The 227408-nt window shown below is 56.4% G+C and carries 212 protein-coding genes, 1 tRNA gene, 1 other RNA gene, 3 pseudogenes, 1 riboswitch and 1 other annotated feature (1 of these 219 running past the window's edge); of the genes and pseudogenes, 116 read left to right on the forward strand and 101 right to left on the reverse strand.

Annotation, left to right across the window (positions count from 1 at the left end; all coding sequences use genetic code 11):
* Nucleotides 1-612, forward strand: a 612-nt coding sequence (locus ACMWJS_RS11510) for a molybdopterin-synthase adenylyltransferase MoeB (protein WP_414747083.1), incomplete at its 5' end; no start/stop codon positions are given.
* 86 nt (nt 613-698) lie between these two features.
* On the opposite strand, the gene fsa is transcribed toward ACMWJS_RS11510, so the two are convergent.
* On the reverse strand, nt 699-1361 hold the full coding sequence (gene fsa, locus ACMWJS_RS11515) for a fructose-6-phosphate aldolase (RefSeq protein WP_023326972.1): 663 nt from the start codon (nt 1359-1361) through the stop codon (nt 699-701).
* Between the two features lie 128 nt (nt 1362-1489).
* Here fsa and ACMWJS_RS11520 point away from each other — a divergent pair, with 128 nt between their 5' ends.
* From ACMWJS_RS11520 to ACMWJS_RS11535, 4 genes are all read left to right on the forward strand, one after another.
* Nucleotides 1490-2389 (forward strand): glycyl-radical enzyme activating protein, encoded by a 900-nt coding sequence (locus ACMWJS_RS11520; RefSeq protein ID WP_414747084.1) that lies wholly within the window; start codon nt 1490-1492, stop codon nt 2387-2389.
* Between the two features lie 4 nt (nt 2390-2393).
* Nucleotides 2394-4826: a formate C-acetyltransferase/glycerol dehydratase family glycyl radical enzyme gene (locus tag ACMWJS_RS11525; RefSeq protein ID WP_414747085.1), complete on the forward strand. Its 2433-nt coding sequence runs from the start codon at nt 2394-2396 to the stop codon at nt 4824-4826.
* Between the two features lie 167 nt (nt 4827-4993).
* Nucleotides 4994-5809 carry a Cof-type HAD-IIB family hydrolase gene (locus ACMWJS_RS11530; protein ID WP_262796014.1) on the forward strand — a complete coding sequence of 272 codons (816 nt, stop codon included), beginning with the start codon at nt 4994-4996 and terminating at the stop codon, nt 5807-5809.
* Between the two features lie 149 nt (nt 5810-5958).
* Nucleotides 5959-7215: a DUF1479 domain-containing protein gene (locus tag ACMWJS_RS11535; protein WP_414747086.1), complete on the forward strand. Its 1257-nt coding sequence runs from the start codon at nt 5959-5961 to the stop codon at nt 7213-7215.
* Here ACMWJS_RS11535 and ACMWJS_RS11540 read toward each other — a convergent pair.
* Nucleotides 7212-8285, reverse strand: coding sequence for a LacI family DNA-binding transcriptional regulator (locus ACMWJS_RS11540; RefSeq protein ID WP_262801941.1), 1074 nt, complete (start codon nt 8283-8285; stop codon nt 7212-7214). The two genes, ACMWJS_RS11535 and ACMWJS_RS11540, sit on opposite strands and share 4 nt — an antisense overlap.
* Before the next feature lie 288 nt (nt 8286-8573).
* On the opposite strand from ACMWJS_RS11540, the gene ACMWJS_RS11545 reads away from it, so the two are divergent.
* Complete coding sequence (locus ACMWJS_RS11545; protein WP_045909413.1) at nt 8574-9875, forward strand: MFS transporter; 1302 nt, start codon at nt 8574-8576, stop codon at nt 9873-9875.
* A gap of 17 nt (nt 9876-9892) precedes the next feature.
* On the forward strand, nt 9893-12256 hold the full coding sequence (locus tag ACMWJS_RS11550; protein WP_414747087.1) for a TIM-barrel domain-containing protein: 2364 nt from the start codon (nt 9893-9895) through the stop codon (nt 12254-12256).
* Nucleotides 12257-12338: 82 nt separating this feature from the next.
* Here the strand turns inward: ACMWJS_RS11550 and ACMWJS_RS11555 are convergent, their stop codons facing one another.
* A complete protein-coding gene (locus ACMWJS_RS11555) occupies nt 12339-13934 on the reverse strand; it encodes an ABC-F family ATPase (RefSeq protein ID WP_414747088.1) in 1596 nt (531 codons plus the stop codon).
* 222 nt (nt 13935-14156) lie between these two features.
* Here ACMWJS_RS11555 and ldtB point away from each other — a divergent pair, with 222 nt between their 5' ends.
* Nucleotides 14157-15077, forward strand: coding sequence for a L,D-transpeptidase (ldtB, locus tag ACMWJS_RS11560; protein WP_032649383.1), 921 nt, complete (start codon nt 14157-14159; stop codon nt 15075-15077).
* Between the two features lie 46 nt (nt 15078-15123).
* On the opposite strand, the gene ACMWJS_RS11565 is transcribed toward ldtB, so the two are convergent.
* The 9 genes from ACMWJS_RS11565 to mntR all read right to left on the reverse strand — a co-directional run bounded on the left by ACMWJS_RS11565 (nt 15124) and on the right by mntR (nt 25769).
* A complete protein-coding gene (locus ACMWJS_RS11565; protein WP_045909415.1) occupies nt 15124-15840 on the reverse strand; it encodes a GntR family transcriptional regulator in 717 nt (238 codons plus the stop codon).
* 15 nt (nt 15841-15855) lie between these two features.
* Entirely contained in the window at nt 15856-17178 is a 1323-nt protein-coding gene (locus ACMWJS_RS11570) for a PTS sugar transporter subunit IIC (protein WP_045909416.1), read from the reverse strand.
* Between the two features lie 51 nt (nt 17179-17229).
* Nucleotides 17230-18606 carry a glycoside hydrolase family 1 protein gene (locus tag ACMWJS_RS11575; RefSeq protein ID WP_414747089.1) on the reverse strand — a complete coding sequence of 459 codons (1377 nt, stop codon included), beginning with the start codon at nt 18604-18606 and terminating at the stop codon, nt 17230-17232.
* A gap of 148 nt (nt 18607-18754) precedes the next feature.
* Nucleotides 18755-19795 carry an aldo/keto reductase gene (locus ACMWJS_RS11580; protein WP_414747090.1) on the reverse strand — a complete coding sequence of 347 codons (1041 nt, stop codon included), beginning with the start codon at nt 19793-19795 and terminating at the stop codon, nt 18755-18757.
* A 107-nt stretch (nt 19796-19902) separates the two neighbouring features.
* The gene (locus ACMWJS_RS11585; RefSeq protein WP_045909419.1) at nt 19903-21426 is read right to left on the reverse strand and encodes an efflux transporter outer membrane subunit; all 1524 of its coding nucleotides are present in this window, start codon (nt 21424-21426) and stop codon (nt 19903-19905) included.
* Nucleotides 21426-22997, reverse strand: coding sequence for a DHA2 family efflux MFS transporter permease subunit (locus tag ACMWJS_RS11590; RefSeq protein ID WP_048027030.1), 1572 nt, complete (start codon nt 22995-22997; stop codon nt 21426-21428). The genes ACMWJS_RS11585 and ACMWJS_RS11590 overlap by 1 nt, the downstream gene beginning before the upstream one ends.
* Entirely contained in the window at nt 22994-24088 is a 1095-nt protein-coding gene (locus tag ACMWJS_RS11595) for an HlyD family secretion protein (protein WP_008501178.1), read from the reverse strand. Before ACMWJS_RS11595 ends, ACMWJS_RS11590 begins: the two co-directional genes overlap by 4 nt.
* A 101-nt stretch (nt 24089-24189) precedes the next feature.
* Complete coding sequence (locus ACMWJS_RS11600; protein WP_414747091.1) at nt 24190-25299, reverse strand: anion transporter; 1110 nt, start codon at nt 25297-25299, stop codon at nt 24190-24192.
* Nucleotides 25296-25769, reverse strand: coding sequence for a manganese-binding transcriptional regulator MntR (mntR, locus tag ACMWJS_RS11605; protein WP_008501176.1), 474 nt, complete (start codon nt 25767-25769; stop codon nt 25296-25298). The genes ACMWJS_RS11600 and mntR overlap by 4 nt, the downstream gene beginning before the upstream one ends.
* Before the next feature lie 183 nt (nt 25770-25952).
* Here mntR and mntS point away from each other — a divergent pair, with 183 nt between their 5' ends.
* Together mntS and ACMWJS_RS11615 are read left to right on the forward strand one after the other, a co-directional pair.
* The gene (gene mntS, locus ACMWJS_RS11610) at nt 25953-26081 is read left to right on the forward strand and encodes a manganase accumulation protein MntS (RefSeq protein WP_008501175.1); all 129 of its coding nucleotides are present in this window, start codon (nt 25953-25955) and stop codon (nt 26079-26081) included.
* A 283-nt stretch (nt 26082-26364) separates the two neighbouring features.
* A complete protein-coding gene (locus ACMWJS_RS11615) occupies nt 26365-27948 on the forward strand; it encodes a phosphoethanolamine transferase (protein ID WP_063621229.1) in 1584 nt (527 codons plus the stop codon).
* A 515-nt stretch (nt 27949-28463) separates the two neighbouring features.
* Here the strand turns inward: ACMWJS_RS11615 and ompX are convergent.
* Entirely contained in the window at nt 28464-28982 is a 519-nt protein-coding gene (gene ompX, locus ACMWJS_RS11620) for an outer membrane protein OmpX (protein WP_008501173.1), read from the reverse strand.
* 354 nt (nt 28983-29336) lie between these two features.
* Here ompX and rhtA point away from each other — a divergent pair, with 354 nt between their 5' ends.
* The 6 genes from rhtA to ybiO all read left to right on the forward strand — a co-directional run bounded on the left by rhtA (nt 29337) and on the right by ybiO (nt 35944).
* Nucleotides 29337-30224: a threonine/homoserine exporter RhtA gene (gene rhtA, locus ACMWJS_RS11625; RefSeq protein WP_008501172.1), complete on the forward strand. Its 888-nt coding sequence runs from the start codon at nt 29337-29339 to the stop codon at nt 30222-30224.
* A gap of 299 nt (nt 30225-30523) precedes the next feature.
* Nucleotides 30524-31027: a DNA starvation/stationary phase protection protein Dps gene (dps, locus tag ACMWJS_RS11630; protein WP_008501171.1), complete on the forward strand. Its 504-nt coding sequence runs from the start codon at nt 30524-30526 to the stop codon at nt 31025-31027.
* Between the two features lie 362 nt (nt 31028-31389).
* Nucleotides 31390-32133 carry a glutamine ABC transporter substrate-binding protein GlnH gene (gene glnH, locus ACMWJS_RS11635; RefSeq protein WP_023310880.1) on the forward strand — a complete coding sequence of 248 codons (744 nt, stop codon included), beginning with the start codon at nt 31390-31392 and terminating at the stop codon, nt 32131-32133.
* Between the two features lie 93 nt (nt 32134-32226).
* Nucleotides 32227-32886: a glutamine ABC transporter permease GlnP gene (gene glnP / locus ACMWJS_RS11640; RefSeq protein WP_003858462.1), complete on the forward strand. Its 660-nt coding sequence runs from the start codon at nt 32227-32229 to the stop codon at nt 32884-32886.
* Nucleotides 32883-33605 carry a glutamine ABC transporter ATP-binding protein GlnQ gene (glnQ, locus tag ACMWJS_RS11645; protein WP_023292945.1) on the forward strand — a complete coding sequence of 241 codons (723 nt, stop codon included), beginning with the start codon at nt 32883-32885 and terminating at the stop codon, nt 33603-33605. The genes glnP (ACMWJS_RS11640) and glnQ (ACMWJS_RS11645) overlap by 4 nt, the downstream gene beginning before the upstream one ends.
* 125 nt (nt 33606-33730) lie before the next feature.
* The gene (gene ybiO, locus ACMWJS_RS11650) at nt 33731-35944 is read left to right on the forward strand and encodes a mechanosensitive channel protein (RefSeq protein WP_048222153.1); all 2214 of its coding nucleotides are present in this window, start codon (nt 33731-33733) and stop codon (nt 35942-35944) included.
* Between the two features lie 48 nt (nt 35945-35992).
* Here the strand turns inward: ybiO and rlmF are convergent, their stop codons facing one another.
* Nucleotides 35993-36904, reverse strand: a complete 912-nt coding sequence (gene rlmF / locus ACMWJS_RS11655; RefSeq protein ID WP_045909507.1) for a 23S rRNA (adenine(1618)-N(6))-methyltransferase RlmF — start codon at nt 36902-36904, stop codon at nt 35993-35995.
* 243 nt (nt 36905-37147) lie between these two features.
* Between rlmF and mcbA the strand changes: the two genes are divergently transcribed.
* The 3 genes from mcbA to ybiJ all read left to right on the forward strand — a co-directional run bounded on the left by mcbA (nt 37148) and on the right by ybiJ (nt 38348).
* A complete protein-coding gene (gene mcbA / locus ACMWJS_RS11660) occupies nt 37148-37414 on the forward strand; it encodes a DUF1471 family periplasmic protein McbA (protein WP_045909506.1) in 267 nt (88 codons plus the stop codon).
* 121 nt (nt 37415-37535) lie between these two features.
* Nucleotides 37536-37802: a DksA/TraR family C4-type zinc finger protein gene (locus tag ACMWJS_RS11665; protein WP_048027017.1), complete on the forward strand. Its 267-nt coding sequence runs from the start codon at nt 37536-37538 to the stop codon at nt 37800-37802.
* Between the two features lie 285 nt (nt 37803-38087).
* Complete coding sequence (gene ybiJ / locus ACMWJS_RS11670; protein ID WP_023310874.1) at nt 38088-38348, forward strand: DUF1471 family protein YbiJ; 261 nt, start codon at nt 38088-38090, stop codon at nt 38346-38348.
* A gap of 117 nt (nt 38349-38465) precedes the next feature.
* Here ybiJ and ybiB read toward each other — a convergent pair whose 3' ends face one another.
* On the reverse strand, nt 38466-39428 hold the full coding sequence (gene ybiB, locus ACMWJS_RS11675) for a DNA-binding protein YbiB (RefSeq protein ID WP_045909504.1): 963 nt from the start codon (nt 39426-39428) through the stop codon (nt 38466-38468).
* A 255-nt stretch (nt 39429-39683) separates the two neighbouring features.
* Between ybiB and ACMWJS_RS11680 the strand changes: the two genes are divergently transcribed.
* The 5 genes from ACMWJS_RS11680 to ACMWJS_RS11700 all read left to right on the forward strand — a co-directional run bounded on the left by ACMWJS_RS11680 (nt 39684) and on the right by ACMWJS_RS11700 (nt 45056).
* The gene (locus tag ACMWJS_RS11680; RefSeq protein WP_045909503.1) at nt 39684-40220 is read left to right on the forward strand and encodes a fimbrial protein; all 537 of its coding nucleotides are present in this window, start codon (nt 39684-39686) and stop codon (nt 40218-40220) included.
* Nucleotides 40221-40288: 68 nt separating this feature from the next.
* Complete coding sequence (locus ACMWJS_RS11685; RefSeq protein WP_048027013.1) at nt 40289-40963, forward strand: molecular chaperone; 675 nt, start codon at nt 40289-40291, stop codon at nt 40961-40963.
* Between the two features lie 30 nt (nt 40964-40993).
* A complete protein-coding gene (locus ACMWJS_RS11690; protein ID WP_414747092.1) occupies nt 40994-43537 on the forward strand; it encodes a fimbria/pilus outer membrane usher protein in 2544 nt (847 codons plus the stop codon).
* A gap of 20 nt (nt 43538-43557) precedes the next feature.
* A complete protein-coding gene (locus ACMWJS_RS11695) occupies nt 43558-44547 on the forward strand; it encodes a fimbrial protein (RefSeq protein WP_262764654.1) in 990 nt (329 codons plus the stop codon).
* 5 nt (nt 44548-44552) lie between these two features.
* Nucleotides 44553-45056 carry a fimbrial protein gene (locus ACMWJS_RS11700; protein WP_048027613.1) on the forward strand — a complete coding sequence of 168 codons (504 nt, stop codon included), beginning with the start codon at nt 44553-44555 and terminating at the stop codon, nt 45054-45056.
* On the opposite strand, the gene dinG is transcribed toward ACMWJS_RS11700, so the two are convergent.
* Entirely contained in the window at nt 45043-47220 is a 2178-nt protein-coding gene (dinG, locus tag ACMWJS_RS11705) for an ATP-dependent DNA helicase DinG (protein WP_048027009.1), read from the reverse strand. The two genes, ACMWJS_RS11700 and dinG, sit on opposite strands and share 14 nt — an antisense overlap.
* 97 nt (nt 47221-47317) lie before the next feature.
* Nucleotides 47318-48697: an ATP-dependent RNA helicase RhlE gene (rhlE, locus tag ACMWJS_RS11710; protein WP_045909499.1), complete on the reverse strand. Its 1380-nt coding sequence runs from the start codon at nt 48695-48697 to the stop codon at nt 47318-47320.
* A gap of 205 nt (nt 48698-48902) precedes the next feature.
* Here rhlE and cecR point away from each other — a divergent pair, with 205 nt between their 5' ends.
* Genes cecR through ACMWJS_RS11735 form a run of 5 tightly spaced genes read left to right on the forward strand, consistent with a single transcriptional unit; the run spans nt 48903 to nt 54543 of the window.
* The gene (cecR, locus tag ACMWJS_RS11715; RefSeq protein ID WP_045909498.1) at nt 48903-49580 is read left to right on the forward strand and encodes a transcriptional regulator CecR; all 678 of its coding nucleotides are present in this window, start codon (nt 48903-48905) and stop codon (nt 49578-49580) included.
* Nucleotides 49577-50572 carry a secretion protein HlyD gene (gene hlyD, locus ACMWJS_RS11720; RefSeq protein WP_414747093.1) on the forward strand — a complete coding sequence of 332 codons (996 nt, stop codon included), beginning with the start codon at nt 49577-49579 and terminating at the stop codon, nt 50570-50572. Before cecR ends, hlyD begins: the two co-directional genes overlap by 4 nt.
* Nucleotides 50565-52304, forward strand: coding sequence for an ATP-binding cassette domain-containing protein (locus tag ACMWJS_RS11725; RefSeq protein ID WP_262779179.1), 1740 nt, complete (start codon nt 50565-50567; stop codon nt 52302-52304). The genes hlyD and ACMWJS_RS11725 overlap by 8 nt, the downstream gene beginning before the upstream one ends.
* Nucleotides 52294-53427 (forward strand): ABC transporter permease, encoded by a 1134-nt coding sequence (locus tag ACMWJS_RS11730; protein ID WP_045909495.1) that lies wholly within the window; start codon nt 52294-52296, stop codon nt 53425-53427. The genes ACMWJS_RS11725 and ACMWJS_RS11730 overlap by 11 nt, the downstream gene beginning before the upstream one ends.
* A 9-nt stretch (nt 53428-53436) precedes the next feature.
* Nucleotides 53437-54543: an ABC transporter permease gene (locus ACMWJS_RS11735; protein ID WP_414747094.1), complete on the forward strand. Its 1107-nt coding sequence runs from the start codon at nt 53437-53439 to the stop codon at nt 54541-54543.
* Here the strand turns inward: ACMWJS_RS11735 and ACMWJS_RS11740 are convergent.
* Nucleotides 54505-54915, reverse strand: coding sequence for a YbhQ family protein (locus ACMWJS_RS11740; protein WP_023334980.1), 411 nt, complete (start codon nt 54913-54915; stop codon nt 54505-54507). The genes ACMWJS_RS11735 and ACMWJS_RS11740 overlap by 39 nt on opposite strands.
* A gap of 133 nt (nt 54916-55048) precedes the next feature.
* Here ACMWJS_RS11740 and ACMWJS_RS11745 point away from each other — a divergent pair, with 133 nt between their 5' ends.
* The 3 genes from ACMWJS_RS11745 to ACMWJS_RS11755 are packed head-to-tail and all read left to right on the forward strand — an operon-like array spanning nt 55049 to nt 58007.
* Nucleotides 55049-55810 (forward strand): endonuclease/exonuclease/phosphatase family protein, encoded by a 762-nt coding sequence (locus ACMWJS_RS11745; RefSeq protein WP_048222143.1) that lies wholly within the window; start codon nt 55049-55051, stop codon nt 55808-55810.
* Nucleotides 55807-57045 (forward strand): cardiolipin synthase ClsB, encoded by a 1239-nt coding sequence (gene clsB, locus ACMWJS_RS11750; protein ID WP_414747095.1) that lies wholly within the window; start codon nt 55807-55809, stop codon nt 57043-57045. The genes ACMWJS_RS11745 and clsB overlap by 4 nt, the downstream gene beginning before the upstream one ends.
* Nucleotides 57045-58007, forward strand: a complete 963-nt coding sequence (locus ACMWJS_RS11755) for a lysylphosphatidylglycerol synthase transmembrane domain-containing protein (protein WP_063621219.1) — start codon at nt 57045-57047, stop codon at nt 58005-58007. The genes clsB and ACMWJS_RS11755 overlap by 1 nt, the downstream gene beginning before the upstream one ends.
* Before the next feature lie 89 nt (nt 58008-58096).
* Here ACMWJS_RS11755 and ACMWJS_RS11760 read toward each other — a convergent pair whose 3' ends face one another.
* The 6 genes from ACMWJS_RS11760 to moaA all read right to left on the reverse strand — a co-directional run bounded on the left by ACMWJS_RS11760 (nt 58097) and on the right by moaA (nt 61576).
* Complete coding sequence (locus ACMWJS_RS11760; RefSeq protein WP_069719576.1) at nt 58097-58804, reverse strand: Bax inhibitor-1 family protein; 708 nt, start codon at nt 58802-58804, stop codon at nt 58097-58099.
* A gap of 64 nt (nt 58805-58868) precedes the next feature.
* Nucleotides 58869-59321 (reverse strand): molybdopterin synthase catalytic subunit MoaE, encoded by a 453-nt coding sequence (moaE, locus tag ACMWJS_RS11765; RefSeq protein WP_414747096.1) that lies wholly within the window; start codon nt 59319-59321, stop codon nt 58869-58871.
* Nucleotide 59322: 1 nt separating this feature from the next.
* Entirely contained in the window at nt 59323-59568 is a 246-nt protein-coding gene (moaD, locus tag ACMWJS_RS11770; RefSeq protein WP_008501143.1) for a molybdopterin synthase sulfur carrier subunit, read from the reverse strand.
* On the reverse strand, nt 59561-60046 hold the full coding sequence (gene moaC / locus ACMWJS_RS11775) for a cyclic pyranopterin monophosphate synthase MoaC (RefSeq protein ID WP_008501142.1): 486 nt from the start codon (nt 60044-60046) through the stop codon (nt 59561-59563). Before moaC ends, moaD begins: the two co-directional genes overlap by 8 nt.
* Nucleotides 60047-60049: 3 nt before the next feature.
* Nucleotides 60050-60562, reverse strand: a complete 513-nt coding sequence (gene moaB / locus ACMWJS_RS11780; RefSeq protein WP_045403780.1) for a molybdenum cofactor biosynthesis protein B — start codon at nt 60560-60562, stop codon at nt 60050-60052.
* A 24-nt stretch (nt 60563-60586) separates the two neighbouring features.
* The gene (gene moaA / locus ACMWJS_RS11785; RefSeq protein WP_048222132.1) at nt 60587-61576 is read right to left on the reverse strand and encodes a GTP 3',8-cyclase MoaA; all 990 of its coding nucleotides are present in this window, start codon (nt 61574-61576) and stop codon (nt 60587-60589) included.
* Nucleotides 61564-61698, reverse strand: a riboswitch (molybdenum cofactor riboswitch). Its footprint overlaps the gene before it by 13 nt.
* A 225-nt stretch (nt 61699-61923) precedes the next feature.
* Here moaA and yvcK point away from each other — a divergent pair.
* From yvcK to ACMWJS_RS11815, 6 genes are all read left to right on the forward strand, one after another.
* The gene (yvcK, locus tag ACMWJS_RS11790; protein ID WP_045909485.1) at nt 61924-62832 is read left to right on the forward strand and encodes a uridine diphosphate-N-acetylglucosamine-binding protein YvcK; all 909 of its coding nucleotides are present in this window, start codon (nt 61924-61926) and stop codon (nt 62830-62832) included.
* Nucleotides 62833-63439: 607 nt separating this feature from the next.
* Nucleotides 63440-64003 carry a fasciclin domain-containing protein gene (locus tag ACMWJS_RS11795; protein WP_414747097.1) on the forward strand — a complete coding sequence of 188 codons (564 nt, stop codon included), beginning with the start codon at nt 63440-63442 and terminating at the stop codon, nt 64001-64003.
* Between the two features lie 43 nt (nt 64004-64046).
* On the forward strand, nt 64047-64601 hold the full coding sequence (locus ACMWJS_RS11800; protein WP_267217099.1) for an RNA polymerase sigma factor: 555 nt from the start codon (nt 64047-64049) through the stop codon (nt 64599-64601).
* A complete protein-coding gene (locus tag ACMWJS_RS11805) occupies nt 64598-65245 on the forward strand; it encodes an anti-sigma factor domain-containing protein (RefSeq protein WP_167213130.1) in 648 nt (215 codons plus the stop codon). Before ACMWJS_RS11800 ends, ACMWJS_RS11805 begins: the two co-directional genes overlap by 4 nt.
* A gap of 273 nt (nt 65246-65518) precedes the next feature.
* Nucleotides 65519-66259, forward strand: a complete 741-nt coding sequence (locus ACMWJS_RS11810) for an SDR family oxidoreductase (RefSeq protein ID WP_048026922.1) — start codon at nt 65519-65521, stop codon at nt 66257-66259.
* A 33-nt stretch (nt 66260-66292) separates the two neighbouring features.
* Nucleotides 66293-67987 (forward strand): thiamine pyrophosphate-binding protein, encoded by a 1695-nt coding sequence (locus ACMWJS_RS11815; protein WP_414747098.1) that lies wholly within the window; start codon nt 66293-66295, stop codon nt 67985-67987.
* 33 nt (nt 67988-68020) lie between these two features.
* On the opposite strand, the gene ACMWJS_RS11820 is transcribed toward ACMWJS_RS11815, so the two are convergent.
* Complete coding sequence (locus ACMWJS_RS11820; protein ID WP_414747099.1) at nt 68021-68719, reverse strand: GNAT family N-acetyltransferase; 699 nt, start codon at nt 68717-68719, stop codon at nt 68021-68023.
* 201 nt (nt 68720-68920) lie between these two features.
* Here ACMWJS_RS11820 and ACMWJS_RS11825 point away from each other — a divergent pair, with 201 nt between their 5' ends.
* The 5 genes from ACMWJS_RS11825 to ACMWJS_RS11845 all read left to right on the forward strand — a co-directional run bounded on the left by ACMWJS_RS11825 (nt 68921) and on the right by ACMWJS_RS11845 (nt 73953).
* Complete coding sequence (locus ACMWJS_RS11825; protein ID WP_414747100.1) at nt 68921-70489, forward strand: ABC transporter substrate-binding protein; 1569 nt, start codon at nt 68921-68923, stop codon at nt 70487-70489.
* 97 nt (nt 70490-70586) lie between these two features.
* Nucleotides 70587-71600, forward strand: coding sequence for an ABC transporter permease (locus ACMWJS_RS11830; protein ID WP_414747101.1), 1014 nt, complete (start codon nt 70587-70589; stop codon nt 71598-71600).
* Entirely contained in the window at nt 71600-72433 is an 834-nt protein-coding gene (locus ACMWJS_RS11835; RefSeq protein WP_414747102.1) for an ABC transporter permease, read from the forward strand. The genes ACMWJS_RS11830 and ACMWJS_RS11835 overlap by 1 nt, the downstream gene beginning before the upstream one ends.
* On the forward strand, nt 72426-73262 hold the full coding sequence (locus ACMWJS_RS11840) for an ABC transporter ATP-binding protein (protein WP_048226010.1): 837 nt from the start codon (nt 72426-72428) through the stop codon (nt 73260-73262). The genes ACMWJS_RS11835 and ACMWJS_RS11840 overlap by 8 nt, the downstream gene beginning before the upstream one ends.
* Nucleotides 73249-73953 (forward strand): ABC transporter ATP-binding protein, encoded by a 705-nt coding sequence (locus ACMWJS_RS11845; RefSeq protein WP_262802218.1) that lies wholly within the window; start codon nt 73249-73251, stop codon nt 73951-73953. The genes ACMWJS_RS11840 and ACMWJS_RS11845 overlap by 14 nt, the downstream gene beginning before the upstream one ends.
* Nucleotides 73954-74030: 77 nt before the next feature.
* On the opposite strand, the gene ACMWJS_RS11850 is transcribed toward ACMWJS_RS11845, so the two are convergent.
* The 4 genes from ACMWJS_RS11850 to budA all read right to left on the reverse strand — a co-directional run bounded on the left by ACMWJS_RS11850 (nt 74031) and on the right by budA (nt 77899).
* Nucleotides 74031-74504, reverse strand: coding sequence for a cold-shock protein (locus ACMWJS_RS11850; protein ID WP_045909648.1), 474 nt, complete (start codon nt 74502-74504; stop codon nt 74031-74033).
* 131 nt (nt 74505-74635) lie between these two features.
* On the reverse strand, nt 74636-75406 hold the full coding sequence (locus ACMWJS_RS11855; RefSeq protein WP_414747103.1) for a (S)-acetoin forming diacetyl reductase: 771 nt from the start codon (nt 75404-75406) through the stop codon (nt 74636-74638).
* 20 nt (nt 75407-75426) lie between these two features.
* Nucleotides 75427-77106, reverse strand: a complete 1680-nt coding sequence (gene alsS, locus ACMWJS_RS11860) for an acetolactate synthase AlsS (protein ID WP_024906953.1) — start codon at nt 77104-77106, stop codon at nt 75427-75429.
* A 13-nt stretch (nt 77107-77119) separates the two neighbouring features.
* Nucleotides 77120-77899, reverse strand: a complete 780-nt coding sequence (budA, locus tag ACMWJS_RS11865; protein ID WP_086374961.1) for an acetolactate decarboxylase — start codon at nt 77897-77899, stop codon at nt 77120-77122.
* Nucleotides 77900-78004: 105 nt separating this feature from the next.
* On the opposite strand from budA, the gene ACMWJS_RS11870 reads away from it, so the two are divergent.
* From ACMWJS_RS11870 to ACMWJS_RS11950, 17 genes and pseudogenes are all read left to right on the forward strand, one after another.
* Nucleotides 78005-78886, forward strand: coding sequence for a LysR family transcriptional regulator (locus tag ACMWJS_RS11870; protein WP_111967349.1), 882 nt, complete (start codon nt 78005-78007; stop codon nt 78884-78886).
* A 332-nt stretch (nt 78887-79218) separates the two neighbouring features.
* Nucleotides 79219-80076, forward strand: a complete 858-nt coding sequence (locus ACMWJS_RS11875) for a MurR/RpiR family transcriptional regulator (RefSeq protein ID WP_048026913.1) — start codon at nt 79219-79221, stop codon at nt 80074-80076.
* A gap of 127 nt (nt 80077-80203) precedes the next feature.
* Complete coding sequence (locus ACMWJS_RS11880) at nt 80204-81532, forward strand: aspartate aminotransferase family protein (protein ID WP_262780333.1); 1329 nt, start codon at nt 80204-80206, stop codon at nt 81530-81532.
* A complete protein-coding gene (locus ACMWJS_RS11885) occupies nt 81529-82083 on the forward strand; it encodes a carboxymuconolactone decarboxylase family protein (protein WP_196364904.1) in 555 nt (184 codons plus the stop codon). Before ACMWJS_RS11880 ends, ACMWJS_RS11885 begins: the two co-directional genes overlap by 4 nt.
* Before the next feature lie 125 nt (nt 82084-82208).
* On the forward strand, nt 82209-82961 hold the full coding sequence (gene glnH / locus ACMWJS_RS11890; protein WP_045909654.1) for a glutamine ABC transporter substrate-binding protein GlnH: 753 nt from the start codon (nt 82209-82211) through the stop codon (nt 82959-82961).
* 51 nt (nt 82962-83012) lie between these two features.
* Nucleotides 83013-83669 (forward strand): glutamine ABC transporter permease GlnP, encoded by a 657-nt coding sequence (gene glnP, locus ACMWJS_RS11895; RefSeq protein WP_116341329.1) that lies wholly within the window; start codon nt 83013-83015, stop codon nt 83667-83669.
* A 2-nt stretch (nt 83670-83671) separates the two neighbouring features.
* On the forward strand, nt 83672-84394 hold the full coding sequence (gene glnQ, locus ACMWJS_RS11900; protein WP_069719677.1) for a glutamine ABC transporter ATP-binding protein GlnQ: 723 nt from the start codon (nt 83672-83674) through the stop codon (nt 84392-84394).
* 21 nt (nt 84395-84415) lie between these two features.
* Nucleotides 84416-85447: a C45 family autoproteolytic acyltransferase/hydolase gene (locus ACMWJS_RS11905; RefSeq protein ID WP_414747104.1), complete on the forward strand. Its 1032-nt coding sequence runs from the start codon at nt 84416-84418 to the stop codon at nt 85445-85447.
* Nucleotides 85448-85679: 232 nt separating this feature from the next.
* Entirely contained in the window at nt 85680-86135 is a 456-nt protein-coding gene (locus tag ACMWJS_RS11910; protein ID WP_414747105.1) for a hypothetical protein, read from the forward strand.
* Between the two features lie 377 nt (nt 86136-86512).
* Nucleotides 86513-87421, forward strand: a complete 909-nt coding sequence (locus ACMWJS_RS11915) for an HNH endonuclease signature motif containing protein (RefSeq protein WP_223540110.1) — start codon at nt 86513-86515, stop codon at nt 87419-87421.
* A 261-nt stretch (nt 87422-87682) separates the two neighbouring features.
* Complete coding sequence (locus ACMWJS_RS11920; RefSeq protein WP_414747106.1) at nt 87683-88513, forward strand: hypothetical protein; 831 nt, start codon at nt 87683-87685, stop codon at nt 88511-88513.
* Nucleotides 88514-88925: 412 nt separating this feature from the next.
* Nucleotides 88926-89236: pseudogene (locus ACMWJS_RS11925) on the forward strand (type II toxin-antitoxin system HigB family toxin).
* Nucleotides 89233-89652, forward strand: coding sequence for a helix-turn-helix domain-containing protein (locus ACMWJS_RS11930; protein WP_414747107.1), 420 nt, complete (start codon nt 89233-89235; stop codon nt 89650-89652). Before ACMWJS_RS11925 ends, ACMWJS_RS11930 begins: the two are co-directional and overlap by 4 nt.
* Before the next feature lie 69 nt (nt 89653-89721).
* Nucleotides 89722-90132, forward strand: coding sequence for an Imm63 family immunity protein (locus ACMWJS_RS11935; protein ID WP_248220910.1), 411 nt, complete (start codon nt 89722-89724; stop codon nt 90130-90132).
* Between the two features lie 111 nt (nt 90133-90243).
* Nucleotides 90244-90834, forward strand: a complete 591-nt coding sequence (locus tag ACMWJS_RS11940) for a hypothetical protein (protein ID WP_414747108.1) — start codon at nt 90244-90246, stop codon at nt 90832-90834.
* Nucleotides 90835-91115: 281 nt separating this feature from the next.
* Nucleotides 91116-91619, forward strand: coding sequence for a DUF2569 domain-containing protein (locus ACMWJS_RS11945; RefSeq protein ID WP_414747109.1), 504 nt, complete (start codon nt 91116-91118; stop codon nt 91617-91619).
* A 231-nt stretch (nt 91620-91850) separates the two neighbouring features.
* Entirely contained in the window at nt 91851-92150 is a 300-nt protein-coding gene (locus ACMWJS_RS11950; RefSeq protein WP_252073937.1) for a hypothetical protein, read from the forward strand.
* A gap of 116 nt (nt 92151-92266) precedes the next feature.
* On the opposite strand, the gene ACMWJS_RS11955 is transcribed toward ACMWJS_RS11950, so the two are convergent.
* Complete coding sequence (locus tag ACMWJS_RS11955; RefSeq protein ID WP_328284376.1) at nt 92267-92581, reverse strand: DUF6678 family protein; 315 nt, start codon at nt 92579-92581, stop codon at nt 92267-92269.
* A gap of 124 nt (nt 92582-92705) precedes the next feature.
* Between ACMWJS_RS11955 and ACMWJS_RS11960 the strand changes: the two are divergent.
* Nucleotides 92706-92807: pseudogene (locus tag ACMWJS_RS11960) on the forward strand (AraC family transcriptional regulator); the annotation flags it as partial.
* Here ACMWJS_RS11960 and ACMWJS_RS11965 read toward each other — a convergent pair.
* Nucleotides 92804-93694, reverse strand: a complete 891-nt coding sequence (locus ACMWJS_RS11965) for an oxidoreductase (protein WP_414747110.1) — start codon at nt 93692-93694, stop codon at nt 92804-92806. The pseudogene ACMWJS_RS11960 and the gene ACMWJS_RS11965 sit on opposite strands and share 4 nt — an antisense overlap.
* Before the next feature lie 104 nt (nt 93695-93798).
* Here ACMWJS_RS11965 and ACMWJS_RS11970 point away from each other — a divergent pair, with 104 nt between their 5' ends.
* On the forward strand, nt 93799-94920 hold the full coding sequence (locus tag ACMWJS_RS11970; RefSeq protein ID WP_069720322.1) for a YbdK family carboxylate-amine ligase: 1122 nt from the start codon (nt 93799-93801) through the stop codon (nt 94918-94920).
* Here ACMWJS_RS11970 and ACMWJS_RS11975 read toward each other — a convergent pair.
* The 3 genes from ACMWJS_RS11975 to ACMWJS_RS11985 form a co-directional block, all read right to left on the reverse strand.
* Complete coding sequence (locus tag ACMWJS_RS11975; protein WP_414747111.1) at nt 94850-98005, reverse strand: efflux RND transporter permease subunit; 3156 nt, start codon at nt 98003-98005, stop codon at nt 94850-94852. The genes ACMWJS_RS11970 and ACMWJS_RS11975 overlap by 71 nt on opposite strands.
* 9 nt (nt 98006-98014) lie before the next feature.
* A complete protein-coding gene (locus ACMWJS_RS11980) occupies nt 98015-99076 on the reverse strand; it encodes an efflux RND transporter periplasmic adaptor subunit (protein ID WP_414747112.1) in 1062 nt (353 codons plus the stop codon).
* A gap of 122 nt (nt 99077-99198) precedes the next feature.
* On the reverse strand, nt 99199-101907 hold the full coding sequence (locus ACMWJS_RS11985) for a cation-transporting P-type ATPase (RefSeq protein ID WP_414747113.1): 2709 nt from the start codon (nt 101905-101907) through the stop codon (nt 99199-99201).
* A 479-nt stretch (nt 101908-102386) separates the two neighbouring features.
* On the opposite strand from ACMWJS_RS11985, the gene ACMWJS_RS11990 reads away from it, so the two are divergent.
* Entirely contained in the window at nt 102387-102635 is a 249-nt protein-coding gene (locus ACMWJS_RS11990) for a DUF1158 domain-containing protein (protein ID WP_013097677.1), read from the forward strand.
* 54 nt (nt 102636-102689) lie between these two features.
* Here ACMWJS_RS11990 and ACMWJS_RS11995 read toward each other — a convergent pair whose 3' ends face one another.
* Together ACMWJS_RS11995 and ACMWJS_RS12000 are read right to left on the reverse strand one after the other, a co-directional pair.
* Nucleotides 102690-103031: a RamA family antibiotic efflux transcriptional regulator gene (locus tag ACMWJS_RS11995; protein WP_010428317.1), complete on the reverse strand. Its 342-nt coding sequence runs from the start codon at nt 103029-103031 to the stop codon at nt 102690-102692.
* A gap of 32 nt (nt 103032-103063) precedes the next feature.
* Nucleotides 103064-104167, reverse strand: coding sequence for an MBL fold metallo-hydrolase (locus tag ACMWJS_RS12000; protein WP_196364917.1), 1104 nt, complete (start codon nt 104165-104167; stop codon nt 103064-103066).
* A gap of 190 nt (nt 104168-104357) precedes the next feature.
* On the opposite strand from ACMWJS_RS12000, the gene ACMWJS_RS12005 reads away from it, so the two are divergent.
* From ACMWJS_RS12005 to nfsB, 3 genes are all read left to right on the forward strand, one after another.
* Complete coding sequence (locus tag ACMWJS_RS12005) at nt 104358-104948, forward strand: TetR/AcrR family transcriptional regulator (protein ID WP_045909668.1); 591 nt, start codon at nt 104358-104360, stop codon at nt 104946-104948.
* Complete coding sequence (locus ACMWJS_RS12010; protein ID WP_371898815.1) at nt 104938-105306, forward strand: MmcQ/YjbR family DNA-binding protein; 369 nt, start codon at nt 104938-104940, stop codon at nt 105304-105306. Before ACMWJS_RS12005 ends, ACMWJS_RS12010 begins: the two co-directional genes overlap by 11 nt.
* Before the next feature lie 120 nt (nt 105307-105426).
* A complete protein-coding gene (gene nfsB, locus ACMWJS_RS12015; RefSeq protein WP_024906901.1) occupies nt 105427-106080 on the forward strand; it encodes an oxygen-insensitive NAD(P)H nitroreductase in 654 nt (217 codons plus the stop codon).
* 35 nt (nt 106081-106115) lie between these two features.
* On the opposite strand, the gene ACMWJS_RS12020 is transcribed toward nfsB, so the two are convergent.
* The 3 genes from ACMWJS_RS12020 to ACMWJS_RS12030 all read right to left on the reverse strand — a co-directional run bounded on the left by ACMWJS_RS12020 (nt 106116) and on the right by ACMWJS_RS12030 (nt 107722).
* Nucleotides 106116-106403, reverse strand: a complete 288-nt coding sequence (locus ACMWJS_RS12020) for a helix-turn-helix domain-containing protein (protein ID WP_045909670.1) — start codon at nt 106401-106403, stop codon at nt 106116-106118.
* Nucleotides 106384-106713 carry a type II toxin-antitoxin system RelE/ParE family toxin gene (locus ACMWJS_RS12025; RefSeq protein ID WP_048026897.1) on the reverse strand — a complete coding sequence of 110 codons (330 nt, stop codon included), beginning with the start codon at nt 106711-106713 and terminating at the stop codon, nt 106384-106386. The genes ACMWJS_RS12020 and ACMWJS_RS12025 overlap by 20 nt, the downstream gene beginning before the upstream one ends.
* Before the next feature lie 139 nt (nt 106714-106852).
* On the reverse strand, nt 106853-107722 hold the full coding sequence (locus tag ACMWJS_RS12030; protein WP_045909671.1) for a helix-turn-helix transcriptional regulator: 870 nt from the start codon (nt 107720-107722) through the stop codon (nt 106853-106855).
* A gap of 107 nt (nt 107723-107829) precedes the next feature.
* Between ACMWJS_RS12030 and ACMWJS_RS12035 the strand changes: the two genes are divergently transcribed.
* A complete protein-coding gene (locus ACMWJS_RS12035; protein WP_063621054.1) occupies nt 107830-109266 on the forward strand; it encodes an MFS transporter in 1437 nt (478 codons plus the stop codon).
* Between the two features lie 65 nt (nt 109267-109331).
* Nucleotides 109332-110576, forward strand: a complete 1245-nt coding sequence (locus ACMWJS_RS12040) for a mechanosensitive ion channel family protein (RefSeq protein ID WP_048225987.1) — start codon at nt 109332-109334, stop codon at nt 110574-110576.
* Nucleotides 110577-110680: 104 nt separating this feature from the next.
* On the opposite strand, the gene pheP is transcribed toward ACMWJS_RS12040, so the two are convergent.
* From pheP to ACMWJS_RS12060, 4 genes are all read right to left on the reverse strand, one after another.
* Nucleotides 110681-112069: a phenylalanine transporter gene (gene pheP / locus ACMWJS_RS12045; RefSeq protein WP_045909674.1), complete on the reverse strand. Its 1389-nt coding sequence runs from the start codon at nt 112067-112069 to the stop codon at nt 110681-110683.
* 103 nt (nt 112070-112172) lie between these two features.
* Entirely contained in the window at nt 112173-114356 is a 2184-nt protein-coding gene (locus ACMWJS_RS12050; protein ID WP_414747114.1) for a TonB-dependent receptor, read from the reverse strand.
* A 166-nt stretch (nt 114357-114522) separates the two neighbouring features.
* Entirely contained in the window at nt 114523-114987 is a 465-nt protein-coding gene (locus ACMWJS_RS12055; RefSeq protein WP_048026892.1) for a hypothetical protein, read from the reverse strand.
* Entirely contained in the window at nt 114974-115765 is a 792-nt protein-coding gene (locus ACMWJS_RS12060) for a winged helix-turn-helix domain-containing protein (RefSeq protein ID WP_414747115.1), read from the reverse strand. Before ACMWJS_RS12060 ends, ACMWJS_RS12055 begins: the two co-directional genes overlap by 14 nt.
* Before the next feature lie 569 nt (nt 115766-116334).
* On the opposite strand from ACMWJS_RS12060, the gene ACMWJS_RS12065 reads away from it, so the two are divergent.
* The 3 genes from ACMWJS_RS12065 (at nt 116335) to ACMWJS_RS12075 (ending at nt 119759) form a co-directional block, all read left to right on the forward strand.
* Nucleotides 116335-116775, forward strand: a complete 441-nt coding sequence (locus ACMWJS_RS12065; RefSeq protein ID WP_414747116.1) for a winged helix-turn-helix domain-containing protein — start codon at nt 116335-116337, stop codon at nt 116773-116775.
* Nucleotides 116776-116904: 129 nt separating this feature from the next.
* On the forward strand, nt 116905-118842 hold the full coding sequence (locus ACMWJS_RS12070) for a methyl-accepting chemotaxis protein (protein WP_414747117.1): 1938 nt from the start codon (nt 116905-116907) through the stop codon (nt 118840-118842).
* Nucleotides 118843-118895: 53 nt separating this feature from the next.
* Nucleotides 118896-119759, forward strand: coding sequence for an EAL domain-containing protein (locus ACMWJS_RS12075; protein ID WP_414747118.1), 864 nt, complete (start codon nt 118896-118898; stop codon nt 119757-119759).
* 2 nt (nt 119760-119761) lie between these two features.
* On the opposite strand, the gene yahO is transcribed toward ACMWJS_RS12075, so the two are convergent.
* The 6 genes from yahO to ACMWJS_RS12105 form a co-directional block, all read right to left on the reverse strand.
* A complete protein-coding gene (gene yahO, locus ACMWJS_RS12080; RefSeq protein ID WP_048225977.1) occupies nt 119762-120037 on the reverse strand; it encodes a DUF1471 family periplasmic protein YahO in 276 nt (91 codons plus the stop codon).
* A 149-nt stretch (nt 120038-120186) separates the two neighbouring features.
* Nucleotides 120187-121218 (reverse strand): ABC transporter ATP-binding protein, encoded by a 1032-nt coding sequence (locus ACMWJS_RS12085; protein ID WP_414747119.1) that lies wholly within the window; start codon nt 121216-121218, stop codon nt 120187-120189.
* Between the two features lies 1 nt (nt 121219).
* Nucleotides 121220-122794 carry an ABC transporter permease gene (locus tag ACMWJS_RS12090; protein ID WP_167214578.1) on the reverse strand — a complete coding sequence of 525 codons (1575 nt, stop codon included), beginning with the start codon at nt 122792-122794 and terminating at the stop codon, nt 121220-121222.
* A gap of 24 nt (nt 122795-122818) precedes the next feature.
* A complete protein-coding gene (locus ACMWJS_RS12095) occupies nt 122819-123835 on the reverse strand; it encodes an iron ABC transporter substrate-binding protein (protein ID WP_048026887.1) in 1017 nt (338 codons plus the stop codon).
* A 358-nt stretch (nt 123836-124193) separates the two neighbouring features.
* Nucleotides 124194-125024 carry a CPBP family intramembrane glutamic endopeptidase gene (locus ACMWJS_RS12100; RefSeq protein ID WP_262790226.1) on the reverse strand — a complete coding sequence of 277 codons (831 nt, stop codon included), beginning with the start codon at nt 125022-125024 and terminating at the stop codon, nt 124194-124196.
* Nucleotides 125025-125126: 102 nt separating this feature from the next.
* Nucleotides 125127-125203 (reverse strand) — tRNA-Arg (locus tag ACMWJS_RS12105).
* Nucleotides 125204-125481: 278 nt separating this feature from the next.
* Here ACMWJS_RS12105 and ACMWJS_RS12110 point away from each other — a divergent pair.
* The 3 genes from ACMWJS_RS12110 (at nt 125482) to fimZ (ending at nt 128366) form a co-directional block, all read left to right on the forward strand.
* On the forward strand, nt 125482-126180 hold the full coding sequence (locus ACMWJS_RS12110) for an EAL domain-containing protein (protein WP_414747120.1): 699 nt from the start codon (nt 125482-125484) through the stop codon (nt 126178-126180).
* Nucleotides 126181-126204: 24 nt separating this feature from the next.
* The gene (locus ACMWJS_RS12115; RefSeq protein ID WP_167214569.1) at nt 126205-126933 is read left to right on the forward strand and encodes a helix-turn-helix transcriptional regulator; all 729 of its coding nucleotides are present in this window, start codon (nt 126205-126207) and stop codon (nt 126931-126933) included.
* An 800-nt stretch (nt 126934-127733) separates the two neighbouring features.
* Nucleotides 127734-128366, forward strand: a complete 633-nt coding sequence (fimZ, locus tag ACMWJS_RS12120; RefSeq protein ID WP_414747121.1) for a fimbria biosynthesis transcriptional regulator FimZ — start codon at nt 127734-127736, stop codon at nt 128364-128366.
* Between the two features lie 51 nt (nt 128367-128417).
* Here fimZ and sfmF read toward each other — a convergent pair whose 3' ends face one another.
* The 6 genes from sfmF to fimA all read right to left on the reverse strand — a co-directional run bounded on the left by sfmF (nt 128418) and on the right by fimA (nt 134429).
* On the reverse strand, nt 128418-128939 hold the full coding sequence (sfmF, locus tag ACMWJS_RS12125; protein ID WP_414747122.1) for a fimbria assembly protein: 522 nt from the start codon (nt 128937-128939) through the stop codon (nt 128418-128420).
* Nucleotides 128940-128948: 9 nt separating this feature from the next.
* Entirely contained in the window at nt 128949-129956 is a 1008-nt protein-coding gene (gene fimH, locus ACMWJS_RS12130; RefSeq protein ID WP_045909723.1) for a type 1 fimbria D-mannose specific adhesin FimH, read from the reverse strand.
* Nucleotides 129949-132510 (reverse strand): fimbrial biogenesis usher protein, encoded by a 2562-nt coding sequence (locus tag ACMWJS_RS12135; protein WP_414747123.1) that lies wholly within the window; start codon nt 132508-132510, stop codon nt 129949-129951. The genes fimH and ACMWJS_RS12135 overlap by 8 nt, the downstream gene beginning before the upstream one ends.
* 14 nt (nt 132511-132524) lie before the next feature.
* Nucleotides 132525-133217 carry a type 1 fimbria chaperone FimC gene (fimC, locus tag ACMWJS_RS12140; RefSeq protein WP_048030144.1) on the reverse strand — a complete coding sequence of 231 codons (693 nt, stop codon included), beginning with the start codon at nt 133215-133217 and terminating at the stop codon, nt 132525-132527.
* A 34-nt stretch (nt 133218-133251) separates the two neighbouring features.
* Nucleotides 133252-133797: a type 1 fimbrial protein subunit FimI gene (gene fimI / locus ACMWJS_RS12145; RefSeq protein ID WP_023310642.1), complete on the reverse strand. Its 546-nt coding sequence runs from the start codon at nt 133795-133797 to the stop codon at nt 133252-133254.
* 68 nt (nt 133798-133865) lie between these two features.
* Entirely contained in the window at nt 133866-134429 is a 564-nt protein-coding gene (gene fimA / locus ACMWJS_RS12150) for a type 1 fimbrial major subunit FimA (RefSeq protein ID WP_008499333.1), read from the reverse strand.
* 310 nt (nt 134430-134739) lie between these two features.
* Between fimA and folD the strand changes: the two genes are divergently transcribed.
* The 5 genes from folD (at nt 134740) to ACMWJS_RS12175 (ending at nt 139300) form a co-directional block, all read left to right on the forward strand.
* The gene (gene folD / locus ACMWJS_RS12155; protein WP_008499332.1) at nt 134740-135606 is read left to right on the forward strand and encodes a bifunctional methylenetetrahydrofolate dehydrogenase/methenyltetrahydrofolate cyclohydrolase FolD; all 867 of its coding nucleotides are present in this window, start codon (nt 134740-134742) and stop codon (nt 135604-135606) included.
* Nucleotide 135607: 1 nt separating this feature from the next.
* Nucleotides 135608-135820 carry a ribosome-associated protein YbcJ gene (gene ybcJ / locus ACMWJS_RS12160; RefSeq protein ID WP_028012224.1) on the forward strand — a complete coding sequence of 71 codons (213 nt, stop codon included), beginning with the start codon at nt 135608-135610 and terminating at the stop codon, nt 135818-135820.
* Between the two features lie 285 nt (nt 135821-136105).
* Nucleotides 136106-137605, forward strand: coding sequence for a PTS transporter subunit EIIC (locus ACMWJS_RS12165; protein ID WP_414747124.1), 1500 nt, complete (start codon nt 136106-136108; stop codon nt 137603-137605).
* An 83-nt stretch (nt 137606-137688) separates the two neighbouring features.
* Nucleotides 137689-138705 (forward strand): Mal regulon transcriptional regulator MalI, encoded by a 1017-nt coding sequence (gene malI, locus ACMWJS_RS12170; protein ID WP_045909727.1) that lies wholly within the window; start codon nt 137689-137691, stop codon nt 138703-138705.
* A gap of 73 nt (nt 138706-138778) precedes the next feature.
* On the forward strand, nt 138779-139300 hold the full coding sequence (locus tag ACMWJS_RS12175; protein ID WP_252077471.1) for a metal-dependent hydrolase: 522 nt from the start codon (nt 138779-138781) through the stop codon (nt 139298-139300).
* 86 nt (nt 139301-139386) lie between these two features.
* On the opposite strand, the gene cysS is transcribed toward ACMWJS_RS12175, so the two are convergent.
* Entirely contained in the window at nt 139387-140772 is a 1386-nt protein-coding gene (cysS, locus tag ACMWJS_RS12180) for a cysteine--tRNA ligase (protein ID WP_048225958.1), read from the reverse strand.
* A gap of 174 nt (nt 140773-140946) precedes the next feature.
* On the opposite strand from cysS, the gene ppiB reads away from it, so the two are divergent.
* The 6 genes from ppiB (at nt 140947) to mnmH (ending at nt 145414) form a co-directional block, all read left to right on the forward strand.
* Nucleotides 140947-141441, forward strand: a complete 495-nt coding sequence (ppiB, locus tag ACMWJS_RS12185; protein ID WP_008499327.1) for a peptidylprolyl isomerase B — start codon at nt 140947-140949, stop codon at nt 141439-141441.
* 3 nt (nt 141442-141444) lie between these two features.
* Nucleotides 141445-142167, forward strand: a complete 723-nt coding sequence (gene lpxH, locus ACMWJS_RS12190) for a UDP-2,3-diacylglucosamine diphosphatase (protein ID WP_320759876.1) — start codon at nt 141445-141447, stop codon at nt 142165-142167.
* Nucleotides 142168-142303: 136 nt separating this feature from the next.
* On the forward strand, nt 142304-142513 hold the full coding sequence (locus ACMWJS_RS12195; RefSeq protein ID WP_008499325.1) for a YdgH/BhsA/McbA-like domain containing protein: 210 nt from the start codon (nt 142304-142306) through the stop codon (nt 142511-142513).
* Nucleotides 142514-142684: 171 nt separating this feature from the next.
* On the forward strand, nt 142685-143194 hold the full coding sequence (gene purE / locus ACMWJS_RS12200; RefSeq protein WP_414747125.1) for a 5-(carboxyamino)imidazole ribonucleotide mutase: 510 nt from the start codon (nt 142685-142687) through the stop codon (nt 143192-143194).
* Entirely contained in the window at nt 143191-144258 is a 1068-nt protein-coding gene (gene purK, locus ACMWJS_RS12205) for a 5-(carboxyamino)imidazole ribonucleotide synthase (RefSeq protein ID WP_414747126.1), read from the forward strand. Before purE ends, purK begins: the two co-directional genes overlap by 4 nt.
* Nucleotides 144259-144343: 85 nt before the next feature.
* Nucleotides 144344-145414, forward strand: a complete 1071-nt coding sequence (gene mnmH / locus ACMWJS_RS12210; RefSeq protein WP_414747127.1) for a tRNA 2-selenouridine(34) synthase MnmH — start codon at nt 144344-144346, stop codon at nt 145412-145414.
* An 87-nt stretch (nt 145415-145501) separates the two neighbouring features.
* Here mnmH and ACMWJS_RS12215 read toward each other — a convergent pair whose 3' ends face one another.
* From ACMWJS_RS12215 to ybbA, 3 genes are all read right to left on the reverse strand, one after another.
* Nucleotides 145502-146647: a porin gene (locus ACMWJS_RS12215; RefSeq protein ID WP_414747128.1), complete on the reverse strand. Its 1146-nt coding sequence runs from the start codon at nt 146645-146647 to the stop codon at nt 145502-145504.
* A 183-nt stretch (nt 146648-146830) separates the two neighbouring features.
* A complete protein-coding gene (ybbP, locus tag ACMWJS_RS12220) occupies nt 146831-149245 on the reverse strand; it encodes a putative ABC transporter permease subunit YbbP (RefSeq protein WP_414747129.1) in 2415 nt (804 codons plus the stop codon).
* Nucleotides 149242-149928 carry a putative ABC transporter ATP-binding protein YbbA gene (gene ybbA / locus ACMWJS_RS12225; RefSeq protein WP_044597066.1) on the reverse strand — a complete coding sequence of 229 codons (687 nt, stop codon included), beginning with the start codon at nt 149926-149928 and terminating at the stop codon, nt 149242-149244. The genes ybbP and ybbA overlap by 4 nt, the downstream gene beginning before the upstream one ends.
* Here ybbA and tesA point away from each other — a divergent pair.
* Genes tesA through ACMWJS_RS12240 form a run of 3 tightly spaced genes read left to right on the forward strand, consistent with a single transcriptional unit; the run spans nt 149899 to nt 152234 of the window.
* Entirely contained in the window at nt 149899-150522 is a 624-nt protein-coding gene (gene tesA, locus ACMWJS_RS12230) for a multifunctional acyl-CoA thioesterase I/protease I/lysophospholipase L1 (protein WP_028015818.1), read from the forward strand. The genes ybbA and tesA overlap by 30 nt on opposite strands.
* Before the next feature lie 28 nt (nt 150523-150550).
* Nucleotides 150551-151321, forward strand: a complete 771-nt coding sequence (locus ACMWJS_RS12235; protein ID WP_414747130.1) for an SDR family oxidoreductase — start codon at nt 150551-150553, stop codon at nt 151319-151321.
* Between the two features lie 58 nt (nt 151322-151379).
* Nucleotides 151380-152234 (forward strand): co-chaperone YbbN, encoded by an 855-nt coding sequence (locus tag ACMWJS_RS12240; RefSeq protein WP_048030131.1) that lies wholly within the window; start codon nt 151380-151382, stop codon nt 152232-152234.
* Between the two features lie 87 nt (nt 152235-152321).
* Here the strand turns inward: ACMWJS_RS12240 and fetB are convergent, their stop codons facing one another.
* Nucleotides 152322-153104, reverse strand: coding sequence for an iron efflux ABC transporter permease subunit FetB (gene fetB, locus ACMWJS_RS12245; RefSeq protein ID WP_023617520.1), 783 nt, complete (start codon nt 153102-153104; stop codon nt 152322-152324).
* Nucleotides 153097-153768, reverse strand: a complete 672-nt coding sequence (gene fetA / locus ACMWJS_RS12250) for an iron efflux ABC transporter ATP-binding subunit FetA (protein ID WP_414747131.1) — start codon at nt 153766-153768, stop codon at nt 153097-153099. The genes fetB and fetA overlap by 8 nt, the downstream gene beginning before the upstream one ends.
* A 143-nt stretch (nt 153769-153911) precedes the next feature.
* On the opposite strand from fetA, the gene ACMWJS_RS12255 reads away from it, so the two are divergent.
* Genes ACMWJS_RS12255 through ACMWJS_RS12265 form a run of 3 tightly spaced genes read left to right on the forward strand, consistent with a single transcriptional unit; the run spans nt 153912 to nt 156171 of the window.
* On the forward strand, nt 153912-154763 hold the full coding sequence (locus tag ACMWJS_RS12255) for a hypothetical protein (RefSeq protein ID WP_045909737.1): 852 nt from the start codon (nt 153912-153914) through the stop codon (nt 154761-154763).
* 44 nt (nt 154764-154807) lie between these two features.
* Nucleotides 154808-155722 (forward strand): SPFH domain-containing protein, encoded by a 915-nt coding sequence (locus ACMWJS_RS12260; protein WP_008499312.1) that lies wholly within the window; start codon nt 154808-154810, stop codon nt 155720-155722.
* Nucleotides 155719-156171, forward strand: coding sequence for an NfeD family protein (locus tag ACMWJS_RS12265; protein WP_063621005.1), 453 nt, complete (start codon nt 155719-155721; stop codon nt 156169-156171). The genes ACMWJS_RS12260 and ACMWJS_RS12265 overlap by 4 nt, the downstream gene beginning before the upstream one ends.
* Here ACMWJS_RS12265 and cueR read toward each other — a convergent pair.
* On the reverse strand, nt 156168-156578 hold the full coding sequence (gene cueR, locus ACMWJS_RS12270) for a Cu(I)-responsive transcriptional regulator (RefSeq protein WP_045909739.1): 411 nt from the start codon (nt 156576-156578) through the stop codon (nt 156168-156170). The two genes, ACMWJS_RS12265 and cueR, sit on opposite strands and share 4 nt — an antisense overlap.
* Nucleotides 156579-156686: 108 nt before the next feature.
* Between cueR and copA the strand changes: the two genes are divergently transcribed.
* The 3 genes from copA to ybaK all read left to right on the forward strand — a co-directional run bounded on the left by copA (nt 156687) and on the right by ybaK (nt 160709).
* Nucleotides 156687-159185, forward strand: a complete 2499-nt coding sequence (gene copA, locus ACMWJS_RS12275; RefSeq protein ID WP_343665537.1) for a copper-exporting P-type ATPase CopA — start codon at nt 156687-156689, stop codon at nt 159183-159185.
* Nucleotides 159186-159235: 50 nt separating this feature from the next.
* Nucleotides 159236-160030, forward strand: a complete 795-nt coding sequence (locus ACMWJS_RS12280) for a TraB/GumN family protein (RefSeq protein ID WP_414747132.1) — start codon at nt 159236-159238, stop codon at nt 160028-160030.
* 199 nt (nt 160031-160229) lie between these two features.
* A complete protein-coding gene (ybaK, locus tag ACMWJS_RS12285) occupies nt 160230-160709 on the forward strand; it encodes a Cys-tRNA(Pro)/Cys-tRNA(Cys) deacylase YbaK (RefSeq protein WP_045909742.1) in 480 nt (159 codons plus the stop codon).
* A 90-nt stretch (nt 160710-160799) separates the two neighbouring features.
* Here the strand turns inward: ybaK and ushA are convergent, their stop codons facing one another.
* Nucleotides 160800-162452: a bifunctional UDP-sugar hydrolase/5'-nucleotidase UshA gene (gene ushA / locus ACMWJS_RS12290; RefSeq protein ID WP_048030123.1), complete on the reverse strand. Its 1653-nt coding sequence runs from the start codon at nt 162450-162452 to the stop codon at nt 160800-160802.
* Nucleotides 162453-162613: 161 nt separating this feature from the next.
* Here ushA and ACMWJS_RS12295 point away from each other — a divergent pair, with 161 nt between their 5' ends.
* Both ACMWJS_RS12295 and ybaL read left to right on the forward strand, forming a co-directional pair.
* Nucleotides 162614-163822, forward strand: a complete 1209-nt coding sequence (locus tag ACMWJS_RS12295) for an MFS transporter (protein WP_414747133.1) — start codon at nt 162614-162616, stop codon at nt 163820-163822.
* Between the two features lie 230 nt (nt 163823-164052).
* Nucleotides 164053-165729 carry a YbaL family putative K(+) efflux transporter gene (gene ybaL, locus ACMWJS_RS12300; protein WP_111967309.1) on the forward strand — a complete coding sequence of 559 codons (1677 nt, stop codon included), beginning with the start codon at nt 164053-164055 and terminating at the stop codon, nt 165727-165729.
* 92 nt (nt 165730-165821) lie between these two features.
* Here ybaL and ACMWJS_RS12305 read toward each other — a convergent pair whose 3' ends face one another.
* The 9 genes from ACMWJS_RS12305 to ACMWJS_RS12345 form a co-directional block, all read right to left on the reverse strand.
* Nucleotides 165822-167126, reverse strand: coding sequence for an inosine/guanosine kinase (locus ACMWJS_RS12305; protein ID WP_167214515.1), 1305 nt, complete (start codon nt 167124-167126; stop codon nt 165822-165824).
* Nucleotides 167127-167188: 62 nt separating this feature from the next.
* Nucleotides 167189-168151 carry a ferrochelatase gene (hemH, locus tag ACMWJS_RS12310; RefSeq protein WP_045909746.1) on the reverse strand — a complete coding sequence of 321 codons (963 nt, stop codon included), beginning with the start codon at nt 168149-168151 and terminating at the stop codon, nt 167189-167191.
* A 125-nt stretch (nt 168152-168276) separates the two neighbouring features.
* Nucleotides 168277-168921, reverse strand: coding sequence for an adenylate kinase (gene adk, locus ACMWJS_RS12315; RefSeq protein WP_006809841.1), 645 nt, complete (start codon nt 168919-168921; stop codon nt 168277-168279).
* Between the two features lie 229 nt (nt 168922-169150).
* Nucleotides 169151-171025: a molecular chaperone HtpG gene (gene htpG, locus ACMWJS_RS12320; protein WP_045909747.1), complete on the reverse strand. Its 1875-nt coding sequence runs from the start codon at nt 171023-171025 to the stop codon at nt 169151-169153.
* A gap of 110 nt (nt 171026-171135) precedes the next feature.
* The gene (gene recR / locus ACMWJS_RS12325) at nt 171136-171741 is read right to left on the reverse strand and encodes a recombination mediator RecR (protein ID WP_008499298.1); all 606 of its coding nucleotides are present in this window, start codon (nt 171739-171741) and stop codon (nt 171136-171138) included.
* Nucleotides 171741-172073 (reverse strand): YbaB/EbfC family nucleoid-associated protein, encoded by a 333-nt coding sequence (locus tag ACMWJS_RS12330; RefSeq protein ID WP_010428194.1) that lies wholly within the window; start codon nt 172071-172073, stop codon nt 171741-171743. Before ACMWJS_RS12330 ends, recR begins: the two co-directional genes overlap by 1 nt.
* 54 nt (nt 172074-172127) lie before the next feature.
* A complete protein-coding gene (gene dnaX, locus ACMWJS_RS12335) occupies nt 172128-174056 on the reverse strand; it encodes a DNA polymerase III subunit gamma/tau (RefSeq protein WP_414747134.1) in 1929 nt (642 codons plus the stop codon).
* Nucleotides 172734-172798, reverse strand: a sequence feature (DnaX frameshifting element). It overlaps the preceding gene by 65 nt.
* Before the next feature lie 88 nt (nt 174057-174144).
* Nucleotides 174145-174696 (reverse strand): adenine phosphoribosyltransferase, encoded by a 552-nt coding sequence (apt, locus tag ACMWJS_RS12340; protein WP_000127359.1) that lies wholly within the window; start codon nt 174694-174696, stop codon nt 174145-174147.
* A gap of 151 nt (nt 174697-174847) precedes the next feature.
* Nucleotides 174848-175225, reverse strand: a complete 378-nt coding sequence (locus ACMWJS_RS12345; RefSeq protein ID WP_013095896.1) for a DUF454 family protein — start codon at nt 175223-175225, stop codon at nt 174848-174850.
* A 50-nt stretch (nt 175226-175275) separates the two neighbouring features.
* On the opposite strand from ACMWJS_RS12345, the gene priC reads away from it, so the two are divergent.
* Nucleotides 175276-175803 (forward strand): primosomal replication protein N'', encoded by a 528-nt coding sequence (gene priC / locus ACMWJS_RS12350; protein WP_234081281.1) that lies wholly within the window; start codon nt 175276-175278, stop codon nt 175801-175803.
* A gap of 14 nt (nt 175804-175817) precedes the next feature.
* Complete coding sequence (gene rsmS / locus ACMWJS_RS12355; RefSeq protein WP_414747135.1) at nt 175818-175991, forward strand: pleiotropic regulatory protein RsmS; 174 nt, start codon at nt 175818-175820, stop codon at nt 175989-175991.
* 23 nt (nt 175992-176014) lie between these two features.
* On the opposite strand, the gene mscK is transcribed toward rsmS, so the two are convergent.
* Both mscK and acrR read right to left on the reverse strand, forming a co-directional pair.
* Nucleotides 176015-179386: a mechanosensitive channel MscK gene (mscK, locus tag ACMWJS_RS12360; RefSeq protein ID WP_414747136.1), complete on the reverse strand. Its 3372-nt coding sequence runs from the start codon at nt 179384-179386 to the stop codon at nt 176015-176017.
* Between the two features lie 113 nt (nt 179387-179499).
* Entirely contained in the window at nt 179500-180153 is a 654-nt protein-coding gene (gene acrR, locus ACMWJS_RS12365) for a multidrug efflux transporter transcriptional repressor AcrR (protein WP_048225918.1), read from the reverse strand.
* Between the two features lie 140 nt (nt 180154-180293).
* On the opposite strand from acrR, the gene acrA reads away from it, so the two are divergent.
* From acrA to ACMWJS_RS12395, 6 genes are all read left to right on the forward strand, one after another.
* The gene (gene acrA / locus ACMWJS_RS12370) at nt 180294-181487 is read left to right on the forward strand and encodes a multidrug efflux RND transporter periplasmic adaptor subunit AcrA (RefSeq protein WP_045909753.1); all 1194 of its coding nucleotides are present in this window, start codon (nt 180294-180296) and stop codon (nt 181485-181487) included.
* 22 nt (nt 181488-181509) lie between these two features.
* Nucleotides 181510-184656 (forward strand): multidrug efflux RND transporter permease subunit AcrB, encoded by a 3147-nt coding sequence (gene acrB / locus ACMWJS_RS12375; protein ID WP_414747137.1) that lies wholly within the window; start codon nt 181510-181512, stop codon nt 184654-184656.
* Between the two features lie 508 nt (nt 184657-185164).
* Entirely contained in the window at nt 185165-185539 is a 375-nt protein-coding gene (tomB, locus tag ACMWJS_RS12380) for an Hha toxicity modulator TomB (protein WP_008499288.1), read from the forward strand.
* Between the two features lie 27 nt (nt 185540-185566).
* The gene (locus ACMWJS_RS12385; RefSeq protein ID WP_008499287.1) at nt 185567-185785 is read left to right on the forward strand and encodes an HHA domain-containing protein; all 219 of its coding nucleotides are present in this window, start codon (nt 185567-185569) and stop codon (nt 185783-185785) included.
* 208 nt (nt 185786-185993) lie between these two features.
* On the forward strand, nt 185994-186545 hold the full coding sequence (maa, locus tag ACMWJS_RS12390; protein ID WP_045909755.1) for a maltose O-acetyltransferase: 552 nt from the start codon (nt 185994-185996) through the stop codon (nt 186543-186545).
* A 117-nt stretch (nt 186546-186662) separates the two neighbouring features.
* The gene (locus ACMWJS_RS12395) at nt 186663-187130 is read left to right on the forward strand and encodes a YlaC family protein (RefSeq protein WP_045909756.1); all 468 of its coding nucleotides are present in this window, start codon (nt 186663-186665) and stop codon (nt 187128-187130) included.
* On the opposite strand, the gene ACMWJS_RS12400 is transcribed toward ACMWJS_RS12395, so the two are convergent.
* The gene (locus ACMWJS_RS12400) at nt 187102-188562 is read right to left on the reverse strand and encodes a PLP-dependent aminotransferase family protein (RefSeq protein WP_414747138.1); all 1461 of its coding nucleotides are present in this window, start codon (nt 188560-188562) and stop codon (nt 187102-187104) included. The two genes, ACMWJS_RS12395 and ACMWJS_RS12400, sit on opposite strands and share 29 nt — an antisense overlap.
* A gap of 101 nt (nt 188563-188663) precedes the next feature.
* On the opposite strand from ACMWJS_RS12400, the gene ACMWJS_RS12405 reads away from it, so the two are divergent.
* The gene (locus ACMWJS_RS12405) at nt 188664-189374 is read left to right on the forward strand and encodes a GNAT family N-acetyltransferase (RefSeq protein WP_414747139.1); all 711 of its coding nucleotides are present in this window, start codon (nt 188664-188666) and stop codon (nt 189372-189374) included.
* On the opposite strand, the gene ykgO is transcribed toward ACMWJS_RS12405, so the two are convergent.
* Nucleotides 189371-189511 carry a type B 50S ribosomal protein L36 gene (gene ykgO / locus ACMWJS_RS12410; RefSeq protein WP_414747140.1) on the reverse strand — a complete coding sequence of 47 codons (141 nt, stop codon included), beginning with the start codon at nt 189509-189511 and terminating at the stop codon, nt 189371-189373. The genes ACMWJS_RS12405 and ykgO overlap by 4 nt on opposite strands.
* Nucleotides 189512-189513: 2 nt before the next feature.
* Nucleotides 189514-189774: a type B 50S ribosomal protein L31 gene (locus ACMWJS_RS12415; RefSeq protein WP_006176933.1), complete on the reverse strand. Its 261-nt coding sequence runs from the start codon at nt 189772-189774 to the stop codon at nt 189514-189516.
* A 219-nt stretch (nt 189775-189993) separates the two neighbouring features.
* Between ACMWJS_RS12415 and ACMWJS_RS12420 the strand changes: the two genes are divergently transcribed.
* On the forward strand, nt 189994-191559 hold the full coding sequence (locus ACMWJS_RS12420) for an EAL domain-containing protein (RefSeq protein ID WP_414747141.1): 1566 nt from the start codon (nt 189994-189996) through the stop codon (nt 191557-191559).
* Nucleotides 191560-191598: 39 nt separating this feature from the next.
* Here ACMWJS_RS12420 and ACMWJS_RS12425 read toward each other — a convergent pair whose 3' ends face one another.
* The 3 genes from ACMWJS_RS12425 to ACMWJS_RS12435 all read right to left on the reverse strand — a co-directional run bounded on the left by ACMWJS_RS12425 (nt 191599) and on the right by ACMWJS_RS12435 (nt 196551).
* The gene (locus ACMWJS_RS12425) at nt 191599-194688 is read right to left on the reverse strand and encodes a beta-galactosidase (RefSeq protein ID WP_414747142.1); all 3090 of its coding nucleotides are present in this window, start codon (nt 194686-194688) and stop codon (nt 191599-191601) included.
* Nucleotides 194689-194790: 102 nt separating this feature from the next.
* A complete protein-coding gene (locus tag ACMWJS_RS12430; RefSeq protein ID WP_414747143.1) occupies nt 194791-195861 on the reverse strand; it encodes a LacI family DNA-binding transcriptional regulator in 1071 nt (356 codons plus the stop codon).
* Nucleotides 195862-195939: 78 nt separating this feature from the next.
* Entirely contained in the window at nt 195940-196551 is a 612-nt protein-coding gene (locus ACMWJS_RS12435) for a YczE/YyaS/YitT family protein (RefSeq protein ID WP_032656565.1), read from the reverse strand.
* A gap of 86 nt (nt 196552-196637) precedes the next feature.
* Here ACMWJS_RS12435 and ACMWJS_RS12440 point away from each other — a divergent pair, with 86 nt between their 5' ends.
* Complete coding sequence (locus ACMWJS_RS12440) at nt 196638-198059, forward strand: PLP-dependent aminotransferase family protein (protein WP_414747144.1); 1422 nt, start codon at nt 196638-196640, stop codon at nt 198057-198059.
* Between the two features lie 82 nt (nt 198060-198141).
* Here the strand turns inward: ACMWJS_RS12440 and ACMWJS_RS12445 are convergent, their stop codons facing one another.
* The 3 genes from ACMWJS_RS12445 to ffs all read right to left on the reverse strand — a co-directional run bounded on the left by ACMWJS_RS12445 (nt 198142) and on the right by ffs (nt 198964).
* Complete coding sequence (locus tag ACMWJS_RS12445) at nt 198142-198357, reverse strand: hypothetical protein (protein ID WP_008503298.1); 216 nt, start codon at nt 198355-198357, stop codon at nt 198142-198144.
* On the reverse strand, nt 198354-198605 hold the full coding sequence (locus ACMWJS_RS12450; protein ID WP_023310587.1) for a hypothetical protein: 252 nt from the start codon (nt 198603-198605) through the stop codon (nt 198354-198356). The genes ACMWJS_RS12445 and ACMWJS_RS12450 overlap by 4 nt, the downstream gene beginning before the upstream one ends.
* A gap of 262 nt (nt 198606-198867) precedes the next feature.
* Nucleotides 198868-198964, reverse strand: an RNA gene (gene ffs, locus ACMWJS_RS12455) — signal recognition particle sRNA small type.
* Nucleotides 198965-199048: 84 nt separating this feature from the next.
* Here ffs and ACMWJS_RS12460 point away from each other — a divergent pair.
* Nucleotides 199049-199446, forward strand: a pseudogene (locus ACMWJS_RS12460) (MGMT family protein).
* A gap of 30 nt (nt 199447-199476) precedes the next feature.
* On the opposite strand, the gene ACMWJS_RS12465 reads toward ACMWJS_RS12460, so the two are convergent.
* Complete coding sequence (locus ACMWJS_RS12465; RefSeq protein ID WP_045909766.1) at nt 199477-200004, reverse strand: YbaY family lipoprotein; 528 nt, start codon at nt 200002-200004, stop codon at nt 199477-199479.
* A 203-nt stretch (nt 200005-200207) separates the two neighbouring features.
* On the opposite strand from ACMWJS_RS12465, the gene tesB reads away from it, so the two are divergent.
* Nucleotides 200208-201068, forward strand: a complete 861-nt coding sequence (gene tesB / locus ACMWJS_RS12470) for an acyl-CoA thioesterase II (RefSeq protein WP_023293157.1) — start codon at nt 200208-200210, stop codon at nt 201066-201068.
* A 95-nt stretch (nt 201069-201163) separates the two neighbouring features.
* Here tesB and amtB read toward each other — a convergent pair whose 3' ends face one another.
* From amtB to ACMWJS_RS12495, 5 genes are all read right to left on the reverse strand, one after another.
* Entirely contained in the window at nt 201164-202453 is a 1290-nt protein-coding gene (amtB, locus tag ACMWJS_RS12475) for an ammonium transporter AmtB (RefSeq protein ID WP_047074530.1), read from the reverse strand.
* A 35-nt stretch (nt 202454-202488) separates the two neighbouring features.
* Nucleotides 202489-202827 (reverse strand): P-II family nitrogen regulator, encoded by a 339-nt coding sequence (gene glnK / locus ACMWJS_RS12480; protein WP_008503304.1) that lies wholly within the window; start codon nt 202825-202827, stop codon nt 202489-202491.
* Between the two features lie 220 nt (nt 202828-203047).
* Nucleotides 203048-204829, reverse strand: a complete 1782-nt coding sequence (locus tag ACMWJS_RS12485; protein WP_414747145.1) for a SmdB family multidrug efflux ABC transporter permease/ATP-binding protein — start codon at nt 204827-204829, stop codon at nt 203048-203050.
* The gene (locus ACMWJS_RS12490) at nt 204822-206594 is read right to left on the reverse strand and encodes a SmdA family multidrug ABC transporter permease/ATP-binding protein (protein ID WP_111967297.1); all 1773 of its coding nucleotides are present in this window, start codon (nt 206592-206594) and stop codon (nt 204822-204824) included. Before ACMWJS_RS12490 ends, ACMWJS_RS12485 begins: the two co-directional genes overlap by 8 nt.
* Before the next feature lie 30 nt (nt 206595-206624).
* Nucleotides 206625-207083: an Lrp/AsnC family transcriptional regulator gene (locus ACMWJS_RS12495; RefSeq protein ID WP_008503307.1), complete on the reverse strand. Its 459-nt coding sequence runs from the start codon at nt 207081-207083 to the stop codon at nt 206625-206627.
* A gap of 115 nt (nt 207084-207198) precedes the next feature.
* Here ACMWJS_RS12495 and ACMWJS_RS12500 point away from each other — a divergent pair, with 115 nt between their 5' ends.
* Complete coding sequence (locus ACMWJS_RS12500; RefSeq protein ID WP_048030096.1) at nt 207199-208245, forward strand: PLP-dependent cysteine synthase family protein; 1047 nt, start codon at nt 207199-207201, stop codon at nt 208243-208245.
* 42 nt (nt 208246-208287) lie between these two features.
* On the opposite strand, the gene cof is transcribed toward ACMWJS_RS12500, so the two are convergent.
* Nucleotides 208288-209106 carry an HMP-PP phosphatase gene (cof, locus tag ACMWJS_RS12505; protein ID WP_414747146.1) on the reverse strand — a complete coding sequence of 273 codons (819 nt, stop codon included), beginning with the start codon at nt 209104-209106 and terminating at the stop codon, nt 208288-208290.
* Nucleotides 209107-209207: 101 nt separating this feature from the next.
* On the opposite strand from cof, the gene ACMWJS_RS12510 reads away from it, so the two are divergent.
* Together ACMWJS_RS12510 and queC are read left to right on the forward strand one after the other, a co-directional pair.
* Complete coding sequence (locus ACMWJS_RS12510; RefSeq protein WP_262778668.1) at nt 209208-210908, forward strand: SgrR family transcriptional regulator; 1701 nt, start codon at nt 209208-209210, stop codon at nt 210906-210908.
* Between the two features lie 66 nt (nt 210909-210974).
* Complete coding sequence (gene queC, locus ACMWJS_RS12515; RefSeq protein WP_008503311.1) at nt 210975-211670, forward strand: 7-cyano-7-deazaguanine synthase QueC; 696 nt, start codon at nt 210975-210977, stop codon at nt 211668-211670.
* Between the two features lie 2 nt (nt 211671-211672).
* On the opposite strand, the gene ACMWJS_RS12520 is transcribed toward queC, so the two are convergent.
* The 11 genes from ACMWJS_RS12520 to bolA form a co-directional block, all read right to left on the reverse strand.
* Nucleotides 211673-212002, reverse strand: a complete 330-nt coding sequence (locus tag ACMWJS_RS12520; protein WP_047061240.1) for an addiction module antidote protein — start codon at nt 212000-212002, stop codon at nt 211673-211675.
* Nucleotides 211989-212342 carry a type II toxin-antitoxin system RelE/ParE family toxin gene (locus ACMWJS_RS12525; protein ID WP_069720235.1) on the reverse strand — a complete coding sequence of 118 codons (354 nt, stop codon included), beginning with the start codon at nt 212340-212342 and terminating at the stop codon, nt 211989-211991. The genes ACMWJS_RS12520 and ACMWJS_RS12525 overlap by 14 nt, the downstream gene beginning before the upstream one ends.
* A 47-nt stretch (nt 212343-212389) precedes the next feature.
* The gene (locus tag ACMWJS_RS12530; RefSeq protein WP_024906822.1) at nt 212390-212788 is read right to left on the reverse strand and encodes a YbgC/FadM family acyl-CoA thioesterase; all 399 of its coding nucleotides are present in this window, start codon (nt 212786-212788) and stop codon (nt 212390-212392) included.
* A gap of 99 nt (nt 212789-212887) precedes the next feature.
* The gene (locus tag ACMWJS_RS12535) at nt 212888-213268 is read right to left on the reverse strand and encodes a helix-hairpin-helix domain-containing protein (RefSeq protein WP_414747147.1); all 381 of its coding nucleotides are present in this window, start codon (nt 213266-213268) and stop codon (nt 212888-212890) included.
* Nucleotides 213269-213416: 148 nt separating this feature from the next.
* Complete coding sequence (ppiD, locus tag ACMWJS_RS12540) at nt 213417-215288, reverse strand: peptidylprolyl isomerase (RefSeq protein ID WP_045909777.1); 1872 nt, start codon at nt 215286-215288, stop codon at nt 213417-213419.
* Nucleotides 215289-215500: 212 nt separating this feature from the next.
* Nucleotides 215501-215773 (reverse strand): nucleoid-associated protein HU-beta, encoded by a 273-nt coding sequence (gene hupB / locus ACMWJS_RS12545; RefSeq protein ID WP_002444653.1) that lies wholly within the window; start codon nt 215771-215773, stop codon nt 215501-215503.
* Between the two features lie 210 nt (nt 215774-215983).
* Nucleotides 215984-218338: an endopeptidase La gene (gene lon, locus ACMWJS_RS12550; RefSeq protein WP_023334706.1), complete on the reverse strand. Its 2355-nt coding sequence runs from the start codon at nt 218336-218338 to the stop codon at nt 215984-215986.
* A 182-nt stretch (nt 218339-218520) separates the two neighbouring features.
* Nucleotides 218521-219795, reverse strand: coding sequence for an ATP-dependent protease ATP-binding subunit ClpX (gene clpX / locus ACMWJS_RS12555; RefSeq protein WP_045909778.1), 1275 nt, complete (start codon nt 219793-219795; stop codon nt 218521-218523).
* A 126-nt stretch (nt 219796-219921) separates the two neighbouring features.
* Nucleotides 219922-220545, reverse strand: coding sequence for an ATP-dependent Clp endopeptidase proteolytic subunit ClpP (gene clpP / locus ACMWJS_RS12560; protein ID WP_008503317.1), 624 nt, complete (start codon nt 220543-220545; stop codon nt 219922-219924).
* Between the two features lie 260 nt (nt 220546-220805).
* Nucleotides 220806-222104, reverse strand: coding sequence for a trigger factor (tig, locus tag ACMWJS_RS12565; RefSeq protein WP_414747148.1), 1299 nt, complete (start codon nt 222102-222104; stop codon nt 220806-220808).
* Between the two features lie 330 nt (nt 222105-222434).
* The gene (gene bolA, locus ACMWJS_RS12570; protein ID WP_021241655.1) at nt 222435-222752 is read right to left on the reverse strand and encodes a transcriptional regulator BolA; all 318 of its coding nucleotides are present in this window, start codon (nt 222750-222752) and stop codon (nt 222435-222437) included.
* A 305-nt stretch (nt 222753-223057) separates the two neighbouring features.
* On the opposite strand from bolA, the gene ACMWJS_RS12575 reads away from it, so the two are divergent.
* The 4 genes from ACMWJS_RS12575 to cyoB all read left to right on the forward strand — a co-directional run.
* Nucleotides 223058-223636 (forward strand): lipoprotein, encoded by a 579-nt coding sequence (locus ACMWJS_RS12575; RefSeq protein ID WP_028017643.1) that lies wholly within the window; start codon nt 223058-223060, stop codon nt 223634-223636.
* A gap of 46 nt (nt 223637-223682) precedes the next feature.
* Nucleotides 223683-225158: a muropeptide MFS transporter AmpG gene (gene ampG, locus ACMWJS_RS12580; protein WP_223540076.1), complete on the forward strand. Its 1476-nt coding sequence runs from the start codon at nt 223683-223685 to the stop codon at nt 225156-225158.
* 479 nt (nt 225159-225637) lie between these two features.
* Nucleotides 225638-226585 carry a cytochrome o ubiquinol oxidase subunit II gene (gene cyoA, locus ACMWJS_RS12585; RefSeq protein WP_008503322.1) on the forward strand — a complete coding sequence of 316 codons (948 nt, stop codon included), beginning with the start codon at nt 225638-225640 and terminating at the stop codon, nt 226583-226585.
* 16 nt (nt 226586-226601) lie between these two features.
* Nucleotides 226602-227408, forward strand: the 5' end (the start) of a protein-coding gene (cyoB, locus tag ACMWJS_RS12590) for a cytochrome o ubiquinol oxidase subunit I (RefSeq protein ID WP_014168864.1). Its footprint extends 1185 nt past the window's final position; the window shows 807 of its 1992 coding nt (coding positions 1-807); its start codon is at nt 226602-226604; the stop codon falls past the right edge of the window.

A 227408-nucleotide genomic window follows, 5' to 3' on the forward strand; every position in this document is an offset into this window, starting at 1 on the left:
GCGCAGTACCTTGCCGCGGCGGGCGTGGGAAGCATGACGCTGCTGGATTTCGATACCGTATCGGTCTCCAACCTGCAGCGCCAGACGCTGCACAGCGACGCGACGGTGGGCCAGCCGAAAGTGGAATCCGCCAGGGCTGCGCTGGCGCGCATCAACCCCCACGTTCAGTTCACGCTGATTGACGCAATGCTGGATGACGACGCGCTGTTCACACAGATTGCCCGGCACGACCTGGTGCTGGACTGCACCGATAACGTCGCCGTCCGCAACCAGCTCAACGCGGGCTGTTTTGCTCACAAAACCCCGCTGGTCTCCGGCGCGGCGATCCGCATGGAGGGGCAAATCAGCGTCTTCACGTACGCCGAGGGTGAACCCTGCTACCGCTGCCTGAGCCGTCTGTTTGGCGAGAATGCGCTGACCTGCGTTGAGGCGGGCGTGATGGCGCCGCTCGTCGGCGTGATTGGTTCATTGCAGGCAATGGAAGCGATCAAGGTGCTGGCGAATTACGGCACGCCCGCAGCGGGTAAAATCGTGATGTATGACGCGATGACCTGCCAGTTCCGCGAGATGAAGCTGATGCGTAACCCGGGGTGTGAGGTGTGTAGCCAGTAAAAAAGTCGGGTGGCGGCTTCGCCTTACCCGACCTACAACGGCGCGAACGAAAGCCGGGTAAGCGCCAGCGCCACCCGGCAACAGCGTCAGATGGACGTCCGTCCAAACGCCCCCTGCCAGTCCTGCTCAAACTTCACAATCGCCGCATCCACAGCCGGAGAGGTAATAAACTGCTGCGCCACGTCCAGCGGCAGCGTGATGGACTCGCACCCAGCCAGCAGGCAATCCAGCGCCTGACGCGGGGTTTTAAAGCTCGCGGCCAGCACTTTTGACTGCGGGGCGTGCAGCGTCAGCAGCTGCTGTAATTCCACCACGGTCTGGATCCCGTCCCCGCCCTGCGCGTCTACGCGGTTAACGTAAGGCGCCACATACTCCGCCCCCGCCAGCGCGGACAGCATCCCCTGCGCGGCACCGTATACCGCCGTACCCAGCGTCGGGATCCCTTCCGCTTTCAGCATCTTAATCGCCGCCAGCCCTTCTGCGGTTACCGGCACTTTCACCACCAGATCGTTAATGATAGCGCGCAGCTTACGCGCGTCTTCCACCATCCCTTCGGCGGTGGTCGCCATCACCTGCGCGAACAGACGGCCTTTACCGCCCAGCGCGTCGTGCAGCGCGGGCAGCAGTTCGTCGAGCGGCGTTTTACCGGCCGCAACGATGCTTGGGTTGGTGGTCACCCCCGCCAGCGGGAAGATACGCGCCAGCTTTTTGACTGCCGCAACGTCAGATGTGTCGAGATAAAGTTCCATGATGTCACCCTCAAAATTAGCCTGCACTTACCCTATCACGACAAAACCTGCTCAAGAGTTGACCTGCATCAAGATAACTTTCATTCGAAAGTAATTTAATCTTCGTATGCAAGATGAGAGGCGAAAACATGATCTTCAATATTCAGCGTTACTCTACCCACGATGGCCCCGGTATCCGTACCGTGGTGTTCCTGAAAGGCTGCTCGCTGGGCTGTCGCTGGTGCCAGAACCCGGAAAGCCGCTCCCGCAGCCGGGACGTGCTGTTTGATGCGCGTCTGTGCCTGGACGGCTGCGACCTGTGTCAGCAGGCGGCACCGGGCTGTATCGAACGTGCGCTGAACGGGATGGTCATTCATCGTGAGAAATTAAGTGAAGAGACGCTTAATGCCCTCACCGACTGCTGCCCGACGCAGGCGCTGACCGTCTGCGGTGAAGAACGGCAGGTCGAGGAGATCATGGCGATCGTACTGCGCGACAAACCCTTCTACGACCGCAGCGGCGGCGGGATCACCCTCTCCGGCGGCGAACCGTTTATGAACCCCGAGCTGGCGCAGGCCCTGTTTAAAGCCAGCCATGACCAGGGGATCCACACCGCCGTCGAAACCTGCCTTCACGTGCCGTGGCACTATATCGAGCCGTCATTACCGTACGTCGATCTGTTCCTCGCCGACCTGAAGCATGTCGACGGTGACGTGTTCAAGCAGTGGACGGACGGTTCGGCTAAGCGCATCCTGGACAACCTGAAACGCCTGGCCGCCGCCGGGAAAACGATCACCATCCGCGTGCCGCTGATCCAGGGCTTTAACGCGGATGAAGCCTCCATCACCGCCATCACCAACTTCGCTGCCGATGAGCTCGGCGTCGACGATATTCATTTTCTGCCGTATCACACGCTGGGCATGAACAAATACACCCTGCTCGGCCAACCCTACTCTGCCCCTGACAAACCGCTGGATAACCCTGCCCTGCTGGACTTCGCGCAGCAGTACGCCTGCCAGAAAGGGTTAACCGCGACCTTACGAGGATAAACTTATGACAACCCTGAATCTCAATACCCTCAGCGAGCGCATTAAGGCGCACAAAACGGCGCTGGTGCATATCGTTAAGCCGCCGGTCTGTACCGAGCGCGCCCAGCATTACACCGAAATGTACCAGCAGCACATGGACAAGCCGATCCCGGTCCGACGCGCCCTGGCGCTGGCGCATCACCTGGCCGAGCGTACCATCTGGATCAAACACGACGAGCTGATTATCGGTAACCAGGCCAGCGAAGTGCGCGCCGCGCCGATCTTCCCGGAATACACCGTCTCCTGGATTGAGAAAGAGATTGACGACCTGGCGGATCGCCCGGGCGCGGGCTTTGCGGTGAGCGAAGAGAACAAGCGTGTGCTGCATGAAATCTGCCCGTGGTGGCGCGGCCAGACGGTACAGGACCGCTGCTACGGCATGTTCACCGACGAGCAGAAAGGCCTGCTGGAAACCGGCATCATCAAAGCCGAAGGCAACATGACCTCCGGCGACGCGCACCTGGCGGTGAACTTCCCGCTGGTGCTGGAGAAAGGTCTCGAAGGCCTGCGCGCCAAAGTGGCCGAGCGCCGCTCACGCATCAACCTGACGGTGCTGGAAGACCTGCACGGCGATCAGTTCCTGAAGGCAATTGATATCGTGCTGGAAGCGGTGAGCCTGCACATCAAACGCTTCGCCGATCTGGCGCGCGAGATGGCCTCCACAGAAACCCGCGAAAGCCGCCGCGACGAGCTGCTGGTGATGGCAGAAAACTGCGACGTGATTGCTCACGAGCCGCCAAAAACCTTCTGGCAGGCGCTGCAGCTGTGCTACTTCATTCAGCTGATCCTGCAGATTGAGTCCAACGGCCACTCCGTCTCCTTCGCGCGTATGGACCAATATCTCTATCCGTACTACCGCCGCGACGTGGAGCTGAACCAGAGCCTGGATCGCGAACACGCCATCGAGCTGCTGCACAGCTGCTGGCTGAAATTGCTTGAAGTGAATAAAATCCGCTCCGGCTCGCACTCCAAAGCCTCCGCCGGCAGCCCGCTGTACCAGAACGTCACCATCGGCGGCCAGAAGCTGGTCAACGGCGAGCCGATGGACGCGGTGAACCCGCTCTCCTACGCGATTCTGGAATCCTGCGGCCGTCTGCGCTCCACCCAGCCGAACCTGAGCGTGCGTTATCACGCGGGCATGAGCAACGACTTCCTCGACGCCTGCGTGCAGGTGATCCGCTGCGGCTTCGGGATGCCTGCCTTTAACAACGACGAAATCGTGATCCCGGAATTCATCAAGCTCGGCGTTGAACGAGAAGACGCCTACGACTACGCGGCGATTGGCTGTATCGAAACCGCGGTGGGCGGCAAGTGGGGCTATCGCTGCACCGGCATGAGCTTCATCAACTTCGCCCGCGTGATGCTGGCCGCGCTGGAAGGCGGCCGCGATGCCACCAGCGGCAAGGTATTCCTGCCGCAGGAGAAAGCGCTCTCTGCCGGTAACTTCGACAATTTCGACGAGGTGATGGCGGCCTGGGATAGCCAGATCCGCTACTACACCCGCAAATCCATCGAAATTGAGTACGTGGTGGACACCATGCTGGAAGAGAACGTCCACGATATTCTCTGCTCGGCGCTGGTGGACGACTGCATCGAGCGCGCGAAAAGCATCAAGCAGGGCGGCGCGAAGTATGACTGGGTGTCCGGCCTGCAGGTGGGGATCGCCAACCTCGGCAACAGCCTGGCGGCGGTGAAGAAGCTGGTGTTCGAACAGAGCGTCATTGGCCAACAGCAGCTGGCGGCAGCGCTGGCGGATGACTTCGACGGGCTGACCCACGAGCAGCTGCGTCAGCGCCTGATTAATGGCGCGCCTAAGTACGGTAACGACGACGACAGCGTTGATATGCTGCTGACCCGCGCCTATCAGACCTATATTGAAGAGCTGAAGCAGTACCACAACCCACGCCACGGCCGCGGCCCGATTGGCGGTAACTACTACGCAGGCACCTCCTCGATTTCCGCGAACGTGCCGTTTGGCGCGGCGACGATGGCGACGCCGGACGGACGTAAGGCGCACACGCCGCTGGCGGAAGGGGCCAGCCCAGCTTCCGGTACCGACCACCTGGGTCCAACGGCGGTCATCGGCTCCGTGGGTAAACTGCCTACCGAGGCGATTCTCGGCGGCGTGCTGCTGAACCAGAAGCTGAACCCGTCAACGCTGGAAAACGACAGCGATCGCCAGAAGCTGATGGTGCTGCTGCGCACCTTCTTCGAGGTGCATAAGGGCTGGCATATTCAGTACAACATCGTCTCGCGCGACACGCTGCTGGAGGCGAAGAAACACCCTGACCAGTATCGTGACCTGGTGGTACGCGTCGCAGGCTACTCGGCGTTCTTCACCGCCCTGTCGCCGGATGCGCAGGACGATATTATCGCCCGTACTGAACATACGCTGTAAGAAAAACGCCCGGTGGCGCTGCGCTTACCGGGCCTACAGAGTCTCCCCGTAGGCCGGGTAAGGCGAAGCCGCCACCCGGCTTTCTGACTTTCATTCGAAATTAAATTTGTGCTCCCCGTCACCTTGTTATTAGAATGTTTCAAAACGCAGTGACCCAGGAGCACAGTATGACCGTTAAAGTTATCGTCACCGATATGGACGGAACTTTTCTTGATGATGCCAAGCAGTACGATCGTGACCGCTTCCAGGCACAGTTTGAACAGCTTAAAGCCCGCGACATTGAATTCGTTGTCGCCAGCGGCAACCAGTATTACCAGCTCATCTCCTTTTTTCCGGAGCTCAAAGATCGGATCTCCTTCGTGGCGGAAAACGGCGCTCTGGTGTTCGATCGCGGGGAGCAGATTTTTCACGGTGAGCTGACCCGCCATGAATCGCAGATCGTGATTGGCGAACTGCTGAAAGATAAAGGGCTGAACTTCGTGGCCTGCGGGCTGGAGAGCGCGTACGTCAGCGATAAAGCCCCGGACGCCTTCGTGGCGCTGATGTCAAAGCACTACCACCGCTTAAAGCGCATTAGCGATTACCGCGACATTGACGACGTGCTGTTTAAGTTCTCCCTGAACCTGCCGGACAGCGATATCCCCAATCTGGTGGATAAGCTGCACGTCTCGCTGGACGGCATCATGAAGCCGGTCACCAGCGGCTTTGGCTTTGTGGATTTGATTATCCCCGGGCTGCACAAAGCTAACGGCATCAGCCGTCTGCTGAAGCGCTGGAAAATCTCCCCGCAGGATTGCGTGGCCATTGGCGACAGCGGCAACGATGCCGAGATGCTGAAGCTGGTGAAATATTCCTTTGCGATGGGCAACGCGGCGGAAAGCATCAAAGAAATCAGCCGCTACAGCACTGACGACAACAACCATCAGGGCGCGCTGAACGTCATTCAGGCCGTGCTCGACAACCATTCCCCGTTCGACGCCTGATCCTTTCCTCGCCGGAGCCTGGCTCCGGCCTCTCACTCTTTTTCCGTCCTGTGGCGCACGTCAAGTTTTTAAACTTGCATTAACTTAATTTTAACTTAAAGTATCACTTGTAGACATTTTTACTTTCGAATGAAAGATGCGAGGCAGTTATGACCTTTACCAGTGAAACTTTGCCGGCGGATCACAAAGCGGCAATCCGTCAGTTGAAACGTGAGTTACGCGCGCATATCGGTGACGTGCAGGCGGTGTTCAACAAGCTCAGCGATAGCATTGCCACCCGCGTGTCGGAAATTAACGCGCTTAAAAATAAAGGTGAATCCGTCTGGCCGGTGATCCCGTTTACCGATGTAAAAAACGGCACGATTACCGACGCGCAGCGCGACGCCGTTAAACGCCGCGGCTGTGCGGTGATTAAAGGTCACTTCCCGCGCGAGCAGGCACTGGCGTGGGATCAGTCGATGCTCGACTACCTCGATCTGAACAAGTTTGACGAGGTGTACAAAGGGCCAGGCGATAACTTCTTTGGCACCCTGACCGCTTCCCGTCCGGAGATTTACCCGATCTACTGGTCGCAGGCGCAGATGCAGGCGCGCCAGAGCGAAGAGATGGCGCAGGTGCAGTCGTTCCTGAACCGTTTATGGACGTTCGAGAGCAACGGCAAGCAGTGGTTCGACCCGGACGTGAGCGTGATTTATCCGGATCGTATCCGCCGCCGTCCGCCGGGAACCACCTCGAAAGGGCTCGGCGCGCATACAGACTCCGGCGCGCTGGAGCGCTGGCTGCTGCCGGCTTACCAGCAGGTCTTTGCCCGCGTGTTTGACGGCAATGTCGACAAGTACGATCCGTGGAACGCCGCGCACCGTACCGAAGTGGAAGAGTATACCGTCGATAACACCACCAAATGCTCGGTATTCCGCACCTTCCAGGGCTGGACCGCGCTGTCGGACATGATCCCTGGCCAGGGGCTGCTGCACGTGGTGCCCATTCCGGAAGCAATGGCGTATATTCTGCTGCGTCCGCTGCTGGACGACGTGCCGGAAGACGAGCTGTGCGGCGTGGCGCCGGGGCGCGTGCTGCCGATTTCCGAGAAGTGGCACCCGCTGCTTATCGAGGCGCTGACCAGCATTCCTGCGCTGGAGGCGGGTGATTCGGTGTGGTGGCACTGCGATGTGATCCACTCCGTCGCGCCGGTGGACAATCAGCAGGGCTGGGGCAACGTGATGTATATCCCCGCCGCACCGATGTGCGAGAAAAACCTCGCCTATGCGAAGAAGGTCAAGGAAGCGCTGGAGACCGGCGCATCGCCGGGGGATTTCCCACGCGAAGATTATGAAAAGAGCTGGCAGGACCGCTTTACCGTGAACGATCTCAACATCCACGGCAAGCGCGCGCTGGGCATGGTCTAACTGTCGTACAGCCCTTCCCGCTCAACGGCGGTGCGTCGTTTTCCCTGACGTATCCGCCGTACCGATTCTCGTACGGTCAGCGTGCCGTTAAGCAGTAACGTCCCCACCGGCGCGTCCGGGCGCATGAGCCGCTGCTGGAGCATGTGTACCGCTTCCGTCCCCAGCTCGTCGCGGGGAACATGCACGGCCGTCAGCGGCACATCCTGGATCGCCGCCAGGTTAAACCCGTCAATGCTCATCACCGAGACGTCCTGAGGCACGCGCAGGCCGTGGTTTTGTAATGCGCTAATGGTCCCCGCCGCCATAAAGTCGCCGCCGACCAGAAACGCGGTTGGCAAATCCTTGCCCTGCATTTCGCTGAGCCAGGCGCTGACCAATTGTTCCGTTTCGCGCGCGCTGAAGCTGGGCACCACCAGCAGATCGCGTTTATCGCTGAATGCCAGGTTGTGAGACTGCCACGCGTCGCGGATCCCTGACAGACGCAGCTCCATCGTGTAGCGACGCAGGCACAGCACGTTCATCACCTCACGGTGTCCCATTTCGAACAGGTATTCCGCTGCCCGCTCGCCAATGGCGCGGTGATCCGGCGCAACGGCAGGCAGACGCATGTGCCGGTCGCGGCAGTTAATCAGCATGCAGGGTTTGCCGACATCCACAGCCAGATCGTGGATATGCGGGTCGTCGATACCGAGAAGAATGGCGGCCTGGGTGTCCGACTCGTTCATGCGCGCCAGAAACAGCTGGGCGTCGCTGTCGTTCTCTTCCAGCGCGCAGTAGCGCAGGCGCACATCGTGGGATGCCAGGCCTTTACTCACGCTCTGGATCACGCGGTAATAAAAGATGTCGGACCGCTCGTCGAAGGCGCGCTGAGGAGCAAAAACCACCAGGCTATTGAGCAGCAGCCGTCCCGCCGCCATGCCCTCCATCACGCCCAGCTCCCGCGCGCACGCCAGCACCTTTGCGCGCGCTTTTTCACTGGTATTCGCTTTCCCCGCCAGCACGCGTGACACGGTGCTGATCGAGAGCTGCGTGCGGGCAGCGATTTCGGTGATTTTTAGCCTTTTGTCCATTTTGTGATCTGGCTCCATTTGCGTAATGAAAAAATTTTCATAGCGTGTTTGTCAGGCAATAACTGACATCAATACCATCTTGCCAGAGTGTTTACGTCAGTTATGAGAAATTTTGCACAAAATAGACTATTGCCCGCTCATTTTCTCCCTTAAGGTGAACCTGTCACACAACTTCCATACTAGTTGTATACCAACTTAAGCAGTTTAAACGGATAGAAATCAAAGGCATAAAAATCTGTGTGACACCTGAACCTCCGTCCCCTTACCGTCCGTCTTGTGGAGAGTAAAATGAGTCAGGACATCAATAACACCGTTGCGACAAGCAAAACCCGTCGCGTCATCAAGAACCTGCGCTGGTACGTGCTGGTGCTGTTCTTACTTGGCGTCACCGTTAACTACATCACCCGAAACTCGCTCGGGATCCTCGCCCCGGAACTGAAAGAGAGCCTTGGGATCACCACCGAGCAATACTCCTGGATCGTCGGTGCGTTCCAAATTGCCTACACCATTTTCCAGCCCCTGTGCGGCTGGCTGATTGACGTGATCGGCCTGAAGATTGGTTTTATGGTCTGCGCCGGGATCTGGGCGCTGATGTGTATTTTCCATGCGGGCGCCGGAAGCTGGCTGCACCTGGCGATTCTGCGCTTCTTTATGGGGGCTTCCGAAGCCGCCGCTACCCCGGCGAACGCCAAAACCATTGGCGAGTGGTTCCCGAAATCAGAGCGTCCCGTTGCTGCCGGCTGGGCGGGCGTGGGCTTCTCTATCGGTGCGATGCTGGCTCCGCCTATCATTTACTTCGCTCACGCCTCGTTCGGCTGGCAGGGGGCGTTCATGTTTACCGGCGTGCTGGCGCTGCTGTGGGTGATCCTGTGGTGGGCGTTCTACCATAACCCGGAGCAGCACCCGAACCTGAGCAAGGACGAGCTGGCGTTTATCAAGCAGGATAACGAACCGCCTGCCGTCAAACTGCCCTTCCTGACCGCGCTGAAAACCGTCTCGAAGAACAAACGCTTCTACGGTATCGCCATCCCGGCCTTTATGGCGGAACCGGCCTGGGCGGTGCTGAGCTTCTGGGTGCCGCTGTACCTTGCCAAAGAGCACGGCATGGATCTGAAGCAGATTGCGATGTTTGCCTGGCTGCCGTTCCTCGCCGCTGACCTCGGCAGCGTGGCGAGCGGCTACCTGACGCGTCTGTACACTCGCCTGTTCGGCTGCTCCCGCGTGAACTCGGTCGTCGCCAGCTCCGTGACGGGCGCGTTCCTGATGATCTCGCTGGCCATCGTGGCCATTACCCGCGACCCGTACATCACCATCGTGCTGATCTCCATCGGCGGCTTCGGGCACCAGATCATCTCCTGCATGCTGAGCGCCCTGGTCGTGGAGTCGTTCGACAAAGGCCAGATGGCGACCGTCAACGGCATGCGCGGCTCGGCGGCGTGGATCGCCAGCTTCCTGTTCTCGCTGTTAATCGGTGTGACCGCCGACAAAATCGGCTTTAACCCGCTCTTTATCGCCATGGGCTTCTTTGACCTGATTGGCGCTCTCTTCCTGGTAGCATTTATTGCTGAACGTCGCGCCAAGCGCGCCTGATAGTGGATGTATTGCATATGAAAACCCTGAAAAACTGGACCGTTGATACGCAGTCGGCAAACCATCTGGAACTGCTGGTCGATAACCAGCACCGTCTGTGCCTGTATGTGCTGGAAGAGAACCTGTTCCGCGTGCTGATCAAACGCAAAGGCGAGCTGGCGCTGGACCGCACCTGGAGCATCGCCCCGGAACAAGACGTGCCGTGGGAAGGTCGCCGTCGTGACGATGTCAGCGGCTTCACCTGCCCGGCCTGGACGCTGACGCAGCAGGACGACACGTTAACCGTGGCAACCGAACAGCTGCGCGTCACCGTGCACCAGCCGCTGTGGCTGGAGTGGCACTACCGCAATGACGCGGGCGAGTGGCAGCCGCTGGTCAACGACCGCCCCACCAGCGCCTACCTGCTGAACGCCCACGGCAACGGCGTGGCGCACTACCTGAGCCGCCGCAAGGACGAGCGTTTCTACGGCCTGGGTGAGAAAGCGGGCGATCTGCAGCGCAACGGTAAACGCTACGAGATGCGCAACCTCGACGCCATGGGCTACAACGCCGCCAGCACCGACCCGCTGTACAAGCACATTCCGTTCACCCTTACCCGCCGCGACGACGTGAGCTACGGCCTGTTCTACGACAACCTGAGCAGCTGCTGGCTGGATCTGGGTAACGAAATCGACAACTACCACACCGCCTATCGCCGCTGGCAGGCGGAAGCGGGCGATATCGATTACTACATTTTTACCGGCAGGCGCGTGCTGGACGTCACCAAAACCTTTGTGCGCCTGACCGGGAAAACGCTGTTCGGACCGAAATGGAGCCTGGGCTACAGCGGCTCGACCATGCACTACACCGACGCGCCGGACGCGCAGAATCAGCTGATGAACTTCATCCGCCTGTGCGAAGAGCACGCCATTCCGTGCGACTCGTTCCAGCTTTCGTCTGGCTATACCTCCATCAACGGCAAGCGCTACGTCTTCAACTGGAACTATGACAAGGTGCCGCAGCCGAAGGTGATGAGCCAGGCGTTCCACGACGCGGGGTTGAAGTTGGCCGCAAACATCAAGCCGTGCCTGCTGCAGGATCATCCGCGCTACAGCGAAGTGGCGGAGAGCGGCCTGTTCATTCGCGATTCAGAAACCGATGCACCCGAACGCTCCAGCTTCTGGGATGACGAAGGCTCGCACCTCGACTTTACCAACCCGCAGACGGTGCAGTGGTGGCAGAACGGCGTCACCACGCAGCTGCTGGAGATGGGCATCGACTCCACCTGGAACGACAACAACGAGTACGAAGTGTGGGACGGGGAAGCCCGCTGCTTTGGCTTCGGCAAGGAGATCGCCATCAAGCATATTCGCCCGGTCATGCCGCTGCTGATGATGCGCGCCTCGCTGGAAGCGCAGCAGCGCTTTGCGCCGGAAAAACGCCCGTATCTCATCTCCCGCTCCGGCTGCGCCGGGATGCAGCGCTACGTTCAGACCTGGAGCGGTGACAACCGCACCAACTGGGACACGCTGCGCTATAACATCCGCATGGGGCTGGGCATGAGCCTGTCCGGGCTGTTCAACATCGGCCATGACGTGGGCGGGTTCTCCGGCGACAAGCCGGACGCCGAGCTGTTCGTGCGCTGGGTGCAGAACGGCGTGATGCACCCGCGCTTTACCATTCATTCGTGGAACGATGACCACACGGTGAACGAGCCGTGGATGTATCCGGGCGTCACGCCTGCCATTCGCGGCGCGATTGAGCTGCGCTACCGCCTGCTGCCGTATCTCTACACCCTGCTCTGGCAGGCGCATGCCGACGACGAGCCGATGCTGCGCCCGACCTTCCTCGACCACGAGCACGATGCGCAGACCTTGGAAGAGTGCGATGACTTCCTGCTGGGCCGCGACCTGCTGGTCGCCAGCGTCGTCGAAGCCGGGCAGCGCGAGCGCCGGGTCTGGCTGCCGGATAACGAAACGGGCTGGTATGATTTTTACACCCACGCGTGGTATGCAGGCGGGCAATCCATCGTCCTCGATGCGCCGCTGGAAAAACTGCCGCTGCTGGTGCGCGCCGGAGCCGGTCTGCCGCTGAGCGAGCGCATCACGCATGTGAGTGCCGAAAAAGATACGACCCGCGAGTTGAAGCTGTTCCCGGTGAAAGGCGTCGGCACGACCTCGGGGCTGCTGTTTGAAGACGACGGCGAAAGCTGGGGCTATCAGAACGGCAATGCGCTGTGGGTGGAATGGGAAATGGTGTGCGACGGCGCAACCATTAACCTGAAGGTGAACGCGCGCGGGGATTATCGTCCGGCGTGGAAGGCGCTAAAGGTGTCATTACCGGCGGGGGAAAAACGTACGCTGCGGGTGAACGGGGTTGAAAGGAGTGAGTGGGTGCTCTGAACATTGCCGGGTGGCGGCTTCGCCTTACCCGGCCTACAACGTCACCCGTAGGCCCGGTAAGCGAAGCGCCACCGGGCTTTTTTTAGCCGTCGATACCTTTGCTGCGCAGGTAATCTTCGTAGTTACCGGTGAAGTCCACCACGCGCTCTGGCGTAATTTCGATCACGCGGGTCGCCAGCGAGCTGACGAACTCACGGTCATGAGAGACGAAGATCAGGGTGCCCTGATACATCTCCAGCGCCATGTTCAGGGATTCGATCGATTCCATGTCCAGGTGGTTAGTCGGTTCGTCCATCACCAGGATGTTTGGTTTTTCCATCATCAGCTTGCCGAACAGCATGCGGCCTTTCTCACCACCAGAGAGCACTTTAGCAGGCTTTTTGATGTCGTCCTGGCTGAACAGCAGACGACCCAGAATGCTGCGCACCGCCTGCTCGTCGTCGCCTTCCTGCTTCCACTGGCTCATCCAGTCAAAGACGGTCAGGTCATTTTCGAACTCGTACTCATGGTCCTGCGCGTAGTAACCAATTTGCGCGTTTTCGGACCATTTCACGGTGCCGTTGTCCGGCTGCAGTTCGCCGACCAGGGTTTTCAGCATGGTAGATTTACCCACGCCGTTGGCGCCCAGAATGGCAATCTTCTCGCCCACTTCCAGCAGCAGGTTGAAGTTTTTAAACAGCGGGCCTTCATCGAAGCCTTTGGTAAGGGCTTCCACTTCCAGCGCGTTACGGAACAGCTTCTTGTCCTGCTCGAAGCGGATGAACGGGTTCTGACGACTGGAGGCTTTAACCTCTTCCAGCTTGATTTTATCAATCTGACGCGCACGCGAGGTTGCCTGACGCGATTTAGAAGCGTTAGCGCTGAATCGGCTGACGAAAGACTGCAGGTCGGCAATCTGCGCTTTTTTCTTGGCGTTGTCCGCCAGCAGACGCTCGCGCGCCTGGGTGGCCGCCGTCATGTACTCGTCGTAGTTGCCCGGATAGACGCGCAGCTCGCCGTAGTCCAGATCCGCCATGTGCGTACAGACCATGTTCAGGAAGTGACGGTCGTGCGAAATGATGATCATGGTGCTGTCGCGATCGTTAAGCGTCTGCTCCAGCCAGCGAATGGTGTCGATGTCCAGGTTGTTCGTCGGTTCGTCGAGCAGCAGGATGTCCGGGTTAGAGAACAGCGCCTGAGCCAGCAGCACACGCAGCTTCCAGCCTGGCGCAACTTCGCTCATAGGGCTGTAATGCTGTTCAACCGGAATGCCGACGCCCAACAGCAGCTCGCCCGCGCGCGCTTCCGCAGAGTAACCGTCCATCTCGCCGTACTGCGTTTCCAGCTCGGCCACTTTATAGCCGTCTTCTTCGCTCATCTCGGCCAGCGCATAGATGCGATCGCGCTCCTGCTTCACTTCCCACAGCTCCGCGTGCCCCATGATCACGGTGTCGAGCACGGTGAACTCTTCGAAGGCGAACTGATCCTGACGCAGCTTACCGATGCGTTCGTTCGGATCGAGCGACACGTTGCCGAGGGTCGGCTCCAGATCGCCGCCGAGGATCTTCATAAAGGTGGATTTACCGCTACCGTTGGCACCAATCAGGCCGTAACGGTTGCCGCCGCCAAATTTGACGGAAATGTTTTCGAACAGCGGCTTACTGCCAAACTGCATAGTGACGTTGCTGGTAACTAACACGGGGAGATTCCTGCGAAAAGTGTGATAAACACGGCATTATGCCACAATTCCGAATTGAGATCCCGCGTTGCAACCATCCACTAAACTTTAACAAAATCGAAAAAAATGTGATTTCGTACACATCTGAATTCCCAGTGAGCGGGAATGCACATATAATGCGCTCCCATCACAGATTCAGACTTATCAACTCATCGCCAGAATGGCTTAGATACCTCGCACAACATGAACATGAAATTAACAGCGCTTTTTGCGGCGGCGTTAGCCGTAGTAGGTTTTTGTAAGACCGCGTCTGCGGTGACGTATCCCCTGCCGACCGACGGAAGCCGTCTGGTGGGTCAAAACCAGGTGGTGACGGTTCCTGAAGGTAACTCTCAGCCGCTGGAGTATTTCGCGGCGCAGTACCAGCTGGGTCTGTCTAACATGCTGGAAGCGAACCCGGGCGTTGACCCGTACCTGCCGAAAGCAGGTACCGTGCTGAATATCCCTCAGCAGCTGATCCTGCCGGATACCGTTCATGAAGGTATCGTAATTAACAGCGCCGAAATGCGTCTGTATTACTACCCGAAAGGCACCAATACTGTGATCGTGCTGCCAATCGGTATCGGCCAGCTGGGTAAAGACACCCCGCTGAACTGGACCACCAAAGTTGAACGTAAGAAAGCGGGCCCAACCTGGACGCCAACGGCTAAAATGCACGCGGAATACATCGCTGCGGGCGAACCGCTGCCAGCCGTTGTGCCAGCAGGCCCGGATAACCCGATGGGTCTGTATGCCCTGTACATTGGTCGTCTGTATGCGATTCACGGCACCAACGCCAACTTCGGTATCGGCCTGCGCGTGAGCCACGGCTGCGTGCGCCTGCGTAACGACGACATCAAGTTCCTGTTCGAAAACGTGCCGGTCGGTACACGCGTGCAGTTCATCAACGAACCGGTGAAAGCGACGTCTGAGCCAGACGGCAGCCGCTACATCGAAGTGCACAACCCGCTGTCCACCAGCGAAGACCAGATCAACAACAACGAAGTCGTTCCTGTTACGCTGAACAGCGCGGTACAGGCGGTAACGTCTCAGCCAGACGTTGAAACGGCGATTGTTGACCAGGCCGTTCAGAACCGTTCCGGTATGCCGGTGCGTCTGAACTAATCACGTCACGCGCATTAAAAAAGCGGGCTTAGAGGCCCGCTTTTTTTTACCCGTTATTCACGATCACAATCCCGCCGTGGTCGTACCGATAGTGACAGTGGGCATACTCCAGCGGCGTGCCATCTTCCAGATAAATGACCTGCTCCACCTCCAGTACCGGATCGGTTTCCTCGCAGACCAGATGCTCTCTGTCCAGCGCGCTGGGCTTAAGCGCCCGCACCACCCGATACGAGCCCATAATTTTCAGCCCCAGGGTCTCCTGAACGTACTGAAACACCGAACCTTCAAGATGGTTTTTCGTCAGGCCCGGCACCAGATTCATCGGCATCACCGTGGAATCCAGCGACATCGGTTCGCCGTTCAGCAAACGCAGGCGAATGAAGTCGTAGATCGGCGCATCGGCGTTAATCATCAGCGACGCCTGCTCTTTTTCGTTCGGGAAGCGCAGTTCGAAATGCACCACCTGGCTCGTAACCGTACCCAGATGCGCCCAGGTTTTGGTCGCGCCAAAGTAGTCGCTGCCGGAGAGATCCCACTGCGAAAGCTGGAGGAAATTTTTGCGGATGAACGTCCCCTGCCCCTGGCGGGTATAGACCAGCCCTTCGACGATCAGCTGGCGCATCGCCTGCTGGATGGTCATCCGGCTGGTGCTGAACTCCGCCGCCAGCGCAAACTGGTCCGGCAGCGGTTCATGGGCGGCGTACTGCTGGCTGATAATGCGTTTCTTGATTTCCCGCGCTATGGTGATGTACTTCGCCGCCATCGTCCTTCCTTTCTGTTAGTTTTCTATCCCGCTGTTTTTCAAGGCCACTCGCTCGGCAATTTTGAGGAAAGGCAGGTAGAAGAATACACCAAATACGATGATTGCCAACTGCACCACCACCGCCCGCCAGTCTCCCGCCGTGGCCAGCCAGGCGCTGAGAATCGGCGGCGTGGTCCACGGGATCATCACCACGCAGCGCGACATGAATCCCAGCGTGGTACAGAGCCAGGCAAAGTAAATACCTATCGCGGGCAGCAGCACGAATGGGATCATCAGCGGCAGGTTAAACACGATCGGCAGGCCAAAGATCACCGGCTCGTTGATGTTAAACAACCCCGGCGCCAGCGACAGGCGCGCCACCTGCTTCGCCGACTGTTGTCGGGAGAAGATAAAGATGGCGATCAGCAGCGAGATGGTGCTGCCCGTCCCGCCCACCATGCCAAAGGTCGGCACGAAGATGTTGTTGATGATGTGCGGAATGGGCTGGCCGTTGGCGAAGGCCAGCATGTTCTCGTTGGTATTGATCAGCAGGAACGGCTCCAGCACCACGCTGTTGACCACCGACTGATGAATGCCGAGCGTGAACAGGAAGTTGCCGAAGCTGTAGATGAAAATCGTCCCCGGCAGGCTGGTGTTGATCAGCCGTAGCGGCTGCTGGATGAAGGTCGTAATGAGATGGATCAGGTCCGTATGCAGCACGTTTGCCAGCACCGCCGCCAGCACCGCAAACAGGGAGAGCGTGAGGATGGTCGGGATCAGCGCGGTAAAGGATTTGCTCACCGCCGGGGGCACGTTTTCCCCGAGGGAAATGTGCAGCGCCTTCAGGCGCGAAATAGCGATAAACACTTCCGTTGAAAGCAGCCCAATCAGCACCCCGGCGAAAATCCCGGTGGAGCCGATATTGGCGAAGGTCAACACCTGCGTCACGCTGACCGCAGCGTCGCTGCCGACGGGCGTAATCTGTAAGCGCATCGGCATCATAATGATAAAACTGCTGACGGCGATAACCACTGCCGAGACCGGATTGTCGAAATCTTTGTTGCGCGCCAGCGACCAGGCAATCATCGGGGCCAGCAGCAGCGCGGCGATGTTCAGCGTGCCGTTGATAATCGCCTCGCCCCACACCTGAAAATGCGCCAGCGTATCGCCCTTAAACATCCACGGAAACACCACGTTATTCACCAGCACCGCCAGACCGGCGAGGATGAAAATGGGCATTACCGTGGCGAAGGCGTCGCGCAGGGAGCGCAGGTGCACCTGGTTTGCCAGGCGCGCCGAGAACTCGACAAACTTATCGACAAAGGACTGCATGTGCGGTGTGATTTTTGTTTCAGACATAGCGGCGTGTTCCCATCAATCAGTCACAAAAACGGCCCGGCAGCGTACGGCTTACATCTCGCGTCCGTTGGTATGGATAACCTGTTTTAACCACGCGTAGCTCTTCTTCGGCACGCGCCTGAGGTCTTTCAGGTCGTGGTTTTCCCGGTTGACGTAGACCACGCCGTAGCGCTTACGCATGTCGCCCTGGGAGCTGAGAATGTCGATTAACCCCCAGCCGAGGTAGCCAATGACCTCTGCCCCGTCCTCGAACATCGCCGCTTTCATGGCCTCGATGTGCGCCCGGTGATAGTCGATGCGGTAGGTGTCCTCAATCGGGTTCACGCCGTCCCATGACTCAATCACCCCAATGCCGTTCTCGATCGGGAACACCGGCAGGCGCCAGTCGTTGGCGTAGCGGGTGATGATGGTGCGGAAGCCCAGCGGATCGATCTGCCAGTTCCACTCGGTGGCCTTCAGGTACGGGTTATTTTTCTCGCCGTGCAGCAGGTAATAGTTGACCGGCGTGCCTTCCGGAATGGCATCGCTTTCCAGCGTTTTGCTGGCGTAGTAGCTGAAGGCCATATAGTCGTTTTGGGTGCGCGCCAGCAGCGCGAGATCGTCTGCACGGTAGATATCGCCAAAGCCCTCCTGCTCCACCACCGCCATCACCGCCGGGCTGTAGCCCTGCCCGGCAAAGACGCGTAGCAAATTCTGGTTGAGGAATTCGTCATACTGCTGGGCGCAGAAGATATCGCGCGGTTTGCAGGTGGCCGGGTAGATCAGCTGGTGCGCCAGCATGCCGCCCATCAGCTGGCCCGGTTTCGTCTGGTGCAGGTATTCGGTCAGCGCCATGTGCGCCACCATCGTATGGTGCTGGAGCAGGTACAGCTCGCGCAGGGTTTTCTCGCCTTTCATATAGCCGGAAATGCGGAAGGCTTCCGGCATATGGAAAATATTCTGCTCGTTGAAGGTCAGCCAGTACTTCACGCGGTCGCCAAAGCAGTCGATCATCTTTTTGCCGTAGCGGATAAAGGCGTCCATCACGCGGCGATCGATAAAGCCGTTGTACTCCTGCGCCAGCGCGAGCGGCATGTCGAAATGGTACAGGCAGATCATCGGCTCGATGCCGCGGGCGATCAGATCGTCAATAAAGCGGTCGTAAAATGCGATGCCTTCGTCGTTGAACGGGCCGTCGCCCTGCGGGCTGACGCGGCTCCACGAGATCTGAAAGCGGTAGCAGTTCATGCCCAGATCCTGCATCAGGTCGAAATCTTCCCGGTAGCGGTGGTAGGAGTCGGTCGCCACTTTCCAGTCGGAGACGTTCTCCCCGGCTTCACGAATGTCATACACCGACATCCCCTTCCCGCCCTCGTTCCAGGCCCCTTCCGTCTGCATGCTGGAGACCGAGTTGCCCCATAAAAAGTTGGCTGGCAGCTGATTCTTCATGTTCTCTTCCTATATGACTAGTCATTTAAAATTTCATGACTAGTCATATAGGCGAAGATGTAAAAACGATCAAAGAGGAGGATCGTTTTTTGTGAGCAATGCGGGAAAAAAAGCCCCGGTAAGCGATGCGCGACCGGGGCAAGAAAGGTTACTGCTGCGCGAGCTGGTTGCGGCGATATTCACCTTGCCGCTCCAGCATCCAGCCAGGATATTCCCGCGGCAGCGCGCTCACCGCATCAAGCTGCTGAAGCTCGTCTTCGCTGAGACGGATCCCGGTGGCGGCAATGTTGTCGTCCAGCTGTTCAACGCGTTTCGCGCCAATGATGACGCTGGTCACCGCTTTCTGATGCAGCAGCCACGCCAGCGCGATTTGCGCGACGGAGACGCCCTTGCTTTCGGCCATCGTGCGCATCACGTCCACGCAGTCGAAGGCGCGATCTTTGTTCACGGGCGGGAAGTCAAACTCCAGACGACGACCACCGGCTTCGCTCTGCCCGTCGCGGCCATATTTTCCGCTCAGCAGGCCGCCTGCCAGCGGGCTCCAGACCATCAGCCCGACGCCTTCGCTCTGCATCATCGGCACCAGCTCGCGCTCAAGATCGCGTCCGGCGATGGTGTAATACGCCTGGAGGGATGCGAAACGCGCCAGCCCGAGACGCTCGGAAATGCCCAGCGCTTTGGCAATCTGCCACGCCGCCCAGTTCGAGACGCCGATATAGCGCACGTGGCCGTGCTGCACCAGGTTATCCAGCGCATACAGCGTCTCTTCAATCGGCGTGGCCGGGTCGAAGCCGTGCAGCTGATAGAGATCGATATGATCGAGCTGCAGGCGGCGCAGGCTCTCCTTCACGCTGCTGATGATGTGATAGCGCGAGCTGCCGCGCGAGTTCACCCCTGCCGTTCCGGTTTCGCCGAACACTTTGGTCGCGACGACCACGTTCTCGCGGGGGATTTTCAGGTTTTTCAGCGCCTGGCCGGTGATCTCCTCCGAACGCCCTTCCGAGTATACGTCCGCGGTATCGATAAAGTTGATCCCGGCATCCAGCGCGCGGCCCACCAGCTGTTCTGCTTCGCTTTGCTGGAGCTGACCAATCTTGCCCCACATGCCGCCTTCACCGCCGAAGGTCATGGTGCCGAGGCACAGTTCAGAAACGAACAGACCGGTGTTGCCCAGTTTTTGATAACGCATAAGATAATCCTCGCATGTCGTTTAAGGGGTACCCGATAGTTATACCCGCCCCTCAGCCATCGCGAATGTGGCGTTCCTGTCCGTTTCTTGCCCAATCCTCTGAAAATTTATCCGCGCGGGGCGTCGCCAAAGACGCTGTAGTCCGGTAATTGCACCTGCTGATACGGCTCCCAGCCGCCGCCGAGCGCCTTGTAGAGCGCCACCAGATCGAGCGCGCTTTGCACCTGCGCCTGCGCGCGCTGCTGCTCGGCCTGCGCCAGCTGTCGCTGGGCGTCCAGCACGTCAATGAAGCTGGCGATCCCCTGGCGGTAGCTGTCGCTGGCTAAATCAAAGGCGTTTTGCAAAGCGTCGATCGTTTTTGCGAGACCTGCTTCACGCTGCTGGTCGGTGCGATAGCTCACCAGCGCGTTTTCGACATCGCCAAGCGCGGTGAGCACCGTCTGACGATAGTCCAGCACCGCCGCCCCCTGCTGCGCGCGCGCCACCTTCACGCTGGAGACCAGCCGACCGCCCTGGAAGATGGGAATGGAGACCTGCGGGCCAAAGCTGTAGAAGTGGCTGCTCCAGTCGGTCAGCCAGTTGGTTTCGCTGTTGCGCAGGCCAAACTGCCCGGAGAGGGTAAAGCTCGGGAACAGCTCCGCCACCGAGACGCCGATTTGCGCCGTGGCGGCATGAAGGTTCGCCTCCGCTTCACGCACGTCCGGACGGCGGCGCGCCAGCGTCGACGGAATGCCGGTCTGCACGATATCCGGCAGCGCGGGCATCGGCTGCACGCTTTGTAATTCCGCATCCAGCGCCCCCGGCGGCTTGCCCAGGAGGATTGCCAGGCCATTCATCGCCTGACGCGCCTGCGCCTGGTACTGCGGCAGCTGCGCCTCCAGGTTACCCAGCTGTGCACGCGCATTCTCCACGTCCATCTGCGGCGACAGCCCGCCGCGCTGGCGGCTCTCGGTCAGATCCAGCGTCTGCTGCGCGCTTTTAATCTGGGTGTTCAGCGTGGCGATAACGCTCTGCGCCCCGCGCAGCTGGAGCCACGCGCGCGCCACTTCCGCCTCCAGCGACACCAGCGCGTCGTTACGCTGCTCGATAGCCGCTTTCTGCTGCGCTTCGGCGGCTTCCACCTGACGACGCACCTTACCCCACAGGTCAATTTCCCACTGGGCGTCGAAGCTGCCCTGGTAGAGGTTGATCGGCTGCGTCAGCGGTCCCAGCGCGCCCTTGAGAGCGGGATCGATGCTATCCACCTGGTCATACACGCCGTGGGATTTCAGCTCCCCTTCCAGCCCGAGCTGCTGGCGCGTCGCCTGCAGATTGCCGTTCACCGACGGATAAAATGCCCCGCCCGCCTGGTTAATCTGTTCGCGCGCGCCGGCGATGCGCAGCACCGTCTGCTGCAGCGTCAGGTTCCCGGCAATGGCGCGCTCCACCAGGCTGTCGAGCTGTGGCGAGCCGAAGGTCTTCCACCAGCGCGGGTTGGTCGCGGCGGAGGTCGTCTGCGATTTTACCGCGCTGTCGCCCTTATCGTTCCAGTGCGTGACAGCAGGCGGCGCGGGCGGTTGATAGTCCGGTCCGACGGCGCAGCCTGCCAGCAGCATCATTATCATCAGGGGGTGTAAACGTCTGTGTATCATCAATGTGCTCCTGCACTCCCCTCGCTCTTAACCGGCGAGAGCAACAAACAAAACGGAATCAGTAACAAGGCCACGGCGCTCAGGATGGTGAAGACGTCGATGTAGGCCAAAAAGCGCGACTGCTCGATCATGGTCTGGTACAGGCGTCCGGTGGCGATGCCGGTGGGGTCTCCCACCTGGGTCGTGAAGTTCTGGATCGCCTGGGCGCTTTCGCGTATCGCCTGCTGGAACTGCTCGTTAAACGGCGAGGCGTGATACGCCAGATGCGCACTGTGCGCCTGGGATCGTTCGGTGATGGCCGCCGTCGACAGGGAGATCCCGACCGAGCCCGCGACGTTACGGAACATGGTGAACAGCGCTGCCGCATCGGCATTCAGCCGTCTTGGAATCGAAATAAAGGCAATGGTGGTCAGGGGCACAAACAGGAACCCCAACCCCAGCGACTGGGCGCTGCGGAACAGCACCAGCGTCTCGAAGTCGATATCCGGGGTCAGCGTGCGCGACCAGAAGAACGACACCGCCAGACAGGTAAAGCCAAAGGCAATAATCCAGCGCGTTTGCACCACCGGCATCAGCTTCAGCACCAGCGGAATGGTCAGCACAATCAGCACCGCCCCGGGCGACAGCACCAGGCCGGACCAGGTGGCGGTATAGCCCAGGTCCTGCTGCGCCAGCTGCGGGATCACCACGGAACTGCCGTACAAAATCATCGCCATCCCCGCCATCAGCAGGCTGGAGATGGCAAAGTTGCGGTCCTTCATGCAGTGCAGATCCACCACCGGTTTTCTGGCATACACCAGCCAGTAAATGGCACCGATAATGCCGATAAGCGTTAATACCGCGAAGGTACGAATAAAGTTTGAGTAGAACCAGTCCTCATCTTCCCCCCGGTCAAGCATCACCTGCAGGCAGCCCAGCCCCAGGGCAATCAGGCCGATCCCCGTCCAGTCGATAGTCAGCTTCTCTTTTGACTTGCTCTCCCACGGCGGATCTTCCAGCAACTGGTAGATCGCCAGCACAGTGACAATCCCCACCGGGATGTTGATAAAGAACACCCAGCGCCAGGAGTAGTTGTCGGTGATCCAGCCCCCCAGCGTCGGGCCGAGGACCGGTGCAACGATAATCGCGATGGACGAGAGCCCAAAGGCTTTGCCCCTGTCCTCCGGCTTGAAGTAGTCGAGCAGTACCGACTGCTGCGTGGGCTGTAGTCCGCCGCCAAAAAAGCCCTGCATCACGCGGAACAGGATGATCTGCCACAGCTCGGTGGCGATGCCGCAGAGGAACGAGCAGACGGTGAACATGACGATGCAGATCAGGAAGAACTGCTTGCGGCCGAAGACGCGGCTCAGAAACGCCGAGATGGGCAGCACGATGCCGTTCGCGACCAGGTAGCTGGTTAACACCCAGGTGGATTCGTCATAGCTGGACGAGAGCGAGCCTGCCACGTGCGGCAGCGCCACGTTGACGATAGTGGTGTCCAGAATCTCCATAAACACCGCCAGGGTGACGACAATCGCCACCGCCCACGGATTGCTGGCGGGCTTCCAGCTGTCGTGGCTGTGATCCGTCATTCCACCGTCACCTTCGGCGCAACCGACAGCCCCAGCGGCAGCGGTTTGTTCGGATCGAGCCCCTTATCAATCACGATTTTGACCGGCACGCGCTGCACAATTTTGACGAAGTTACCGGTAGCATTTTCTGCCGGGAAGGCGGAGAAGCGCGAGCCGCTGCCCTGCTGGATGCTGTCAACGTGGCCCTCAAGCGCCATATCCGGCCACGCGTCGACGGACACGGTGACCTTATCGCCGGGCTTCATGCGCTCAAGCTGGGACTCTTTGAAGTTCGCTACCACCCACACGTTCGGCGAAACCAGGGAGAACAACGCCGTTCCCGCCTGCACCAGCGTGCCGGGCTGAACGTTGCGTTTGGTGACAAACCCGTCGAACGGGGCGCGGACTTCGGTGTAAGAGAGGTTCAGATTGGCCGTTTCCAGCTGCGCTTTCGCCTGCTCGACCTGACGCTCGCGCGCTTCAACGTTGGTTTCCTGCTGGCGGATTTGCAGCTGGACCTGCTCTGCCACCTCCAGCTGCGCCTGGGCGCTGGCCAGCCCCGCCTGCGCGCTGCGCAGCTGAGCGTTCGCCGAATCAATGCTTTGCTGGGTAGTTGCCCGCGGGTCGACGCCGCGCTGGCGACGGTACTCCGCCTGCGCGTTCGCCAGATCGGCCTGCGCTTTCAGCACCTGCGCTTTGGCTTCGTCACGCTGGGCGGGATACTGCACTTTTGAGAGCGCCAGCTGCGCCTGAGCCTGGTGCAGCTGCGCGATGGCCAGCCCAAGCTGGGCCTGAGCCTGATCGCGCTGCGCGGTGGTATCACGCGGATCGATGACCACCAGCAGATCGCCCTTTTTCACGCGCTGGTTATCGCGCACCCGCAGCTCGGTGACGTAGCCTGCCGTTTTCGGGGCAATCGTCACCACGTCGCCGTCGGTAAAGGCGTCGTCAGTCGTCTCTTCGTTACGGGTTAAAAACCACCAGACCAGCGCCACGACAACCATCACCACCACGACAATGCCGAGGATAATTAACGGTTTTTTGCCCGGGCGCTTACGCTCATTATTATTTTTGTCCTGCTCGTCAGCAGGTGGAGTTTGATCTTCAGCCATAGTTCAGCAACGGTCCTGTCAGTGAGCGGCATCACACTATGCCGTTCACTAAAGCTAGGACGTTGCTATACGTTTGCCAGGAAAAACTGACAAATTGCGCACTATATGAGAAGGAATATTCCGAAACCGATCGCCGCGGCCCAAACCAGCATCGGTATCGACCAGAGATGGAAGCGCCACCAGATACGACGGTCGTTGGCCATGCGCAGGGCAATCAGGTTGGCCAGCGAGCCGGGCAACAGCCCAAACCCGCCGATATTCACCGCCCAGGCCAGCAGCGTGTCCGGCGGAACATAGTTGAGCAGCAGAATGGTGGACGGCACGTTGCTGATAACCTGCGACAGGCCAATCGCCGTCAGCCACAGTCCCGGCTGAGACAGCGTACTGACGCTGTGGAGCACGTTTTGCAGCACCGGAAGCTGGATAAGCAGATGCACATCAATAAACATCACCATAAAGACCAGCAGCAGCGTCCAGTCCACGCTGACCAGCACGCGCCGCGCCAGGACGACAAAGCCTGCGGCGACCAGCAGGACACCCGCCAGCTCATACTTCAGCTCGAGCGCGAACAGAAAGACGATGTATAACCCGAGACAGCTCCAGACCAGACGCGGCTGCCACTGCGGGCCCGTGGTGCCGCTGTGGTATTGCAGTTTTTTATCCGGAAACGCAAACCAGCAGACCGCCAGCAGCGACAGCATCATCACCAGCGCCAGCGGCGCCATCTGCCAGGTAAAGGCGGCAAACGACAGCCCGGAACGTCCCCAGAGGAGGATATTTTGCGGGTTGCCGATAGGCGTTAACAGAGAACCGGCGTTAACGGCGAGCGCTTCAAAGATGATCAGCCGACTGACCGGGATCTCGCAAAGCTTACGCAGCGTGAGCGTGAGGGGCACGATGATAAACAGCGCCACGTCGTTGGTCAGAAACGTCGACAGCACCGCGGCGGAAAACACCATAAACAGGGACAGCCTGCGCTCGGTGGCAAAGCGGCGCACCATTTTACGGCCCAGCACGTCAAAATAGCCGCTCAGCTCAACCCCTTTGGTGAGCATCATCAGGCCGCTCAGGGTAATGATGGTGCGCCAGTCAATGGCGGCGGGCCAGGCCTGCGGCGCAAACGGCACAAAGAGGCTTAACCCTGCGCCAATGAGTAATAAGAGATGGAAGAAACGATCGCGTGCCAGGGCCTGCAGTCCAGGGATTTTCATTCAGCGGAGGGACCATATTTAAGCGTAAACTCACGAAACTTCACCAGCGTCTCTTCGCTGACGTGGTGTTCCATTCCTTCCGCATCCCGGCGGGCAATCTCCGGGCTGACGCCCAGCACCAGTAAAAAATTCTCGACAAGCTGGTGGCGCTCGCGGCTCTCCTGCGCGAGTTTCTCCCCTTCTGGTGTCAGAAAGACCCCGCGCCAGGGGATCATTTCTATTAGGCCCACGGAGGCGAGACGTTTTAACATTTTTGCGACAGTTGGCTGCGATACCCCCAGCCTGGCGGCCATATCGACCTGACGCGCTTCCCCGACCTCACGAATCAGATCGGAAATGAGTTCAACATAATCATCAATCAGTTCACGCCGGTGCGCTTCACGGACCTGGCGAAAACCTTCGACATGCTCTTCAACATTCACCAGTTGCGTCGTTTTTTTAATGGTTGGCTTACCTGCGCGACGGTTCATTGTACTTCCTCAGTGGGATGACGCTTCCAGCGCCCGGTATCGAGAGCGCACATTGTAAACCATCCCTCCACAAGCACAAAAAATTAACGAAATAGCCATAGCTATACAATATAGCCTGTGCTATATCTGTATGTAATGCAGTCACCCTTCACGGATCGAAGGGATCAAAAATCAGGAGGTCTTATGAACGAATTCAAGAGGTGCATGACCGTGTTTACCCACTCACCCTTTAAAGTGCGCTTAATGCTGCTGAACATGCTGTGCGATATGTTTAACGGCAAACCGCATCAGGATGACAAACCTTCCCACTAAGCGGCGTCGCGGTACGCCGCTTCATTTTCCCGTCACATTTTCGCTGTAAACTGGCTTCCAGCCGCCCTATTCCCGATCTTTTTTACGGATTTGCAATCTCCTTCGCAAAACATCTGCTTAGCAACTGTTGATATTATTTAGCGCTCGCACTATCTTCTTGCAGCCCTGCACAATTTGCGGCTCGCTGAAGCGGACCCTCATTCCCTCTCCACGCACTGTCAGGCAGGTTATGACCCTTGACGCCAGGGTGAGCACATGGCGTTTTCATCCATGATAGTGACCTATGAATTTAACCCTGATAGATACCGTTGTGACCCGCAGCCGGGCCTTAAGCCCGTGGACGGGGTTTTACTTTTTGCAGTCATTACTGATTAACTTTGCGCTCGGTTATCCCTTTAGTCTGCTCTACGCGGTGGCCTTCACCTGCATTCTGCATGTGCTGTGGCGAGCCGCGCCGCGCGCGCAAAAAGCATTAATCGGCATCTGTTCGCTGGTTGCGGCACTCTATTTTCCGTTTGGTCAGGCGTACGGCTCGCCAAACTTTAATACCCTGCTGGCGCTGCACTCGACCAATATGGAAGAGTCGACGGAGATCCTGACGATCTTCCCGTGGTACAGCTACGTGGTCGGGCTCTTTATCTTCGCGTTGGGCGTTATCGCCATCCGTCGTCAGCCGGGCGAGAAAAAATCCTGGGGTAAGATCGACATACTCTGTCTGGTGTTCAGCGTTGCCGTAGCGTTTGTCGCCCCCATCCAGAATATTCCCTGGGACGGTAAGCTAAGACTTATTAACATCGGCTATCCGGTTTTCCGCTTCGTGAAAGACGTCGTGGTAAATAATAAAGAGGTTCTCGACGAACAGGCCCGCATGGCTGAGCTTTCCAATATGAAAGACACCTGGAACGTGCTGGCCGTTAAGCCGAAATATCACACCTATGTGGTGGTGATTGGCGAAAGCGCGCGTCGCGATGCAATGGGGGCGTTTGGCGGCCACTGGGACAACACCCCGTTCGCGAGTTCGGTCAAAGGCACCCTGTTTACCGATTATGTCGCGGCCAGCGGCTCAACGCAGAAATCGCTCGGCCTGACCCTTAACCGGGTGGTGGATGGCAAACCGCAGTATCAGGATAATTTCGTCACCCTGGCAAACCGCGCAGGTTTTCAGACGTGGTGGTTCTCTAATCAGGGGCAAATTGGCGAATACGATACGGCCATCGCCAGCATCGCCAAACGGGCTGACGAAGTGCAGTTCCTGAAAAATGGCGACTTTGAAGCCGACAAAAATACCAAAGACGAAGCGCTGCTGAAAATGACGGCGCAGGTCTTCGCGACCCCGCGCACCCAGCCTCAGCTGATCGTCCTGCATCTGATGGGGTCGCACCCGCAGGCCTGCGATCGGACCGGCGGGAAGTACGCGGAGTTCGTGCAGTCCAAAGAGACCTCCTGCTATCTCTACACCATGACGCAAACCGACGACCTGCTGAGCAAGCTCTACGATCAGCTGCGCAATACGGGCGACAGCTTCTCCCTGGTCTATTTCTCGGATCACGGACTGGCGTTTAAGGAGCGCGGGAAAGAGGTGCAGTACCTGGCGCACGATGACAAGTTCCAGCAGAACTTCCAGGTGCCGTTTATGGTGCTGTCGAGTGACGATAAAACGCATCGCGTCATTAAAGCGCGTCGTTCAGCGAATGATTTCCTGCAGTTTTTCTCGCAGTGGACGGGGATTACCGCCGGGCAGATAAAAAACGCTTACCCGTTTGTCTCTAACAAGAAAGCTCCCCAAGTGTACGTTACCAACTTCAAGTTACAGAAAGTTGACTACAACCATCTGGGTACGGATATTTTTGATATTAAGAGTAAGTAGCGGTCTGATGCCCTCACCCTGGTCCTCTCCTACAGGGCTGAGGCCTGCACGGACGACTCCCTCTCCTTTGAGGGAGAGGGATGGGGTGAGGGGGAACATACGGCTCTGGTGGTCATTCCGTTCACTTTATGTTCCTTGCTACTCTGTAACGACATCACCGGTGAACGTGCCAGGGTGGCTCAGTCGCCACCACCCTGGCGACCCGGGCTCCCGGCGGTAAATCGCCGCTTCGCGGTACCCTCAGCTTATTCCTTCAGGCTATCGGGTCGGGCATGAGCCTGCATCCCTGCAGGCCACGCCCTCTCGGCGCATCCCTGCGCCTCGCCCCGGCCTTACGGAAACGCTTCGGCGATTTACAGCCGGACCATAGCATCGCTGAAATTTAATCATTTCACTTCAAAACCTGAATCGCTTCTGGTTTAAAGTTACCTGGGATCTTTCCTCACAGCGGGAGGGAACAAAATAAAAAAAAATCCGCCACAGTGGGCGGATTTTTTATTTAATCACCGAAGTGATTAGAAGCGGTAACCTACGCCCGCGATCCAGGTGCCAACGTCAACGTTGCGGATACGGCTCTGCTCATAGGAGAAGTCCAGAGCAACGTCCTGGATTGGGTTGAACTGCAGGCCTGCGCCATAGGAGAAGCCGTAGTCGCTGTTGCTTGCAGTGCGGTTCAGACCTTCGTTTTCGGTCTGCTGGAATTTACCGTAGCCAACACCTACAACACCGTAGATGCTTGCCCAGTCGTTCAGACGGTAAGCTGGGCCCGCGGTGATACCGTAGTACTGGCCTTTGTTGTATGCGCCGTTTTCAGAACGATCTTTCTCGGTGTAGGTGAAAGAACCGATCACGCCCAGTGGGTTGTTATCCTGCTCGTAACGATACTTCAGGTTGAAACCGTTAGCTTTGTTCATCACGCCCTGATAGTCGCTCTGAGCGTAACCACCAGTAACAGTAGAAGTAGCAGCTACAGCGGTACCTGCGGAAACAGCCAGTACAGCGGCCAGTGCTGAAAGACATGCAATTTTTTTCATAACCACCTCAAATGTGATCCAAGTAAGTCCGTAAGTTTTAAATATATCAAAAAAATTTGCGAAACTCTTTGTGATTCGTGATGTCTAATGAAACCTTTCCTGTAACAGAACGTTTCCAGCATCAGCTATCTCTTTCAAATCACATGCAATTTTCACTACTAAATGCGCATAGTGCGCGTCTGCGCAGTTACATTCATCCAGATTATTCCTAATCTGACAGGCGATAAATCCACCAGCGCTTAACCATTTTACGGATTTCACCTGCTTTTTTTTCAACAGTACCTCAACCGTAGCCGCATATTTCCTTTACACTGCAACCTTTACCTCATTTGACATAAGCTGACAGGAGAAAGGATGCCTGGGTTATCCCGCACGTCGTCGGTCTGGTTGCCGGTAGCCGTCATACTCATTGCCATGTTGTCCATTCAAAGCGGCGCCTCGCTGGCAAAATCGCTTTTTCCGCTGGTTGGCGCGCCCGGGGTGACCGCCCTGCGTATTGTGCTGGGCACGGCGATACTGGTGGTCATTTTTAAACCGTGGCGTCTGCGCTTCAAAAAGGAGCAGCGTTTACCGCTGCTGTTTTATGGACTCTCCCTGGGAGCAATGAACTATCTGTTCTACCTCTCCATCCAGACGATACCGTTGGGTATTGCCGTCGCGCTGGAGTTTACCGGCCCGCTGGCAGTGGCGCTGTTCTCCTCCCGACGTCCGGTCGATTTTATCTGGGTCGTGTTAGCCGTACTGGGCTTATGGTTCCTGCTGCCGCTGGGCCAGAGCGTTTCTGAGATTGATCTGACGGGCGCAGCGCTGGCGCTGGGCGCAGGTGCCTGCTGGGCTGTCTATATCCTCACCGGCCAGCGCGCAGGGGAAGAGCACGGTCCGGCGACCGTCGCGTTGGGTTCCCTGATTGCGGCCATCGTGTTTGTGCCCATCGGTATGGCGCAGGCGACAGAGTCTATCTGGCAATGGTCCGTCATGCCCATCGGTCTGGCGGTCGCGATTCTCTCTACCGCACTCCCCTATTCTCTGGAGATGATTGCGCTGACGCGTCTGCCGACACGCATATTTGGCACCCTGATGAGTATGGAGCCTGCGCTTGCCGCGATTTCCGGGATGGTGTTTCTCGGCGAAACCCTGACATTGACCCAGACGCTGGCGCTCTGCTCGATTATCGCGGCATCAATGGGCTCGACGCTTACCATGCGCCCGGAGCCAAAAGTTGAGAAAGTGGATATCAACTAAGGCCATATATTCTGCATGGCTTCCACGCCATGCAGAATAAAGGCCAGAAACACAGGCGTTATAATTTCTTACACACTCACTCCTGCCAGCAAAATATTCCTCTGCGTTAACTTCCCCATTCAGCAATTAAGATTGATCTGTATCAATTTATAAATTATCTAATACTTTCAATAAATTAAATTCTCAACCTCCTTCTCGCTATTAAACCGATAGGCACAGCCAAACCGCAGAGAAAAAATCCGGTGCTATACTTAGTTCCGTAATTACCTGGGACATAAACATCAAGAGGATATGAGATTATGAGTACCGCTAAACTGGTGAAAACGAAAGCGTCTAATCTGCTTTATACCCGTAACGATGTATCGGACAGCGACAAAAAAGCGACCATTGAGTTGCTGAATCGCCAGGTGATCCAGTTCATCGATCTTTCGCTGATCACCAAACAGGCCCACTGGAATATGCGCGGTGCAAACTTTATTGCCGTTCATGAAATGCTGGATGGCTTCCGCACAGCACTGGTTACCCACCTCGATACGATGGCTGAACGTGCCGTTCAGTTAGGCGGCGTGGCGCTGGGCACCACGCAGGTGATCAACAGCAAAACCCCGCTGAAAAGCTATCCGCTGGATATCCATACCGTTCAGGATCACCTGAAAGAGCTGGCGGACCGCTATGCGATTGTGGCGAACGATGTGCGCAAAGCGATTAGCGAAGCGAAAGACGAAGATACCGCAGACATCTTCACCGCCGCGTCCCGCGATCTGGATCAGTTCCTGTGGTTCATCGAATCTAACATCGAATAATTCATACGAATTTACTATCAAACCCTCGCCCTTCGGTGAGGGTTTTGCACATCTATGGTGCACGTTTTTTGCCTGAGAACGTGCAAAAGTGAAGAAATTGTAATAATCACCTCACACAACCGTTAACGGAAGATTGTTTTTTCGTCAGAATTTACGCTAAATATCTCCCCGTCAGTTGAGCCAAACGAAGTGCACCAAAACAGTGCTCCACTTTGGTGCAATAAGACCTCATTGCCCCATTTATTGTGCAATGCATGACATCATCCCCTTTGCAAAACAATAACTTGTAAAGTTGGCACGATTTTTTCATTGTGCCAGCTGTTCTCGCAGGGGATCGCCCCGTGGATATAAAAGGAAATGCTATGAAGTCTGTATTAAAAGTTTCACTGGCTGCACTTACCCTGGCTTTTGCGGTGTCCTCTCAGGCTGCCGACAAACTGGTTGTGGCGACCGACACGGCGTTCGTTCCGTTTGAATTCAAACAGGGTGATAAATACGTTGGTTTCGATGTGGATCTGTGGGCAGCCGTCGCAAAAGAACTCAAACTGGATTACACCCTGAAGCCGATGGACTTCAGCGGCATCATCCCGGCACTGCAAACCAAGAACGTTGATCTGGCTCTGGCGGGTATCACCATCACCGACGAACGTAAAAAAGCGATCGACTTCTCTGATGGCTACTACAAAAGCGGCCTGCTGGTGATGGTCAAAGCCGATAATAACGACGTAAAAAGCGTGAAAGATCTCGACGGCAAAGTGGTGGCAGTGAAGAGCGGCACCGGTTCGGTTGATTACGCGAAAGCCAATATCAAAACCAAAGACCTGCGTCAGTTCCCGAACATCGACAACGCGTACATGGAACTCGGCACCAACCGTGCTGACGCTGTTCTGCACGACACGCCGAACATCCTGTACTTCATCAAAACAGCCGGTAACGGCAAGTTCAAAGCCGTTGGCGAGTCTCTGGAAGCCCAGCAGTACGGTATCGCGTTCCCGAAAGGCAGCGACGACCTGCGCACGAAAGTTAACGGCGCGCTGAAAACGCTGAAAGAGAACGGCACCTATAACGAAATCTACAAAAAATGGTTCGGTACCGAGCCTAAATAATTTCACCTGAATTCAGGTTTGTAACGCCCGGTGGCGCTGCCGCTTACCGGGCCTACGTTTTTCGTTTTTCACCACGGTATACAGGAATACATCATGCAGTTTGACTGGAGCGCCATCTGGCCTGCCATTCCACTCTTGCTTGAAGGCGCTAAAATGACCCTGTGGATTTCGGTCCTGGGTCTGGTTGGCGGGTTGATTATCGGTCTTGTCGCCGGTTTCGCCCGTACCTACGGTGGCTGGATTGCAAACCACATCGCACTGGTTTTCATCGAAGTGATCCGCGGCACCCCTATTGTCGTGCAGGTCATGTTCATTTACTTCGCCCTGCCTATGGCGTTCACTGACCTGCGCATCGACCCGTTCAGCGCAGCCGTCGTCACCATTATGATCAACTCAGGCGCCTACATTGCGGAAATTACCCGCGGTGCGGTGCTGTCGATTCATAAAGGTTTCAGTGAAGCCGGTCTGGCATTAGGCCTTTCACGTCGCGAAACGATCCGCCACGTTATTCTGCCGCTGGCGCTGCGTCGCATGCTGCCACCGCTGGGTAACCAGTGGATCATCAGCATTAAAGATACGTCGCTGTTCATTGTTATCGGCGTGGCCGAACTGACCCGTCAGGGGCAGGAGATCATTGCTGGCAACTTCCGCGCGCTGGAAATCTGGAGTGCGGTGGCCGTGGTCTACCTGATCATTACTCTGGTTCTGAGCTTCGTTCTGCGTCGTCTTGAAAGAAGGATGAAAATCCTGTGATTGAATTTAAAAACGTTTCCAAGCACTTTGGCCCAACCCAGGTGCTGCACAATATCGATCTGAACATCCAGCAGGGTGAAGTGGTGGTCATTATCGGGCCATCCGGCTCCGGTAAGTCGACCCTGCTGCGCTGCATCAACAAGCTGGAAGAGATCACCAGCGGCGATCTGATCGTCGATGGTCTGAAGGTGAATGACCCGAAAGTGGATGACCGTCTGATTCGTCAGGAAGCGGGCATGGTGTTCCAGCAGTTCTACCTGTTCCCGCACCTGACGGCGCTGGAGAACGTGATGTTTGGCCCCCTGCGCGTGCGCGGCGCCAACAAAGCGGCGGCAGAAGCGCTGGCCAAAGATCTGCTGGCGAAAGTCGGCCTGGCTGAACGCGCGCACCACTACCCTTCTGAGCTGTCCGGTGGTCAACAGCAGCGCGTGGCAATTGCCCGCGCGCTGGCGGTCAAACCGAAACTGATGCTGTTTGATGAGCCTACGTCCGCACTCGACCCGGAGCTGCGCCACGAGGTGCTGAAGGTCATGCAGGATCTGGCGGAAGAAGGGATGACGATGGTTATCGTGACCCACGAAATCGGCTTCGCTGAGAAAGTGGCGTCCCGCCTGATCTTTATTGATAAAGGCCGTATCGCGGAAGACGGTAACCCGCAGGAATTGATTGCGAACCCGCCGAGCCCGCGTCTGCAGGAGTTCCTGCAGCACGTCTCCTGATCCCTCGCTTGACGCTAAAGCCGGGCTTGCCCGGCTTTTTTACGCCAGATTGTTCCCAAAAATCCCCCTCCGCGTCCCGACTTCTATACTTATCATTTTGTTCGACATTTTCACCGGAGGACGCCGTGCCGTGGATCCTGTTGCTGTTGATTAGCCTGTTTAGTGCGCCATCGTTCGCCGTCGCGATCCCCGGCGTGACCACCGGAACAACCGCCAGTCAGCAAAGTACGCCCCCTCCTGAACCCGATGTCGAACAGAAAAAAGCCGCCTACAGCGCCCTCGCCGACGTCCTTGAGAACGACACCTCCCGGCAGGAACTCATCAGCCAGCTGCGGAAAGTGGCCGCCACGCCGCCGCAGGAGCCGGTGCCTGTCATCACCCCTCCTCAGGTGGAGGAACAAAAAACGGTGCTGGAAAACGTCACCGACGTGAGCCGACACTATGGGGAAGCGCTCTCCTCGCGCTTTGCTCAGCTCTACCGCAACCTGATTGGCTCACCGCATAAGCCGTTTAACCCACAAACGTTTACCGCCGCCGCCACGCAGTTCCTGATGCTGGCCGGTGCAGTCTTCCTTTTTTACTGGCTGGTGCGCCTGTGCGCGTGGCCGCTGTACCGCAAAATGGGGCAATGGGGACGCAGAAAGAATCAGCAGAAAAGCAGCTGGCTGCACCTGCCGTTGATGATAGCCTCAGCGTTTATCATTGATTTACTGCTGCTGGCGCTGACGCTGTTCTTAGGCCAGATGCTGGCCGACAGGCTGAACGCGGGCAACAAAACCATCGCCTTCCAGCAGTCGCTTTTCCTGAATGCCTTTGCCCTGATTGAGTTCTTCAAGGCGCTGCTGCGATTACTCTTTTGTCCCCACGTACCGGCGCTGCGTCCTTTCGCCATCCGGGATGAAACGGCGAAGTACTGGGCGCTGCGCCTGAGCGTGCTCAGCGGGCTGATTGGCTACGGCCTGCTGGTTGCCGTGCCGATCATCTCCAACCAGGTGAACGTCCAGTTTGGCGCACTGGCAAACGTCATTATCATGATCTGCATTACCGTCTGGTCGCTGTATCTGATCTTCCACAATAAAAAAACCATTACCCAAAGCCTGCTGAATCTGGCCGATCGCTCCCTTTCGTTCTTTAGCCTGTTTATCCGCGCTTTCGCCCTGGTGTGGCACTGGCTGGCAAGCGCCTACTTCATCGTATTGTGCTTCTTCTCGCTGTTCGACCCGGGCAATAGCCTGAAATTCATGATGGGGGCGACGTTCAAAAGCCTGGCCATTATCGGCATCGCGGCGTTTGTGTCGGGGCTGCTGTCGCGCTGGATTTCGAAAACCATCACCCTGTCGCCGCAGGTACAGCGTAATTACCCGGAACTGCAAAAACGGGTAAACGGCTGGATGTCGGTATCGCTGAAGGTGGCGCGCATCCTCACCGTCTGCGTGGCGATTATGCTGCTCCTGAATGCGTGGAGCCTGTTTGATTTCTGGAACTGGCTGCACAACGGTGCGGGTGAGAAAACGGTCGACATCCTGATTCGCATCGCGTTGATTTTGTTCTTCTCTGCCGTCGGCTGGACGCTGCTGGCGAGCCTTATCGAGAACCGTCTGGTGTCGGATATTCATGGCCGTCCCCTGCCCAGCGCGCGGGCAAGAACGCTGTTAACCCTGTTCCGCAACGCGCTGGCGGTCATTATCAGTACCATCACCATTATGATTGTGCTGTCGGAAATCGGGGTGAATATCGCCCCGCTGCTGGCCGGTGCCGGTGCTCTGGGGCTGGCGATCTCCTTCGGGTCGCAAACGCTGGTGAAGGATATTATTACCGGCATCTTTATCCAGTTTGAGAACGGGATGAACACGGGCGATCTGGTGACTATTGGGCCGTTAACCGGCACCGTTGAGAGGATGTCGATTCGCTCGGTGGGCGTGCGCCAGGACACCGGGGCGTACCACATCATTCCCTGGTCCTCGATAACCACCTTCGCCAACTTTGTACGCGGCATTGGCTCCGTGGTAGCGAACTACGATGTGGATCGTCATGAGGATGCCGATAAAGCGAAGCAGGCGCTGCGCGATGCGGTAGAAGAGCTGATGCAGATGGAGGACATTCGCGGACTGGTGATTGGCGAGCCGTCATTTGCCGGCATTGTCGGGCTGACGAACACGGCCTTTACCCTGCGCGTGTCGTTCACCACCCAGCCGCTGAAGCAGTGGACGGTGCGCTTTGCGCTCGACAGCATGGTGAAAAAACACTTCGATCTGGCGAACGTGCGGATGCCGGTCCAGACCTATCAGGTACTGTCGCCGCCCGCAGCGCCGCTCCCACCGCAGGAGCCGACGCTGTAGCCTCGTGGCCGGGTGGCGGCTTCGCCTTACCCGGCCTACGACGGCGTGCTATTTGCGACGTTTGTTATTGTCCATAAACGTCCAGGCAATAAAGCGGCTTTGCTTCTGGCCCTGCGCCATCTCTTTTTTCACCACTTTTACAGCACCCGCTTCGGTGAGCGCGCGGTAGAGTGGCGGCAGGTTATCTCCGCGGGAAACCAGCGTCGTGAACCACTTCACCTGACGACCAAACTGTTTGCTTTCCGCAATCATGCGCAGGATAAACGCCACTTCGCCGCCTTCACACCATAATTCCTGCTGCTGCCCGCCGAAGTTCAGCGCGGCATCTTCCGCCTGACCCAGGTTGCGGCGCTTGCGCTCGCTGCCCGCACGCGCCGCGGCCGCCGAATCATGGAACGGCGGGTTGCACATCGTGGCGTCATAGCTTTCATTTTTGTGAATGATACCGTTGAAGATCGACGCCGCCTCTTTCTGACGACGCAGACGAATGGCGCGGCTTAACCCAGGATTCGCGCTGATAATCGCCTGGGCGCTGGCAAAGGCCTCGGCACCGATTTCGCTTCCGGTAAAGCGCCAGTGGTATTCATGTGCGCCGATCAGCGGGTAAATCAGATTCGCCCCGGTGCCAATATCCAGAATGGTGGCCTGCTCTGGAACAACGCCCTCATTACCTTCGGCAAGAAGGTCGGCAAGGTGATGCACGTAATCCGCGCGGCCCGGCACAGGTGGACAGAGAAAGCCTTCGGGAATATCCCAGTTCGCCACACCGTAATAGTGTGCAAGCAGCGCTTTGTTCAACATTTTAACCGCCTGGGGGTCAGCAAAGTTGACCGAAGGTTCACCCGCGGGGGTCTGGACAATGTAGTCCTGCAGCGGCGGGCAGCTCAGGCATAACGCATTCATGTCGTAGCGGCTGCGGTGGCGATTTCGTGGGTGCAATCCCGGCTTTTGGGAAGTCATGGCGTTCTCCTTTAAACAGCGGCGTAAGATACCCTTTGCTGGCCCAACGGTAAATCTTTCTCTGCATCGATTAAAAATTCGACATAAATCAAACACCTTTATGTCTATGATCTGTCAGCGAAATGTCAACAGATGTTGTTCAAAAAATAAGCAGATCATCATCAAATATTTGCGCTAAGTCACACTCCTCCGGCTTCTAAACTTAAGGGGAATCACCTGTTGTTTCCTCATGAGGATGTGATTATGAAAAAGTATCTGACCCTTGCTGTTATCGCTGCCGCCCTGGCGACCGCGTCATTCTCTGCGATGGCCGTTCAGTCGCTGACCCCGAGTACCGACACCAGCCAGCTCCGGCCTGCGGGCACCGTCTCGGTAAGCCGTGCCAGCAACCTTGACGATCTCCAGTCTAAACTTGCCGAAAAAGCCCGTCAGGAAGGTGCAAAAGGCTTCGTGGTGAATTCCGCTGGCGGCGATAACCATATGTACGGCACAGCGACCATTTATAAATAATCTGCTTTTTTTCCCCAAACTGCATCTGTCCACCGGATGCAGTTCTCTTCCCCATCGCCTTGACTGTTCGTTTTTTAACCCCATATTAAAAGCAGGGCTGAACCAATATCAGGAGGACATAATGGCTTCCGGCTGGGCAAATGATGATGCCGTTAACGACCAGATCAACAGTACAATTGAAGATGCGGTAGCGCGTGCTCGCGGTGAAATTCCGCGCGGCGAAAGCTTAACTGAATGCGAAGAGTGTGGAGACCCTATTCCCGAGGCGCGCCGAAAAGCCATCCCCGGTGTAAGGCTTTGCATCACCTGCCAGCAGCATAAAGATTCGAAAAATTCATCACATTCGGGATATAATCGCAGAGGTTCGAAAGACAGCCAGTTACGTTGACTTTCCTTTACCTAAGTTAACCGCACAGGCCCTTACCTTTACGCTCACGATTTTTAGCGAACCGCGTAGCAAAATGTGCCCTTCATCTTTCTTCTGTAAAGCGCATCAACAAGAAGTGTAAATCGCCAGTTTGAATTTATTAATATTCAATAAGTTATTTGTCATTCAATTTTTTTGAGCAACCACGTCAATTCTCTTCGATTTTATCCCTCGAAAAAAACCGTGATACTTATCACATCGACGGAACATCGTCCCCTTAACAGAAACACCTGCGAGAGATTAATTATGAAAACCATCAAATATGCTGTAGCTGCTGTTGCCCTGTCCGCCCTGTCCTTCGGCGCTTTCGCCGTAGAGCCAGTCTCTTCAACTCAGGCACAGAACATGAATAAAGTCGGTGTGGTAAGTGCTGATGGCGCGACCACGCTGGACGGTCTGGAAGCCAAACTGGCTGAGAAAGCGGCTGCTGCCGGTGCAAGCGGATACACCATTACCTCCGCTAACGGCAATAACAAGCTGAGCGGTACCGCGGTTATCTACAAATAATCGCCTGAACGAATGCTGTCCCCTCGCCAAACCCTCTGGTGAGCTGCTCCAACCCTCATTGACCCTGTTGTTTGTTACCCTTGCTTGCCCGTCCGCCACTGGACGGGCTTTTTTTAGTTAAAAAGACTGCGCCACGCGCGCCAGACCATCCTCTATCGAGTCCACCTCGCCCGTCGCCAGCAGACAGCAGGCCATCTGCTGCGTAATGGCGTGCGGAACAGGGACCTGGCCCGCCAGACACTGGGTGATCCAGTGGGCGGTGGTGTGCGGATCTTTGGCTTCGGGCAACGCCACATCACGATTATCCGTCCCGCGCTCCAGAATGACGCGCGCGCCGGCAGAATCAATGTGCACAATCTGCGGGCAGCGCTGCGGGTTGGCATACACCTCCCCTTCGGTGCCGTGCATCAGTAAAGCGCGCCCGCCAACCTCTTCAAAGAACTTGCCGACTCGCGTCACGTACTCCGGATGAGAGACGCTGGAAAGCCGCAGCGCGGCATCTTCGCCAAACGGCGTTGCCAGTTTTGCCAGCGTGTGGGCGCTGTTACGCACCCCCATACGCCAGCGCATATCCAGTTGCTTTTCCAGCGGCGGGCAGAACGCACCAACCGGAATATAGACCGGCTGATGCCCGTCAAGCTTCGCCTGCGCCTGACCCGCATGAAGGGTCGGCTTGATGTCCAGCAGCTCAAAGATGGTTTGCGTCAATACGCGCGTGGGATCTTCACTTACGCCGTGTACGACAACCGGGAATCCAAGCTTGTGCAGTAAAATCGCCAGCAGCGGCGTCAGGTTTGCCTGTTTACGCGCCCCGTTATAGCTGGGGATGACAATCGGCATCGGCTTTGCGACTGGCGGCGTTAAGCGCATCGTTTGCGCCTGCATCGCCTCGTAAAAACCGCGCATCTCCGCTTCACCTTCCCCTTTAATACGCAGCGCGATCAGGATGCCGCCCATCTCCAGATCTGGCACATCGCCATTCAGCATGTGCGTATACAGTGCCTTAGCCGTTTCGTAATCCAGGTCGCGCGCATGATTTTTGCCCCGCCCTACCTCTTTGATAATTTTGCGATAATCCACGTCTTTTCTCCTGACTACGTCATCTTGTGAACACTATAGTCCTGAAGAAGCGCTGGCCGATAGTTTTTTATGAAGACAATCAACCCGCTGATTTTTTAGCAGTTAACGAAAGACAAGCTTTATTTCAATTATTTGTGATTTCTATAGAAGATTCTAAAGCATATCTTTTTTGATTAAATAGTCGCCGAACACTATTGAGGGTCACGGTGAAAACGTCCAGGCAACGTTTTTACCCGAAACACACCAGGATTGACTATGAACAAGGTTGCTTTAGGTTTATTTATCGCTGCAACGATAGGGTGTTCTGCATCCGCCTTTGCGGCAACAAACGGTGAAGGGCAGATTAACTTTACCGGCGAAATTATTGATTCTGCCTGTCAGGTAGTAAATGGATTAAGCGATCCACTCAACGTCCAGTTAGGCAAAGTTTCTAAAACGGTATTCACCGGTGCAGGCTCCACCAGCACACCAACAAAATTTGATATTCAGTTAAAAGATTGTCCGGAGACGGTCACCTCTGCAGCAATTAATTTTGGCGGTACGCCAGATGCGAATAACAGCACCACGCTGGCGTTAACGGCAGATGCGAATGCCGCAACCGGCGTCGCCATTCAATTGCTTGACTCATCTGAACAACCCGTCAGCTTATATACGCCTTCCCGCGCGTATCCACTCAACGCAGGAAGTACGGTTAACGATCTGGAATTTGCAGCGCGATATATTCAGACGCAGGCTGCCGTTACGGCTGGCCCTGCTAACTCCGTATCGACCTTCACCGTTATTTATAACTGATATTTTCAATCTGAAGATATTAGCTTTGTGTCAAAGCTAATATCTTTTCTTTATGTTGAGAAATATTTATGCGCCATGGTTATTTACTGAGCACTCTGTTACTGGTAGCCGCGACCGCTCATGCGGGAGTCATTATTAATGGCACCCGCCTGGTCTACCGGGGAGATAAAAAGGAGTCATCTCTTGGTATTTCAAATCCAGATACAACGGATTATCTGGTGCAGTCCTGGGTTGATACCGACAGTAAAAATCATGCCGCTGCGCCATTCCTGATTACACCGCCCCTGTTTCGTCTTGATGCGAAAGAGGATAACGTACTGCGCGTCGTTCGCACCGGCGGAAATTTACCGGAAGATCGCGAATCGCTGTACTGGTTAAATATTAAAGCGATTCCCTCATCGAAGCACGTGGAGGGGGTGAATACGCTGCAAATTGCGATTAATACGCGCATCAAATTACTCTACCGTCCATCGTCCGTTAAGGGCAAGCCGGAAGAGATGGCGGATAAGCTGGAATGGCATCGTGAAGGCAACGATCTGGTCGTTAATAATCCGACCCCCTTCTATATGAATTTCCAGAGCGTGACGTTGAATGGTCATAAAATCACGAAAGCCACCTGGGCCGTGCCTGAAACCGGAACGCACATTACCCTGCCAGCCAATACGGGTGGCGATACTGTGACGTATTCCATTATTACGGATTACGGCAGCATCAGCAAAACCTGGACAAAATCCGTTCATTAATTTCATGTCTGATAACGCATTAAAATAATCATGTACAGCCATAAAAAGCCGTTCACCTGCCAATTATTCACGCTGCTGACCCTGCTATGTGGTCTGGCAGCCGTGTGTTTTGCGCAGTTCGCGTGGGCTGATGATTATTTTAACCCGGCACTGCTGGATATTGACAACCCTCAGCAGACCAAAACGGATCTCTCCGTATATGAAAAAGGGCCTGGACAGGCGCCGGGGAAATACCAGGTCGCGATCTATATTGATAATAATAAAATCGACACCCGTGACGTGACGTTTACATTGCAGCAGGATAGCCGGGGCAACAGTTCACTTCAGCCTTGTTTTAGCCTCGAAGAGTTAAAAAGTCTGGGCATCAAAACCCAAAAATACCCGCAGTTAATGGCAAAGGGCTCGTGTGCCGACTTAAGCGCCATCCCTTCGGCATCGGCCTCGTTCCACGTTCGGAATCAACAGCTGCTCCTGAGCATACCGCAAACGGCACTGGGCCAGGTGCCACGCGGCTATATCGATCCCAAAGAGTTTGATGAAGGGATCACCGCAGGCTTATTAAACTACAGCGCCAACGCCAGCCAGAGCCACGCTCGCCAGCAGGGCGAAGAGGATAACAGCAGCCAGTACGTCAATTTGCGCCCGGGCTTTAATGTCGGGGCCTGGCGCGTACGCAACTATTCCACCTGGAATCGCAGCACGACGGGCAAGGAAGAACAGCAGAAGTTCTCCTCCGTCTATACCTATGCCCAGCGCGATATCGTGTCGATGAAAAGCGATCTCACCGTCGGTCAGAGCTCTTCGCCTGCCGATGTGTTCGACAGCGTGCCTTATACCGGGGTGCAGATTAACTCCGACAGCGACATGCTGCCGGACAGTGAAAAAGGCTATGCGCCGATTATTCGCGGAACGGCCCACAGTAACGCGCTGGTGATGGTTCGCCAGAACGGCTATGTCATTTACCAGAACACCGTCGCCCCCGGCGCGTTTGAAATTAACGATCTCTACCCTACCGGCAGCAGCGGCGATCTGCAGGTGACCGTAAAAGAGACCGACGGAAGCGAAAGCCACTTTGTGGTGCCCTACGCGTCGGTGCCGGTATTGCAGCGTGAAAAAAACCTGCGCTACAGCGTAACCGCAGGCCGCTACCGCTCATATGACAGCGACGTCGAGAAAACGCCGTTTGCCCAGGGGAGTGTAATTTACGGCTTACCTTACGGATTCACCGCCTACGGCGGCGTGCAGCAGAGCAGCCATTATCAGTCTCAGGCGGTGGGCGTCGGTAAAAACATGGGAGATTTAGGCGCCTTCTCGCTCGACGTCACCCGCGCAAAAGCGCTGCTGAAAAAACAGCAGTCCAGCAAAGGGCAGTCTGCGCGCCTCCGCTACAGCAAAGATTTTGCGGGATCGGGGACGAATTTTTCCGTGGCGGGCTATCGCTACAACAGCAAAGGGTTCTACACGCTGGAAGACACCATGGAATCCTATACCCGCTCGGATGACTGGTCGGCACCGCAGCAGCGCCGCGAGCGTGAAGAAGCCACCATCGACCAAACCCTGCCCGAAGGCTGGGGCTCAATGACGCTGAGCCTGGTCAAAGAGACCTACTGGAGCCAGAGCCAGGACATGACCTCAATGAGCGTCAGCTACAACAACAGCTGGCACGGCGTGAGCTACAGCCTGAGCTACAGCATGAACAAGAATACCGACGATAGCGATGAAAATGGCAATTCCGTCTCCAACGACAACCAGTTTTCACTGAGCGTCTCCGTGCCGCTCGATCGCTGGATGCATAACACCTGGGCAACCTACAACCTGAACAATACCAAAGACGGCACGACGCAGAACATTGGCCTTAACGGCACGGCGCTGGCCGAAGATAACCTGAACTGGAACATCCAGGAGGGGCTTAGCCGCACCGGTAGCGGAAACTCGACCAGCATGAACGCTGACTACAAAGGCACCTACGGCGAGCTCAGCGGCGGCGTGAGTCAGGACAACTATCAGCAGAGCGTAAACGTCGGCGTGCAGGGCGGCGTTATCGCCCACGCCAACGGCATAACGCTGAGCCAGCCGCTCGGCGAAACGATTGCACTGGTCAAAGCGCCGGGCACCCACGGTACGCACATTGCCAACCAGACCGGCGTTGAAACCGACTTCCGCGGCTATACCGTGGTGCCGTTCGTCACGGCCTACCGCCATAACACGATTGCCCTGGACACCGAAACGCTGCCGGACGACGCCGACGTTACCCACGCCGCGCAGATTGTTACCCCGACCCGCGGCGCGGTGGTGCGCGCCAGCTTTAACACCCGCGTGGGGAACCGGGTATTGATGGTGCTCACGCAAAACGGGAAACCGCTGCCCTTTGGCGCAACGGTGACCACCGACGATAAGGACAGCGAATTTATCGTGGGCAGCGGCGGCCAGACCTACCTCTCCGGCATGCCACAGCGCGGCACGCTCTCCGTTTCGTGGGGTGAAGGTGCCGGCGAACATTGCGTCGCTGAATACGCCCTCACGGATGAGAAAGACAAAAACAGCATCATTAACGCTGCCGCGCAGTGTCATTGATTCATCGTGAAGGCTTGACTATGCAGATAATTAAACAGTGTTTTTTCTTACTGGTTCTTGGAACGGCGGCATTGTTTATGCCGCATGCAAAGGCATCATGCGATACGCCCGATCTGCCAAAACTGATTGACGTCGCCTCTATATCTGTCCCTTCCTCGCTGCCCGTTGGCGCAACCATTGAGGGGACGGAACAGAGCGTCCATATTTCAGGAGCCTGCTACGGCACAAATAACTTTGGGCTACCCATTATCGCTTGCTATTACGGCACGGGCTCGGAAATTCCGGGACTTGCAGGTGTATATGATTCTGGCGTGCAGGGTATTGGCGTCGCGCTGATGAATGATAAAGGTCAGCGCATTACCGGCGCTGGCGGTATTTATTGTAACTCGACCAGCACGCCGCTGGGGTATATCACTGACGATGCAAGCCAGGCCTTTGATTTTAACGTGACGCTTGAGTTGGTTAAAACCAGCGATAACATCCAGTCAGGCGCGCTGTCTATGGCGCAAACGAAATTTGGCATCGGCGTTTACCAACACGAAGGGATTGGTGATCCGAATACCCTCTCCTATGCCGGAAACGTGAATGTTCAGACTGTCACCTGCTCCGTTTCCCCTAAAAACCTCACCGTCAATTTAGGCGATTTTCCGGTCAGCGATTTTATCGGCATCGGCACGCTCTCCATGCCTGCACAGGAGTTTAACGTAACGGTCAACTGTAACGCCACGGTGCAGCCTGAAGTGAAAATCACCAGCGCTAACGGCTATGAGACCGGCTACGCTGGGGTGATCAAACTCACTCAGCAGCCCGGAATGGCCACCGGGGTCGGGGTGCGAATGTTGTTCGACAACGATATCGCCACCTTCGATCAATACGTCACGACCTCCAGCAAGGCCGTTGCCAACCAGACGCTGGATATTCCTTTCCAGGTGCGCTACCAGCAAATCAGCGACGAGGTTACGCCCGGCCCGGCCAACACCGTTGCCACCATAACTCTGGCCTATAAGTGACGATGATGAAAAAAATAGTGCTTTTCATTGGGATGGCCCTGATGACGCAGGCGTGGGCGGATGATATCCAGGTTCAGATGGTCGGGAACATCTATGCCAATACCTGCGTAATCGACAGCGCCAGCAAAAACTTAACCGTCGACCTCGGTCAGACAGCGTCCGGCAACTTTAAAGACGTGGGGGACACGGGCGAATGGAAAGAATTTTCGCTGAACGTCTCGCATTGTCCCAAAACGCTGACGCTGGCAACGGCCTTTTTCTATGGCCAGGCAGACAGCCTGCACCCGACAAAATTTGCCAACATCGGCAGCGCAAAAGGGCTGGCGCTTGAGCTGGCGGACCGGCAGGACAATATCCTCATCGCCCCGCAGGCGAGCTTTAACGCGCTGATTAATCAAAACGATCACACGGCCACCTTCCCTCTCGCCGCACGCTACTACGCCACCTCCATGCCGGTGAGCGCGGGGACGTTCAGCAGCGTGGTGCAGGTGACCTTCACTTACCAGTAGGACCGCGCCCCTTAGCACGGATGCTTTTCCTGCGCCCGGCGGTCAGTGTTGCCGGGCGTTTTTTTACCTCGGGCACCTCTGGCTGTTCAATCGGAAAGATCGGCAGCGCGTTTAACAAACGTTGGCCGTAATTTTTGGTGAGCAGACGTTTGTCATAAATCACCACCTCCCCCCAGCAGCCGTGGCTACGGATCAGACGCCCGACCTGCTGAATGAGGTTAAACGACGCCGCAGGTAAGCTTTGCACCTCAAAGGGATAGCGATTGAGGCTTTTCAACCACTCGCCTTCGGTGATGACGACCGGGCTGTCGATGGGCGGGAAGGCAATTTTATGAATATGCACCTGCGTCAGGTAATCGCCCTTCAAATCCAGACCTTCCGCGAAGGACTGTAATCCCACCAGCACACTGCGCTCGCCGTTATCGATACGTTTGCGGTGCGTTTCCACCAGCCGGTATCGCGGCTGATCGCCCTGGACCAGCAGGAGTAAACGCAGATCGGTGACGTGCTCCAGGAAGCGCTGCATCGCGCGCCCGCTGGCAAACAGCACCAGCATGCCGGGGTATTTTCTGCTCTCAACCTGTTCACGGAAGTAGGCCGCCATTTCCGCAATGTGCTGCTCTTCGTTGTCAATCAGCGGCTCGAATTTCATGCGCGGGATCACCAGCTTCCCCTGCTCGCAGTGGTTAAACGGCGAGTCCAGCGCGACAAAACGATCGCCCGCTTTCTCTTTAAGCCCGCTCATTTCCTGCAAACGCGAAAAACTGTTCAGGGAGCGCAACGTGGCAGAGGTGACCACCACGTGCGGCACGCTCCGCCAGATGAGCTTTTCCAGCTGATCGGCCACGCGGATGCCCACGCAGTGGAAAAACAGATGAACCTGCCCGTCGCGCACTTCACGGGTGGCCCATTTGGTGACCGGCGCGCCCGACGCCTGCGCCATCGAGGCCAGCCGCCAGAGCTTGCTCTGCGCTTCAAACATGCCGAGCGCACGGTTCATTTGCAAAAGAATACGGTGCAGGCGAACCACGTCGTGCGAGCCGGTTTTCTCGCTGAGATCGTTTAAGAACATCTCCGCCAGCCCGCGCAGCTTTTCGAGATGCTTCGCCAGCTGCTGGCAAATCTCCATCACCTCGTCCGGCAGTTCGCCCATCGCAAAGCGGTGTTCCGCTTCCTGGGTTGCGGGAAGATAAAGATTCAGGATGTTGTTCAGCGACGAGATAAGGCTGTAAACCTCTTCGCAGTGGTCGCTCAGACGCTCCGGCACCGCCAGCGGCGGCGTGGTTTTCGGCCGGAACTGCTCCATGCAGGTGGCGACAAGCTTGCAGAAGAGATCCAGCTGCAGGCGGAACCAGGGGGCGGTAATTTCCGCGCTCATCTCCAGCGCGTCGCGCGCCACGTCGGGCAGATGGTGGCCTTCGTCGAGCACCAGCAGCAGGTTTTTCGGCTCCGGCAGCACCGCTTCGCTCTCCAGCGCCGCCATCACCAGGGCGTGGTTAGCCACAACCACCTCCGCTTCCTGAATTTCACGCCGGGCGACAAAAAACGGGCATTCGCGATAGTAGTGACAGTTGCGGTTCAGACAGCTGGCTTTGTCCGTGCTGAGCCTGCGCCACAAATCGTCGCTGATGGCTTTATCGGTGTGATCGCGCAGGCCGTCCCATTTATAGCCATCAAGATCGCCTTTCAGCGTTGCGCAGAGCTCCTGCTCGGCTTTGTTGTTTGGCGTGAGATCGTCGTCGAGGAACGCCAGCAGATCCTGCTGCGACGCCTCGCTGCTGGCAAGCCCTGCCAGGTTACGCGGACAGACGTAGCGACCGCGACCAAAGGCGGCCGTAAACCGCAGGTCGGGGATGATTTTGCGCAGCAGCGGTAAATCTTTGCTGAAGATCTGATCCTGCAGCGCCACGTTGGCGGTGCTGACCACCAGCGTTTTGTCCTCTTCCCGCGCGATGGCAATGCCGGGAATGAGATACGACAAGGTTTTCCCGACGCCGGTCGGGGCTTCAATCGCCAGATGGCGCCCGTCGTCCCCGGCGAGCGTTTTTGCCACGTCAGCAATCATCTGCCGCTGCGGCGCTCGGGGGATAAAATCGGGGATCTGCTGTTGTAGCGCCTTATACCATGCGCCAATTTGCGCCTTGAGCGCAGCGGTTAAAGCCATCGGAAAACCTGAAATACTGTATAAACAGCCACTATTGTGGCACTTTCTCTTCGCAGCCGCAAAAAGAAAAGCCCGGCTTTACGACCGGGCTTCCAGATTACTGCGGGTTAGCAGGCTTGCGCGGGCGGCGTCGGCGCTGCCCTTCTCCTGCCGGCTTGCCTTCGCCGCTGCGCCACGGATTGTCACCGGCCGGTTTGCTGTCGTTGCTACGACGCGGCGGTTTGCCCGCTGACTTCGGCGCGCCGCCTTCGGCACGGCGCGGCTGCTGACCGCGACCACCGCCGCCCTGACCGCGACCGCCCTGGCGACCGTTCTGAATCGGCTCGGCTTTGATCGACGGATCCACTTCATACCCCGGGGTTTCGATACGCGGGATCTCTTTCTTCAGCAGACGTTCGATATCACGCAGCAGCTTGTGCTCGTCCACGCAAACCAGAGAGAGCGCTTCGCCGGTTGCCGCCGCACGACCGGTACGGCCGATACGGTGCACGTAGTCTTCCGGCACGTTTGGCAGCTCGTAGTTCACCACGTGCGGCAGCTCTTCAATGTCGAGGCCACGGGCAGCAATGTCGGTTGCCACCAGCACGCGGATGTCCCCAGACTTGAAGTCCGCCAGCGCACGGGTACGCGCACCCTGGCTCTTGTTGCCGTGGATCGCCGCGCTGCGGATGCCGTCTTTATTCAGCTGTTCCGCCAGGTGGTTCGCGCCGTGCTTGGTGCGGGTAAAGACCAGCACCTGCTGCCAGTTACCCTGACCGATCATTTGGGAGAGCAGTTCGCGCTTGCGCTTTTTATCCACAAAGTGAACGTGCTGCGTCACCTGCTCAGAAGCGGTGTTGCGGCGCGCCACTTCGACTTCCAGCGGGTTATGCAGCAGCTTTTCCGCCAGCGCCTTGATCTCGTCGGAGAAGGTCGCGGAGAAGAGCAGATTCTGACGACGCGGTGGCAGCTTGGCCAGCACGCGGCGAATATCGTGAATAAAGCCCATGTCGAGCATGCGGTCGGCTTCGTCCAGCACCAGAATTTCGATGTTATCCAGCTTCACCGCGTTCTGGTGTTCCAGATCCAGCAGACGGCCCGGCGTTGCCACCAGCACGTCTACGCCGCCGCGCAGCTTCATCATCTGCGGGTTGATGCTGACACCGCCGAACACCACCAGCGAGCGAATGTTGAGATAGCGGCTATAGTCACGCACGTTCTCGCCAATCTGCGCGGCCAGTTCGCGGGTTGGGGTGAGGATCAGCGCACGAACCGGACGACGGCCTTTGGCGTGCGGCTGGTTTTTTACCAGCAGCTCTAACAGCGGCAGCGTAAAGCCCGCGGTTTTACCGGTGCCGGTCTGGGCGCTGGCCATCAGGTCACGGCCCTGAAGAACGGCAGGAATTGCCTGCTGCTGGATTGGGGTTGGCTCAACGTAGCCCTGCTCTGCGATCGCGCGCAGAATTTCCGGGTTCAGGCCAAGGGAATCAAAAGACATAAAAACTCCGAACCGCCCCGACCATCACAGGTGTAGTTTTCAGGGAGATATAACAATTAGGAGGACAAAAACCACAATGTCGCGAAGGGGCGGAGTGTAGCAGCTTTTGTGACGTGGCGCATAAAATATCCCTCTGCGTTCCCTCGACGTAAGCGTGAATCAGGCATAATCTTAATCAATCGATTGATTAATTTTTAATGCCGCCATGAATACAACACCCACAACAACCAAAGGTGAACAGGCCAAAAACCAGCTTATTGCCGCCGCGCTGGCGCAGTTTGGTGAGTATGGGCTGCATGCGACCACGCGCGATATCGCCGCGCTGGCCGGGCAAAACATTGCGGCGATTACCTACTATTTTGGCTCAAAAGAGGATTTATATCTCGCCTGCGCCGAGTGGATTGCCGATTTTATCGGCACGCAATTTCACCCGCACGTCGAGGAGGCCACCGCGCTGCTCAGCCAGCCGTCGCCCGATCGCGAGGCCATCCGCCAGTTGATCCTCAATGCCTGCCACAACATGATCCGCGTGCTGACCCACGACGATACGCTCAACCTGAGCAAGTTTATCTCCCGCGAGCAGCTCTCCCCCACTGCCGCCTATCAGCGGGTACACGATCGGGTCATTGCCCCGATGCATACCCACCTGACCCGGCTGATCGCCGCCTATACCGGGCGGGATGCCAACGATACCGCGACAATTTTGCATACCCACGCCCTGCTGGGTGAAATCCTTGCCTTCCGTCTGGGCCGGGAAACCATCCTGTTACGCACCGGCTGGACACAATTTGATGAGGATAAAGCCGCGCAGATCGGTGAGGTGATCGCCTGTCATCTCGATCTGATCCTGCAAGGCTTAACGCAAAGGAGCCTGAAGTCATGAAAAAACCTGTCGCCATCATTCTGGTGGTTGTTGTTTTGCTTGCCGCGGGCGTCGGTGGATGGCTGTGGTACCAGAGCCATCAGGATAAAAGCCTGACGCTGTACGGTAACGTGGATATTCGCACGGTGAACATGAGCTTCCGCGTCGGCGGCCGTCTCGCCGCGCTGAGCGTTGACGAAGGCGATGCCATTAAAACCGGGCAGACGCTGGGAATGCTGGACAAAGCGCCCTATGAAAATGCGTTGCTGCAGGCCAAAGCGGGCGTCTCCGTTGCGCAGGCACAGTATGACCTGATGCTGGCCGGCTATCGCGACGAAGAGATCGCTCAGGCCGCGGCGGCCGTCAAACAGGCGCAGGCGGCCTATGACTACGCGCAGAACTTCTACGCTCGCCAGCAGGGGCTGTGGAAAAGCCGAACCATTTCCGCAAATGACCTGGAAAATGCGCGCTCCTCCCGCGACCAGGCGCAGGCAACGCTGAAATCCGCGCAGGATAAGTTAAGCCAGTACCACACCGGTAACCGCCCGCAGGATATCGCTCAGGCGAAAGCCAGCCTTGAACAGGCGCAGGCGCAACTGGCCCAGGCGGAGCTGGATCTGCACGACACCACGCTCATCGCACCGTCTGACGGCACGCTGATGACCCGCGCCGTGGAGCCGGGCAGCATGCTCAGCGCGGGCAGCACCGTGTTAACCCTCTCCCTGACCCGCCCGGTCTGGGTACGTGCCTACATTGATGAGCCTAATCTCGGCCAGATGCAGCCGGGCCGCGAGCTGCTGCTCTATACCGACGGTCGCCCGGACAAGCCGTATCACGGCAAGGTGGGCTTTGTCTCCCCTACCGCCGAATTCACGCCGAAAACAGTAGAAACGCCGGACCTGCGTACCGACCTGGTGTATCGCCTGCGCATCATCGTGACTGATGCGGATGACGCCCTGCGCCAGGGCATGCCCGTCACCGTAAAAGTGAACAGCGGGGAACGACATGAATGATGCGGTTATCCAGCTCAACAATCTGGTCAAACGCTTCGCAGGGATGGACAAACCGGCGGTCGCGCCGCTGAACTGCACCATCCAGAAAGGCTATGTCACCGGCCTGGTCGGCCCGGACGGTGCGGGAAAGACCACGCTGATGCGCATGCTGGCGGGGCTGCTGAAGCCGGATGAAGGATCGGCCAGCGTGCTGGGCCTTGACCCGATAAAAGATGACGGCGCGCTCCACGCCATGCTCGGCTATATGCCGCAGAAGTTTGGCCTGTATGAAGATCTGACGGTGATGGAAAACCTGAACCTGTACGCCGACCTGCGCAGCGTCACCGGTGAAGCCCGACAGAAGACCTTCGCCCGCCTGCTGGAATTTACCTCCCTCGGCCCGTTCACCGACCGGCTGGCGGGCAAGCTTTCCGGTGGGATGAAGCAGAAGCTGGGGCTGGCCTGCACGCTGGTGGGCGAGCCAAAAGTGCTGCTGCTGGACGAGCCCGGCGTGGGCGTCGACCCGATATCGCGCCGCGAGCTGTGGCAGATGGTGCACGAGCTGGCGGGCGACGGGATGCTGATCCTCTGGAGCACCTCCTACCTCGATGAAGCGGAACAGTGCCGGGACGTGCTGCTGATGAACGAAGGCGAACTGCTCTATCAGGGCGAGCCGACGACACTGACGCAGAGCATGGCCGGGCGCAGCTTCCTGCTGCACAGCCCGCAGGCGTCCAACCGCTCGCTGCTGCAACGGGTGCTCAAGCTGCCGCAGGTCAGCGATGGGATGATTCAGGGCCGCTCAGTGCGGGTGATCCTCAAAAAAGAGGCCACCGTCGACGATATTCGCCATGCCCCCGGCATGCCTGAGATCGACATGGAAGAGACGGCGCCGCGTTTCGAAGATGCGTTTATCGACCTGCTGGGCGGCGCGGGGACGTCCGAGTCTCCGCTTGGCGCAATCCTGCACACGGTGGACGGCACGCCGGGCGAAACGGTGATCGAAGCCAAATCCCTCACCAAAAAGTTCGGGGATTTCGCCGCCACCGATAACGTCAATTTCGCGGTAAAACGCGGCGAGATTTTTGGCCTGCTTGGACCGAACGGCGCGGGAAAATCGACCACCTTTAAGATGATGTGTGGCCTGCTGGTGCCGACGTCCGGCAAAGCGCTGGTGCTGGATATGGATCTGAAGGTCAGCTCCGGCAAGGCGCGCCAGCATCTGGGCTATATGGCGCAGAAGTTCTCGCTGTATGGCAACCTGACGGTCGAGCAGAATCTGCGCTTTTTCTCTGGCGTGTACGGCCTGCGCGGACGGGCGCAGAACGAGAAGATCCGCCGCATGAGCGACGCCTTCGGGTTAACGACGATTGCTTCCCACGCCACCGACGAACTGCCGCTCGGCTTTAAGCAGCGGCTGGCGCTGGCCTGCTCGCTGATGCACGAGCCGGATATTCTGTTTCTGGATGAGCCGACCTCCGGCGTTGATCCCCTCACCCGCCGCGAGTTCTGGCTGCATATCAACAGCATGGTGGAAAAAGGGGTGACCGTGATGGTGACCACCCACTTCATGGACGAGGCGGAGTACTGCGACCGCATCGGGCTGGTGTATCGCGGCAAGCTGATTGCTCACGGTACACCGGACGACCTGAAAAACCAGGCCGCCGACGATGAGGTCCCGGACCCGACCATGGAGCAGGCGTTTATCACCCTCATCCACGACTGGGATAAGGAGAATGCCCATGCGCAGTAACGCCATTTCCTGGCGCCGGGTGCGCGCGTTGTGCATAAAAGAGACGCGGCAGATCGTGCGTGACCCCAGCAGTTGGCTGATTGCGGTGGTGATCCCCCTGCTGCTGCTGTTTATCTTTGGCTACGGCATTAACCTGGACTCCAGCAAGCTGCGGGTCGGGATTTTGCTGGAGCAGCAGAGCGAGGAGGCGCTGGACTTCACCCACGCCATGACCGGCTCGCCCTACATTGACGCCACCATCAGCGACAATCGTCAGGAACTGATCCAGAAGATGCAGGCCGGGAAGATTCGCGGTCTGATCGTCATTCCGGTGGATTTTGCCGCCAATATGGCGCGGGCGAATACCGATGCGCCGATCCAGGTGATCACCGACGGCAGCGAGCCGAACACCGCGAACTTCGTGCAGGGCTACGCGGAGGGGATCTGGCAGCTCTGGCAGATGCAGCGGGCGGAAGATCGGGGTGAAGAATTTAAACCGCTGATCGACGTGCAGACGCGCTACTGGTTTAACCCCGCCGCCATCAGCCAGCACTTTATTATTCCGGGCGCGGTGACGATTATCATGACGGTCATTGGCGCGATTCTGACCTCGCTGGTGATCGCCCGCGAGTGGGAGCGCGGCACCATGGAAGCGCTGCTTTCAACTGAAGTGACGCGCGTCGAGCTGCTGCTGTGCAAGCTTATTCCCTACTACTTCCTAGGCATGCTGGCGATGCTGCTCTGCATGCTGGTGTCCGTCTTTATCCTCGGCGTGCCGTATCGCGGCTCGCTGGTGGTGCTGTTCTTTATCACCAGCCTGTTTTTACTCAGCACGCTGGGGATGGGGCTGCTCATCTCCACCATCACCCGCAACCAGTTTAACGCGGCCCAGGTGGCCCTCAACGCCGCCTTTTTGCCGTCGATTATGCTGTCCGGCTTTATCTTCCAGATAGACAGCATGCCTGCCGTGATCCGCGCCGTGACTTACGTGATTCCGGCACGCTACTTTGTGAGCACGCTGCAGAGCCTGTTCCTGGCAGGGAATATTCCGGTGGTGCTGATCGTCAACACGCTGTTTTTACTGGCGTCTGCGGCGATGTTTATCGGGTTAACGTGGATGAAAACCAAACGGCGGTTAGATTAAGGAGCGCCCATGTTTCACCGTTTATGGACATTAATATGCAAAGAGCTGCAATCCCTGCTGCGCGAGCCGCAAACCCGCGCCATTCTGGTGTTGCCGGTGCTGATCCAGGTTTTACTGTTCCCGTTTGCCGCCACGCTGGAGGTGACCAACGCCACCATCGCCATTTACAACGAAGACAACGGCAAACACGCCGTTGAGCTGACGCAGCGTTTTGCCCGCGCGAAAGCCTTTACCCACATCCTGCTGCTGAAAAGCCCGCAGGAGATCCAGCCTACCATCGACACGCAAAAAGCGCTGCTGCTGGTGCGGTTCCCGGCAGATTTTTCCCGCAATCTGGATACCTTCCAGACCGCGCCGCTGCAGCTGATCCTCGACGGACGCAACTCCAACAGCGCCCAGATCGCGGCCAACTATCTGCAGCAGGTCGTGAAGGATTACCAGCAGGAGCTGATGGACGGCAAACCGAAGCCCAACAACAGCGAACTGGTGGTGCGCAACTGGTATAACCCGAATCTGGACTACAAGTGGTTTGTGGTGCCGTCGCTGATCGCCATGATCACCACCATCGGGGTGATGATCGTCACCTCCCTCTCCGTCGCCCGCGAGCGCGAACAGGGCACGCTGGATCAGCTGCTGGTCTCCCCGCTCGCCACCTGGCAAATTTTCGTCGGCAAAGCGGTACCGGCGCTGATTGTCGCGACCTTCCAGGCCACCATCGTGCTGGGGGTGGGAATTTGGGCCTACCAGATCCCGTTCGCCGGATCGCTGGCGCTGTTTTACTTCACGATGGTGATTTACGGGCTGTCGCTGGTGGGGTTTGGGCTGCTGATTTCCGCACTCTGCTCGACGCAGCAGCAGGCGTTTATTGGGGTATTCGTCTTTATGATGCCCGCGATCCTGCTCTCGGGGTACGTCTCACCCGTCGAGAATATGCCGGTGTGGCTCCAGGATCTGACGTGGATAAACCCGATACGACACTTTACGGATATCACCAAGCAGATCTATCTGAAGGATGCGAGTCTGGATATTGTCTGGGGAAGTTTGTGGCCGCTACTGGTCATCGCGGCCACGACGGGCTCAGTGGCGTACGCGATGTTTAGACGCAACATCGCGTAGCTTTTTCTCTTTGGTCAGCAACGAGACCACCGCAGGCCCTGCGAGGATAGCCAGACCCGCCAGGGCCAGCAGCAGGTTGTTTTGCAGGACGCGTGACAGCAGCCACAGGACAATCATCGCTGCACCAAAGTACCAGGTGGTGGTGAGCTCTTCGAGCACATCACCCACCTCACGCCAGCGCGCTTCATGGTGGCGCTGTAAGAACAGCATCGACAGCACGGTGACGCCGTAAAGGACGCATAGCCCCAGTCCAACACGCACCAGCGTGCCGCTCATCCAGCCCATCACCAGTACGGCCACGACCAGTAAATGCAACATTATCTGCCAGCAACTCAGGCCAGTTGCGACACGAACACGTTGTTGCCACTTCATGGCTTCTCTCCTGAAGGATTTTTCTCTGCTTAATCAGACTACCGCACTTTACGGAAAATTCCGTAACGCCGCATCTTTTTGTGACGCCGACTACACTTTATTTTCATTGGGATAGTCACTCAGGAAGGAGCTTATGACGAAAAAAATGCAGCATTTCTCGCTTAAAGTGCTGACGATAAACATTCATAAAGGCTTCACAGCATTTAACCGCCGCTTCATTTTACCGGAGCTGCGCGACGCGGTGCGCACCGTCAGCGCGGATATTGTCTGCCTGCAGGAAGTGATGGGCGCACACGAAGTGCATCCGCTTCACTTTGAGAACTGGCCCGACACGCCGCACTATGAATTTCTGGCCGACACCATGTGGAGTGATTATGCCTACGGCCGCAACGCGGTCTATCCGGAAGGGCATCACGGCAACGCGGTGCTGTCCCGCTATCCCATTGAACATTACGAAAACCGCGACGTTTCCGTCGGGGAGAGCGAAAAACGCGGCCTGCTCTACTGCCGCATTACCCCGCCAGACCTTGAGCTGCCCATCCACGTCGGCTGCGTTCACCTGGGCCTGCGCGAAGCCCATCGTCAGGCGCAGCTGAAAATGCTGGCCGAATGGGCCAACGCGCTGCCTGACGGTGAACCTGTTGTCGTGGCAGGCGATTTCAACGACTGGCGCCAGCGGGCAAACCACCCCCTGAAGGTGGAGGCCGGACTGGAGGAAATTTTCACCCGGGCGAACGGCAGGCCTGCGCGCACGTTTCCAGTCCGTTTCCCGCTGCTGCGGCTTGACCGCATCTACGTAAAAAATGCCCATGCCAGCAGCCCGACCGCCCTGGCGCTCCTTAACTGGCGGCATCTTTCCGACCATGCCCCGCTCAGCGCGGAGATCCACCTATGAAATGTTCCTGGCAGGAAGGCAACCGGATCACGCTGCTGGTCAACGGGGACGAGTATTACCCGGCCGTGTTTAAGGCGATTGATCACGCCCAGCAGAAGGTGATCCTCGAAACCTTTATCTGGTTCGAAGACAACGTCGGCAAGCAGCTGCACAGCGTGCTGCTGCGCGCCGCACAGCGCGGCGTCAAAATTGAAGTGCTGCTGGATGGCTACGGCTCGCCGGATCTCAGCGATGCGTTCGTCAATGGACTTACCGCCGCGGGGGTGGTGTTCCGCTACTACGATCCCGGCCCTCGCCTGTTCGGCATGCGTACCAACCTTTTCCGCCGGATGCACCGCAAAATTGTGGTGGTGGATGAGACGGTGGCGTTTGTCGGCGGCATTAACTACTCCGCTGAGCATATGTCCGACTACGGCCCGGAAGCGAAGCAGGATTACGCCATTCGCATTGAAGGCCCGGTGGTGCAGGACATCTTGCTGTTTGAGCTGGAGAACCTGCCGGGGAAAGAGGCCGTTCGCCGCTGGTGGCGACGCCGTCATCGCCCGGAAGAGAACCGGAAGCCTGGTGAAGCGCAGGCGCTTTTCGTCTGGCGCGACAACGGCGAGCACCGGGACGACATTGAACGCCACTACCTTAAGATGCTCGCCAACGCCAAGCGCGAAGTGATTATTGCTAACGCCTACTTTTTCCCGGGCTATCGCCTGCTGCATGCCATGCGCAATGCTGCAAGACGCGGCGTGCGCGTGAAGCTGATCGTGCAGGGTGAGCCGGATATGCCGATCGTCAAAGTCGGGGCGCGGCTGCTGTATAACTACCTGGTGAAGGGCGGCGTCCAGATCTACGAATACCGCCGTCGACCGCTGCATGGCAAAGTCGCGCTGATGGACGATCACTGGGCCACCGTGGGCTCCAGCAACCTCGATCCGCTGAGCCTGTCGCTGAATCTTGAAGCCAACCTGATCATTCACGATCGCCAGTTTAATCAGACCCTGCGGGATAACCTGCAGGCGTTGATCGTTAACGACTGCGTGCGCGTGGATGAGTCCATGGTTCCCAAACGCACCTGGTGGAACCTGGGCATCAGCGTGGTGGTGTTCCACTTTCTGCGGCATTTCCCGGCGATGGTCGGCTGGCTGCCAGCGCATACGCCGAAGCTGGCGCAGGTGGACCCGCCGGTACAACCCGAAATGGAAACCCAGGACCGCATAGAAGCGGAAGACGGAGGCAAACCCTGATGTCGAAATCGCATCCACGCTGGCGTCTGGCAAAAAAGATCCTCACCTGGGTATTCTTTATTGCCGTCGCGGTGCTGCTGGTGGTCTACGCGCAGAAAGTGGACTGGGAAGAGGTGTGGAAGGTTATCCGCAACTATAACCGGATGGTGCTGCTGGGCGCGACGGGGCTGGTTATCGTGAGCTACCTGATGTACGGCTGCTATGATCTGCTGGGTCGGGCCTACTGCGGCCACAAGCTGGCCAAACGTCAGGTAATGCTGGTGTCGTTTATCTGCTACGCCTTTAACCTGACGCTGAGCACCTGGGTCGGGGGGATTGGCATGCGCTATCGCCTCTACTCGCGGCTCGGCCTGCCGGGCGGGACCATCACGCGCATTTTTTCCCTGAGCATTACCACCAACTGGCTGGGCTATATTCTGCTCGGCGGGGTGATCTTCACCATCGGCGTGGTGCAGTTGCCCGCGCACTGGTATATCGATGAGGCCACGCTGCGGATTCTGGGCATCGTACTGCTGCTGATTATCGCCGTTTATCTATGGGCCTGCGCCTTTGCCAGACGCCGTCATATGACCATTAAAGGGCAAAAGCTGGTCCTGCCCTCGTGGAAGTTTGCGGTGCTGCAGATGGCGGTTTCCAGCGCCAACTGGATGGCGATGGGAGCCATCATCTGGCTGCTGATCGGCGAGGACGTAAACTACTTCTTCGTGCTGGGCGTGCTGCTGGTGAGCAGTATTGCCGGGGTGATTGTGCATATTCCGGCGGGGATCGGCGTGCTGGAGGCGGTGTTTATTGCCCTGCTGGCCGGGGAGCATGTTTCTCAGGGAACGATTATCGCCGCTCTGCTGGCGTACCGCATGCTGTATTACTTCCTGCCGCTGGCGCTGGCCACGATCTGCTATCTGGTGCTGGAAAGTCGGGCGAAAAAGCTGCGGGCGAAGAATGAGAGGATGCTAGCGAAGTGAATAAGTCGGGTGGCGGCTTCGCCTTACCCGGCCTACGGTTCGCGCTTCGTAGGCCGGGTATGGCGAAACCGCCGCCCGGCAAAGCAATCTTAACGACGGTTGCCAAGAATTCGCAGCAGCATCAGGAACAGGTTGATGAAGTCCAGATAGAGCGTCAGCGCGCCCAGAATCGAGTATTTGCGGAGGTTTGAACTGTCGCGCACGTCGATCTGCTCGCCGATGTTTTTCAGCTTCTGCGTGTCATAAGCCGTCAACCCGACGAAGAGCACCACCCCAATATAGGTCACGGCCCACATCAGCGCTTCGCTCTTCAGCCACAGGTTCACCAGTGACGCCAGCACGATCCCAATCAGCCCCATAAACAGCATGCTGCCGAAACCGCTCAGATCGCGCTTCGTGGTGTAACCGTACAGGCTCATCGCACCAAACATCCCGCCGGTGACCACGAAGGTGCTGGCGATGGATGAGTAGGTGTAAACGATAAAGATGCTGGAAAGCGTCAGCCCCGTTAGCGCCGAATAGAGCATAAACAGGGTCGTTGCCATGCCGGCACTCAGCTTGTGCACCAGACCCGAAAGCACAAACACCAGCGCCAGCTGCGCGATAATCAGCCCAAAGAAGGTGATTTTGCTGGAGAAGATAAACATCATCAGCTCCGGCGTGTTCGCTGCATACCACGCAATAAACGCGGTAAGCAGCAGGCCAACCGTCATCCAGCCGTACACCTGAGCCATATACGTCTGCAGGCCGCTACGGGTCTGCTGTACTATTGAATCGGAACGCGGAAATCGGTCCATGATTCACTCCTGATTAAGATTAAGTAGACACACTCGTTAAGAGTAACACATCCACGTAAACCGACTACCAACGGCTGGCGGCCTGTTTATCGCTATCGCGAGATTCTACCCAGCGGTCGCCTTCCGGCGTGGCTTCGCGCTTCCAGAACGGCGCTTTGGTTTTGAGGAAATCCATAATGAACTCCCCGGCGGCAAACGCGCTGCCGCGGTGTGCGCTGGTCACCCCGACAAAGACAATCTCCTCGCCAGGCCACATCTCGCCGATGCGGTGAATCACCGTGACGCGCCCGAGCGGCCAGCGGTCTCGCGCCTCGTCCACAATCTCCGCCAGCGATTTTTCCGTCATGCCGGGATAATGCTCCAGCGTCAGCGCCTTCACGCTGTCACCAAGGTTGTGGTTGCGCACCTTGCCGGTAAAGGTCACGACCGCGCCGTCTTCATCGCGCTCCGCCAGCCAGCTGTATTCTGTACCGACACTGAAGCGCTCGGGACCAACCTGAATGCGGGTTTCAACCATCTTAGCCCCCTGTCACCGGCGGGAAGAAGGCCACTTCATCCCCGGCCTTCAGCGGATGGGTAAGCTCCACCAGCGTCTGGTTAACCGCGGCCAGCAGCTTGCCTTCGTCCAGCGCCAGCGCCCAGCGGTCGCTCTGTGCCGCCAGATGCGCGCGCAGAGCCGCAACGTTTTCAAAAGAGGCATCCAGCGTCAGGCTGTCGGTATTGACCAGCTCGCGCACCTGCGCAAAAAAGAGCACTTTAATCATGGCTGTCCACCTTAAAATCACCGGATTTGCCGCCGCTTTTTGCCAGCAGGCGAACCGGGCCAATCACCATATCTTTCTGCACCGCTTTGCACATGTCGTAGATGGTCAGCGCGGCAACGGAGGCCGCCGTCAGCGCCTCCATCTCCACGCCGGTTTTACCGGTTAAGCGGCACAGCGATTCAATCCGCACGCGATTGTGCTCCGGCTGGGCCTGCAGGTTCACCTCCACCTTGCTCAGCATCAGCGGATGGCAAAGCGGAATGAGATCCCAGGTGCGCTTGGCGGCCTGAATACCCGCGATGCGCGCGGTCGCAAAGACATCACCCTTGTGATGGCTGCCATCGATAATCATCGCCAGCGTTTCCGGCAGCATGGTGACGAACGCTTCGGCGCGCGCCTCGCGCACCGTTTCCGCTTTGGCGGAGACGTCAACCATATGCGCTTCGCCAGCGGCGTTAATGTGGGTCAGTTGTGACATAGCTTATTTCTTTAAATGGGGATGGAAATTACACGGACGGGTACGGGCATCCAGCTGCGGGGCGATGATGTTTTCCCACGCGGTGCGGCAGGCTTTCGTCGAGCCCGGCATGGCGAAAATCAGGGTTTTGTTCGCCACCCCGGCAACGGCGCGCGACTGCAGCGTGGAAGTGCCAATCTCTTCAAAGGAGAGCATGCGGAACACCTCGCCGAAGCCTTCCACCTCGCGGTCGAACAGCGGGAGCAGCGCTTCAGGTGCCTGATCGCCTGCGGTAAAGCCGGTGCCGCCGGTGATCAGCACCACCTGCACCTCATCACTGGCGATCCACTGCGAGACCTGCGCGCGAATGGCGTAGCGGTTCTCCTTCACGATCGCTTTATCAACAATGTTATGCCCCGCGTCATGGGCCGCCTCGCGCAGCCAGTGGCCGGAGGTATCATCCTCTTCGCCACGGCGGTCGGAAACGGTAAGGATCGCAATGCGTGTCGGGATAAATTCTGCGCTGACCTGACTCATCTTCTGATTCCTTCTTAAGACTGGTTACCCGCCGATGTAAGACAGGTTCTGAGTAATGCCGGTATTGCCCTGATGCAGGAAGTGGGTCTGTTTTTTATGCGTCAGCGCTTCAGAAATACGCGCTTCAAGCGCGTCCTGCTGCGCATCGTCTTCCAGCAGATCGCGAAGGTCCACGCCGCCGTCGCCGAACAGGCAGAGATGGAGTTTGCCCACGGAAGAGACGCGCAGGCGGTTGCAGCTGGCGCAGAAGTCTTTCTCGTAAGGCATGATAAGCCCGATCTCGCCTTCATAATCAGGATGGCAGAAGACCTGTGCCGGACCGTCGCTGCGCTGGCGGATCTGGTGGATCCAGCCGCGCCTGAGCAGCTCGTCACGCAGCACCATGCCGGAGATGTGATGGCGGCGAAACAGCTCACTGCCCTCGCCGGTTTCCATCAGCTCAATAAAACGCAGCTGAATGGGGCGGGATTTGATCCACGCCAGGAAGGTATCAAGCTGGTGATGGTTTACATCACGCATCAGCACCGTGTTGACTTTGACTTTTTCGAAGCCGGCCGCAAATGCCGCATCGATACCGTCCATGACCTGCTGGAATTTATCCTGGCCGGTAATGGCGTGAAACTGGCGGGCGTCCAGACTGTCCACGCTGACGTTAATAGCGGTTAAGCCCGCATCGCGCCAGGTGGCTACGTCGCGCGCCATACGGTAACCGTTGGTGGTCACCGCAATCTGGCGGATACGTTCGTTTTCACGCACGGCGGCAATGATGTCGGGGAAATCGCGGCGCAGCGAGGGTTCACCGCCGGTAAGGCGCACTTTTTCGGTGCCGAGCTCAGAGAAGGCGCGCGTGACGCGGCGCACTTCATCCACGGAGAGAAAGCCGTTATTGGTGACGCTGCCCGGTTTGTAGCCGTCGGGCAGGCAGTAGGTGCAACGGAAATTGCACACATCGGTAATCGACAGACGTAAGTAATAAAACTTACGCGCGAAAGCATCAGTAAGTTGTGAAGCCATGTACACCTTTCCAGATACGGGAGGCACAGTCATTTCTTTCTGTACCCTGGTGGCAAATTCGCCACGGCCAGAGCGCCATATCTTTCGACACAGGCACAAGGGCTAGAGTGTATGTTTTCAATGTTGAAAACGTGGTTAGGGCGATAGTAGCGCGGAAATTCGGACAGCGCCATTGTCGCTTTTCGCTATATAATTACGTATATAGCGAATCATTCGTCCATTTTCGCTACAGAATACCTAAAAATCGCACTTTCACATTGATATACGTCATTTTGCATCGGGTGAGGCATCGTCTTTTAGGGGTAGTTAGGGTACTGTTACGCGATCGAACGTGATAAGGAATACGTATGCGCAATCGCACTTTTGCGGATCTTGACCGAGTGGTCGCTCTTGGCGGAGGCCACGGCCTGGGCCGCGTCATGTCCTCGTTGTCGTCACTCGGCTCAAGGCTGACAGGGATAGTGACCACCACCGACAACGGCGGCTCAACCGGGCGGATCAGACGTGCCGAAGGCGGCATTGCCTGGGGCGATATGCGCAACTGCCTGAACCAGTTAATTACCGAGCCGAGCGTCGCGTCGGCGATGTTTGAGTACCGTTTTGGCGGCAATGGCGAACTTTCCGGACATAACCTCGGAAATCTGATGTTAAAGGCGCTGGATCACCTGAGCGTAAGGCCTCTCGAAGCCATCAATCTGATCCGTAATCTGCTCAAAGTGGACGCATTTCTGATCCCCATGTCTGAACAACCGGTTGACTTGATGGCCATCGACGCCGAAGGGCATGAAGTTTACGGAGAGGTGAATATTGACCAGCTTCTGCTGCCGCCCAAAGAGCTGATGACTTACCCGAGCGTGCCGGCGACGCGTGAAGCCGTAGAAGCAATTGGCGACGCGGATTTAATTCTGATCGGCCCGGGCAGCTTTTACACCAGCCTGATGCCGATCCTGCTGGTGAAAGAGCTGGCGCAGGCGCTGCGTCGCACCCCTGCGCCAATGGTTTACATCGGTAACCTCGGGCGTGAACTGAGCCCGGCAGCCGCAAGCCTGTCGCTGTCGGATAAACTCAATTTGATGGAGCATTACGTCGGTAAGAAGATCATTGACGGCGTGGTGGTGGGGCCGAAGGTGGATGTATCCGGTATCGGCGATCGTCTGGTGGTGCAGGAGCCGCTGGAGGCCTCAGATATCAAGTATCGCCACGACCGCCATCTGCTGCGCGAGGCGCTGGAGAAGGCGATTCAGGCGCTGGGTTAGATTCGTTTTATGCGGCCTGATGCCCTCACGCCGGCCCTCTCCCACGGAGCTGAGGAACCCCCTGTAATTTCTCTACACGAAGCGATGAATGTTGCTTCAGAAAAATGAACGGCTTGCAGCGACGCCCTGGTCCGGCTGTAAATCGCTGAGGCGTTTCCTGCAGGCCGGGGCGAGGCGCAGGGATGCGCCGAGAGGGCGGGCTTTACATGGACGTTGCATCCGCCCGTCCCCGAAAAGCCGTAAGGAATAAGATGAGGGCACCGCGAAGCGGCGATTTACCGCCGGGAGCCCGGGTCGCCAGGGTGGTGGCGACTGAGCCACCCTGGCACGTTCACAGGTTATGGGGTTACAGAGTAGCAAGGAACATAAAGTGAACGGAATGACCACAACAGCTGTATGTTCCCCTCACCCTAACCCTCTCCCCGGAGGGGCGAGGGGACTGTTCCGTGCTGGCATTACTTTGTGGGGCCCCCTCAGCTCCATAGGGGAGAGGGGATTAACCTCCCCCTTCAAAAATTTATTTTTATTTTCCTGCATCCAGTTTCCACCCGCCCCTCGTATATCAGTCTGTGAGCAACCCCTTTGCTCCCCAATCCGAGGAAAGATGATGAAAAAGCTAACCCGTGTTGCATTCGTAACCAGCGCTTTACTCTTCTGTGCAGGCGCATCAGCCGCCATGACGTCAGGCTCCGTGATGGTGGGCGGAGCGGAAATGTTCCCGAGCAAAAATATTGTTGAAAACGCCATAAACTCAAAAGATCACACCACGCTGGTAGCCGCCGTCAAAGCGGCAGGACTGGTGGATACGCTTCAGAGCAAAGGGCCGTTCACCGTGTTTGCGCCGACCAATGCGGCGTTTGCGAAATTGCCTGCCGGCACGGTCGAGAACCTGATCAAACCCGAAAACAAAGCCGCGCTCACCAGCATCCTGACCTATCACGTGGTCGCCGGTAATTACGATATGAAAGCGCTGGAGCAGAAAATTAAACAGGGCGGCGGCCACGCGGAGCTGAAGACCGTTAACGGTCAGCCGCTGTGGATCATGAGCAACGGCCCGCACAATATTCAGCTTAAGGACGGTAAAGGCAATGTGGCGAACATTAGCACCTATGACGTTCATCAAAAAAACGGCGTGATCGATGTGATTGATACCGTCCTGATGCCTAAGTAGTTGTCTATACTTCGGAAGTGTGATGTTGCCTTCCGGGAAAAACATGGATAACGCGCTGGCTGAACAGCAACTAAAATTAATGCAGGCGGTCGCAAACGGCGATCGCCGTGCATTTGAACAACTTTATCGACTCACGTCGCCACACTTGTTTGCTGTCGCGCTGCGCATGCTGCGTGACCGCGCGTGGGCAGAAGAGATCCTTCACGACTGTTTTATCACCGTCTGGAGTAAAGCCGAAACCTACAACGCGGCACTGAGCTCCCCGATGACCTGGCTTACGCACATTGTGCGCAACCGCTGTATTGACTGGCTGCGCAGCGGGCAAACCCGCGCTGCTGACCGCGAGACGGCGTATAACGACGCGCTTTTGCCTTGCGAGAACGATGAGCAGAATAACTGGCACGACGATGTGCAGGCAGAGCGGCTCAGACAGTGTCTCGAACATTTGAGCAGCGAGCAGCGCCAGAGCATTACGCTCGCCTACTATCAGGGAATGTCTCACAGCGACATTGCCGACTGGCTCCAGCAGCCTCTGGGCTCGGTGAAAAGCTGGATACGTCGGGCAATGGACCATCTTCGGGAGTGTGTCGGGCTATGAATGACGCAGAAAAACGCGACGACATGCTGGCAGCAGAGTATGCCCTCGGCACGCTGCGGGGAGGAGCGCGGCTTCAGTTCCAGAAAAGGGTCCTCCATGAACCCGCTCTGGCCGCCCGCGTGGCGTACTGGCAGGAAATGTTCAGCACGCTGGATAGTCATCTTGTGCCCGTCCCGCCACCCGAGACGGTGTGGAAGAGAATCGCCCTCGATCTGCCGCCCAAAAAGCCTTTACGCAAAAGTCGGCCTTATGTCGGCTGGATGGCTGCGGCCTCCCTCGCCGCCCTGTCGGTCGTTGCCTGGTATGCCATCCGTACCCCGGAACTCGCTCCGCTGATGGTACTCAACGATACCCAACAGCACGGACAGTGGGTCGTCAGCGCGGACGCCAGCCGTCAGCACCTGAGCATTGCCCCTCTTCGACCAACGGCTGTCGAGGCGCAACACAGCCTGCAGCTTTGGCTGATCCCAGGCGGGCAGGCGCCGGTATCCATGGGGCTGCTGCATAACGACATCCCCACACGCGTCACTCTCAGGAACACAACGCTCCCTCCTGACGCCACGATAGCCATAAGCCTTGAACCAGAGGGCGGCTCGCCCACTGGACTCCCCACAGGCCCGGTGCTTTACAGTGGCAAATTATAATCCTCAGGCCCTGTTCGCAGGGCCGCTATCGTGACCCGATTTCATTTATATACTATTCTCGGTTACCTATAAGAATTAAATATTAGGTCTGCAATTAATTTAATTATTAAAAAACGACATTGACAGACTCTTCCGTACTCCATTAAGTTTTAAACGAACATCATTTTATTCCCGATACACAATATATCCAAAACCGCGTTAATGAATTTGTCATTATTCATTAACGCTTCTCTGCCTTTTATTTTTTGCATCACTCAATAGCGAGATAAGATCATGAATAATAGTGCAAACAAGGTTGTTGTCATTACCGGTGCCAGCAGCGGTATTGGTCAGGCGATTGCCCTCCATTTAGCGAATAACGCGTTTTCGCTGGTGCTGGTGGCGCGCCGTCTGGACAGAATTAATGCCCTGGTGGATCAGATTATTCAGCAAGGCGGCAAGGCTATTGCCGTCAAGGCCGATGTCACCCGTCAGGAAGAGGTTCAGCGCGCCATTGACGCTGCCGTTGACGCCTACCAGCGCGTGGATGTGCTGATCAACAACGCGGGCTTTATGGCTATCGCTCCCCTCAGCGAGCTGAAAACCGACGAATGGGACAAGATGATTGATACCAATCTGAAAGGGGTACTGTACGGCATCGCTGCCGCTTTCCCGGTGTTCCAGCGTCAGGGCAGCGGGCATTTTATTAACGTTGCCTCCGTCGCGGGCATCAAGGTGCTGGCGCCTGGCGGCGTGGTGTACAGCGCCACGAAATTCGCCGTCCGCGCGCTGAGTGAAGGCTTACGTCAGGAGGCGGGTAAAACCCTCCGCACGACGCTTATTTCGCCCGGTGCCGTCGAGAGCGAACTGCAATTCGGTAGCTCTGACGAAGAGAGCAAAAAATTTCTCCATGAGTTTTATAAGCAGGCTATTCCGGCTGACGCGATTGCCCGCGCGGTTTTATTTGCTATTGAACAGCCTGGCGACGTTGATATTAATGAAATTGTTGTTCGTCCAACGCAGGAAGAATTTTAGCCTGGGTTAAATAATACTGAATGAGGTGTCAGTATGATTAAATCATTAACGTCCTTATCAGATCTCAATATGCGAACGGGTGCCGATATTCTCCTTGAAGTGCTGGAGAGTGAAGGCGTGGAATATATTTTTGGCAACCCCGGTACCACCGAGCTTCCGCTCATTGATGCCCTGCTTCGCCATGAAAATATTCATTATATTCTGGCGCTACAGGAGAGCACCGTGGTGGCAATTGCTGACGGCTATGCGAAAGCCTCCGGCAAGACCGGTTTTATCAATTTGCATACCGCCAGCGGTCTGGGGCACGGGATGGGGAATCTCATTAATTCGCGGATCATGAAAACCCCGCTGGTTGTCACCGTCGGACAGCAGGATACGCGGCACTACGTCCGCGACCCGCTGCTGTATGACGATATTGTGTCCATCGGCTCTCCGGTCATGAAATGGGCGCAGGAGGTCACCAGCGCCGACCAGCTCCCGGTGCTGGTGCGCCGGGCGTTTCATGCTGCCAGCTATCCTCCGGCTGGTCCGGTGCTGCTCTCTCTGCCAATGAACGTGATGGAAGAGCTGAGCGACGCCGGGATACAAACGGCCTCTAAAGTGAACTACCACACCGTGGCGGGCTCGCTGGACGAGCTGGCCGAAGAACTGAGCCAGGTTACGCCCGGCAGGATCATGATTGTGGCAGGCGATGAGGTGCACTCCAGCGGCTCGACGCAGGAGATTGTCCAGCTGGCGGAAGCGCTCAGCGCCCACGTCTACGGCTCCTCCTGGCCGCTGAATTTACCTTTTCCCACTCAGCACGCGCTCTGGCGGGGCAATATGCCCACCACCGCCAGCGAAATCGCCAGCATCATCAATGCCTACGATGCCGTATTCATCATCGGCGGCAGAAGCCTGATCACCATTTTGTACAGCGAGGGCGAGGCCATTCCGGCGACCTGCGCGGTGTATCAGCTCTCGGCGGATATGCACGAACTTGGCCGCACCTATGCCACTCGCCTTTCGGTGATGGGGGATATCAAATTGTCCCTGCACGAACTGTTGCCGAAGCTTGAGCAGCGCCTGATCGCCAACAGGCTGGTCCACCAGCGGCTGCTGGTTGCGGCCCGCGACGAACGGGAGAAGGAGTGGCAGCAGCAGGAGGAACGTCTGGCCGCCGAGCGGCTACGCCCGGCGATCTCCCCGATGGTCGCAGCCTGGGAAGTCATCCGATCCATTCCGGCGGGTACCACCATCGTTGATGAGGCGATAGCGACCGCCAGGCATGTCCGCCGGTTCATCTCTGACCAGCAGCACCAGCGCTACTACTTTATGCGCGGCGGCGGACTGGGCTGGGGGATGCCTGCCTCAGTAGGGCACTCGCTGGGACGCGGACGGGAGCCGGTGGTCTGCCTGATAGGTGACGGAGCCTCCCTGTACTCGCCGCAGGCGCTCTGGACGGCGGCACACGAAAATCTGCCGGTCACCTTCATCGTCATGAATAACAGGGAGTACAACATCCTGAAAAACTTTATGAAGAGCCAGGCTGACTACAGCTCAACGCGGCTGGGGCGTTTTATCGGGATGGACCTGGTGAACCCGCATATCGATTTTCAGTCGCTGGCCACCGCCATGGGCGTCCACTGCTGCCGGGTAACCGAGGCTGCCGATATCGCCGAAGCGGTAGCGCGCGGGCTACAGTCAGGAAAAACCAACCTGATAGAAATCGCGATTTCCGCGGATTAGCCGCGCGTTTACGCTGTACCCTACATAAAAAACTTATAACCGAAACGCCTCAAGGCGCCTTATCTGACGCCCGTCGTTATCAAAATTCTCCGCCGCCAGCCAGGCGCGCAGCTCCGCGTCTCTTTGCGGCCATTCGCCGTCAATAATAGAAAGCATATCGCTGTCGCGGTTGCGCCCTTTGCGCACCAGCTTCTGGCGCAGGCGCCCTTCCCAGACAAACCCCAGCCGCTCCGCCGCCCTGCGTGAGGCAACGTTCATCGAATCGCACTTCCACTCCAGCCGCCGATAGCCGTGCTCAAACGCATTTTTCAGCAGCAGCCACACCGTTTCAGTGCCGATGCGGGAACCTTTCATCTTACGCGACCAGGTGACATGTCCTATCTCAACCGACCCCAGCAGCCGCTCGTTAGCCATATAGCTCACCAGCCCCACCGCCCGTTCGGTGCGTAAGTCAATGACGGCAAACGGCACCAGCTCATCATCCATGACCTTCGCCATGATCCAGTGCGCGGTGGCTTCCACGCTCGTGGGCTGCGTGCTGGCAAGCCACGTCCAGTCACTGTCGTCGCCCAGCGCGTAGGCCTCATAGAGATCGGCCGCGTGGCGATCGGCGTCCAGCGGCTCCAGGCGACAATACTGGCCGAACAGCGGTGTGCGGGTTAACGCGCGCGCGCCTTTCCAGTCGGGAACGATATCGTTAACGGTTTGACCATGTTGATTGATTTCGGGCACGGCGATGACTCCCTGAAAGGTAAGGCATTTGTTATAGCAGGTTAAAAAGCAGGCGAAAAGCAGCGTGTTTTAATAGCCCGAGCGCATGCGATATTCCCGGAAGGCATAAGTAAAGCTGAATTTCGACTTTGTGGAATGTCACAGTCGCCCTAACGTAGCGGAGCATAAAACAATCACAATATATTCTTCTCAGGGATCGCTATGACAAAAAAACTGTTGCCGTTACTGGTGCTGGCTGCGCGCTCAGGCGCAGCCCACGCCGCTACGCCGCCCAACACGCTGGTGGTTGCCCAGGGGCTTGATGATATCGTGAGCCTCGACCCGGCCGAAGCCAACGAGCTCTCCAGCATCCAGACCGTGCCGAGCCTTTACCAGCGTCTGGTACAGCCGGACCGCGATAATCCGGAAAAAATCACGCCGATTCTGGCAGAAAGCTGGGAAGCGGACGCGGCAGCAAAAACCCTGACCATCAAGCTTAAACCCGATGCGAAATTCGCTTCCGGCAACCCGCTGCGCCCGGAAGACGTGATCTTCTCTTATACCCGCGCCGTGACGCTGAACAAATCCCCGGCCTTTATCCTCAACGTGCTGGGCTGGGAGGCGAGCAACATCGCCAGCCAGCTGAAAAAGGTGGACGATCATACCCTCCAGCTTCACTGGACGGCGGACGTCAGCCCGTCGGTGGCGCTGAATATTCTCTCCACGCCGATTGCCTCTATCGTCGATGAAAAAGAGGTCGCCGCGAACGTGAAGGATAATGACTTCGGTAACGCGTGGCTGAAAATGCACTCGGCTGGCAGCGGCGCATTCAAAATGCGCGTCTATCAGCCGCATCAGGCCATCGTGCTGGAAGCTAACGACGCCGCGCCCGGCGGCGCGCCGAAGCTCAAAAGCATCATCATTAAAAACGTCCCCGATCCGGCTTCACGCCGCCTGCTGATCCAGCAGGGGGATGCGGACGTGGCGCGCGATCTGGGTGCAGACCAGATTAGCGCCCTGGACGGCAAGCCGGGCGTGAAGGTGCTGAGCATCCCGTCCGCCGAGCAGAATTACCTGGTGTTTAACACCGGCAACAGCGCCAATCCGCTGCTGAATAACCCGGCCTTCTGGGAAGCGTCGCGCTGGCTGGTCGATTATGACGGCATCACGAAGAACCTGCTGAAAGGCCAGTATTTTGTTCATCAGAGCTTCCTGCCGGTCGGCCTGCCGGGCGCGCTGGAAGATAATCCGTTTAAATTTGACCCGGCAAAAGCGAAAGCCATTCTCGCCAAAGCGGGCATTAAGGACGCGCACTTCACGCTGGACGTGGAGAACAAGCCGCCGTTTATCACCATCGCCCAGTCGATGCAGGCGAGCTTCGCTCAGGGTGGCGTGAAGGTGGATCTGCTGCCTGCCGCCGGGAGCCAGGTCTATGCCCGCGTGCGCGCTAAGCAGCATCAGGCGGCGATTCGTCTGTGGATCCCGGACTACTTCGATGCGCACTCTAACGCCAGCGCCTTCGCGTGGAACGACGGGAAGTCCAGCACCGTGGCTGGCCTGAACGGCTGGAAAATTCCGGAGCTGAACAAGGCCACGCTGGCGGCTGTTGCCGAACCGGATCCGGCGAAGCGTCTGGATCTGTACAAGAAAATGCAGGAACAGCTGCAGCAGAGCTCGCCGTACGTGTTCGTCGATCAGGGCAAAACCCAGATCGTGGTGCGCGATAACGTGAAGGGGTATCAGCAGGGGCTGAACGCGGATATGGTCTGGTACGATCGCGTCACGAAGTAGCCCTTGTTGCCGGGTGGCGCTGCGCTGACCCGGCCTGTGTTCTCGGTTTTTGTAGGCCGGGTAAGGCGAAGCCGCACCCGGCATGAAGAGATTTCCCATGCCACATCTTTCCACCCGCGTGCTTCAGGGTCTGCTGACCCTGCTGCTCACGCTCTTCGGGCTGCTGCTCGTCACGTTTGCGCTCTCGGCGTTTTCACCGGTCGATCGCGTGCTGCAGATCGTCGGGGATCACGCCAGCCAGTCAACCTACGATCAGGTTCGCCACCAGCTTGGGCTGGATCGTCCCCTGCCCGTGCAGTTCTGGCACTACCTGCAAAACCTCGCCCACGGTGATTTGGGCACCGCCAGCGCCACCGGGCAGCCGGTGCTGCAGGATCTGCTGCACGCCTTCCCCGCCACGCTGGAGCTGGCAACGCTGGCGCTAATTATCGGCACGGTACTCGGCGTGATTGCGGGTGTGCGGTGCGCCCGCTACGCCGGTTCGCCACTGGACTTAGCGATCAGAACGCTCACCCTGCTCGGCAACTCGGTGCCGATTTTCTGGCTTGGCCTGCTGATGCTGGCCCTGTTCTACGCCAGGCTGCAGTGGAGCGCGGGCCCCGGCAGGCTGGACGATATCTGGCAGTTCACCGTCGAACCACGCACCGGCTTTGCGCTGATAGATACCTGGCTTTCCGGCGATCGCGAAGCATTCCGCAACGCCCTCAGCCACCTGGTGCTACCGGTGGTGTTGCTGGCCTATTACTCGCTGGCAAGCATTACCCGCCTGACCCGCTCCGCCTGCCTCGGCGAAATGAACAAGGAGTACATCCTCCTTGCCCGCGCCAAGGGCGCAGGGGAGATGACCATTCTGCTGCGCCACGTGCTGCCAAACATTCGCAGTACCCTGCTGACGGTGATTGCCCTGGCCTACACCAGCATGCTGGAAGGTGCGGTATTAACAGAGACCGTGTTCTCGTGGCCGGGCATCGGACGCTATCTCACCACCGCCCTGTTCGCCGGAGACACCACCGCGGTCATGGGCGGCACGCTGCTGATTGGCGTCTGCTTTGTGCTGATCAATAACCTTACCGACCTGCTTGTGCGGGCGACCGATCCCAGGGTGCGCTGATGCCGTTTTATCTCTTCTTACGCCGCCTGCGCCGCTCCCCTGCCGCCGTTTGCGGACTGATTGCCATCGTGCTGCTGGTGTTTATTGCCCTGTTCGCCCCGTGGCTGGCACCGGTTGATCCGAACTGGCAGGACGCCGCCGCGCGCCTGCAGGCACCGACCGGCCAGCACTGGCTGGGCACCGACGGCTACGGGCGGGATCTGCTCTCGCGCCTGATTTACGGCACGCGTCCGGCGCTCGGGCTGGTGGCCCTGGTGACGGTTATTACCCTGCCCGCCGGGCTGCTGGTGGGCATTTTGTCCGGCTACTACGGCGGCTGGATGGAGCGTATCCTGATGCGCTTCACCGACGTGGTGATGTCAATGCCGCGCCTGATCCTCGCCTTCGCATTTGTCGCGATGCTCGGTCCGGGGCTGGTCAACGGCGCGCTGGCGCTGGCCTTAACCACCTGGCCTGCCTACGCGCGGCAGGCGCGGAGCGAGATCCAGCGTCTGCGCCACAGCGATTATCTGGCCGCCGCCGAGATGATGGGGATCCGCGGCCTGCGCCTGCTGGTCGGCCATATTCTGCCCCTGTGCCTGCCCTCCGCGATTGTGCGGCTGACGCTGGATCTGGCGGGGATTATTCTGGCCGCCGCCGGTCTCGGCTTCCTCGGCCTTGGCGCACGGCCGCCCATGGCCGAATGGGGGGCGATGATTGCGGACGGCATGCAGGTCATTTTCGACCAGTGGTGGATTGCCGCCATTCCGGGCGGAGCCATCCTGTTTGCCAGCCTGGCGTTTAACCTGTTAGGCGATGGCCTGCGCGACGTACTGGAGCCACAGCATGACTGAACATCGCGTCATCGTCGATGCGCTGAATATCGACTACCCCGCCGCACGCGTGGTCAACAACCTGAGCTTTACGCTTGGCAACGAGCGGCTGGCGCTGGTGGGGGAATCCGGCTCCGGCAAGTCCATGTCCGCCCGCGCCCTGATGGGTCTGGTGCGCAAACCCGGCATCGTGAGCGCCAACCGGCTTAACGTGCTGGGCAACGACCTGCTGACCCTGAACGCCCGCCGCTGGCAGGCGCTGCGCGGCAACGGCATTGCGATGGTCTTGCAGGATCCGCGCTACGCCCTAAACCCCGTGAAAAGCGTCGCCGCCCAGCTTGATGAGGCGCTCACGCTGCATCAGCGCCTGCCGCGCCCGGAGCGTGCGGCGCGTATTCACGACATCCTTCGCGCCGTCGGGCTGAGCGAGAACGTACTGTCACGCTACCCCGGCGAACTTTCCGGGGGCATGGGCCAGCGGGTGATGATTGCGATTGCGCTGATCAACAACCCGCAGGTGCTGATTGCCGACGAACCGACCTCCGCGCTGGACGCGCGCCTGCGCAATCAGATCCTCGAGCTGCTGGTGCAGCAGTGCGAAGAACGCCAGATGGCGATGCTGTTAATCAGCCACGATCTGCCGCTGGTGGCGGAGCACTGCGACCGCGTGCTGGTGATGTATCAGGGCGAAAAGGTGGATGAGATGACAGCGAGCCAGCTCCCGCAGGCGACGCATCCGTACACGCGAACCCTGTGGACCTGTCGTCCAGACGCCCATACTTATGGACAGATGCTGCCGACGCTCGACCGTTCACAGCCGTGGAAGGAGGCCAACGATGGCGCTCGTTGAGGTTAACCAGGTGCAGGTCACCTTCGGGGAAAAAACGGCGGTCTCTGCCGCCAGCTTTAGCATTGAGAGAGGCGAGACGTTCAGCCTGATTGGTGAATCCGGCTGCGGCAAATCGACCCTTCTGCGCGTGCTGGCTGGGCTGCAGCGCGAGTGGCGCGGCAGTATTGCACTGCTGGGAGAAGCGTTAACGCCAGGGCGACGTTTTGAAGGCGAGCTTCGCCGCAACGTGCAGATGGTGTTTCAGGATCCGTGGGCGTCGCTGCACCCGAACCACACCATTGCGCGCACACTGTCGGAGCCGTTAAGCATCCACGGCGAGACGCAGATCGCGGAAAAGGTGGCCAATGCGCTGCACGAGGTGGGGCTCTCCGCCGACGCGGGCAGGCGCTACCCGCACCAGCTTTCCGGCGGCCAGCGTCAGCGCGTTGCCATTGCCCGCGCGCTGCTGCTGCGCCCGCAGCTTCTGCTGCTGGATGAACCGACTTCGGCGCTGGATATGTCGGTACAGGCGGAAATCCTGAACCTGCTTAACCGCCTGAAGGCCGAGCATGAGATGACCTATCTGCTGGTCAGTCACGACGCGGACGTGATTGCCCATATGTCCGACCGGGCGGCATTGATGGCGCACGGGAAGATCCAGAAGGTGTTTGACCGTGAGGCGATGTTACGGGGCGAGCACAGGATGGGTTAAGTGCGTGCGGCGGTGCCCGGTGGCGCGTTGAGGTTTTTCGTAGGCCGGGTAAGGCATCGCCGCCACCCGGCAAAAGGTTACTTCAGCAGCTTCACCGTGGCATCAATGTCGATCTCATCTTCGGTGAAGATCAGCGTCGTGTTCTGGAAGGTGGTGATCGCCAGCTTCTTCACCGTGCGCATTTCGCCCGGTTTTTTATCAGATTTCGGCTTGATGCTGTTCATCAGCAGACCCACCGACAGCACCGCATTTTCTTTGTCGATTTTGGTATCCGCGGGCTCTTCTTCGTTGAACACCACGAAGGATTTGATCGAGGTGAGCTTCACGCGCTCGCCTGCGATATAGAGATGTTTGCTTTCGGGGATCACCTTCACCGCGTAGGCGGAAAGGCCTTTGTTGTTGGTGGTTGGCTCGAAGGTCACCGCGGCATCTTTCTTAATCAGATCGGGGTTCGCGACCTTAATCACATGAAAATAGCGGTTGTCGCCGTTTTCATCTTTGATAAATCCAAAGCCTTTATCTTTAAACCACGTTGTGATTGTACCGTTCATCGCTGTTACCGCCTGTCAGATCGTAATGACTAAAGTTTTGCAGCGCGCAGTGTAATGCACAATGGCGGAGGAGACAAAAAAAAGCCCCTGCACGGGTGCAGGGGAAAACTCATGTCAGAGCTTATTAGAATTTAGTTGAACACCATCCCACCATCGATGAGCAGAGACTGGCCGGTCATGTAGTCGGAATCCGGTCCCGCCAGGTATGAAACGCAGGCAGCGACATCTTCCGGTTCGGACAGGCGGCCAAGCGTGATGCGTTTGGCAAAGGTTTCGGTCCCGTAGCCCAGCGGTTTACCCGCCGCCTCGGAGACCTGACGGTCGATCTCTGCCCACATCGGCGTTTTCACGATGCCCGGGCAGTAGGCATTAACGGTGATCCCCAGCGGAGCAAGATCTCGCGCGGCGGTCTGGGTTAAGCCGCGCACCGCGAACTTGCTGGAACTGTAGACGGCCAGCTCCGGGTTGCCGGTGTGGCCCGCCTGGGAGCAGGCGTTGATGATTTTGCCGCCGTGCCCCTCTTTGCGGAACGCGTCAATCGCGGCCTGGATCCCCCAGATCACCCCTTTCACGTTAATGTTGTAGACCTTGTCGACAATCTCCGGCGTGATGGACTCGATCGGCGTGGACGGCGCAACCCCGGCGTTGTTAACGATCACGTCGAAGCCACCCAGCACAGTGCGGGCTTTCTCCACCGCCGCAAATACCTGCTCGCGGTCAGAGACGTCCACCTTCACGGCGACGGCGTTACCGCCGTTACGGATAATTTCATCGGCCACGGCTCTGGCCGTCTCCGCGTTATAGTCGGCAATGGCGACGGCAAACCCATCCTTCACCAGGCGAAGCGCAATTGCTTTACCAATCCCCTGGCCTGAGCCTGTTACGAGAGCAACTTTTTGCATTTCTCTGTCCTTATGTTGAGTCACAAAATCTGGCTGAGATGGAGCTGGCCCATCAGCAGCGGGTTATCGCTGTAGTCGACGGGAATGGCCACCACGGCCGGGCCATCCACATCCATTGCCGCACGCAGCGTGGGTTCGAGCGCGTCGGCGCTCTCCACGGCAAAGCCTTTCGCGCCAAAGGCGTCGGCATAGACTTTGAAATCGACCGGGCCGAACTCGACGCCGGAAAGACGCTGGTATTTTTTCTCTTCCTGAATGGCAACCATGTTGTAGCCGTTATCCACCCAGATGATGTGCAGCACGTTAGCGTTGAGGCGCACCGCGGTTTCCAGCTCCATGCTCGACTGCAGGAAGCCGCCGTCACCGGAGACCGACACCACCTTGCGGCTCGGGTTGACCAGCCACGCGCCAATGGCCCACGGCAGCGCGACGCCCATGGTCTGCTGGCCGTTGGAGATCATCACCTGACGCGCCCGGAAGCTGTAGAGGTAGCGGGCGATCCAGATGTGGAAGCTGCCCATATCCACGGTGAGCGTCACGTCGTTATTGACGATGTCCTGCATGGCGCGCACGATGCGCAGCGGATGCAGGGCAAACTGATTAAGCGAGGCGCCGCGACGATCGAGCAGATCGCGCTGATGCTGGCGATCGACCAGAATTTCGGAGGCCCGCTGGCTTAGCTCAAGCTTATGGTCGATACGGTTAGCGAGCTGATTCAGGGTTTCGGCGATGTCCCCCACCAGCTCCAGATCCGGCACGTAGTTACGTTCTTCATAGGCTGGCAGCACATCAATGTGCACCAGCGTGGCGTCGCCGCTGTTCCACATGGACGGCTCGTACTCCACCGGGCTGTAGCCGATGCAGATAATCAGATCCGCCAGATGGAGCAGCCGGTCACCCGCCTGGTTATTGAACAGACCGACGCGTCCGGCGAAGCGGGTGAAGTGCTCCTGATTCACCGCCCCGGCGGCCTGATAGGTGCTGGTGACCGGAATACGGCTTTTCTCCAGCAGCTTGCGCAGCGCCGCGCTGTTGGCGGGCTGGCTCGCCATCAGCCCCAGCAGGATGACCGGGTTTTTGGCCTTTTCGATAAGCTTCGCCACGTCGTTGATGGCGGATTCCGGTGCCGGCCCCATCAGCGCGGGACCACTGGCGGGTAAAATCGCCCCCGTGGCGGGCTGATCGACAATATCCTGCGGCAGGCTGACGAAGGCGCCCCCCGGCCTGCCGTGCTCGGCGGCGCGAAACGCGTTGGAAACCACCTCCGCAATCGCATCCGGCGCACTCACCTCCACGGCGTATTTGGTGACCGGGCTGAACATGGCGACGGTGTCCATGCTCTGGTGCACCAGCTTGGCTTTATCCGCCCGCTTCACCGCCCCGCCCAGCGCCACCACCGGGTCGCCTTCGCTGTTGGCGGTGGCAATGCCGGTGATCAGGTTGGAACAGCCGGGCCCGGAGGTCACCAGCGCCACCCCGGCCTTGCCGGTCAGACGCCCTACCGCCGCCGCCATAAACGCCGCGTTGGCTTCGTGACGCACCGGAATAATCTCGATGGAGGAGTCCAGCAGGGAATCAAAGACCTTGTCGATTTTCGCCCCCGGGATCCCGAACACCTGCTTCACGCCCTGCGCTTCCAGCTGGCCGACAACCAAATCGGCGCCGTGCGCCCACTGACGTGACTGTTTCTCACTGTTCACGGTAGTTCTCCTGTTAGTTTTCGACGGCACGGATCGCCGCATCCAGATTGCTGGGGTGAAGGTTGGCCTGTAAAAACGCGCTGTCGGCGGGCAGGTCGATCATCAGCTTGTGAATTTCACCGAAGGTGAGCACGCCGCTCTCCAGCTGGTAGTCGAGCAGATGCCCCCCGCCCTGACGGTCGTCGGTAATGAAATGTTCGTGGTAGCCCGCCACGTTGATGCCCTGCATATGCTGCGGGGTGCGGAACCCGACCAACACCCCTTCGCGCTGGTTAAAGCGGAACACCGGCTGGTCGTCCAGCACGTCGGTCATCGCGCGATACGGCGGCTTCTGGCGCGGTACTGTGCGGGTGTGGGCATGGCGGAAGTTGCCGTCAATGCGCAACGCGCAGAACAGGTTATCGGAGGGGATCTGCTGGTCGATCGCATCGTGGATCTGCTGACGGCTGACCGGCGCATTGAAGGTGATACGATACTGCGGCTGGAACCAGGTCATCACCGCAAACGGCGTTTTTTGCTCCGGCTTCGCGGCCCGGGCGCTGCCGTCGGCGCGCAGCTGGTACACCTGGCTGCTGAAGGCGATCATTTCGCCGTCCAGCTCGTTGAAGGTGCCCAGACCAAAATCACCATGTGCCAGCAGATCGGCGATAGTGGTCTCTCCTTCATACACGCCGCTTAGCAGGGCGCTCATTAGCGATGTCTGATAGATCACGCTGTCAGGATGCTGGGCAGAGAACCCGCGCAGGGTCTCGCACAGACTGGCTTCACAGTCGCAGGCAGATGAATGCACCATCATGCTCGTCCTCTTCAACTTTATTTAGAAAGGTTAAATAAATGTTGACCCGATTCAGCAGAGAGTTCCAATATAGAAACCATGCTGGTTTGAGACGTTTTAGATATGGAACTTCGTTATCTGCGGTATTTTGTCGCGGTAGCACGCGAGCGACACTTCACCAGGGCGGCCGAAGCGCTGGGTATTTCGCAGCCTCCTCTGAGTCAGCAGATCAAACGGCTCGAAGAGGAAGTGGGCACGCCGCTGTTCAGGCGCCTGACGCGGGGCGTGGAGCTGACCGAAGCGGGAGAAGCCTTCTACGAGGACGCCTGCAAGATCCTGGCGCTGAGCGATGCCGCGCTGGAGAAAGCCCGAGGCATCGCGCGCGGGCTGAACGGCAACCTGTCGATTGGCATCACCAGTTCCGACGCTTTTCATCCCAAAATCTTTACCCTGATTCGCCAGTTTCAGGTGCAGAACATGGCGGTGCAGGTTCACCAGGTGGAAGCCAATATGTCGTCGCTGACGACGATGCTGGCAGAGGGCGAACTGGATATCGCCTTCGTGCGCCTGCCGTGCGAGAGCAGCAAGGCGTTCGAGTTAAAAATCCTCGACCGGGAGCCGATGGTGGTGGCGCTGCATCGCGATCATCCGCTGGCGACGTGCGATTCGCTGGCGTTAGAGCAGCTTCGGGATACGCCGGTGGTGCTGTTCCCGCAGGAGGTCGCGCCGGGCCTGTACGACCGGGTTCACGGCTGCTGCGAGCGGGCCGGGATTGACGTGCAGCACGCGCTGCAGTCGTCGCAGCTTTCCTCCTCCCTGAGCATGGTTTCCGCAGGCGGCGGGTTTGCGCTGGTGCCGAAATCCATGGCGGCCATATCTCCGCCGAATGTCACCTATCACACGCTGAGTTCACCGGAGCTGTATACCGACATCGCGCTCTGCTGGCGGCGCTTTGAACGCTCGCGGACGGTGAAGCGGTTTTTGACGATGCTGAGCGAAGGGTGACGGCTGCGCGGCTGTGCCCGGCGGCGCTTCGCTTGCGCGGGCCTACGTTCGTGTCGCTTTTCTTTTGTAGGCCGGGTAAGGCGTAGCCGCCACCCGGCAATGCCAGTCTCCGGCGTTAACTCCAGACATCGTTCTCTGCTATGGCTTAAGAGAACAATTCTGGCGTTCAGGATGGTTTCGCACGTCTGATACCCCTGTTCAGTTCCCCGTTGACTTATTTGCGCTGTGTTTTCATCATCCGTTTCCAGGACAACGCGAGTCCGTTCAGTCTGCGAAGATCGAACGTCACTTGACAACAGCAGCGCTAACCTTAAACAGCGGGACTATTTGCTATGAATCCAAGGGAAAATATTGTCAGTACATTCAGTGAGTTGTCTGCGGAATTACAGCGTGCTGCCGAGTTCTCGCTACAGAATACCAATCAACTGGTCGTGCTATCGATGCGTGCCTTCGCCAGTGAGGCCGGTGTAAAACCCGCTACGCTGCTGCGGCTAGCGCAACGATTAGGCTACAACGGCTGGGGTGAACTCAAGGACGCATTCATCGATGAGCTCGGGCTGCGCAATGATACATATGTATCCAAAGCCGAGAAGCTGATCGCCAAAGGCACTCAGCCGCAGCTGTATGAAGAGGTGTTTCAGGCGCATCAGGCCAATTTGGCTTTCACGCAGCATGAGAACCATCAGGCCATGGAGCAGGCCGTATCGCTGCTGGACGCGGCTGAGAATGTCTATATTTGCGGCTTCCGGGCCAGCTTTCCTATCGCCTGGTCGCTGTTTTATGTCTATCGACTGTTCAATCGGCAGGCGTCGTTAATTGATGGTCTGGCGAGCAATATCGAGGTGTTCACCCGCGAATTAACAGCACAAGATTGCCTGTTACTCACCAGTTTTGCCCCCTATTCCCGTGAGTCGCTCGATGTGCTGCGCGCGGCACAGCAGGCAGGCGCGACGATCGTTGCCATCACGGATTCTCCCGTCTCGCCATTAGCCCAGGCTGCCGATTGCACGCTGCTGTTCTCTATCGACAGCCCGTCGTTTTTCCCCTCCGTGGTGTCCGGCATGGGGCTGGCCGAGTGTTTACTGGCGATGCTGGTCGCGCGCCATGGTCGAGATGCAGTGAATAAAATCGAAAATGCTGAACGCTACCTTATTAACTCTGGTGCCTATGTGGTGCCCGGGAAACCCTGAAAAATAATTCATTTGCATCCGGCATAAGAAAACCGAATACATTTGAATCAAAATGAAATTGACGTGATACAAATGAATCCTGCATGATGCGCTTCATTAGCACAGCGCATTCAGGAGCAGGACCAGCATGACCCATATCATTCACCGCAGTCTACGCAGCACGCCCGCCGTGGCGGTACGCGCCCAGGGGGCGTACATTTTTGATGCACAGGGAAAACAGTATCTGGATGCCTGCGGTGGCGCCGCCGTTTCCTGTTTAGGCCACGCGCATCCTGACGTGCTGGCTGCGATGCATCGCCAGATCGATCAACTGGCCTATGCCCACACCAGTTTTTTTACCAGCGACACCGTTGAGCAGCTTGCTGAACAGCTGACGCGCACGGCGCCTGGCGATCTTAACTATGCCTATTTCGTTTCGGGCGGTTCGGAAGCGGTTGAAACCGCGCTCAAGCTGGCGCGCCAGTATTTTGTTGAGATCGGCCAGCCGTCGCGGACCAAATTTATCGCCCGTAAGCAGAGCTACCATGGCAATACCCTTGGGGCGCTCGCGGTGGGAGGCAACGAATGGCGCCGCCGCCAGTTTGCTCCCTTGCTGATCGACGTGATACGCGTTTCGGCCTGCAATGAGTATCGCGACCGCCGCGCTGACGAAACCCAGCAGCAATACACCACGCGTCTGCTCAACGAGCTGGAGCACGCCATTATTGAGGCCGGTCCCGACACCATTATTGGTTTCTGCGCAGAAACCGTGGTGGGGGCCACCACCGGCGCCACCCCGCCTACCCCGGGCTATCTAAAAGGTGTACGCAACCTGTGTGATAAATACGGCATCCTCTACATCGCGGATGAAGTCATGTGCGGCATGGGACGCACCGGCACATTACATGCGTTCGAACAGGATGATGTAGTGCCGGATTTGGTGACCATCGCGAAGGGGCTGGGGGGCGGCTATCAGCCGATTGGCGCAGTATTGGCGAGCGAGAAGATTGTCTCAGCGCTACAGGCCGGTAGTGGTCTGTTCCAGCACGGGCACACCTACATTTGCCACGCGACCGCCGCGTCCGCAGCCCTGGCCGTGCAGCAGGTGATTGCGCGCGATAATTTGCTGCAGGCGGTGAGGCAACAGGGGGATTACCTGCACAGCGCATTGCGTGAAGTGCTGGGGGAATTACCGCACGTCGGTGATACGCGTGGACGCGGCTTGTTTGCGGGCGTTGAGCTGGTACGCGATAAAGAGAGCAAAACCCCCTTCGATCCTGCCCTGAAGCTGCATGCAGCCATCAAAGCAAACTGTATGTCACGGGGGCTGATGGTCTATCCAATGGGTGGAACTATTGACGGGCAGTATGGCGACCATATCCTGATCGCACCCCCGTTTATTGTCACGCCTGGTCAGCTCGACTTTGTGGTAGACACGCTGAACACCGTGATTCGCGAAGAGACCAGCAAATTATGATCAATCGTTTACCGCCGCTGGCGGAGCATGAGTGGGACGACCAGCAGCGCGCGTTGGCCGAAGAGATAATCAACGGGCCCCGCGGTGCGCTGCTGCCACCTTTCGAGCCGCTGCTGCGCAGCCCAGAGCTTATGGCGCATGCACAACGCATGGGGGAATACCTGCGTTATCGCAGCGCGCTGGGGCAGCGCCTGTCTGAACTGGCGATTTTGATGACCGCGCGGCACTGGTCGCAGCCTGTGGAGTGGGCGATTCATGCGCCGATAGCGCGCGAGAAAGGTATATCTGCCGCGGCGGTGCAGGCGATTAATGAAAAGCGTCTTCCAGAGGATCTGCTGCCGGATGAGTGGGCGGTCTATCACTTTTGCAAGGAGTTGCAGGAGCAGCAGAAGGTCAGCGATGCCACCTGGCAGCACGCTATCGCGCTGTGGGGCGAGAAAGGCGTGGTGGACCTGATCGGCATCAATGGCTATTACAGTTTTCTCTCAATGGTAATGAACGGCGCACAGACGCCGGTACCCGACACCCGGGATGAGATTATTCCCGCATAAGCTTTCGCTTTAAATTTGGCGCATGAAAGTGCGCCCTGCATATCAACATTTTATTCCCCCACCCCGCAGATGTATTTCGCCGGGTGACATTCATGCACGCTACTTCACTGACGCCGAGGGTTATCATGTCTGGATTATTAACTAAATTAAAAGTTACGTTAGCGCTGGTCGCTTGCTCCGCCAGTTTTGTGGCACAAGCGCAGGATAAATTAACGGTTGGCGTTGATACCGCCTTTGTCCCCTTTGAATTTAAACAAGGCGATAAATACGTCGGCTTTGATATTGATTTGTGGGATGCCATCGCCAAAAAAATGGATGTCAGCTACGAATTACGCCCGATGGACTTCGGGGGACTGATTCCGGGTTTGCAATCACGTAATCTGGATGTCGCCATGGCGGGCATTACGATAACCGACGCGCGTAAACAGGTCGTCGATTTCAGCGACGGTTATTATGATGCTGATTTATTAATGGCGGTGAAAAGCAGCGATAATACCATTACTAAATTCAGCGATTTAGCAGGAAAGAAAGTGGGATTAAAGCAGGGAACGGCGGCGGCGAGCTTTATGAAAAGCAAATATAAGGCGAACTATGTTGAATTCCCGAATATCGACAACGCCTATCTTGATTTGCAGGCAGGTAACCTTGATGCCGTGGTACATGATTCCCCCAATGTGCTCTATTACGTAAAAACGGCGGGTGATGGCAAAGTGAAATCGACCGGCGAGACTGACAGCATTCTGCCGCAGCACTACGGTTTTGCGATGCAGAAGAACAGCAGCCTGACGCCGAAGATCAACGCCGCACTGCAGGCGTTACGTGCGGATGGGACTTACAACAAGATTTACGTGAAGTGGTTTGCTAAACAGCCAAAATAATCCCGCCAGGTCGGAGCGATCCGACCTCGTTGCATCTTAACGGGTAACATGATGAATTTCGACAGTAAATATATTTGGGAGTCCCTGCCGCTGTTGTTGCAAGGACTACAGCTGACGCTGGTTATTTCATTATCAGGTTTATTGGGTGGTTTTGTTATTGGCCTGCTGGCGGGAACCTGTCGGGCGCTCGGAGGGAAAATATCAAAAACAGTCTCGTTAGTTTTTGTCGAGTTAATTCGCGGAACGCCTATTATGGTGCAAGTGATGTTTATTTACTTCGCACTCCCCATGGTGTTACCGATTCATATCGACCCGGTAACGGCGGCCATTACGACCATTGTGATTAACTCGGGTGCTTATATTGCAGAAATCACCCGTGGAGCGATCCTCTCGATTAATAAAGGTTTTAGAGAGGCCAGCCTGGCAATGGGATTATCCCAGCGCAGCACGCTATGGCATGTCATTATGCCGCTGGCATTACGCCGTATGATCCCTGCGTTGGGTAATCAGTGGATTATCAGTATTAAAGACACCTCGCTGTTTATTGTGATTGGTGTGGCGGAATTGACTCGTCAGGGGCAAGAAATTATTGCCGGTAATTTCCGCGCGCTGGAAGTCTGGACCGCAGTGGCAATGATTTACCTGCTGGTGACGCTGTGCCTGAGTTTCCTGCTGAAGCAACTGGAGAAGAGGATCCATATTTTATGAGCATGGTTGAATTTAGCGCAGTGTCGAAAAATTTCGGCGCCACTCAGGTGCTGCACGACATCAATTTAAAAATTGACGCTGGCGAAGTCGTGGTGATCATCGGCCCTTCCGGTTCGGGCAAATCGACGCTGCTGCGCTGCATTAACAAGCTGGAGGAAATTTCCTCCGGCACGCTGCTGGTAGCGGGAATGCATATTACCGATCCTCACGCTAACGAATGTGATATCCGCCGTGAAGCCGGGATGGTGTTTCAGCAGTTTCATCTGTTCCCCCATCTGACGGCGCTGGAGAATGTGATGTTTGGTCCGGTTCGCGTACGCAAACAGAGCAAAGCCGCCGCGCGGGAACAGGCGCTGGCGCTGCTGGACCGCGTTGGCTTACGCGAACGCGCCAGTCACTACCCATCAGAGCTCTCTGGCGGTCAGCAGCAACGCGTGGCCATCGCCAGAGCCCTGGCGGTGAAACCGAAAATGATGCTGTTCGATGAGCCGACCTCAGCGCTGGACCCCGAATTACGGCATGAGGTGCTGAAAGTCATGCGCTCGCTGGCCGAAGAGGGCATGACCATGGTGATTGTGACCCATGAAATCGGCTTCGCCCGCGATGTGGCATCCCGGCTCATCTTTATTGATGGCGGTACCATTGCCGAAGATGGTCCACCTGATATGCTGCTGAATAACAGTCGCAATCCCCGCCTGAAAGAATTTTTGCAACACGTATCCTGAACAGAAGTGAATGATAACACTATGAAAAAAATCGACATTCGTGGTTCCGCTTTTGCAGTAGGTCAAGCGCTTGGCGCGTTCGGACGCGAAGCCTGGCATGCAAAACTGACGCAAACGGCGTTGTGGCAAACCGTTACCGCCATGAAAGACGCAGAACAGACCCGGAGCATGCGTTCGCGGGTCCAGTCTCAGTATCCCCTCATCTGGCAGGAGCTGGAGGGATTGGCCGCGGGTCTGGATGCACCGTTTGATGAGGTGTTTGCCTGGAATTGCCGCGGCGATCTGGTGCGCTCAACCTCTGATGGCTGCACAACTGTAGCGGGAAGCACCGCGGAGGGAGAGCTGATTATTGCGCACAATGAAGACGGCTTCCCGCAGCTTCGCAATGACTGCGCCATCGTCAGCATCACCCCGGATGAGGGCCTGGCATTCACCAGTTTCGCTTATCCGGGATCGATTTGCGGACATACCTTCGCCGTAAACGAAAAAGGCGTGGTGAATACGGTGAATAACATTCGCGCTTTGCATCGTCCGGACGGCATGCCGCGCCAGATACTTGCCCGCGCTGCGCTGAATGCCACCACGTTAGATGAAGCCATCTCCATACTGACCACCGGGCCACGCGCCGGTGCATTTCATCATACGCTGGGGCAACGGGGAGATGGCCGGCTGTTCAGCGTGGAGGCGACGGGAACAGGCTGTTCCGTCACGCCGCTGCGGGACGTTTTCGCCCATGCTAATCACCTTATCCACCCTCAGCTTGATGCGGTTGAGCAGGTGATCACTGACAGCTCCCGGTCACGCCAGCAGCGGCTAAACGCCTGGCTTGAGACGCAATCTCTCCTTGATGGTGAAGCGGCGCTGGCTATTCTCTCAGACCAGCATGATCCCGCGCTCCCGATTTATCGTCTCTCGCCACACGACCCGGATGAAGAGAACACGCTGGCCACGGCCATTTTTATCCTGAGTAAGTCGGATATTGAATGGCAGATATTCACTCACGATCGGCAAAAACCTGTTTTACAGCAGGAATGCCCGGCGGCGCTGCGCTAGCGCGGGCCTACAGGGCTGTGATTTTTGTAGGCCGGGTCAGGCGTAGCCGCCACCCGGCAATGCCCTTCTGGAAGCCGCCTCGCAAACCTGCAAGCAACCTTATGTAATTCAGGGGCATCCCCTTTCCTTCCTTTTTTCACCGCCGTAAAGTGCCTGCGTTGCGGCACATCCGTAACCGGGCGTAGGAACCCGTTAGCATAACATGACATTTTTTGGACAAAGAGGATGCTAAATGGCGACTACCCCTGAATTTTCCTACGCGCTTTCTGAGGAAAGCGCTGTTCATCAGCTCATCACCCACCCCATTTCCGATTCTGCGGATCTCTTCGAACTGGCCGATGCCTGCGCCGCTTACGTAAGCGTACTAGTGGAAACTGACGATGCGGTGACGTTTGCCGCGCTTTGCAAGCAATTACTGGCTGCGCTCAAACGGCTGCGCGAGTGCTGTGACTCGGAACTTCCGCCGTATCTGGTTGAACAGCTGATTGCGGGGGAAAAGATTGCTTCCTGCGTGCCGGACTGCTGGCAAGAGACGACGTTGCAGGTGGATTATGCCGTAGCGTTAACGCTGGCGGTGATGGGCGGGACGCTCCCTATAAACGTGGCGAAAGAACTGACCGGACTGCTGCATGATATGGTCTGGCTGCTGGCGGAGTTTGTGAAGGAGCCATATATCACGGCACACTGAGGCGGGTGATGGAAGGCCGGAGTTCTGCAGGATAAAAAGCAGGGCTTTGGCCTTACTAAAAGAATAGCGTTGTTTGTTGAATGTCCGTTAGGAACGAGGAGCGGAAGTTCGCAATTTTTCTCGTCGTCGATGAAGTTTTAACGAGCCAGTATATCGGCCAAATGATAGCTAGTCGGGATGCATAATGAGTGGCTATTGAATATCTTCTGGTTAGGCCTGACAAAATCCTAAGGGGAAAGTATCAACCTTTCGTCTTTCTGATTACTTAATGAAAGAGGGTTTTAGGCATCTTTTTATGATAATTTCTGGCAAACTCTTTTTTTGTTTATATAAAAACTATAATATTGCATTCAACTCACCCAAAGGGAGTATTTAACATGGCAATAAATCAAAAAGACATCAAATTGTTGTGGGGGCGTTCCGGAAATCGATGTGCAATTTGTAAGACAGAGTTAACACAGGATAAGAACTCCGTTAATTCCGCATTTACATTGGGGGAACAGGCACATATTGTTGGAGAGAAGGAAGATGCGGCCCGAGGAAAATCGCATTTAACTCTGGATGAAAGAAATAGTTATCACAACCTTATTCTCCTTTGCCCAAATCATCATACGGAAATTGATAGAAATGTAGAAGATTGGCCAGTCGAAAAACTCTATAACGTTAAGTCGACACATGAGTTATGGGTTTCAGAGACTCTTAGTAGAGTTGAAGATAAATTTTTTCTAGCTAAGCAACTTTCAGTAACTTCAATAATTGACTCCGCAGTAAAATATTGTCGTTTAGAAAACTGGCAGAATTGGACTAGCTTTGCATTAGCACCAGAACCGACATGGCCTAAAAATTTACCCGATGATATATTTGAATTTCGGCAAAAAGTCATTTCTGCTATATGGCCCGAAGAATTTGATGAACTACGGAGAGCCACTGAAACATTTTCCATAACACTTAACATAGCCGCTCAAATTTTTATGAGACATTCTTATCTTTATGAAGACACTTACTATCCAGAAAAATTTTATAAAACTGGTGGCTGGAATGATAATTATGAAGAAGACGTTGAAATATATAAGCAATGGATTCAAGAATGTCATGATTGGTTAGTGGAAGCTACAAAATCAGCTAATTGGTTTGCTGATGTTGTTCGTAGAGATATTAATCCCATGTTCTTTGCAGAAAAAGGTCGATTCTTAACAATGGAGGGAGATTTCCTAGGTTTTAAGAGTAAATTACATGTTTATACCAAAGAACAAAGAGATTCACTGCCTGACTCACTTGATCTCTAGTTTTAATTTATTATCAGTTTCATACGAAGTGATGATGCCTACTACTGGCTCAGAGCGGAAAGGCTGGGATATGTCAGGTCTGCTTTGAGCGAGGTGCGGAACTTGGCAATTATTTTCATAGCTGATAAAGGTATTACTACAATTACATATGTGTTAATCAACGGGGAGCAGGCAAGAGGTGAAGAACAGTAAAAATATGTAAAACCCTTATTTTTCTTAGTGGAAAGATGAAAGCATAGGGTCCAAAATACGGAGAGATATATGAACGTATCAATGCCTTGGAGTTTAGCTGGACGCCTTTTAAAGTGGATATGGGGCAAAATTACTCGGTTATGGTTACTAAAGACCTATCAAAAATCTCATGAGTACAAAGCTAGTCGCCTTCGGTTAGGAGCGCGTTGGGAACCACTTGGTGAGCACCTAGAGTACTCGTTGCGGCTTTCTAGTCCTGCCGATCATGAAACGGTAAAATCCTGTATAGCGTTTCGGGCAAAAGAAATTCTAGTAGAGAATGTTAAGCTTTACTTTGAAGCGTCTGGACACGGTATTCGTTACCAGCAAAGAATTGAGTTGGTAAATTTGGACCAATCTGTCCTGATTGTTTACTTAGATCAAATTCCTCGGCAGGAGCTTGTGGAGGCTTCTGAGCGCGGTATATTCTTTTCAATTACCGAAACGCAGTTCCTTCAATGCATCATTACGTTAGCCGGGGGTCAACAACAGCAACCCTTTGATTCAATAAGGTCCCACCTAACATATAACTGGTTGCTTAATGACAAATGGGTACGACGTTGGGGAGAGTTATGGAACTGTAATGCTATTGAGCATGCGAAAACCGAAATGAAGTCTTACTGGCGTTGGCGATTGGGAGAATTTAAACATTTTTCCCTATACTGTGCTGGGCTCGGGCCTTATCCCTGGAATGGAATATTACGCAAAATCCTGTGCAAGCTTTTGATCAACAACCATATTATTACAGTACAGTTCTGGCTGGCGGTACATTCTGGGCGGTATGTTCTTGGAGATGGAAAACTGAAGCTTAATCAGCGACGAATTAGAAAAGTAAAGCCCAGCAAAGCTTCGAACCTTTGAACTGAGTTGCGTTGTTCATTCCAAATCCTAGGCGCTGGGGGACTGACAAAGATATTACCGTTGATCTGCTCCCCTTAAACGAATGCAGCATGATGTTAGGAACTTCCGCTTCTGGCACAATGCGGACTCATCTTTCACACACTTCCATAAGATATTGTTAGTAAAACTAGCCTCCACCAGACTCCTTTTCAGCAAACAATTTCTGAATACGCTACGCAAATCAATCAAATTTCCCTGGTCGAGCGATACCTCCCCCTTTAATCTCAAGCCACCCCAACTTAACGTGCTCGAGCGCTCTACATGAGCATAATTATCAAGAACATGTAGGAGCTTCATTTCCCCCGCAGTTTCCACATTGTCAACTCACCAATCACCACCTATAATGTTTCCATCCTGGAAACAATGGGCATGGATGCACGTAGTCTCAAGAACGCCTTTCGATACGGCGGCCAGACATTTTCCCACTCAATCACTCGCCCCGGACGACCTTTACCAGGTACTAAAAAAGGAACACTACCCCTAACCAGGCGACATGCGAAAGCGCTTTCCCAGCCTGGACCGGATGAAATACCGGGAAAAATGGTGGGTCATTGATGTAGGTGGCGGGCACTTAAGAGTGATGTTTTTGCTAATTTTGAACGGGGAAAGATCTTCATCAAACACATCAGCACGCACGCAGAGTATGACAAGCTCACGGACCTCTACCGGAGAACGAAAGAATGAATTATGCAGCAGCCATCAAAGCGGCAAACGAGCTGACTAACGAGCTCCCCTTCCTGGGCTCAAGCCCGTCGCGACAAGATTACGAGGATGCTCTGGCGATGGTGGAACATCTTATTGAGCACGACCCCGATAGCTCGCTGATAGAGATGCTTACCGCGAAAATCGATAAATACGAAAACGAGTCTCCGGAGTTTGCAGAATTTAACGCGCGTATTGCCCGCATTCCGTCAGGCGTTGCGTTATTGCGAACGCTAATGGATCAGTACCAACTCACTCAGAGCGATTTCGAGAATGAGATTGGTAAGAAGTCTCTGGTGAGTCGGATCCTTAATGGACAGCGCACATTGACCCTGGATCATATGCGGGCGCTGGCGAAGCGTTTCGGTTTGCCTGTGAGTGCGTTTGTGGGGAAGTGATCGCGAGCAGACTCTGTGCACCCATTCTGCGATAATGAGTGGTTCACATAAAAGAACAAAGGAATGCTGATGAAAACGATAGAAGAACTACGAAACGAGCTTCTAAAAATAGGTGAGCAACTTGGGGGAGGCACAAGACCAAATCATTACTTCTTTATCCCTGACCAACCTGATGGGGTTGCAACTCCCTATCTGGAAATTCATGGGAAAGAATATCATTTTATCATCAGTGAAAGGGGGCTTGAAATACAGCGAAAAGTAACGCTCAGTGACGATGAAATTCTTTATTGGTTTGTGGAGAGTGCCTTGGCGGGGCTGGCCTCAACCTATGCAGCAAAACATTCATCTGAACGGGAATTCAGAGAGGTTTATTTCAGAAAGGAATACAGTTTAATGCTCTCAGTCAAGCCCGAATGGGCAACAAGAAAGCGCAAAGAAATCACTCAGCTTCTCCATTCGCAAAGAAGCGAACATCGTTAACCCAACCGGCTCGTTACATTTACTACCCTATCCCCCTCTCTTTTCCTGGTGATTGCCTGCAGCACGCCATCTGATACTCTGGCTGTACTCAAGGGATGACAAGGAAGAGAAATGCTGAATCCTGGATTCGTAACCCGTGAAGCGCTTGCTCAGTGGCAGGATGTCCCCGCTTTTTTACCTCAGTTCCAGTTTCATGAAAAACACCGAACGGTCATTCATACTGCGCACCCTGAACATATTCTGCCGTTGATTGCCAACTTTGACCTCCGGCAAGATGCTGTGATTCGTCGGTTGATGGCTTTGCGGCAATTACCGCAAAAACTTCTTCGCGATCAGCAGGCTGACTCAATCAGCAACTTTGGTTTGCACAGTTTTACCCTTTTGAAAGATTCAGCATCGGAGCTTTGCTATGGCTTAAGAGGGCAATTCTGGCGTGCAGATTTCGGTCTGGAAAGCGTGTCGGATGCCAGCGCGTTTCAGACGCCTGCCGTGCCGGGCAGCGCGATACTGTTGCTGCGCTACCAGGTAAAGGAACTGGCACCAGACCAGCATGAACTCAGTACGGAAACGTTCGTCTTTTGCCCGGACAGAAGCACCCGGCTCAGGATGGCGGCTTACTGGCTGGTAATACGGGCGGGCAGCGGCTGGATCCGCAGGAGAACGCTGAAAGCGGTTAGGATGAATATCGAGAAGCTGGACTGAAGTGCAACAGAGAACCTTATGGTGTTCAGTGTTAGCACTTTACTTTAAATATTCGTTTCCGGTCGGGAACTGTCGGGAAGAAATGTTTGAGGAACCGTTATTAGCAAAGCGCGGTCCCTGGTAGGGACTTAGAATGAATATCTGTGCTGCGGGAATCGCCCCTTAACACAAATTTACTCGAAAAAGTTACCTGCACAGCATACTTATTTATCAGTCAGTTGCGTTTGCAATAGACTTCATTTAATCTATTGTAAATTATAAAATACTTCAAAGGTCCATATATGGAATGGGGATGCATAAAGTGTGGGGTTGAAATACCTCAGGACAGAGAGTTTTGCGACAGTTGCGAAGATAAAAACTTCAGAAAAATTGGAGGCTTTCTTTTTCTCCCTCTTATAGGATTAGTGGTTACTGCTGCTTCCTATATTTTTGCAATGACAGATGCATTTAAATTTACGATAGAAAACCATTCGCACCTGAATGCAAATGCAAAAATTTTCTTCATAGCTTCCCTGGTTATTTATATTGGCGAATTTCTTTTTACTGTCACCGTTATTTCATTTTTCCTAAGAAAGAAGAAATCGCTACCAAAGCTTTATATTTTGTTTTTAATATCAATCGTGACGACAATGTCATTTAATACCTACTTGCTTTACAGATTAATTCCTGGCGCTGAGATTGGCTATAATGAACTTGTACCTGTTTTTAGAAACGTGATTACGGCTTTAATTTGGATTCCCTATTTCATAACCTCTGTTCGTGTAAAAAGAACGTTTATCCGATAAAAAACACGAGTGGCTTCATCATTTTGATGACAGACGATGCATGGCTATACTAATGCACATACAGTCATCAACACTGAGCGGACGCTATCATCGTCCGCTCATGATACGGAAAGGGCAGAAAAGTGGGTAAGGTCCGCACTGAGTTAAGAACGGACACTCTTGTATAAAGCATGGCGTCGGATTACAGTGAGAGCATTGATTGATAAGTGAGTACAATCAGAACAGTAGCCAATGAAACAAAAACTTCGCAAACGTAACCAGGACTGGATATCAAGGCAATTACAACGTGCGCGCAAAGAGAAAATGCCGTTAAGTTTCTTTATTAATTTTCCTTCAATACGAGCAACTGCGTGTAATGGTCAGCGCCTTAAACGGCGTGGTCGTCTCAAGCCTGACTGGAGTCGCGCATTGTTTTATCCGGGGTGGGGAGAAGTGCCGATTATTGGACCGCAAGGCTCTGTGTATTGGTTTGAGGGGTTTGATAAGGAACAATTACCTGGAGAATTGATGCCGCTATGGGAAGATGTCTGATTGTATTGACTTTGAATTAATAAACTTTCAGTGTAACGCTTAGACAGTGAGGAGTAGAGGCCAATTCTACGCAAAGACTAACGTATTCCTGTTAGCCATTAAACGATTTTATCTGGTTAAAGATAATCTACATAGCTGACCGAATCTGCGTATCCCCAAATTCTATAACCGGTTGATACCTCGATTCCAGGGAGATGAATAGCGCGAAGAATAGTACCTACCATGGTATGTTGTTCAACTGAGTTTGTCATAATATCAAGATACTTGATATCCAAATAGCCACCTTCACAGAAATGGTAAAACCACTCGCCATCAACTGCAGATTCATAGCCATTGAGAAAAGTGATTTTCCATAAGGGGGGAGATTCCATGCTAACCATTGCCATGCGGATCTCATTCCATTTTGTATTATTCATGCAGCTATAAAGCATTTGAACCTCCCGGGATCTGCTCCCGACAGATCAACACGCTACCAGGATAACCACGTAAAATTATGGCACAAAGCTGATATTCATATTCACTTATCTTCCCGCCTTTCTATCGCCCCCCCCCACTCTCGGGTACGAATCCGTGAACGCGTTTATCACCATGTTCAGAAAAGTGATGGGCAGCACGCCCGCCCATTACTTTGCCGAACGGAAAAACAACGGCCGTTAACCCGGCCCCTCGCTCCCCGCCGCCAGCAGCGGTACCACCACATCGCTGATGGGCACTGCAATGCCGTGTTTGCGGCCGTAGCGCTGGATCACGCCGTTGCGGATATCCCACTCCATCGGGCGATTCGCCTGACGGTCAGCGAGAATCGACGTGCCGAGGTCCTCAGGCGCACGCTGAAAGTTCGCCAGAATCTCCTGCGCCACGTCATCGGCCAGCTTCGCCCCTTCGGCGCGGGCGACAGTAAGCCCCTCGCGTAGGTAGGCCAGCGCAAGCTCGCTGATATCCTCGCGCCTGAACATCCCGGCACGACGGTTAGCGAGCACCATCAGTCCGGCGACCGCGTTTTGCAGCAGCTTGCGCCAGGCGACGGTGGGGAAATCAGCCGAGAGTTCAACTTCACAGCGCGTACCGCGAAGCGCCTCGACCACCCGCTGCGCTTGAGGCACGTCCGGCAGCGTCAGGCGCGGCTTCGCCCGTAGCCAGACGGAGGCATCCGGCTCGCGCTGCGCCGGGAACCAGACCACCGACGGCAGCACAGTCGCGCCACTGACCAAAGGCTCAAGCTGAGCCTTCTGCTCTACGCCATTTTGCAGGGCACACACCACCGTATTTTCATCGCACAGCGCGCGCAGCCACCCGGCGCTGTCGGCATTTTGCGTCGTTTTCACCGCGATAAACACGAGGTCAACGGGACGCGTGATAGCCACCGGATCGGTTAATACCGGACCGGGCACCACCGTTTCACCCTCATCGTGACGCAGGCGTAATTCCGGATGCGCGGTGCGTCCGCAGAGTAGCGGCGTGCGGCCAGCGTCATGCAGTACCGCGGCAACGGTGGTGCCAATCGCACCGGGACCAATCAGCGCAATGGTTGGATAGTCAGACATGAGTCACTCCCCTTTTGCTAAGCCTGCTATCAGTTATACCACCCTGAGACGAGCGCGCCACACCTGTTGTCTATACTCAACATTCACAGACAACGGAGTGCGCCATGCCTTTACCCGATTTTAAATCCTCTGAACCGTTCACTCTTGGCATCGAGCTCGAACTGCAGGTGGTTAACCCGCCGGGGTACGATCTCAGCCAGGACTCCTCCGCGCTCATCGCCGCCGTCAAAGACGATATCAAAGGCGGTGAAGTCAAACACGACATCACCGAAAGCATGCTCGAAATCGCCACCGGCGTGTGTCAGACCATCGATCAGGCGGCGGCGCAGTTCTCGGTGATGCAGCAGAGCATCCTGCGCGCGGCGGCGGAGCAGCACATTCAGATCTGCGGCGGCGGGACTCATCCGTTCCAGAAATGGCAGCGCCAGGAGGTGTGCGACGACGAGCGCTATAACGTCACGCTGGAGCGCTTTGGCTATCTGATTTTGCAGGCGACGGTGTTCGGTCAGCACGTTCACGTCGGCTGCCGGACCGGGGATGACGCCATTTACCTCCTGCACGGCCTGTCGCGCTTTGTGCCGCACTTTATTGCCCTGGCGGCCGCCTCGCCGTACATGCAGGGCACCGACACAAAGTTCTCCTCGTCGCGGCTCAATATCTTCTCCGGGTTCCCGGATAACGGCCAGATGCCGTGGGTCAACAGCTGGCAGGAGTTTGAAGGGCTGTTCCGCCGCCTGAGTTCCACCAGCATGATCGACAGCATCAAAGATCTGCACTGGGATATTCGCCCCAGCCCGCATTTTGGCACCGTGGAGGTGCGGGTGATGGATACGCCGCTGACGCTCGGCCACGCGATTAACATCGCCGGGCTGATTCAGGCCACGTCACACTGGCTGCTGACCACGCGACCGTATAAGCATCAGGAACGGGATTTTCTGCTCTACCGTTTTAACCGTTTTCAGGCGTGTCGCTACGGGCTGGAGGGGATCCTGACGGATGTGCACACCGGCGAGCAACGAACCGTGGCGGAGGACATCGCCTGGCTGCTGGAGCAGGTGGCGCCGTCGGCCGATAAGCTCGGTGCCACAAGCGCAATCAATGAAATTGCCCTGCTGTTAAAGCAGGGCAAGAGCGAGGCGCAGCGCATGCGGGACTTTATCGCCGACGGCGGCTCGCTGATTTCTCTGGTCCAGAAGCACTGCGAGCTGTGGGCGACGAGTCCGTAAGGCCGTGGCCCCACTCCCGCAGGCGCTGGAACAGCACGAACAGCGCGGGGATGAACAGAATCCCCACCACGGTCGCTACCAGCATGCCGCTGAAGACCGTGGTGCCGATGATGCGGCGGCTCTGGGCGCCTGCGCCGGTCGCCAGCATCATCGGCAAAACGCCGATAATGAACGACACGGCGGTCATCATCACCGCCCGGAAGCGGCGCGAGGCCCCTTCCCGCGCGGCATCGACAATCGCCATTCCGTCCATACGCCGCGCGCGGGCGAACTCGACGATAAGAATCGCGTTCTTGGCCGCTAACGCGATCAGCAATACCAGACCAATCTGCACGTACACGTCGTTGGCGTATCCCGCCAACCACAGCCAGACCAGCGCCCCGCCAATGGCAAACAGCACCGAGAGCATCACGCTTGCCGGGAGCGTCCAGCTCTCGTACTGGGCGACGAGGAACAGCCACGCCATCACCACCGCCGCCAGCACGATCCAGATCGCCTGATTACCTGTCTGCTGCTCCTGGTACGACATGCCGCTCCAGGCGTAGTCGTATCCGGCCGGCAGGCTTTCCGCGAGGATCTCGCCCATCGCCGCCATCGCGGTGCTGCTGCTCACCCCAGCCGCTGCCGAGCCGCTCACCGACACGGACGGGAACTGGTTGTACTGCTGCAGGAACGGCGCGCCGACGGTCGGCGTGATGGTGACGAGGTTGCTCAGGCGCACCCGCTCGCCGCTGTTGCTGCGCACGAACAGCTCGCTGATCTGCTCTGCACGCTCGCGCCACTGCATCTCGTTCTGCATCACCACGTGGTAGACGCGGTTGTTGATGCTGAAATCCCCGGCGCGCGTGCCGCCAAAGGCGGTTTGCAGGCTGCTGAAGATGCGCGACACCGGCACGTCAAGACGGGCGGCGCGCTCGCGGTCAACGGTCAGCGTCAGCTGCGGCACATTGCTGCTCCAGGTGGTGAACACGCGGCTCAGTTGCGGGTGCTGGTTGGCTTTCGCCAGCACCTCGCGGGTGACGCGCTCCAGCTCCGCCGGGCTCTGCCCCGCCTGAGCCTGGATGCGCAGGTCAAAACCGGAGGCGTTGCCCAGCCCCGGCAGCGTCGGCGGCGCGAAGGTCATGATGGTCGCTTCCGGCAGGGCCAGCAGCTGGCGCTGCAGGGTGCCCATCACCTCCTCCAGCGGCGGACGCGCGCTCCAGTCCTTCAGCATGATGGAGATAAACCCACCGTTGGAGGCGCTGGTGCCGTTGAGGATGTTAAATCCGGAGACCTGAATGACGTCCTCCACCGCCGGATTTTGGGCGATCAGCTCCCGCGCGGTGGTCATCACCGCTTCGGTGCGCTCCAGCGAAGCCGCTTCCGGCAGCTGAACGCTGGCGAAGAAGTAGCCCTGGTCCTCCTGCGGCAGGAAGCCTTTTGGCATCGACATAAAGCTGAACAGCACGACTGCCGCCGCGCCTGCGGTGGCAAGCAGCGCCAGCCACGGACGCAGGTTTAAGACATGCACGAGGCGGGTGTAGAAACCGCGCGTGGCATCCAGCCCGCGGTTGAAGGCGCGATAAATGGCCGCAGGTTTCTCCGGGCGCGGACGCAGCAGCATCGCGCACAGCGCGGGCGTCAGGGTCAGCGCCACCAGGCTTGAGAGCGTCACGGCGGTGGAGAGCGTCACCGCGAACTGGCGGTAGAGTTCGCCGACAATGCACGGCAGCAGCGCCACCGGCACAAATACCGCCAGCAGCACCAGCGTCGTCGCGATCACCGGCCCGGCAATCTGGCGCAGCGCCAGCGCGGTCGCCGCCGTGCGGCTTTGCCCTTCCGCCATCAGCGTTTCAACGCTCTCCACCACCACGATGGCGTCATCCACCACCATGGTCAGCGCCAGAATAATGGCAAACAGGCTGAGCGTGTTGGCGGAGTAGCCGAGCGTGTAGAGCACCGCAAAGGTGCCCACCAGCGACACCGGAATGGCGAGGGCGACAATCAGCGTCGCGCGCCAGCTCTGCAGGAACAGGGAAACGACCACCACCACCGCCAGCATCGTCAGCGCCAGCGAGACGCCGATCTCTTTAATGGTCGCGGCGACAAAAGAGGTGGTGTCGAATTTCACCTCATAAACCAGGTCGTCCGGGAAGCGCGTTGAGAGGCGTTCCAGCTCCGCGCGTACCGCATCGGCCACGCGCAGGGCGTTGGCGGACGGCGTCGGATAGATACCCAAATAGGCGGAGTCGTGCCCGTTCAGCTGCGCGCCGGAGCTGTAGCTGCGCGAGCCGAGCTCGATGGTGGCGATGTCCTTCAGGCGCACCAGTTGGCCCATATCCCCGGCGCGGATGATGATGTCGGCAAACTCTTCGGCCTGGCTTAAGCGCCCCAGCCCGTTGATGGTCAGGGTCTGCTGCTGGCCGTTAAACACCGGCGGCGTGCCCACCTGACCCGCCGCGCCCTGTACGTTCTGCTCGCGCAGCGCCTGCGCCACGTCATCGGTGGTGACGTTCAGGGCGTTCATGCGGTCCGGGCGCAGCCAGATGCGCATGCTGTAGTCGCGCGCGCCGAACATCTGCACCTGCCCCACGCCGGGCAGACGCGACAGCGCCTCGCGCACCTGGGTGCTGGCGTAGTTGCTGACGAACAGCGGCGTGTGGGTGTTATTCGGTGAGTAAAGACTTACCCCCATCATCAGGTTGGTGGCCCGCTTGCGCACCTGCACGCCGTTTTGCTGCGCCTCGGTCGGCAGCTGCGCCACGGCCTGCGCCACGCGGTTTTGCACGTCGATGGCCGCGAGATCCGGATCGGTGCCCGCCGCAAAGGTAATGTTCAGGCTGTAAGTGCCTTCGTCCGAACTGGTGGACTCCATGTAGAGCATATGGTCCACGCCGTTCAGCTGCGTCTCCAGCGGCGTGGCGATGGCCTCCGCCACGTCAGCAGAGCTGGCACCGGGCCAGCTGGCAGAGACGTTCACCACCGGCGGCGTGATCTGCGGGTACTGCTCCACCGGGATAATCCTCAGCGCAATGGCCCCCAGCAGGGTGATGACCAGCGCAATCACCATCGCGAAACGCGGGCGTTTGATGAAAAACGTCAGCATGATGGCTCCTTAATTCAGTATCTGGACAGCAGCGCCGGGCTGCACGCGCTGCGCGCCGTCAGTAATCGCTCGCTCACCGGGCTTCACGCCAGAGGTGATCTGGAACTGCTGGCTAATCTGACCAGCCACGTTCAGCGGGCGCATTTCGGCGTTGCCGTCGGCATTAACGACCCAGGCAAAGTAGCCGTCGCCGTTCTGCTGGACCGCGGCGGCGGGCAGGGTCAGCACCGGCTGCTCGCTTGCCGGGCGCAAAAACACGTTCACATTACCGCCGGGCAGCAGCTGATGGCGCGGATTGGCAAACTCGGCGCGCAGCATCACGCTGGCGGTACGCGGGTCAACGCGGTTATCCACTGACGTCAGCTCGCCGCTGACGCGCTGGCCGTTGCTGTCGATCAGCGCCTGCCAGGCACGCTTCATGGCGTTGATATCCGCATGCTGTCCGGCTTTGGCGGCAAACGCCCCCTCTTCCAGCGCAAAGGCGATGCGGATCGGGTCAAGCTGCACCACCTCCACCAAAACGCCGCTCGCCGGGTTGACCAGGCTACCCACATGGAAGCTGCTGTGCCCCACGCGGCCGTCAATCGGCGAGGTGATACGGGTGTAGCTCAGGGTGACGTTGCGGGCTTCGAGCCGGGCCTTCGCCTGCTCGAGAGCGGCGCTGGCGACGTCGCGCTGCATGCGGGCGTTGTCCACGTCGTGACGGCTGATGGCGTTGCTGCTGCCGAGACTTTCAAAGCGGGAAAGGTGCTGCTGCGCCTGGCGCAGCGTGGCTTCGGCGCTTTTCACTTCGGCCTGAGCCAGGCGCAGGGCAGCGCGCGGCTCTGCGTCGTCCAGCTCAAACAGCACGTCGCCTTTTTTCACGTACTGCCCGTCGCGGAAGTGGATTTTGGCAATCGCGCCTTCCGTTCGCGCCCGTAGCTCAACGGTGTGAATAGCTTCGATGCGGCCCGGGATCTGGCGCTCGGCGGCGTGGGCAGTTTGCTCCACGGTGGCGACGCGAACGGGGATGGCGGCGAATGCGGGTTGCAGGGTACTGACAAGAAGTGCTAACAGGACCGGGAATTTCATGGGAGTACCTCAGCGTTGTTTCTCCCCTCACCCCGGCCCTCTCCCCAAAGGGGCGAGGGAGAAAACCGGGCGGTCCCCTCTCCCCTATGGGGAGAGGGTTAGGGTGAGGGGTAAGGTTTTCGTTATGCAGCCTTACGGAACCTGCGGGTCAGTCGCTTCTCGATTTCGACGACGAAGAACATCACGCCTGCAACGGCCAGGGTCACAAACCAGTAGCGCAGCGGCAGGGCTTCGGTACCGAACAGCATCTGCATAAACGGCAGGTAGATAATCGCCGCCTGGAGCAGGAACAGCACGCCCGTCACCAGCCAGATCCCTTTGTTCGCCAGCAGACCGCGGTTGAGGGAGAACCCTTCGGTGTTGCGGCAGTTAATCATGTATACCCACTGGGCGCAGACCAGCATCTGCAGCAGCACGGTGCGGATGAACTCCGCGCTGTGGCCGCGCGGAGCCAGCCAGGCTTCCAGCGCAAAGGCGGCGATGGCAATCATGGTGCCGACGAAGGCCACGCGCCAGACGGCGTAGGCGTCCATCACGTGCTGCCCGGTCTGACGCGGCGGACGGCGCATGATGTTGCGCTCGGCGGCCTCAAAGGCCAGGCCGAAGGAGAGCGTGGCGGAGGTGGCCATGTTCATCCACAGAATCAGCACCGGCGTCAGCGGAATGATGTTCCCCGCCAGCAGCGCAATCACAATCAGCAGCCCCTGCGCCAGGTTGGTCGGCATGATGAACAGGATGGTCTTCTTCAGGTTGTCGTAAACGCGACGCCCCTCTTTCACCGCGCTGGCGATGGTGGCGAAGTTATCGTCCGTCAGGACCATGTCCGCCGCCTCTTTGGTCACTTCCGTGCCCTTAATGCCCATCGCAATACCCACGTCCGCCTGACGCAGCGCCGGGGCATCGTTCACGCCGTCGCCGGTCATGCCGACGATTTCGCCTTTGTCCTGCAGCGCTTTCACCAGGCGCAGCTTATGCTCCGGGCTGGTACGGGCGAAGATGTCATACTTCACCGCCGCGTCCGCCAGGGCGGCATCGTCCATCTTCTCCAGCTCGTAGCCGGTAACCGCCTGCTCGCTGTTGCTGATCCCCAGCATCTGCCCGATGCTCATTGCCGTCTGCGGGTGATCGCCGGTGATCATCTTCACGCGGATCCCCGCCTGCTGGCAGGCGTTAATCGCGTCAATGGCTTCCGGGCGCGGCGGATCCATCATCCCGGCGATGCCGAGGAAGATCAGACCGTGGCTCAGGTCATCGTGCGTCAGTTCCTGCTCGCCGTTCGCTGGTTTGAACGCCGCGGCGACCATGCGCAGCCCCTGACGCGCATAGCGCTCCATCTCACTTTCCCAGTACGTGCGGTTGAAGGCTTCTGCACCGTGACGGGTCTGCTGCTGTGCACAGAGGGCGAAAATGACGTCCGGCGCGCCGGTGATCAGGATCTGCTCCTCACCGCCAATCTGGTAGTGGGTGCTCATGTACTTGTACTGCGAGTCGAACGGGATCTTGTTAACCAGCGCGGTCATCACCGGCTCAAGGCTGGCTTTCGCCGCCAGCACCTTCAGCGCGCCCTCGGTTGGGCCGCCGGTGATGCCCCACAGCCCGCGATCGTCCTGAATCAGTTGGCTGTCGTTACACAGGTCGATGGTGCGCAGGTACTGCTCCAGCACGGTGCCCGGCTGGATCTGCACCGGCTCGTCGCTGCCTTCCAGGTAGATGTTACCCACCGGTTCGTAGCTGTTGCCGTCCACGCGGTAGCAGGCGTCGGCGGTGATGATGGCTTTGACCGTCATCTCGTTCATGGTCAGGGTACCGGTTTTATCCGAGCAGACCACGGTCATCGCGCCGAGCGTTTCAACCGTCGGCAGCTTGCGGATAATCGCCCGCTTGCGCGCCATCGCCTGCACGCCCAGGGAGAGGATGATGGAGATAATGGCCGGCAGACCTTCCGGTACGGAAGCCACCGCCAGGCTAATCAGGGAGAGCAGGAGCTCCCCCATCGGGATCTCGCGGAACGCCAGGCTGAAGACAAACAGCGCGGCCATCATTGCCAGAATAATCGCGAAGATCGCTTTACCCAGCTTGTCCATCTGCACCAGCAGCGGCGTACGGTGCTTTTCGATACCCGCCATCATCTGGTTGATGTGGCCGAGTTCCGTATCCTGACCGGTCGCGGTGACCACACCGATGCCGCCGCCCGCGCTGACGGTCGTCCCGGAGAAGACCATATTGGTGCGATCGCCCAGCGGTAATTCGCCGCTCAGCGGATTAACGTGTTTATCCACCACGGTGGATTCACCGGTCAGAATCGCCTCTTCCACACGTAAATTATGCGCTTCAATTAAACGCATATCCGCCGGAATACGATCCCCCGCGCGTAATACGATAATATCGCCCGGGACTATTTCAGTTGTGGGGATTGTTTCATGGTTGCCGTTACGAATAACGCGCGCCTCGCTGGCGAGCATATTACGAATACTCTTCAGGGATTTTTCCGCGTTGCTTTCCTGAATATGACCAATTAAGGCATTGATTACCGCCACGCCCAAAATAACCAGCGTATCAACCCAGTGGCCCATTACTGCCGTTAATACGGCGGCGGCCAGCAGGACATAAATCAGCACATCATTAAAATGGGCCAGGAAACGCAGCCAGGCGGGTTTGCCTTTTTTCTCCGGCAGCGCGTTCGGCCCTGTTTTTTGCAGACGCGCCTGCGCCTCTGCACGGTCCAGACCGCTGGCCTGGCTCTGCGCGTGTGCAAGCACCTGCTCTACGGTCTGCTGGTATGCCAGCCCGCCGGAAGGCGGCACGTTCGGAATCACTTTTTTTTCAGTCATCGTATTTTTCCTTCAATTTCCGGTGAACAGAAGCCTGAATTCCTTTCGGGCTTAAATAAATTCATTTTAAAGTCTTGCTGGTAAAATTGATCTACCGCAATATAATGACTTCTCGGTTATTCAAAACTGATTAAAACTATTTCGATGACCTGATTTTTACAAAATATTTCTAAACCAAAACTAAACAAGGGGGAACCATGTGGGGTATTTATCGCGGGCGCAGACTGGTGTTATACGTTATCGCGGCCATTGTTATTGCCACGTTAATTGGTTATAGCACCTATACATTTGTAAAATTATTTTCCTGATGCGGACGTTTATTTACATAACGCGTTATTAATATAAACGCCGGGTCGTATGTTGTTATTTGTGCGCAGTAATAATGTCTTTGTTTTATTCAAAAAGGTCAGCGGGGCTGATATTGCTTTACGTTACAGAATGCCGGACAATGACATTTTTAACTGACGATTAACATTACGATGAAACACCCGCTAGAATCGCTGCTCACCGCAGGCGGCATTTTATTACTGGCCCTGCTTTCGTGCCTGCTGCTCCCGGCGCCTTCGCTTGGGCTGGTGCTGGCGCAGAAGCTGGTTCAGACCTTTCACATGGTCGATCTTAACCAGCTCTATACCATTCTGTTCTGCGTGTGGTTTTTACTGCTCGGGGCGATTGAATTCTTCGTGCTGCGTTTCGTCTGGCGACGCTGGTTTTCACTCGCGTCCTGAGCCCATAAAAAAGCCGGGTGGCGGCTACGCCTTACCCGGCCTACACGCGACAGGTTAATGTGTCTGGCTATGGTTCTCTTTACGGTACGCACCCGGCGGCTGGTTGAACGTACGGGTGAAGATACGGGTAAACGTCTGCTGCGAGTCAAACCCGTAACGCAGGCAGATGTCGTACACCCGGGCGTCGGATTCTCGCAGATCGCGCGCCGCCAGCAGCAGCTTACGTTCACGAATATAACGCCCCAGACTCTCCCCTTTGTACTGCATAAACAGCCGCTGCAGGTGCCATTTCGAGTAACCCGCGTGACGGGCAATCTCTTCTATTCGTAATGGCTGGTGCAGATTGTCGTCGATCCATTCGACGATAGTGTCGATGACTTGAGCGGAAATGGTCATACTGCTGTCCCCCTCTGCTTCTCGCTTAAACATTATTCCCACCACGCACGAAAGGTTTGTGCGCTGTCGCTTACCCGGACGGGCTCGCCCAGTTCCGGCGTCAGCAACCGATAATTTTTATCCTTGCTGGCTTTTGCCAGCTGGATCAGCGGATCGTTCCAGGCGTGTTTCGCCAGCACGAAGCGTCCGTTATGCCCGGGCACCACGGCTTTCGCGTTCAGATCCGCCGAGGCCTGCGCCGTTTCCTCCGGCAGCATGTGGATGTACTTCCAGTCCTGGTCGTACTGGCCGTTTTCCATGATGGCGACGTCCACTTCGCCAAACTGTTCACCGATGGCCCTGAAGTGCGGGCCGTAACCGGAATCCCCGCTGTAGTAAACCTTCTGCTCTGGCGTGACGAACATGAAGCTGCCCCACAGGGTGCGATCGCGTTTGATGCCGCGACCGGAGAAGTGACGCGCAGGCAGAACGTGCACCGTCAGCGCATCGCTGATGCGTACCGACTGGTTCCAGTCGCGCTCGTCAATAATCTCGGGCTTCATCCCCCAGTAACGCAGGTGGGATCCCACGCCCAGCGGCGTCACCACGCGTTTCACCTTCGGCAGTAGCGCCTTGATAGTGGCGTAATCCAGATGATCGTAGTGATCGTGCGAGATAATCAGCAGGTCGATCGCCGGCATGCGTTCAGCACGCCACGGATACTCGCCGGCAAAGGCCTTATTGAGGAACGAAAACGGCGCGGCATAGTTGCCAAGCACCGGGTCAATCAGGATGCGTTTGCCCGCGAGCTGCAGATACCACGAAGAGTGACCGAGCCACACCAGGGTGTCCTGCTCCAGCGGCAGGCTCGCAAGATCGGTTTTCACCAGCGGCAGCGGCTGGGCCGGGCGGGCGTTTTCAGTTTTTTTAGTCAGAAACTCCCACATCGCGACCAGCATATTTTTGTCACCGTTATATCCCGGCGTCGGCAGCGTATTGTGGAATTTCCCCTCGCGATACTGTGGGGAGGCCTCCACTTCGGTGAGCCGTTCACCCTGCGGCGGCTGGCCGAATCCGGCATTCAGAACAAACGGTAAACTCGCGGCTGAAGCAATAATCATGATTAACACCACGCAGATGAAGAGAGGTTTTTTCATATCCTGACCCGAAAACGCGCCCCATCCGATAGCGTGCGCAGGGTAAACTTGATTATGAGTGAGTAAGCACTCATTATAGATATGATGATAAAGTCGTCAAGACGTTTTCGATCTTTGACATTCCGCGTTGCAGCGTGTCAAAGCACGTGTTTCAATCAGGGTTTTTATAATTGACAGGAGGAAAAATTTAGTGGCACGTCCGAAGAGTGAAGATAAAAAACAGGCCTTACTGGAAGCCGCAACGGCGGCGTTTGCACAGTCAGGTATTGCCGCCTCAACGGCGCTCATTGCCCGTAAGGCTGGCGTCGCCGAAGGCACCCTGTTCCGCTACTTTGCTACGAAAGACGATCTGCTGAATGCCCTCTATCTGCATCTGAAGCAGGATCTCTGCCAGACCATGCTGGCAAACCTCGATCGCACCATCACGCTGCCTAAAGAACATACCCGCAATATCTGGAACAGCTATGTGGACTGGGGTATTCGTAACCCCGTTGCACATGCGGCGATCCGCCAGATTGGCGTCAGTGAAAAGCTGAGCGTCGAAACGGAACAGGCGGTGAAAGAGATGTTTCCGGAGCTGCATGAACTCTGCCGCCGCTCGGTGCGTCAGGTGTTTATGTCTGATGAATTTAAAACGTTTGGCGATGCGCTTTTCTTATCGCTGGCCGAAAGTACGATGGAATTTGCCACCCGCGATCCGTCCCGCGCCGTTGAGTTTAAAGCGCTCGGCTTTGAGGTGATGTGGCGCGGGCTTGCCCAGGAAGAGAGCGATGGACAGTAAAACGTTGCAGGAGCACGCAAAACGCGTGGCGCTGGAACTGCCATTCACCGAACACTGCTGGCCGTTTGGGCCGGAGTTTGACGTGTTTAAAGTGGGTGGAAAAATTTTCATGATTATGGCCGTCGCACACGGGCGGCCGCACGTCAGCCTGAAGTCAGACCCGGAGAAATCGCTGTTAAACCAGCAGATCTACCGCGGGATAGAACCCGGCTACCATCTGAGTAAAAAGCACTGGATCTCCCTTTACGGTACGGACGACGTGACGCCGGAACTGGTTACCGATCTTATCAATGATTCCTGGCATCTGGTGGTGGATAAACTGCCGAAAAAAGACCAGAAGTGGATCCGGCCGGTCTGATTGTTCGTCTGAGACGAACAGATTAAACGCTCGAATTGCCCTTATCTTTTTCCCCGTCCCGCTGTAATCTGCTCATCTTTCGCGCCCGCACGCGGGCGAATTTCATCATCAGGAGTTGTTATGGATATCATTTCTGTTGCGCTGAAACGCCACTCCACCAAGGCGTTCGACGCAAGCAAAAAACTGACCGCTGAAGAAGCGGAAAAAATCAAAACCCTGCTGCAGTACAGCCCGTCCAGCACCAACTCCCAACCGTGGCACTTCATTGTGGCCAGCACCGAGGAAGGAAAAGCGCGCGTGGCGAAATCCGCGGCAGGCACCTATGTGTTCAATGAACGCAAAATGCTGGATGCCTCTCACGTGGTGGTGTTCTGCGCGAAAACCGCGATGGACGATGCCTGGCTGGAGCGCGTTGTCGATCAGGAAGAAGCCGACGGTCGCTTCAACACCCCGGAAGCGAAAGCGGCAAACCATAAGGGCCGCACCTATTTCGCCGACATGCACCGCGTGGATCTGAAAGATGACGACCAGTGGATGGCGAAGCAGGTTTACCTGAACGTCGGCAACTTCCTGCTGGGCGTGGGCGCTATGGGTCTGGACGCGGTACCGATCGAAGGTTTCGACGCCGCGATCCTCGACGAAGAGTTTGGCCTGAAAGAGAAGGGCTTCACCAGCCTGGTGGTGGTGCCGGTTGGGCATCACAGCGTGGAAGATTTCAACGCCACGCTGCCGAAATCTCGCCTGCCGCTGAGCACGATTGTGACCGAGTGCTAATCCCTCCTGGCACGCTGGGTTCCGGCGTGCCTGTTTCAATAAAGCGTAATCTGCGGGTGTTTAATCCCACACACCAGCGCATAACGCGTTAACGTATCAAGGCTTGCCCGGGTAATATTCGCTTCCATTCTGGATACCGTGGGTGCGCTGACGCCCATCCGCTCAGCCACCTGCGCGCGCGTCAGGCCAGCATGGTCTCGCCATTGCGCCAGCATCTCTCGCAGGCGTTCCTTGCGCTCTTCTGCATCAAAAGAAGCCTGCACTTCTGAATTGCTTAACAGTTCCGCTCTGAGCTCATCCCAGTCAATAATCTTTTTGCTCATCCAACATCTCCTGTTGTCGTTTCAATGCCAGACGGAGTTCAGCAGAGGGTGTTTTTTGCGTTTTCTTGATAAATACCCGCAGCAGAAAAATTGTCTTTTCCCGCTGATAAACGTAGATCCCACGAGTGTGGATCAGCCCGACGGTTCTGATTTCAAACAAACCATAGGGTAAGGGTTTGCTGTCAGGTTCTCTCAGTACTGTCGGATTGGTGCGCAATTTATCAAGCTGTCGAATCAGCTTCGCCTGCACCCCAGCAGGCAGTGAGAGAATCTCTTCCCTTACCGCCTCATGAACGATAAGTCTGAACACGATATTTCATCCCTGAGAATATTAGCATATAAGGCAATTTGCATTAAAGGCTAATTTAGCTTTTCGTGTCCCACCTTACCCGTTTTTAACAGACAGAACCGGATCCGCTTTGATTACATGAAAGCCCCTCGCAAAAAACTTACTTTCCCTGCGCCGCCAGCCACTCCATCGCCCGCTCTCCCGCCTCATCCACCGGCAGATACACCAGCAGCCGCGATCCGTTTCGCGGCGCGGAATACCAGTACATCTGCTGCAGCGTAAAATCCCCCAGCTCGGGATGGGTAAACAGCTTGAGCTGGTTCTCCACGCCGCGCACGTCGTTGCGCTGGTGCCACAGGGTTTTGAACTCTTCGGACACCGCGAAGAAACGCGCCAGTTTGGCCTCCCACAGTGGGTCACCCCGGTGTTCGGCCATCGCCGCCCGGAAATAGGAGACAAAAATGGGCAGCACGTCGTCGCGTCTGCCGAGGCGCGCGCGCCACGCCGGATGCGTGAGGAACAGATAAATACAGTTGCGATCTTCGGGAGGGATGTCATTGAAATCGACGCCCATCAGATGCCCGAAGCTGTCGTTCCAGGCCACAATATCGAAGTTCGGTTTTTGAATGCTCGCGGGTTTCGGCATCAGCGTATCCAGCAGGCGTCGGGTGCCTTCGCTGATGCCTTCACAGCAGACCGCCTGCGGTGCTTCACCCGGCGGCAAACCCGCTAACACAAACAGGTGCCGGGCCTCGGTCGGGGTGCATTGCAGCGCTTTTGCCACGGCCGCCATCACCGCGCTGGACGGATTGACGTCCCTGCCCTGCTCAAGCCAGGTGTACCAGGTCACGCCCACGTCAGCAAGCATCGCCACCTCTTCGCGGCGCAGACCCGGCGTGCGGCGACGACCGCTGCGCGGCAAGCCGAGACGCTGCGGATCGAGGCTTTCACGCCGGGCACGTAAAAATGCCCCGAGCTGTTTTCGGGTGTCATCCTGAAGTGAGACGACAGGTTCAGACATCAGCGCCATAAATCCCCCTGCATGGTAGTGCCAGTACCAGTATAAGCAAGAACTGGTACCCGTTTATCTGATGGTAGATGCTACGACCATCTGTTGAATGACGCAATGGAGTTACCATGAATACGTCAGTTGTTTCACCGGGTCGCGCTGGCCTGATATTGCTGTTAACCGGCCAGATGCTGCCGATGATTGATACCTCAATCACCAACGTGGCGCTGGACGCCATTACCCATTCACTGCACGCTACCGCCACCGAACTGGAGCTCATCGTCGCGCTCTACGGCGTGGCCTTTGCCGTCTGCCTCGCGCTCGGCAGCAAGCTGGGGGATAATTTTGGCCGTCGCCGTCTGTTCATGTGGGGTGTGGCGAGCTTTGGCCTGGCCTCGCTGCTGTGCGGAATAGCGGGGAACATTGAACAGCTGCTCGCCGCGCGCATCGTTCAGGGCGCAGGTGCCGCACTGATCATGCCGCAAATTCTTGCCACGCTGCACGTGACGCTCAAAGGTACGGCGCATGCAAAAGCCATCAGCCTGTTCGGCGGCATCGGCGGGATTGCGTTTATCGTCGGGCAAATGGGCGGCGGCTGGCTGGTATCGGCGGATATCGCCGGGCTGGGCTGGCGTAACGCCTTCTTTATCAACGTGCCGATTTGTCTGGTGGTGCTGGCGCTGAGCCGCCGCTTCGTACCGGAAACCCGTCGCGAGACGCCGTCACGCATCGACTGGCCGGGTACCGTGTTGCTGGCCATCATGCTTTGCTGCCTGCTGTTCCCGATGGCGCTCGGCCCACAGTGGCACTGGTCCTGGCCGCTGAAGACGATGCTGCTCGCCCTTGTCCCGCTGGCCTGGCTGATGGCGCTGAATGCGCGCAAAAAAGAGCGTGAGAATGCCCACCCGCTGATCCCGCCGCGCCTGCTTGCGCTTCGCAGCGTGCGCTTTGGCATTCTGATTGCGATGCTCTTTTTCAGCGTCTGGTCCGGGTTTATGTTCTGTATGGCCCTGACCATGCAAACCGGTCTGGGGATGGCGCCGTGGCAGTCCGGGAACAGTTTTATCGCCCTGGGCGTGACCTACTTTGTTTCGGCGTGGTTCGCACCTCGGCTGATTGCCCGCTACAGCACCAGCACCATCCTGCTGACGGGTCTGGCGATCCAGATTACCGGCCTGCTGGCGCTGATCGCCACGTTCCGCGTTTGGGGCATGGAGAATACCACCCTGACGCTGGCACCTGCGACCGGACTGGTGGGCTACGGGCAGGCGCTGATCGTGAACAGTTTCTACCGTATCGGGATGCGCGACATTCAGCCTGACGACGCGGGAGCCGCGAGCGCTATTTTAAGCACCCTGCAGCAGGCCGCGCTGGGTCTTGGCCCGGCTATTTTTGGCGCCATTTTGCTGCACGCGCTTCAAAACCATCACGGGGATTACACCCAGGCGGTTAACGTCTTCCTCATGGTGGAAACAGCCATGATGGTGGTGCTGGCTCTGGCGACGCTGCGCATCCGCCATCGCCTGTGCCTGCCGGTGGTAAAGGTCTGCCAGACCGCCAAATAAGTTCGTGAATTTGCATAATAGATCCGCAGCCGCCATTATGGGGCTGCAAAAATACAGGAGACGTTATGCAGGAATTGATTGCTCAGGTTGAAGAGTTAGGCATTGAAATTAATCACACCACCTCTTTAGTGATTATCTTTGGTATTATTTTTCTTACCGCCATCATCGTTCATTTTATTCTGCACAAAGGGGTACTTCGCGCATTCGAAAAGCGCGCGCAGGCCAGCAGCCATTTATGGCTGCAGATCATCACCCAGAATAAATTATTTCACCGTCTGGCCTTTACCCTGCAGGGGATAATTGTCAACGTCCAGGCGGTACTGTGGCTGCAAAAGGGCAGCGAAGCAGCGGAAATACTCACCACCTGCGCGAAGCTGTGGGTGATGGTGTATGCCCTGCTCTCCTTCTTCTCACTGCTGGATGTGATTTTCAATCTGTCGCAGAAAATGGCTACCGCGTCACAGTTGCCGCTGAAAGGGATCTTCCAGGGCATCAAGCTGGTGAGCGCCATCCTGGTGGGGATACTGATTATCTCCCTGCTGATTGGCCAGTCCCCGGCGATTCTGATCAGCGGTCTGGGTGCCATGGCCGCCGTCCTGATGCTGGTGTTTAAAGACCCGATACTCGGACTTGTAGCGGGTATTCAGCTTTCTGCCAACGACATGCTCAAGCTTGGCGACTGGCTGGAGATGCCGAAATACGGTGCCAACGGTACGGTGACGGACATCGGCCTGACCACCGTGAAAGTGCGCAATTTCGATAATACGATTACGACCATTCCGACGTGGGCGCTGGTCTCCGATGCCTTTATCAACTGGAGCGGCATGTCGGCCTCCGGCGGGCGACGCATTAAGCGCAGCCTGAACATTGATACCACCAGTATTCATTTCCTCGACGAGCAGGAACAGCAGAAGCTCATTCAGGCGAAACTGCTGAAGCCTTATCTGGCCGCACGTCATGAGGAAATTAACCTGTGGAATCAGCAGAACGGTGAAGGGGAATCGGTATTAAACCTGCGCAAGATGACCAATATCGGCACCTTCCGCGCCTACCTGAACGAATATCTGCGCAACCACCCGCGTATTCGTAAAGATATGACGCTGATGGTGCGCCAGCTAGCGCCTGACGCGAATGGCTTGCCGATTGAAATATATGCCTTCACCAATACCGTGGTCTGGGCAGAATATGAGGAGATTCAGGCCGACATCTTCGACCATATTTTCGCGGTGGTGGATGAATTTGGTCTGCGTATTCACCAGTCACCCACCGGGAATGATATTCGCGCCCTATCGGGTGTTGTCGCCAGATAATCTTTTTGTAGGCCCGGTAAGCGCAGCGCCACCGGGCGAAAAGGCAGGTGCGGTCTGGTGCCCTCACCCCGGCCCTCTCCCACAGGGAGAGGGAGAAAACCGCGCTACTTTTTGCGCGAGAGCTTAAAAGCAATAAACAGGAACACCACCCACACCGGCAGCAGCATCGCCGAGAGGCGCATCTCATCCATGGTGCACATCAGTACCAGAATCAGCCCCAGGAAAGCGATACAGAGGTAGTTCCCCGCCGGGTAAAGCAGCGCTTTGAACTGCGTTTCGCGCCCCTTGCGGCGCATCGCGGCGCGGAATCGCAGGTGCGCCAGGCAGATCATGATCCAGTTCAGCAACAGCGTAGCGACTACCAGCGCCATCAGCAGGCCAAAGGCCTCTTTCGGCAGCAGGTAGTTGATCAGCACCACCAGCGACGTGATGGCACCTGACAGTAACAAGGAGTTCACCGGCACGCCGCGACGGCTGACGCGGGTTAAGAAGCGCGGTGCGTTGCCCTGAACGGAGAGGCCAAACAGCATACGGCTGTTGGAGTAAACGCCGCTGTTATAGACCGACAGCGACGCCACCAGAATGACGAAGTTCAGCGCAGAGGCGACCACGTTGCTGTTCAGATCGTGGAAAATCATCACGAACGGGCTGCTGTCGGATTTCACTTCCACCCACGGATAGAGCGCCAACAAGACCACCAGCGAGCCGATATAGAACAGCAGGATACGGTACACCACCTGGTTAACCGCTTTTGGAATGCTTTTATGCGGGTCGCGCGCTTCGGCGGCGGTAATGCCAATCAGCTCCAGTCCGCCGAAGGAGAACATGATCACCGCCAGGGAGAGGATCAGCCCTTTCCAGCCGGTGGCGAGGAAGCCGCCGTGCTGCCACAGGTTGTCGATCGTGGCGCGCTCGCCGCCGTGGCCTGAGAACAGCAGCCACAGGCCAAAGCCGATCATGCCGATAATCGCCAGCACCTTGATCAGCGCAAACCAGAACTCGGTTTCACCATACAGGCGGACGTTGACGAGGTTAACGGCGTTAATAATGATGAAGAAGGCAGCCGCCCAGATCCACGTCGGGACATCCGGCAGCCAGTACTGCATATAGATGCCTGCGGCGGTCAGCTCCGCCATCCCCACCAGCACGAACATCACCCAGTAGTTCCAGCCGGACAGGAAGCCGGCAAACGGGCCCCAGTATTTATAAGCAAAGTGCGCGAAGGAGCCTGAAACTGGCTCTTCGACAACCATCTCGCCAAGCTGGCGCATGATCAGGAAGGCAATAATCCCGGCGATACCGTAACCCAGCAGCACCGCCGGGCCCGCCATCTGAATAGCGGGGCCGATGCCGAGAAAGAGCCCGGTACCGATTGCGCCGCCAAGGGCAATTAACTGAATATGTCGATTTTGCAAACCACGTTGCAGCGTCGGATTCTGATCCGACGAAGCTTCGGCGCTACCATGGCCTGAAGCGGATGACGCGTCTTTCACGTCCTACCCCTGTCTCTTTTTTAGAAGGGGCACGTTTTAACACTTCATGCTGGAGGTAGCAAGGGATTGGGGCATCCCTGCCCCGGATAACGAGATGGAACGCTTAGAATTCGTAGCCAACCGCGATCTTAAAGGTACGCGGTTCGCCCTGCGTGATGTAGGTACCGGAATCGTCCACGCTGGCCCAGTAGTTTTCATTGGTCACGTTGTCGATGCCCGCGCGCACCGTCATCTGGTTTGCATTGTGGTTCACCGCGAAGCGATAGCGCATCCCCAGATCCAGCGTGGTGTAGCTGTCCAGCTTTTTGGTGTTTGCCAGGTCAGCGTACTGTGCACCGGAGTGGTTGACGCGGGCGGTCGCCGTCAGGCCATCAATCGGCTTGATGTCATACTCTGCACCCAATACGGCGTAAAAGTTCGGAATACCGATCGCATCGTTACCCTGATTGACACCATTTTTGGTTTTGGTCAGCTCGGCCTGCAGCCAGGTGGCGCTGGCGTTGAGGCGCATCCCGAGCATGGGTTCGCCGAAAATGTTCAGTTCCACGCCGCGGTTACGCTGTTCAGCGTCCAGGCCATAGTGGCCGCTGTCATCTAGGATCGCCGACGGCATCTTGATTTCAAACAGCGCAAGCGATCCGCCTACGCGGCCAAAGTCCGCCTTTACGCCCACTTCGTTCTGCTTAGAGTGAACGATACCGGTGCTCTGGCCGTAGTTGGTGGCGGTATTAGGCGCGGTTTTGCCCGGCTGCAGCGCTTCGGTATGGTTAGCATAGAGGGAGATTTCCTCCCACGGCTTGTAGACCACGCCGTAGGTTGGCATCCAGCGGCTGCCGTCGAAGCCGTCTGCCGCGTTTTCCGCACCGGTAATTTTGTTATACCCGCGAATGACCACTTTCTGGTGGCGTGCGCCAGCGGTGAACAGCAGTTTGTCGTCCAGCACGCCCAGGGTATCGCTCAACAGCCAGCCCTGGGTACGGGTGCGTCCGCTGGTCAGCGGGTCGCTGTACTTTCCGCCAGATCCGTTGAAGTTGCTGCTGTCCGGCATATCGACCCCGGTGTTGTGGTAGATGTTGGTCGTCGGGTTATCCTTCGTCGCCGACATTTTCCACGCGATTTTTTCGTTTTTGGTCATCGCCGAATAGCCAACGTTGACCTTGTGCGAGATAAAACCGGTATCAAAGTTACCGCGAATGCCCGCCATGCCGCTGACGGAATCGCTGATGCGGTTGGTATCAAGGCGGCTGACCGTTGCCTTACCGCTTTTATCCACCAGCTTCGGCGCGCTGTAGATCCCTTCCTCGTGCGCGTGCTGCGCGCCAAGCCCGGTATAGGCGGTCCAGCCGTCGGTGATGTCGTACTCGCTGCGCCACATCCCGAACTCGTTTTCGATATTGCTGTAGGCCCACTTCTGCGAGAAGTTGCGATCGTTTTTCGGCGGCTCGGGCACGAAATCCACCGCCGATATGTTGACGCTGGTTGGGCTGCCGTGGAAGGTTTTCTTCTGATAGCCCAGATCAAGCGAGGTGCGGAAGCGGTCACCGTTGTAATCCAGGCCGGTAGAGAGCAGCGTGGTGCGGCGGCGATCGTTCGGTATGCCGGTTTCCCCTTCGCGGTGCACCAGGTTCACCCGCGCGCCAAACTGGTCGTTGTCGCCGTAGCGACGGCCCGCATCCAGCGTGGTGCCAATTTGAGAATCTGAGGTGTAGTCGACGCCCACTTTCGCCTGCGGGAGTTCACCCGCGTGTTTTGGCTCAAGGTTGATCATCCCGCCCACGCCGGAGCTCGCCGCGCCGTTCATCAGGGCGTTTGCCCCTTTGAAGATCTCAATGCGCTCAACCATCTGCGTATCCACCACCTGCCGCGGCAGCACGCCGGACAGACCGCCAAAGGTCATGTCGTCACCGTCGAACTTCAGACCACGGATACGGTAGGTTTCCGCGCTGTTGCCGAAACCCTGGACGAACTGCACGCCCGCATCGTTGGCGACTACGTCAGCAATGGTTTTCGCCTGCTGATCTTCCACCAGCTTTGAGGTGTAGCTGATGATGTTGAACGGTACGTCCATGGCGTTCTGCTGGCCCAGCATCCCCATCCGTCCGCCGTTTGCCACCTGTCCGTCGAGGAAGGCCGGTACCAGCCGATCGCCACCGGGTTTGAACTCGCTGGCAGGCTTAGCCTGCACGACGAGAGTATCTTCTTTTTGATAGTCCGCTGCGAAGGCGGAATGTGTTACCGCGCCAACGGCGAGCGCCAGCAGCGTTTTGTGTATGTTGGTGTTGTTCATCGTTAACTCATTTGAAAGTGCGCGCAAAAATGACCCGTTGTCGGGCCTTAGAATGTATTGATAGCAATGCAAATGAGAACTATACGCATTATCTTTGATGATTCAAGTATTAGCATGCGTAAACTTCAAGCGAGAAAAAGGATCAAGAAGAAGGAGGCATTCTCTTTCAGCTTTTCGAACAGTAAAACGCAGGGGAATTTCCGAAGCTAAACAGATAGCCGGAGGCGTTCACCTGAACAATGCCAAGGCTGATACCGCGGTCGCGATAATAGAAAAAATCGGGAATATAATGGCGAAAGGGTTCGTCTTTTTTGGGCAAGGCATTCGTTTCGTCGGAAACCAATATGACCCTTCCTTCTTCATACCAATATTTGAAGTTAATCTTGTTGCTGATGGTAACGGTGGGCTGTCCTGGCGGACTATATTCACCGGTTGAGTCGTAGACGCCTGAACCATGTTGAAATGAAAAAGACATGAGAGAATCGACCGTCGAATCGCCCTCGACTATCGTTAAATGACTCTCGCAGGTAAAATTATTTCGCTGATAATGAAGCCGGGCGGCATAAAGTATAGGCGCAGCAATAGCCAGGATAACGATCCCCCAGCGCACAGTCTGGCTATCTATTTTCATGATATTGCTCCAGATACATAATCGAATCACAGCGCGCACCGGCGACGTCGGGTAGCCTGTCGCACACGAGCACTGAAATACCATTCTGAAAATGATTTAGCGTCATCAGAGCCGTCCCCCCAGGAGGACAGTGAATGGGATAACGTTTTTCCAGGGCAGCAAAAATACGCTCACTTTTCGTTTTATCATGCCAGGACGAATAGACTTCACAGCCGTTAACGTTGCCAATGGAAAGATAGTCTTCAAGTCCGGTGCCCTGAGCGTTAATTTCATGGATAAGAGCCAGGCAAGAAGCAATAAATAATAATCCGGCCAGGCCCCACACCATTTTACCACGGAAAAAATGAAGCCCGTGATTAACCGAAGGTGGAGATGTGCGCTGTGCCTCGGGCAACGTCGAGACAGTCTCTAAGACTGCGGGCGTAATAAAATCGTCGAGTGACCCCGTCTGAATATGCGCAACCGACTTAAACCCCTCTTTTGGAATAGTCTGCACGATATTTTCTGTCAGCCCCGCCGTCTTTAGCGCTTTACGGATAGACGCGATAGTCTGATAAAGGGCATTAGTCGTGACGACCGCACCTTGCTTTTCCCAGACAGCAGCAAAGAGATAACGCTGCGACAGCACCTCACCGTTGTGTTCAAGCAGCTGTTGCAGACACTCACTAACGGGACCATGCAAAACAACAGCGCGTTCGGGGTAACTACCCCGTTGACAAAGCTGACGCTTGTCCGGCTCGAAAAGCACCACGTGATTGATCAGGAAAACGGGCTTCATGGCGCGCCTGCGACCAGAAGACAAAAGTAAAATGCATTCATCATTGTTATGTTTTCGCGTCCGTTGACTTTGTCTGATTAAGATTTTAATTAATATTTATCAATCGCTTATAAACAAATCTCGCTTTCACATCCTTTTTTCCCCCTGCTGCGACCTCCGCTTAATCAGTATAAATCATTTAACTTCACTCCTCTTTTTTATTGAAAAATCCTAACCTGACCTTCACCAGATGCCCCTTCATGAGGCTTCAGGTCGTGCGGAACATTCAGAGTGAAAAACTGAAATTTTCTTGAAATTCACGGTTTAATGTTGAGTCACCGTTCAATCACAGAAATTTAGAACAACAACAAAGATAAATAAGAAATACTGGAGTTTTATCCTTTATGTATGACTTAAATCGACTAATAAACCATGAGCGAGTGATGTTGAACCGGTTTCTTATAGCGCACAGGGATGTGTATTGGAAAGTATCGATAGCAGCCATATAATCCACCCTACAAACGGTATGGATTATCTCAGCGCTTATATGTAGTGATGCGTGTTCGTCTTCATTTATATGGGTTTTAGTTATGGGTTATCGTCTATACGGATTTATGATCGGTGATGACATTCATTTCGATATTGCCAATCGAAGGCTGTACCGACTCACTGGTAGCCTTACTGATAACAGCATCGCTTTCTCGTCAATCTATTTCAATGAAACGATGCTGCGACTTTTTCTTTATTTGATGATAAATGGCCGAAAAGAGCCTATTTCAAAAGAAGAACTGTTTGAAGAAATCTGGGAGGCACACAACCTGAGTCCTTCCACACAGCGATTATGGCAGGTTCTGCACAATCTCAAGAATAAATTGAAGCTTTTAGGCCTTAACGACGACTTTATTCACAACATTAAAGGGCGCGGTTACATCATTAATAACCCGGATGTAATCCCCGTTTATTACAGAATGAGTGAACTCCCGACTCATTCCGTTAAAAAAGAGGAGAAGACAGATACCCTGAGTGAGTGATGTCAATTCAGGTGTTTGCCCTGAGCACTGGCGTGCGAGGGGCTTTTTTTTCTCTTATTTTCAAAACAATTTTTACGTTAATGATTTTAAAGCACTGTAAGTTAGCTTTCGCTGACGCTGGAATTCAATATGAGCATAATTAACCGCTTTACCGATTTAAAAGTGAGTAAGAAGTTATTCTTTGGCTTTTTTACCGTCCTGCTCGTGACGATTATTATTCTGGGTTCCGGGCTGTTTGGCCTGAATAGTATTCAGGATAAAGTTGAAAAGAACGGACATACAACCGACCTGTTTAACGCGCTGTCACAGGTCCGCCTGGGGCGAACCAATTTTCAATATACGCTTGATCAAAAGTATCTCGACCAGACCAATGCGGGTACCCAGCGCATGCAGAGTATTGTGTCTGAAATGAAAACGCTCAGCTGGTCGCCGGAGGGGAAAAAAGCGCTCGACGATACGGCGAATGCGGTAACGAGCTACGTAGCCACGCTGGTCCCGTTTACCCAATCGCTTTCTGAAAAGAAACTCAGCGAACAAAAACTGGACACCCAGGGGCTGTGCGATAACTCGGAACGGGCGTCACAACTAAGCCAAAGCGGTACCCTTGATCTCCAGCATTCGCTTATCGCCGCTCAGATCGCGTTTATTATGAGCGACATTGATTCGCAGGTCACCCTGTATAAGCAGCACCCTACGGATGCGCTAAGCAAGGGGCTCCTGACGCGTCTGGAGACAGCGAGGTCTTACACAGGGCAGTTGCTCACCGTTGCGTCTGAAGACCAAAAAAAGTGGCTGCAGTCTGGCCTCGACACGATGAATAACGTAGCCGAAGCGCTACCGAATTATAAGCTCGTCTGGACGCTGCAGACCACCCTGTCCGATACCCTTACCGGAAAGGCGATGATGCTGACGCAGGCCATCCAGACGCTGTTTAATTTACAGCAGAAAAAAGTTGCCGATACGGTTGATAGCGTACAGATACAAATGGCCGTCGTTGCTGCCATTGGGATCGCGCTCGGTATCCTTATGGCAATGGGTATTACTCTTTCTATCACCCGGCCGCTGAATGAGACCCTGCGCGTAGCAGAACAGATCGCCAGCGGCGACCTGACCAGTACGCTGACCAGTACGCGCCGCGATGAGCCCGGACTGTTGATGCAGGCTGTCGCCACCATGAACGTCAATCTTAAGAACATCATTAATGATGTCCGCGATGGCGTGGAGAGCGTTGCTCGTTCCTCAACTGAAATTGCGGCTGGCAATATGGATCTGTCGGCGCGAACCGAGCAGCAGTCTGCAGCCGTTGTCGAAACCGCTGCCAGCATGGAAGAGTTGACCTCTACCGTTGCGTTGAACGCGGAGAACGCCTCTCACGCCAGACAGTTAGCCGACGAAGCCGCGCAAAACGCCACCGAAGGCAGCCAGATTTCACTGCAGGTGATCGATACCATGAAAAACGTGCGCAGCAGCTCGCACCGTATTTCAGAGATTACCACCGTGATTAACAGCATTGCCTTCCAGACCAACATTCTGGCACTGAACGCCGCCGTTGAAGCTGCCCGCGCGGGCGATCAGGGCAAAGGTTTCGCCGTGGTCGCCGCGGAAGTCCGTACGCTTGCCCAACGTAGCGCGCAGTCGGCGAAGGAGATTGAAAACCTGATTAACGAGTCCGTGTTGCACGTTGACACCGGATTTAGTCTGGTTGAAAGCGCCGGCGATGCGATGACGAAAATCGAAACATCTGTCGCGCAGGTACGCGACATCATGAATGAAATTGCTGCCGCTACCGAAGAACAGAGCCGCGGTATTTCCCAGATTGCACAGGCGATGGCTGAAATGGATACCACTACCCAGCAGAACGCCGCCCTGGTGGAAGAGTCTTCGGCTGCGGCCAGCTCGCTGGAGGATCAGGCCGTACAGCTGGAAAAAGTGGTATCGATTTTCCGCGTATCAAAGGAAAGTGCCGCCCGCACTGAAAAACGCCGACCAAACAACGCGAGCAGCACCACCGTTGTTGCGATAAAACGTCCCACGAGCCACGACCAGGATGACTGGGTCAAATTCTGATGACCGCCGTACGGTAGCCTCCGGGGCTACCGTACGTTAAAGAACACACGAGAATGACAACGATAAAACGCCACCCGACATTGCTCTCAGGCATCCGATCCCTGCTGACGCCGTATTTTTATCACGTAACGGCAAGAACGCTAATTGACGCCATTGCTCAGCACCAAATCGTGCCGGTTTATCAGCCCTTCTACGACAGCCAGACGGGGCTGATGGCAGGTATTGAAGTGCTCGCCAGATGGAAGCACCCGCTTTACGGTAACGTCGCGCCGGACACCTTCATTCCCCTTGCGGAGAAGCACAACCTCATTGCTATGCTGACACATCATCTAATCCTGCAGGTTATTAACGATCTCCAGCACCGGATCCATCTTTTTCCTGAGGGACTTTACATCAGTCTCAACCTGAGTCCCTCGAACTGTCTCGATCCTCGTTTTGAATCGGATACCGTGGCGCTTTTACAAAAGCTTGCTACCCGCCACGTGCAGCTGATAATTGAGATTACCGAAAAGCACCCGCTGCATGTCACGCCGCAATTAAGCGAGTGGTTTGCAGCATTACGGCGCTCCCCTATTTCTATTGCGCTGGACGATTTTGGAACGGGGTATTCAAATCTTGCCTACATCCACGCCCTGGATCCTGAGTACATCAAAATTGACAGGCTGTTTGTCAGCCAGATCGGAGTGCATGGCGATCTCCGGCTCATGGAGAGTCTGATTGAACTTGCAAAAAAGATGCATCTGCGGATCATCGCTGAAGGTGTCGAAACCCAACATCAGGCGGATTATTTACGGCTTAATGAGTGTGATTTCTTACAGGGCTACTATTTCTGTCGTCCAGTTCAGGCCGATGAACTCGTCAGGATAGTTAACCAGGGGGAGCGAACAACCACCCCGAACACGGGGTGGCTGCAATGACGTTATTTTTTCTTGTAGATATTGGCCGTACCGTGAATTTTATTGTTGGTGTTCCCTGAGGTGAGCACCAGAACATCCGCGCCTTTCTTATCGGCTTTCTCAATCAGTTCTTTTTTTGCATCATCAACCGATACTTCATTTGAAGTGCTTACCGTACCGATTTTTTTATACTGAGACTCGACTTTCTTGAACTCATTTTTAGTCAGCAGTTGGGCAGCAAAAGCATTGGTCGTAAACAGTAACGCCGTTCCCAACAAAATAGCAGTCGTCTTTTTCATAACCTTTTTCCTTGAGATTAATCAGCAACCACGAAAAACCTCACGCATTATGGTGAGGTTTTATGAGCATGGTAGAGAATCTCAGGAAATGCCATTCTTTCGGGAAAATTGTTTTATAACAACCCGTTGCATGAAATTACTAACGAATATTAAGAATAGTCGAATACACGCGCGGCGCCAGCAATATCAATGCGTACCGCCGTGCCCGGGTTCCATCCTGGCTGGCTGACGGTCTTCAGGGTCACGGGCTCGTGCTGCCCGGCGAGCTCGAGGGTGAGCGTCGACAGGTGGCCGGTAAAATCCACATCAAGAATGGAGATTGGGCTTTCATGTGAGGCGCATGCCGTCACGCTCAGCTGCTCCGGGCGCAGCATCACTCTGCCCTGCCCTGTCGCCTGCGCGTTGTCCGTGGGCACCTCACCCAGGGCGCACAGGGCGTAGCCCGCGGTGAGCTGCGCAGGCAAGATTAGCGCATCACCAAGAAACAGTGCCGTCTCTTCGTCAACGGGACGGGTATAAACCTCATAAGGCGTCCCGACCTGCGTGAAACGTCCGGAACGCATGACGGCAACCTGCGTGGCAAAAGACAACGCTTCGTTCTGGTCGTGGGTGACCAGAATCGAGGCCACGCCCGCTTCGGCCAGCAGATCGGCCGTTGCCTTACGCGTCATCGCGCGCAGGCCGGTATCCAGCGCCGAGAACGGCTCATCCAGCAGCATCAGTGAAGGACGCTGGGCCAGCGCACGAGCAAGCGCCACACGCTGCTGCTGTCCGCCGGAAATCTCGTGGGGCCAGTGTGTTGCGAGCTGCCTGTCCAGCGAGACCATCTCCATCAGCGCCTCAACGCGCTGGCGCTTCTCGTGGCGGGTCCCGTCCAGCCCCCAGGCAATGTTGTCTGCCACGTTGAGGTGGGGGAACAGTGCGCCCTCCTGCGGCACAAAACCGATCCCGCGCTGGTGGGCTGGGACAAAACGGTTTTCATCAAACAGCGTTCTTCCCTGCATGACAATACGTCCGGTGTCGGGCGTCTCAAACCCGGCAAGAATACGCAGCAGCGTGGTTTTACCCGACCCCGACGGCCCGACAATGGCCGTTCTGCTCCCCGGCGCAACGCTCAGGTTTAAGCTGTCGAGCACCTGCACATCAGCAAACGATTTAGAAATGGCGGTTAATTCAAGCATGTCATAGCCCTGCAATTTTCTTCGACTGCATATAGAGAATGGCGGTCAGCGGGAGGGAAATCAGGATCATCAGCATCGCGTAAGGTGCCGCTGCCACATAATCAATCTCGCTGGTCAGCGCCCAGAATCCGGTGGAGAGCGTGCGCGTGCCCAGGGGAGAGAGCAACAGCGTGGCGGTCAACTCGTTGCTGACGCCGAGGAAAACCAGCGCGGCTCCCGCCGCCGCACCCGGCGCGGCCAGCCGCATCGTGACGCTCCAGAGCGCCTTCGCGGGCGTGCTGCCAAGGCTGCGCGCCACGTTTTCCAGCTCAACCGGTGCCTGCGCAATTCCCGCCCGCAGATTGATGAGCGCACGGGGCATAAACATCAGCAGATAGGCAAGGAACAGGGTTATTTCCGTCTGGTAAATGGGACGGGCGTAGTGAATGGTGACGGTGACCAGGGCCAGCGCCGTGACAATGCCCGGCAGCGAACTGGTGATATAGATGCACCCTTCCAGCATCCGGAAGATACGGTGCGGATAGCGGATACCGAGCCACGCGATGGGGATCACGCACGTCGTCGTCAGCAGCGCGCCGCCCACGCCGAGCATCAGCGTCTGGCGCAGCGAGTGCCAGAGATCGGCGCTCATCCAGTTTTCCACACCGCCGAGCCAAATCCAGCGACACAGGACAACCAACGGCACGCCCAGCGCCAGCACGATCAGCACGATGAAAAACAGCTGCCCCAGCACGGCAGCCGCAGGCCTCAGCGGCCAGCGTTTCTGTTCGCGCGCGGCACCGGCGCCAATGCGCGCGTAGCGTGCCTTTCCACGCGTCACGCCTTCCAGCACTAAGATAGCCAGGCAGCATAACGCCAGCACGCCCGCCAGCATGTTTGCCGCCGGGCCGCTGAAGGTAGACTGAAACTGGTCATAAATTGCCGTGGTGAAGGTATCAAAGCGGATCATCACGTACAGGCCATATTCCGCCAGCAGATGCAGCGCCACCAGCAGCGCGCCGCCGCAGATAGCCAGCTTGAGCTGGGGCAGAACCACGCGGAAAAAGACCCGCCACGGCGGGGTGCCGAGCGATGCGGCCACATCTTCGAGCGTCGGGTCAAGGCGGCGCAGCACCGCCGCAACCGGCATGTAGATAAAGGGATAGTAGGCCAGAACGGAGAGAAACACGCCCGCGGAGAGCCCGTGCATGGACGGAACAACGCTCACCCAGGCATAGCTTTGCACAAACGCGGGGATCGCCAGCGGGGCGACCGCCAGTGCAGACCAAATTCCCCGTCCGGCAAGCTGCGTGCGCTCGGTGAGCCAGGCTATCGCCACGCCCGTCACGATACACAGCGGAACCGCCAGGGCCGTCAGCCACAGCGTGTTGCTGAGCAGCTCAGCCACACGCGGGCGAAACACCAGCGCCTTTATCGTTTCCCAGCCCGTCTCAATGCCAATGGCAATGATAAAACCCAAAGGCAGAAGCGCCAGTAATGAAAACAAGACAGCTAACGCAACCATCGGCAGTGCAGGACGCCTGCGGGCAGGCTCCTGCACTCTGTTTTTTCCGATGTCGAGACTCAGACCAGACATAAGACGTTCACTTCACTCTCAGGATCACAGCAGACCGGCTTGCGTCATCAGCTCGATAACTTTCTTACTGTTGAGCGTTGAAGGTTCAACTTTCGGCGCATCAAGATCTTTCAGCGGAACCAGTTTCGGGTTGGAGGCTGCGTTCACACCCACGGCGTATTCAAAGGCGTTGTTGGTACGCAGACTTTCCTGACCTTCTTTGCCGGTAATGTATTTGATGAAGGCCTGCGCCTGCGCTTTGTGTTTGCTGGACGCCAGCACGCCACCGCCGGAAAGGCTTACGAACGCGCCCGGATCCTGGTGTTTGAAGTAGTAGAGCTGGGTGTTTTTGCTGTTTTCACCGGTTTTGGACTGATCGACAAAGCGGTAGTAGTGATAAATCACCCCGCCATCAATCTGACCAGCATTGACCGCTTTCATCACAGTGCTGTTACCTTTATAGGCAACGAAGTTGGCTTTCATCGCCTTGAGCCATTCCAGGGTGGCTTTTTCGCCTTTCAGGGCCAGCATCGCGCTCACGATGGCCTGGAAATCCGCGCCTGAAGGAGATGCCGCCCAGCGGCCTTTCCACTCGGGTTTCGCCAGATCCATCAGTGACTTAGGCAACTGCTGTTCGCTCAGCTTCGCCGGGTTATAGACGAATACGGTGCTGCGGGCGGCAATGCCGATCCAGCGGCCGTGCGCCGGACGATACTCTGCCGGTACCTGCTTCAGAGTGTCGGCATCCAGCGGTGCAAACAGGTTGGCGTTATCCACCAGCACCATGGATGGCGAGTTTTCCGTCAGGAATACGTCTGCCGGCGATGCGCTGCCTTCCTGAACCAGCTGGTTACCCAGCTCGCTGTCATCACCATTACGCAAAGTCACTTTAATCCCGGTTTCTTTGGTAAAACCGTCAACCCACGACTTCACCAGGTTTTCATGCTGCGCGTTATAAACAACGATACCGTCGTTGTTATCGGCGGCAACCGATTGTGTGGAAAGGAAAAGAGATGAAGACAACAAGGCAAGCGAGAAGCAGGACAGCAGGCGAGAATTCATGAACATATCCTTAATAGACCAACGGGAGTAACCACTCATAGCTTTGTGGGACAGGATTAAAGCATACAACAACGCTAATGATAATTAGTATCAATCCAGTTTACGCGTAAAAGTGTAAAATTTCTTTTTAGCAGATTTTGTAATGATAAAAATCCAAATTTTAATACGAGATAATTTCTAGATTAAGAAAACCTTAAGCCTGCCCACAACGAAATTCATTAGCCTTCTATTCATTATGGCGCGAAGGTAAATCTGTTATTCGCGCTCCCGGCAGATATAAAAAAGCCCCGTCATTGCGGGGGCTTTTTATGGTTATCCGGAGGTAGCTAAATTTATTAGGCTACTCATTTAAAAAGCATTACATAGCCGCATGAGGGGCATACACAGGATAGGTGAAAAACAATAAATGCACGCAATTCAGCCCAAAATGGAATAACGTTGCAACCCAGAGCCTGCCGCTCCACATCCACGCCAGGCCGTAAATAATGCCGGCGAGGCTGGCAAAAATAATCAGTAGTAAACCGCCGCTATAATGCATCAGCCCAAAGATGACTGAGGCAATCAACAACGCCACGACAGGGTGAACGATCCGGGACAAGCGCTGCTGCAGATAGCCTCTGAACAGGGCTTCCTCGGCCAAAGAGACGAAGAAAATATTCGCAAGGGCAAATTGCGCGAACCATTCTGGCGCATGTGGCTCAATTCTCAGTCCGCCCAACGCCACAGCCAGAAGTAACAGCGCGGGTACCGCAAGTACCAATATTCCCCAGCCGACCTTGCCAATTTTATAGAGGGGTTTTGCTACGAATAGCGTTGGCATGCACGTAATTAAAAAGAACGGCACCACCGCCTTGTCCATATTAAAGTACATACTGAACGGTATGCTTTGCGGACCAACGACGACAGCATCCAGCACTTTGGGATTATGGAAGCCCGGGAGCACATGCATAACCAGGGCAACGGCGATGACCACGCACAGGCCTTCAATCAGATAAGTATATTTATCATCTTTATTACGTAGCCATTCAACAACAGACCAGCCAATAACGATTGATGCAATAACCAGCAGCGCCGGGGCGTCAAGAATGCTCTGTTTCCAGCCGAGAAATGCCGTTAATCCCAGCAGCAGGTAAGCCAGGCTTTTATTAAGGGAAAGTGCGGCAAGCGAAATCGCGAGTAGATACCACATAAATGTCCTTCATGACCGATAAATTTTAGGGTCGATGTCCCAAATATGGCCCACAACGGAAATCAGGAGGATGTGAGTGAGGCGTAACTCTATGAAATGAAATGGCACGCCCTGTAGGATTCGAACCTACGACCTACGGCTTAGAAGGCCGTTGCTCTATCCAACTGAGCTAAGGGCGCACTGAGAAGCGTGTACTTCGCGGCGGTGAAACGCGAAGAATTATACGGTCAATGGCAGGTGAGTCAATGCCTTTTCCGTTTTAAGGAGCAATTACCGCTAGCCGATTGTAAATACGGCTATTTTCTCAACATTTATCCCCGTTTTACCGTAAAATTTAGCGCTGCGAAAAGGCTTAGTTGCATTTAAGTAACGCCTGCTGTTTTCCTGTACGTCAGCTCGTCACACTAGAGTCAGGTATCCCGGCCGCCTGGAGGCTGACAGACAACAGGACAATGGAGTGACAGCGCAAAACCTGATCGATACGCCCCCCCGGTTACAGTACATATCTCAGGACATCGTCGGCATTAAGCTTGAGCCCATCGTCGCCCTTACCTCCTTGCGCCAGGTTGGCGTCGAGGTCCTTAGCGTTCTGGCCGACACGCGGCACAGTGAGGACTTTTTTTGCGATCGGTCCGCTGAGTGGTCGATAACGCTGCTTGAAGCGCAGCTTGCCACGTTAAAAAATACGCCGCACGGTCATAACCTTTTTATTAATCTGCCGATAACCGTCCTGACAGAGCCTGCGTCCTTTCAGCGTCTTATCAGACTCCCCTGCGTGCCGCTCAATATTGAGTTTGTCGACCCTGCGGCTTTTTTGGCGCTGTCTGTCGCGCGCAAGCAGCTTGTGGTTCAGAATCTGCAGCAGCTGAGCAGACAGGGGCACGCAATCTGGCTGGATGACATCGATGACGTCTTAGTGCAGTTGTTTTTATCCTGTCGACTCCCGTTAAGCGGCATCAAAATAGATAAGGAAGCATTCTGGCGTTTACGCGATACCCCTGCGCTGAGGCAACTGGTTTCCCTTTGCTTTCAGCTTGCCGGGAAAGTGCTTATCGAAGGTATTGAGACTGAACGCGATCGTACCTGGGCACTGCAGGCAGGCGCAGACTTTGGCCAGGGATATTACTGGCCGTCCTGGACATGGCCGGAGGATTAAAACGCCATTTCCAGGAGGGAGACCATGCGAATGACAGTGCGCCGTTACCGGCGGCGGCGTACAGGAAGTGATGCACTGGGATTTACGCGCTCACCTTTTGCTCCCCCCTTTTTCGACCGGCTCGAATTCTTGAGCCAGTCCATCAGCCAGCCCCGCAAAACAGACGCCCCGTTTATCCTTCTGGTGACGGAGGATCACTATCTGCGCACCGGTTTTCTCAACGGGCAGTTCCCGCTGAGCAGCTGCTGTGACTACGCCACGCTGGATGACGCCCTTGTCGCGCAGATGCAGTGGCCTTCTGCCCGTCTGGTCGTGGATATTGAAAGCCGGTCCACGGGGCTTCTGGAGAAACTGGATCAGTTGAGACGCCACAGCCTGTTTCCGCCTTTCCTTACGCCCTGGCTGTTAGTCCGGGCCGATAATTACGACACCCGCCTCTTCTGCAAAGCGGCAGGTCCTTTTCATGTACTCGAACGCCAGCTGAACGCCGCGGCACTCCAGCACAGCCTGCTGGATACCCGCCCCCCACAGGGCTCCGACAAAGACTGGTTCTCCCGCAACGAATGGCCGATCCTGCAGGAACTTTCCCGGGGCAAGACGTTACGTCAGATTGCCCTTATGCAGAATCGTCCCTATAGCCGCATTATCTATCGTCTCAGCTGCATCCTGGTGAAACTGGGGCTGAGTCATCGGCAGGAATTACTTCACCTTCTTAATAACCTCTCAGACTGCACGTTTACACTCACCTCCTAACCCCTTATTTCCTAAAGCGCTTTAGGAATTTACTTACCATTCGTGTTTCAAAAATGTTAATTTTTAACAATAAAGTCGAAATTATAACTATTCCTAATTTATGGCCGCGAACCTTGCGAAATGCCACAAATTGAACGAACGGCAGCACTTTCCTCCATCCGTTAAGTGAATGCAGACAGCGTTAACAAGATGATAATGATGTAAAAACAAGCAGGTTAGCGGGAACGCTCAGGAGGAAAAAGCGAAGCGGATAGCATGTTCTCCTGTGCATGAGATGTGGGCCTTCGGGTCAACCTGCGCGCTTTCAGATGAAGGTCTGACGGCCTGCGAGGGCAATTGTTGTCCTCATCAGCGTGGGTTTGTCCCCCTGAATGATGCGTATTTTTGTTAACAATTGATCAACATAAAGAGATATGTGTTATTTTTTGTTATTACTTAAAGATGAAAATATGCGGTAAATGAGATAACAGGATATTTCCGCTAAATTTAAAAAAATAGCGATTCAGATCCAGAAGATAATACAAACCCATAAGCGGATATTAATTTACAGGGTTTTCGGAAAAAACTTACCCTGTATAATAAGATGCGTACCAAATCTGAATAAGAAAAACCTTTTTGCCAACACCAGCCAAATGAGATGACCGCGCTGAGGCATAGTTCTTTTCATTACGTAAACAAGGATGCTTTCGCTCTTTCCAGGGAAATACTACGGTATAGGGATCTGCACATTATATCCTTCCGGCATTTCGAGAGTTTTACCAAACTCTGCATAACGCTTTTAACAATCTGAGGCATTAAAAATGAAACCGGCATCCGTTATCATTATGGACGAACATCCTATCGTCAGAATGTCGATAGAAGTCCTGCTACAGAAAAATAAGAATATCACAGTCAAGCTCAAGTCTGGCGATAGCCATGAAGTTCTTGACTGTATCCGTAATCACCCTATCGATCTGGTGATCCTTGACATTGAACTCACGGGCACGGATGCTTTCACTTTACTTAAGAGAATCAGAAACTTAAACAAAGACATTAAGGTTCTGTTCCTCTCGTCTAAATCAGAGTTATTTTACGCGGGTCGCGCTATTCGCGCCGGGGCAAATGGCTTCGTCAGTAAACGTAAAGATTTGGGTGAGATCTACAACGCCGTAGAAATGATCCTGATGGGCTATTCCTTTTTCCCGTCAGAAACGCTGAACTTTATAAACCATTTGGGTTCAGGGAAAGGGATGGCTGTCGATATGCCATTATCGAATCGCGAGGTCACGGTATTACGGTATCTGGCGAATGGATTATCCAATAAGGAAATTGCTGAACAGCTACTATTAAGCAACAAAACCATTAGCGCGCATAAATCCAATATTTATTCCAAGCTGGGTGTGCAAAGCATCGTGGAATTAATTGATTACGCCAAAGCGCACGAGCTGCTTTAACCTGAATTCACTCCCTGCAGCTTATCTGAGCTGCAGGGAGTGCGGTCAGTGCTAATTATAGTTAATCATAAAGGTGGCATCCGCATCGGCTCGTCCGGGCTGAGGGTTATCTGCAGTGGCAATATAATTGGCATAAAACGACAATATTGCATTCCCCTGCGCATCAACCGAGACCGGCTGGCTGGCCTGCTGGAGAGCCAGACGCGTTTTATCCGCATCCCTGATCTCTACCGCGACACGGCTCGCTGTACTGGCGTCGTTCAGCGCCAGCAAACCGTTATTGCTCCCGTCGGCTTTGCCCGAAAACGTAATGGACGCCGCACCCGGCGGACAGCCGGTCAGCTTCAGCGTAAACGGCATGGGCTGCGTGCGGCTCCCGGTAGTGCTGAGCTGTTTCGTGGGCCAGGTGCCCAGCGTAACGGTCTTGTCGCTGTCGCTCCCCTCGGCAACGCAGGTAAAATCGACAATATTGCCGTAGAGCCGAATGTTAATTTCGCCCAGCGCGGTGTCCGCCTGAGCCTGTGTGCAAAGCGCAAAAAGCGCCACGGTGATAAAACGGATCCCGTTTCGCATATCGGCTCCTTAGTCGTAATCCACACGCAGATACCCGCGCGAGGTAAAACGCCCTTCCGCTGGCTTATTGCCCGTCACGCTCACCGGCCAGACCCGGATCCCCACCTGTGCCTGCGCGCTATCGTCGAGGCGGAACGGAATTTTGCTTGTCAGGTTGTTAGGCGTCAGCGGCGCTCCGCTCTCGTTGGCAATGATGAACCCGACGTCCGGGTTATCCGACACCAGCACATTATCAGAGACTTTTTCCGCCTCAACGCGCATCGTCAGCATGGCGTTCGCCTCCACGTTGGTGCATTTGATCGCAATGGTTTTGCTTTGCGATGAGACGCCCTCCGGTTTGTTACCTACACCCGCCTTGCTGAACAGGGAGGCGCCAATGTCACCGAAATCAAACTCCACCACGTTACCGGCATTGATGGCGCAGCTTTGCGGCACCTGGATGGTACCGCTGTAGCTGATGGTATAGACCGGCGTGGTGAGCGGATCGGAGGAGGTGGTGGTGACGTAAACGCGGAACATGGTGGCGCGCGGGATCACGACCATGTTAATAAAACGCCGGGTCACCTTAAGGCGGAAGACAAGGCTGGAGTCCTGAACGCCAAACGGTTTGTTTTTCGAGACGTTAGGGTGGCTCCCCATCTGGATATAGTTTTTAGGCGGATAAAACACGCCAGCATAGCTGTCCGTGATTTTCATGGCCCCGTCCAGATAGTCGTTAAGCTTCAGATACTGATAGCCATCGCTCGTTCCCGTGACCGGGTAGTCGGTCACATAGCTACGCTTGGTGGTATTCCCGACGGTGCCCTTCGGGCAGACGGCATTCACCCCTACCCACTGCGACTTCTCGCTAAGCGTCACGACCTGTCCAATCTGGTTATTCGAGCTATTGAATTTATCCGTGAGGTCGTAATGCACCTCCGTCGGCACGCCCTTTTCATTGACGCACACGGTAGCGAATGCGTTTGTCGCAGGCAGTAACGCCAGAAGCGACAAGGCAAAGATGTGGGTTTTATTCACAGCGAATCCCCTTCAGTGTGATTGCCTGTTGCAGGCTCTTTTCAGGCAAGCTGTATGGCGCGCGACACTGGGACTGCGCCCCGTCGCCCCACTGGATCAGCAGTTCGCCTTCCAGCGGCAGCCCGCTCAGGTAAATTTGCCCGTCATCCCCCACCATGCTGGTGACACCGCTCCGGGTCTCACGGACCACCGCGCCGAACGGCACGGGCTGGTTACCGCGCATCACCGTCAGCAGGGCGCGCACGCCAATGCGGGTATCAAAGCTGGCGCGCACCAGCGCGCCTTTGGTCGGCACCACGCTGCTCACGTTGTTTTCGATGTCCGTGTTGTTGCTCATGGTGTTGGTATCCAGCGCCACGCGGTTATAGCGGTAGACGGTGGCATACGGCATTACCGCGTAGCCTCGCCAGTCGGTTCTCACGCCGGTCTGGTTTTCGACGCTGACGCCGGATGCCCCCGGAGCTTTGATCAGCACGTTGGTGTCGCCCAGCGGCTGGCTGAAGGTCACGCCGTCGGCATGGCCGACGACCCCACCGGAGAGCTGCCAGTTGAGATCGTGCTGATCGTCGCTGTAGTTGTAGCCCACGCCCAACGTACCGTAGGTCGCCTGCCAGTTGGCGCTGGCGCTTCCGCTTGCGCCGTTGGTGCTGGTGTGTCCCTGGGTCACGCTGTAGTTCAGGTTGCGGTCCTCCAGCAGCGTGCCGCTGACGCCGGTTTGCCAGCTCGTGTCGCCATCGCTGTTCCGGCTGGCGGAAGCCGTGGCATAGGCGCGGTCAATCGCGCTGTCCCGGCGATAGCCCTGGCGGGTAAAGATACTGAACGGCACGGAGACGTTAAACGACGCGATCCGGTCGGTGCCGTCGATCCCGACGGATTTGTTCCACGACCACGAAACGGAGTAGTTGATCCCCTTCACACCCCCCGCGTAGCCCAGCTGGTACCAGAGGTTCGACTCGTCGGTTCCCCAGTAGGTCTGCTCGCTGCCGGAGATATAGATCGAGCCGTAGTCCCCCAGAGACTGAGATACGTTGAGCTGGAAGCGGCCTTTTTTATTCCACGTCAGGTTGTGATAACTCTGCACGTCCGGCACGCCGTCATTATCCTGGCTGTCGGCATACTGATAGCCTTCCATTGAGCGCCAGGCCACATCATCGAGGGTGTAAAATCCTTTTGTGGAGTAGCGGTAGCCCAGCAGCTGGAAGTTGGTGCCGAAGCCGTTAAGGGATTTCGCATAGAGGAAGCGCAGGGACTGCCCTTCATGCTTGCTGTCGTCCGCGAGCTGGCTGCGGGCGTGGGTGATATCGAGCGAAACCGCGCCCCAGTCGCCCAGGTTTTTTCCGGCCCCGACGGCGACCGCGGTATAGCGTGAGGCCAGCTGCGTTCCGCCGTAGAGCGTAAAACCGTTGACAAGTCCGGTAATCAGGGTGCCCTGGGTGAAGAACGGCGTGTCCTGATCGCGGTTACCGCTGCGGTAATCCCCCGCGACGAGGTCATACTTCCAGCGCCCTTCGCGCTGCAGAAGCGGCACGGTAGAGTACGGCACGGTATAGCGCTGCTGGGTGCCGTCTTTCTCTTCTACCGTCACTTCCAGGTCACCGCTTGAAGAGGTGGGGTTGAGATCGGTAATCGCAAAGGCGCCCGGCTGCACATAGCTTTGATAGATCACGTAGCCATTCTGACGGACCACCACTTTGGCGGGCGTACGGGCGATCCCGCGCACGGTGGGCGCGTAGCCCTGCAGGCTGTCCGGATACATGCTGTCAGACGAGAAGAGCCGTCCACCGCGGAACCCCATGCTGTCGAAGACGTCATTGCCGGTATTGCTGTCGCCCAGGACCAGTTCGCTTTTCAGCGGGATCACGGTGCGCTGCGCCCAGGTGCCAATATTCTGCCACTCGCTGTGTCGCTGCCCGTTGGTCTGCGTGTATCGCCATGCGCCGTTGTTACGCAAGCGCCAGGCGCCATAGTTCAGCCCGCTCTGCAGGTTGAGATAATAGCTGTCGTCTTCGCTTCCCCGGTTGCCGGAGAAGCTGTAGTTCAGCAGCGCGGCGGGAATGCCCTCATCCCACTGTTCAGGCGGAATGTAGCCCCGGGCGCTGTTCTGTAATGCCACCTGCGGCAGGCTGACGTTCAAACGCTGTGAGGCAAAGTTGAATACCGTTTCGCTGCCGGGAATGGCCGTGGTCAACGGGACGCAGGTCTCGCCCTGGACCTGAGCCAGCTCGGGAAACGCCGCGACGTTGACGCCAAAGCGGTCGAGCATCGCCCGCGTAATACACGGCGATAACCCGCCCGCCACCGGCGGCGTGTTCTCAGCCTGCTCAAAACGCACGTCCTGAGTTCCGATAAATTCATCGTTACGCCAGATATCCACGCGATAAACGCCGGGTGCCTGCTGGTGCCCTTGTTCAAAACGCGACAAATCCGCCACGCTGGCGGTGTCGTCGGACAAAAAGGCCGGGTTGAAATAGCTTTCGCTCCAGCCAGCCTGTGGCCAGAGCGCAGCCATCAGCGCCAGCGCAACCGGGCAGTAACGTCTCTGGTGGTTTTTCATCGCCCTGACTCTGCTCACAGGTTGACGCTACGCGCCGGCGTGATGGCACCGTAGTCATTCACGCTCTGCCAGGAGAGCGTGCCGCTGGCACCAGCTGGCAGCACCTGCTGAGCCGCGCTTTTCGGCGCAACCATCAGGTTATCCAGCGTCTGACCGCCCAGCTTAAGATTGACGAGGGTGATGTAATACGGGGACGCGTTGCTGACTTTGAGATGGTTGCCGGCGCGCTCAAACCGCAGCTGGGAAAGCGCCTCTTCCGGCTGCATCGCCAGGTTGTTCGGGCGCACAAACAGCTTGATGCGCGAGAGGATAGCCAGCTGCAGCACGTTATTGTTTTCCGTTTTGGCTTTGTTCACTGACGGGATCGCTTTCACGTTCATGTAAAACAGCGATTCACGGTCGGCAGGCAGCGCAGGACCGGCGTAAATAATGCGCAGCGTGTTTTCACTGTCCGGCTCGCTAACAAACAGGGGCGGCGTGACGGCAAACGTTTTTTCTTTTTGCCCGTTTGCATTTTCGATCCACGCGTTAATTAAATAGCGTTCCTGTTTATTGCTGTTGGTGATTGCCAGCGACGTTTGCTTCGCCTCTGCGGGATAAATAACGCGGGTGGCTCCCAGCGCAATACCGCCGGATGCATTCGCGCATGCAGAAACCATCATTAAAATAAACGATAAAAAAAGTCCTGGTTTAATTAGGGTATTCATCACAACCGTACCTTTAATAATGTGTTCGCAGGTGTTATGGATAAATCAACGTAAACCAGACATCCGACTGAATTTTGCCTGGCTCGAGGTGTTCGGAAATAGCCCGATAGCGGGCGCTAAAATGGAACGCCAGCTCGCGGGTATCGATCGGCAGCCAGCTGACGGCCGTGGCATTCGGGATAATCTGACGTTGCTGTTCGTCAAAGAGCGCCAGCCCGACGCCGCTGCTGACAGGCGTTTCACCTGGCCGCGATGTCGCCAGAAAGACCTGCGGATCCTCTGCGGGTGTGACGCCCTGAAACTGGATCCCCACGGTGCGCGAAACATCAACGCTGCAGTCCAGCAGCCGCACGGTGAACGGCACATTTACCGTGGAAAAACTGCCCACGCCGGAAAATGAGTTGGTTCGGTACTGCCCCATATCGATGCGCATATTCTGGCTGTCGGGCGCCACGGCGCAGCCGCCGTTCACCAGTTCACCCCGGAGATGAACCTTGCCGCCTTCAATCACCACGGTATGCGCCGATGCCGGGCAAGCCATCGCAAGGGTTAACAGCAGTAGTGTTCCTGTCCTTGTCATCCTTCGTTCCTGGCAATAGCGTATGACGGGCCTCGTCCCTGAGGCCTGAACATCCCTGTGCGGAGGAATTATTCGTATTTCATTACGAAGGTGGCGTCAGCGTTCGCCTGGCCTGGCTCGGTAGTCGCAGCCGTTGATTTATAACGCGCGGTGAACTTCAGGGTGTTTGTCCCTTCGATCAGCGTCTGCGCAGCAGAGAAGGTCGCACCGTCTGGGGTCAGAACGCTGGATTTGCTGTCGAGGATCTCGATACCCACGCCTTTCGCGGTGTTGTCGTTGCTGCCGGAGGTGACGGCCAGCAGGGTTTTGTCGGTTGGGTCGATCTGACCGGTGAACGCAACGGCTGCGGTTTTGGCGACCAGCGGATCGCAATCGTTCAGTTCAATGTTGAACGGAATATTAGAGGTGGTGTCGCCCACTTTGGTGAATTTCGCGGTGCGATACTGACCCAGATTAACGGTCTGCTCGGAAGAATCCGTATTTACTGAACAAGCCGCATTAACCAGCTCACCTTTAAAATGTACGGTACCGCCATTTACGGAAACCGGGGCAGCAGGATCTGCTGCATTTGCGGCACCCGCAACCAGGGCCAAAGTTGCAATAACAGTAGAAGCAATGTTGCTGAGTTTCATGTCTATTCCTTTAAAATGTAAATAACCCTTCCCGCGAATAATCGGGAATAAGAAATACGTTCAATTGATGAATTGAAAGCTTATTTCGGAGGAGACAAAGTAGCTCAGGAGGCGATTTTTAAATATGTCAAAACGCTGCCATTTCGCCAGGTCACATCCTAATCCCGCCTAAGAAATTGACCATCCCTTAAGAAGGGTTTTTGCGGCTTGCTGATAAAAACGCGCAAAGGGTGACTGACAGCGAGGCTCGCTTCTGACAAAATACACGCATCCCCCCTTTTCGAACGTTACAGACGGAATCTTCTCTCTGATGGCAGCAAAGATTATTGACGGTAAAACGATTGCGCAGCAGGTGCGCTCTGAGGTCGCGGAAAAAGTGAAGGCGCGTAAAGCCGCCGGAAAACGCGCCCCCGGGCTGGCCGTTGTGCTGGTTGGCAGTAACCCGGCATCGCAAATTTATGTCGGCAGCAAGCGCAAAGCGTGTGAAGAGGTCGGCTTCGTCTCCCGCTCTTACGATTTGCCGGAAACCACCAGCGAAGCAGAACTGCTGGAACTTATTGACACTCTGAATGCCGATAAAGAGATCGACGGTATTCTGGTTCAGCTGCCGCTGCCCGCCGGTATCGACAACGTGAAGGTGCTGGAGCGTATCGCACCAGATAAAGACGTGGACGGTTTCCATCCGTACAACGTGGGCCGCCTGTGCCAGCGTGCGCCGCGTCTGCGTCCGTGCACGCCGCGCGGTATTGTGACGCTGCTGGAGCGTTATAACATCGATACTTACGGCCTGAACGCCGTGGTCATTGGCGCGTCCAACATCGTGGGCCGTCCGATGAGCATGGAGCTGCTGCTGGCCGGCTGCACCACCACCGTCACCCACCGCTTCACCAAAAACCTGCGCCACCACGTTGAGAACGCCGATCTGCTGATCGTCGCGGTCGGTAAGCCGGGCTTTATTCCGGGCGAGTGGATTAAAGAAGGTGCGATTGTCGTAGACGTCGGGATTAACCGTCTGGAAAACGGCAAAGTGGTCGGCGACGTGGTGTATGAAGATGCCGCCGCGCGTGCCTCTTACATTACCCCAGTACCGGGCGGCGTAGGCCCGATGACCGTCGCAACGCTGATTCAGAATACCCTGCAGGCATGCGAAGAATATCACGACGTAGAGGACGCGTAAGATGGCCACATTTTCATTAGGCAAACACCCGCACGTTGAGTTGTGCGATCTGCTCAAGCTGGAAGGCTGGAGCGAAAGCGGTGCGCAGGCGAAAATCGTCATCGCCGACGGGCAGGTAAAAGTCGACGGCGTGGTGGAAACCCGCAAGCGCTGCAAGATTGTCGCGGGGCAGACCGTGAGCTTTGAAGGCCAGAGCGTAACCGTTACGGCCTGAGTCCCCTCATCCTAACCCTCTCCCCAACGGGGAGAGGGAACAGTCCGAACGCCGTTTCCAGGCCGGGTAAGGCGAAGCCGCCACCCGGCAATGTCTCTCACCATCCCCTCACACCCATCACGGTTATTTATCGATCCACTTCAAATAATCACTATTTCATCTGTTGAAAAGTGAAAATTCAGTTGCGCGTTTTTCACTCTTTGCCCACGATAAGTAGAACGTTCTACTAAAACGTTCTACTTACAATAACAGCGCCAAAAAAAGCGCTACTCGGGGGAAATCAGCATGAGTCTGATATCAGGGTTTGTTAAATCGCTGTCTAAGTTATCGATGATTGGTCGCGCCTTAATGCTGCCAATTTCACTGCTTCCCGCTGCGGGCCTGCTGCTGGCCTTTGGCGATAAGTTCCATCTGCCGCTGATGATGAACGCGGGCGGGGTTATTTTTGATAACCTGCCGATGCTGTTTGCCATTGGTTCTGCCGTGGGCCTGGCGTCAGAATCCGGTATTGCGGCGCTGTCCGCGGCGGTCTCGGTGTTTGTCACCAATATCACCATCAGCACCGTGCTGAGCATCACGCCGGAAATGGCCTCCCAGGGCGGGAAATACGCCATGGTAGTGGGCATTCCGACGCTGCAGATGGGCGTCTTTGGCGGCCTGATCTGCGGTATTCTCGCGGCCTGGTGCTATAACCGCTTCCACACCATGCAGCTTCCGGAATTCCTGGGCTTCTTCTCCGGCAAGCGCTTCGTGGCGATTGCAACGGCGTTCCTCTCGTTCCTGATGGGGCTGCTGCTGCCGTACGTCTGGCAGCATATCCAGGCCGGTATCGACGCCCTCTCCGTGGTCGTTAACGGCGATAATCAGGCGGCCTCGACCTTTATCTTCGGTCTGGTGGAACGCGCGCTGATCCCGCTCGGTCTGCACCATATCTGGTATCCGTCGTTCTGGTATTCGTTTGGGGATTACACCACCCAGGCAGGCCAGGTGATCCACGGCGACCAGACCATCTGGTTCAAGATGCTGGAAGGAGGGGTGAAATCCTTCAGCAGCGACACCTACCAGAACGCCGGCAAGTTCATGCAGGGTGAATTCCCGCTGATGCTGTTCGCGCTGCCTGCGGCGTGCCTGGCGATGTATCACGAAGCCCATACGAAGAATAAAAAAATCGCGGCCGGTATTCTGTTCTCTGCGGCGCTCACCTGCTTCCTGACGGGGATCACCGAACCGGTTGAGTTTACCTTTATCTTCGTGGCACCGATTCTGTACGTCTTTAACGCCATCATGGCGGGCCTGGCCTACATGACCATGTACCTGCTGCATGCGCATATCGCCAAGTCGTTCTCTGCGGGCTTTATCGACTATCTGTCATTCGGGATCCTGCCGTCGTTTAACGGCTACCAGACCCACTTCCTGAGCGCCATTATCATCGGCATTCCAATGGGCCTGATTTATTACTTCACGTTCCGCTTTGTGATCCGTCGTTTCGACGTGAAAACGCCGGGCCGCACTGAAGTAACCGCCAACGCAGATGAGAAATCGGATTCTGAACTCGCGACCGAGATCATCACCCTGCTGGGTGGCGCGCATAACATTGACTCCGTCGGCGCCTGTATCACTCGTCTTCGCCTGGAGGTAACAAAAAGCGAGGCGGTGGATAAAGACGGCCTGAACGGACTCGGCGCGCGCGGCGTGGTGTTTGTCGGCGACAACGGTATTCAGGTGATTTTCGGTGCCAGAGCACAGTTTATCGCCCAGACCATGTCCACCATGATCGGCAAATAATAAGATGCCTGAACGACACGTCTCCTGTACGCTGGGAGACGTGTTTTATCTGGCTGATAATCGGTAAATTTCAGGGAGCGGTTTTGAAGAAAGTCAGCATTATTGATGTCGCGAAGCACGCGGGCGTGTCGGTTTCCACCGTCTCGCTGGTGCTGCGCCAGAAAGGGAAAATCTCAGAGGCAACGATCGAGAAGGTCAACGCTGCCATCAATACCCTGGGCTATGTTCATAACGTTGCCGCTGCCAACCTTCGCGCCAATACCTCCAACCTGATTGGCCTGATCCTCCGTGACTTTAGCGACAGTTTCTCCATCAAGGTGATGGCGAGCATCGTTCAGGATCTTGAAAAACAGGGGTATATGGTTTTTCTCGGTCAGCCCCAGAACGACCATGACCATCTTGAGCGCTGCCTGCTGTCGTTTAAGCAGCAGGGCGTCGCAGGGGTGATTTATCTGGCCTCGGATACCCGCACCGCCACCCTCCCGGAAAAGATTCGCCACTGCCCGCTGCCGCTGGTGGTGGTCTCGCAGTCGCTGCTGGATGAAAAATGCAATCTGGTGATGCGCGATAACCGACAGGCGGCCAGTCTGGCGGTGCGTTATCTTATCGAACGCGGTCATCGTAATATCGCCTACATTGGCGGACGCGAAGGCTGCCTTATCCGCGAACAGCGCCTGCTCGGTTTTCGCAGCGCGATGGCGCAAAACGGGCTGGTCTGGCGCGATGAATACTCTCCGGCCTGCAGCGATGACACGCTGGCAGCGGGTTTCGCGACCCGCCAGCTGCTGGAAAAAAACAATACCATCACCGCCCTGCTCTGCCACTCGCCGGATGCCATGATCGGCTCCATCTCCGGTATTCATCAGGTCGGGCGTACGGTGGGTAAAGATGTGTTTCTGACGCAGCAGGTCGCCCTGGTCGGTTTCGAAGATATGCTCCACGTTAACCTCACCTCACCCTCGTTTACCTACGTCTCGTCCGCCAGCGAAGAGACGGGGCGTCAGGCGGCCGGGCTGATTATTCGCACGCTGAAGGAGCCGACGCTGCAAACCCAGCGCATTACGCTTTCCGGACAGCTTATCGCACGCGAGTCGGCGTAAAATCAGAATTTCGCACAGGTTTTTTAGCGCGGAATGACTGCTATATTTCCATGATTTGCCATGGATAATCACAATGCCTACCGTCATTACACACGCTGCTGTTCCGCTTTGCCTGGGCTTAGGCCTGGGGACAAAAGTTATCCCACCCCGTCTGCTGTTTGCCGGCATTGTTCTCGCCATGCTGCCGGACGCCGACGTGTTGGCGTTTAAGTTCGGCGTCGCGTATGGCAACGTTTTCGGCCATCGCGGCTTTACCCACTCCCTGCTGTTTGCCTTCGTGGTGCCGATACTTTGCATACTGACTGGACGACGGTGGTTCAGGGCCAGCCTGACGCGATGCTGGCTGTTTTTAACCGTGTCACTGCTGTCGCACAGCCTGCTGGATTCGATTACCACAGGCGGGAAAGGCGTCGGCTGGCTGTGGCCGTGGTCGGATGAACGCTTCTTTGCGCCGTGGCAGGTGATTAAGGTCGCGCCGTTTGCGCTCTCACGCTATACCACGCCGTACGGGCATCAGGTGATTATTTCAGAACTGCTGTGGGTGTGGCTGCCGGGGGTCGTGCTGATGGGAATGTTGTGGTGGAAAAGAAGGTAAAAAAAAGCCGGGTGGCGGCTGCGCCTTACCCGGCCTACTTTTGCCTGTAGGCCCGGCAAGCGTGAGCGCCACCGGGCGTTACAGACTTACTTACGGCGCCAGGTGGTGCCCTGTGGGCCGTCTTCCAGGATGATGCCCATCTCGGTCAGACGGTTACGCGCCGCATCTGCCGCCGCCCAGTCTTTCGCCTGACGCGCTTCCAGACGCGCCTTGATCAACGCTTCAATTTCCGCCACTTCACCGTCATCCGCCTGCGCACCGCTCTGCAGGAACGCGTCCGGCTCCTGCTCCAGCAGGCCAAGCACGGCAGAGAGCTTACGCAGATGGGACGCCAGCGCATTCGCCGCGGCCATATCTTCTGACTTCAGGCGGTTCACTTCGCGCGCCATGTCGAACAGCACGGAGTAGGCTTCCGGGGTGTTGAAGTCGTCGTTCATCACCTCAATAAAGCGCGCTTCGAACGCTTCGCCGCCTGCCGCCGGAACAGACCTGTCGGTACCGCGCAGCGCGGTGTAGAGACGCTCCAGCGCCGATCGCGCCTGTTTCAGGTTCTCTTCGCTGTAGTTCAGCTGGCTGCGATAGTGGCCGGACATCAGGAAGTAGCGCACGGTTTCCGCGTCGTAGTATTTCAGCACGTCGCGCACGGTAAAGAAGTTACCCAGCGATTTCGACATCTTCTCGCGGTCAACCATTACCATCCCGGAGTGCATCCAGTAATTTACGTACTCGCCGCCGTGGGCGCAGGTGGACTGCGCGATTTCGTTTTCGTGGTGCGGGAACATCAGGTCTGAGCCGCCGCCGTGAATGTCGAAGTGTTTGCCCAGCTGCTTGCAGTTCATCGCAGAACATTCAATGTGCCAGCCCGGACGGCCTTCGCCCCACGGGGATGGCCAGCTTGGCTCACCCTCTTTGGACATCTTCCACAGCACGAAGTCCATCGGGTTACGCTTCACGTCAACCACGTCGACACGGGCACCGGCCTGGAGCTGATCCAGATCCTGACGGGAAAGCGCACCGTAGGTTGGGTCCGTCGGCACGGAGAACATCACATCGCCGTTGTCGGCAACATACGCATGACCGCGGGCGATCAGCTTTTCGGTGATCTCGATGATTTCGTGAATATGGTGGGTCGCGCGCGGCTCGCTGTCCGGACGCAGAATATTGAGGGCGTCGAAGTCTTTGTGCATCTCAGCGATCATGCGATCCACCAGCGCGACAAAGCTTTCGCCATTTTCATTCGCGCGCTTGATGATCTTATCGTCGATGTCGGTAATGTTGCGCACGTATTTCAGGTTGTACCCCAGAAAACGCAGGTAGCGTGACACCACGTCGAAGGCGACAAAGGTACGGCCATGGCCAATGTGACAGAGATCGTAAACCGTAATACCACACACGTACATGCCGACTTCCCCGGCATGGATAGGTTTAAATTCCTCTTTTTGGCGCGTCATTGTATTAAAGATTTTTAACATCGAAGATTCCATGTAAACACGTGTGTGGTTGAAAACCGGCTATTCTACCCGTAATTCAAACCCGAAGCAGCACACAATGCAAGGTGATCGCATCCTGTGGTTATGCTATAACAAGCCCCTATAGATGACCCGAAGGCGGGTCGACGTACCACAATAACGGAACAGGATGCAAAAATGGTTACTTTCCACACTAATCATGGCGATATCGTAATCAAAACCTTTGATGACAAAGCGCCTGAAACAGTTAAAAACTTCCTGGACTACTGCCGCGAAGGTTTCTACAACAACACCATTTTCCACCGCGTGATCAACGGTTTTATGATCCAGGGCGGCGGTTTCGAACCTGGCATGAACCAGAAAGCCACTAAAGAGCCGATCAAGAACGAAGCGAACAACGGCCTGAAAAACACCCGCGGCACGCTGGCGATGGCACGTACTCAGGCGCCTCACTCTGCTACTGCACAGTTCTTCATTAACGTGGCGGACAACGACTTCCTGAACTTCTCCGGCGAAAGCCTGCAGGGTTGGGGCTACTGCGTATTCGCAGAAGTGGTTGAAGGTATGGACGTGGTTGACAAGATCAAAGCCGTCTCTACTGGCCGCAGCGGTATGCACCAGGACGTTCCAAAAGAAGACGTTGTGATTACAAGCGTGACCGTCAGCGAGTAATTGGTGGCGACACTCTTTATTGCGGATCTTCATCTGCAAACAGAAGAACCGGCGATAACCGCCGGTTTTCTGCGTTTTTTACGCGGTGAAGCGAAAAGCGCCGATGCGCTGTACATCCTGGGCGACCTCTTTGAAGCCTGGATTGGCGACGATGATCCTAACCCGCTGCACCGTGAAATGGCCGCCGCCATTCACGCGCTGGTGGATTCCGGCGTCCCCTGCTACTTCATTCACGGCAACCGTGATTTCCTGATCGGCAAGCGCTACGCCCGTGAAAGCGGCATGACGCTGCTGCCGGAAGAACAGGTGCTCGACCTCTACGGCCGCAAGGTGCTGATTATGCACGGCGACACGCTCTGCACCGACGATACCGGCTACCTGGCGTTTCGCGCCAAAGTCCACACCCCGTGGATCCAGAAAGTGTTCCTTGCCCTGCCGCTGTTTATCCGCAACCGCATCGCCGCCAGAATGCGCGCAGGCAGTAAAGCCGCCAACAGCAGCAAATCCATGACCATCATGGACGTCAATCCACAGGCGGTCGTGCGGGTGATGGAAAAGCATGACGTTCAGTGGCTCATCCACGGTCATACCCATCGTCCTGACGTGCATTCCCTCCTCGCCAACGGCCAGCCCGCACACCGCGTGGTGTTGGGTGCCTGGCACACCGAAGGCTCCATGGTCAAAGTCACGCCTGAGGGCGTGGAGCTGATCGCGTTTTCGTTTTAACCCCCTTCATATCATTCTATTTTTTTGAACAATAACGGCAAATTGTTTCGATTTTAATCAGCCCGTGGTCGGCCTATTATTTATCACATCAGGGCAACATGCCCTATCCCAGACAAAACACTTAAGGAATACGACCATGAAATCCATCAAAACTTTCGTTGCAGTTGCAGCTCTCTCCCTGGTTTCTTTCGGTTCTTTCGCGCAGAGCGTGAGTGCAACCGCCTCTACCCTTGACCGCGCAGAAGCGAAAATCGCTGCACAGGCTGCTGAACAGGGCGCGTCTTACAAAATCACCAGCGCGAAGGTCGACAACCGCGTGTATATGACCGCAGAACTGACGAAATAATGATTGCCCTTCGACAAAAACAGACCGCCAGAATGCGGTCTGTTTTGTTATGAATTGATGGCAACAACGGCTCAAGATTTAACCGCGCAACCGTTTTCCTTGCCCGTATAACATGCTATTCTCTGTGCCCTCGAAAGCAGTGTGTTTCGCACCACAGGAGTTTTAAGACGCATGTCTTCCCGCAATAATCCGGCGCGTGTCGCCATCGTGATGGGGTCCAAAAGCGACTGGGCTACCATGCAGTTCGCCGCCGAAATCTTTGACATCCTGAATGTTCCGCACCACGTTGAAGTGGTCTCCGCGCACCGTACGCCGGACAAACTGTTCAGCTTCGCCGAAAGCGCCGAAGAGAACGGTTATGAGGTGATCATTGCCGGTGCGGGCGGCGCAGCACATCTGCCGGGCATGATTGCCGCCAAAACCCTGGTGCCGGTGCTGGGCGTCCCGGTACAAAGCGCCGCGTTAAGCGGTGTGGACAGCCTCTACTCCATCGTTCAGATGCCGCGTGGCATTCCCGTCGGCACGCTGGCGATTGGTAAAGCGGGTGCCGCCAATGCCGCCCTGCTGGCCGCGCAGATCCTGGCGACGCACGATAAAGACTTACATCAGCGTCTGGAGGCGTGGCGTAAAGCCCAGACCGACGAGGTGCTGGACAATCCAGACCCGCGGGGTGCCGCATGAAGCAGGTTTGCGTTCTCGGTAACGGCCAGCTAGGCCGCATGCTGCGTCAGGCTGGCGAACCGCTGGCGATTTCCGTCTGGCCCGTCGGCCTGGACGCCGAGCCGGAAGCGGTACCGTTCCACCAGAGCGTCATTACCGCTGAGATCGAACGCTGGCCGGAGACCGCCCTGACCCGCGAGCTGGCGCGTCACAACGCCTTCGTTAACCGCGACGTGTTCCCGATCATTGCCGACCGTCTGACGCAAAAGCAGCTTTTCGACAAGCTGGGCCTCGCAACCGCACCGTGGCAACTCCTGTCTGATAAAAGCGAGTGGAACGACGTCTTCGCCATGCTGGGCGAACTGGCGATCGTGAAGCGCCGCGTGGGTGGCTACGACGGCCGCGGCCAGTGGCGGCTGCGCGCAGGCGCCACCGCCGAGCTGCCGGATGATTGCTACGGCGAGTGCATTGTTGAGCAGGGCATCAACTTTAGCGGTGAAGTGTCGCTGGTTGGCGCGCGTGGACATGACGGGCACACCGTGTTTTATCCGCTGACGCATAACCTGCATCAGGACGGCATTCTGCGCACCAGCGTGGCCTTCCCGCAGGCCAATGCTGACCACCAGGCGCAGGCGGAAGAGATGCTCTCTGCCATCATGCACGAGCTCGGATACGTGGGCGTGATGGCGATGGAATGCTTTATCACCCCGTCTGGTCTGCTGATCAACGAGCTGGCACCGCGCGTGCACAACAGCGGCCACTGGACGCAAAACGGCGCCTCCATCAGCCAGTTCGAGCTGCACCTGCGCGCAATTACCGACCTGCCGCTGCCGCAGCCGGTGGTGAACAGCCCGTCGGTGATGATCAACCTGATCGGAACCGATCTGAACTACGACTGGCTGAAGCTGCCGCTGGTGCATCTGCACTGGTATGACAAAGAGGTTCGTCCGGGTCGTAAGGTTGGCCACCTGAACCTCAACGACAGCGACACGGGCCGCCTGAGCGCCACGCTGGAAGCCATGATCCCGCTCCTGCCGCCGGAATACGCGAGCGGTATTGTCTGGGCACAGTCAAAGCTTAAATAGTTATCCCTCCGCCGGGGAGTTGACCTCCTCTTTCCCCGGCGTACAATTCCCGCCCATTGCTGCTTAGCTTTCTTCTGGAATAACCATGAACGATGGAACGGACTATCGCGCGATCCTCGCGTCCGATACCCCTTTAATCGACGTTCGCGCGCCGATCGAATTTGCCCAGGGCGCGATGCCAGCGGCAGTCAACCTGCCTTTAATGAATGATGACGAGCGCGCCGCCGTCGGCACCTGTTATAAACGCCAGGGACCGGACGCCGCGCTGGCGCTCGGCCATCGCCTGGTGAGCGGCGACACGCGTGAGGCCCGCATCACCGCCTGGCGCGAAGCCAGCCTTGCCCATCCTGAGGGCTTTCTCTGCTGCGCGCGCGGCGGCCAGCGCTCGCATATCTCGCAGGCCTGGCTGAAAGAGGCGGGCATCGACTACCCGCTGATCCGCGGTGGCTATAAGGCCCTGCGCCAGACGGCAATTCAGGTGACCATTGAGCAGTCGCAAAAGCCGATGGTGCTTATTGGCGGCTGTACCGGGAACGGTAAAACCCTGCTGGTGAAGCAGCATGCACAGGGTATCGATCTGGAAGGACTGGCGCACCATCGCGGTTCATCGTTTGGTCGCACGCTGACGCCGCAGCTTTCCCAGGCCAGCTTTGAAAATCACCTTGCGGTTGAGCTATTGAAAAAAGACGCCGCGCGCTGGGTGCTGGAAGATGAAGGCCGGATGATTGGCTCTAACCACCTGCCAGCCTGCCTGCGCGACCGCATGGTTGAAGCCCCTATCGTGGTGGTAGAGGATCCGTTTGAGATCCGTCTTGAACGCCTGCGCGAAGAGTATTTCGACCATATGTGGGAGGATTTTTCTGCTGCCTACGGCGAGGAAGCAGGCTGGAAAGAATACAGCGAGTATCTGCATCACGGCCTGTTCGCCATTCGTCGCCGCCTGGGGCTGCAGCGCTTTGCGGAATTTACCGCGCTGTTAGATTCCGCGCTGTTGGAACAGCAACGATCTGGCCGCACGGACGCGCACTTCAGCTGGCTTGCGCCGCTGCTGAAGGACTATTACGACCCAATGTACGGCTATCAGCTGGAGAAAAAGGCGGAGAAGATTGTCTATCGCGGGACGTACGGCGAGGTTGCTGACTGGCTTAATCGCTGAAAAAAGCCGGGTGGCGGCTACGCCTTACCCGGCCTACGCGTGCATGTGTAGCCCCGGTAAGCGCAGCGCCACCGGGGAACAGACGGCTTAGAAGTCGTAACGCAGACGCACCAGGTTCATGTCGCCCAGGTTGTCGGTGCTGGAAGTGAACACGTGTTCGTAATCCACGCGGAAACCGTAATCCAGCTGGAAGCTGATACCCACGCCGTTGTCGATGCGCTGGTAGTTACGGCCGTTCACGTACTCAATGCGGTCACCCATGAAGTAAGGCTGGATGGATTTAACCGCGTACTGACCGATTGGGAATTTATAACCTGCGAAGTACTCAATACCCCACGCGTCTCCCGCAAAGTAATCGTTAACAGACACTTTTTTGGTGGTCAGGAAGTTCTGATACCAGCCGCCGCCTGCGGAGAAGGTCCAGTTGTCCGGGGTCCAGCTCAGCGCGGTACCGAGAATGTTCTGGTCGTAGGTTTTGCTGTCGCCGTTGTCCGGGTTACGCATGTCGGCGCGGGTGTAGTTCCACGCGGCGCCCCAGGTCAGGTCGGTAGTCAGGTGGTAATCCAGGCCCAGTGAACCGCCGCCTTTACGCTTGTAGCGCAGGCCGTTGCCCGGCAGGTATTCGCTGTCTTCAAACAGGTAGGATGCATAAATATCAGCATCGCCCACGGTTTTCTTATATTTCAGCATCTTACGTGAACGGTAAGAACCGTCGTAATCGCCTTTGATCCCGTTACCTGGCGCCTGACCAATCATGTCATAGTCCCAGATATCGGTTTTCGCGCCCACCACATCATAGTAAACGCTGTTCTGTTGACCGAAGGTCAGCGTACCCCAGGTGTCGCTCTTCAGACCGGTGTAGAGCATACGACGCGTTGTGTCGTGATCGCTCTCGCTGTAGTGGTTGTCCCAGTTGAACATTGCAGGGAAGTTCACACCCAGCTCGTAGTAGCTTACCCAGCTGATGTCATCAAACAGGTAGTAATCTGCAGCGAAACGGAAGCGGGTGCCGCCGTCAAAGCCGTTACGCTTGTAGCTGTTTTTACCGTCGTCGCCGGTCATGTTCTGGAACTGAGGACGAATACTGCCGCCAACGGTGAAGTTCAGGCGGCTCAGCGGGTTACCCGCCTGAGGATCCTGGTTAAGAACGGTGATTTCCGCCTGAGAAGCGAAGGTCGTTAATGCCACTGCCGCGCCGATCGTTGCCGCCAGCGCTGATTTTTTTATAGTCATTATTTTTCCTTAATAGACACGCTGCTAAATATTTAGCGGGTGAATATTAACTGGAAATAATCGGGCTGTGTGGTTGGGTTTTTAATGTTTTGTGCTACTAAATGAGTGGGTATTATCACTTTGTGCTATTTAAACACTACGCACCGGCATAAAAATCCGGCGCGTAATTATCACCATACTAAATCAACTCGCAAACTGACGGAACAGGGCTTTGCCCTTTAACAGCCGCGTGCCGAGCCAGCCTCCGCAGAGAGAAAGCAGCGCAGCGCCGCACAGAGGCAGAGTCAACCAAAGACGCCAGTCAGGCTCCCATGGGAAGTCGAAGACCTTTGTCTGCAGCACCGCCAGCGCCGTCTCTGCGCCAATGGCGGCCACCAGACCGGCCACCAGCCCCAACAGCGCAAACTCGCTCCAGAGCGTCATTCGCAGCAGCCGCTTACCGGCCCCCAGCGTGCGGTATACCACCAGCTCCTGATGGCGCTGGCGCATGCCCACCTGCACCTGGGCCAGCAGCAACAGCACGCCGCAGATCGTCACCAGCACCACCATCACCTCCAGCGCGCGGCTCACCTGCTCCAGCACCTGCCCCACCTGCTTCAGGATCGCCCCAATATCCAGCAGGCTGACCGTCGGAAACTCCCGGTTAAGCTGGGTCAGCATGCCGTTGCCATTTTCCCAGCGGAAGCTGGTCAGCCAGCTCTGGGGCTGCCCGTCCAGCGCCCCCGGCGGGAAGATAAAGAAGAAGTTGGGCCGCAGGCTTTCCCAGTCCACTTTACGCAGGCTGGTCACTTTCGCGGTGAAATCCTGGGTATCCCCTGTGAAGGTGACGCTGTCTCCCAGCTTCACGTTCAGGCGCGTCGCCAGCCCCTCCTCCATCGATACTTCTCCCGCTTTCGGCGGCCAGGTGCCGGCGGTTATCGGGTTGTGGTCAGGGCGTTTCTCCTGCCAGGTGAGGTTCAGCTCGCGGTTAAGCGACTCGTCCTTGTTCCCCTCCGTTGGCTGCCCGTTGATCTGCGTCAGACGCGCGCGAACGATGGGATAGAACGACTCAGGGATGATGTGATGCTCCGCCAGGAAGCCCTTCAGCGGCGTAACCTGCTCAGGGGCGATATTGATCAGGAAATAGTTCGGGCTTTCCGGCGGAAGCTGCTGCTGCCAGCGATCGAGCAGATCGCCGCGCAGCACCAGCAGCAGTGCCAGCAGCATAAACGACAGCGAGAACGCCGACAGCTGGCTGAGCGTAGACCAGGGCTGGTGCAGCAGACGGTTGACCGCCAGGCGCACGGGCAGGGATTTTACCGTCACCCTTTTCAGGAGGTTAAGCAGTATCCAGCCCAACACGCCGCACAGCAGCGCCAGCACAACCGCCCCGGCCAGCACCGCCCACAGCAGCGTGCTGCCGCCCATCAGCCACGCCAGCAGCCCCACCGCCACCGCAATAATCACCGGAAGGTAGAACTTCAGCGGCCAGACGTTCGCCACGACATCGTTGCGAAGCACGCGCAGCGGCTGCGTGGCGAGCAGCAGGCGGTAAGGCCGGAGCCCCACCAGCACCGAGATCACCGTCATCGCGCCCATCGCCCACAGCCACGGCCAGAGGCTGGCCGGCGGCAATGCGGCCGGGAGCACCGGTTTTAGCATCACCATCAGCAGTTTTTCAAACAGCAGCCCCATTATTCCGCCAGTCAGCGCCGACAGGACCAGCAGCATCAGCCACTGGCCGACGATCAGCTTGCGCAGCTGCGCCCGGCCCGCCCCGAGGGTTTTGAGGATCGCCACCAGGTCGTAGCGGCTGCGGCAGTAGTGCCCCATCGCCACGGCCACCGCCGCCACCGCCAGCAGCAGGGTCAACAGGGCCGACAGCAGCAGGAACTGCTGAGAGCGCTCCAGAGATTTACCGAGCGCCCCCTCGTCCTGCTCCAGCCCGTACCAGCGGTGTTCCGGTTTGAGCTGCGGCAGAAGCCATTTTTCATACGCGTCAAGCTGGGCGGGCGTGCCGCCAAATTTATAGCGCCAGGTGACGCGGCTGCCCGGCTGTACCGCATGGGTGGCCGCGACATCCGCGGTGTTCATCAGCAGGCGCGGCGCAAGCTGGAACGGGTTAAATCCGCCGTCGGGCTCCTGCACCACTTCCCCGGCAATCCTGAGGGTAGCGTCACCGACGTCGATACTGTCGCCGGGTTTCAGGTTCAGCAGCGCCATCAGACGCGATGCCAGCAGCACCGTACCGGGCATCGGCTTTAATCCCGGCGGAAGGGTCTGTAAGTCACCGTACATCGGGTAGATATCATCGACGGCCTTGACGCTCGCCAGCTGCGGCGTGTCGCCCGCGAAGGTCATGGTCTGGAAGGTGAGCTGCTCCCCCACCTTCAGCCCTTCTTTGCGCGCTGCGTCAATCCAGCCCGGCGGCACGGGACGGGAGCTTTCCAGCGCCCTGTCTCCCGCCATAAACTCCCGGCTCTGCTGGCTGAGCCCTTTTTCCATGCGGTCACTGACGCTGCCGAGCGCCAGCACGCAGGCCACCGCCAGGCTGAGCGCCAGCCAGACAATCAGCAGCGAGGGCGAGCGCCACTCGCGCCAGAACCAGCGGGTAATCATGCTTCCTCCTGCAGAACACCGTTGACCAGCCGCAGGCGACGGTCGCAGCGCGCCGCGAGCTGCGGATCGTGGGTCACGAGGATAAGCGTAGTGCCGTGCTCGCGGTTGAGCGAAAACAGCAGGTCGGCAATCCGGTCTCCGGTTTTACGGTCAAGGTTGCCGGTAGGCTCATCGGCAAACAGCACCTCAGGGCGGCCGTTAAACGCGCGGGCCAGCGCCACGCGCTGCTGCTCACCGCCGGAAAGCTGGGCGGGAAGATGGTCGAGACGTTTACCCAGACCGAGCTGTTCCAGCAGCGCCTTCGCGTGAGCGCGACTTTCACGGCTATTTTCACCGCGCAGCAGCGCAGGGAGCTCGACGTTTTCCAGGGCGTTCAGGGTCGGGATCAGCATAAAGGACTGAAAGACAAAACCAATGTGACGCGCGCGCAGCGCGGCGCGCGCCTCTTCATCAAGCTGATGCAGCGGCTGCCCGACAAGGTGTACCTCACCGCTGCTGCCGTCGTCCAGACCGGCTAAAATCGCCAGCAGCGTGGACTTACCGGAACCGGATTCGCCAATCAGCGCAATGGTTTCAGCGCGTTTGACAACGAGTTCAACTCCGGTAAGGATGGAAAGCTCGTGCTCCCCCTGACCGACGGACTTCTTAAGATGATGAACTTCAACACTGTTTTCCGCTGGCATTTGCCCTTCCTGTTTTTGATTCTGATGACTTTCCGCGCGGCGGCAGCGGACACGTTACTGGTTCTCGGCGACAGCCTGAGCGCAGGCTATCGCATGGCGGCCAGCGCGGCCTGGCCCGCTCTGCTCAATGACAAATGGCAGAGCAAAACGGCTGTAATCAACGCCAGCATTAGCGGCGACACCTCGCAGCAGGGGCTATCGCGCCTGCCTGCGCTGCTCAAACAGCATCAGCCACGGTGGGTGCTGGTTGAGCTTGGCGGTAATGATGGCCTGCGCGGTTTCCAGCCTCAGCAAACGGAGAATACGCTGCGCACCATTTTGCAGGACATCAGGGCGGCAAACGCCCAGCCGCTGCTGATGCAAATTCGCCTGCCCGCCAACTACGGTCGTCGGTATAATGAGGCCTTTAGCGCAATCTACCCCAAGCTTGCCAAAGAGTTTGATATTCCGCTGCTGCCATTTTTCATGGAAGAGGTCTATCTCAAACCCCAGTGGATGCAAGACGACGGGATCCACCCCAATCGCGATGCGCAGCCGTTTATTGCCGACTGGATGGCAACGCGGCTGGCTCCTTTAGTTAAACATGACTCCTGATTAAGCGGAGATCCTGACAGGTAAAGTTATGCAAAAATCGGTCTTAATTACAGGATGTTCCAGCGGAATCGGCCTGGAAAGCGCGCTCGAATTAAAGCGCCAGGGGTTTCGGGTTCTGGCGGCCTGCCGCAAACCCGAAGATGTCGAACGCATGAACGGTCTGGGCTTTACCGGCGTGCTGCTGGATATGGACTCGCCGGAGAGCGTTGAGCGCGCCGCAGATGAGGTGATCGCACTGACCGGTAATCGTCTGTACGGGCTGTTTAATAATGCCGGCTACGGCGTGTATGGCCCGCTGGATACCCTCTCCCGCGAAACGCTGGAGAAGCAGTTTTCGACCAACTTCTTCGGCGTGCATCAGCTCACCATGCGTCTGCTCCCCGCGATGCTGCCGCACGGTGAAGGGCGCATCGTGATGACGTCGTCGGTGATGGGACTGATTTCCACCCCGGGCCGCGGCGCCTACGCCGCCAGCAAATATGCGCTGGAGGCTTGGTCCGACGCCCTGCGCATGGAGTTACGCCACAGCGGCATTAAGGTCAGCCTGATTGAACCCGGCCCGATCCGCACCCGCTTTACCGAAAACGTTAACCAGACGCAGGCGGATAAACCGGTCGAGAACCCCGGCATCGCCGCACGTTTTACCCTCGGGCCAGAGGCGGTGGTGGCCAAAGTGCGCCATGCTTTTGAGAGTGAACATCCCAAAATGCGCTATCCGGTGACGCTGGTCACCCATGCCGTCGGCTGGTTAAAACGCCTGCTGCCGGGCCGGATAATGGACAAAATTTTACACGGTTGAGTTGAAGCGCCGACGCGCATCCCCATGTAAAGAACAAACCGACAAAAGAGAAAGCCGCATGTCCGTACAGAATATCGTCAATATCACAGAAGCTAACCTGCAACAGACGCTTGAACAGTCGATGACCAAACCGGTCCTGTTCTACTTCTGGTCTGAACGTAGCCAACACTGTCTGCAGCTGACGCCGGTGCTGGAAAGCCTTGCCGCCCAGTACAACGGTCAGTTCATTCTCGCGAAGCTGGATTGTGACGCCGAGCCGATGGTCGCGTCTCAGTTTGGTCTGCGCGCCATTCCTACCGTCTATCTGTTCCAGAACGGCCAGCCTGTTGATGGCTTCCAGGGGCCACAGCCGGAAGACGCTATCCGCGCCCTGCTGGATAAGGTGCTGCCGCGCGAAGAAGAGCTGAAAGCGCAGGAAGGCATGGCGCTGATGCAGGAAGGCAAATACGACGAGGCGCTGCCGCTGCTCAAAGAGGCATGGCAGCTGTCAAAACAGAACAGTCAGATTGGCCTGCTGCTGGCGGAAACGCAGATCGCCCTGCACCGCTCAGAAGACGCGGAAGCCGTACTCAAGACGGTTCCGCTGCAGGATCAGGACACCCGCTATCAGGGGCTGGTTGCACAAATTGAGCTGCTGAAGCAGGCGGCGGATACCCCGGAAATTCAGCAGTTGCAGCAGCAGGTTGCCGACAACCCGGCGGATGCCGCGCTGGCAAGCCAGCTGGCGCTGCAGCTGCATCAGGTTGGGCGTAACGAAGAGGCGCTTGAGCTGCTCTTCAGCCATCTGCAAAAAGATTTAGCCGCCGCAGACGGTCAGGCGCGCAAGATGTTCCAGGAGATCCTGGCCGCGCTGGGCACCGGAGACGCGCTGGCGTCGAAGTATCGTCGTCAGCTTTACGCGTTGTTGTATTGATGCACTTTGCCCGGTGACGGCTTCGCCTTACCGGGCCTACAAAAGCACGAATCGTAGGCCGGGCAAACGCAGTGCCGCCCGGCACAATCACCGCACCTTTTTCAACTGCGTCACCACCAGCTGGTGACGCGCGTTGTAGAACTTCCGATAGGTCAGGTAGCAGGCAATGATGGTGGACAGGCTTGCCGTGGAAAGCAGCATAAACGTCACCATGATCTGATACTTAATCGCTTTTACCGGATCGATACCGGCAAAAATCAGCCCCGACATCATGCCCGGCAGGCTCACCAGCCCCACCGTTTTGGCAGAATCTACCGTAGGGATCAACGATGAGCGAATGCTCTCGCGAATCAGCCGCGCCGAGGCCACTTTTGGCGTTGCCCCCAGGCTTAGTTTCTCCTGCAACTGCTGCTGTTCGCTGCTGAAACGCTGGCCGAGGTTGTTATAACAGAGACCAACGGCCACCATCGCGTTCCCCGCAATCATCCCTGAAATAGGGATAACCTGCATCGGCGTAAACTCAATCGAGCCGGAAAGTACCAGCACCGCCAGCGTGAGCGCCGTTCCGGTGGTAATCGCGATAAACGATGAAACAAACGCCTTATCGATGTATTTACTGCGCTTTTGCGCATTCCACGCCGCGTTAAAGCAGATAAAGAGCACCATCAGCAGCGTCAGCACCGCGTGGTTAACGTTGAAGATATACTTCAGCACATAGCCGACGATGATGAGCTGAATCACCGCGCGACAGATACTCCATACGATATCTTTTTCCAGCCCCAACTTTTCGCGGTAACTGACCACAATCGCAATCAGCACCAGCACCATCGAAAAGGCCAGCGATTCGTTGGTAATGTTGTGTTCACCCACGGTTTGCCTCCTGCATTTTCTCGCCGTGCGGCTGGAGCGTAATAACGTCATCCGCATGGGTTATTTCGTTAGCGTCGTGCGTCACCCACAGCACGGCAATGTTCTGCTCACGGGCGTAACGATGAATAATCTCGTTAACGTTGCGCTTGTTGACGTCATCGAGCGCGCTGGTGATTTCATCCAGCAACAACACCTTCGGTAAAAACTGCAGGTTGCGGATCAGCGAGACCCGCTGCTTTTCGCCGCCCGACAGCGCGTTGATGGATTTGCTCAGCGTCTCCTGCGCCAGGCCAAAGCGGGCCAGATCCTGAATAAACTTTTCCGGCTCCGGCGTTTTATTGCGGATTTGCCACGGGAAAATCAGGTTGTCATAGACCGTATCGCCAAAAAGCACGGGCGTTTGCACGCAGTACGAGACCTGCTGGCGATAGCTTTCCGGGGAAAGCGAGGCGATATCCTCGCCTTCAAACAGAATGGCGCCCTCCGTCGGGCTGAGGAGTGACGCCACAATCTTCAGCAGCGTGCTTTTACCACAGCCTGAGGGACCCGTGATTAATTTAAACTCGCCCGGCGACAGGCTAAACCCGACGTGCTGCAGGATCGTGTTTTCCCCGACTCGAAATCCGACATCCCTGAGCAGTAATACGTTTCTTTTATCGTTCATCGCGCTTCCGTTGACCGCTTCGTGTAATAACCGCCTGTAGCATAATCCTTTCGCCCGCACAGCGCGAATAGCCTCACGCTGAAGCAAGTGTTAAACTTTTTGTTTGCAAATTGTCACCTCCATCACTACAGGAAGTATGCGACATGGCACATATCTTTTATGAGTTTCCCTCCCTGAAGCCTGGTGTTCCTGATGTCGAAACATTAATGGAAGTCATCAAATCGTCGGAGCTCACGCGTTTTGTGATAGGTGCAGAGGTGGTGGACTTTGTTAAGAAGGCGCTCATCGTGAACACCACGATCGGCAGCTTCAAAAATTGCTATTTCGCCTTCGACAACGGAACACACTTCCTTGAATTTGACGGTGAAGGCAAATCAAAACGCTTCAATGAGGTGCCAGACTGGTTCGTCTCTCCGGCGGAATTTTCACGCACCCAGTGGCTTATCAACCACAATCTTGCGGATGTGAAAGCCACACAGTTCATTGACGTCCTGATGTCCTACCCGCTGAAAGCGCGCCGCGCGCACTGCAATTTGCTGTTCGGACTGGAGCTGGAAAAGGTGAACGCGGTTCCGGCCGCGGCGTCAGCGGCAGGTAAAATCGGCAATAAAAACGGTAAAACCACCAAGCCCCGCGTCACCGATCTGGGCTCGTTCGAGCTGTTCAGCCAGTTCTTTGCGCGCATGAAAACCGCCGTGCTGGCCGATGAGTTCCCGACTCTGCAGATCCTGACGGGCATGGATAACCTGGCAAAAGCGCCGCATAATTTAAAGCAGGGCATCAGAACCTGGTTTAAAGCCATCGCGGGCGACCTTCCACCGAATAACAAACGCGTTGAAGCGGGGAATGCCGTTCTGTTCTGCGCCCCCATTCGCGAACAGATCCAGCGTATCGAAGCGCTGGGGCTGGAGAATTACTACCAGGGATTATCGAAAGCCATTGCTGAAGCGGGTGATGGATTCATCTCTGACTTTACCTATACTTACGAGCAATAAACACACACTTTCACTCGCCACAGCATGCAAAACAGGAGGTTTTTATGCTTATCGTTGTTCCCGTCCTTATTTTCGTTGCGCTGGTTATCGTAGGCGCCGGCGTCAAAATTGTCCCTCAGGGTTATCAGTGGACCGTCGAGCGTTTCGGCCGATACACCAACACACTCCAGCCAGGCTTAAGCCTGATTGTTCCGTTCATGGACAGAATTGGTCGCAAGATCAACATGATGGAGCAGGTTCTGGACATTCCGTCCCAGGAAGTGATCTCCAAGGATAACGCCAACGTCACCATCGACGCCGTCTGCTTTATTCAGGTGATTGACGCGCCGAAAGCGGCCTATGAGGTCAGCAACCTGGAGCTGGCGATCGTCAACCTGACGATGACCAACATCCGTACCGTACTCGGCTCGATGGAGCTGGACGAGATGCTTTCCCAGCGCGACAGCATCAACACCCGCCTGCTGCACATTGTCGACGAGGCAACGAACCCGTGGGGGATCAAAGTTACCCGCATCGAGATCCGCGACGTGCGCCCGCCGGCGGAGCTGATCGCCTCCATGAACGCCCAGATGAAAGCCGAGCGAACCAAGCGCGCCTATATTCTGGAAGCCGAAGGGGTACGCCAGGCGGAGATCCTCAAAGCGGAAGGGGAAAAACAGTCGCAGATCCTGAAAGCGGAAGGTGATCGTCAGTCCGCGTTCTTGCAGGCGGAAGCCCGCGAGCGTTCCGCCGAAGCGGAAGCCCGCGCGACCCAGATGGTGTCGGAGGCGATTGCCGCCGGTGATATTCAGGCCGTGAACTACTTTGTCGCGCAAAAATATACCGACGCGCTGAAAGAGATTGGATCGGCGAATAACAGCAAAGTGGTGATGATGCCGCTGGATGCCAGCAGCCTGATGGGCTCTATCGCGGGCATAGCCGAACTGATCAAGGACAGCGGAAACGAGCGTAAAAAATGATTGAGCTCATCGTTGCACATCCTCATGCCTTCTGGCTAAGCCTCGGCGGCTTATTGCTGGCGGCGGAGATGCTGGGCGGCAACGGCTACCTGCTCTGGAGCGGTGTTGCCGCCGTCATTACCGGTCTTCTGGTCTGGATCCTTCCCCTGGACTGGGCGTGGCAGGGCGCGCTGTTTGCCGTGCTGACGCTGGTGGCCGCCTGGCTGTGGTGGCGCTGGCTCAACCGGCGGGTTAACGAGCAGAAACCGGTGGACGCCCACCTTAACCAGCGCGGACAGCAGATTGTCGGCAAGCGTTTTACGCTCGACAGCACGCTGGTGAACGGACGTGGGCACATGCGGGTAGGCGACAGTTCGTGGCCGGTCGTGGCCGACGATGACCTCAGCGCCGGCACGCGGGTGGAGGTCATCGCGGTGGAGGGCATTACCCTGCGGGTAAAAGCCTGCTAAGCGTGGGTTTTGCGGTGGCAGCAGCCGGCAAGGTTATCGATAATCGGGCAGTCGGCGCTGTCATCCCCCGGACAGGACGCCGCAAGCTGCAGCAGCTGTTCGCGCATCGCCTGTAGCTCGACGATGTGGCGTTCAATTTCGGCCACCTTTTCCAGCGTGCGTTTTTTCACGTCGGCGCTGTGACGCTTTGGATCGTTGAACAGGTTAACCAGCTCGCCGCACTCTTCCAGATTAAAACCGACCTGTCTTGCCTGGCGCAGCAGCGTCAGTTCATCCAGATGCAGCTGCGTGTAGCTACGGTAGCCGTTTTCACTGCGCAGCGGCGGCGTCACCAGCCCCTTCTCTTCATAAAAGCGAATCGCTTTGCTGGTTAAGCCGGTTTTTTTTGCCACATCACTGATATTCACATTTCCCCCTTGACCTTCCCCTTGATGGAAGGTTTAACCTTCATAACAGTTAGTGAAAAGCGTTACTCCGGTCAACAACTGACCAAAATATTATACGGGAGTTTTGTTATGTCTCACACTATTGACCTGACGCTGGACGGCCTCTCCTGCGGCCACTGCGTCAAACGCGTTAAAGAAAGCCTGGAACAGCGCCCTGATGTGGAAAGCGCTGATGTGACTATCGATCATGCGGCCGTGACCGGCAGCGCCAGCGCGGATGCGCTGATTGATACCATCAAGCAGGCCGGTTACGGGGCGGAGTTAAGCCACCCAAAGGCTAAACCGCTGGCAGAGTCATCATCCCCGTCGGAAGCACTGACAGCGGCCACTCCTGAGCTTCCGGCAGCGGATGATATTGATGACAGCCAACAGCTGCTGATCAACGGCATGAGCTGCGCCAGTTGCGTCTCCCGGGTACAAAACGCCCTGCAGGCGGTACCGGGCGTCGCGCAGGCACGGGTGAATCTTGCGGAGCGCACTGCGCTGGTGATGGGCAGCGCCTCCGCCGCAGAATTAGTGCAGGCCGTTGAAAAAGCGGGCTACGGCGCGGAGGCCATCGAAGATGATGCCGAACGCCGCGAGCGCCAGCAGGAAACGGCTATCGCCACCATGAAGCGCTTCCGCTGGCAGGCGATTGTCGCCCTGCTGGTCGGTATTCCGGTGATGGTGTGGGGCATGCTCGGCGACAACATGATGGTCACCGACGACAACCGCACGCTGTGGCTGGTGATTGGTTTGATTACCCTTGCGGTGATGGTGTTCGCAGGCGGACATTTCTATACCAGCGCCTGGAAGAGCCTGAAAAACCGCACCGCGACGATGGATACCCTGGTCGCCCTCGGTACCGGCGCGGCATGGCTCTATTCGATGAGCGTGAACGTCTGGCCCCAGTGGTTCCCGATGGAAGCGCGGCATCTCTATTACGAAGCGAGCGCGATGATTATCGGCCTGATTAACTTAGGCCATATGCTGGAAGCCCGCGCCCGCCAGCGCTCCTCGAAAGCGCTGGAAAGATTGCTCGATTTAACCCCACCGACGGCCCGCGTGGTCACGGACGAAGGGGAGAAAAGCGTCCCGCTGGCGGAAGTTCAGCCCGGCATGACGCTGCGCCTGACGACGGGCGATCGCGTTCCCGTTGACGGTAAGATAACCCAGGGCGAAGCCTGGCTGGATGAAGCGATGCTGACCGGGGAGCCTATCCCTCAGCAGAAATCAGACGGCGACGCCGTGCATGCCGGTACGGTCGTGCAGGACGGCAGCGTGCTGTTCACCGCCAGCGCCGTCGGCAGCCACACGACGCTGTCGCGTATTATTCGCATGGTGCGCCAGGCGCAGAGCAGTAAACCAGAAATTGGCCAGCTTGCTGATAAAATCTCGGCCATTTTTGTGCCGGTGGTGGTCGGCATTGCCCTGCTGAGTGCGGCGATCTGGTACTTCTTCGGCCCGGCGCCGCAGATTGTGTATACCCTGGTGATCGCCACCACGGTGCTGATCATCGCCTGCCCTTGCGCCCTTGGTCTGGCGACGCCGATGTCGATCATCTCCGGCGTAGGCCGCGCGGCCGAATTTGGCGTGCTGGTGCGGGACGCGGACGCGCTGCAGCGGGCCAGCACCCTGGACACGCTGGTGTTTGATAAAACCGGCACGCTGACGGAAGGTAAACCGCAGGTGGTCGCCGTCCACACAGTGGGCATTTCGGAAGAGGATGCACTGCGTCTCGCCGCCGCGCTGGAGCAAGGCTCCAGCCATCCGCTGGCGCGCGCCATTCTTGATAAAGCCAATGCGTCTGCCCTGCCGCAGGTGAACCAGTTCCGCACCCTGCGCGGGCTCGGCGTGAGCGGTGAAGCAGAAGGCCACGCGCTGCTGCTGGGCAACCAGGCGTTGCTCAATGAAAACGGCATTGATACCGCCGCGCTGGACAGTGAGCTCAAGGCGCAGGCGTCACAGGGCGCCACCCCGGTTCTGCTGGCGGTGGATGGCAAAGCCGCCGCGCTGCTGGCCGTGCGCGATCCGCTTCGCCAGGACAGCGTGGATGCCTTACAGCGTCTGCACCGTGCGGGATATCGTCTGGTGATGTTGACCGGGGATAACCCGACCACCGCCAACGCCATCGCGAAAGAAGCCGGTATTGATGAGGTGATTGCGGGCGTACTGCCGGATGGCAAAGCGGACGCCATTAAAAACCTGCAACGCCAGGGCCGTCAGGTGGCAATGGTCGGCGACGGCATCAACGATGCCCCGGCGCTGGCCCAGGCGGATGTGGGGATCGCGATGGGCGGCGGGAGCGACGTGGCCATCGAAACCGCGGCCATCACGCTGATGCGCCACAGCCTGATGGGCGTGGCCGATGCGCTGGCCATTTCGAAAGCTACGCTGCGCAACATGAAGCAGAACCTGCTGGGGGCGTTTATCTACAACTCGCTCGGTATTCCGATTGCTGCCGGTATTTTGTGGCCGCTGACCGGCACGCTGCTTAATCCGGTGGTCGCGGGTGCGGCGATGGCGCTCTCCTCCATCACCGTGGTCAGCAACGCCAACCGGCTGTTGCGCTTTAAACCGAAGGATTGAACCTTGTACCCGTACGCGCTAGCATGAACCTTTCCGTTTATGGAGCGCGTATGGGTCTGTTTCATCGTATAAAAACATCGTTTCGCGCCCTTTTCCCTCGCCGTTACGCCTGGCCCGGTCTGGATATCTCGCTTCCCGGCGGGCAACACCTGCACCTGGTCGGCAGCATCCATATGGGCACGCAGGATATGTCTCCCCTGCCTTCCGGCCTGATTAAACTGCTGAAACACGCCGATGCGCTGGTCGTTGAGGCGGACATTTCGGGTCAGGAGTCACCGTTTGCCGGGCTCGAGAGCGATCTCACCCTGGCGGAGCGCCTGGATGAAGCTCAGCTTGCGGAACTGACGCGCGTCGCCGAGGAAACCGGCGTCTCGCTCTCCATGATTGACACCCTGCCGCTGTGGCAAATCGCGATGGTACTGCAGGCCACCCAGGCGCAGCGTCTGGGCCTGCGCGGTGACTACGGCATTGATTACCAGCTGCTTAACGTGGCAAGGGCGCGCAGCCTGCCCATCATCGAGCTGGAAGGAACAGACAGCCAGATTGCGCTCCTGCGACAGCTTCCCGACGACGGTCTGATGCTACTGGATGATACGCTGACCCACTGGCACACCAACGCGCGCCTGCTGCAGACCATGATTGGCTGGTGGCTGGATGCACCGCCCGCGGACGGCAGGCTGGCGTTACCGTCGACGTTCAGCGAATCGCTGTATGATGTGCTGATGAATGCGCGCAATAAAGCCTGGCGGCAGACGCTGCATGCCTTACCTGCGGGGCGTTACGTGGTGGCGGTCGGGGCATTACATTTGTACGGAGAAGGGAACTTGCCGTCGTTGCTGAAATAAAAAAATGGCCAATATTTCTATTGGCCCGTCAAAGAGGAATTTCATCGTTTTTATTATGCCGAAGGAGACCTTCGGTTGAGCCGATTGTCGCTCAAAGTGACCATCACTGCCAACACTATTGCGCAAGATGGTGCTATTTTTTAGACAAACGTCAGGCGTATGCTGTTGGCATGATTTGTCTGTCGTAAGAAGGATAGCTATGACTCCCGCCGTTAAATTACTCGAAAAAAACAACATTTCTTTCCGGATCCACACCTACGATCACGATCCGAATGAAACCAACTTTGGTGATGAAGTGGTGCGTAAGCTGGGGCTGAACGCGGACCAGGTTTATAAAACGCTGCTGGTGGCGGTGAACGGCGATATGAAGCACCTCGCCGTGGCGGTGACGCCCGTGGCAGGACAGCTGGACCTTAAGAAAGTCGCCAAAGCGCTGGGGGCGAAGAAGGTGGATATGGCAGATCCGATGGTGGCGCAGCGCACCACGGGCTACCTGGTGGGCGGCATCAGTCCACTCGGGCAGAAAAAACGCCTGCCGACGCTGATCGATGCCCCTTCACAGGAATTTGACACCATCTTTATCTCCGGCGGCAAGCGCGGGCTGGATATTGAGCTGGCCGCGGGCGATCTGGCGAAAATGCTGGACGCGAAGTTTGCGGATATTGCCCGCCGGGAGTAAAAAAAGCCGGGTGGCGGCTACGCCTTACCCGGCCTACATTTTGCACCCGTAGGCCCGGTAAGCGCAGCGCCACCGGGCAACACAACGGCACTACTGCCAGCTCACCTCGCCTTTCGGCTCATACGCATTCACGTCAATCGGTGAATTCTGTTCGATATACTGCTTCAGCACTTCCGCGTCGATAAAGCCGGTGTTCACGTATCCCGGTTTATTATCAATATGCGGATAGCCGTCGCCGCCGGTAGCGTTAAAGCTCAACGTCGCCAGACGGTAGGTTTTAGCCGGGTCAACCGGTTCGCCTTTGATCTTCAGGTCGTTAAGCTTGCCGTCTTTCGCTACGAAGCTCACGTTGGCAAACTGCGGATAGGCCCCGGAATCCGGCTTCATCTGCGCCACGGCGGTCAGGTAGTCAATGACCTCTTTCCCGCTCATGTCGGCATAAACCACCACGTTACCGAACGGCTGCACCTTCAGAACGTCTTTATAGGTGATGTTTCCACCTTCGATGGAATCACGAATGCCACCGCCGCTCATTACGCCAAAATCAGCCCCGGTGCGCGCCATTTGCGCCGCCAGCACCAGGTGGCCCATGTTGGTCTGCACGAAGCGAACTTTACTGCGGTCCCCCTCCAGACGACCGTTCAGCGTACCGATTTTCACATCCAGCTGCGCCTTGCCTTTGTTCTGGAACGGCGTCAGCAGGGAGAGCATCTGCTGGTTTTCTGGAATCTCTGGGGTGTAAAGTACGCGCTCGCTTTTCCCGTCAGGGTAAGTGACTTTCTTCTTCAGGTTGACCGGAATGAGTTGGTAGTGGACCAGCTTCATCTCGCCGTTACGGAACTCAAAGTCTGCCCGCCCCACGTATTTGCCCCACTCGTGCGCCTGCACAATCCAGATACCGTTTTGACGGTCTGGCGCACACGGTGTGCCCGGGACGTAGTCCACCTGCTTTTTGTTCTCGGATGCCATGCACACCGGATCCTGTGAGTGACCACCCACAATCATCGCCAGAGAGCCCGCAGGCAGGCTGCGCGCCATCTCAACGTCACCGGGCGCGTTAGAGCCGTGCTCACCGTTGTCGTAGTGCCCCATGTGCGTGGTGGCGATAATCACGTCCGGCTTTTCGTTTTGCTGCAGCTCCTGAATCACCAGCTTCGCTTCGTCCGCCGGTTTGCGGAATTCGATATCGGTGAAGAACTCAGGGTTGCCAATTTTCGCCGTATCGTCGGTGGTTAAGCCGATGACCGCGATCTTCAGATCCTGACGCTTAAACAGCGCCCACGGCTTAAACAGGCGCTCGCCGGTACTTTTCTGGTAAATATTGGCGGAGAGGAACGGGAATTTGGCCCATTTTTCCTGCTGACGGAGTACGGTCAGCGGATTATCAAATTCATGGTTACCGACGGCCATCGCGTCGTAGCCAATCAGATTCATGCCGCGAAAGTCGGGTTCGGCGTCCTGCAAATCGGATTCCGGCACGCCGGTGTTGATATCGCCGCCTGAGAGCAGCAGCACGCTGCCGCCCTGGGCTGCGACCTCTTTACGAATGCCGTCCACCAGCGTTTTTTGTGCCGAGAGGCCATATTCGCCGTATTCACTGCGCCAGAAATGACCGTGGTGGTCGTTGGTATGCAGAATGGTAATTTTATAGGTTTTGTCTTTTTCATACGCCTGCGCGGGCAGGCTTACCAGCCCCCACGCCGCGATGAGCGCCAGCGCGACGCCCCGCTTCATTAACTTCATCTTCTCTCTCCCTGACCAATAGACAAAGGCAGAAATTACAGTGACTAATAAGAATAGACAAATAAGTTTTCATAATTGCGACTTTCTTCAAATGTCGCAGGCGGGTATGTTAGTCGGATAATAATTACTCCCTGCACTTCTGCTAACAAAACGTGGTATTTATGGCAATCAGTGAATCAACCCAGCCCGTTCCGGGCGCGTCTGCGTCGCGCACCTCCTTTAAAATCTTAGGCGCAATCAGTCTTTCACACCTGCTCAACGACATGATCCAGTCGTTGATTCTGGCAATTTATCCGCTGCTGCAGTCCGAGTTTTCGTTAACCTTCGTGCAGATCGGGATGATCACCCTGACCTTCCAGCTGGCTTCCTCGCTGCTGCAGCCGGTGGTGGGCTACTGGACGGATAAATACCCGATGCCGTGGTCGCTGCCGATCGGCATGTGCTTTACCCTAAGCGGTCTGGTGCTGCTCGCCATGGCCGGGAGTTTTGAAGCCGTGCTGATCGCCGCCGCGCTGGTGGGTACCGGCTCGTCCGTGTTCCATCCGGAGTCCTCCCGCGTGGCGCGGATGGCGTCCGGTGGTCGTCACGGCCTGGCGCAGTCACTTTTCCAGGTGGGCGGTAACTTTGGTAGCTCTCTCGGCCCGCTGCTGGCCGCGGTGATTATTGCCCCTTACGGTAAAGGCAACGTGGCGTGGTTTGTGCTGGCCGCGCTGCTGGCGATTATTGTGCTGGCGCAGATCAGCCGCTGGTATGCCGCTCAGCATCGCGTCAATAAAGGAAAACCTAAAGCGAAGGTTATCAATCCCCTGCCGCGCAATAAGGTTATCCTGGCGGTGGCCGTCCTGTTGGTGCTGATTTTCTCGAAATACTTCTATATGGCGAGCATCAGCAGCTATTACACCTTTTATCTGATGCAAAAATTCGGATTATCAGTACAAAATGCGCAGATTCACCTGTTTGCCTTCCTGTTCGCCGTTGCGGCCGGTACGGTCATTGGCGGGCCTGTGGGGGATAAGATTGGGCGTAAATATGTCATTTGGGGCTCTATCCTCGGCGTAGCGCCCTTTACCCTCATTTTGCCGTACGCCAGCCTTGAATGGACGGGAATTTTAACCGTGATTATTGGTTTTATCCTCGCTTCCGCGTTTTCCGCCATTCTGGTTTATGCTCAGGAGCTGCTGCCTGGCCGTATCGGTATGGTTTCCGGACTCTTTTTCGGTTTTGCCTTCGGCATGGGCGGGCTGGGTGCAGCGGTGTTAGGGATGGTTGCGGATCACACCAGCATCTTCCTGGTTTATAAAATCTGCGCTTTCCTGCCACTTCTTGGGATGTTGACCATATTCCTGCCTGATAACCGCCACAAAGCGTGAATTACGGGCAGCCAAAGTGTGACGTTGGCTGCCTGACACCCTGATGCCATAAGGGTTTCTTCTTTCTCCTCTCGCTGAATTTATCAAAATGCGATTTTTTACGCGCATATTGCTGTTTTATTCAAACTTCAACAATTATTCATAAACATAAGAGTAAAAATTGTCATAAACTATTACTCGGTTTTTTGGTTTTTCACCAAAAAGGAACACCCACAACGAAAGGAGACGGAATGCACCACGCCACACCGCTTATCACCACCATTGTTGGTGGACTTGTGCTCGCTTTTATCCTCGGCATGATTGCCAATAAACTGCGTATTTCTCCTCTTGTCGGCTATCTGCTGGCAGGTGTGCTGGCGGGACCGTTTACGCCAGGCTTCGTTGCGGATACCAAACTGGCCCCTGAACTGGCGGAATTGGGCGTGATTCTGCTGATGTTTGGCGTCGGTCTGCACTTTTCCCTGAAGGATTTGATGGCGGTAAAGTCGATTGCCATACCGGGAGCGATCGCCCAGATAGGGGTGGCGACGCTGCTTGGGATGGCGCTTTCGTCCGTGCTGGGCTGGTCGTTAATGACCGGTATCGTATTTGGGCTGTGTCTCTCAACCGCCAGTACCGTGGTGCTGCTGCGCGCGCTTGAGGAGAGACAGCTGATTGACAGCCAGCGCGGGCAGATCGCGATTGGCTGGCTGATTGTTGAAGATCTGGTCATGGTCCTGACGCTGGTGCTGCTGCCCGCCGTCGCCGGAATGATGGAAAAAGACAACGTCGGCTTCGCCTCGCTGGCGCTGGATATGAGCATCACCATCGGTAAAGTGGTGGCGTTTATCGCCATCATGATGCTGGTGGGCCGCCGTCTGGTACCGTGGATCATGTCCCGCAGCGCGGCGACCGGCTCCCGCGAGCTGTTCACCCTCTCCGTGCTGGCGCTGGCGCTGGGCATCGCCTTTGGTGCCGTTGAGCTGTTTGATGTCTCCTTTGCCCTGGGCGCGTTCTTCGCCGGGATGGTGCTGAACGAATCCGAGCTGAGCCACCGTGCGGCGCACGATACGCTGCCGCTGCGCGATGCGTTTGCCGTGCTGTTCTTCGTCTCCGTCGGGATGCTGTTTGACCCGCTGGTGCTGATCCAGCAGCCGCTGGCCGTGCTGGGCACGCTGGCGATCATTATTTTTGGTAAGTCGCTCGCCGCCTTCTTCCTGGTGCGAATGTTCGGTCACTCACCGCGGACGGCGCTGACCATTGCCGCCAGCCTGGCGCAGATTGGCGAGTTCGCCTTTATTCTGGCCGGTCTGGGCATGGCCCTGAACCTGCTGCCGCAGGCCGGACAAAACCTGGTGCTGGCGGGGGCGATCCTGTCGATTATGCTGAACCCGGTCCTGTTTGCCCTGCTGGAAAAATACCTCGACAAAACCGAAACGCTGGAAGAGCAGACGCTCGAAGAGGCCATCGAAGAAGAGAAGCAGATCCCGGTGGATATCTGCAATCACGCCCTGCTGGTCGGCTTTGGCCGCGTGGGCAGCCTGCTCGGCGAGAAGCTGATGGCGCAGGGTATTCCGCTGGTGGTGATTGAAACCTCACGCACCCGGGTCGACGAGCTGCGCGAGCGCGGTATTCGCGCGGTGCTGGGCAATGCGGCAAACGAAGAGATCATGAATCTGGCGCATCTGGACTGCGCCCGCTGGCTGCTGCTCACCATACCCAACGGCTATGAAGCGGGTGAGATTGTGGCCTCCGCTCGCGCGAAGTGCCCAACGATTGAGATTATCGCCCGGGCGCACTATGACGACGAGGTGGAGTACATTACCGAGCGCGGTGCAGATAAGGTGGTGATGGGCGAGCGCGAGATTGCTAACACCATGCTGACGCTGCTGGAGAAACCGCCGGTTGAAGAGGCGGTGACGGGGTAGGTTTGGTGCGGCCTGATGCCCTCACCCTGGCCCTCTCCCACGGGGAGAGGGAACAAACATTAAAAAAGGCAACTTACGTTGCCTTTTTACATTTACCGATCCCAATACGCCTCTTCGAGGCTGTCTTCCCGTTCCGGCAGGCCACGCGTTAAGCGCGGTGAGTGCTGGTTCAGCACCTGATAGCTTACGCGGTTGGCGTACTTGCACACCTGCGCCAGCGACGAATAGGTCAGCCAGCTGAACTTATGCTTGCTGGAATTCGGCACGTTGGTTTTGTGGTAGGCATTGGCGGTAATGTCGTGCAGCAGCGCGGCCAGCGCGCCGTCGCCTGCGCCGTTGGTGTTCATGATCTTCTCCGGACCGCCCATGTAGGGGGCGATGTGAGAATAAATACGCAGCGGATTCACGCAATCCTTGTAACGCATGCCGCGGCTGAACTCGTACTGGTTAAACTCGGCAATCGCGCCGGGCAGCAGCGGATGCTGGGTTTTGCGTTTGCTCTCTTCCTCCGTGAAGCCGGCCATATACAGTCCGACAGGGCCCGCGGTGCAGAGCACCAGATCCACCCAGTCCAGCGCTTTATCGGACGCCAGCAGCGGATCGCTTTCACCAGTCAGCGCTTCGGCCTCCTCTTCGTTCATCGCCAGAATCGAGACGTGCTCTTTCAGGAACGCCTGCCACCACTCCGGGTTATCGGCAATCACGAATTTGGTGCCCAGCGTCAGAACGACCGGCACGTCGTACTTCTTCGCGTACTCAATCGCCTTCATGGTCGCTTCAGGCATCGGCTCGCCCGGCTTGCATCGCACCAGGTAGGAGGTCAGCACCAGCGCCGAGGCGCCCGCAATCACCTCTTCGGGAATGCTTTCCGCGCGCAGCTTGTTCATATGCCCAGGACTGATGGCAAAGGTCCGCTCGCCGGATTCGCCGATCAGCGTAAAGCAGCGGCCAATCGGGCCGTCGACGCCCTGAAGATAGTTCAGATCGGTACGGCTGGAGGTGTTGCACAGATAGCGGTAGGCATAGCCACCAATTTCGATATTGCTGCACATCACGCCGAGCAGCACCGAGCGGTCGTCGGCCAGCACGGAGTAGTTGTGCATGGTATTGCCGATGGTGCCACCGGCGAACTGATGGGTAATCAGGTTTTCGCGCACCAGCTCCTGGTACAGCGCTTCGGCAACGTTATCCTCAATCACCAGCGAGTGCCCGGCGCTCAGACCGTAACGGGCGACAAACGCATCATCCACTTTCGCCTCAATGTCCACCAGCGTCTGATCGATACCGACGACCCACGCCGCGCTGGTTTCATTTTCTGGCTGGATTTGCTGCAGGAGCGGATCGCGGGCATCGACGGGGAAGTAGTGTTTGGATTTACGTTTACCGGGAAATTTCATGGTCTGAACTGTACGAAGAATATGGGCCGGGAATGGTAGCACAAACCCGGCCCGGAGTGCGATCAGCGGCTGTTCGTCACCAGTGAGACCATCATGTCGATATGCTCAGGCGAGTCGTTAAGCGCCGGAATGTACTCGTACTTTTCGCCGCCAGCCTCCAGGAAAAATTCCCGGTTTTGCACCGCGATCTCCTCCAGCGTTTCCAGACAGTCTGCCGAGAAGCCCGGCGACATCACCTGAATATGCTTCACGCCCTTCTCGCCGAGCATTTTGAGGGTTTCATCAGTGTACGGCGTCAGCCACGGCTCGCGGCCGAAGCGCGACTGGAAGGTCATCATCACCTTCTCCGGCGGCAGGCCAAGGGCGGAGACCAGTTCGCGGGTGGTATCGCGGCAGCGCTGCGGGTAATCATCACCCTCGTTAGCGAAACGCTGCGGGATCCCGTGATAGGAGAGCAGCAGCAGATCCGGCTCACCGTGCTTTTCAAACGACGCGCGCGCGCTGTTAGCAAGCGCCTTGATGTAGAGCTCGTTATCCGCGTAGTCGCGAATAAAGGTCACGCCCGGAATGCGGCGGCGGGTTGCCAATATGCGCGCCAGCTCGTCCCAGACGGCGGCCACCGTCGAGCAGGAGTACTGCGGGTAGAGCGCCAGCACCACGATATGGTCCACGCCCTGCGCCAGCAGGGATTCTACCGCGCTTTCCAGAGAGGGTTTGCCGTAGCTCATGCCGAGCGCGACGGGCATCTCCGGCAGGCGGGCGGCCAGCGCTTTTTCCTGGCGACGGCTGTAGACCATTAGCGGCGAGCCCTCTTCCATCCATACGGACTGATAGAGTTTGGCGACGCGCGGAGAACGAATCGGCAGAATGACGCCACGCAGCAGCGGCCACCACAGCAGTCGCGGAAAATCCACGACGCGCGTGTCGCTTAAAAATTGTCGCAGGTAGCGTTTTACCGCGTCTGATGTAGGTGCTTCTGGAGTGCCCAGATTGGCAAGCAGGATGCCGGTTTTCGCCTGACTCATTCACGCCTCTTAACCATTTGAATGGTTGTCAATTGTAGCGGAAATGCGTTTAAACGGAACCCATTGCTGCAATAGGTAAGATGAGAATATTTCTCACCCGGAGGACCCGGGTGAGAGAAGTGCAATTAGCCGAGGATTTTTTCCAGCTCTGCACGTACGTCAGCCACGGCTTTGGTGCCGTCGACTTTGGCGTATTTGGTGTTACCCGCCTGCGCTTCTTTGGTGTAGTAGCCGATCAGCGGCGCGGTCATCTGATGGTATTCCACCAGGCGCTTGCGCACGGTCTCTTCCTGATCGTCTTTACGGGTGGTCAGCTCTTCGCCAGTCACGTCGTCTTTGCCTTCAACCTTAGGCGGGTTGAATTTGATGTGGTAAACGCGGCCAGAAGCAGCGTGTACGCGACGGCCAACGATGCGGTCAACGATCAGCTCGTCCGGTACGTCGAACTCCAGAACGTAGTCCACGTTGATGCCCGCTTCTTTCATGGCGTCAGCCTGAGGAATGGTGCGTGGGAAGCCGTCCAGCAGGAAACCGTTACGGCAGTCTTCCTGAGCAATGCGCTCTTTGACCAGAGCAATTACCAGCTCGTCGGTCACCAGCTTGCCTGCGTCCATGATGTCTTTCGCCTGTTTACCCAGCTCGGAGCCAGATTTAACAGCGGCGCGCAGCATATCACCGGTGGAGATTTGCGGAATACCGTATTTCTCCATGATGAACTGAGCCTGAGTTCCTTTACCCGCGCCCGGAGCGCCAAGCAGAATAATACGCATTGCGAAAATCCCCTCAAAAGTCGTTTCAATTTTTCAAAAGCGCTAAACAATACCACCAGAACGGGCATCGCTCAAGGAAGGCAGGAAGGCTGAAACGGTTAATGGGGGGAGATAATTTGGGATAGTGCGAGAATTCCCCCTCACCCTAACCCTCTCCCCAAAGGGGAGAGGGGACGATTATACCCTCTCCCCTTTGGGGAGAGGGCCAGGGTGAGGGGCAGGTGTTTAATTACGCCAGCAGCAGCGCATTCACACGTTTAATGAAGAGGTTAGGATCTTCCAGCGTGCCGCGTTCGGCCAGCAGGGACTGATCCAGCAGGAGTTCAACCCACTCGGCAAAGCGGGCGTCGTCTTGGGTATCCGCCGCGCGTTTCACCAGCGGATGATCCGGATTAAGCTCAAAGATATATTTCACTTCCGGTACCGCCTGGCCCGCCGCCGCGAACAGCTTCGCCATCTGGGTGCTCATTTCGTCGGCATCGGTCGTGACGATGGCCGGGGTGTCGGTCAGACGGTGAGTGAAACGCACCTCTTTCACGCGGTCGCCCAGCAGGGTTTTCACGCGCTCAACGAACGGCTCCAGCGCCTTCTCGGCTTCTTTCGCGTTCTCATCCACTTCATCCGCCAGCTTGTCGATAGATTCGTCGGCTTTGGCAACGGACTGGAACGCCTTACCGTCGAACTCGGTCAGGTAGTTCATCATCCACTCGTCGATGCGGTCAGAAAGCAGCAGCACTTCGATGCCTTTCTTACGCAGCAGCTCCAGGTGCGGGCTGCTCTTCGCCGCGGCGTAGCTGTCGGCGGTGATGTAGTAGATCTTCTCCTGCCCTTCTTTCATGCGGGAGACGTACTCTTCCAGCGACACGGTCTGCGCGGAGGAGTCGGTGTGCGTAGAAGCGAAGCGCAGCAGTTTGGCGATGGTTTCAACGTTCGCGGTGTCTTCTGCCGGGCCTTCTTTCAGCACCAGGCCGAACTGTTTCCAGAAGGTCTGATATTTTTCCGCATCGTCTTTCGCCAGTTTTTCCAGCATCTGCAGCGCACGTTTGGTCAGGGCGTTGCGCAGGTTACGGGTGACGGTGCTGTCCTGCAGAATTTCACGGGAGACGTTCAGCGGCAGATCGTTGGAATCGATCAGGCCGCGGACAAAGCGCAGGTAGTTCGGCATGAACTGCTCGGCGTCATCCATGATGAATACGCGCTGCACGTACAGCTTCAGGCCGTGCTTGTGATCGCGGTTCCACATGTCCCACGGCGCCTGTGCCGGGATGTACAGCAGGCTGGTGTACTCCTGCTTGCCTTCCACACGGTTGTGGCTCCAGGTCAGCGGGTCGGTAAAGTCGTGGGCGATGTGCTTGTAGAATTCGTTGTACTCGTCGTCTTTAATTTCAGACTTGTTGCGCGTCCACAGCGCCTGCGCCTTGTTGATTTTCTCCCAGGAAACCACGGTTTCACCGTCTTTCTCTTCCTGTTTTTCAATCTCAACCGGCAGGGCGATGTGGTCGGAATATTTGCTGATGATGGAGCGCACGCGCCAGTCGTTCAGGAAATCATCTTCCCCTTCACGCAGGTGCAGGGTGATTTCGGTGCCGCGGTCCGCTTTGGTGATGTCATCAACGGTGTATTCGCCTTCCCCTTTGGATTCCCACAGCACGCCGTTTTCAGCGCTGTCGCCCGCCGCACGGGTGCGCACGGTAACTTTGTCCGCCACAATGAACGCCGAGTAGAAACCGACGCCGAACTGGCCGATGAGCTGGCTGTCTTTCGCCTGGTCAGAGCCCATGGACTCCAGGAACGCCTTAGTGCCGGATTTCGCGATGGTCCCGAGGTGGTCGATCACCTCGTCGCGGTTCATCCCGATGCCGTTATCGGCGATAGTCAGGGTGCGGTTCTCTTTATTAAACGAGACGCGCACGCGCAGCTCGCCGTCGCCTTCGTACAGATCCGGGTTAGACAGCGCGCGGAAGCGCAGCTTGTCCGCCGCATCCGAAGCGTTGGAAATCAGCTCACGCAGGAAAATTTCTTTGTTGGAATACAGGGAATGGATCATCAGGTGCAGAAGCTGTTTTACTTCTGACTGGAAACCACGGGTTTCTTGTCCTTTCATCTATGTCGACCTCAACAATGCCATTTAATGGGGTTTTAAAACGTTGAGTGAGAGATGGGGATAGGGGGGGAAATTTTCAAGCGGAGGCCGCGCGCGCAGCCTCCGTTTGGTCAGAAAATAATCTTGTGACGTCCGGCCAGAGAGTGCGACAGCGTGGTGCCGTCCACCATCTCCAGCTCGCCGCCGACCGGCACGCCATGGGCGATGCGGCTGGCGTCAACGCCATACTGCGAGCACAGCTCGGCGATGTAGTTGGCGGTTGCCTCCCCTTCCACCGTGGGGTTGGTGGCGAGGATCACTTCTTTGATCGTTTCGGACTCAAGACGCTGTTCAAGGCGGTCAAGACCGATATCGTCCGGGCCAATACCGTCCAGCGGGGAGAGATGCCCCATCAGCACGAAATAGCGGCCGGAAAACTGCCCGGTTTGTTCGATGGCGTAGATGTCCGCCGGACTCTCCACCACGCAAATCTGGCCGTTTTCCTGACGACGCGGGTTCGTGCAGATGTTACACACGTCCTGCTCGGTAAAGGTACGGCAATCCGCACAGTGACCGATTTCTGACATGGCGCGGGTTAAAGCCTGCGCCAGGCGCATCCCGCCGCTGCGGTCGCGCTGCAATAGCGTAAACGCCATGCGCTGCGCCGACTTCGGGCCAACGCCCGGCAGGCAGCGCAGTGCTTCCATTAACTGCGTGAGCAGCGGACTGGTTTGCATCAGAACGGCATCTTGAAGCCAGGCGGCAGCTGCATGCCGCTGGACACGGAGGCCATTTTCTCTTTCTGGGTTTCGTCGATGCGGCGAGCGGCATCGTTAAACGCGGCTGCAACCAGATCTTCCAGCATATCTTTGTCGTCTTCGAGCAGGCTCGGGTCGATTTCCACGCGACGGCAGTTGTGCGCACCGTTGATGGTCACCTTGACCAGACCGGCACCGGATTCACCCGTGACTTCCAGCTGAGCGATCTCTTCCTGCATCTTCTGCATTTTTTCCTGCATCTGCTGAGCCTGCTTCATCAGGCCACCCAGACCGCCTTTTCCACCAAACATAGGCTTCTCTCTTCTTTCACGTTTAAGGATTACAACCGTAAGTCAGACTCACGATCAAATGGGGCGAATACTCTCTTCATCCAGATCGGCGTCGAAGAACCGGCGCAGGGTCTGAATGTTGTTATCCGCAATAATCGCCTCGCGCGCCTGCGCGAGCTTCTCTTCATAAATGGCCTGGCGCCACTCGAGCGGCGTTTTCACTGCCGGATTATCATCTTCAATGATAGTCAATTCAACCGGTGCCCCCTGTAAAGCGGCAAGCGCCTCGGCCAGCGCCTTTTGCGCGCCCGGGGAATTGAGGTGCCGCTGGCCCGGACGCAGGTGCAGACGCACCTGATTGCCGTCCTGCTCTTTCCAGGCGTTCAGCGCGACCTGCTCGACCAGCTTCGGCAGCTGGAGTTTGCTGACCTCGGCGGCCCAGGCATCGCGCGCAATGGACTCTTCGGCAAGCTTCGCGGAAAGCTCCGGCGTTTTTTCATGCTCCAGCGCCTTTTTCAGCGCTTTCGGCGTGGCCACCTCTTCCTTCACGGTTTCGGTGATGGTGGTTGCCTTCCAGCGGTAAGCCTCTTCTTTCACCGGGGCTTTCTGCTCGAGCGCGGACGGTGCCGGACGCGACTGAACGCGCTCCGTTACCGAGGCCAGTCGTTCAAGCGCGGCGTTGTTCACCGGCCGCGCTCTTCCTGGCGCTGCCGGTTCACTCTTTTTTGGTTTGGTTACTCCCTGGGCACGCTGCAGCTGGCTGCGCGCGGCAAGCACCGAACTGGTGGCATCCGACAGCGGTACGTTCTGCTGCGGTGGCGGCGTCGGCTGCGGCGGCACCTGCTGCGGTGACATCACCGCCGTGGGCGCGACCGGCGCGAAAGACTGTCGCGGCACTTCCGGCTCCGGCAGCGGCATGCGCGGGTGGAACGCCAGCGCGCGCAGCAGCGTCATTTCAACGCCCATACGCGGATCCGGCGCAAACGGTAACTCTTTGCGGCCAATCAGCAGCGTCTGGTAATAAAGCTGGACGTCGGCAGGCGGCACGGTGCGGGCAAGCTCACGCATCCGCTGTTCAATGGCCGCCATATCCGCACCAATCGCGGAGGGAGAAAGCTGCAGCATCGCCACGCGGTGCAGCAGGCTGAGCATCTCAACCAACAGCCCTTCCCACTCAATACCGCGGGCAGCGGCCGCGTTCACCTGCGACATCACGCGTTCGCCGTTAGCGGCAATCATCGCTTCGATAAGCGACAGCGCCTGATCGTCATCCAGCGTGCCAAGCATGGTGCTGACCGCCTCGGTGGAGAGCTTGCCGTCACCGCTGGCAATCGCCTGGTCGGTCAGGCTTAATGCATCACGCAGGCTGCCCTCCGCCGCGCGGGCCAGCAGCTGCAGGGCGCGCGGTTCGTGGACAATCTTCTCTTCATCAAGAATATGCTCAAGCTGCGCACGGATCTGCTCAACGTCCAGCGCCTTCAGGTGGAACTGCAGGCAGCGCGATAAAATCGTGACCGGCAGCTTTTGCGGATCGGTGGTCGCCAGCAGGAACTTCACGTGCGCGGGCGGCTCTTCCAGCGTCTTCAGCAGGGCGTTGAAGCTGTGGCGCGACAGCATGTGCACTTCATCGATCAGGTAGACCTTGAAGCGGCCGCGCGCCGGGGCGTACTGGACGTTGTCCAGCAGGTCGCGGGTATCTTCCACTTTGGTGCGCGAAGCGGCGTCTATCTCGATCAGATCGACAAAACGCCCCTGCTCGATCTCCCGACAGTTATCACACACGCCGCACGGCGTGGCGGTGATCCCGGTTTCGCAGTTGAGACCTTTTGCCAGCAAACGGGCAATAGAGGTCTTACCGACGCCGCGGGTGCCGGAAAAAAGATAGGCGTGATGGATGCGACCTAGCGACAAGCCGTTCGCCAGGGCCGTCAGCACATGTTCCTGACCGACAACGTCAGCAAAGGTTTGTGGTCGCCATTTACGGGCTAACACCTGATAACTCATGGGCAGGCTCTGCAACGCTGGAAGGTGAATTTATGAAGGGGAATGCTATCACAACCTCACCCATTGAGCGAGGTTGTGAAAACCGGGATTAGTGACCCGGGAAAGGCACCAGGCTGTAGCTGGTAATACCCTGTTTTTCCAGGCGCTGTTCACCGCCGAGATCGAACAGGTTGATGATGAAGGCCGCGTCGGTCACTTCCCCACCCAGACGGCGGATCAGCTTCACGGTCGCTTCAATGGTGCCGCCGGTCGCCAGCAGATCGTCAACCACCAGCACTTTGTCGCCAGGCTTGATCGCGTCAACGTGGATCTCCAGCTGATCGGTGCCGTACTCCAGCTCGTAGCTTTCTGCAATGGTTTCACGCGGCAGCTTGCGCGGCTTACGCACCGGCACAAAACCTACGCCCATCGCCAGCGCAACCGGTGCGCCAAACAGGAAGCCACGGGCTTCGGTACCTACTACTTTGGTGATCCCGGCGTTTTTATAACGCTCGACCAGCAGTTCAATGCTGAGCGCGTACGCTTTCGGGTCTTCCAGCAAGCTGGTGACATCACGGAAAAGAATGCCAGGCTTTGGGTAGTCCTGGATGCTTTTGATGCTGTTTTTCAGATATTCAAGCTGCTGTGCAGTTGCGGTCATCGGTTTGTGCCTAAATGAAACAGTGTTACTCACGGCGCGCAACGAGTCGGCAAAGGTAACAATTGTTTAACCTTTAACCAGGCGCGCCTGTGCTCGAAAACGGTCGAATTTACTGGCTGTACGCAATAATTGCAACAGCCATGATAAGGCTTCAGTGCTTTTGTTGCTTTTCATCAACCACGGGGATCCGCCACATGAAGATAAGCAGGCAGGTCAGGATGACCAGCAGCAGGATCCGCACCCACATCATTTTCACCAGCCATAATGAAATGGCGAAGGTGATGAGGATCACCGCGATCGCGCGCGGCTTGGCGCCGGGCGGCATGGCCCGGTGTTTTTGCCAGTGCCGCAGATAGCCGCCAAACCATGAGCGATAGAGCAGCCAGTGGTGAAAACGCGGTGACGAGCGGGCGAAGCACCAGGCCGCCAGCAGGATAAACGGCGTGGTCGGCAGCAAGGGTAAAACCACACCCAGCGTGCCAAGCACTACCGCGAGCCAGCCAATGATGATTAAAATAGTACGCTGCATAATGCGAATCGTTATCAAACTGAACGGCTACTTTACCACTGGAGAGCGCCTTGAAAACAGCACTGCTTCTTGAGAGGCTGCAAAATCAGCTGATTGCTCTGCGGGAGCAGGCCACGCCGCTGATGGGGCACGCCACGCTGAAACCGCGCTTTGACCGGCAGCTTTTTCGTACCCGCAGCACCGTTATTCAGGATTACCTGGCTGAAGCGCAGACGAACCTCGACGAGCTTCGCCATGCGGTTGAGCATGAACAGCAGGAACAGGTGGCGTGGCTTGCGGCGCATCTCACCGAGCAGATCACCGCGCTGCATCGCGAAATCGCCGCCTGGCCGCTGCGCGCCTGGGACAGCGCCTCGCCGGGGCTCGGCAAATGGCAGCGCAAGCGGCTGGAGAACCAGGAGTTTGAACGCCGACTGTTTGAGATGAAGCGCGAACGCGAGGTGCGCCTGAACAACAGCGAAACGCTGGAAGAGCAGCAGCTATTGATGCGCGAGATTAGCGCGCTGGAAGGACGCATCGTCCGCTGCCGTCAGGCGCTGGATGACATTGAACGCGTCATAGAACGTTTGACCCGTTAACAGGAGCCACACCCATGTCACTGGAAAATGCACCCGATGAGGTCAAGCTGGCCGTCGATTTAATTATGCTGCTGGAGAATCATGATATTCCCGCCGGGACGGTGCTTAAGGCTCTGGAGATTGTACGGCGGGATTTTGAGGGGAAACTTACCCCTCACCCTGCCCTCTCCCCTGAGGGGAGAGGGTAAAAGCAAAAGCAGACCGCACCAGATTATTCCCTCTCCCCTCTGGGGAGAGGGTTAGGGTGAGGGTCATCACCCTTAATCTCGCGCTTCACTTCCGTATGCTCATCACCTTTCTCGTTACGCAGGTGAACCTCAAGCTGGTTGAAGGCGATATTTATATCGTTTTCACGGCACAGACGATCGATAGAGCGGTTAAGCTCATCCACCGTGTAGCTGCGGTCACGCAGTTCACGCACGTATAAACGCAGCTCGTGATCCAGCGTACTCGGCCCAAAGGTGGTGAAGAAGACCGCCGGAGCCGGATCGTGCATCACTTTCGGATGTTCAGACGCCGCCTTCAGCAGCACCTCTTTCACCTTATCCAGATCCGATCCATAGGCCACGCCCAGGCGGATCACCACGCGTGTCACCGTATCCGAGAGCGACCAGTTGATCAGACGCTCGGTCACGAACGCTTTGTTCGGGATGATCACCTCTTTGCGATCGAAGTCGGTGATGGTGGTCGCACGAATGCGGATCTTGCTGACCGTTCCCGAGAACGTGCCGATGGTGACGGTATCGCCGATACGTACCGGACGTTCAAACAGAATGATCAGGCCGGAGACAAAGTTACCGAAGATCTCCTGCAGGCCAAAACCAAGACCGACCGAGAGGGCGGCCGCCAGCCACTGCAGTTTATCCCACGAGACGCCAAGCGAACCAAAGACCGTCATCGCTCCAACAATAATGATGACGTAGTTGAGGATCGTGGTGATGGCGTAGGACGCCCCCTGGCGAAGATTCAGACGTGACAGGAGCAGCACTTCGAGCAGGCCAGGCAGGTTGCGGATCAGCGCCCAGGCGACCACCGACGACACCAGCGCAAACAGCAGGCTGCCCATGGTCACGCTTTTCATGACCGCCGCGCCGGCTTCGGTTCCGTTGTATTGCCAGAGGGTAATACTGTCGAGATAGGCGAAAACGGTAATAAGATCGGACCAAATAGCCCAGAACATCACGGCAAACAGGGCGATCATCACCAGCATGGTGATGCGCAGCGTCTGCTGGTTAACCTGCTCCAGCGCGATGGTCGGCTCTTCCTGCGGCTCCGCGCCCTCGGCCCCCTCTTTCACCTGATGTTGACGACGCGCGATGGCACGGCGATAGGCGATGCGGCGGGCAGCCACGCTCAGGCCGCGCAGCACGGTCTGATAGAGCAGGTTCCAGACGATCACCAGATAGACCGTTTCAATCCAGCGCCCGGACAGGCGCAGCGTGGTATAGAAGTAGCCCGTTGCCGTCAGCACCATCAGCGCCAGCGGAATGATCGCCAGCACGGTCACAGTGGCCAGACGGATATTGTGGGACTCTTTATCACGCCAGCTGTCGCGGCACATCGGCCACATCAGGATAGCAATCAGCAGCAGGTTCAGCAGGATGACCAGCTGGCCCAGCACATCATCCATCAAATGCAGCGGGGAAAGTTCAGAGACAACCGACCAGAAGTGCAGCGGCAGCAGCGCCAGGCTGATGCGCACAATCTGACGACGCCAGTGGCTGGTCAGCTGCGCAGGCATGTTGAAATGACGCACCGCCACGCCGTCTTTTTCCAGCACCTTCCAGCACACGCCAAACACCAGCCAGAACAGCGCCAGTTTTTTACTGAACGCCCACAGCAGATCGCTGACGTTGAGCTGCATGGTGAGCAGGATCAGGCCCACGGCCAGAATAATCAGGCACACCGGCAGGGCGCGAATAAGGTCGATCAGAATCGCTTTTGGCGTATGGAGCTGGCTATCGTTACGCAGCTGCCCCACTTCGGACGCCAGCTTCGCCTGGTATTTTTTCAGCCAGCCCAGACGCCAGCGAATCAGACCTGCGATCAGCAGCAGCGGTAGCCCCGCCAGCAAGGCAATCATCACCGCAGGCCAGGCTTTCTCCCAGTTCACGGTGATCTTCATGCTCTTGATCTGCGTTTTCAGCGTCTCAGGGAAGGATTTAATCCAGTCCCAGTCCATCGGTTTGTTGCTGTTTACCCAGAAAATCTGCTGAGTCAGGATCTCCTGCAGACTTTTCGAAACGCTCACCAGCTGCTGCTGGTTGATTTGCAGGTTAATGGCCATCATCAGCTGGTTGCCCAGCTGCTTGTTGAGCTGATCCAGCAGCTCGCGACGCATATCCACGACCTGGAGCAGCGCGTCGTGCACTTCCGGGTTCACGTCGCTGGAGTGCCCTTCTTCAATTTTGGCGACAAAGGTATCGCTCTGGAAAAGCGCATCGCGCTGCTGGTTGACGTCAAACTGTTCCAGACGTAAATCCGCAATGCGGTTGGTCATGTCTTCCAGCTCATCGGCGGACGGAAGCGTCTGCTGCTGCTGGTAGAGAATACGCGACAGCAGGAGGCTGCCTTTCAGGACCGCGATCTGCTCTTTGATGTTGCGTTCCGCCTGCAGGGCACGATCCAGCCAGTTCTTCACCTTGATATTTTGCTGAACCAGCGAGTTGCCGTTTTCGGTCGCCAGTATCAGGCGCTGGCTAAGCTGGTGGTTGGCCTCGAGTTCCTGCTTCACCAGCGGGTTGGCCTGGATGCGGGCGGTTTCGTCAGGGGATACGGCCTCCTGGGCGGTTTTTTCCGTCAGCGTCAGGCGCTTGCTGTTAACCGCTTCCTGCAGCAGCTGTAGCTGGTGCTCCAGACGATTAATGTTTGCGGTGACGTAATCGCGCTGTTTCTGCAGGGTGTCCTGCAGCACCGTATTCCCTTCCAGACTTTTACGCTGCTGTTCAATCTGCGCATTGAGCAACGTCTGCTGCACCAGCAGCAGGGTTTGCTGCGTCGGGCGCAGCGTGCCCTCTCCTACCGTTGTGCCGTTGAGGCGGTTGCGGATCTGCTGCAGCTGCTGAGACGCGGCGTACATCGCATTTTGCACGCGCTCGGGCTGGGTCTGCAGGGAGACAAGCTGGCTGTTGTAGGTGGCGAGATCGGACTGCGCCGTTTGCAGGTCGTCGAGCAGTTGCGCCACGCGCGATTCGAGCTGGCGTAAGGAGAGCGCGGCGAGCGTTTTGCGTGTTTCGTCGTCGTTATCCACGTCGCTCAGGGCATTCAGCGATTCCGTCGCTCTGCGCATGTTTTCTGGGGCCTGCGCCACCTTCTGACGGAGCTGTGCGGTTTCTGCCTTAACGCGTTCAATTTTATCCAGCGTTTCCAGCGTTTCCGTCAGATCCTGCTGCGTCAGTTTTTCCTGAGGAGAGAGTTCTTTTTGTTTGTTCAGCGTGTCGAGCTGCGACTGAACATCCGCACGCGTGGGGATATCGTTGCTGTTGTCGGCGCGGGCCCAGGTCAGCGGCGCCGTGGCGAAGAAAAACAGCATCGCAAAGAGCAATGCAAAAACAGGATGTTGCGAGCGATTGATGGGCAGCATAGTTGTGAATGATGTCAGAAGATGACCGAAAATAGTCCGGCGTGAAGAATATCACGCTCGCCGGAAGCAGAATAGCGCGAACGTGAGCCTCTGAGATAAATCCTGGAAATGAGTCAGGCGGTTAGCGACGGCGCGTCACTGCGCAGCGTCGGGCAGAGCTGTAGCATTTCCAGTAAAATCGCGACGTAGCTGCGGGCCTCCGCTTTAAGATCAAACGACTGTGGCGCAAACAGCCAGTTTTCCATCAGACCGGAAATGTAGCTACGCATCAGAATCGCCGCCCGGCGGGTCAACAGGTTGGCCGGCAGCAGTTTTGCCTGCATGCACTGATTCAGGTTGTATTCAATACGGTCATAGCTCTCCAGGCTGAGGCTGCGTTGTGCCTGCTGAACAATCGCCATCTCGCCCACGAACTCGCATTTATGAAAGATTATTTCCATCATTAATCTGCGACGTTCTTCAACTACCGTAGCTTCAAGGATATATACTAATATTTCTCTCAATACTGAGAGTGGATCGTCAGGGAATTTTGCCCGATACTCACTCTCGAGATCGCTAATGCTGGACTCTGAAAGCTCCCAGATTTCACTGAACAGATCTGACTTGTCTTTAAAATGCCAGTAAATCGCTCCCCGCGTCACACCGGCAGCCTGAGCAATTTGTGCCAGCGAGGTAGATGAAACACCCTGCTGCGAGAACAAACGTATTGCCACATCCAGAATGTGTTGTCGGGTTTCCAGCGCTTGTTGTTTAGTTTTTCGTGCCATAGGTGGGTGAATTTACAGGAGTCAGATTTACATACATTTGTGAATGTATGTACCATAGCATGACGATAATATAAACGCAGCAATGGGTTTTAGACTCAGGACCCTTGATCAATTTGAAATCGGACACTCGAGGTTTACATATGAACAAAAACAGAGGGTTAACGCCTCTGGCGGTCGTTCTGATGCTCTCAGGCAGCTTAGCGCTAACAGGATGTGACGACAAACCGGCTCAACAAGGAGCTCAGCAGGCGCCAGAAGTAGGCGTTGTGACGCTCAAATCTGAACCTCTACAAATCACCACCGAATTACCCGGCCGTACAAATGCTTACCGCATTGCGGAAGTGCGTCCTCAGGTTAGCGGCATTATCCTGAAACGTAACTTCACCGAAGGCGGTGATGTGAAGGCCGGTGAGTCTCTGTATCAGATTGATCCCGCAACCTATCAGGCGTCTTATGAAAGCGCGAAAGGCGATCTGGCTAAAGCACAGGCCGCGGCTAAAATTGCTCAGCTGACGCTGAACCGCTATCAAAAACTGCTCGGTACCAAGTATATCAGTCAGCAGGATTACGATACCGCCCTGGCGGATGCCCAACAGGCTAACGCAGCCGTGGTGGCAGCCAAAGCGGCCGTCGAAACCGCGCGCATTAACCTGGCCTATACCAAAGTGACCTCGCCTATCAGCGGTCGTATTGGTAAATCTTCCGTGACGGAAGGGGCTCTGGTGCAGAACGGTCAGACCACTGCGCTGGCGACCGTGCAGCAGCTCGATCCGATCTACGTTGACGTCACGCAGTCCAGCAATGATTTCCTGCGCCTGAAACAGGAGCTGGCTAACGGCACCCTGAAACAGGAAAACGGCAAAGCCAAAGTGGAGCTGATCACCAACGACGGTATCAAGTTCCCGCAGGAAGGTACCCTGGAATTCTCTGATGTGACGGTCGACCAGACCACCGGTTCCATCACCTTACGTGCAATTTTCCCGAACCCTGACAAGAATCTGCTGCCAGGTATGTTCGTTCGCGCGCGTCTGGAAGAAGGAACGAATCCAACCGCACTTCTGGTTCCACAGCAGGGTGTGACCCGTACGCCACGCGGCGATGCGAGCGCGCTGGTTGTCGGAGCAGATGACAAAGTCGAAACGCGCAATATCACCGCCACGCAGGCGATTGGCGATAAATGGCTGGTGACGGAAGGTCTGAAAGATGGCGATCGCGTGATTGTTTCTGGTTTGCAAAAAGTTCGTCCTGGCGCGCAGGTTAAAGCACAGGAAGTGAAATCTGACGATAAACAACAAGCTTCGGCCGCTGGCCAGTCAGAACAAACCAAGTCTTAACTTAAACAGGAGCCGTTAAGACATGCCTAATTTCTTTATCGATCGCCCCATATTTGCGTGGGTGATCGCCATTATCATCATGCTGGCCGGGGGACTTGCGATCCTGAAGCTGCCTGTCGCGCAATATCCAACGATTGCGCCACCGGCGGTGACTATCTCCGCAACCTACCCGGGGGCTGATGCGAAAACGGTGCAGGACACCGTCACTCAGGTTATCGAACAGAACATGAACGGTATCGATAACCTGATGTACATGTCCTCAAACAGTGACTCTACCGGTACAGTTCAGATCACCCTGACCTTCCAGTCAGGTACGGATGCTGACATTGCGCAGGTTCAGGTGCAGAACAAACTGCAGCTGGCGATGCCTCTGCTGCCGCAGGAAGTACAACAGCAGGGTGTGAGCGTCGAGAAATCGTCTAGCAGCTTCCTGATGGTTGTCGGCGTTATCAACACCAACGGCACCATGACGCAGGAGGATATTTCCGACTACGTGGGTGCCAACATGAAGGACGCCATCAGCCGTACTTCCGGTGTAGGTGACGTTCAGCTGTTCGGTTCTCAGTACGCGATGCGTATCTGGATGGATCCGAACAAACTGAACAACTTCCAGCTGACCCCCGTTGACGTGATCAATGCGATTAAAGCGCAGAACGCCCAGGTGGCAGCCGGTCAGTTAGGCGGTACGCCGCCGGTGAAAGGCCAGCAGCTTAACGCCTCGATCATCGCACAGACCCGTCTGACCTCTGCCGATGAGTTCAGCAAAATTCTGCTGAAAGTGAATCAGGACGGTTCCCAGGTTCGCCTGCGCGACGTGGCTAAAGTCGAGCTGGGTGGCGAAAACTACGACATCATCGCGAAGTTCAACGGTAAACCGGCTTCCGGTCTGGGTATCAAACTGGCGACAGGGGCTAACGCCCTGGACACCGCCACGGCGATCCGCGCAGAGCTGAAGAAGATGGAACCGTTCTTCCCGTCAGGTCTGAAAATCGTTTACCCGTATGACACCACGCCGTTCGTCAAAATTTCGATTCACGAAGTGGTTAAAACGCTGGTAGAGGCCATCATCCTGGTGTTCCTGGTGATGTATCTGTTCCTGCAAAACTTCCGCGCGACGCTTATCCCAACGATTGCCGTGCCGGTTGTTCTGCTCGGGACCTTTGCGATCCTGTCGATATTTGGCTACTCGATAAACACCCTGACGATGTTCGGGATGGTGCTCGCCATCGGCCTGCTGGTGGATGACGCCATCGTCGTGGTCGAGAACGTCGAGCGCGTAATGGCGGAAGAAGGTCTGCCGCCGAAGGAAGCGACCCGTAAATCAATGGGTCAGATCCAGGGCGCGCTGGTCGGTATCGCGATGGTACTGTCTGCGGTATTTATCCCGATGGCTTTCTTCGGGGGCTCTACCGGTGCGATTTACCGTCAGTTCTCGATTACCATCGTTTCCGCGATGGCGCTGTCGGTGCTGGTCGCATTGATCTTGACCCCTGCCCTGTGTGCCACCATGCTGAAGCCGATTCAGAAAGGCGGTCACGGCGAGCATAAAGGGTTCTTCGGCTGGTTTAACCGCATGTTTGATAAGAGCACGCACCACTACACCGATAGCGTGGGCAACATCCTGCGCAGCACCGGTCGTTACCTGCTGCTCTATATCATCATCGTCGTGGGGATGGCGTTCCTGTTCGTTCGTCTGCCAAGCTCGTTCCTGCCGGATGAAGACCAGGGCGTGTTCCTGACGATGGCACAGCTTCCTGCGGGCGCGTCGCAAGAGCGTACCCAGAAAGTGCTGGACGAAGTGACGGACTACTACCTCACCAAAGAGAAAGACAACGTTGAATCCGTGTTTGCGGTTAACGGCTTTGGCTTTGCGGGTCGTGGTCAGAACACCGGTATTGCCTTCGTTTCTCTGAAAGACTGGTCTGAACGTCCGGGCAAAGAGAACAAGGTTGAAGCCATTACCGGCCGTGCGATGGGCACCTTCTCGCAGATTAAAGATGCGATGGTGTTCGCCTTCAACCTGCCAGCGATTGTTGAACTGGGTACCGCGACCGGCTTCGACTTCCAGCTGATTGACCAGGGCGGTCTGGGTCACGAAAAACTGACGCAGGCGCGTAACCAGCTGTTTGGCGAAGTGGCTAAGCACCCTGACCTGCTGGTCGGCGTGCGTCCGAACGGCCTGGAAGATACGCCGCAGTACAAAATCGACATCGACCAGGAGAAAGCCCAGGCGCTGGGCGTATCCATCAGTGACATTAATACCACGCTGGGCGCCGCCTGGGGCGGTAGCTACGTTAACGACTTCATCGACCGCGGTCGCGTGAAGAAAGTGTACGTGATGTCCGAGGCGCAATACCGTATGTTGCCAAACGATATCAACAGCTGGTTCGTGCGCGGCAGCAATGGTCAGATGGTACCGTTCTCGGCGTTCTCAACGTCTCGCTGGGAATACGGTTCGCCGCGTCTGGAACGCTATAACGGTCTGCCATCGATGGAGATCCTGGGTCAGGCCGCTCCGGGCCGAAGCACTGGTGAAGCCATGAACCTGATGGAAGAGCTGGCGAGCAAACTGCCTTCGGGTATCGGCTATGACTGGACCGGTATGTCCTATCAGGAACGCCTGTCCGGAAACCAGGCCCCTGCCCTGTACGCGATTTCACTGATCGTCGTCTTCCTGTGTCTGGCAGCGCTGTACGAGAGCTGGTCAATTCCGTTCTCCGTTATGCTGGTGGTACCGCTTGGGGTTATCGGTGCGCTGCTTGCGGCAACGTTCCGTGGACTGACCAACGACGTGTACTTCCAGGTAGGCCTGCTGACAACCATTGGCTTGTCGGCGAAGAACGCGATACTTATCGTTGAATTCGCCAAAGATCTGATGGAGAAAGAAGGTAAAGGTCTGATTGAGGCAACGCTTGAGGCTGTTCGTATGCGTCTGCGCCCAATCCTGATGACATCACTGGCGTTTATCCTCGGCGTACTGCCGCTGGTTATCAGCTCCGGTGCTGGCTCCGGTGCGCAGAACGCGGTTGGTACAGGCGTGATGGGTGGTATGGTTACCGCAACCGTACTCGCTATCTTCTTCGTACCGGTGTTCTTCGTGGTGGTTCGCCGCCGCTTCAGCCGGAAAAATGAGGATATTGAACACACGCATTCGGTAGAACCTCAGTGATACCGGTTTCACATGATAAAAAGGCCGCATTAGCGGCCTTTTTCATTTTCAGAAAAAATCATAAATTACGCTTATTGTGGTTCTATTTATTTTCTGCCATCTTAATTAGACATATCATAATTAACTGATAACTTAATCGGTGAATTCAGGATTTTTTTAATTTCATTTCCCCGCTTAAGCTATTAGGAATATTCCTAATAAGAAGTTCTGACAAAGAGAAGTTCGAATCTGAACTTTTCAGGCCGTTTTGCTAAGCCAATGAAACGTAAGGAAGCGATAAAAAATCGCGTTAATTTGGATAAAAAAAGGGTGTCCGGGACGGAACATTGCGTACATGCTCGCAGTCTACGGTTTTATTTGTAATTTTTCGTAATAGCGCGATGAAATCCAGGAAGGAGTGGCTTATAGTTAAGTTATCAGGAACACAGCACTCATGTAGCTAAGTCAGTTGTATCCATCCCGACTATGATGTTCGGTGAGTAAGAAATCACTCAGAAGGGGATGCGCTATGGACGAGTACTCGCCAAAAAGGCATGATATCGCGCAGTTGAAATTTCTCTGCGAATCCTTGTACCATGACTGCCTTGCCAACCTTGATGAAAGTAACCATGGCTGGGTAAACGACCCAACGTCTGCCATCAATTTACAGTTGAATGAGCTGATAGAGCATATCGCAACCTTCGCACTTAATTATAAAATTAAGTACAATGAAGATAATAAGCTCATTGAGCAAATTGATGAATACCTGGACGACACCTTTATGTTGTTCAGTAGTTACGGCATTAACGCCCAGGATTTGCAAAAATGGCGTAAATCGGGAAACCGGCTATTCCGCTGTTTCGTCAACGTGAGCAGAGCTAACCCGGTTAGTCTTTCCTGTTAAAATTATTACAATTACTAAGGTGAATTTATGTCTGATAAACCACTCACAAAAATCGATTATTTGATGCGCTTACGACGTTGTCAGTCAATTGACACGCTCGAACGCGTCATTGAAAAGAATAAATACGAGCTTTCTGATAATGAACTGGCCGTATTTTATTCAGCCGCGGACCATCGTCTTGCTGAACTGACCATGAATAAGCTGTATGACAAAATCCCTACTTCTGTATGGAAATTTGTCCGTTAATGTTTGAAGGGTGTCTGTAGAGTTCTACGCCACGTTCTAAGCTGTTTTTACCTATCCCGTTATGCTCCCTGTGCCCAGGCCAGGTCTCCGTGTAAAACGTGTTTATCAGCAACATTGTTGTGACGCCAGTCACATCGGCTTTTCGGGAACGTTCCCCTCCCGGCCTGTTCCTATTACTCTGCGGTAATCTTTTCCAGAGAGGTTTCCTATGAGCGTAGAAAAACAGAAGATGATTGCCGGTGAACACTACCGCCCCGGCGATGAGACGTTACGGGCCGACAGACTGCGGGCCCGCCATCTGGTGTACCGCTATAACCACACCGCGCCCGATGAAAAGACAGAACGCCAGAACATCCTGGCGGAACTGCTGGGGCAAAGCGAAGGCGCTTATATCGAACCGAGCTTCCGCTGCGACTATGGATATAACATCTCTCTGGGTAAAAACTTTTACGCGAACTTCGACTGCGTGATGCTGGATGTCTGCCCCGTTCGTATCGGCGATAACTGCATGCTCGCGCCGGGTGTGCATATTTATACGGCCACCCATCCGCTGGATGCAGAGGAACGGAACAGCGGCGTGGAGTTTGGCAAACCCGTCACCATTGGGAATAATGTCTGGATCGGTGGTCGGGCGGTTATTAACCCTGGCGTCACCATTGGTGATAATGTGGTGGTGGCCTCCGGTGCCGTGGTGACGAAAGACGTCCCGGCTAACGTTGTCGTGGGCGGCAATCCGGCAAAAATCATCAAAACGCTGTGAGGGAGTGGGGAGCCAACTGTTATGGTCTTTTAGCGCCAGACTGTTACTTTTTTCAGCCCAATGGCTCCCCTAAAATTGGCAGACACCCTGTATTGTCAACTCTCATAAAGGCAAAAAATGACCGAGATACAGCGCCTGCTCACCGCCACCATCGACGATCTTAACCTCCGCGAAAAGCGCGACAATCGCCCGCGCTTTAGCATTAGCTTTATTCGCAAACATCCTGGACTGTTTGTCGCCATGTATGCCGCCTGGCTGGCGACGCTTATTGTGATGCTGAAGTCTGAAACACTGGTGGACTCCGTCTGGCTGCTGGTTGTGCTGTTTGTGGTCTTTAACGCCTTTTTCTTTTTCGACGTGAATCCGCGCTACCGTTACGAAGATATCGACGTCCTCGATTTCCGGGTCTGCTATAACGGCGAATGGTACAACACGCGTTACGTGCCAGAGGAGCTGATCGACAGCATTCTGCACTCTCCGGCCGTTGAAACCGTGCAAAAAGAGAAGCTGCAGAAAATGGTCTCTACCAAAGGTCAGCTCTCTTTCTATGACGTCTTTACCCTTTCGCGCCCTGCTGCTGCGTAATTAACGCCTGCAGACGCCGGATCCCCGGCGCAAACTGAGAAGCAGAGGTATTGCCGTAACCTAAAACCAGACCGGTTTGCCCCTGCTTCGCCTCCAGGTAGTACCTGCTCAACGCAGCGGGTGCCAGCTGAAACGCCCTTGCCTGCTCCACCAGTTTCTGGTCATCAATATCGTCTATCGCCAGCGTCAGATGCATCCCGCCTTCACCGGCCAGAATACGGTGCGGCGCATGAAGCTCTGCGCCCAGCACCTCCCGCAGCTGGCGGTATCGTTTACGATAGAGTCGACGCATGGCGGCAAGATGACGGGCATAATGACCTTCTTCGATAAACAGCGCCAGCGTGCGCTGTTCGGCACGATGCCCACCGCGCAACAGCGAGCCGATGGCCGGACGAACCGCCTTCGCCAGCGCAGGCGGCAAGACCATGAACCCTATTCGGAGCGACGGAAACAGCGTTTTACTGAACGTCCCGAGATAAACCACAGGCGCATTGTTGACCATTCCCAGCATCGCCGGCACGGGCTCACCGGCATAACGGAATTCGCTGTCGTAATCGTCTTCGATGATCCACGCGTTGTGCTGCCGGGCGAGCTCCAGCAGCGCCAGACGCCGTCGGGCGCTGAGCACGCTTCCGTAGGGGAACTGGTGTGAAGGTGAGGTAAAAATTAACGAGGGAGAAGGGGCATTCAGTCCCTCCCAGCACATCCCCTCGTCATCAACCGGGATCCCCGTCATGGTCAGGCCGGTTTTAACAAACGCGCTTTTTGCCCCGCTATAGCCGGGGTTTTCTACCCAGGCGATATCCCCCGGCTCACTCAGCAGCATTGTGCACAGGTTGACACCCTCAAGCGCGCCTTCCGTGATCACAATCTGGCTCGCGTCGCAGTCGATACCGCGGGACAGGGCAAGATGCCGGGCAATCGCTGCCCGCAGCGACGGTTCACCGGCCGGGTCGCCATACCCCAGCAGGGCATTTCCCTCCTCCCGCATCACGCGATCGTACAATCGCCGCCACAACGGCAGAGGGAAATAGTTGATAGCGGGTGTCCCCGGCGTAAATGCCAGAACCGGAGTATCCCGTTGCACCGGCGCAGGCAGCAGGCCAACCCGTCGGGCGAGCCTGATGTCAGGGTCCGGCAATGTCCGGATGGCCGAGCGGTAAGCCAGCTGTGCCACCCGCGTTCCCTGGCGGTCACGCTGCAAATACCCTTCCAGCGTGAGCTGGTCCAGCGCCGCATTGACGGTATTGCGGGAAAGGGAGAGCTGCTGGGCCAGCGTTCGCGAACCGGGAAGCTGGCTGCCGGACAGGAGTCTTCCGCACAGAATCACCTCCCGTAAAGCAAGATAAAGCGCGCGCTGGAGCGTCTCTTCCCCGCGTTTTTTCAGGGCTGCGTTGAGCAAGGTATAAAAGTCATCACCCGGTATATTCATCTCGCCTCCTCGTGGCACCATCAAAACATAGCGCAGTGGTTCTTTTTAAGGAACCAGTAATTCACTAGTCTGAAACTCTTTTCAACGTCACGGAAATTAAGATGAAGACATTCAATCAGTTCGGACAGCCAGTGGGCGAAGCGCTTAGCGACTGGCAACCTCGTCAGCCCCCATCCCGGGTCGTGCTTCAGGGCCAGTATTGTCGCCTTGAACCGCTGCGCGTGGAGCATGCCAACGCGCTGTTCTCCGCCTATTCCCTGGCCAGAGATACGCGCAGCTGGACGTGGCTGCTGCGTGAGCCCGACGCTACCGCAGAGGAATTTGCCGAATGGGTGGCGAGCGTGAGTGAGTTATCCGACCCCATACACTTTACCGTTATGGATAACCGGACTCAGTCACCCGTTGGAACGCTGTCCCTGATGCGGATCGATCCTAAAAACGGGGTCGTGGAGGTGGGGCACGTTCACTTCTCGCCTCTTTTAAGCCGCACGCCCATGTCAACAGAGGCGCAATATCTGCTGATGCGGTATGTGTTCGATACCCTGGGCTACCGGCGTTATGAGTGGAAGTGCAATAGCCTGAACGAACCTTCCCGCAAGGCCGCCCTGCGCCTGGGTTTTCAGTTTGAGGGGCGTTTTCGCCAGGCGCTGGTGATAAAAGGCCATAACCGGGATACCGACTGGTTTTCGATTCTCGATAAAGAGTGGCCGACGCTGGCGAACGCCTTTGAGCGCTGGCTTGCCACCGACAATTTTACTGCCGATGGCAAACAGAAAAGATCCCTGGAAAGCTGGCGAGAAACGCGCGTTTAGCGTCTTTTTTTACGTCCCTGAACCGCCTTAAAGCGCGGATTGGATTTGCAAATCACGTACATGCGTCCCTTGCGTTTGACTATCTGGCAATCCGGGTGACGCTGTTTTGCACTGCGCAATGAGTTAAGTACCTGCATGGTTAGCCCCGCTTCGCATTGAGAAAACCACCAAAACGCTTGCGGAAGCGCGCTGCGCTACCGTCCGTGGAGAACGTTTTCTGCTTACCGGTATAAAACGGGTGCGATTTTGAAGAAACCTCGATGGTGATATACGGATACGTTTCACCGTCGAGTTCAATTTCGCGGTCGGTCTTAATGGTTGAGCCCACTTTGAAGTATTCATTCGCGCTGGTGTCATGGAAGACTACGGTGCGATAGGCGGGATGGATATTGGGTTTCATCGTCAATCCTTTATGTTTTGTTATAACATAACAAAATAATATCCAGGCCAGATTCAAAAAACAACCCCTCCCCTTTGATGATATTTTCTGGTTTACCTGAGATAAAATGAAAACCAGGCCACCCACGTGCTATAACTATATCATTTCGCGGTAAAATCTTTCTCTTCAGGCAGGGAACTCAGTGCTCAGGAACGGGTATACGAGGAAGGACACGACAGCATGAAAACCCGACATCTGGTCAGTCTGGTGACTGGCGTACTCATCTTTTCCGTGCTGGTCCCCATTTGCCTGAGCATCTGGCTTGCCCACCGCCAGGCGGAAGATGATTTTGTCGATGCGCTGGAAAACTATGCCTCGCGCGTGCAGATCAGAACCGACAGGGTCGTGGCGCAGGCAAAAGAAGCGCTCAATCATCTGCAGGCCTTTAAGGGCGTACCGTGCAGCCCTTTGCAGCTAAGAGAGATGCGCCGTGCGGCTTTCTCATGGCGCTATGTGCAGGAGGTGATCTATATCGACAACCTTCAACCGCTCTGCTCCTCCCTTGAACAAACCAGCCATGCCGCCGCTTTTCCTCCGCCAATGCGCATTACCGAAGACGGTTACAGTGCATGGCTAACCACGCAAAACGATCTTGGGTTTCATCGCTACATGGCCGTGCTGGGGCAAGGTCATTACCTTGTCATGGTCGATCCGGCCTCACTGGTGGATGTGATCCCATTCGGTGATATCGTGGTTGATGCCGCCCTGGTAGGAAGCACAACACACCTCGTCTTTGCCAGCAGTAATCGACTCGATCCGTACGTTCGCGACACGATCGGGGGCACGGAGATGACCAGCATTCAGTATAAGGGTTCAATGTACGTCATGAAGCCCATCCCTGAACTGGGATTTACCGTTGTCGCATGGGCTACGCTCAAACCGCTGGCGGAAACCTGGCACCAGCAGCTGCTTTTATGGCTCCCCTTCGGCGTCCTGATAAGCCTGCTTGCCGCGCTCTTTGTCCTGCGGATACTGCGTCGCATCCAGTCGCCGCGCAACCGCCTGCTTGACGCCATTAATAGCCGCGATTTTGTGGTTCACTATCAGCCCATCGTGGCGCTGTGTAGCGGAAAAATTGTCGGCGCAGAAGCGCTGACGCGCTGGCCGCAGCCGGACGGAAGCAGCCTCTCGCCTGATATTTTTATTCCCCTTGCTGAGCAAACCGGGCTTATCTCTCAGCTGACGCAGCTCGTTATCGAAAAAGTGTTCGAGGATATGGGTAACTGGCTGCATCTTCACCCCGATCAGCATATCTCCATCAACCTCGCGCCCGCCGATTTGACCTCCGGCACGCTGCCGCCGCTGCTGAGTCACTTGCTGAACAAATGGAAGGTCCATCCGGGCCAAATCGCCCTTGAGGTCACCGAGCGCGGCTTTGCCGATCCCAAAATCAGCGCGCCGGCAATCGCCGCATTCCGCCGTTCGGGGCACCCTGTCTATATAGATGATTTTGGTACGGGCTATTCCAGCCTGAGCTATCTGCAGGATCTGGATGTCGACACGCTAAAAATTGATAAATCGTTCGTGGATGCGCTGGAGTACAAAAACGTGACGCCACACATTATTGAAATGGCGAAGTCGCTGAAGCTGGCGATGGTTGCGGAAGGCGTCGAGACCGCCGGGCAGCTCGCCTGGCTGCACCAGCACGGCGTGCAGTACGGACAGGGCTGGTACTACAGCAAAGCGCTGCCAAAGACGGAGTTTATTCTTTGGGCAGAAAATAACCTCGCGAGGTATTCTCATTGATCTTGCGGCCACGCCCTGTGGCCGCATCTCAATGATCCGTTAAGGATTTTGCTGCCAGCTAAAGGTGTAGCGAAACTGGCGTGTCTGCAAAATGAATTCCGGTGAAACGCTGGGGCTCCAGGAATCGTCGCCGCCCACGCCCATATGGAACGCGTCGAGGTTGAGCCAGCACCCCGGCTCTTCCCGCAGCAGATGGTGATGGGTTGTCTCGCGCAGCTGCTGCTGGCTGTAGCGGCTCACCGAGAAATGGAACCGGCCATGTAGCTGATGCGTTCCCAGCACCAGCTCCCGCGTATCACAGCGCAAACCATTTTCCGTCGGGAAGATATACGGGGTGTGCATCTCCGCCAGGGGTAATGTCCAGCGTCCCTGCTGTGCCGCCAGCGTTCTGTCAGGGTAGTTTTCATGCGGCCCCAGCCCCAGCCAGGAGACGTTTTCCGGCGTTTCGGCGAGATGAACGCTCAGGCCAATACGTGCGGGTTCCGGGATATCGGACGCAATATCCACCTGAATATCGCCGTGCAGCCTCCCGTGGTCATCCACCCGCCAGACTTTACGGCTCAGGAACAGCGTTTTGCCATGATACTCCCCGACGTGAAGGGTGTTGACCACGACTTCGCCCGCATGCTGCTCTGCCTCACAGTACAGAACGCGCGAGGTGAAATTGTACATGCCCGCCGTTTTCCAGCGTTCAACCCAGGCATTCGGATCGATCCTCGTCGCTTCACTCACGCCAATATCATTGTCCAGCGGCGCACGGCTGACGTTATCCGTCAAAGGTGACATCAGCGATTCCACGCCATTTCGCCACCACTGGGTCAGGTTTCCGGATGCACGATCGAACTGCCAGCGCTGTTGACCATGCGCGATCGCCAGGATGCGGTCGTTTTGCGTCAAAACCGGCGGCTCGCCCGCAGAGGCTGGCGGTGCGACAAACAGCGGAGACGGAAGCGGCCACTGCTTCCACGCGCAGCGATGGTCAGCCGGTGACCACGGCGTTGCCCGCGGCTGGCGCACTTCAACATTCAGCCAGACTTCCCCCGGTTCGGCTTTCAATTCCGGCAGAGCGATCTCCAGACGCTGAGCGCCTTCAGGGGCTATCGCCAGCGTCACCTCGCCCGAAGCCAGCACCTCCCCATCCCGGGCGACCGTCCAGCTCAGCACTTCGTTATCGGTATGGCGGAACAGGTATCCGCTTTGCACCTCAATCACCAGCGGAGAGGTACTGACCCGCGTAAAGGTGAAGAACTGCTGCGCGCGCTGCGCCTCGTACAGCGCCGGGTGCGGCGTGCGATCGGGGAAGACCAGCCCATTCAGGCAGAACTGTCGGTCGTTTGGCTTATCGCCAAAGTCCCCGCCGTATGCCCAGAACGAATTGCCCTTTTCATCTTGCTTCGTCAGAGCCTGATCGACCCAGTCCCAGACAAATCCCCCCTGCAGGCGAGGGTGGCTACGAAACGCCTGCCAGTATTTCGCGAACCCGCCGAAGCTGTTTCCCATCGCGTGGGCGTATTCGCAGAGGATCAGCGGGCGTGTTTCATCCGGCATGCCGATCCATTTCTTGATTGACCATTTAGGCACCGCCGGGAAGGGTTGATCCTGATCGACCCGGGCATACATCGGACAGACAATATCGGTCGCCGCCGTGTTCGCGCCTCCGCCTTCATACTGCACCGGACGCGTCGGATCCGTGGATTTCACCCAGCGGTACAGCGCGTCGTGATTTGCACCGTGGCCGGACTCATTGCCCAGCGACCAGATGATAATTGAGGGATGATTACGATCGCGCTGCACCATACGGGTCACGCGCTCGCTCATGGCGGGCAGCCAGCGCGGATCGTCAGCAAGGCGGCTCATCGGCACCATGCCGTGGGTTTCGATATTGGCTTCGTCAACAACGTACAGCCCATAGCGGTCGCAAAGCCGGTACCACAGCGGATGGTTCGGGTAGTGCGAGCAGCGCACGGCGTTGAAGTTGTGCTGCTTCATGATCTCGATATCGCGACGCATCGTCGCTTCGTCCATCACCTGGCCGTTTTCCGGATGATGCTCGTGCCGGTTAACCCCGCGGATCAACAGCGGTTTACCGTTGAGCTTCAGCAGGCCGTTGCTGATGTCAACCCGGCGGAAGCCGACATCGCAGGCTTCCGTCTCCAGCACGGTGCCCTGCGCATCCAAAAGCGCGATCGTCAGGCGATAGAGTTCCGAGGTTTCCGCACTCCATAACGCGGGGGTTGTAACCGGGATCGCCGCCGTTAACCGCTCGGCCCAGTTGCCGCGTTCATCCACAATGGCAGAGCCTGGCCGTTGGGTAGTGCTGCCACAGCGTTCACCGTTGCGCCACAGCGTGATCGCCACGTCGCACTCCGCGTAGTCAGCGCCTGTCAACGCGACCTCGACTTTCAGCACCGCGCGGTCCAGCTCCGCATTCAGATCGGTGACCACGTGATAATCCGCGATGTGCGTCTCCGGCTTATGCAGCAGGGAGACATCACGGAAAATGCCGCTCATGCGCCACATGTCCTGATCTTCCAGATAGCTGCCGTCACACCAGCGCAAGACCATGACCGCCAGGCGGTTCTGCCCGGGGCGTAATGCCGCCGAGAGGTCAAACTCGGCGGGCAATCGACTGTCCTGGGAATAGCCTATCCACAGCCCGTTACACCACAGATGGAACGCCGAGTTCACGCCATCAAAAATAATTCGGGTTTGCCCGCTCTGAAGCCAGGCGTCATCCACGTCGAATGTGAGCGAGTAACAAGCTGTCGGGTTTTCCTGCGGTACAAAAGGCGGGTTAACGGGGATCGGATAGGTGACATTGGTATAGATGGGCGTATCGAACCCCTGCATCTGCCAGTTCGACGGCACGGGCATCGCGACGACATCAGCGCAATCTTCGGTGACCCATGCCTGAGGAACCCGCTCGGGAGCAGAAAAGTAGCTAAACCGCCAGATCCCGTTGAGGGAGCGCCTGCTGAGGGATCCAGCGTCATCCCTGGCGGAAGATTCATTACGCCAGCTGTGCAACGGCGCGTGTGCGGGCAGGCGGTTCCACTGGGTAACGCCGGGGTTTTCCCAGTCCCGACGGGCCAGGATGTCGCTGAGGGTCAGCGAAGGTGTATGAGACATATCAACCTCTTTGCGAAGCGCTCACAATTTTGGTTAACATGCCCTGGCACTCTGCGACGGTAAAGCGTTCGATCGCAGGGTAGCGAGTCCGATCACAAAGTTTTATTTGCGGGCAAGCTGCTCGGCCAGAAGTGCCAGACTTCTGAGCTGCTGCGCCAGATCCTCGCGTTCGGCCTGCTGCGGCGCGCGGCGCGCGCTGGAATGCCGGGTAACCAGCGCCACCGGCAGCTGAACCTGCCAGCACGTCTCGCCTTCGGTGGGGGCCAGCAGCCACTCCACGCTGCGCTCGCCAGCCTCGCGAAATGCCTGGCGAATGGTCGTCAGCGGCGGGGAAAACCAGGCGCTGTCAGCCGTATCGTCGAACCCGACCACCGACATCTGACCTGGAATCGCGATCCCCTTTTCAGCACAGGCGCGCATCACTCCGAGCGCCATTTGATCGTTCGCCACCAGAATGGCATCCGGCAATGCGCTACCCGACAGCAGCACATGCCCTTTCTCATAACCGCTGGCCGCGCTCCAGTCTCCATAAGCCACCGCAGCGGCGTCATGCCCCGCGCGGGCCAGAGCCGCTTTCCATCCTGCCAGACGCGCCCGAGCAGAGACCGAGCTTTCCGGCCCGCTCAGCAGGGCAATATGCTGATGCCCCAGCGAAAGCAGGTGCTCAACGCCCAGATGCGCACCCTGCCCGGCGTTAAACACGAGGCTGTTTACCTGTGCTGAAGGCGAGACATCAAGGAACAGCACCGGAACAGGTGATGCCAGCGCCCTGAGCGCTTCGGCGTCAGGATCGTCGAGCGGCACATTCACCAGCAACGCCTCCACCCGCTGCGCCAGCAGCGCCTGAAGCGCGGCCTGACACTGCTGCGGCTGCTCCACCATGGAAATGAGGACGCTCGCCCCTTTTTCGGCCGCACGTGATTTTACCGCCGACACAATTTGCGAGGGCGCATGCAGGGCCAGATCGGTGGTGATGAGTCCCAGCGTGCGGGTGCGTTTACCCGCCAGCTGCTGTGCCCGCAGGTTAGGCACGTAGTGCAGCTCTGCCATCGCCTGCTGCACCTTTTCCCGCGTGCGGGCAGAGACATGCTCCGCGTCGTTAATGACGCGAGAGACGGTCTGATAAGAAACCCCCGCAAGGAGGGCGACATCATAGAGAGTGATCGCTTTCATGCATTGTGGCATCGCGTGAGTCGTGGCCCATTATTGTGACACAGCGACGCCGTTAAAACATGTGAGCGCTTCGCAAAATTAGACAACCCGCTCCGGCTGCGCGATTTCAGCAACGCGCGGCTTCTGGCGGAACCACGGCAGACAGAGCTGGATAAGTGGGCCAATGGTCAGGGCATACACGACCGTTCCCACCCCAAACGTGCCGCCAAGCACGCACCCAATCAGCAGGACGGACACCTCAATGGAGGTACGCACGCTGCGAATGGACCACCCCAGGCGGGCATGAATGCCGGTCATCAGGCCGTCGCGCGGACCAGGCCCAAAACCGGCGCCAATGTACATGCTGGTCGCAATCGCGTTCATCACGATGCCCGACACCAGGAAAGCGATGCGAACAGGTAACGAATCCAGTTCCGGAATAAGCGCCATGCTGGCGTCCGCCGCCAGACCGATACAAATCACGTTGCTGATGGTGCCCAGGCCCGGCATCTGGCGCAGGGGGATCCACAGCAGCAGCACCGCAGCACCGGTTAAAATGATCACCGTCCCGATAGTCATCCCCAGCTGTATCCCCACCCCAAGGTGAAAAACATCCCAGGGATCGACACCCAAATCGGAACGAATAAACATCGCGGTAGACAGGCCATACAGTCCTAAACCGACATAGAGTTGTAGCAGACGACGTACCATTTTTATCTTCTCCAGTGAACCAGGCTTTCATCCTGACCCAAAATGGCACTATTATTAATGTCCAGTTTTGAAATAGTGGACTGCATATGTCGTCACGTCGCTTCGGAAGCCAGTCTCTGGTACGCCTTTTAGGCCACTGGCAGCAAACCTCATCCCGCACGCCGCTCTGGCGACAGCTGGCCGATGCGCTGCGCCTGTTAATTCTTGATGGACGTCTGGCACTGAATACACGGCTACCGGGAGAGCGCGAGCTGGCCACGGCGCTGGACGTAAGCCGGACCACCATCAGCAGCGCCCTCGCCCATCTGCGCGAGGAGGGATATCTTGAGAGCCGCCACGGCAGCGGGTCACGCGTGATCCTCCCGGATACGCGCGCCGTTCCCACGCTTTCCGCGGCGAGTGCCGCGCTGGATCTCTCCACTGCCGCCCTCAATGCCGGGCCGGAGATCCACCAGGCGTATACCCATGCGCTCACGGCCATTACGCAGCACCTCTCGCTGACGGGCTACGATCAGCTAGGACTGCCAACGCTGCGGGAGGCCATCGCTGCGCGTTATACCGCGCGGGGCCTTCCCACCCGCGCGGACGAAGTGATGGTGGTCAATGGCGCCGTCAGCGGCTTCGCGCTGGTCCTGCGGATGATGACCGGGCCCGGGGATCGCGTCGTGGTCGATCACCCCACCTATCCGCTGGCGATTGCCGCCATTCAGGGCGCACAGTGTCGGCCCGTGGGGGTGTCGCTGCCGGAAACGGGCTGGGATACGGATGGCTTCGCCGCCACGCTTGCCCAAACCGCGCCGCGCCTGGCGTACCTGATGCCTGATTTTCATAACCCCACCGGGCGCTGTATGGATATCGCGACGCGCAAGGCCATTACCGATATTGCTGCGCAAACCCGTACGGCGCTGGTGGTAGATGAAACGATGGTGGATCTCTGGTTTGACGCCCCTCCTCCGCCGCCGCTGGCCTCCTTTAACCCGAAGGCCACCGTCATCACCTTAGGCTCCGCCGGAAAAAGTTTCTGGGGCGGGCTGCGTCTCGGCTGGATCCGCGCCTCCTCGCGCACGATCGCCACGCTTGCCCAGACGCGGGATACCCTCGATTTAGGTTCGCCGCTGCTGGAACAGCTGGCGGCGCTGTGGCTCATCAACAACAGCGAGACGTTTCTACCCGCCCGCCGCAAAATGCTGGCGGAACGACGCAATCGATGCGGTGAACTGCTGCGTGAACATTTCCCGGACTGGACATTCCATGAAGCGGAAGGCGGGCTCTCTTACTGGATCGAGCTACCGGGCATGCTGGCGACACAGCTTGCCGCGCGGGCTGAGATTCTGGGGATTAATCTGGGAACCGGTACGCGGTTTGGCTTATCGGGCGCGTTTGACCGCTATTTGCGGATGCCCTTCTCGCTCGAACCAACAGAGCTTGAACAGACGCTGCTGAAGATTAAACCGTTATGGCTTGCCCTGAATAAAAACGTGCCAGCCGTTAAACGCAGCGTGATTTAATAGCAAAAGTTTGAAGCCGATCATAAAAAATAAAAACTGCTGACTGTCACGGATACAGTCAGCAGTTTTCACCCATCCGGAATTAATGCTGAGCAGGAATAGGAAAACCTTTCAGTGAAATAACGAAGTTTTCACCGTCTTTCTTTATTTTTGCGCCAGTATCACACCAGTCAGACGCAATACGAAAGAACTCATCACTTCCGACATTCCAGCCAAGACGTACATGCTTCACGTAGCCTGAACGCAGCAGATCGCAGGCCTCTTTGTAGTCACTGGCAGTTGACAGTTGTTGTTTCATTTTCTCTTCTTCAGAAGTTTACGTAGAGCCTTGATTTCTTTAGGAGTAAATGGAGAAACACTCTCTTCTTCCGTATGCTGATTATCAATATCCTCTTCCGATACTCCCGCCTCTTCTACTGCTTCGAACGCCAGCAGCAGCAGTTTCTCTGTCGTCACGCTTAAGTTCTCGTTATTCACTTCCGCATAGTGGCGAAGCCTTTCTTTTAGCGCGTCATCAATCTTAACGTTTAATACCGCTGTAGCCATGTTTGTCACTTCCCTTCGGAATAAGTACTTTATTTAATACACGAAGTTAACAATGTTATCCAGATATATATTTTTTTGAGTTATGCCAGAAAATAGACGGCCAATGATAAAATGCCCGACTATTATTACAGGTTTATGACAATAATATTTCAGCACGATGAAATATATATTACACGATATAGGCATAATATTATTGTGGGATAGCCGTCAAAAGTGAGAGGTGAAAGCAGGAAGATTTTATGAGGGCGGAAATGGGTGGGGGCCCTGCCAGCTACATCCCGGCACACACGTCGTCTGCCCTGGCTGCTTCCTTCCGGACCTGACCTGGTGAACAGAGTAGCGTTGCGGGAGAACCAACAGAGCCCCCATTGAGAGCGTTGATAACCAACGCGCTGGCGCATTATCCCTGTGCGAAGGCCCAATTGCAAGCCGCCAGGAACCGGATGCTGGTTTCTTGCGCAAACAGGCGCAGCAATCATGACGATCTTCGTTTACCATGGCTCTCCAGAAACTCCCCACAGGTGAAGGTATGGACGAGCACGACTCCTTTCCACAGCGCGTATGGCAAATCGTGGCTTCAATCCCGGAGGGCTATGTCACCACCTATGGTGATGTCGCGCGCCTGGCCGGTTCCCCGCGCGCGGCGCGACAGGTTGGAGGCGTCCTGAAACGGCTGCCGGAAGGCAGTACGCTGCCCTGGCATCGGGTGGTGAACCGTCATGGCGTCATCTCACTCACCGGGCCGGATCTCCAGCGTCAGCGTCAGGCGTTACTTTCAGAGGGGGTGCAGGTGTCAGGGTCGGGTCAGATCGATTTGCAGAAGTACCGGTGGGTGTATTAACCCCTCTCCCGAAGGAGAGGGGGATACCCATTACATCTGAGTGGGTGGGGTTGGCAGCGACGGCTGATTGGTCTGCGGGGCGATCGGCACTTCGGTCTGCTGCACAGGCACCAGATTCAGGTCGATTTTGGTCCCACCGTTATTAATCGCTTCCTGGACCGTATCGGTGATAAACACCAGCTTACCGTTGATGGTGACCGCTGCGCTCAGCAGAATACGGGCATTAGGCTGCACGTCCGACGGGTTATACGGCAACACGAAGCTAAACGGCGCCTGCTTGCCTTCAGTACGGACGGCACGCTGAGCCACGACTTTCGACGGCGCGTCGGCAAGGGAAGCATCAGACAGCGTCACCGTTAATACCGCATCCGGCGGCAACGCAACTTTCTGTTTAATCCAGATGGTACCGGAAACGTTAGGCTGCTGAATGGACTGCTGCGAAAGGGTATTAATCCCGTTCGGGTCAGCTGCTGGCACTGGCACCTGGGCGCTCTTACCGGCACAGGCGGACAACGCCACCGCAATCGCTACACCACTTAGCATAGGCACGAGTTTCATTGAAGTCTCCTTATCATCAATGCACCAGCGGGATCGATCCCATCCGATGTCGTTTCAATCACATAACGTAGTTAAGTGTGGCACAACTCACTGATTAATGCCTGAAATCATCCCGATATTCAGATTATTCTACCCATCGGACCACTTTCATTTCTGCGTTATACTCTGCCTATCTTTCGCTACGGCGTTTATTGAGGACAACTATGAGTCAGGCACTGAACAATCTGCTGACATTACTGAATCTGGAAAAAATTGAGGAAGGACTCTTTCGCGGACAGAGCGAAGATTTAGGCTTACGCCAGGTCTTCGGTGGGCAAGTCGTTGGACAAGCGCTGTACGCTGCAAAGGAGACTGTCCCGGCAGACCGTCTGGTGCATTCATTCCACAGCTACTTCTTACGCCCCGGCGATAGCGCGAAACCCATCGTGTATGACGTTGAAGTTCTGCGAGACGGCAACAGCTTCAGCGCGCGCCGCGTCGCGGCCATTCAGAACGGTAAGCCGATCTTTTACATGACCGCCTCTTTCCAGGCGCCGGAGCCGGGTTATGAGCATCAGAAAGTCATGCCCCCTGCCCCCTCGCCGGACGATCTCAAATCGGAGACGGATATCGCTCGCGCCCTGGCGCATCTGCTGCCGCCGCAGGTCAAAGAGAAGTTTCTCTGCGATAAGCCGCTTGAGATCCGCCCCGTCGAATTCCACAACCCAATGAAGGGCCACACCGCCGAGCCAAAACGCCAGGTGTGGATCCGTGCCAACGGCACCGTGCCGGAAGATTTCCGCGTCCATCAGTATCTGCTGGGCTATGCGTCTGACTTCAACTTCCTGCCGGTGGCGCTGCAGCCGCACGGCGTCGGCTTCCTCGAAAAAGGGATGCAGGTCGCGACGATCGATCACTCGATGTGGTTCCACCGTCCCTTCAACATGAATGAGTGGCTGCTCTACAGTGTGGAGAGTACGTCGGCATCCAGCGCCCGCGGGTTTGTGCGTGGGGAGTTTTATACTCAGGACGGCGTGCTGGTGGCTTCAACGGTGCAGGAAGGGGTGATGCGTAACAGAGGTTGATGTAAAAAGCCCGGTGGCGCGACGCTTACCGGGCCTACGTTTTGTGCTGTTGTAGGCCGGGTAAGGCGAAGCCGCCACCCGGCAAGACACTCAGATCATGCGTTATACGCATTCTCGCCGTGGCTGTTCACATCCAGACCTTCGCGTTCCTGCTCTTCCGGTACGCGCAGACCCACCGTCATGTCCGCCAGCTTGTAGCCGATGAACGCGACAACTGCAGACCACACCACGGTGATAGCAATACTTTCCAGCTGCACCAGCACCTGATGAACCATGGTGACGCCTTCTGCATAGCCCACACCACCGAGCGATTTCGCCGCGAAGATACCGGTCATGATACAGCCGACAATCCCGCACACGCCGTGAACGCCAAATACATCGCAAGGGTCATCCACGCGCAGCAGACGTTTCAGTGCGGTCACGCCCCACAGACCCGCCAGACCGGACACCAGGCCAACCAGCAGCGCGCCGCCTACGCCGACATAACCACACGCAGGCGTAATACCGACCAGACCCGCAATCGCCCCCGAGCAGGCACCCAGCAGGGAAGGTTTACCGCGCACCGCCCACTCGCCAAATACCCAGGAGAGGATTGCGCCCGCCGTGGCCACCACGGTGTTCACGAAGGCCAGTGCGGCAATTTCGTTTGCGGCACTGGCTGAGCCGGCGTTGAAGCCAAACCAGCCAAAGTAGAGGATCGCGGTACCGGTAAAGACCATCGGAAGGTTGTGCGGTTTGAACGCTTCTTTACCGAAGCCCACGCGTTTGCCAATGAGGTATGCGCCCACCAGACCCGCGACCGCGGCGTTAATGTGAACAACGGTACCGCCCGCGAAGTCCAGTGCACCGTGCGTCGCCAGCAGACCGCCACCCCAGACCATGTGCGCAATCGGCACATAGGAGAGCGTCAACCAGACCACCACGAAGATCAGGACCGCAGAGAAACGAATACGCTCGGCGAGCGCGCCCACAATCAGCCCGACGGTAATGCAGGCGAAGGAGCCCTGGAACGCCACGTGAATATACTGATAGAAGCTGCCCATCAGCGCGGTCAGTTCAATGTTTTTCAGCATCACCCAGTCGAAGTTACCAAAGAACGCGTTGCCCGTGCCGAACGCCAGCGAGTAACCGTAAACCACCCACAGCACGCAGACCAGTGCGAACGTCACGGCAACCTGCGTCAGCATGGAGAGAACGTTTTTGCCACGGATCAGGCCGCCGTAGAACAGCGCAATGCCCGGAATGGACATGAACAGCACCAGCGCGGTGCTGATCATCATAAAGGCGTTATCGGCTTTGTCGGCCACCGCAGGGGCAGCAGCCAGCGCCAGGCCCGGCAGCAGCGCCAGCGAACCCAGACCCGTTTTAAGTGTTGCTATCTTCATTTTCTCGATCCCTATCACTGTGTGCCAGGCGTTAATTACAGAGCCGCTTCGTCAGATTCGCCGGTACGGATGCGAATGACGCGCTGCAGTTCGGCAACGAAAATTTTGCCGTCGCCAATTTTGCCGGTGTAGGCCGCTTTGCTAATGACATCAATGACTTCATCAAGCTGATCGTCAGCAATCGCGACATCAATTTTTACTTTTGGCAGAAAGTTAACGCTGTATTCCGCCCCGCGATAAAGCTCGGCATGACCCTTCTGACGACCAAAGCCTTTCACTTCGGTGACAGTCAGTCCCTGAATACCCATTGAAGACAATGCTTCACGCACGTCTTCGAGTTTGAATGGTTTGATTACAACCGTAACCAGCTTCATAGATCCCCTCCAGTCAGAATTCGGTAATGGCCGCAGCTTACGCGGAAGGTATTGCAAGGGATGTGCCAGAAATGAAAACGGGAGGGAATCGCGGTGCGATGTGCGTTACACGGTCCTGATAAATGAACCGGTGAAAAAAAACGCACCATGCCGGTGCAGGGTGCGTTTCAGTTTTGCACCAACAGGAATGACTGTTAGCGCGGCGCCTCATTTTAGTGCATCAGGCGCTAAGCGACTCTTCATCACGCACGCTGGCGGCCAGCTCTTCGCCCGCCAGCTGCAGCTGGTACATCTGCCAGTAGCGCCCTTTTGCTTCCAGCAGCTCGCGGTGTGTACCACGCTCCACGGCCTGTCCGCGATGCAGCACCAGAATAGTGTCCGCGTCGACGATGGTGGAAAGACGGTGGGCAATCACCACCAGCGTCGTATGGTCGCGTACGGCGGCCAGCGCCTGCTGAATCGCCTGCTCGGTACCGGAATCTATGCTGGCTGTGGCTTCGTCAAGAATCAGCACCTGCGGCGTTTCAATCAGGACGCGCGCCAGCGCCAGGAGCTGTTTTTGCCCCACGGAGAGATTGTTGCCCTGCTCGCCCAGCTTCGTGTTGATCCCATCGCTGAACCCGCGCGCCAGCTCTGCCAGCTGCACCGTTTCCAGTACTGCCCAAACCTGTGCCTCCGAATAGTCCCGTCCCAGGGTTACGTTGGCAAAGAAGGTATCGGCCAGTACGACCGGATCCTGCTGCACCATCGCAACGCCTTTGCGTAACACCGTGTGGCTAAGAGACGCGAGCGGGCGCCCGTCGAGGCGGATTTCGCCTTGCGTGACCGGGTAGTAGCCCATCAACAGGCTGGCGAGCGTGCTTTTACCGCTGCCGGTATGGCCCACCAGCGCGACGAAACCGCGCGACGGAACGTCAAGCGTGATGTCCTGCAACACCAGACGGTCTTCACGATAGGCAAACGAGACGTTATCAAAGGCGATAGCCCCGCTTTGCAGAGGTCGCTCATCATTGCCGTAGGCCTGACGCGGCCTGTCCATCAGCTCAAAGACGCGCTCACCGGCGACGACCGCCTGTTGCAGCATCGATTGCTGCGTAGTGAGCTCGATCAGCGGCTCGTTGAGGCGTCCCAGATAGCTAATAAAAGCGTACAGCACGCCCACCTCAATCGTACCGTTTGAGCTCAGGCCAAAGAGCATCAGCAGCCCACACAGCACCAGCGCTGAGAACAGGCTCAGCAGCGGTCGCAGCAGGAAACCGTCCAGGCGCAGCGTCTGCATACGCGCCATATAGTGCGAACGGCTGGCTTCGCCCATGCGCTCACCAAAACGCGCCTGCTGGCGGAACTGCTGGATGACGCTCATGCCGTTAATCACTTCGTTGAAGCCATCGTTGATGTCGGCCAGATAGGCGCGAACCCGACGCACAATCGGCGTGCTGTAACGCTGGTAAATCACCATGACGATCAGCACCGCCGGGAAGATGGTGATCGCCACCAGCGCCATGCGCCAGTCGAGGCTGAACATCGCCACCAGCATCGCGCCAATCAGCGCCGCGCTGCGTAATACCGTCGCGACCACGGTGACGTACAGATCGCGGATCACCTCGGTATCGTTGGTCACGCGCGAAATCACCTGCCCGACCGGCTGGATATCAAACTCGCTGAGCGGCTGGCGAAGCGCCGCGTCCATGACATCGGTACGCAGTTGCTGAACAACGCCCACGGCGGCCCGGTTAAACAGCAGCGACTGAGCATAGTGTAATCCTGCCGCCGTCAACTGTAAGCCAACGTATGCCACGCCTAACCCCGCCACCAGCCCGAGCGGCAGGTAGCTTTTGGCGACCATATTATCGATGAAGTAGCTGATGAGCAGCGGACCGCTCACTTCGGCAATCGCCGCAACCCAGAGTAAAAGCACAGCAACGGAGAGCGGTTTACGCCACGGCGAGCCGTAGGCCAGCAGACGTTTGAGCGTCGGCCACATCGTTCCGAGCTTACGCATTGGCGGCCTCCTGATCCTGTTCCGGCGCATCGTCCAGCGCCGCCTCAAGCTGCTGATAGCGGTACATATCGCGATACCAGCCCGGCTGCTCGGCCAGCGCGTCATGCTGCCCACGCTGGGCAATATGGCCGTGCTGCAATACCAGAATTTCGCTGGCTTCGGTAAGCGCTGACAAACGGTGGGCACTGATGATTATCGTGCGTCCGTCGCCCCACTGGCGCAGGTTATGCAGGATCTGATGCTCGGTACGGCCATCCACGGCGGAGAGCGCATCGTCCAGGATCAGGATTTCCGCATTCAGCAGCAGCGCGCGGGCAATGGAGATACGCTGTTTTTGCCCGCCGGACAGCATGACGCCGCGTTCCCCGACTTCGGTGTCGTAGCCCTGCGGCAGGCGCAAAATGTCATCATGTACGCTGGCTAAACGCGCCACATGCTCGATCTCTTCCTGCGTTGCTGCCGGGCAACCAAGCGCGATGTTGTTCGCCACGGTGTCAGAAAAAAGAAACGGCGTCTGGCTGACAACCGCCAGGCGACCACGCCACTCATCCAGCAGCAGGCTGGTGAGCGGAATATCATGGAAGCGAATATCGCCCTGCGTGACGTCGAAGTGGCGCTGGAGCAGCGACAGCACGGTACTTTTACCGGATCCCGTCGGGCCACAGATGCCCAGCATCTGGCCGGGCTGCAGCGTAAAGCTGACGTTCTCCAGCACCGGATGCTCCGTATGCGGATAGACAAACTTGCGGACGTCGACATGCATGACGCCGCGCCCTTCCGGTACGGCTTCGCTACCGTCGATGACCACCGGCGCTTCGGCCAGCATGGCGCGAATGCGACTATAGGCGGCACTGCCGCGCTCCACAATGTTAAACATCCAGGCCAGCGCCAGCATCGGCCAGATCATCAGCCCCAGATACATGGCAAAGCTGGTCAATTGCCCCAGGGTGAGCGTGCCCTGTACCACCATCCAGCTGCCGCCGCCAATAGCCAGCAGGTTTGCCATGCCGATTGCGATATAGATCGTCGGGTCAAAGCGAGCATCAATACGCGCGACGCGCATGTTCTTCGCTCCCGTGTCCGCGGCATCGGCCGCAAACAGCGCTGATTGCCGGTCCTCCAGGCCAAACGCTTTGATCATGCGGATGCTGGTCATGCTCTCCTGGGTGCGATCGTTCAGCGACGAAAACGCCGCCTGCGCCAGCTTGAAGCGCTCGTGCAGCTGTTCACCATAGCGATTGATCGCCAGCGCCATGATCGGCATCGGCAGCAGGGCCAGCAGGGTCAATTGCCAGCTGATCTGCGTGGACATGACGATCAGCACCGCACAGCCCATCACCAGCGAGTCCACCAGCGTCAACACCCCTTCCCCGGCGGCAAAGACCACGCGGTCGACGTCGTTAGTGGCGCGCGCGATAAGATCCCCGGTGCGGTGGCGCAGATAGAATTCGGGATGCTGTCGGCTCAGCTGGTGATAAAAATCTTCGCGCAGCTCAACGGCCAGCTGATAGGACGCACCAAACAGCAGCACGCGCCAGACGTAGCGCAGCAGATAAACAATGACCGCCGTCAGCACCAGCGTGCCAACCCACATCAACACCCGTGCGGTGGTGTAATGCTGTTCGGTGACGCCATCCACGACGTAGCCCACCACTTTCGGCGGGATCAGCTGCAGGATGGCAATGATAATAAGCAGGGCGACTGCACCGAGGTAGCGTTGCCACTCCCGACGAAAGTACCAGCTTAATTGGGCAAATAATCGCACGCGGTTTGTTCCTGAAGGTATTTTACGAAGTTATTCAATAGGTAATGCTGTGGTGTATTTAATCTGTTCCATGGCGAAGCTTGAGGTGACGTCCGATAACCCCGGCACGCTGTTCACCAGCCGCTTGTAGAAGTCATCATAGCGCTTCATGTCGGCCACCTGGACGCGCATCAGGTAATCGTACTCGCCGGCCATGCGCCAGAAACCGAGCACTTCGGGCATCTCAGACACCTGGGTGACGAAGCGACAATACCACTCGCTGCTGTGATGCTGGGTTTTTATCAGCACAAATGCCGTCAACCCAAGCCCCAGTTTTTCGGGATCTAACAGCGCGACGCGCCCCAGAAGAATGCCGTCATCTTCCAGCTTCTTAAGACGCTTCCAGCACGGGGTGGTGGTCAGATTAACGGCATCTGCCAGCGCCTGCAAAGAGAGGGTACAGTCACTTTGCAGCAATGAAAGGAGCTTGCGGTCAATTTTATCTAGCATACCCACCTCACAGAGAAAATTTTTCTCCCTTCATTCTATTTTAAAGGCCAGATAGCAACAATTTTTTCTGTGCTTTTCGCTATGCTAGGCACAAAATGACAAACGGATAACGACGATGAATAGCACCTGGGTTAAACATGCGATCAGCGAAATCAATGCCGACTATCAGCGCTCGGCGGATACGCACCTGATTCGCCTTTCCCTGCCGGGATTTGACGGCATTCAGCTCTATCTGAAAGATGAAAGCACCCATCCTACCGGCAGCCTGAAGCATCGCCTGGCGCGCTCGCTGTTTTTATACGGTTTATGTAACGGCTGGATTAAAGAGGGTACCACCATTATTGAATCCTCTTCCGGTTCAACGGCGGTATCCGAAGCCTATTTCGCCCGCCTGCTGGGTCTGCCGTTTATCGCGGTGATGCCCTCCTGCACCGCAAAACGCAAAATCGAGCAGATCGAATTTTACGGCGGTCGCTGCCACTTTGTGGAAAGCGCCTGCGAAATCTACGCCGCCTCCGAAATGCTGGCCCGTGAGCTGAACGGCCACTATATGGACCAGTTCACCTTCGCCGAGCGCGCGACGGACTGGCGCGGGAATAACAACATTGCCGACAGTATCTTCCGCCAGATGACCCACGAACCGCATCCGGTTCCGTCCTACATTGTCATGAGCGCCGGTACCGGCGGCACGTCAGCCACGATCGGACGCTACATCCGCTGTCAGGGCTACGATACCCAGCTGATGGTGGTTGATCCCCAGAACTCCGTGTTCCTCGACTACTGGCAAAACCGCGATGCCGACCTGCGCAGCCCGGTAGGCAGCAAAATTGAAGGCATTGGTCGTCCGCGCGTCGAGCCCTCTTTCATCCCCGACGTGGTGGACGAGATGATGCGCGTGCCGGATGCCGCCAGTGTGGCCACTGCTCACTGGCTGGAGACGCAGCTGGGCCGCAAAGTGGGTGCCTCGACGGGCACCAATATGTGGGGCGCGCTGCAGCTTGCCGCACGCATGCGCGAAGCGGGCCGCAGCGGTTCCATCGTCACGCTGCTGTGCGACAGCGGCGAGCGTTACCTTGATACCTACTACAATGCGGAGTGGGTGCAGGCTAACATCGGTGACATCGCCCCCTGGAAAGCGCAGATTGCGCAGCTGCTGAAATAAAAAAAAAGCCAGACCGAAGTCTGGCTTGCTGGAAGGGTCTCACTATTCGGGGGAATATGGGAGGTTGTTATTGTCCAGCCAATGCGTCAAAAAATGGGACACCGCTTCATTACGGCAGTGACCAATAACCGGCAGATGGGGAAGTTCTGCTTTCAGCTGCGCCATCGCATTCCCCATGATCAGACCGCGACCTACGCTACCCAGCATTTCGCGGTCGTTCATGGCGTCGCCGAACGCCATACACTCCTGCAGCGTTAATCCCAGGTGGTCGCTCAGCACCGCCAGAGCGGAACCTTTGTTACAGCCCACCGGCAGCACTTCCAGGCAATCCACCGCCGAGAAGGTCAGGTGTGCCCGGTCACCCAGCGCCTCATTCAGTTGAATCCGTAAGCGACAGAGATCGTCGTGATCGCAGCAGAAGCAGATCTTGGTCACCGCATGGGCGGGGATCCGACGCAGATCGATAAGCTGATATGTAAAACCGCTATACACATGCGCGTGCAATAATTCCGGGATGTCGCTTCCGGTAAACCAGCCCCGATCGTTGAACACGTGAATACTGGCCTGCGTGTCCCAGGTACTGTGCAGCACGATGTCCGCCACTTCCGGGTTGAGATCCTGTCGGTGCAGCACATCACCTTCTACAGAATGAATTCGCGTCCCGTTGCCGGTGATCAGAAAGGCGTCGAGGGAAAACGCGCCCAGCAGGTGGCGCATCTCCAGCACATGGCGGCCAGTGGCAAACGTCAGGGTGACATTACGCTCGTGCAGACGCTTCAGCGTGTTCAGGGTTTTCTCCCCTAAACGGTGATCCGGCATTAACAGCGTACCGTCCATATCAAATGCAGCGAGCCGAGCCATGATTACTCCCGAAATGTGATGCGGTTAACTTGTGCAACAGTATCGTGTGAGATATACGGAAGTAATAGTGAAAAGATGATAATTATTGTTCCGGGTTTAGCATGCGCCAGCTCAATCGACTTAATCAGTATCACCGGCTCTGGCAGCCTTCCGAGGGTGCAACGCAACAGGTCACCATCAGCGAGCTGGCCGCCCGCTGTTTTTGCAGCGAGCGGCATGTCCGAACGCTGCTGCGTCAGGCACAGGAGGCGGGCTGGCTGAGCTGGCGAGCGCAGTCCGGCCGCGGTAAACGGGGTGAACTGACGTTCCATGTCGCGCCTGAATCTCTGCGCAATACCATGATGGAGGAGGCGCTGAGGCGGGGAGAACAGCACAACGTGCTTGAGCTGGCCCAGCTCGCCCCCGACGCATTGCGATCATTGCTGCATCCCTTTTTAGGCGGGCAGTGGCAAAACGATACGCCAACGCTGCGCATCCCCTATTACCGCTCGCTGGATCCGCTTCATCCGGGTTTTTTACCCGGTCGGGCGGAACAGCATCTGGCAGGACAGATCTTTTCAGGACTGACGCGCTTTCACGGCAACAGCAGTGAACCGACTGGCGACCTTGCCCATCACTGGGAGGTGTCGGCGGACGGTTTGCGCTGGCATTTTTATATTCGTTCCACCTTACACTGGCATAACGGCGATAAGGTCGAAACCGGACAGCTTCAGCAAAGCCTGAATGCGCTTTTTGCCTTGCCCGCCCTGCGTAAACTGTTCCAGAGCGTCCTGCGCATTGACGTCACCCACCCTCAGTGTCTGACGTTCACGCTGCACCAGCCGGACTACTGGCTGGCACACCGCCTGGCCACCTACTGTAGCCGGCTTGGACATCCCGAACAGCCCATGACGGGCTGCGGCCCCTTCAGGTTAAGCGTATATGAGCCCGATCTTGTCCGTCTGGAAAGCCACGAGCAGTACCATCTCAGCCACCCGCTGCTTAAGGCTATCGAATATTGGATCACACCGACGCTGTTTGACTATGGGCTGGGTACCAGCTGTCGCCATCCGGTACAGATCGCCATTGGCGAGCCGGATGAACTTGAAAGCCTGCGCCTGGTGACGAACAGTACCAGTCTTGGCTTTTGCTATCTCACCCTGAAGCAAAGCCCGCGGCTGAGTGAAATGCAGGCACGACGGCTCATCAACATCATTCATCTCTCATCGCTTCTGCATACGCTACCGCTTAACGAGGGGCTGATTACCCCAACAGAGGAGCTACTGCCCGGATGGGCGATCCCTCAGTGGTCGGATCTGGCACATGTCCCCCTGCCGGAGACCTTAACCCTGATTTACCATTTGCCGGTTGAGTTGCACACGATGGCGCGTCAGCTAAAACAGTACCTTGCACAGCAGGGCTGCGAGCTAACGGTTATCTTTCACGACGCAAAAACCTGGGACGGATGCCAGCAACTGGCGGACGCGGATCTCATGATGGGTGACAGGCTGATTGGCGAAGCGCCGGAATATACGCTTGAGCAGTGGCTACGCTGTGATGCCCTCTGGCCACACCTGCTGAGCGCGCCGCAATATGCCCATCTGCAGGCCACGCTGGATGCGGTACAGACTCAGTCCGATGAGCAGGCCAGACATGCCGGGCTCAGGGCCATTTTCTCAGGACTCATGGAAAAGGCGGTGATCACCCCACTGTTCAATTATCAATACCAGATCAGCGCCCCGCCGGGTGTCAATGGCATACGCCTCAACACCCGCGGCTGGTTTGACTTTACCGAAGCCTGGCTGCCCGCTCCCAAAGCGTGAAGAAGCTGGTCGCCGTCGTGGTCAGACGGTAACATAACGTTTTTACCGTAACAGTCGAGATGATTTATGAAACGTGCCGTCGTCGTGTTCAGCGGAGGACAAGATTCTACTACCTGCCTGGTTCAGGCTCTTCATCAGTACGATGAAGTTCACTGTGTGACTTTCGATTATGGTCAGCGTCATCGCGCTGAGATCGACGTTGCCCGTGAACTGGCCCTGAAACTGGGCGCACGCGCGCACAAGGTGCTGGACGTTACGCTGTTAAATGAACTGGCCGTGAGTAGCCTCACCCGGGACAGTATTCCCGTCCCGGACTACGAACCCGATGCCAGCGGCATTCCGAATACCTTCGTGCCGGGCCGTAATATCCTCTTCCTGACCCTGACGGCGATCTACGCCTACCAGGTGAAAGCCGAAGCGGTGATCACGGGCGTGTGTGAAACAGATTTCTCCGGCTACCCGGACTGTCGTGATGAGTTCGTGAAGGCGTTAAACCACGCCGTCAATCTGGGGATGGCGAAAGAGACGCGCTTTGAAACCCCGCTGATGTGGCTGGATAAAGCCGAAACCTGGGCGCTGGCGGACTACTGGGGCAAGCTGGACCTGGTTCGCAGCGAAACCCTCACCTGCTATAACGGCATCAAAGGCGACGGTTGCGGCCAGTGCGCCGCCTGTAATCTGCGCGCGAATGGGCTGAATCACTATCTGGCCGATAAAGCCGGCGTGATGGCCGCTATGCAGAAAAAAACCGGGCTAAAATAGGGCTACTTAACCGTGCTGTCGAACAGTTTCACGCCGGCAGCACGGGTGACTTTCATCAGCGTTGTCAGCGTTGGGTTGCCGTTGTCTGATAAGGTTCGGTATAGCTGCTGACGAGACAGGCCTGCTTTAGCAGAAATTTCTCCGATGCCACCTCGTGCTTCGATAACCTGGCGGAGTGCAATGAGATAGGCAGGGATCCCCTGGTCTTCATAGATTTCTTCCAGGGCTGTTTGCAAATAACGCTGAGCGTAGGAAGGATTCTCTCGTAGCATTTTCACAACAGCATCATGATGGCTAACAGAACTCGAATATTTTCGTTCAGTGGCGCTCATTCGATTGTCCTTTTATTTGATGATCTTTCCAGTAATCTATTGCCAGTTTGATATCCGCTTTTTGGCTCTTTTTGTCACCACCGATAAGTAACAATAAAACCTGCCGATTCTCTACTGCAAAATAGATTCTGTAGCCGGGGCCACTGTCGACTCGCATCTCCCAAACACCTTCCCTGAGGTATCTGTAATCGCCAAAATTACGTTTTATTGCACGGTTGATCCGCATAAGGATCCGGAAAACTGTATCCGGATCCCTTCGATTCATTCTGGCTACCCACTCCTCAAACGGCACTTTCCCGTCACGGGTCCGGTAACGTTCAACAACGTAGTCCCTGTCCATTATTCTATCCCTGAAAAACCTTTTTGTCTTTTATAAAAGACAAATTCCTACGCGATCATCAGCTCCAGCTTTTCGCGCAATTCCCCTTCCAGCGGCAGCGCTTTCTGCGTTTTCAGATCGATACAGACAAAAGTAATCAGCGCATCAGCGACCACCTGCCCTTCGGGATCGAGCGTCACCACCTGGCTTAACACGCCGCTTTTGCCATTGATCTGCTGCACCTGGCTGGTCACCGTGAGTACATCGCCCAGCACGGCCGGACGACGGTAGTTGATGTTGATATTGACGACCACGAACGCGATGTTGTGCGCGGTCAGCCACTGAAAGCTTTCGCTGTTTTCCAGCCCGTCCCAGCGCGCTTCCTCAAGAAACTCCAGGTAGCGGGCATTGTTCACATGCTGGTAAACGTCGAGGTGAAAACCGCGTACTTTGATTTTTGTCTGCATAGCGCAATAGCCTTTACTGTTATTGTAGGATGAGAGGTCATAACTGGTATGACCTCTTTATCCTGGCAAATTTTTGCCGCAGTGCAAGAAATTGCGTGATTACAACGTCAGGTGTGAGAGGTTGCGCTCAACCAGCGCGCTCCCCATGCCCGGAACCTGTTTGAGATCGTCGACCGTTTTGAAAGGACCATACTCTTCACGATAGCTGACGATAGCCTGCGCTTTTTTCAGTCCGACGCCATTCATCACGCGGGCGAGATCCTCGGCAGAGGCTGAATTGATGCTGACCCGCGTACCATCATCGTCCGCATTTTTACCGGCTTCGATCGCTTTAGTCTGCCCTTGCGCCGGCGTCGCTGTGTCGGATTTGCTCTGTGTCGTCTGTTGTTTGGCGGCAGGCGTCGCCGCCAGCGCCCCCGCGCTCATCCCGGTGGTGGCAATAGCCAGCGTAATTAACAGTGCTTTGATTCCACATTTCATGCTGTTATCTCCTTGTTTGTTGACAGCCCCGTCACGATAGCCGCCCGAGAAAACCGGCACAAACAGCAGAGTGCAGAAATGGAAAAGGCCGCGAAAGCGGCCTTTAGTTATTGCAGAGCGTTACGAAAATCTGCGAGCAGATACGTAATTATTGCTGCTGAGTGATGATGTCGCCCAGCTTAATTTTGGCATCTTTACGCAGGTTGCTCATCATGGCTTCGAAGGCAATCTGAGCATTGTTCTGGGTAATCCCCTGGACCATCGCCTTCTTCTGCGCGTCTGGCAGGGTACCGGCTTTCACTTCATCCAGCGCCAGCAGAACGACGTTACCCTGCGCATCGGTGGTAGTACCGAAGCTTGGCTTGTCCTTCGCAGGCAGAGTCAGGCCAAACGCGGCCTGGCTGATTGGATCCTGACCGGTACGGCTCAGCGTTTTCGCTTCACCGAAGCTCAGGCCAGCCGCTTTCAGCGCATCCTCTTTACCCGCTTTCAGATCGGCCAGAATCTTCTCAGCATCCAGCTTCGCCTGCTGTTCCGCTTTGTTGTGCTTAACCTGAGCGACGACCTGATCTTTCACTTCCGCCAGCGGTTTGACCGCTTCTGGCTTGTGCTCGCTGACGCGCAGCACAAACGCACGATCGCCATCGACGGTAATGATGTCAGAGTTACTGCCCGGCGTGCCGTTCTCGCCGACCAGACCACCGTTGAAGATGGCATCTGAAACCGGTTTGAAGTTCAGCTCTTCCGGCAGGTTGTCACGGCCAAACCAGCCCGTCTCAACCGCTTTCACCCCAGCCGCCTGCTCGGCACCCGCCAGAGATTCGTTGTCGTTGCTGGCAGCATCGCTCACCTTCTGCTGCAGCGCATAGTAGGCATCCAGCGCTTTTTCCTGTTTCACTTTCGCCGCGATATCGTCGCGAACCTCAGCCAGCGGCTTGGTTTTCGCCGCGGTGATGTCGTCCAGACGCACGACCAGGAAACCTACGGAAGATTTAATGACGCCAGACAGCTGGCCTTTCTCTTTCAGGCCGGCATTTTTCAGCTCGTCCGGCGTGGTCGCGTCTTCCAGCCAGCCCATATCGCCGCCGTTTTTCGCAGAGATAATGTCGGTGGATTTCGCTTTCGCGACGGTCGCGAAATCAGCGCCTTTGTTCAGCTCATCCAGTACCGCTTTGGCATCCGCCTCGGTTTTGGTCTGAATCACGCTGTAGCGGTTACGCTGCGGCTGTGTGAACTGATCCTGATGCTGGTCATAGTAAGACTGGATTTCCGCGTCAGACGCGGTTTCCTGCAGCGCGGCAGCATCCAGCTTGATGTAGCTCACACGGAACTGCTCTGGAGAAACAAAGGTATTCTTGTTCTGCTCGTAATAAGCGTTAACGTCAGCGTCGCTCACCTGCTGTTTCGCGGCAAGGGCGTTCACATCAATGGTCGCTTCACGTACAACGCGCTGCTGTGCCACAAGCGCGGCCAGTTCATCCGTTTCACCTTTGAGCATGAAATCAGTGCCGACAACGGCATTGATGAGCTGCTGAGTGGTCAGCTGGTTACGCAGAGCCTGCGCGTACTGATCGGCCGTCATCCCCATCTGGTTGACGATGCTGTTGTAACGCGCGTTGTCGAATTTACCGTTAGACTGGAAGGCTTGCGTGGAGAAAATGGCTTTTTTCACCTGCTCATCGCTGATGCCAAGGCCCAGTTTTTTGGCATACTGATCCAGCAGCGCTTCGTCGATAAGACGGTTCAGAGTCTGTTGGCGCAGGGTCTTCATGTACCCTTCGTTCGCTGCCAGTTCAGAGAATTGGTCGCCCAGCTGTTGCTGCATACGGTTACGTTCACCGGCAAAAGCATTCTCGAACTGACCGCGGCTGATCTCCTGGCCATTCACTTTTGCGGCATAGTTCGCGCCACCGCCAATAAGGTAACTGCTCACGCCGGTCAATATGAACGACACGATAATGATACCGAAAATAATCTTGAGCACGAGACTGTTAGCAGCCGTGCGTAAGCTGTCCATCATGGTGTAACAACACTCCGCTGTAGGTGACTGGTTACCTGACGCTGACGGAAAATCCTGCCCGTCGCGCGTAAAGTCGTATTGTGACAAGAAAACGGGGCGATTGTCAGCCCACAACTCGCATAAACTCGCACAAATCAGGTCTGGACAAACAAAAAAGGCACATCAAACGATGCGCCCTTGTACTATCCGGCTTCCCTGAAACGGGAAAGCAATCAGTTTACTGCGTCTTTCAGCGCTTTACCTGCACGGAAACCCGGCACTTTAGCGGCAGCAATGGTGATCTCTTTACCGGTCTGAGGGTTGCGGCCAGTACGGGCAGCACGCTCTTTAACAGCAAAAGTACCGAAGCCTACCAGTGCAACGTCGTCCCCAGCCTGCAGAGATTCAGTAACAGAAGCAATTAATGCATCTAACGCACGTCCAGCTGCAGCTTTAGAAATATCAGCACCAGCAGCAATTTTGTCAATCAGTTGAGATTTATTCACTGTTCTCTTCCTCTCTTTATAATTTATATCGCGCCTGAATCCTTCACAACGCGACCGCGCAGCAGTTATATCAGGCCTGCCATGACCTTACAACACCCGTTGTTGATGGCTGACCTAATCAGCAATCTAAATTAGCTATACAAAAAAAGGCTGGCAAGTGCGAAATGACTTACCAGCCTTGTTTTTATTGACGCTCTTTGCGCGAGGTCACTATTTTGCGGTTACAACCTGCATTCCTGACGGTTCATTCTGCAATGCGAGACTAAGAACTTCCTCAATTCGCTTAACAGGATGAATCTGCAGGTCGGCAATCACGTTGTCCGGAATCTCTTCCAGATCGCGTTTATTTTCGTAAGGGATCAATACGGTTTTGATCCCACCGCGATGTGCCGCCAGCAGTTTTTCTTTTAAGCCGCCAATCGGCAGAACCTGGCCACGCAGCGTAATCTCACCGGTCATCGCCACATCGGCACGCACCGGGTTCCCTGTCAGGCAAGAAACCAGAGCGGTACACATGGCAATACCCGCGCTTGGACCATCTTTCGGCGTCGCCCCTTCAGGTACGTGCACGTGGATGTCGCGTTTTTCGTAGAAATCAGGGTTGATCCCCAGTTTCTCCGCGCGCGCGCGCACCACGGTCAGCGCCGCCTGGATGGACTCCTGCATCACTTCACCCAGCGAGCCGGTGTAGGTCAGTTTACCTTTACCCGGTACACAGGCGGTTTCGATGGTCAGCAGATCGCCGCCCACTTCCGTCCATGCCAGACCGGTCACCTGGCCAACGCGGTTTTCGTTGTCCGCGCGACCGTAGTCGAAGCGCTGAACACCGAGATAAGCATGCAGATTATCGCCGTTAATCACAATGTGTTTCAGGCTCTTATCCAGCAGCAACTGTTTCACCGCCTTACGGCACAGTTTAGAGATTTCACGCTCAAGGCTACGCACGCCCGCTTCACGGGTGTAGTAGCGAATGATGCCAATAATCGCGCTGTCCTCGACGGTCAGCTCGTTGGCTTTCAGCGCGTTACGCTCAATCTGTTTCGGCAGCAGGTGCTGTTTAGCAATGTTCAGCTTCTCGTCTTCGGTGTAACCGGAGAGACGGATCACTTCCATACGGTCCAGCAGCGGAGCCGGAATGTTCATGGAGTTCGACGTCGCCACGAACATGACGTCGCTCAGGTCGTAGTCCACTTCCAGGTAGTGATCGCTGAACGCCACGTTCTGTTCTGGATCAAGCACTTCCAGCAGGGCTGACGCCGGATCGCCACGCATGTCCGACGACATCTTGTCGATCTCATCCAGCAGGAACAGCGGGTTTTTAACGCCCACTTTCGCCATCTTCTGGATCAGTTTACCCGGCATAGAACCGATGTAGGTACGGCGGTGACCGCGGATTTCCGCTTCATCGCGCACGCCACCCAGCGCCATACGGATATACTTACGTCCGGTCGCTTTAGCGATGGACTGACCCAGAGAGGTTTTACCCACCCCAGGCGGTCCTACCAGGCACAGAATTGGGCCTTTGATTTTGTTTACACGGCTTTGTACCGCGAGGTACTCAAGAATGCGGTCTTTCACGCGTTCCAGGCCGTAGTGGTCGGTATCGAGGATTTCCTGCGCCTGACGCAGGTCTTTTTTGACCTTGCTGCGGGCGTTCCACGGAACCTGCACCATCCACTCAATGTAGCCGCGTACAACGGTCGCTTCAGCCGACATTGGAGACATCATTTTCAGCTTCTGCAGCTCGGCTTCGGCTTTCTCTTTCGCCTCTTTCGGCATCTTGGCCGCGTCGATCTTACGCTTCAGCGCTTCGTTTTCGTCCGGCGCATCGTCCATCTCGCCCAGTTCTTTCTGAATGGCCTTCATTTGCTCATTCAGATAGTACTCACGCTGAGATTTTTCCATCTGCTTTTTCACGCGGTTGCGAATACGCTTCTCAACCTGCAGCAGATCGATTTCAGACTCCATCATCGCCATCAGGTATTCCAGACGTTCGTTAACGTCGGACATTTCCAGCACAGACTGTTTGTCAGCCAGCTTCAGCGGCATATGTGCAGCGATGGTGTCCGCCAGACGTGCAGGATCGTCGATGCTGTTCAGCGACGTCAGCACTTCTGGTGGGATTTTCTTGTTCAGCTTGATGTAGCCTTCAAACTGGCTAATCGCGGTGCGAACCAGTACTTCCTGCTCGCGCTCATCAAGTTCAGGCGAATCAAGGTACTCTGCCTTGGCAGAGAAATGTTCGCCGTCGTCTGACAGAGTGGTAATACGCGCACGCTGCAGGCCTTCAACCAGCACCTTCACGGTGCCGTCAGGCAGCTTCAGCATCTGCAAAATAGAGGCCACGGTCCCGACGGTGAAAAGATCGTTTACACCCGGCTCATCCGTTGATGCTTCTTTCTGCGCCACCAGCATGATTTTTTTATCATGATCCATAGCGGCTTCGAGGCAACGGATAGATTTTTCCCGCCCTACAAATAAGGGTATGACCATGTGCGGATAAACCACCACATCGCGCAACGGCAATACGGGGATTTCAATGCGTTCAGAACGCTCAGGATTCATAGAGCTCTCTCTTAGTTAGTGTCCGCCAGGTAAGCTGGTCATGTCACTGTGCTTCACATAACCATTAACATGTATCCAGTATATGGGGATGTTTCCCACACATTCAACGCTATGAATACGGAAAAAGTAAAGGGGAGATAAAATCCCCCCTTTTTGATTAACTGCTTGTATGATTTGGTGAATTATTCGCCAGATGCCTGCTGGGCTTCCGGTTTACCGTAAATCAGCAGCGGCTTGGTTTGACCGCTGATGACGGACTCGTCAATCACCACTTTCTCAACGTCTTCCATCGACGGCAGATCGTACATGGTGTCGAGCAGTGCCGCTTCAACGATAGAACGCAGACCACGAGCACCGGTTTTACGGACCATCGCTTTTTTGGCAATGGCATCCAGCGCTTCGTCGCGGAATTCCAGGTCAACGCCTTCCAGATTGAACAGCGCCTGATACTGCTTGGTCAGCGCATTTTTTGGCTCTTTCAGGATCTGGATCAGCGCGTCTTCACTCAGCTCATTCAGCGTTGCCACAACCGGCAGACGACCGATGAACTCAGGGATCAGACCGAATTTGATCAGATCTTCCGGTTCAACCTGAGACAGCAGCTCGCCTTCGTTCGGTTTTTCAGCCGTCGATTTCACCGTTGCGCCAAAACCAATGCCAGAGCCGGTTTCAACACGGTGGGAGATGACTTTATCCAGACCGGCAAACGCACCGCCACAGATGAACAGGATCTTGGAGGTATCAACCTGCAGGAACTCCTGCTGAGGATGTTTACGACCACCCTGTGGTGGAACGGCGGCTACCGTACCTTCGATCAGCTTCAGCAGTGCCTGCTGTACGCCTTCACCCGATACGTCACGGGTGATGGACGGGTTGTCGGATTTACGGGAGATCTTGTCGATCTCATCGATGTAAACAATCCCGCGCTGGGCTTTCTGTACGTCGTAATCGCACTTCTGCAGCAGTTTCTGGATGATGTTTTCGACGTCCTCACCCACATAACCGGCCTCGGTCAGGGTGGTGGCATCCGCCATGGTGAACGGAACATCAAGCAGACGCGCCAGGGTTTCAGCCAGCAGCGTTTTACCGGAACCGGTTGGGCCGATCAGCAGAATGTTACTTTTACCCAGTTCTACGCCGTTGCTGGTGTCGCCGTTACGCAGGCGTTTGTAGTGGTTATAGACCGCAACCGCCAGCACTTTCTTGGCCTGCTCCTGACCGATGACGTAGTCGTCAAGGTGATGACGAATTTCATGCGGCGTTGGCAGCGCGCTGCGCTCACGGTGCGGTGCGACTTCTTTAATCTCTTCGCGAATGATGTCGTTACATAAATCGACACATTCGTCGCAGATATACACGGACGGCCCGGCAATCAGTTTACGCACTTCATGCTGGCTTTTGCCGCAAAAAGAGCAGTACAGCAGTTTGCCCGAACCATCTTTGCGTTTATCTGTCATGAGTCCAAACCTCTTTTTAAGTTCTTTGTGCCGCACATGACGACGCAAATGCCATTCTAAGACGCAAGCTGCATCAAGCAGCGTGCCGCCCTACCTTAGTATAGCGGCACACTCGCGTCGCGGGCATCAATTACGATGGGTCAACACGGAGTCGACTAAGCCGTACTCAACTGCCTCTGAAGCAGAGAGGAAGCGATCGCGCTCGGTATCGCGCTCGATCTGCTCGAGAGGTTGACCCGTATGCTGCGCCATAAGTTCATTCATGCGCGCTTTTACTTTCAGAATTTCGCGGGCGTGGATTTCGATATCCGTCGCCTGCCCCTGGTAACCGCCCAGCGGCTGGTGAATCATCACGCGGGAATTTGGCAAGCAGAAACGCTTACCCTTCGCCCCTGCGGTTAACAGGAACGCGCCCATAGATGCTGCCTGACCCATACAGATCGTGCTGACATCCGGTTTGATGAATTGCATGGTGTCATAAATGGACATCCCTGCTGTAATCACGCCACCCGGGGAGTTAATGTACAGGTAAATGTCTTTTTCCGGGTTTTCCGCTTCCAGAAACAGCATCTGCGCCACGATCAGGTTAGCCATATGGTCTTCCACCTGGCCGGTCAGAAAGATAACGCGTTCCTTGAGCAGACGGGAATAGATATCAAAAGAACGCTCACCACGTGAGGTCTGTTCAATAACCATTGGCACCAGAGCCATATGGGGTGCAAAGTTATCTCGTTCGCCACTGTATGACATTTCCGTCTCCTGGATCAAAATTGAAAACACCTGCTGTACTGATTGTAACCTTACGGACGGATTATCAGCCAGTCTCATTCATCATGATTACGTACTTATGGGGTTCACAGTGCCCTATTTCAAGCATAACAACCTTTTGTTGTTACGCTAACACCGAAAGGGCGTTTTAGCACTCTTCCTGGGCTCTGGCTGCGATAAAAAAAACCCGCTGCCGCAAGGCAACGGGTTTTCTGTTCAAACTTTAAACCGTTGGGGCGAAATTACGCCTGCTGGTTCATCAGTTCGTTGAAAGAGGTCGCTTTTTCGGTCACTTTCGCTTTCGCCAGTACCGCTTCAACCGCCTGCTCTTCCAGGGCTACGTTGCGCATGTTGTCCATCAGCTCTTTGTTCTTACCGTAGAACTCGATCACTTCTGATGGATCTTCGTATGCAGAAGCCATCTCTTCGATCAGGCCTTTCACACGCTCTTCGTCAGCTTTCAGCTCGTGGGTACGAATCACTTCGCCCAGCAGCAGGCCAACCACAACGCGACGTTTCGCTTGCTCTTCGAACAGCTCGCGTGGCAGTTCCATCGCTTGCTGCTGGTTGCCACCGAAACGCTGTGCAGCCTGACGGCGCAGAACGTCGATTTCGCTGTCGATCAGGGCAGCAGGAACGTCGATTTCGTTGGCTTTCACCAGACCTTCGATCGCCTGAGACTTCACGCGGTTGCGCACAGCACCGTTAAGCTCGCGCTCCATGTTTTTACGCACTTCGGTACGCAGGCCAGCAACAGAACCGTCTTCCACGCCGAAACGTTTGATGAACTCTTCAGTCAGTTCTGGCAGTTCGCGCTCTTCCACTTTCTTCAGGTTGATCACGAATTTCGCTGCTTTACCCTTCAGGTTTTCAGCGTGGTACTCTTCAGGGAAGGTCACGTCGATGGTGAACTCTTCGCCCGCTTTGTGGCCTTTGATACCGTCTTCGAAGCCTGGGATCATACGACCCTGGCCCATTGCCAGTACGAAGTCAGACGCTTTGCCGCCTTCGAACTCTTCGCCGTCTACAGAACCGGTGAAGTCGATGGTCACACGGTCTTCCGAGTCAACAGCACCTTCTTTCTCTTTCCAGTTCGCCTGCTGCTTACGCAGGGTGTCCAGCATGCCGTCAACGTCTTCGTCAGTCACGGAGACAATCGGTTTTTCAACTTCGATAGATTCCAGACCTTTCAGCTCAACTTCCGGGTACACTTCGAACTCTACGGAGTAGGTGAAGTCTTCGCCCAGTTTGTATTCGCCTGGAACGTAGTTTGGCGCACCGGCCGGATTGATTTTTTCTTTGATGATCGCATCGATAAAGTTGCGGCTCATCAGTTCACCCAGCACATCCTGACGCACGGAAGCGCCATAACGCTGAGCAACAACATTCATTGGTACTTTGCCCTTACGGAAGCCGTCAATACGTACTTTTTTTGCTACGTTGACCAGCTCGCTTTTCACAGCAGTTTCGATGCTGTCAGCAGCGATAGTAATCGTTACACGGCGGCCAAGGCCTTGAGTGGTTTCAACTGAAACTTGCATCTTGTTACCTCAAAAAAATCACAGTGCTCGGTCAACTCTGAATCTGTCTGTTATACCGGGATGCTCTCTTAGTGCAGATTCACATTCCCTGTCGCCAGAATCATCCCGAAGACATTCAATAAGACGCGGCATTATAGCGGCATCACTTAGGTGAGTCGAGAACGGTTGGGGCATGTTGCTGCGGCTTTTTTCACACTTTAAGGCTATTTTTAGCCTTAAAATCGCACCATCCGCTCAAAACTCAGACAAAACAAAACGGCCCGGAGGCCGTTTTGAGGAAATCTGTAAGCAACATACTGGAAAAGCTCCAGCCGTTGCAAATCCGATTTATCAGGCGATAGTGCCTGCACCGCGACAGGGCGGCGATGCGAAAACCGTATCCTGCAAGCCTTCCCATTCCTTAATGGTGTAGGTATGCAGTGCCAGCGCATGCACGGTCGTGGAGAGCTCTTCCGTCAAAGTGCTGTAGATCAAGCGATGTCGGTTCAGGAAACGTTCTCCCGTGAAGCGATCGCTAACCAGAACCACTTTAAAGTGGCTTTCAGAACCTGCCGGTACGTTATGACGATAGCTTTCGTCGACGACTTCGAGGAACACAGGGTTGAACGCTGCCCTTAATTTATCTTCTATATGCTCACGTATCATCATGAAATTACTCCTCCGACAACGCCAGGATGTCACCCATCCCTTTAAATATTAGCCGCTTTTACCGTTTCCATTACACCTTGACAACAAATATTTAGCTTTCGTCTGATTTTCTCATTTAAACGAATGAAGTTCACTGTGAGGCTCATACCTTTTGTCATCCGTGGAAGGAGAAAATGGGTGAGCTGGTCAGTTTTCGGACAAGACGATGAATTTACATGCGTTGACCACTTCCCCTGACCGTTGGCGATGTTATGATGGCGGCAATTTTTCTCTCTATTATGCTTACGATTCGTGAGAACCTTAAAATGTTAAAAAAACTCTTCTTTCCATTGGTAGCCCTTTTTATGCTGGCAGGCTGCGCTACCCCGCCGACCACCATTGATGTCTCACCGAAAATCACCCTGCCTCAGCAGGATCCAAGCCTGATGGGCGTCACCGTGAGCATTAACGGCGCCGATCAGCGTCAGGATCAGGCTCTGGCTAAAGTGACCCGCGATAACCAGCAGGTGACGCTCACCGCCTCCCGCGACCTGCGCTTCCTGCTGCAGGAAGTGCTGGAGAAACAGATGACCTCCCGTGGCTATATGGTTGGCCCAAGCGGCGCGGTGGATCTGCAGATCATCGTGAACAACCTGTACGCTGATGTGTCTCAGGGCAACGTGCGCTACAACATCGCCACCAAAGCGGATATCGCCATCATCGCGACCGCGAAGAACGGTAACAAGATGACCAAGAACTATCGTGCGAGCTACTCTGTAGAAGGCGCGTTCCAGGCATCGAATAAAAATATTGCTGATGCGGTTAACAGCGTGCTGACGGATACCATTTCCGACATGGCGCAGGACACCAGCATTCACGACTTCATCAAGCAGAACGCGCGTTAATCCTGCCCGCTGACCCGGTCTATCGCCGGGTCAGTTTTATAAGAACATGTCCAGCCATTACTTACGCATTTTCCAGCAACCGAAATCAGCGATTCTGCTGATCCTCGGCTTTGCCTCGGGTTTACCCCTCGCGCTCACCTCCGGCACGCTTCAGGCGTGGATGACGGTCGAGAACATCGATCTGAAAACCATTGGCTTCTTCTCGCTTGTGGGTCAGGCCTATGTATTCAAATTTCTGTGGTCTCCGGTCATGGATCGTTACACGCCGCCTTTCCTCGGGCGTCGTCGCGGCTGGCTGGTGATGACGCAGCTCCTGCTGCTGCTGGCCATTGCGGCGATGGGTTTTCTTGAACCCGCCACGCAGCTGCGCTGGATGGCCGCGCTTGCGGTGGTGATTGCCTTCTGTTCCGCCTCTCAGGATATCGTGTTCGACGCCTGGAAGACGGACGTGTTACCAGCGGAAGAACGCGGTGCCGGTGCGGCCATTAGCGTGCTGGGCTATCGCCTCGGGATGCTGGTCTCCGGAGGGCTGGCGCTGTGGCTGGCAGACCGTTACTTAGGCTGGCAGGGGATGTACTGGCTGATGGCTGCTCTGCTGATCCCCTGCATTATCGCGACGCTATTGGCGCCTGAACCGAGTGACGTTATCCCGGTTCCCCGCTCGCTGGAGCAGGCCGTCGCCGAACCGCTGCGTGACTTCTTTGGCCGCAACAACGCCTGGCTGATCCTGCTGCTTATCGTCCTTTATAAGCTGGGTGACGCTTTTGCCATGAGCCTGACCACCACCTTCCTGATCAGGGGTGTCGGCTTTGACGCCGGTGAAGTGGGCGTGGTGAATAAAACGCTGGGGCTGTTTGCGACCATTGTCGGGGCACTGTATGGCGGCGTGCTGATGCAGCGCCTGACGCTGTTCCGCGCGCTGCTGATCTTCGGCATTCTGCAAGGCGCCTCTAACGCAGGCTATTGGCTGCTGTCGATTACCGACAAACATACAATCAGCATGGCTGCGGCGGTATTTTTTGAAAATCTCTGCGGCGGTATGGGGACAGCGGCCTTTGTCGCCCTGCTGATGACCCTGTGCAACAAGTCATTTTCCGCTACGCAGTTCGCTCTGCTCTCGGCGCTCTCTGCCGTAGGCCGCGTTTATGTAGGCCCGATTGCCGGCTGGTTCGTGGAAGCCCACGGTTGGCCAACATTTTATCTCTTCTCGGTCGTGGCTGCCGTGCCGGGGATTTTATTGTTGCTGGTGTGTCGCCAGACGCTGGAATATACCCAGCGGACCGAACACTTTATGCCGCGCACCGAATATCACCGCGCCTACCGTTTTGCGTTACGACTGTTAATGGTGGGCTGCATTGCGCTGGCACTCTGGCTTGTGGTGCTCATTATTAATGCCAGCACGTCTCTGGCACTCCCGTTCGGGGCCCTTCTGCTGGACGCCGGTGCCCTGCTGGCCATCGTTGGGATCCTGACCGGGGGTCTGCTCGATTTCATGGCGTTGCGTAAAACGCAGCTGACCTGAAGAAAAATACGAAAGGTTATTTCCCGTTGTAATCACTAACCGAAATTATAACGGTGAAATAGCCACCAGCGACGAAAAAAAATATTTGTTGTTTTGTGCGGGATAGGATTTGGAAATTATTGGCTCCGGTTCCAAAACGCTATTTTTCATTAAACGATTCAGCATGTGATAGTTTGATTTTTCGTTTTTTAGATGTCTTTTTATTGATAATTAATTGTTAATTTTTTGTTTATTTTTAACAATGGTTATACCAATTGCCCCTTTTAGGGTATGCTTGGGGGTCCTTTCGTTATAAAGCCCATCTCATGCGGCTTCGGTCATAAAAACCGACATAATTTGCAACACTTGTGACACGTGCGGCAGAACCCGGTAACACCTTCCTGACACAGGCCTAATGATGTTTACAGTAATGTAACCTTCCCGTAAAATGCCCGCACACTTTAAACGCCACCAGACTCCCGTGGAATTGAGGTCGTTAAATGAGACTCAGGAAATACAATAAAAGTTTGGGATGGTTGTCATTATTCGCAGGCACTGTATTACTCAGTGGCTGTGATTCTGCACTACTAGACCCCAAAGGACAGATTGGACTGGAACAACGTTCACTGATATTGACGGCTTTTGGCCTGATGTTGATTGTGGTTATTCCAGCCATTTTGATGGCTGTTGGTTTCGCCTGGAAGTATCGTGCGAGCAATAAAGATGCGAAGTATAGCCCGAACTGGTCACACTCCAATAAAGTGGAAGCTGTGGTCTGGACGGTACCTATCCTGATCATCCTGTTCCTTGCCGTACTGACCTGGAAAACCACTCACGCACTTGAGCCGAGCAAGCCGCTGGTTCACGATGAAAAACCTATTACCATCGAAGTGGTCTCCATGGACTGGAAATGGTTCTTCATCTATCCAGAGCAGGGTATTGCTACCGTGAATGAAATCGCCTTCCCGGCGAACACTCCGGTTCAGTTCAAAGTGACCTCCAACTCCGTAATGAACTCCTTCTTCATCCCACGTCTGGGTAGCCAGATTTACGCGATGGCCGGTATGCAGACTAACCTGCACCTGATCGCGAATGAAGCAGGCACCTATGATGGTATCTCCGCCAGCTATAGCGGCCCGGGCTTCTCAGGTATGAAGTTCAAAGCTATTGCAACGCCAGACCGTGCCGCTTTCGACCAGTGGGTTGAAAAAGCGAAGCAGTCTCCAAACACCATGTCTGACATGGCGGCGTTCGAAAAAGTGGCTGCACCTAGCGAATACAACAAGGTGGAGTACTTCTCTAACGTGAAACCCGATTTGTTCAAAGATGTGATTGGCAAATTTATGGATCACGGCAAGAGCATGGACATGACCCAGCCTGAAGGCGAGCACAGCGCGCACGAAGGTATGGAAGGCATGGACATGAGCCACGCGGAAACCGCTCACTAAGGGGCCGAGGAAGAAAATGTTCGGAAAATTGACACTGGATGCAGTGCCCTACCATGAACCGATTATCGTGGTTACGGTGGCTGCAATTATCATTGGTGGCGCGGCCTTACTGGCCTTAATCACTTACTTCGGTAAGTGGAGCTACCTGTGGAACGAGTGGCTGACTTCGGTTGACCACAAAAAACTCGGTATCATGTACTGCATCGTCGGTATCGTCATGTTAATTCGTGGCTTTGCGGATGCAATCATGATGCGTAGCCAGCAGGCACTCGCCTCTGCGGGTGAAGCCGGCTTCCTGCCACCGCACCACTACGATCAGATCTTTACCGCCCACGGCGTTATCATGATCTTCTTCGTGGCGATGCCGCTGGTTATCGGTCTGATGAACGTTGTCGTTCCGCTGCAAATCGGCGCGCGCGACGTGGCGTTCCCGTTCCTGAACAACCTGAGCTTCTGGTTCACGGTTGTCGGCGTTATCCTGGTTAACCTGTCACTGGGTGTGGGCGAATTCGCGCAGACCGGCTGGCTGGCTTACCCACCGCTGTCAGGAATTGAGTACAGTCCGGGCGTTGGCGTCGACTACTGGATTTGGGCGCTTCAGCTCTCCGGTGTCGGTACAACCCTGACCGGTATCAACTTCTTCGTGACCATTATCAAGATGCGTGCCCCTGGCATGACCATGTTCAAGATGCCGGTATTTACCTGGGCATCTCTGTGCGCCAACATCCTGATTATTGCCTCCTTCCCAATCCTGACCGTCACCATCGCGCTGCTGACCCTGGACCGCTACCTGGGCACCCATTTCTTCACGAACGATATGGGT

This window comes from Enterobacter sp. HK-058-C-ECC, from assembly GCF_047531125.1.
Lineage (GTDB): Bacteria > Pseudomonadota > Gammaproteobacteria > Enterobacterales > Enterobacteriaceae > Enterobacter > Enterobacter quasiroggenkampii.

What these genes read in the sequence shown, in the direction of transcription:
- fsa (WP_023326972.1), bottom strand. Translation starts at nt 1,361, where the DNA reads ATGGAACTTTATCTCGACACATCTGACGTTGCGGCAGTCAAAAAGCTG.
- ACMWJS_RS11520 (WP_414747084.1), top strand. Translation starts at nt 1,490, where the DNA reads ATGATCTTCAATATTCAGCGTTACTCTACCCACGATGGCCCCGGTATC.
- ACMWJS_RS11525 (WP_414747085.1), top strand. Translation starts at nt 2,394, where the DNA reads ATGACAACCCTGAATCTCAATACCCTCAGCGAGCGCATTAAGGCGCAC.
- ACMWJS_RS11530 (WP_262796014.1), top strand. Translation starts at nt 4,994, where the DNA reads ATGACCGTTAAAGTTATCGTCACCGATATGGACGGAACTTTTCTTGAT.
- ACMWJS_RS11535 (WP_414747086.1), top strand. Translation starts at nt 5,959, where the DNA reads ATGACCTTTACCAGTGAAACTTTGCCGGCGGATCACAAAGCGGCAATC.
- ACMWJS_RS11540 (WP_262801941.1), bottom strand. Translation starts at nt 8,285, where the DNA reads ATGGACAAAAGGCTAAAAATCACCGAAATCGCTGCCCGCACGCAGCTC.
- ACMWJS_RS11545 (WP_045909413.1), top strand. Translation starts at nt 8,574, where the DNA reads ATGAGTCAGGACATCAATAACACCGTTGCGACAAGCAAAACCCGTCGC.
- ACMWJS_RS11550 (WP_414747087.1), top strand. Translation starts at nt 9,893, where the DNA reads ATGAAAACCCTGAAAAACTGGACCGTTGATACGCAGTCGGCAAACCAT.
- ldtB (WP_032649383.1), top strand. Translation starts at nt 14,157, where the DNA reads ATGAACATGAAATTAACAGCGCTTTTTGCGGCGGCGTTAGCCGTAGTA.
- ACMWJS_RS11565 (WP_045909415.1), bottom strand. Translation starts at nt 15,840, where the DNA reads ATGGCGGCGAAGTACATCACCATAGCGCGGGAAATCAAGAAACGCATT.
- ACMWJS_RS11570 (WP_045909416.1), bottom strand. Translation starts at nt 17,178, where the DNA reads ATGTCTGAAACAAAAATCACACCGCACATGCAGTCCTTTGTCGATAAG.
- ACMWJS_RS11575 (WP_414747089.1), bottom strand. Translation starts at nt 18,606, where the DNA reads ATGAAGAATCAGCTGCCAGCCAACTTTTTATGGGGCAACTCGGTCTCC.
- ACMWJS_RS11580 (WP_414747090.1), bottom strand. Translation starts at nt 19,795, where the DNA reads ATGCGTTATCAAAAACTGGGCAACACCGGTCTGTTCGTTTCTGAACTG.
- ACMWJS_RS11585 (WP_045909419.1), bottom strand. Translation starts at nt 21,426, where the DNA reads ATGATACACAGACGTTTACACCCCCTGATGATAATGATGCTGCTGGCA.
- ACMWJS_RS11590 (WP_048027030.1), bottom strand. Translation starts at nt 22,997, where the DNA reads ATGACGGATCACAGCCACGACAGCTGGAAGCCCGCCAGCAATCCGTGG.
- ACMWJS_RS11595 (WP_008501178.1), bottom strand. Translation starts at nt 24,088, where the DNA reads ATGGCTGAAGATCAAACTCCACCTGCTGACGAGCAGGACAAAAATAAT.
- ACMWJS_RS11600 (WP_414747091.1), bottom strand. Translation starts at nt 25,299, where the DNA reads ATGAAAATCCCTGGACTGCAGGCCCTGGCACGCGATCGTTTCTTCCAT.
- mntR (WP_008501176.1), bottom strand. Translation starts at nt 25,769, where the DNA reads ATGAACCGTCGCGCAGGTAAGCCAACCATTAAAAAAACGACGCAACTG.
- mntS (WP_008501175.1), top strand. Translation starts at nt 25,953, where the DNA reads ATGAACGAATTCAAGAGGTGCATGACCGTGTTTACCCACTCACCCTTT.
- ACMWJS_RS11615 (WP_063621229.1), top strand. Translation starts at nt 26,365, where the DNA reads ATGAATTTAACCCTGATAGATACCGTTGTGACCCGCAGCCGGGCCTTA.
- ompX (WP_008501173.1), bottom strand. Translation starts at nt 28,982, where the DNA reads ATGAAAAAAATTGCATGTCTTTCAGCACTGGCCGCTGTACTGGCTGTT.
- rhtA (WP_008501172.1), top strand. Translation starts at nt 29,337, where the DNA reads ATGCCTGGGTTATCCCGCACGTCGTCGGTCTGGTTGCCGGTAGCCGTC.
- dps (WP_008501171.1), top strand. Translation starts at nt 30,524, where the DNA reads ATGAGTACCGCTAAACTGGTGAAAACGAAAGCGTCTAATCTGCTTTAT.
- glnH (WP_023310880.1), top strand. Translation starts at nt 31,390, where the DNA reads ATGAAGTCTGTATTAAAAGTTTCACTGGCTGCACTTACCCTGGCTTTT.
- glnP (WP_003858462.1), top strand. Translation starts at nt 32,227, where the DNA reads ATGCAGTTTGACTGGAGCGCCATCTGGCCTGCCATTCCACTCTTGCTT.
- rlmF (WP_045909507.1), bottom strand. Translation starts at nt 36,904, where the DNA reads ATGACTTCCCAAAAGCCGGGATTGCACCCACGAAATCGCCACCGCAGC.
- mcbA (WP_045909506.1), top strand. Translation starts at nt 37,148, where the DNA reads ATGAAAAAGTATCTGACCCTTGCTGTTATCGCTGCCGCCCTGGCGACC.
- ACMWJS_RS11665 (WP_048027017.1), top strand. Translation starts at nt 37,536, where the DNA reads ATGGCTTCCGGCTGGGCAAATGATGATGCCGTTAACGACCAGATCAAC.
- ybiJ (WP_023310874.1), top strand. Translation starts at nt 38,088, where the DNA reads ATGAAAACCATCAAATATGCTGTAGCTGCTGTTGCCCTGTCCGCCCTG.
- ACMWJS_RS11680 (WP_045909503.1), top strand. Translation starts at nt 39,684, where the DNA reads ATGAACAAGGTTGCTTTAGGTTTATTTATCGCTGCAACGATAGGGTGT.
- ACMWJS_RS11685 (WP_048027013.1), top strand. Translation starts at nt 40,289, where the DNA reads ATGCGCCATGGTTATTTACTGAGCACTCTGTTACTGGTAGCCGCGACC.
- ACMWJS_RS11690 (WP_414747092.1), top strand. Translation starts at nt 40,994, where the DNA reads ATGTACAGCCATAAAAAGCCGTTCACCTGCCAATTATTCACGCTGCTG.
- ACMWJS_RS11695 (WP_262764654.1), top strand. Translation starts at nt 43,558, where the DNA reads ATGCAGATAATTAAACAGTGTTTTTTCTTACTGGTTCTTGGAACGGCG.
- ACMWJS_RS11700 (WP_048027613.1), top strand. Translation starts at nt 44,553, where the DNA reads ATGAAAAAAATAGTGCTTTTCATTGGGATGGCCCTGATGACGCAGGCG.
- dinG (WP_048027009.1), bottom strand. Translation starts at nt 47,220, where the DNA reads ATGGCTTTAACCGCTGCGCTCAAGGCGCAAATTGGCGCATGGTATAAG.
- rhlE (WP_045909499.1), bottom strand. Translation starts at nt 48,697, where the DNA reads ATGTCTTTTGATTCCCTTGGCCTGAACCCGGAAATTCTGCGCGCGATC.
- cecR (WP_045909498.1), top strand. Translation starts at nt 48,903, where the DNA reads ATGAATACAACACCCACAACAACCAAAGGTGAACAGGCCAAAAACCAG.
- hlyD (WP_414747093.1), top strand. Translation starts at nt 49,577, where the DNA reads ATGAAAAAACCTGTCGCCATCATTCTGGTGGTTGTTGTTTTGCTTGCC.
- ACMWJS_RS11725 (WP_262779179.1), top strand. Translation starts at nt 50,565, where the DNA reads ATGAATGATGCGGTTATCCAGCTCAACAATCTGGTCAAACGCTTCGCA.
- ACMWJS_RS11730 (WP_045909495.1), top strand. Translation starts at nt 52,294, where the DNA reads ATGCGCAGTAACGCCATTTCCTGGCGCCGGGTGCGCGCGTTGTGCATA.
- ACMWJS_RS11735 (WP_414747094.1), top strand. Translation starts at nt 53,437, where the DNA reads ATGTTTCACCGTTTATGGACATTAATATGCAAAGAGCTGCAATCCCTG.
- ACMWJS_RS11740 (WP_023334980.1), bottom strand. Translation starts at nt 54,915, where the DNA reads ATGAAGTGGCAACAACGTGTTCGTGTCGCAACTGGCCTGAGTTGCTGG.
- ACMWJS_RS11745 (WP_048222143.1), top strand. Translation starts at nt 55,049, where the DNA reads ATGACGAAAAAAATGCAGCATTTCTCGCTTAAAGTGCTGACGATAAAC.
- clsB (WP_414747095.1), top strand. Translation starts at nt 55,807, where the DNA reads ATGAAATGTTCCTGGCAGGAAGGCAACCGGATCACGCTGCTGGTCAAC.
- ACMWJS_RS11755 (WP_063621219.1), top strand. Translation starts at nt 57,045, where the DNA reads ATGTCGAAATCGCATCCACGCTGGCGTCTGGCAAAAAAGATCCTCACC.
- ACMWJS_RS11760 (WP_069719576.1), bottom strand. Translation starts at nt 58,804, where the DNA reads ATGGACCGATTTCCGCGTTCCGATTCAATAGTACAGCAGACCCGTAGC.
- moaE (WP_414747096.1), bottom strand. Translation starts at nt 59,321, where the DNA reads ATGGTTGAAACCCGCATTCAGGTTGGTCCCGAGCGCTTCAGTGTCGGT.
- moaD (WP_008501143.1), bottom strand. Translation starts at nt 59,568, where the DNA reads ATGATTAAAGTGCTCTTTTTTGCGCAGGTGCGCGAGCTGGTCAATACC.
- moaC (WP_008501142.1), bottom strand. Translation starts at nt 60,046, where the DNA reads ATGTCACAACTGACCCACATTAACGCCGCTGGCGAAGCGCATATGGTT.
- moaB (WP_045403780.1), bottom strand. Translation starts at nt 60,562, where the DNA reads ATGAGTCAGGTCAGCGCAGAATTTATCCCGACACGCATTGCGATCCTT.
- moaA (WP_048222132.1), bottom strand. Translation starts at nt 61,576, where the DNA reads ATGGCTTCACAACTTACTGATGCTTTCGCGCGTAAGTTTTATTACTTA.
- yvcK (WP_045909485.1), top strand. Translation starts at nt 61,924, where the DNA reads ATGCGCAATCGCACTTTTGCGGATCTTGACCGAGTGGTCGCTCTTGGC.
- ACMWJS_RS11795 (WP_414747097.1), top strand. Translation starts at nt 63,440, where the DNA reads ATGAAAAAGCTAACCCGTGTTGCATTCGTAACCAGCGCTTTACTCTTC.
- ACMWJS_RS11800 (WP_267217099.1), top strand. Translation starts at nt 64,047, where the DNA reads ATGGATAACGCGCTGGCTGAACAGCAACTAAAATTAATGCAGGCGGTC.
- ACMWJS_RS11805 (WP_167213130.1), top strand. Translation starts at nt 64,598, where the DNA reads ATGAATGACGCAGAAAAACGCGACGACATGCTGGCAGCAGAGTATGCC.
- ACMWJS_RS11810 (WP_048026922.1), top strand. Translation starts at nt 65,519, where the DNA reads ATGAATAATAGTGCAAACAAGGTTGTTGTCATTACCGGTGCCAGCAGC.
- ACMWJS_RS11815 (WP_414747098.1), top strand. Translation starts at nt 66,293, where the DNA reads ATGATTAAATCATTAACGTCCTTATCAGATCTCAATATGCGAACGGGT.
- ACMWJS_RS11825 (WP_414747100.1), top strand. Translation starts at nt 68,921, where the DNA reads ATGACAAAAAAACTGTTGCCGTTACTGGTGCTGGCTGCGCGCTCAGGC.
- ACMWJS_RS11830 (WP_414747101.1), top strand. Translation starts at nt 70,587, where the DNA reads ATGCCACATCTTTCCACCCGCGTGCTTCAGGGTCTGCTGACCCTGCTG.
- ACMWJS_RS11835 (WP_414747102.1), top strand. Translation starts at nt 71,600, where the DNA reads ATGCCGTTTTATCTCTTCTTACGCCGCCTGCGCCGCTCCCCTGCCGCC.
- ACMWJS_RS11840 (WP_048226010.1), top strand. Translation starts at nt 72,426, where the DNA reads ATGACTGAACATCGCGTCATCGTCGATGCGCTGAATATCGACTACCCC.
- ACMWJS_RS11845 (WP_262802218.1), top strand. Translation starts at nt 73,249, where the DNA reads ATGGCGCTCGTTGAGGTTAACCAGGTGCAGGTCACCTTCGGGGAAAAA.
- ACMWJS_RS11850 (WP_045909648.1), bottom strand. Translation starts at nt 74,504, where the DNA reads ATGAACGGTACAATCACAACGTGGTTTAAAGATAAAGGCTTTGGATTT.
- ACMWJS_RS11855 (WP_414747103.1), bottom strand. Translation starts at nt 75,406, where the DNA reads ATGCAAAAAGTTGCTCTCGTAACAGGCTCAGGCCAGGGGATTGGTAAA.
- budA (WP_086374961.1), bottom strand. Translation starts at nt 77,899, where the DNA reads ATGGTGCATTCATCTGCCTGCGACTGTGAAGCCAGTCTGTGCGAGACC.
- ACMWJS_RS11870 (WP_111967349.1), top strand. Translation starts at nt 78,005, where the DNA reads ATGGAACTTCGTTATCTGCGGTATTTTGTCGCGGTAGCACGCGAGCGA.
- ACMWJS_RS11875 (WP_048026913.1), top strand. Translation starts at nt 79,219, where the DNA reads ATGAATCCAAGGGAAAATATTGTCAGTACATTCAGTGAGTTGTCTGCG.
- ACMWJS_RS11880 (WP_262780333.1), top strand. Translation starts at nt 80,204, where the DNA reads ATGACCCATATCATTCACCGCAGTCTACGCAGCACGCCCGCCGTGGCG.
- ACMWJS_RS11885 (WP_196364904.1), top strand. Translation starts at nt 81,529, where the DNA reads ATGATCAATCGTTTACCGCCGCTGGCGGAGCATGAGTGGGACGACCAG.
- glnH (WP_045909654.1), top strand. Translation starts at nt 82,209, where the DNA reads ATGTCTGGATTATTAACTAAATTAAAAGTTACGTTAGCGCTGGTCGCT.
- glnP (WP_116341329.1), top strand. Translation starts at nt 83,013, where the DNA reads ATGAATTTCGACAGTAAATATATTTGGGAGTCCCTGCCGCTGTTGTTG.
- glnQ (WP_069719677.1), top strand. Translation starts at nt 83,672, where the DNA reads ATGGTTGAATTTAGCGCAGTGTCGAAAAATTTCGGCGCCACTCAGGTG.
- ACMWJS_RS11905 (WP_414747104.1), top strand. Translation starts at nt 84,416, where the DNA reads ATGAAAAAAATCGACATTCGTGGTTCCGCTTTTGCAGTAGGTCAAGCG.
- ACMWJS_RS11910 (WP_414747105.1), top strand. Translation starts at nt 85,680, where the DNA reads ATGGCGACTACCCCTGAATTTTCCTACGCGCTTTCTGAGGAAAGCGCT.
- ACMWJS_RS11915 (WP_223540110.1), top strand. Translation starts at nt 86,513, where the DNA reads ATGGCAATAAATCAAAAAGACATCAAATTGTTGTGGGGGCGTTCCGGA.
- ACMWJS_RS11920 (WP_414747106.1), top strand. Translation starts at nt 87,683, where the DNA reads ATGAACGTATCAATGCCTTGGAGTTTAGCTGGACGCCTTTTAAAGTGG.
- ACMWJS_RS11930 (WP_414747107.1), top strand. Translation starts at nt 89,233, where the DNA reads ATGAATTATGCAGCAGCCATCAAAGCGGCAAACGAGCTGACTAACGAG.
- ACMWJS_RS11935 (WP_248220910.1), top strand. Translation starts at nt 89,722, where the DNA reads ATGAAAACGATAGAAGAACTACGAAACGAGCTTCTAAAAATAGGTGAG.
- ACMWJS_RS11940 (WP_414747108.1), top strand. Translation starts at nt 90,244, where the DNA reads ATGCTGAATCCTGGATTCGTAACCCGTGAAGCGCTTGCTCAGTGGCAG.
- ACMWJS_RS11945 (WP_414747109.1), top strand. Translation starts at nt 91,116, where the DNA reads ATGGAATGGGGATGCATAAAGTGTGGGGTTGAAATACCTCAGGACAGA.
- ACMWJS_RS11950 (WP_252073937.1), top strand. Translation starts at nt 91,851, where the DNA reads ATGAAACAAAAACTTCGCAAACGTAACCAGGACTGGATATCAAGGCAA.
- ACMWJS_RS11955 (WP_328284376.1), bottom strand. Translation starts at nt 92,581, where the DNA reads ATGCTTTATAGCTGCATGAATAATACAAAATGGAATGAGATCCGCATG.
- ACMWJS_RS11965 (WP_414747110.1), bottom strand. Translation starts at nt 93,694, where the DNA reads ATGTCTGACTATCCAACCATTGCGCTGATTGGTCCCGGTGCGATTGGC.
- ACMWJS_RS11970 (WP_069720322.1), top strand. Translation starts at nt 93,799, where the DNA reads ATGCCTTTACCCGATTTTAAATCCTCTGAACCGTTCACTCTTGGCATC.
- ACMWJS_RS11975 (WP_414747111.1), bottom strand. Translation starts at nt 98,005, where the DNA reads ATGCTGACGTTTTTCATCAAACGCCCGCGTTTCGCGATGGTGATTGCG.
- ACMWJS_RS11980 (WP_414747112.1), bottom strand. Translation starts at nt 99,076, where the DNA reads ATGAAATTCCCGGTCCTGTTAGCACTTCTTGTCAGTACCCTGCAACCC.
- ACMWJS_RS11985 (WP_414747113.1), bottom strand. Translation starts at nt 101,907, where the DNA reads ATGACTGAAAAAAAAGTGATTCCGAACGTGCCGCCTTCCGGCGGGCTG.
- ACMWJS_RS11990 (WP_013097677.1), top strand. Translation starts at nt 102,387, where the DNA reads ATGAAACACCCGCTAGAATCGCTGCTCACCGCAGGCGGCATTTTATTA.
- ACMWJS_RS11995 (WP_010428317.1), bottom strand. Translation starts at nt 103,031, where the DNA reads ATGACCATTTCCGCTCAAGTCATCGACACTATCGTCGAATGGATCGAC.
- ACMWJS_RS12000 (WP_196364917.1), bottom strand. Translation starts at nt 104,167, where the DNA reads ATGAAAAAACCTCTCTTCATCTGCGTGGTGTTAATCATGATTATTGCT.
- ACMWJS_RS12010 (WP_371898815.1), top strand. Translation starts at nt 104,938, where the DNA reads ATGGACAGTAAAACGTTGCAGGAGCACGCAAAACGCGTGGCGCTGGAA.
- nfsB (WP_024906901.1), top strand. Translation starts at nt 105,427, where the DNA reads ATGGATATCATTTCTGTTGCGCTGAAACGCCACTCCACCAAGGCGTTC.
- ACMWJS_RS12020 (WP_045909670.1), bottom strand. Translation starts at nt 106,403, where the DNA reads ATGAGCAAAAAGATTATTGACTGGGATGAGCTCAGAGCGGAACTGTTA.
- ACMWJS_RS12030 (WP_045909671.1), bottom strand. Translation starts at nt 107,722, where the DNA reads ATGGCGCTGATGTCTGAACCTGTCGTCTCACTTCAGGATGACACCCGA.
- ACMWJS_RS12035 (WP_063621054.1), top strand. Translation starts at nt 107,830, where the DNA reads ATGAATACGTCAGTTGTTTCACCGGGTCGCGCTGGCCTGATATTGCTG.
- ACMWJS_RS12040 (WP_048225987.1), top strand. Translation starts at nt 109,332, where the DNA reads ATGCAGGAATTGATTGCTCAGGTTGAAGAGTTAGGCATTGAAATTAAT.
- ACMWJS_RS12050 (WP_414747114.1), bottom strand. Translation starts at nt 114,356, where the DNA reads ATGAACAACACCAACATACACAAAACGCTGCTGGCGCTCGCCGTTGGC.
- ACMWJS_RS12055 (WP_048026892.1), bottom strand. Translation starts at nt 114,987, where the DNA reads ATGAAAATAGATAGCCAGACTGTGCGCTGGGGGATCGTTATCCTGGCT.
- ACMWJS_RS12060 (WP_414747115.1), bottom strand. Translation starts at nt 115,765, where the DNA reads ATGAAGCCCGTTTTCCTGATCAATCACGTGGTGCTTTTCGAGCCGGAC.
- ACMWJS_RS12065 (WP_414747116.1), top strand. Translation starts at nt 116,335, where the DNA reads ATGGGTTATCGTCTATACGGATTTATGATCGGTGATGACATTCATTTC.
- ACMWJS_RS12070 (WP_414747117.1), top strand. Translation starts at nt 116,905, where the DNA reads ATGAGCATAATTAACCGCTTTACCGATTTAAAAGTGAGTAAGAAGTTA.
- ACMWJS_RS12075 (WP_414747118.1), top strand. Translation starts at nt 118,896, where the DNA reads ATGACAACGATAAAACGCCACCCGACATTGCTCTCAGGCATCCGATCC.
- yahO (WP_048225977.1), bottom strand. Translation starts at nt 120,037, where the DNA reads ATGAAAAAGACGACTGCTATTTTGTTGGGAACGGCGTTACTGTTTACG.
- ACMWJS_RS12085 (WP_414747119.1), bottom strand. Translation starts at nt 121,218, where the DNA reads ATGCTTGAATTAACCGCCATTTCTAAATCGTTTGCTGATGTGCAGGTG.
- ACMWJS_RS12090 (WP_167214578.1), bottom strand. Translation starts at nt 122,794, where the DNA reads ATGTCTGGTCTGAGTCTCGACATCGGAAAAAACAGAGTGCAGGAGCCT.
- ACMWJS_RS12095 (WP_048026887.1), bottom strand. Translation starts at nt 123,835, where the DNA reads ATGAATTCTCGCCTGCTGTCCTGCTTCTCGCTTGCCTTGTTGTCTTCA.
- ACMWJS_RS12100 (WP_262790226.1), bottom strand. Translation starts at nt 125,024, where the DNA reads ATGTGGTATCTACTCGCGATTTCGCTTGCCGCACTTTCCCTTAATAAA.
- ACMWJS_RS12115 (WP_167214569.1), top strand. Translation starts at nt 126,205, where the DNA reads ATGCGAATGACAGTGCGCCGTTACCGGCGGCGGCGTACAGGAAGTGAT.
- fimZ (WP_414747121.1), top strand. Translation starts at nt 127,734, where the DNA reads ATGAAACCGGCATCCGTTATCATTATGGACGAACATCCTATCGTCAGA.
- sfmF (WP_414747122.1), bottom strand. Translation starts at nt 128,939, where the DNA reads ATGCGAAACGGGATCCGTTTTATCACCGTGGCGCTTTTTGCGCTTTGC.
- ACMWJS_RS12135 (WP_414747123.1), bottom strand. Translation starts at nt 132,510, where the DNA reads ATGAAAAACCACCAGAGACGTTACTGCCCGGTTGCGCTGGCGCTGATG.
- fimC (WP_048030144.1), bottom strand. Translation starts at nt 133,217, where the DNA reads ATGAATACCCTAATTAAACCAGGACTTTTTTTATCGTTTATTTTAATG.
- fimI (WP_023310642.1), bottom strand. Translation starts at nt 133,797, where the DNA reads ATGACAAGGACAGGAACACTACTGCTGTTAACCCTTGCGATGGCTTGC.
- fimA (WP_008499333.1), bottom strand. Translation starts at nt 134,429, where the DNA reads ATGAAACTCAGCAACATTGCTTCTACTGTTATTGCAACTTTGGCCCTG.
- folD (WP_008499332.1), top strand. Translation starts at nt 134,740, where the DNA reads ATGGCAGCAAAGATTATTGACGGTAAAACGATTGCGCAGCAGGTGCGC.
- ybcJ (WP_028012224.1), top strand. Translation starts at nt 135,608, where the DNA reads ATGGCCACATTTTCATTAGGCAAACACCCGCACGTTGAGTTGTGCGAT.
- ACMWJS_RS12165 (WP_414747124.1), top strand. Translation starts at nt 136,106, where the DNA reads ATGAGTCTGATATCAGGGTTTGTTAAATCGCTGTCTAAGTTATCGATG.
- ACMWJS_RS12175 (WP_252077471.1), top strand. Translation starts at nt 138,779, where the DNA reads ATGCCTACCGTCATTACACACGCTGCTGTTCCGCTTTGCCTGGGCTTA.
- cysS (WP_048225958.1), bottom strand. Translation starts at nt 140,772, where the DNA reads ATGTTAAAAATCTTTAATACAATGACGCGCCAAAAAGAGGAATTTAAA.
- ppiB (WP_008499327.1), top strand. Translation starts at nt 140,947, where the DNA reads ATGGTTACTTTCCACACTAATCATGGCGATATCGTAATCAAAACCTTT.
- ACMWJS_RS12195 (WP_008499325.1), top strand. Translation starts at nt 142,304, where the DNA reads ATGAAATCCATCAAAACTTTCGTTGCAGTTGCAGCTCTCTCCCTGGTT.
- purE (WP_414747125.1), top strand. Translation starts at nt 142,685, where the DNA reads ATGTCTTCCCGCAATAATCCGGCGCGTGTCGCCATCGTGATGGGGTCC.
- purK (WP_414747126.1), top strand. Translation starts at nt 143,191, where the DNA reads ATGAAGCAGGTTTGCGTTCTCGGTAACGGCCAGCTAGGCCGCATGCTG.
- mnmH (WP_414747127.1), top strand. Translation starts at nt 144,344, where the DNA reads ATGAACGATGGAACGGACTATCGCGCGATCCTCGCGTCCGATACCCCT.
- ACMWJS_RS12215 (WP_414747128.1), bottom strand. Translation starts at nt 146,647, where the DNA reads ATGACTATAAAAAAATCAGCGCTGGCGGCAACGATCGGCGCGGCAGTG.
- ybbP (WP_414747129.1), bottom strand. Translation starts at nt 149,245, where the DNA reads ATGATTACCCGCTGGTTCTGGCGCGAGTGGCGCTCGCCCTCGCTGCTG.
- tesA (WP_028015818.1), top strand. Translation starts at nt 149,899, where the DNA reads ATGAACTTCAACACTGTTTTCCGCTGGCATTTGCCCTTCCTGTTTTTG.
- ybbA (WP_044597066.1), bottom strand. Translation starts at nt 149,928, where the DNA reads ATGCCAGCGGAAAACAGTGTTGAAGTTCATCATCTTAAGAAGTCCGTC.
- ACMWJS_RS12235 (WP_414747130.1), top strand. Translation starts at nt 150,551, where the DNA reads ATGCAAAAATCGGTCTTAATTACAGGATGTTCCAGCGGAATCGGCCTG.
- ACMWJS_RS12240 (WP_048030131.1), top strand. Translation starts at nt 151,380, where the DNA reads ATGTCCGTACAGAATATCGTCAATATCACAGAAGCTAACCTGCAACAG.
- fetA (WP_414747131.1), bottom strand. Translation starts at nt 153,768, where the DNA reads ATGAACGATAAAAGAAACGTATTACTGCTCAGGGATGTCGGATTTCGA.
- ACMWJS_RS12255 (WP_045909737.1), top strand. Translation starts at nt 153,912, where the DNA reads ATGGCACATATCTTTTATGAGTTTCCCTCCCTGAAGCCTGGTGTTCCT.
- ACMWJS_RS12260 (WP_008499312.1), top strand. Translation starts at nt 154,808, where the DNA reads ATGCTTATCGTTGTTCCCGTCCTTATTTTCGTTGCGCTGGTTATCGTA.
- ACMWJS_RS12265 (WP_063621005.1), top strand. Translation starts at nt 155,719, where the DNA reads ATGATTGAGCTCATCGTTGCACATCCTCATGCCTTCTGGCTAAGCCTC.
- copA (WP_343665537.1), top strand. Translation starts at nt 156,687, where the DNA reads ATGTCTCACACTATTGACCTGACGCTGGACGGCCTCTCCTGCGGCCAC.
- ACMWJS_RS12280 (WP_414747132.1), top strand. Translation starts at nt 159,236, where the DNA reads ATGGGTCTGTTTCATCGTATAAAAACATCGTTTCGCGCCCTTTTCCCT.
- ybaK (WP_045909742.1), top strand. Translation starts at nt 160,230, where the DNA reads ATGACTCCCGCCGTTAAATTACTCGAAAAAAACAACATTTCTTTCCGG.
- ushA (WP_048030123.1), bottom strand. Translation starts at nt 162,452, where the DNA reads ATGAAGTTAATGAAGCGGGGCGTCGCGCTGGCGCTCATCGCGGCGTGG.
- ACMWJS_RS12295 (WP_414747133.1), top strand. Translation starts at nt 162,614, where the DNA reads ATGGCAATCAGTGAATCAACCCAGCCCGTTCCGGGCGCGTCTGCGTCG.
- ybaL (WP_111967309.1), top strand. Translation starts at nt 164,053, where the DNA reads ATGCACCACGCCACACCGCTTATCACCACCATTGTTGGTGGACTTGTG.
- ACMWJS_RS12305 (WP_167214515.1), bottom strand. Translation starts at nt 167,126, where the DNA reads ATGAAATTTCCCGGTAAACGTAAATCCAAACACTACTTCCCCGTCGAT.
- hemH (WP_045909746.1), bottom strand. Translation starts at nt 168,151, where the DNA reads ATGAGTCAGGCGAAAACCGGCATCCTGCTTGCCAATCTGGGCACTCCA.
- adk (WP_006809841.1), bottom strand. Translation starts at nt 168,921, where the DNA reads ATGCGTATTATTCTGCTTGGCGCTCCGGGCGCGGGTAAAGGAACTCAG.
- htpG (WP_045909747.1), bottom strand. Translation starts at nt 171,025, where the DNA reads ATGAAAGGACAAGAAACCCGTGGTTTCCAGTCAGAAGTAAAACAGCTT.
- recR (WP_008499298.1), bottom strand. Translation starts at nt 171,741, where the DNA reads ATGCAAACCAGTCCGCTGCTCACGCAGTTAATGGAAGCACTGCGCTGC.
- ACMWJS_RS12330 (WP_010428194.1), bottom strand. Translation starts at nt 172,073, where the DNA reads ATGTTTGGTGGAAAAGGCGGTCTGGGTGGCCTGATGAAGCAGGCTCAG.
- dnaX (WP_414747134.1), bottom strand. Translation starts at nt 174,056, where the DNA reads ATGAGTTATCAGGTGTTAGCCCGTAAATGGCGACCACAAACCTTTGCT.
- apt (WP_000127359.1), bottom strand. Translation starts at nt 174,696, where the DNA reads ATGACCGCAACTGCACAGCAGCTTGAATATCTGAAAAACAGCATCAAA.
- ACMWJS_RS12345 (WP_013095896.1), bottom strand. Translation starts at nt 175,225, where the DNA reads ATGCAGCGTACTATTTTAATCATCATTGGCTGGCTCGCGGTAGTGCTT.
- rsmS (WP_414747135.1), top strand. Translation starts at nt 175,818, where the DNA reads ATGTCACTGGAAAATGCACCCGATGAGGTCAAGCTGGCCGTCGATTTA.
- mscK (WP_414747136.1), bottom strand. Translation starts at nt 179,386, where the DNA reads ATGCTGCCCATCAATCGCTCGCAACATCCTGTTTTTGCATTGCTCTTT.
- acrR (WP_048225918.1), bottom strand. Translation starts at nt 180,153, where the DNA reads ATGGCACGAAAAACTAAACAACAAGCGCTGGAAACCCGACAACACATT.
- acrA (WP_045909753.1), top strand. Translation starts at nt 180,294, where the DNA reads ATGAACAAAAACAGAGGGTTAACGCCTCTGGCGGTCGTTCTGATGCTC.
- acrB (WP_414747137.1), top strand. Translation starts at nt 181,510, where the DNA reads ATGCCTAATTTCTTTATCGATCGCCCCATATTTGCGTGGGTGATCGCC.
- tomB (WP_008499288.1), top strand. Translation starts at nt 185,165, where the DNA reads ATGGACGAGTACTCGCCAAAAAGGCATGATATCGCGCAGTTGAAATTT.
- ACMWJS_RS12385 (WP_008499287.1), top strand. Translation starts at nt 185,567, where the DNA reads ATGTCTGATAAACCACTCACAAAAATCGATTATTTGATGCGCTTACGA.
- maa (WP_045909755.1), top strand. Translation starts at nt 185,994, where the DNA reads ATGAGCGTAGAAAAACAGAAGATGATTGCCGGTGAACACTACCGCCCC.
- ACMWJS_RS12395 (WP_045909756.1), top strand. Translation starts at nt 186,663, where the DNA reads ATGACCGAGATACAGCGCCTGCTCACCGCCACCATCGACGATCTTAAC.
- ACMWJS_RS12400 (WP_414747138.1), bottom strand. Translation starts at nt 188,562, where the DNA reads ATGAATATACCGGGTGATGACTTTTATACCTTGCTCAACGCAGCCCTG.
- ACMWJS_RS12405 (WP_414747139.1), top strand. Translation starts at nt 188,664, where the DNA reads ATGAAGACATTCAATCAGTTCGGACAGCCAGTGGGCGAAGCGCTTAGC.
- ykgO (WP_414747140.1), bottom strand. Translation starts at nt 189,511, where the DNA reads ATGCAGGTACTTAACTCATTGCGCAGTGCAAAACAGCGTCACCCGGAT.
- ACMWJS_RS12415 (WP_006176933.1), bottom strand. Translation starts at nt 189,774, where the DNA reads ATGAAACCCAATATCCATCCCGCCTATCGCACCGTAGTCTTCCATGAC.
- ACMWJS_RS12420 (WP_414747141.1), top strand. Translation starts at nt 189,994, where the DNA reads ATGAAAACCCGACATCTGGTCAGTCTGGTGACTGGCGTACTCATCTTT.
- ACMWJS_RS12425 (WP_414747142.1), bottom strand. Translation starts at nt 194,688, where the DNA reads ATGTCTCATACACCTTCGCTGACCCTCAGCGACATCCTGGCCCGTCGG.
- ACMWJS_RS12430 (WP_414747143.1), bottom strand. Translation starts at nt 195,861, where the DNA reads ATGAAAGCGATCACTCTCTATGATGTCGCCCTCCTTGCGGGGGTTTCT.
- ACMWJS_RS12435 (WP_032656565.1), bottom strand. Translation starts at nt 196,551, where the DNA reads ATGGTACGTCGTCTGCTACAACTCTATGTCGGTTTAGGACTGTATGGC.
- ACMWJS_RS12440 (WP_414747144.1), top strand. Translation starts at nt 196,638, where the DNA reads ATGTCGTCACGTCGCTTCGGAAGCCAGTCTCTGGTACGCCTTTTAGGC.
- ACMWJS_RS12445 (WP_008503298.1), bottom strand. Translation starts at nt 198,357, where the DNA reads ATGAAACAACAACTGTCAACTGCCAGTGACTACAAAGAGGCCTGCGAT.
- ACMWJS_RS12450 (WP_023310587.1), bottom strand. Translation starts at nt 198,605, where the DNA reads ATGGCTACAGCGGTATTAAACGTTAAGATTGATGACGCGCTAAAAGAA.
- ACMWJS_RS12465 (WP_045909766.1), bottom strand. Translation starts at nt 200,004, where the DNA reads ATGAAACTCGTGCCTATGCTAAGTGGTGTAGCGATTGCGGTGGCGTTG.
- tesB (WP_023293157.1), top strand. Translation starts at nt 200,208, where the DNA reads ATGAGTCAGGCACTGAACAATCTGCTGACATTACTGAATCTGGAAAAA.
- amtB (WP_047074530.1), bottom strand. Translation starts at nt 202,453, where the DNA reads ATGAAGATAGCAACACTTAAAACGGGTCTGGGTTCGCTGGCGCTGCTG.
- glnK (WP_008503304.1), bottom strand. Translation starts at nt 202,827, where the DNA reads ATGAAGCTGGTTACGGTTGTAATCAAACCATTCAAACTCGAAGACGTG.
- ACMWJS_RS12485 (WP_414747145.1), bottom strand. Translation starts at nt 204,829, where the DNA reads ATGCGTAAGCTCGGAACGATGTGGCCGACGCTCAAACGTCTGCTGGCC.
- ACMWJS_RS12495 (WP_008503307.1), bottom strand. Translation starts at nt 207,083, where the DNA reads ATGCTAGATAAAATTGACCGCAAGCTCCTTTCATTGCTGCAAAGTGAC.
- ACMWJS_RS12500 (WP_048030096.1), top strand. Translation starts at nt 207,199, where the DNA reads ATGAATAGCACCTGGGTTAAACATGCGATCAGCGAAATCAATGCCGAC.
- cof (WP_414747146.1), bottom strand. Translation starts at nt 209,106, where the DNA reads ATGGCTCGGCTCGCTGCATTTGATATGGACGGTACGCTGTTAATGCCG.
- ACMWJS_RS12510 (WP_262778668.1), top strand. Translation starts at nt 209,208, where the DNA reads ATGCGCCAGCTCAATCGACTTAATCAGTATCACCGGCTCTGGCAGCCT.
- queC (WP_008503311.1), top strand. Translation starts at nt 210,975, where the DNA reads ATGAAACGTGCCGTCGTCGTGTTCAGCGGAGGACAAGATTCTACTACC.
- ACMWJS_RS12520 (WP_047061240.1), bottom strand. Translation starts at nt 212,002, where the DNA reads ATGAGCGCCACTGAACGAAAATATTCGAGTTCTGTTAGCCATCATGAT.
- ACMWJS_RS12525 (WP_069720235.1), bottom strand. Translation starts at nt 212,342, where the DNA reads ATGGACAGGGACTACGTTGTTGAACGTTACCGGACCCGTGACGGGAAA.
- ACMWJS_RS12530 (WP_024906822.1), bottom strand. Translation starts at nt 212,788, where the DNA reads ATGCAGACAAAAATCAAAGTACGCGGTTTTCACCTCGACGTTTACCAG.
- ACMWJS_RS12535 (WP_414747147.1), bottom strand. Translation starts at nt 213,268, where the DNA reads ATGAAATGTGGAATCAAAGCACTGTTAATTACGCTGGCTATTGCCACC.
- ppiD (WP_045909777.1), bottom strand. Translation starts at nt 215,288, where the DNA reads ATGATGGACAGCTTACGCACGGCTGCTAACAGTCTCGTGCTCAAGATT.
- lon (WP_023334706.1), bottom strand. Translation starts at nt 218,338, where the DNA reads ATGAATCCTGAGCGTTCTGAACGCATTGAAATCCCCGTATTGCCGTTG.
- clpX (WP_045909778.1), bottom strand. Translation starts at nt 219,795, where the DNA reads ATGACAGATAAACGCAAAGATGGTTCGGGCAAACTGCTGTACTGCTCT.
- clpP (WP_008503317.1), bottom strand. Translation starts at nt 220,545, where the DNA reads ATGTCATACAGTGGCGAACGAGATAACTTTGCACCCCATATGGCTCTG.
- tig (WP_414747148.1), bottom strand. Translation starts at nt 222,104, where the DNA reads ATGCAAGTTTCAGTTGAAACCACTCAAGGCCTTGGCCGCCGTGTAACG.
- bolA (WP_021241655.1), bottom strand. Translation starts at nt 222,752, where the DNA reads ATGATGATACGTGAGCATATAGAAGATAAATTAAGGGCAGCGTTCAAC.
- ACMWJS_RS12575 (WP_028017643.1), top strand. Translation starts at nt 223,058, where the DNA reads ATGTTAAAAAAACTCTTCTTTCCATTGGTAGCCCTTTTTATGCTGGCA.
- ampG (WP_223540076.1), top strand. Translation starts at nt 223,683, where the DNA reads ATGTCCAGCCATTACTTACGCATTTTCCAGCAACCGAAATCAGCGATT.
- cyoA (WP_008503322.1), top strand. Translation starts at nt 225,638, where the DNA reads ATGAGACTCAGGAAATACAATAAAAGTTTGGGATGGTTGTCATTATTC.